This is a genomic window from Salinimicrobium aquimaris (assembly GCF_035607535.1).
GTDB lineage: Bacteria > Bacteroidota > Bacteroidia > Flavobacteriales > Flavobacteriaceae > Salinimicrobium.
In genome coordinates this window covers 287906-508482 of sequence record NZ_JAYDZX010000002.1, presented here as the reverse complement: position 1 = coordinate 508482, position 220577 = coordinate 287906, and the positions used below count along the sequence as shown (strand labels likewise).

General features: G+C 42.6%; 181 protein-coding genes, 1 tRNA gene and 1 pseudogene (1 of these 183 cut by a window edge). 70 read left to right on the top strand and 113 right to left on the bottom strand.

All coding sequences use genetic code 11. The features are described 5' to 3' along the window. Positions 1-775 precede the first annotated feature (775 nt). The gene (alaS, locus tag VR862_RS06170) at positions 776-3388 is read right to left on the bottom strand and encodes an alanine--tRNA ligase (RefSeq protein ID WP_324720091.1); all 2613 of its coding nucleotides are present in this window, start codon (positions 3386-3388) and stop codon (positions 776-778) included. 123 nt (positions 3389-3511) lie between these two features. Here alaS and VR862_RS06165 point away from each other — a divergent pair, with 123 nt between their 5' ends. From VR862_RS06165 to VR862_RS06145, 5 genes are read left to right on the top strand one after another with little or no spacing between them, the layout of a single operon-like run. After that, the gene (locus VR862_RS06165; protein WP_324720090.1) at positions 3512-4489 is read left to right on the top strand and encodes a M23 family metallopeptidase; all 978 of its coding nucleotides are present in this window, start codon (positions 3512-3514) and stop codon (positions 4487-4489) included. Then, positions 4489-4821, top strand: coding sequence for a MerR family transcriptional regulator (locus tag VR862_RS06160; protein ID WP_324720089.1), 333 nt, complete (start codon positions 4489-4491; stop codon positions 4819-4821). The genes VR862_RS06165 and VR862_RS06160 overlap by 1 nt, the downstream gene beginning before the upstream one ends. A gap of 1 nt (position 4822) precedes the next feature. Then, on the top strand, positions 4823-5419 hold the full coding sequence (locus VR862_RS06155) for a LemA family protein (protein WP_324720088.1): 597 nt from the start codon (positions 4823-4825) through the stop codon (positions 5417-5419). Positions 5420-5430: 11 nt separating this feature from the next. Then, positions 5431-5865 (top strand): TPM domain-containing protein, encoded by a 435-nt coding sequence (locus VR862_RS06150; RefSeq protein ID WP_324720087.1) that lies wholly within the window; start codon positions 5431-5433, stop codon positions 5863-5865. Further along, complete coding sequence (locus VR862_RS06145; RefSeq protein ID WP_324720086.1) at positions 5865-6659, top strand: TPM domain-containing protein; 795 nt, start codon at positions 5865-5867, stop codon at positions 6657-6659. The genes VR862_RS06150 and VR862_RS06145 overlap by 1 nt, the downstream gene beginning before the upstream one ends. 816 nt (positions 6660-7475) lie before the next feature. Here VR862_RS06145 and VR862_RS06140 read toward each other — a convergent pair. From VR862_RS06140 to era, 3 genes are all read right to left on the bottom strand, one after another. Beyond that, a complete protein-coding gene (locus VR862_RS06140; RefSeq protein WP_324720085.1) occupies positions 7476-10253 on the bottom strand; it encodes an outer membrane beta-barrel protein in 2778 nt (925 codons plus the stop codon). A gap of 91 nt (positions 10254-10344) precedes the next feature. Then, complete coding sequence (der, locus tag VR862_RS06135; protein ID WP_324720084.1) at positions 10345-11649, bottom strand: ribosome biogenesis GTPase Der; 1305 nt, start codon at positions 11647-11649, stop codon at positions 10345-10347. A 171-nt stretch (positions 11650-11820) separates the two neighbouring features. Next, the gene (gene era / locus VR862_RS06130; protein ID WP_324720083.1) at positions 11821-12711 is read right to left on the bottom strand and encodes a GTPase Era; all 891 of its coding nucleotides are present in this window, start codon (positions 12709-12711) and stop codon (positions 11821-11823) included. 225 nt (positions 12712-12936) lie between these two features. Between era and VR862_RS06125 the strand changes: the two genes are divergently transcribed. The 3 genes from VR862_RS06125 to VR862_RS06115 all read left to right on the top strand — a co-directional run bounded on the left by VR862_RS06125 (position 12937) and on the right by VR862_RS06115 (position 14111). Beyond that, positions 12937-13281 carry a hypothetical protein gene (locus tag VR862_RS06125; protein WP_324720082.1) on the top strand — a complete coding sequence of 115 codons (345 nt, stop codon included), beginning with the start codon at positions 12937-12939 and terminating at the stop codon, positions 13279-13281. Then, complete coding sequence (locus VR862_RS06120; protein ID WP_324720081.1) at positions 13278-13481, top strand: helix-turn-helix transcriptional regulator; 204 nt, start codon at positions 13278-13280, stop codon at positions 13479-13481. The genes VR862_RS06125 and VR862_RS06120 overlap by 4 nt, the downstream gene beginning before the upstream one ends. A gap of 123 nt (positions 13482-13604) precedes the next feature. Next, entirely contained in the window at positions 13605-14111 is a 507-nt protein-coding gene (locus tag VR862_RS06115; RefSeq protein WP_324720080.1) for a hypothetical protein, read from the top strand. A gap of 64 nt (positions 14112-14175) precedes the next feature. Here the strand turns inward: VR862_RS06115 and VR862_RS06110 are convergent, their stop codons facing one another. Continuing rightward, positions 14176-14802, bottom strand: coding sequence for a DUF4403 family protein (locus VR862_RS06110; protein ID WP_324720079.1), 627 nt, complete (start codon positions 14800-14802; stop codon positions 14176-14178). 142 nt (positions 14803-14944) lie between these two features. Here VR862_RS06110 and VR862_RS06105 point away from each other — a divergent pair, with 142 nt between their 5' ends. From VR862_RS06105 to VR862_RS06095, 3 genes are all read left to right on the top strand, one after another. Next, positions 14945-15454, top strand: coding sequence for a gamma carbonic anhydrase family protein (locus VR862_RS06105; protein ID WP_324720078.1), 510 nt, complete (start codon positions 14945-14947; stop codon positions 15452-15454). Positions 15455-15820: 366 nt separating this feature from the next. Continuing rightward, positions 15821-16087, top strand: coding sequence for a hypothetical protein (locus tag VR862_RS06100; protein WP_324720077.1), 267 nt, complete (start codon positions 15821-15823; stop codon positions 16085-16087). Positions 16088-16158: 71 nt separating this feature from the next. Then, the gene (locus VR862_RS06095; RefSeq protein ID WP_324720076.1) at positions 16159-16827 is read left to right on the top strand and encodes a hypothetical protein; all 669 of its coding nucleotides are present in this window, start codon (positions 16159-16161) and stop codon (positions 16825-16827) included. Here the strand turns inward: VR862_RS06095 and VR862_RS06090 are convergent. The 4 genes from VR862_RS06090 to VR862_RS06075 all read right to left on the bottom strand — a co-directional run bounded on the left by VR862_RS06090 (position 16824) and on the right by VR862_RS06075 (position 20119). Continuing rightward, positions 16824-18101, bottom strand: a complete 1278-nt coding sequence (locus VR862_RS06090) for a dicarboxylate/amino acid:cation symporter (RefSeq protein WP_324720075.1) — start codon at positions 18099-18101, stop codon at positions 16824-16826. The genes VR862_RS06095 and VR862_RS06090 overlap by 4 nt on opposite strands. 29 nt (positions 18102-18130) lie before the next feature. Continuing rightward, complete coding sequence (locus tag VR862_RS06085; RefSeq protein ID WP_324720074.1) at positions 18131-19087, bottom strand: calcium/sodium antiporter; 957 nt, start codon at positions 19085-19087, stop codon at positions 18131-18133. Between the two features lie 66 nt (positions 19088-19153). Further along, positions 19154-19657: a hypothetical protein gene (locus VR862_RS06080; protein WP_324720073.1), complete on the bottom strand. Its 504-nt coding sequence runs from the start codon at positions 19655-19657 to the stop codon at positions 19154-19156. A gap of 102 nt (positions 19658-19759) precedes the next feature. After that, the gene (locus VR862_RS06075; RefSeq protein WP_324720072.1) at positions 19760-20119 is read right to left on the bottom strand and encodes a hypothetical protein; all 360 of its coding nucleotides are present in this window, start codon (positions 20117-20119) and stop codon (positions 19760-19762) included. A gap of 196 nt (positions 20120-20315) precedes the next feature. On the opposite strand from VR862_RS06075, the gene VR862_RS06070 reads away from it, so the two are divergent. Both VR862_RS06070 and VR862_RS06065 read left to right on the top strand, forming a co-directional pair. Beyond that, positions 20316-21050 (top strand): hypothetical protein, encoded by a 735-nt coding sequence (locus VR862_RS06070; RefSeq protein ID WP_324720071.1) that lies wholly within the window; start codon positions 20316-20318, stop codon positions 21048-21050. 313 nt (positions 21051-21363) lie between these two features. After that, entirely contained in the window at positions 21364-22173 is an 810-nt protein-coding gene (locus tag VR862_RS06065; protein WP_324720070.1) for a DUF6616 family protein, read from the top strand. A 97-nt stretch (positions 22174-22270) separates the two neighbouring features. Here VR862_RS06065 and VR862_RS06060 read toward each other — a convergent pair. The 4 genes from VR862_RS06060 to VR862_RS06045 all read right to left on the bottom strand — a co-directional run bounded on the left by VR862_RS06060 (position 22271) and on the right by VR862_RS06045 (position 24922). Next, positions 22271-22343 (bottom strand) — tRNA-Met (locus VR862_RS06060). Positions 22344-22397: 54 nt separating this feature from the next. After that, positions 22398-22751, bottom strand: coding sequence for a SpoIIAA family protein (locus VR862_RS06055; protein ID WP_324720069.1), 354 nt, complete (start codon positions 22749-22751; stop codon positions 22398-22400). 76 nt (positions 22752-22827) lie between these two features. Continuing rightward, positions 22828-23010: a CPXCG motif-containing cysteine-rich protein gene (locus VR862_RS06050; RefSeq protein ID WP_324720068.1), complete on the bottom strand. Its 183-nt coding sequence runs from the start codon at positions 23008-23010 to the stop codon at positions 22828-22830. A 4-nt stretch (positions 23011-23014) separates the two neighbouring features. Further along, positions 23015-24922, bottom strand: coding sequence for an ABC-F family ATP-binding cassette domain-containing protein (locus tag VR862_RS06045; RefSeq protein ID WP_324720067.1), 1908 nt, complete (start codon positions 24920-24922; stop codon positions 23015-23017). 171 nt (positions 24923-25093) lie between these two features. Here VR862_RS06045 and VR862_RS06040 point away from each other — a divergent pair, with 171 nt between their 5' ends. Then, complete coding sequence (locus VR862_RS06040) at positions 25094-25480, top strand: DUF983 domain-containing protein (RefSeq protein WP_324720103.1); 387 nt, start codon at positions 25094-25096, stop codon at positions 25478-25480. Here the strand turns inward: VR862_RS06040 and VR862_RS06035 are convergent. The 7 genes from VR862_RS06035 to topA all read right to left on the bottom strand — a co-directional run bounded on the left by VR862_RS06035 (position 25477) and on the right by topA (position 34963). Continuing rightward, positions 25477-26535 carry an NAD(P)/FAD-dependent oxidoreductase gene (locus VR862_RS06035; RefSeq protein WP_324720066.1) on the bottom strand — a complete coding sequence of 353 codons (1059 nt, stop codon included), beginning with the start codon at positions 26533-26535 and terminating at the stop codon, positions 25477-25479. The genes VR862_RS06040 and VR862_RS06035 overlap by 4 nt on opposite strands. Positions 26536-26605: 70 nt before the next feature. Further along, positions 26606-27499 (bottom strand): type IX secretion system ring subunit PorN/GldN, encoded by an 894-nt coding sequence (porN, locus tag VR862_RS06030; RefSeq protein ID WP_324720065.1) that lies wholly within the window; start codon positions 27497-27499, stop codon positions 26606-26608. Positions 27500-27509: 10 nt separating this feature from the next. Next, the gene (gene porM / locus VR862_RS06025) at positions 27510-29054 is read right to left on the bottom strand and encodes a type IX secretion system motor protein PorM/GldM (RefSeq protein ID WP_324720064.1); all 1545 of its coding nucleotides are present in this window, start codon (positions 29052-29054) and stop codon (positions 27510-27512) included. A gap of 33 nt (positions 29055-29087) precedes the next feature. After that, positions 29088-29735, bottom strand: a complete 648-nt coding sequence (gene porL / locus VR862_RS06020) for a type IX secretion system motor protein PorL/GldL (protein ID WP_324720063.1) — start codon at positions 29733-29735, stop codon at positions 29088-29090. Between the two features lie 58 nt (positions 29736-29793). Then, positions 29794-31149 (bottom strand): T9SS ring complex lipoprotein PorK/GldK, encoded by a 1356-nt coding sequence (porK, locus tag VR862_RS06015; protein ID WP_324720062.1) that lies wholly within the window; start codon positions 31147-31149, stop codon positions 29794-29796. Positions 31150-31261: 112 nt separating this feature from the next. After that, positions 31262-32416, bottom strand: coding sequence for a formimidoylglutamase (locus VR862_RS06010; RefSeq protein WP_324720061.1), 1155 nt, complete (start codon positions 32414-32416; stop codon positions 31262-31264). Between the two features lie 3 nt (positions 32417-32419). Next, positions 32420-34963 (bottom strand): type I DNA topoisomerase, encoded by a 2544-nt coding sequence (gene topA, locus VR862_RS06005; protein WP_324720060.1) that lies wholly within the window; start codon positions 34961-34963, stop codon positions 32420-32422. A gap of 176 nt (positions 34964-35139) precedes the next feature. Here topA and miaB point away from each other — a divergent pair, with 176 nt between their 5' ends. The 7 genes from miaB (at position 35140) to groL (ending at position 41820) form a co-directional block, all read left to right on the top strand. After that, a complete protein-coding gene (miaB, locus tag VR862_RS06000; RefSeq protein ID WP_324720059.1) occupies positions 35140-36585 on the top strand; it encodes a tRNA (N6-isopentenyl adenosine(37)-C2)-methylthiotransferase MiaB in 1446 nt (481 codons plus the stop codon). A gap of 91 nt (positions 36586-36676) precedes the next feature. Further along, positions 36677-37930, top strand: a complete 1254-nt coding sequence (locus VR862_RS05995) for a sigma-54 interaction domain-containing protein (protein ID WP_324720058.1) — start codon at positions 36677-36679, stop codon at positions 37928-37930. Between the two features lie 28 nt (positions 37931-37958). After that, complete coding sequence (gene lptE, locus VR862_RS05990) at positions 37959-38465, top strand: LPS assembly lipoprotein LptE (protein ID WP_324720057.1); 507 nt, start codon at positions 37959-37961, stop codon at positions 38463-38465. After that, a complete protein-coding gene (locus tag VR862_RS05985; protein WP_324720056.1) occupies positions 38465-39310 on the top strand; it encodes a DUF8458 domain-containing protein in 846 nt (281 codons plus the stop codon). Before lptE ends, VR862_RS05985 begins: the two co-directional genes overlap by 1 nt. Before the next feature lie 5 nt (positions 39311-39315). Then, complete coding sequence (gene secG / locus VR862_RS05980; RefSeq protein ID WP_324720055.1) at positions 39316-39654, top strand: preprotein translocase subunit SecG; 339 nt, start codon at positions 39316-39318, stop codon at positions 39652-39654. Positions 39655-39798: 144 nt separating this feature from the next. Beyond that, positions 39799-40074 carry a co-chaperone GroES gene (locus VR862_RS05975; RefSeq protein WP_324720054.1) on the top strand — a complete coding sequence of 92 codons (276 nt, stop codon included), beginning with the start codon at positions 39799-39801 and terminating at the stop codon, positions 40072-40074. Positions 40075-40182: 108 nt separating this feature from the next. Further along, complete coding sequence (gene groL, locus VR862_RS05970) at positions 40183-41820, top strand: chaperonin GroEL (protein WP_324720053.1); 1638 nt, start codon at positions 40183-40185, stop codon at positions 41818-41820. 307 nt (positions 41821-42127) lie between these two features. Here groL and VR862_RS05965 read toward each other — a convergent pair whose 3' ends face one another. From VR862_RS05965 to VR862_RS05920, 10 genes are all read right to left on the bottom strand, one after another. Continuing rightward, on the bottom strand, positions 42128-42607 hold the full coding sequence (locus tag VR862_RS05965) for an SRPBCC domain-containing protein (protein WP_324720052.1): 480 nt from the start codon (positions 42605-42607) through the stop codon (positions 42128-42130). Continuing rightward, complete coding sequence (locus VR862_RS05960) at positions 42582-43022, bottom strand: VOC family protein (protein WP_324720051.1); 441 nt, start codon at positions 43020-43022, stop codon at positions 42582-42584. Before VR862_RS05960 ends, VR862_RS05965 begins: the two co-directional genes overlap by 26 nt. A 164-nt stretch (positions 43023-43186) precedes the next feature. Continuing rightward, complete coding sequence (gene clpX, locus VR862_RS05955; protein ID WP_324720050.1) at positions 43187-44419, bottom strand: ATP-dependent Clp protease ATP-binding subunit ClpX; 1233 nt, start codon at positions 44417-44419, stop codon at positions 43187-43189. 54 nt (positions 44420-44473) lie between these two features. Beyond that, positions 44474-45148, bottom strand: a complete 675-nt coding sequence (gene clpP, locus VR862_RS05950; RefSeq protein ID WP_324720049.1) for an ATP-dependent Clp endopeptidase proteolytic subunit ClpP — start codon at positions 45146-45148, stop codon at positions 44474-44476. Positions 45149-45274: 126 nt separating this feature from the next. Next, a complete protein-coding gene (gene tig, locus VR862_RS05945; protein ID WP_324720048.1) occupies positions 45275-46588 on the bottom strand; it encodes a trigger factor in 1314 nt (437 codons plus the stop codon). Between the two features lie 84 nt (positions 46589-46672). Next, entirely contained in the window at positions 46673-47014 is a 342-nt protein-coding gene (locus tag VR862_RS05940; RefSeq protein WP_324720047.1) for a phage holin family protein, read from the bottom strand. An 84-nt stretch (positions 47015-47098) separates the two neighbouring features. Further along, on the bottom strand, positions 47099-48706 hold the full coding sequence (locus VR862_RS05935; protein ID WP_324720046.1) for a G-D-S-L family lipolytic protein: 1608 nt from the start codon (positions 48704-48706) through the stop codon (positions 47099-47101). Positions 48707-48723: 17 nt separating this feature from the next. Next, positions 48724-49971: an OmpP1/FadL family transporter gene (locus VR862_RS05930; protein WP_324720045.1), complete on the bottom strand. Its 1248-nt coding sequence runs from the start codon at positions 49969-49971 to the stop codon at positions 48724-48726. 113 nt (positions 49972-50084) lie between these two features. Beyond that, a complete protein-coding gene (locus tag VR862_RS05925) occupies positions 50085-50846 on the bottom strand; it encodes an alpha/beta fold hydrolase (RefSeq protein WP_324720044.1) in 762 nt (253 codons plus the stop codon). Continuing rightward, complete coding sequence (locus tag VR862_RS05920) at positions 50846-51562, bottom strand: pyridoxine 5'-phosphate synthase (RefSeq protein WP_324720043.1); 717 nt, start codon at positions 51560-51562, stop codon at positions 50846-50848. The genes VR862_RS05925 and VR862_RS05920 overlap by 1 nt, the downstream gene beginning before the upstream one ends. 88 nt (positions 51563-51650) lie before the next feature. Here VR862_RS05920 and VR862_RS05915 point away from each other — a divergent pair, with 88 nt between their 5' ends. The 20 genes and pseudogenes from VR862_RS05915 to lepB all read left to right on the top strand — a co-directional run bounded on the left by VR862_RS05915 (position 51651) and on the right by lepB (position 73882). Then, positions 51651-52307 carry a CBS domain-containing protein gene (locus tag VR862_RS05915; RefSeq protein ID WP_324720042.1) on the top strand — a complete coding sequence of 219 codons (657 nt, stop codon included), beginning with the start codon at positions 51651-51653 and terminating at the stop codon, positions 52305-52307. Positions 52308-52309: 2 nt separating this feature from the next. Beyond that, positions 52310-53194: an NAD kinase gene (locus tag VR862_RS05910; RefSeq protein ID WP_324720041.1), complete on the top strand. Its 885-nt coding sequence runs from the start codon at positions 52310-52312 to the stop codon at positions 53192-53194. Positions 53195-53296: 102 nt separating this feature from the next. Then, positions 53297-54013: a type IX secretion system protein PorG gene (gene porG, locus VR862_RS05905; protein WP_324720040.1), complete on the top strand. Its 717-nt coding sequence runs from the start codon at positions 53297-53299 to the stop codon at positions 54011-54013. A gap of 1 nt (position 54014) precedes the next feature. Continuing rightward, positions 54015-54755, top strand: a complete 741-nt coding sequence (uppS, locus tag VR862_RS05900; protein ID WP_324720039.1) for an undecaprenyl pyrophosphate synthase — start codon at positions 54015-54017, stop codon at positions 54753-54755. Continuing rightward, complete coding sequence (gene bamA / locus VR862_RS05895) at positions 54739-57381, top strand: outer membrane protein assembly factor BamA (protein ID WP_324720038.1); 2643 nt, start codon at positions 54739-54741, stop codon at positions 57379-57381. Before uppS ends, bamA begins: the two co-directional genes overlap by 17 nt. A 33-nt stretch (positions 57382-57414) precedes the next feature. Then, positions 57415-58218 carry an OmpH/Skp family outer membrane protein gene (locus VR862_RS05890; RefSeq protein ID WP_324720037.1) on the top strand — a complete coding sequence of 268 codons (804 nt, stop codon included), beginning with the start codon at positions 57415-57417 and terminating at the stop codon, positions 58216-58218. A gap of 66 nt (positions 58219-58284) precedes the next feature. Next, positions 58285-58794 carry an OmpH/Skp family outer membrane protein gene (locus VR862_RS05885; RefSeq protein WP_324720036.1) on the top strand — a complete coding sequence of 170 codons (510 nt, stop codon included), beginning with the start codon at positions 58285-58287 and terminating at the stop codon, positions 58792-58794. A gap of 108 nt (positions 58795-58902) precedes the next feature. Beyond that, positions 58903-59124, top strand: a pseudogene (locus VR862_RS05880) (tyrosine-type recombinase/integrase); the annotation flags it as partial. Between the two features lie 2409 nt (positions 59125-61533). Beyond that, positions 61534-62079 (top strand): toxin-antitoxin system YwqK family antitoxin, encoded by a 546-nt coding sequence (locus tag VR862_RS05875; RefSeq protein ID WP_324720035.1) that lies wholly within the window; start codon positions 61534-61536, stop codon positions 62077-62079. 558 nt (positions 62080-62637) lie between these two features. Next, positions 62638-62877, top strand: coding sequence for a hypothetical protein (locus VR862_RS05870; protein WP_324720034.1), 240 nt, complete (start codon positions 62638-62640; stop codon positions 62875-62877). 484 nt (positions 62878-63361) lie between these two features. Further along, entirely contained in the window at positions 63362-63778 is a 417-nt protein-coding gene (locus tag VR862_RS05865) for a VanZ family protein (RefSeq protein WP_324720033.1), read from the top strand. 391 nt (positions 63779-64169) lie between these two features. Beyond that, positions 64170-64787 (top strand): hypothetical protein, encoded by a 618-nt coding sequence (locus VR862_RS05860; RefSeq protein ID WP_324720032.1) that lies wholly within the window; start codon positions 64170-64172, stop codon positions 64785-64787. Between the two features lie 136 nt (positions 64788-64923). After that, complete coding sequence (locus VR862_RS05855) at positions 64924-65322, top strand: hypothetical protein (protein WP_324720031.1); 399 nt, start codon at positions 64924-64926, stop codon at positions 65320-65322. A gap of 665 nt (positions 65323-65987) precedes the next feature. After that, a complete protein-coding gene (locus VR862_RS05850; protein ID WP_324720030.1) occupies positions 65988-66389 on the top strand; it encodes a hypothetical protein in 402 nt (133 codons plus the stop codon). A 654-nt stretch (positions 66390-67043) separates the two neighbouring features. Next, positions 67044-67610 carry a hypothetical protein gene (locus VR862_RS05845; RefSeq protein ID WP_324720029.1) on the top strand — a complete coding sequence of 189 codons (567 nt, stop codon included), beginning with the start codon at positions 67044-67046 and terminating at the stop codon, positions 67608-67610. 233 nt (positions 67611-67843) lie between these two features. Beyond that, the gene (locus tag VR862_RS05840; RefSeq protein ID WP_324720028.1) at positions 67844-68062 is read left to right on the top strand and encodes a hypothetical protein; all 219 of its coding nucleotides are present in this window, start codon (positions 67844-67846) and stop codon (positions 68060-68062) included. Between the two features lie 1237 nt (positions 68063-69299). Next, positions 69300-70874 carry a DNA methyltransferase gene (locus VR862_RS05835; protein WP_324720027.1) on the top strand — a complete coding sequence of 525 codons (1575 nt, stop codon included), beginning with the start codon at positions 69300-69302 and terminating at the stop codon, positions 70872-70874. 13 nt (positions 70875-70887) lie between these two features. Continuing rightward, positions 70888-72039: a hypothetical protein gene (locus tag VR862_RS05830; RefSeq protein WP_324720026.1), complete on the top strand. Its 1152-nt coding sequence runs from the start codon at positions 70888-70890 to the stop codon at positions 72037-72039. Between the two features lie 620 nt (positions 72040-72659). Beyond that, a complete protein-coding gene (locus VR862_RS05825) occupies positions 72660-73049 on the top strand; it encodes a lysozyme inhibitor LprI family protein (protein WP_324720025.1) in 390 nt (129 codons plus the stop codon). A 167-nt stretch (positions 73050-73216) separates the two neighbouring features. Further along, a complete protein-coding gene (gene lepB, locus VR862_RS05820) occupies positions 73217-73882 on the top strand; it encodes a signal peptidase I (RefSeq protein WP_324720024.1) in 666 nt (221 codons plus the stop codon). 44 nt (positions 73883-73926) lie between these two features. Here lepB and VR862_RS05815 read toward each other — a convergent pair whose 3' ends face one another. Beyond that, positions 73927-74892, bottom strand: a complete 966-nt coding sequence (locus tag VR862_RS05815) for an IS110 family RNA-guided transposase (RefSeq protein ID WP_324720023.1) — start codon at positions 74890-74892, stop codon at positions 73927-73929. A gap of 254 nt (positions 74893-75146) precedes the next feature. Between VR862_RS05815 and VR862_RS05810 the strand changes: the two genes are divergently transcribed. The 4 genes from VR862_RS05810 (at position 75147) to VR862_RS05795 (ending at position 78539) form a co-directional block, all read left to right on the top strand. Next, positions 75147-75782 (top strand): PB1 domain-containing protein, encoded by a 636-nt coding sequence (locus VR862_RS05810; protein WP_324720022.1) that lies wholly within the window; start codon positions 75147-75149, stop codon positions 75780-75782. A gap of 106 nt (positions 75783-75888) precedes the next feature. Continuing rightward, on the top strand, positions 75889-76452 hold the full coding sequence (locus VR862_RS05805; RefSeq protein ID WP_324720021.1) for a hypothetical protein: 564 nt from the start codon (positions 75889-75891) through the stop codon (positions 76450-76452). Between the two features lie 240 nt (positions 76453-76692). Continuing rightward, positions 76693-77481: a glutamate racemase gene (gene murI / locus VR862_RS05800; protein WP_324720020.1), complete on the top strand. Its 789-nt coding sequence runs from the start codon at positions 76693-76695 to the stop codon at positions 77479-77481. A 149-nt stretch (positions 77482-77630) separates the two neighbouring features. Next, positions 77631-78539 carry a NifU family protein gene (locus VR862_RS05795; protein ID WP_324720019.1) on the top strand — a complete coding sequence of 303 codons (909 nt, stop codon included), beginning with the start codon at positions 77631-77633 and terminating at the stop codon, positions 78537-78539. A gap of 316 nt (positions 78540-78855) precedes the next feature. Here VR862_RS05795 and VR862_RS05790 read toward each other — a convergent pair whose 3' ends face one another. After that, positions 78856-81144, bottom strand: a complete 2289-nt coding sequence (locus tag VR862_RS05790) for an inorganic phosphate transporter (RefSeq protein ID WP_324720018.1) — start codon at positions 81142-81144, stop codon at positions 78856-78858. A 211-nt stretch (positions 81145-81355) separates the two neighbouring features. Between VR862_RS05790 and VR862_RS05785 the strand changes: the two genes are divergently transcribed. Together VR862_RS05785 and VR862_RS05780 are read left to right on the top strand one after the other, a co-directional pair. Then, entirely contained in the window at positions 81356-81559 is a 204-nt protein-coding gene (locus VR862_RS05785) for a dodecin family protein (RefSeq protein WP_324720017.1), read from the top strand. A gap of 155 nt (positions 81560-81714) precedes the next feature. Next, a complete protein-coding gene (locus tag VR862_RS05780) occupies positions 81715-82551 on the top strand; it encodes a mechanosensitive ion channel family protein (protein ID WP_324720016.1) in 837 nt (278 codons plus the stop codon). A gap of 134 nt (positions 82552-82685) precedes the next feature. On the opposite strand, the gene tsaB is transcribed toward VR862_RS05780, so the two are convergent. The 27 genes from tsaB to VR862_RS05645 form a co-directional block, all read right to left on the bottom strand. After that, complete coding sequence (gene tsaB / locus VR862_RS05775; RefSeq protein WP_324720015.1) at positions 82686-83342, bottom strand: tRNA (adenosine(37)-N6)-threonylcarbamoyltransferase complex dimerization subunit type 1 TsaB; 657 nt, start codon at positions 83340-83342, stop codon at positions 82686-82688. 16 nt (positions 83343-83358) lie between these two features. Beyond that, positions 83359-84621 carry an efflux RND transporter periplasmic adaptor subunit gene (locus VR862_RS05770; RefSeq protein WP_324720014.1) on the bottom strand — a complete coding sequence of 421 codons (1263 nt, stop codon included), beginning with the start codon at positions 84619-84621 and terminating at the stop codon, positions 83359-83361. Positions 84622-84624: 3 nt separating this feature from the next. Next, positions 84625-86061 (bottom strand): TolC family protein, encoded by a 1437-nt coding sequence (locus VR862_RS05765; RefSeq protein ID WP_324720013.1) that lies wholly within the window; start codon positions 86059-86061, stop codon positions 84625-84627. Positions 86062-86120: 59 nt separating this feature from the next. Next, the gene (locus VR862_RS05760; protein ID WP_324720012.1) at positions 86121-87242 is read right to left on the bottom strand and encodes an efflux RND transporter periplasmic adaptor subunit; all 1122 of its coding nucleotides are present in this window, start codon (positions 87240-87242) and stop codon (positions 86121-86123) included. Positions 87243-87266: 24 nt separating this feature from the next. Further along, positions 87267-88529 (bottom strand): ABC transporter permease, encoded by a 1263-nt coding sequence (locus VR862_RS05755; protein ID WP_324720011.1) that lies wholly within the window; start codon positions 88527-88529, stop codon positions 87267-87269. Positions 88530-88531: 2 nt separating this feature from the next. Continuing rightward, positions 88532-89776, bottom strand: a complete 1245-nt coding sequence (locus tag VR862_RS05750) for an ABC transporter permease (protein WP_324720010.1) — start codon at positions 89774-89776, stop codon at positions 88532-88534. Continuing rightward, positions 89769-90470, bottom strand: a complete 702-nt coding sequence (locus tag VR862_RS05745) for an ABC transporter ATP-binding protein (protein WP_324720009.1) — start codon at positions 90468-90470, stop codon at positions 89769-89771. The genes VR862_RS05750 and VR862_RS05745 overlap by 8 nt, the downstream gene beginning before the upstream one ends. Before the next feature lie 132 nt (positions 90471-90602). Continuing rightward, on the bottom strand, positions 90603-90830 hold the full coding sequence (locus VR862_RS05740) for a CAMCR motif-containing small membrane protein (protein ID WP_324720008.1): 228 nt from the start codon (positions 90828-90830) through the stop codon (positions 90603-90605). A gap of 2 nt (positions 90831-90832) precedes the next feature. After that, on the bottom strand, positions 90833-91366 hold the full coding sequence (locus VR862_RS05735) for a DUF420 domain-containing protein (protein ID WP_324720007.1): 534 nt from the start codon (positions 91364-91366) through the stop codon (positions 90833-90835). Then, the gene (locus VR862_RS05730; RefSeq protein ID WP_324720006.1) at positions 91356-92093 is read right to left on the bottom strand and encodes an SCO family protein; all 738 of its coding nucleotides are present in this window, start codon (positions 92091-92093) and stop codon (positions 91356-91358) included. Before VR862_RS05730 ends, VR862_RS05735 begins: the two co-directional genes overlap by 11 nt. Continuing rightward, positions 92094-92747 carry a hypothetical protein gene (locus VR862_RS05725; protein ID WP_324720005.1) on the bottom strand — a complete coding sequence of 218 codons (654 nt, stop codon included), beginning with the start codon at positions 92745-92747 and terminating at the stop codon, positions 92094-92096. It abuts the gene before it with no gap. A 76-nt stretch (positions 92748-92823) separates the two neighbouring features. Beyond that, positions 92824-93186: a cytochrome C oxidase subunit IV family protein gene (locus tag VR862_RS05720; RefSeq protein WP_324720004.1), complete on the bottom strand. Its 363-nt coding sequence runs from the start codon at positions 93184-93186 to the stop codon at positions 92824-92826. Between the two features lie 18 nt (positions 93187-93204). Then, the gene (locus tag VR862_RS05715) at positions 93205-94185 is read right to left on the bottom strand and encodes a cytochrome c oxidase subunit 3 (RefSeq protein WP_324720003.1); all 981 of its coding nucleotides are present in this window, start codon (positions 94183-94185) and stop codon (positions 93205-93207) included. A gap of 46 nt (positions 94186-94231) precedes the next feature. Then, positions 94232-94813 carry a cytochrome c oxidase subunit 3 gene (locus VR862_RS05710; protein ID WP_324720002.1) on the bottom strand — a complete coding sequence of 194 codons (582 nt, stop codon included), beginning with the start codon at positions 94811-94813 and terminating at the stop codon, positions 94232-94234. Next, a complete protein-coding gene (cyoE, locus tag VR862_RS05705) occupies positions 94804-95706 on the bottom strand; it encodes a heme o synthase (protein ID WP_324720001.1) in 903 nt (300 codons plus the stop codon). Before cyoE ends, VR862_RS05710 begins: the two co-directional genes overlap by 10 nt. Before the next feature lie 114 nt (positions 95707-95820). Further along, positions 95821-97932, bottom strand: coding sequence for a gliding motility outer membrane protein RemB (gene remB, locus VR862_RS05700; RefSeq protein ID WP_324720000.1), 2112 nt, complete (start codon positions 97930-97932; stop codon positions 95821-95823). 125 nt (positions 97933-98057) lie between these two features. After that, positions 98058-98771 carry an energy transducer TonB gene (locus tag VR862_RS05695; protein ID WP_324719999.1) on the bottom strand — a complete coding sequence of 238 codons (714 nt, stop codon included), beginning with the start codon at positions 98769-98771 and terminating at the stop codon, positions 98058-98060. A gap of 216 nt (positions 98772-98987) precedes the next feature. Then, positions 98988-99713, bottom strand: coding sequence for an energy transducer TonB (locus VR862_RS05690; RefSeq protein ID WP_324719998.1), 726 nt, complete (start codon positions 99711-99713; stop codon positions 98988-98990). 33 nt (positions 99714-99746) lie between these two features. Beyond that, positions 99747-100163, bottom strand: coding sequence for a VanZ family protein (locus tag VR862_RS05685; protein WP_324719997.1), 417 nt, complete (start codon positions 100161-100163; stop codon positions 99747-99749). Next, complete coding sequence (gene gcvH / locus VR862_RS05680) at positions 100150-100530, bottom strand: glycine cleavage system protein GcvH (protein ID WP_324719996.1); 381 nt, start codon at positions 100528-100530, stop codon at positions 100150-100152. The genes VR862_RS05685 and gcvH overlap by 14 nt, the downstream gene beginning before the upstream one ends. A 60-nt stretch (positions 100531-100590) precedes the next feature. Further along, positions 100591-107703 (bottom strand): T9SS outer membrane translocon Sov/SprA, encoded by a 7113-nt coding sequence (sov, locus tag VR862_RS05675; protein WP_503473553.1) that lies wholly within the window; start codon positions 107701-107703, stop codon positions 100591-100593. Positions 107704-107738: 35 nt separating this feature from the next. Beyond that, complete coding sequence (ruvA, locus tag VR862_RS05670) at positions 107739-108320, bottom strand: Holliday junction branch migration protein RuvA (RefSeq protein WP_324719995.1); 582 nt, start codon at positions 108318-108320, stop codon at positions 107739-107741. Positions 108321-108484: 164 nt separating this feature from the next. Beyond that, entirely contained in the window at positions 108485-110776 is a 2292-nt protein-coding gene (locus tag VR862_RS05665; RefSeq protein WP_324719994.1) for an NADP-dependent malic enzyme, read from the bottom strand. A 121-nt stretch (positions 110777-110897) separates the two neighbouring features. Beyond that, positions 110898-112829: a trehalase family glycosidase gene (locus VR862_RS05660; protein WP_324719993.1), complete on the bottom strand. Its 1932-nt coding sequence runs from the start codon at positions 112827-112829 to the stop codon at positions 110898-110900. Between the two features lie 54 nt (positions 112830-112883). Further along, positions 112884-113810: a tRNA epoxyqueuosine(34) reductase QueG gene (gene queG / locus VR862_RS05655; protein WP_324719992.1), complete on the bottom strand. Its 927-nt coding sequence runs from the start codon at positions 113808-113810 to the stop codon at positions 112884-112886. Positions 113811-113852: 42 nt separating this feature from the next. Then, on the bottom strand, positions 113853-114392 hold the full coding sequence (locus tag VR862_RS05650; RefSeq protein WP_324719991.1) for a hypothetical protein: 540 nt from the start codon (positions 114390-114392) through the stop codon (positions 113853-113855). Positions 114393-114428: 36 nt separating this feature from the next. Further along, the gene (locus VR862_RS05645; RefSeq protein ID WP_324719990.1) at positions 114429-114860 is read right to left on the bottom strand and encodes a cupin domain-containing protein; all 432 of its coding nucleotides are present in this window, start codon (positions 114858-114860) and stop codon (positions 114429-114431) included. A gap of 72 nt (positions 114861-114932) precedes the next feature. On the opposite strand from VR862_RS05645, the gene VR862_RS05640 reads away from it, so the two are divergent. Beyond that, positions 114933-115529 carry a TetR/AcrR family transcriptional regulator gene (locus VR862_RS05640; RefSeq protein WP_324719989.1) on the top strand — a complete coding sequence of 199 codons (597 nt, stop codon included), beginning with the start codon at positions 114933-114935 and terminating at the stop codon, positions 115527-115529. Positions 115530-115667: 138 nt separating this feature from the next. Here the strand turns inward: VR862_RS05640 and VR862_RS05635 are convergent, their stop codons facing one another. The 10 genes from VR862_RS05635 to VR862_RS05590 all read right to left on the bottom strand — a co-directional run bounded on the left by VR862_RS05635 (position 115668) and on the right by VR862_RS05590 (position 130073). Further along, on the bottom strand, positions 115668-116993 hold the full coding sequence (locus tag VR862_RS05635) for a cytochrome P450 (RefSeq protein ID WP_324719988.1): 1326 nt from the start codon (positions 116991-116993) through the stop codon (positions 115668-115670). A gap of 63 nt (positions 116994-117056) precedes the next feature. Further along, positions 117057-118079 carry a Holliday junction branch migration DNA helicase RuvB gene (gene ruvB, locus VR862_RS05630; protein WP_324719987.1) on the bottom strand — a complete coding sequence of 341 codons (1023 nt, stop codon included), beginning with the start codon at positions 118077-118079 and terminating at the stop codon, positions 117057-117059. Positions 118080-118164: 85 nt separating this feature from the next. Further along, a complete protein-coding gene (locus tag VR862_RS05625) occupies positions 118165-119985 on the bottom strand; it encodes a cytochrome c oxidase subunit I (protein ID WP_324719986.1) in 1821 nt (606 codons plus the stop codon). A 21-nt stretch (positions 119986-120006) separates the two neighbouring features. Continuing rightward, complete coding sequence (locus tag VR862_RS05620; RefSeq protein ID WP_324719985.1) at positions 120007-121134, bottom strand: cytochrome c oxidase subunit II; 1128 nt, start codon at positions 121132-121134, stop codon at positions 120007-120009. A gap of 26 nt (positions 121135-121160) precedes the next feature. Then, positions 121161-122552 carry a quinol:cytochrome C oxidoreductase gene (locus tag VR862_RS05615; RefSeq protein ID WP_324719984.1) on the bottom strand — a complete coding sequence of 464 codons (1392 nt, stop codon included), beginning with the start codon at positions 122550-122552 and terminating at the stop codon, positions 121161-121163. A 23-nt stretch (positions 122553-122575) separates the two neighbouring features. Beyond that, the gene (locus tag VR862_RS05610) at positions 122576-123253 is read right to left on the bottom strand and encodes a c-type cytochrome (RefSeq protein ID WP_324719983.1); all 678 of its coding nucleotides are present in this window, start codon (positions 123251-123253) and stop codon (positions 122576-122578) included. A gap of 5 nt (positions 123254-123258) precedes the next feature. Next, positions 123259-123786 (bottom strand): DUF3341 domain-containing protein, encoded by a 528-nt coding sequence (locus tag VR862_RS05605; protein WP_324719982.1) that lies wholly within the window; start codon positions 123784-123786, stop codon positions 123259-123261. Between the two features lie 5 nt (positions 123787-123791). Further along, positions 123792-125576, bottom strand: coding sequence for an NrfD/PsrC family molybdoenzyme membrane anchor subunit (gene nrfD / locus VR862_RS05600; protein WP_324719981.1), 1785 nt, complete (start codon positions 125574-125576; stop codon positions 123792-123794). A 33-nt stretch (positions 125577-125609) separates the two neighbouring features. Next, positions 125610-128687, bottom strand: coding sequence for a TAT-variant-translocated molybdopterin oxidoreductase (locus VR862_RS05595; protein WP_324719980.1), 3078 nt, complete (start codon positions 128685-128687; stop codon positions 125610-125612). A 24-nt stretch (positions 128688-128711) separates the two neighbouring features. After that, complete coding sequence (locus VR862_RS05590) at positions 128712-130073, bottom strand: c-type cytochrome (RefSeq protein ID WP_324719979.1); 1362 nt, start codon at positions 130071-130073, stop codon at positions 128712-128714. 216 nt (positions 130074-130289) lie between these two features. On the opposite strand from VR862_RS05590, the gene VR862_RS05585 reads away from it, so the two are divergent. Beyond that, positions 130290-130676, top strand: coding sequence for an SPOR domain-containing protein (locus VR862_RS05585; RefSeq protein WP_324719978.1), 387 nt, complete (start codon positions 130290-130292; stop codon positions 130674-130676). Between the two features lie 67 nt (positions 130677-130743). Here VR862_RS05585 and infB read toward each other — a convergent pair whose 3' ends face one another. From infB to rimP, 3 genes are read right to left on the bottom strand one after another with little or no spacing between them, the layout of a single operon-like run. Then, a complete protein-coding gene (gene infB / locus VR862_RS05580) occupies positions 130744-133515 on the bottom strand; it encodes a translation initiation factor IF-2 (protein WP_324719977.1) in 2772 nt (923 codons plus the stop codon). Between the two features lie 31 nt (positions 133516-133546). Further along, complete coding sequence (gene nusA, locus VR862_RS05575; protein ID WP_324719976.1) at positions 133547-134791, bottom strand: transcription termination factor NusA; 1245 nt, start codon at positions 134789-134791, stop codon at positions 133547-133549. A gap of 12 nt (positions 134792-134803) precedes the next feature. Then, positions 134804-135268 carry a ribosome assembly cofactor RimP gene (gene rimP / locus VR862_RS05570; RefSeq protein WP_324719975.1) on the bottom strand — a complete coding sequence of 155 codons (465 nt, stop codon included), beginning with the start codon at positions 135266-135268 and terminating at the stop codon, positions 134804-134806. 167 nt (positions 135269-135435) lie between these two features. Here rimP and VR862_RS05565 point away from each other — a divergent pair, with 167 nt between their 5' ends. The 9 genes from VR862_RS05565 to VR862_RS05525 all read left to right on the top strand — a co-directional run bounded on the left by VR862_RS05565 (position 135436) and on the right by VR862_RS05525 (position 144915). Then, entirely contained in the window at positions 135436-136272 is an 837-nt protein-coding gene (locus VR862_RS05565) for a universal stress protein (RefSeq protein ID WP_324719974.1), read from the top strand. A gap of 139 nt (positions 136273-136411) precedes the next feature. Beyond that, complete coding sequence (locus VR862_RS05560; protein WP_324719973.1) at positions 136412-136624, top strand: hypothetical protein; 213 nt, start codon at positions 136412-136414, stop codon at positions 136622-136624. 234 nt (positions 136625-136858) lie between these two features. Next, complete coding sequence (locus VR862_RS05555) at positions 136859-138100, top strand: PAS domain-containing sensor histidine kinase (RefSeq protein WP_324720101.1); 1242 nt, start codon at positions 136859-136861, stop codon at positions 138098-138100. Beyond that, positions 138097-139149 (top strand): response regulator, encoded by a 1053-nt coding sequence (locus VR862_RS05550; RefSeq protein WP_324719972.1) that lies wholly within the window; start codon positions 138097-138099, stop codon positions 139147-139149. The genes VR862_RS05555 and VR862_RS05550 overlap by 4 nt, the downstream gene beginning before the upstream one ends. A 99-nt stretch (positions 139150-139248) precedes the next feature. After that, a complete protein-coding gene (locus tag VR862_RS05545; RefSeq protein WP_324719971.1) occupies positions 139249-140061 on the top strand; it encodes a universal stress protein in 813 nt (270 codons plus the stop codon). Between the two features lie 193 nt (positions 140062-140254). Further along, complete coding sequence (gene ric, locus VR862_RS05540) at positions 140255-140989, top strand: iron-sulfur cluster repair di-iron protein (protein ID WP_324719970.1); 735 nt, start codon at positions 140255-140257, stop codon at positions 140987-140989. Between the two features lie 79 nt (positions 140990-141068). Then, complete coding sequence (locus tag VR862_RS05535; protein WP_324719969.1) at positions 141069-143351, top strand: nitric-oxide reductase large subunit; 2283 nt, start codon at positions 141069-141071, stop codon at positions 143349-143351. A gap of 76 nt (positions 143352-143427) precedes the next feature. After that, the gene (locus VR862_RS05530) at positions 143428-144648 is read left to right on the top strand and encodes a hypothetical protein (protein WP_324719968.1); all 1221 of its coding nucleotides are present in this window, start codon (positions 143428-143430) and stop codon (positions 144646-144648) included. Between the two features lie 51 nt (positions 144649-144699). Further along, complete coding sequence (locus VR862_RS05525) at positions 144700-144915, top strand: hypothetical protein (protein WP_324719967.1); 216 nt, start codon at positions 144700-144702, stop codon at positions 144913-144915. Positions 144916-145440: 525 nt separating this feature from the next. Here the strand turns inward: VR862_RS05525 and VR862_RS05520 are convergent. The 10 genes from VR862_RS05520 to VR862_RS05475 all read right to left on the bottom strand — a co-directional run bounded on the left by VR862_RS05520 (position 145441) and on the right by VR862_RS05475 (position 161050). Then, on the bottom strand, positions 145441-148473 hold the full coding sequence (locus VR862_RS05520) for a DNA polymerase III subunit alpha (RefSeq protein ID WP_324719966.1): 3033 nt from the start codon (positions 148471-148473) through the stop codon (positions 145441-145443). Positions 148474-149339: 866 nt separating this feature from the next. Then, positions 149340-150560, bottom strand: a complete 1221-nt coding sequence (gene dinB, locus VR862_RS05515) for a DNA polymerase IV (protein ID WP_324719965.1) — start codon at positions 150558-150560, stop codon at positions 149340-149342. A 118-nt stretch (positions 150561-150678) separates the two neighbouring features. Beyond that, positions 150679-151914 carry a tagaturonate epimerase family protein gene (locus tag VR862_RS05510; RefSeq protein ID WP_324719964.1) on the bottom strand — a complete coding sequence of 412 codons (1236 nt, stop codon included), beginning with the start codon at positions 151912-151914 and terminating at the stop codon, positions 150679-150681. Between the two features lie 11 nt (positions 151915-151925). Then, positions 151926-152732 (bottom strand): SDR family oxidoreductase, encoded by an 807-nt coding sequence (locus VR862_RS05505; RefSeq protein ID WP_324719963.1) that lies wholly within the window; start codon positions 152730-152732, stop codon positions 151926-151928. 10 nt (positions 152733-152742) lie between these two features. Further along, positions 152743-153942 (bottom strand): mannonate dehydratase, encoded by a 1200-nt coding sequence (uxuA, locus tag VR862_RS05500; protein WP_324719962.1) that lies wholly within the window; start codon positions 153940-153942, stop codon positions 152743-152745. A 136-nt stretch (positions 153943-154078) separates the two neighbouring features. Next, the gene (locus tag VR862_RS05495) at positions 154079-155452 is read right to left on the bottom strand and encodes a glycoside hydrolase family 28 protein (RefSeq protein WP_324719961.1); all 1374 of its coding nucleotides are present in this window, start codon (positions 155450-155452) and stop codon (positions 154079-154081) included. Then, on the bottom strand, positions 155449-155823 hold the full coding sequence (locus tag VR862_RS05490) for a cupin domain-containing protein (protein WP_324719960.1): 375 nt from the start codon (positions 155821-155823) through the stop codon (positions 155449-155451). Before VR862_RS05490 ends, VR862_RS05495 begins: the two co-directional genes overlap by 4 nt. Then, the gene (gene pelA / locus VR862_RS05485; RefSeq protein WP_324719959.1) at positions 155793-157607 is read right to left on the bottom strand and encodes a pectate lyase; all 1815 of its coding nucleotides are present in this window, start codon (positions 157605-157607) and stop codon (positions 155793-155795) included. Before pelA ends, VR862_RS05490 begins: the two co-directional genes overlap by 31 nt. A gap of 32 nt (positions 157608-157639) precedes the next feature. Beyond that, on the bottom strand, positions 157640-159481 hold the full coding sequence (locus VR862_RS05480) for a pectinesterase family protein (protein WP_324719958.1): 1842 nt from the start codon (positions 159479-159481) through the stop codon (positions 157640-157642). 111 nt (positions 159482-159592) lie between these two features. Beyond that, positions 159593-161050, bottom strand: a complete 1458-nt coding sequence (locus tag VR862_RS05475) for a glycoside hydrolase family 28 protein (RefSeq protein ID WP_324719957.1) — start codon at positions 161048-161050, stop codon at positions 159593-159595. A gap of 289 nt (positions 161051-161339) precedes the next feature. Between VR862_RS05475 and VR862_RS05470 the strand changes: the two genes are divergently transcribed. Beyond that, on the top strand, positions 161340-162380 hold the full coding sequence (locus VR862_RS05470) for a LacI family DNA-binding transcriptional regulator (RefSeq protein ID WP_324720100.1): 1041 nt from the start codon (positions 161340-161342) through the stop codon (positions 162378-162380). Positions 162381-162418: 38 nt separating this feature from the next. Here VR862_RS05470 and VR862_RS05465 read toward each other — a convergent pair whose 3' ends face one another. The 22 genes from VR862_RS05465 to VR862_RS05360 all read right to left on the bottom strand — a co-directional run bounded on the left by VR862_RS05465 (position 162419) and on the right by VR862_RS05360 (position 196945). After that, entirely contained in the window at positions 162419-164035 is a 1617-nt protein-coding gene (locus tag VR862_RS05465) for a UxaA family hydrolase (protein ID WP_324719956.1), read from the bottom strand. 6 nt (positions 164036-164041) lie between these two features. Next, complete coding sequence (locus VR862_RS05460; protein WP_324719955.1) at positions 164042-165499, bottom strand: tagaturonate reductase; 1458 nt, start codon at positions 165497-165499, stop codon at positions 164042-164044. A 24-nt stretch (positions 165500-165523) separates the two neighbouring features. Then, complete coding sequence (locus VR862_RS05455; protein WP_416384490.1) at positions 165524-166813, bottom strand: TRAP transporter large permease; 1290 nt, start codon at positions 166811-166813, stop codon at positions 165524-165526. After that, positions 166810-167277, bottom strand: coding sequence for a TRAP transporter small permease (locus VR862_RS05450; protein ID WP_324719954.1), 468 nt, complete (start codon positions 167275-167277; stop codon positions 166810-166812). Before VR862_RS05450 ends, VR862_RS05455 begins: the two co-directional genes overlap by 4 nt. Before the next feature lie 3 nt (positions 167278-167280). Continuing rightward, the gene (locus tag VR862_RS05445; protein ID WP_324719953.1) at positions 167281-168258 is read right to left on the bottom strand and encodes a TRAP transporter substrate-binding protein; all 978 of its coding nucleotides are present in this window, start codon (positions 168256-168258) and stop codon (positions 167281-167283) included. 66 nt (positions 168259-168324) lie between these two features. Next, on the bottom strand, positions 168325-169350 hold the full coding sequence (locus VR862_RS05440; RefSeq protein WP_324719952.1) for a sugar kinase: 1026 nt from the start codon (positions 169348-169350) through the stop codon (positions 168325-168327). Between the two features lie 56 nt (positions 169351-169406). Next, the gene (locus tag VR862_RS05435; protein WP_324719951.1) at positions 169407-170075 is read right to left on the bottom strand and encodes a bifunctional 4-hydroxy-2-oxoglutarate aldolase/2-dehydro-3-deoxy-phosphogluconate aldolase; all 669 of its coding nucleotides are present in this window, start codon (positions 170073-170075) and stop codon (positions 169407-169409) included. 11 nt (positions 170076-170086) lie between these two features. Next, a complete protein-coding gene (locus VR862_RS05430; protein ID WP_324719950.1) occupies positions 170087-171127 on the bottom strand; it encodes a PfkB family carbohydrate kinase in 1041 nt (346 codons plus the stop codon). A 52-nt stretch (positions 171128-171179) separates the two neighbouring features. Further along, on the bottom strand, positions 171180-172583 hold the full coding sequence (gene uxaC, locus VR862_RS05425; protein WP_324720098.1) for a glucuronate isomerase: 1404 nt from the start codon (positions 172581-172583) through the stop codon (positions 171180-171182). Positions 172584-172606: 23 nt separating this feature from the next. Continuing rightward, positions 172607-173368 carry a 2-dehydro-3-deoxy-D-gluconate 5-dehydrogenase KduD gene (gene kduD / locus VR862_RS05420; RefSeq protein ID WP_416384489.1) on the bottom strand — a complete coding sequence of 254 codons (762 nt, stop codon included), beginning with the start codon at positions 173366-173368 and terminating at the stop codon, positions 172607-172609. A gap of 2 nt (positions 173369-173370) precedes the next feature. Continuing rightward, the gene (kduI, locus tag VR862_RS05415) at positions 173371-174207 is read right to left on the bottom strand and encodes a 5-dehydro-4-deoxy-D-glucuronate isomerase (protein WP_324719949.1); all 837 of its coding nucleotides are present in this window, start codon (positions 174205-174207) and stop codon (positions 173371-173373) included. A 190-nt stretch (positions 174208-174397) separates the two neighbouring features. After that, positions 174398-175201, bottom strand: a complete 804-nt coding sequence (locus tag VR862_RS05410) for a rhamnogalacturonan acetylesterase (protein ID WP_324719948.1) — start codon at positions 175199-175201, stop codon at positions 174398-174400. Positions 175202-175207: 6 nt separating this feature from the next. After that, positions 175208-176896: a glycoside hydrolase family 28 protein gene (locus VR862_RS05405; protein ID WP_324719947.1), complete on the bottom strand. Its 1689-nt coding sequence runs from the start codon at positions 176894-176896 to the stop codon at positions 175208-175210. A 12-nt stretch (positions 176897-176908) separates the two neighbouring features. Beyond that, on the bottom strand, positions 176909-178549 hold the full coding sequence (locus VR862_RS05400) for a glycoside hydrolase family 43 protein (protein ID WP_324719946.1): 1641 nt from the start codon (positions 178547-178549) through the stop codon (positions 176909-176911). Between the two features lies 1 nt (position 178550). Continuing rightward, the gene (locus VR862_RS05395; protein ID WP_324719945.1) at positions 178551-179555 is read right to left on the bottom strand and encodes a DUF4861 family protein; all 1005 of its coding nucleotides are present in this window, start codon (positions 179553-179555) and stop codon (positions 178551-178553) included. A gap of 19 nt (positions 179556-179574) precedes the next feature. Continuing rightward, positions 179575-180798: a glycoside hydrolase family 88/105 protein gene (locus VR862_RS05390; RefSeq protein ID WP_324719944.1), complete on the bottom strand. Its 1224-nt coding sequence runs from the start codon at positions 180796-180798 to the stop codon at positions 179575-179577. Positions 180799-180809: 11 nt separating this feature from the next. Beyond that, on the bottom strand, positions 180810-183071 hold the full coding sequence (locus tag VR862_RS05385; protein WP_324719943.1) for a pectinesterase family protein: 2262 nt from the start codon (positions 183069-183071) through the stop codon (positions 180810-180812). 220 nt (positions 183072-183291) lie between these two features. Further along, positions 183292-185151 (bottom strand): right-handed parallel beta-helix repeat-containing protein, encoded by a 1860-nt coding sequence (locus tag VR862_RS05380; RefSeq protein ID WP_324719942.1) that lies wholly within the window; start codon positions 185149-185151, stop codon positions 183292-183294. Beyond that, complete coding sequence (locus VR862_RS05375; RefSeq protein ID WP_324719941.1) at positions 185148-190130, bottom strand: T9SS type A sorting domain-containing protein; 4983 nt, start codon at positions 190128-190130, stop codon at positions 185148-185150. The genes VR862_RS05380 and VR862_RS05375 overlap by 4 nt, the downstream gene beginning before the upstream one ends. Positions 190131-190333: 203 nt before the next feature. Continuing rightward, complete coding sequence (locus tag VR862_RS05370) at positions 190334-191887, bottom strand: DUF5123 domain-containing protein (protein ID WP_324719940.1); 1554 nt, start codon at positions 191885-191887, stop codon at positions 190334-190336. A 30-nt stretch (positions 191888-191917) separates the two neighbouring features. Then, the gene (locus VR862_RS05365) at positions 191918-193711 is read right to left on the bottom strand and encodes a RagB/SusD family nutrient uptake outer membrane protein (protein WP_324719939.1); all 1794 of its coding nucleotides are present in this window, start codon (positions 193709-193711) and stop codon (positions 191918-191920) included. 12 nt (positions 193712-193723) lie between these two features. Next, positions 193724-196945, bottom strand: a complete 3222-nt coding sequence (locus VR862_RS05360) for a SusC/RagA family TonB-linked outer membrane protein (protein WP_324719938.1) — start codon at positions 196943-196945, stop codon at positions 193724-193726. 842 nt (positions 196946-197787) lie between these two features. Here VR862_RS05360 and VR862_RS05355 point away from each other — a divergent pair. Beyond that, positions 197788-198900 carry a redoxin domain-containing protein gene (locus VR862_RS05355; protein ID WP_324719937.1) on the top strand — a complete coding sequence of 371 codons (1113 nt, stop codon included), beginning with the start codon at positions 197788-197790 and terminating at the stop codon, positions 198898-198900. 212 nt (positions 198901-199112) lie between these two features. Here the strand turns inward: VR862_RS05355 and VR862_RS05350 are convergent, their stop codons facing one another. Next, the gene (locus VR862_RS05350; protein WP_324719936.1) at positions 199113-199646 is read right to left on the bottom strand and encodes a CIA30 family protein; all 534 of its coding nucleotides are present in this window, start codon (positions 199644-199646) and stop codon (positions 199113-199115) included. 32 nt (positions 199647-199678) lie between these two features. Here VR862_RS05350 and VR862_RS05345 point away from each other — a divergent pair, with 32 nt between their 5' ends. The 6 genes from VR862_RS05345 (at position 199679) to VR862_RS05320 (ending at position 208523) form a co-directional block, all read left to right on the top strand. Continuing rightward, positions 199679-200227, top strand: a complete 549-nt coding sequence (locus VR862_RS05345) for a (deoxy)nucleoside triphosphate pyrophosphohydrolase (protein WP_324719935.1) — start codon at positions 199679-199681, stop codon at positions 200225-200227. Further along, positions 200224-203370 (top strand): DEAD/DEAH box helicase, encoded by a 3147-nt coding sequence (locus VR862_RS05340; RefSeq protein ID WP_324719934.1) that lies wholly within the window; start codon positions 200224-200226, stop codon positions 203368-203370. Before VR862_RS05345 ends, VR862_RS05340 begins: the two co-directional genes overlap by 4 nt. 2 nt (positions 203371-203372) lie before the next feature. Next, the gene (locus VR862_RS05335) at positions 203373-204353 is read left to right on the top strand and encodes an HNH endonuclease (RefSeq protein ID WP_324719933.1); all 981 of its coding nucleotides are present in this window, start codon (positions 203373-203375) and stop codon (positions 204351-204353) included. A gap of 264 nt (positions 204354-204617) precedes the next feature. Then, entirely contained in the window at positions 204618-205238 is a 621-nt protein-coding gene (locus tag VR862_RS05330) for a dioxygenase family protein (RefSeq protein WP_324719932.1), read from the top strand. Positions 205239-205493: 255 nt separating this feature from the next. Continuing rightward, positions 205494-206813, top strand: a complete 1320-nt coding sequence (locus VR862_RS05325) for a S41 family peptidase (protein WP_324719931.1) — start codon at positions 205494-205496, stop codon at positions 206811-206813. 270 nt (positions 206814-207083) lie between these two features. Next, entirely contained in the window at positions 207084-208523 is a 1440-nt protein-coding gene (locus VR862_RS05320; RefSeq protein ID WP_324719930.1) for a serine hydrolase domain-containing protein, read from the top strand. A gap of 132 nt (positions 208524-208655) precedes the next feature. Here VR862_RS05320 and VR862_RS05315 read toward each other — a convergent pair whose 3' ends face one another. Next, positions 208656-209501: a DUF5602 domain-containing protein gene (locus tag VR862_RS05315; RefSeq protein WP_324719929.1), complete on the bottom strand. Its 846-nt coding sequence runs from the start codon at positions 209499-209501 to the stop codon at positions 208656-208658. A gap of 1231 nt (positions 209502-210732) precedes the next feature. Between VR862_RS05315 and VR862_RS05310 the strand changes: the two genes are divergently transcribed. After that, positions 210733-211029, top strand: a complete 297-nt coding sequence (locus VR862_RS05310; RefSeq protein ID WP_324719928.1) for a GIY-YIG nuclease family protein — start codon at positions 210733-210735, stop codon at positions 211027-211029. Positions 211030-211312: 283 nt separating this feature from the next. On the opposite strand, the gene VR862_RS05305 is transcribed toward VR862_RS05310, so the two are convergent. Further along, positions 211313-211807, bottom strand: a complete 495-nt coding sequence (locus VR862_RS05305) for a DUF4440 domain-containing protein (protein ID WP_324719927.1) — start codon at positions 211805-211807, stop codon at positions 211313-211315. A 362-nt stretch (positions 211808-212169) separates the two neighbouring features. Between VR862_RS05305 and VR862_RS05300 the strand changes: the two genes are divergently transcribed. From VR862_RS05300 to VR862_RS05290, 3 genes are all read left to right on the top strand, one after another. Continuing rightward, complete coding sequence (locus tag VR862_RS05300) at positions 212170-212901, top strand: SDR family oxidoreductase (protein WP_324719926.1); 732 nt, start codon at positions 212170-212172, stop codon at positions 212899-212901. A gap of 88 nt (positions 212902-212989) precedes the next feature. Next, positions 212990-213169, top strand: coding sequence for a hypothetical protein (locus VR862_RS05295; RefSeq protein WP_324719925.1), 180 nt, complete (start codon positions 212990-212992; stop codon positions 213167-213169). Between the two features lie 202 nt (positions 213170-213371). Continuing rightward, positions 213372-213812: a hypothetical protein gene (locus VR862_RS05290; protein ID WP_324719924.1), complete on the top strand. Its 441-nt coding sequence runs from the start codon at positions 213372-213374 to the stop codon at positions 213810-213812. Positions 213813-213845: 33 nt separating this feature from the next. On the opposite strand, the gene VR862_RS05285 is transcribed toward VR862_RS05290, so the two are convergent. The 6 genes from VR862_RS05285 to VR862_RS05260 form a co-directional block, all read right to left on the bottom strand. Further along, positions 213846-214199, bottom strand: coding sequence for a response regulator transcription factor (locus VR862_RS05285; protein WP_324719923.1), 354 nt, complete (start codon positions 214197-214199; stop codon positions 213846-213848). 36 nt (positions 214200-214235) lie between these two features. Further along, entirely contained in the window at positions 214236-216629 is a 2394-nt protein-coding gene (locus tag VR862_RS05280; RefSeq protein ID WP_324719922.1) for a PAS domain S-box protein, read from the bottom strand. A gap of 165 nt (positions 216630-216794) precedes the next feature. Beyond that, entirely contained in the window at positions 216795-218228 is a 1434-nt protein-coding gene (locus VR862_RS05275; protein ID WP_324719921.1) for a glycosyltransferase family 2 protein, read from the bottom strand. Between the two features lies 1 nt (position 218229). Then, on the bottom strand, positions 218230-219078 hold the full coding sequence (locus VR862_RS05270) for a hypothetical protein (protein ID WP_324719920.1): 849 nt from the start codon (positions 219076-219078) through the stop codon (positions 218230-218232). Then, the gene (locus VR862_RS05265; RefSeq protein WP_324719919.1) at positions 219065-219433 is read right to left on the bottom strand and encodes a response regulator transcription factor; all 369 of its coding nucleotides are present in this window, start codon (positions 219431-219433) and stop codon (positions 219065-219067) included. The genes VR862_RS05270 and VR862_RS05265 overlap by 14 nt, the downstream gene beginning before the upstream one ends. Beyond that, positions 219408-220577, bottom strand: the end of a protein-coding gene (locus VR862_RS05260) for an ATP-binding protein (RefSeq protein ID WP_324719918.1). The gene runs 1296 nt beyond the window's last position; 1170 of the gene's 2466 nt are visible here — the last part of the coding sequence; its start codon lies off the right edge, out of view; the stop codon is at positions 219408-219410. Before VR862_RS05260 ends, VR862_RS05265 begins: the two co-directional genes overlap by 26 nt.

Sequence of the window (220577 nt, the reverse complement as noted above, 5' to 3'; positions counted from 1 at the left end):
CTTTAGTACAAAGTTAAAAAATCAAGAGGAAAAAAGGAGAGTCACATTAGGATTTAATCATAGTATCTGAAAGGGTTGATAAGATTGCTATTACTGAACCTACTAGTACAAAAAAGATCTTGCAGATTAGAAACACGAAATTACACATTTAAATCTACTCCAACATTTTCTTGAGCCGGAAAGGCTCCAACGAATTAGCCCCGGGCAACGCCCGGGGAAAAATAATCCGACTCTAGACCAGCCTGTAAGGCTGGAAACATGGAAGAACCTGATTAATTTCAACCTTACAGGCTGATAGAACCCGATTGAAAAAGGGCCCGGAGCACAGCTCCGGGCTAAGAGTTATGAGGTTTACAGCCTCTGTTCTAAAGAAAACTCACAGGGGTCCTAGAAACCGATGGATTCTTTTAGAACCCTTTCAGGTTTGGAACCCTTAAAGGGTTAATGGAACTGGAAATACGAAATTCCCGATTTAATTTCCTTCAACATATGAATGAGCCTGAAAGGCTCCAAAGAATTAGCCCTGGGCAACGCCCGGGAAAAAATAATCCGACTCAAGACCAGCCTGTAAGGCTGGAAACCTGGAGAGCCTGGTTGTTTCAACCTTACAGGCTGATAGAACCCGATTGAAAAAGGGCCCGGAGCTGTGCTCCGGGCTAAGAGTTATGAGGCTTACAGCCTCTGTTCTAAAGAAAACTCAGAGGGTCCTAGAAACCGATGAATTCTTTTAGAACCCTTTCAGGGTTTGGACTCCTGAAAGGGTTGCCTCGATCCTTTATTTTACAAACTCCTCCGCTTTTTCCAAAGCCTCATTTAATCCTGCGGGATTTTTCCCTCCGGCAGTAGCGTAGAAAGGTTGTCCGCCGCCGCCGCCCTGGATGTAGCGGCCAAGTTCTTTTACTACTTTTCCTGCGTTTAGTCCTTTTTCCTCTACCAGATTCTTCGAAATGTAACAGGAAAGCATAGCCTTTTCGTCCTGTTTTGTTCCAAAAAGCAGGAACAGGTTGTCCAGCTCGTCACCTAATTGGAAGGAAAGATCCTTGATCCCGCCCATATCCAGGTCTAACTGCTGAGCTAAGAAATTCACTCCGTTGATCTCCTGGATCTGACTTTTCAGGTCTCCTTTTAGGATCTTAGCCTTATCGCGAAGCAGAGTCTCGACCTGTTTCTTTAGTTCTGCATTTTCTTCCTGCAAATTCACTACAGCTTTTACAGGATCCTGTGCGTTTTTAAGCACCGCCTTTAATTCGCTGAATGTTTTCGTCTGATCTGTAAAATATTCTTTTGCAGCTTCGTTTGTGATCGCTTCTATCCTTCGGATTCCCGATGCTACCGCACCTTCTGAAAGGATCTTAAAATGCCAGATATCTGAAGTGTTTCCAACATGAGTTCCCCCGCAAAGCTCCATAGATTTTCCAAAGCGAACGGCGCGAACTTTGTCTCCGTATTTCTCTCCAAAAAGGGCAATTGCACCGTCATTTATAGCTTCCTGATAGCTCATTTCTCTGTTATCGATCAAAGGCAATTTTTCTGCAATCCTTTTGTTGACGAAATCCTCGATCTGCTGCAATTCTTCAGGAGTTACTTTGCTGAAGTGTGAAAAATCAAATCGCAAATAATCGCTCTGCACCATTGACCCTTTCTGCTCCACATGATTCCCGAGAATTTCTCTCAAGGCCTGGTGCAACAAATGTGTTGCACTATGGTTTGCAGCAGTCCGTGCACGTTGTGCAGCATTGACCTTTGCCGTGAAGGTGCCGGAAAGATCTTCGGGAAGTTCTTTCGCAAGATGGATGATAAGGTTGTTCTCTTTACGGGTGTCTAAAATATAGATTACAGCTCCATTCTTTGACTCCAGAGTTCCCGTGTCCCCTACCTGGCCTCCGCCTTCAGGATAGAATGGAGTTCTGCTGAAAACCAGCTGGTATAATTCTCCTTCTTTTTTTGACTCTACTTTTCGGTACCGCAGGATCTCCACGTCAGCTTCAAGGCTGTCATAACCTACAAATCCTTCAGTATCTGCCTCCTTCAGCACCTGCCAGTCTCCCGAAGTCACTTTTGATGCGTTTCTGGAACGATCTTTCTGCTTTTGAAGCTCTGCCTCAAAACCTTTTTGATCCAACGAGTATCCTTTCTCGCTTAAAATAAGTGCTGTAAGGTCAATTGGAAATCCATAAGTATCGTATAGCTCAAAGGCTTTCTTACCCGATACATTCTTGTCTTTGCTCTCCTGCATGATCTGGTCCAGCAAAACTAGTCCCTGATCAAGGGTGCGTAAAAAGGAATTTTCCTCCTCTCTTATCACATTAGTTATGAGGTTCTGCTGAGATCGTAACTCTGGAAAAGCTTCTCCCATTTGATCTGCCAGGGTTTCCACCAGCTTACAAACAAAGGCTTCTTTTTGATTCAGGAAGGTAAATCCATATCGAATCGCCCTTCTCAAGATCCTGCGGATCACATATCCTGCTCCGCCGCTGCCGGGCAGCTGCCCATCGGCAATGGCAAAGGATACGGCGCGAACGTGATCGGCAATTACCCGGATCGCAATATCGGTCTCTTCGTTCTTGCCATATTCAGAATTAGTGATCTCACTGATCTTCCTGATGAGTGGCGTAAAAACATCTGTATCATAATTCGATTTCACTCCCTGCAGCGCCATACACAAGCGCTCAAAGCCCATTCCCGTATCCACGTGCTTTTCAGGAAGTTTTTCCAGGGCACCATCGGCTTTTCTATTAAACTGAATGAAAACCAGATTCCAGATCTCTACCACAAGCGGGTGATCGTTATTTACAAGATCTCTTCCCGGAGTTTTTGCTTTTTCTTCAGCCGATCTTAAATCAATATGAATTTCAGAAGAAGGTCCACAAGGCCCCTGATCTCCCATTTCCCAGAAATTGTCCTTCTTATTTCCGTAGATGATACGATCTTCAGCAACTATCTGCTTCCAAAGATCAAGAGCTTCATTATCTAAAGGAAGATCTTCCTCCTCGTTCCCTTCAAAAACGGAAACGAACAGATCTTCTTTGTTCAATTTGTAAACTTCTGTAAGTAATTCCCAGGCCCAGGTAATGGCTTCTTTCTTGAAATAATCACCAAAACTCCAGTTGCCAAGCATTTCGAACATGGTGTGGTGATAGGTATCCTTCCCTACCTCTTCCAGGTCATTATGCTTGCCACTTACCCGCAAACATTTCTGGGTATCGGCAATACGCCGGCTCTTGGGAGTTCCGTTGCCCAGGAAGTACTCCTTGAACTGGTTCATCCCGGCGTTGGTGAACATCAAGGTAGGATCATCTTTCACCACCATAGGCGCAGATGGCACTATGCTGTGGGATTTACTTTGGAAAAATTCGAGGAATTTAGAACGTATCTCCTGGGATTTCATGAAGGCTAAAATTTTATATTATGCTTTCGGGAAAACAATTTTTATATTTGTTCGTTTCTCAAGCTGATTGTTGCACTGTTTTTGCAACATTTTAAGTAACGCAAAAATAGAATAATTTAACTTATGTCTAAGGTTAAATATTATTACGACAGCGAGACGCTTTCATACAAAAAAATCGAGCGCAAGAAGGGCCGCCGCCTTGGAATTGCTGCTCTTAGTGTACTCGGAGCCTTTTTGGCAGGCTTCGTACTTCTGGTCATTTACCTCAACATTCCGCAACTCGAGACTCCTAAGGAAAAAGCTCTTTCGAGGGAGCTAGCGAACATGAAGTTGCAGTACAACCTTCTCAATAGAAAAATGGAGCAGGTAGAACAGGTTCTGGCAAATGTCGAAGACCGCGATAATAACATCTACCGTCTTTACTTTGAGGCCAATCCAATTCCCGAAGAGCAGCGGCTTGCAGGATTTGGAGGTATAAACCGCTATAAGGATCTGGAAGGTTTTGACAACTCCAAACTTATTATAGATAGCCATAAGAAGCTCGACATGCTTACCAAAAGACTGGTAGTGCAATCGCGTTCTCTTGATGAGATTGTAGAACTGGCTAATGACAAGGAAAATCTACTAGCTTCTATTCCCGCTATTATGCCTGTAAAAAATGAAAATCTTCGAAGAATGGCTTCGGGTTATGGATGGAGAACAGATCCCTTTACCAAAGTAAGAAAGTTCCACTATGGTATGGACTTCACTGCTCCTCGCGGCACCCCGGTATATGCAACCGGTGACGGGGTGGTAGAACGGGCAGATAACCGTTCCAGCGGCTATGGAAATCATATTCGCATCGATCATGGTTATGGTTACGTGAGCCTGTATGCACACTTATACAAGTACAATGTAAGAAGAGGACAAAAAGTACAACGTGGAGATCTCATAGGTTTTGTAGGAAGTACCGGTCGTTCCCAGGCACCACATTTGCATTACGAGATCTTTAAGGATGAAGAAAAGATCAACCCAATCAATTTCTATTACGGACATCTTTCTCCATCTGAATACGATGAGATCCTCGAACAGGCACAGCTTGAAAACCAATCCCTGGATTAATGCACGTAGACCTGCCCGATAAACTCTATTATTCAATTGGGGAAGTCGCTGAGGCTTTTAACGTCAATACCTCGCTTATTAGATTTTGGGAGAAGGAATTTGATGTCATTAAGCCGAAGAAGAACGCCAAAGGCAATAGAAAATTTACCCGGGATGATATAAAAAATCTCGAATTGATCTATCACCTGGTCAAGGAGAGAGGCTTTACGCTTGAAGGTGCAAAAATCCACTTAAAGGAGGAGAAAAGCCGGAAAACATTGTCTAACTTTGAGATCATCCGAAAGTTGGAGAATATAAAATCAACACTAATCAATCTAAAAAAAGAACTATAACATGAAAAAATGGCTCGTCCCCGTATTGATCATTGGGGCCATACTTTTAGGTATTTATTTACTTTTCGTCGGAAAATATAACAATGCTGTTGTGAAGCAGGAAAATGCTGAAACTGCCTGGTCACAGGTAGAAAGTGCTTACCAACGGCGAAGCGACCTTATCCCTAATCTCGTCAATACAGTGCGGGGAGCGGCCGATTTTGAACGTGGTACGTTGACTGATGTGATCGAAGCCCGTGCACAGGCAACTTCAGTGAATGTAGATGCAGACAACCTTACCCAGGAACAACTGCAACAATTCCAGCAGGCTCAGGGTCAGGTTTCATCGGCATTATCGCGCCTGTTGGTGACGGTAGAAAGATATCCCGAACTCAAGGCAACTCAGAATTTTCAGCAGTTGCAATCCCAGCTGGAAGGTACAGAGAACAGGATCAACGTGGAAAGGAACAGGTTCAATGAGCAGGTAAGAGAGTACAACACTTACATTAGAAAATTTCCGAACAATGTGATCGTGGGAATGTATGGCTTTGATGAAATGCCTCTCTTCGAGTCAGATCCGGGAGCAGAGACCGCGCCTGATGTAGAATTCGATTTTTAAAAGCCTCGAAAATGTCAAAAATAGAAGAATTTCTTACCGAAGAAGAGGAAGCCGAAGTGGTCGCAGCCATTAGAAAGGCCGAAAGTCATACCTCGGGAGAAATTCGGGTGCATATTGAGAAGACGAGCAAAGGCAATATCTGGGATCGTGCCATGGAGGTTTTTCACCTTCTAAAAATGGACAACACCAAAGAAGATAACGGGGTGCTTATCTACGTGGCTATTGATGACCGGCAGTTCGTGATCTATGGAGACAAAGGCATCAACAAGGTAGTACCAAAAGACTTCTGGGAAACCACAAAAGATGTCATTGCCTCGAGATTCAAAAAAGGCGAATTTAAGGCGGGGCTTGTTGAAGGCATACTTAAGGCCGGTAAGGAATTACAGGAACATTTTCCCTGGAGCGAAGGTGATGTCAATGAACTTTCGGATAAAATATCCAAATAATGAACAACTCACTTCGGAATTCTCTTTTTTCAATGCTTTTTCTATGCCTTGGCTTTACAGCCATCGCGCAAAGGGATATTCCGCCAAAACATTCTTTGGAGACCAGTGTCTATGATGAGGCCGATGTGCTCACCTCTCAGGAAGAGCAGGCGCTGGAAAGAAAGCTGATCAATTATGCCGATACCACTTCTACACAAATTGTAATTGCTACTATAGAGTCTTTGCAAGGAGAAGAAATCGCAACCTATGCTACTGAATGGGCACATGAATGGGGAGTGGGACAGGAAAAAGAAGACAACGGTATTTTTATCCTTCTTTCTGAAGGGGACCGCCTTATCCAGATCCAAACTGGATATGGAATAGAGCCTTACCTTACCGATGCACTCTCCCACCAAATAGTCCATAATATCATCCTTCCCGAGTTCCGAAATGGCAGTTATTACCAAGGTCTCGATGCAGGCACGACAGCCATTTTTCAGGTCCTCAACGGGACCTACCAGGGCTCCAGACCCACCTCGGGCGGAGGGGCTCCTCCCAGGTTTATAGTTCTGGCAATAATTTTTATTGTTTTTCTTTTTATCCTTAGCTCCCGAAACAAAAGAGGTGGCGGCCGTGGCGGATTCCGTCGTGGCGGTGGTCTTCTCGACGTTCTAATTCTAAGCAGCCTTGGTCGCGGCGGATTCGGTGGCGGCGGCAGCTTTGGAGGTGGAGGTGGCTTCGGCGGAGGCGGTGGCTTTGGCGGAGGCTTCGGTGGCGGCGGCTTTGGCGGCGGTGGCGCCGGCGGGGGATGGTAGGGTAGACGGTAGTCTTTAGTCGATTGTCTGTAGACCTTAGACGTTAAAATTTCGCTTTGCGATCATCGATCTTCGCAAGCTTCAGAGGAGGAGGATTATATCTCATTTTTTTATTATTGCCCCAGCGGTGCAACATGTTGGTAGCCCCGGAATTAGATATCGAAAATTATAGCCCCAGAGAGGCGACACCTCAATAGCCCGGGGTTTTAACCCCGGGTCAAATAATCACAATTTATTTTAGCCCTGTAGGGGCGAAATACAATCCACACAACCCAGAAATCCGCGCCGATGGATTATTCATGGGGAAAATGAATTCGGGAAGGGCCCAGCGGGGCAACACGTCGGTAGCCCCGGAATTTATTCAGGGTAAAATTAGATATTGAAAATTATAGCCCCAGAGGGGCGACACCTCAATAGCCCGGGGTTTCAACCCCGGGTCAAATAATCCCAATGTATCGGAGCCCTATAGGGGCGAAATACAATCCACAACCCAGATGGCAAATCCGCGCCGATGGATTATACCTGGGGAAAATAAATTCGGGAAAGGCCCAGTGGGACAACATTCCCGGTAGCCCCGGAATTTATTCCGGGGGTAAAATATATGATGAAAAAATAGCCCCAGAGGGGCGACACCTCAATAGCCCGGGGTTTCAACCCCGGGTCAATAATTCCTATGTATTAGAGCCCTGTAGGGGCGAAATATTTATTTGCACCGCACGAATGGAAAATCCGCGCCAATGGATTATTCCTTACACAACAAGACCTCTCAAAAATGCCATTTTTGGGAGGTCTTGTTGTTTGACGGTACTTTATTCTCTAAAACATGAAAATTCCACCTCTACCTCTTCCTTTGTTTGGATCTTTTCCTCCAAACCTGCTGAGTTTATAGGTGAAACTCACCATAAAGTACTGCTCCAGGATCAACTCCTGAGTATCCTGCACGTAATCTTCTCCTATGACTCTTCGGGTGCTGACGTTTTCGTCCAACAGATCATAAACCTTTACCTTAAGGGTAGCATCATCTCCCAAGAATTTATATCCTAGGCTCATGTTCCAAAGAAGGGACGTGGGATCAAAACCGGGAGCGACATTTCCAAAGGAAATAAAAGAAATATCATTCCCAAAAACCACATTTTTGGGCCAGTAGGTGGTAGCTTCCAAAGCAATTGTGTGATTGGTGTACTCCTCCTCTCTTCCAAAATTGATATCATATTTGGAAAGGTTGTAACTCACTTCATAACGTGGATTGATCTCCACCAAATCGTTGTAATTGTATCCTAATCTCAATGACGGGTTTATTCCGAAGCGATCGGCATTATATCTAAAACCATTGCTGAAACCTATCTGTCGGTTATAATTCCCGTACAACCCAAGCCTGTAGCTAAACTCCTGTTCTTCCTTTTTGTGTCTTTTACTGTAGGAAACACCGGCATAACCTGAAATTCCGCCGTCAAGATTCCTGAAGGTTGTAGTCGTAACAAGATCCTCATTGGTAATGCTGTATGGCACCACCTGATCTTCATACACTGTAGTTGATGCATAAATACTCATCCCGCTACGCGTAGCAAAATCGAAATTCTGGTACCCCAAATAAACCTGATGGGTAAATGTCGGATCCAGTTTTGGATTCCCAATCACAATGTTCAGCGGATTTGTGAGATTAGGGACCGGTTGCAGTTCTCTTATGGAAGGAATTTCGGTGTCATTGCGGTAATTGATGTAAAGTGACTTTCCACGGGCTAACTCGTAGCGAACGTTTGACCTTAGATAAAGGTTGTTATAATTGTTCTTAAAATCCACGTCTGCAAGGAAATTCCGGTTTTCAAGGGTAGTATTTAATAGCCCCATATCCAAACCTGCACGCAGCTTCTTTCCTTCAAAGCTGATACCTGCATTAGGAATATGCTTGAAACTTTTGACCTCAAAATCATTTGAAAGAAGATTATTGAACTGAGTATATTGTCCCGTCTGCTCATCAAATTCAAACACACTTCTGGTGCTGTTCATACTTTGGGTGCTAAAGTCATAAGACAGGTCCAAAAACAGCTTATCGGCAAGCACAGAACGCTGAGTTACTCCGGCTTCATATTCATCTGTATTATTTTCCTCGTCTATGAACTGGTCCTGAATCCTGGTTTCCACAAGCTCACCGCCTTCGGTGTCAAAAAGTTCGGAATAAAAGAAATTTTCACTTTCCCGAAGCTGATTTGAATTTTCAAAAGAAGCTTCCAGATAAGCCCCGCGGCTGCCAAATTTCCTGGTGACACTTATCCTGTTGTTGAAGTCTTTATTATAGATATCTTCCCTGTCTTCGGTATTCGTTACCAGTTCCCGGTTGTTGTCCATTCTTTCGGAAGCACTGCTTCTATGGGCGAATCCGTCGCTAATGCTTATTGAAGGGCGGATCTCGATCCTGGTCATCGTATCCAGCTCTATTTCAAAATTCAGGTTGGCGCGATGATTTTCGTTTACAATATTGGCATCAGAAATTATATCTGTATAAAAGGTGCGGTCTGGCAAAAAAGTCTCCCTTTCCACTACACTAGCTGTTTCTGTATCACTTTTGACAAAGAAATAGTCGCCGGTAAGTTCTAATTTCTTATCCCATTCGTTCGTGAAGTTTAGCCCTGCAGTTTCGCTCTTCGTTATTCCCTGGTCAGATCCAAAGTTCATTCCATTCACGGCAAAAGTTCCATTACTTCTAATCATGATACTTCTTGAACGACCGCGCATCATATCGAAGACCTCATCCATGCTAAAGCCGGAGCTATTGATATTGTTCGAGCTTGCCAGGGCACTTACCCTTAAATCATCCTTGAAATAATTGGCAATACCGCTTAGTTCATAACGTTCATCTGTACCGCCACCGGCCGTGAAGCGGGCGAAATAACCTTTATTCTTGTCTTCCTTAATGGTGACATTGATCGTCTTGTTATCGGGATCTCCTGCCTTTCCGGTAAATTCTTCGGATTTTGTTTTGGTATCTACCACCTGGATCTTGTCAATTATTTCCTTCGGAAGGTTTTTAGTGGCGATCTTGGGATCATTTCCGAAGAATTCCTTTCCGTTAACAAGGATCCTGGAGACAGGTTTCCCATTCACAGTTATATTACCCTGCGCATCCACTTCCACCCCGGGAAGTTTTTTCATCAATTCCTCAAGGTTTGCGTCCTGTCTGGTATTAAAGGAAGCCGCATTGAATTCCAGCGTATCCCTCTTCACGGTTACCGGGGCTCTTTCTGCAACCACAGTTACTTCTCCCAGTTCATTACTTGCAACTTCCATTAATAATTGACCAAGATCAATATTCTGCTTATCTAGTTGTATGAATCGTGAGAGTGGCATATACCCATTATAAGAACTCACCAGCCTTAGGCTATCCATTTTTCCGGAGCCCTCGATCATAAAGTCTCCCGCATTGTTTGAAATAGTATAAGCTACCAGGCTGCTGTCTTTCACTTTTTCTACAAAAAGCGTTGCCGATTCTAGCGGAAGCCGGGTTTCTGCATCTACAACTTTTCCTGAAATGCTGAATTGCTGGGCCCATGTTCCGGTCACAGAAAGGAACAGGCAGAGAAATAGAATTTTCTTCATTTATTGGGAGGTCTTTAAAAATAAAAATGCTGCTACTAAAGGTAACAGCACTCATTGGACTCCTAAAAAGGTCAAAAGTTACACCTCTCTTCTATTTTTTTCTAAAGTAGACCGAAACGGGTACTCCTGTAAAATTAAATTCTTCTCTTAATTTGTTCTCCAGGTAACGCTTGTAAGGGTCTTTTACATACTGAGGAAGATTACAAAAAAAAGCAAACTGGGGTTGTGGAGTTGGCAGCTGCATACAGAATTTTATCTTTACATACTTTCCTTTATAAGCAGGCGGCGGATAGGATTTAATAATAGGCAACATCACCTCATTCAGTTCGCTGGTCTTGATCTTTTTGCTTCGGTTATTATATACTTCTACAGCCGTTTCAATAGCTTTAAAGATCCTTTGTTTAGTGAGCACAGACATAAAGACTATGGGCACATCTGTGAATGGTTCCATCTCCCTGCGAATCTGCGCCTCATACTCCTTCATGGTATTGGTCTCCTTATCGACCAGATCCCATTTGTTCACAAGGATTACGATTCCCTTGCGGTTGCGCTGGGCAAGCCAGAAAATATTCTGAACCTGTCCGTCAAATCCACGGGTAGCATCCATAACGATGAGGCATACATCACAGTGTTCAATGGCGCGGACAGACCTCATAACCGAGTAGAATTCGAGATCTTCCTTTACCTTGGATTTACGCCTTATCCCTGCCGTGTCTACGAGGTTGAATTCAAATCCAAAGCGATTATATCTGGTGTCGATGGAATCGCGTGTTGTTCCTGCAATATCAGTTACTATGTATCTATCTTCTCCTATAAGGGCATTGATGAAGGAAGATTTCCCGGCGTTAGGACGACCTACCACTGCAAAACGTGGAAGTTCGGCTTCTTCTTCGCGGGTATCTTCGGGTAAAGCATCGACCAAAGCATCAAGTAGTTCACCTGTTCCACTTCCGTTGGTACTGGCAATAGGAAAATATTCTCCCAGACCGAGAGAGTAAAATTCCACTGCATTTTCCAAACGCTTGGCATTGTCAACCTTATTCACGGCAAGAAAAACAGGCTTGTTCACCTTCCGGAGTAATTGAGCCACGTCTTCATCCATGGGAGTAACGCCTGTTTCTACATCTACCATAAAGATGATGGCATCGGCCTCACCAATAGCAAGTTCTACCTGTTTATCGATCTCGGCTTCAAAAACATCATCACTTCCTATGACATAGCCTCCTGTGTCGATAACAGAAAAATTGCGGCCATTCCAGTCGGTCTTTCCGTAATGCCGGTCGCGGGTCACACCACTTACCGAATCAACGATGGCTTCACGGCGCTGGATCAATCTATTGAAAAAGGTGGATTTTCCAACGTTAGGTCTACCTACAATGGCTACTATACTGCTCATAATAATTTTATTCTTAAGGGCTGCAAAATTAGGTGATTTAAAACAATTGCAGCATACATATATCTGTCTAATTTTCAGTAATAACAGACGAAAAAGTTCTGAAAAACATTTGGAAAATGAAAACTGCAGCGGTAAATGCAGATTCTTTCTTAAATAAGGTTCCTGATTGGCCTAGCGTTTGTCCCCTGTATACCCGAAACGCTTTAGTTGTTTCACGTCGCTGCGCCAGTTCTTATTTACTTTTACATAAAGCTCCAGGTGAACCTGTTTTCCGAAGAATTTCTCAAGATCCTTACGGGCCTCTACCCCTACTCTTTTAAGTGCGGTACCTTTGTGGCCAATGATGATCCCCTTTTGAGTTTCCCTTTCCACCATGATAACACTTCTCATACGAATGATCTCCTCTTCCTCAAAGAATTCTTCGGTATCAATTTCAACGCTGTAAGGGATTTCTTTTTTATAATGCATCAGGATCTTTTCACGAATGATCTCGTTCACGAAAAAGCGTTCCGGCTTATCCGTGAGGGTATCTTTAGGATAAAAAGGCGGGGAATCTGGTAGCAGTTCTACGATTCTGCCAAATACCTGCGGAACATTGAACCCTTCAAGAGCCGAAACCGGAAAAATTTCGGCATTCGGCACTTTCTCCTGCCAAAGTTGCACCTGTTCCTCAAGTTGTTCCTGATTAGATTTATCGATCTTGTTCAGCAAGAGCAATACGGGGATTTCAGAATTGATGATCTTATTGAAAAAAGCCTCATCCTTTAACTCCTGTTCTCCTATTTCCACCATGTAGACCAGAACATCGGCATCTTCAAAAGCAGATTTCACAAAATCCATCATTGACTCCTGAAGCTGGTAGGCAGGTTTGATAATACCGGGTGTATCACTTAGTATGACCTGGAAATCATCACCATTGACAATTCCCAGTATCCGGTGACGCGTTGTTTGAGCCTTGGAGGTGATGATGCTCAATTTCTCACCCACAAACGCGTTCATGAGCGTAGATTTACCAACGTTGGGATTACCTATAATATTTACAAAACCAGCCTTATGCGCCATAACTTCTTTTTTGCAAAGATATTCTCAAATACAGGTCTTTCCTAATTCCGGGGGTCAAACTTGTCAAAAACAGAAAAACCTTTCACTGCCAAATGTAAAGTTTATTTTACAATTGTAAATATTTGTCTATATTTGTCAAATAAACTTTACATCATCATGGAAAAATCAAAACTAAGCAGATGCACTACACAGAAAAGGAACAACCTTCTTTTATTCTATTGGACAATGGCATGGGTTCTAACCATGGCTCTGATTGCCTTTGGACCTAAATTTCTCTGGGACAATAATGATACTCTCAACCTGGTTGGTATTCTGGTCAACTTCCTGGCAGGAATCGGGATGATACTGGCTAATAAAAAACATCTGAACGACCTGGATGAACTACAGCGAAAGATACAGCTCGAAGCCATGGCGATAACACTGGGAATAGCAGTGGTGGCGGGCCTTAGTTATTCCATGCTGGATGTATGGAACCTCATCTCTTTTGACGCTGAGATCTCACATTTGGTGATCATCATTGGTCTTACCTACCTCACCGGAACTATTGTTGGAAATCTAAGGTACAGATGAAAAACAATATCAAAGATCTCAGAACAAAATTTAATTTGACACAGGCACAGTTGGCAGATAAGCTGTATGTTTCCCGCCAAACCGTCAATGCTATTGAAAAAGGGAAATTCGATCCAAGTTTACCACTGGCCTTTAAGATTTCTCAATTGTTTCAAAAGCCTATTGAAGAAATATTTGAGTGGGAAGAAGAGAATATTTAATAGGTTTTAAGCAAGCTAATCAATCCTTCCCATTTCGACGAACCTCCTTTTAACAGAGAATTATAAGTAATAGGAACCTTCTTTTGTATTTTTGATGGTAATAACTTTCAAAACCAAAAAATAATGAAAAAATTTATGATCTTAGTTATCACCATTGGTCTTTTGACTTCATGTGGTGATAACGAAAAGGAAAATCTTTCTGCAGAGTTTGATCAATTAATGTCGCAGAATGACAGCCTTCAACAGGCTCATACAGAGTTTCGGTCTACACATGAGAGAATGAAACAAAACCACCAGGACCTAATGCAGCAATTGGACACCATGCAGGTTTCTGATTCGACCTATTTTGAGCACATGGCGCAGAATGAGGTGATCATCAAGAAACATGAAGGGATCCTTGCCGGTCATGAGGAGCTCATGCAAGGGCATCAGGATCTTAGAAACAATTTCGGCAACCTGAGCAGTGAAGAGATGAAAGCGCAAATCTCGAAAATGAAGGATGTCCACAGCACAATGATGGATGAACACAGCACCATGAAAAGCGAGCATGAGGATATCATGAACAAGCACGACGAGATAAGAAAGAATATTATTGATAACAACCGGCAAGAGGATCAGCCTCAGTCCTGATATTGAATATTCTTCTTACTTATATATTCCCATAGTATTCAGAAAATGACACTATGGGAATTTTTTATATATCGATTTTCTTAATGTTGAGTACGTTGTTCCCAAGAATGCTTACAGCAACAAGTAAGGTACGCTGGCCCGGGATAATTTCTTCAACACGAAACTCTTTTAATTTTCCTGTTATACTTATACCGTCGGCCACTTCCATTCCCCCGGTCAACCTATGATTGAGCTTATCAAGTTTTTCTATTACCACCGGGCGTATATCAAACTTCATCTTCTCCTTAAGTTTTGAATACATAAAGTTATTTACAATTGACTCTACCAACTTGTCTGTTATCCAACCATTATTTTCACTATCTAATTTATATCGCCTTATATGAACCTGTTGGTCTGCTTCATTAAAAGCCAAAGAAAGGTGTGCCACCAGTTTGATAACTTTATTCTTAAAGAAAGTGGTTAGAAGCTTTAACTGAACATGGACGGCAAGATCAAAATCGTCCAAGGTACTACGTTCAAGACTTATCCCCTGGATTCGTGCACGATCCAAAGTTTCTCCATTGGCTTTACCCTTGCTGATTATTTTTCCCAGCAATTTCTTTTGAAGATAAACTTGCAGTACCTGATAGTCTACCTTTACCGGCAAACGAAGTACCACATTATAGTTGTGTTCAGGATCTATTCCTTCCATATTAGGTCAATTGCATAAAAGGAAAAAGATAATGATTTTTGATTACCCAATCAACCACACCTCAAAAGCTAAGATTTTTTTAACGCTACGGTTAAAGATGCTCTCCTTCTTTCGTATTTTTACATGACAAGATCTACTAATTATGCCACTTATCCTACCTGTTGAAAACACCTCTCCTGAAATAGGTCCAAATTGTTTTATTGCTGAAAATGCCACTATAGTTGGCGACGTCAAAATGGGAAAAGACTGTTCGGTCTGGTTCACCGCTGTAGTTAGAGGGGATGTAAATTCCATTCGCATAGGGGATCGGACTAATATTCAGGACGGAGCAGTAATCCATTGCACCTACAAAAAAGCAGCAACTACTATTGGGAACGATGTTTCCATAGGCCACAGGGCCATTGTTCATGGATGTACGGTGGAAGATAATGTGCTAATAGGAATGGGTGCGATTGTGATGGATGATGCGATAGTAGAAAAAGGCTGCATCATAGCTGCAGGTGCGGTAGTCCTGGAAAAGACAATTTGTGAAGCCGGGCACATCTATGCAGGAGTTCCGGCAAAGAAGATGAAGAAAATTTCAGAAGAACAGATAAAGAACATAAGAAAGACTGCATCGAATTATGTCATGTACAGTGACTGGTTCAGTTAAAAAAATTCCTAAAAGACAAATAGCCTTTGAAGGGAAAGAATTAAAATAATCCCCGCCACAGCTGCAAGAATAAAAATTCCAATCAAGCGAACCTCGGAATTTTTAATGAGCTTCAAAATATCCTGCCTAGACATAGATCCTTTTTCACCAAAGTATGCAAAATGAATGCCACTTTTATAAGTGAAAGAAAAATTCAAAGATTGGCCTGCCAGCCATACTCGATTGACTTTCAGACAATTTATTCGGTTCCGGTTTTAAAATTTTAAGAAGAGTGAGTTTATTTTTATTATTATCTTATGAGTTCTTCCTGTCAAACTTTCCTCTCTTCCTATTACCTTTAATCTGTTGATTTTATTTGCATTAGGAATGAACCGGATCACAATTGAAGAATTCTCAGGACTGCCAGATCAAGAACAGCGCGAAATCCTCAAAAATATTGGTGTTTACCTGGATTCTTTTTATAGCGGTGGTGAAAAACGCGAGTTCTATTCTATAGACCACTTTTTTGTAGAGGTACAGATTGATCTTGTTGATCCAATCCCCGTTAAAATAAAAGCATTTGATACAGGAGAGGAGATCGACCAATACTCCACCATCTTTAATGAACTTATTACGGAGCTCTTCCATCCTTGAAGAATTTCTTTTACAGGTCATGGCCCGCAGACCTATATCACCTATATTGTATTAAAATTCGTACATCATCAATGAAATTGAAATCTGATCTCGTATGGGCTATAGTTTTGATAGGTTTAGCAGCAGCATCGTTCTTTTTGGGAATGAAAAAATCCAGTCTGGAAACAGAGGCAGCACTGGAAGATCAGCTGGAAAAGATAAAGCTGCTCGAAAGTAAAAACCAACAATTGTCTGAAGAGTTAAGGTCCCGGGGAGTATTTAGTTATCCCCAAGCCAACACCATATCCAAGCTACAGGATTCAGCAGCCACAGTACTCATCACGCTTAATGGTAAAGATCCCATTGAGGATCTGAGGCTCCAAAGAAAAGTCACCTATAGCTACTCTAAATCCCAGGCAACGGCTGAAAAGGATTCAAAAGGGAAAACCTTCGATCTTGGCACTCTAAAACCTCATAATCCTTCAGCTTTTGATATTGCGCTCACAGAAGAGGAAGTCGCCATTCATTTGGAATATAGTTCCAAACGAAAGAAATGGCACCAATATCTCCGGTTAAAGAAGACCAAGGATGGAAAGATCAAATCTTTCTGGGTGATCACCAATCAAAATTCTGTAGTAATAGATAAACATATTGATCCCGGGTTTCCAACAGATCCTGAAGGAAAGGTGGTCCTTTGGAAAGATCAAAGTCTAAAATACAGTGAGCTGGAAATGAATTCGATCTTTCCTCCTGAAAATTAAACTGGAATATTCCTTAAATGAGTGGCGGCCGGTTTCTCAACTACAACCTTTGCCACTATAGTGGAAACAGCTGCATCTCCCGAAACATTCACCACGGTTCTACACATATCGAGAGGGCGGTCAACTCCAAAGATCAAAGCTAATCCTGCTTCGGGAATGCCTGCCTGCGCAAGAACGATTACCAGCATTACCATACCGGCGCCCGGCACGGCTGCCGATCCTATGGAAGCTAAAGTTGCAGTGAGAATGATGCCCAGCTGGGTTCCCAGGGAAAGGTCCATCCCGAAGGCCTGGGCAATGAAGACAGCTGCCACTGCCTGATAGAGGCTGGTACCATCCATATTGATCGTCGCTCCCACAGGCAGCACAAAACTTGCAACTTCCTTAGAAACACCCAGATGACCTGTTACCCTTTCCATAGTAACCGGAAGGGTCGCAGCACTTGAACTGGTCGAAAAAGCCAACAATTGTGCAGGGGCTATACCTAAGATAAAAGACTTCGGAGATCTTTTTGTGAACAGGAAAACTATGAAGACATAGAAGCCAATCATTATAATAAGACCCACTATCACAGTAAGGCCGTACATTCCTAAAGCTGCAAAAAGATCAATTTTGGGGGAATCAATCACCAAAGTTGCCAGAAGAGCAAATACTCCTATTGGTGCTGTAATCATGATCACATCGATCATCTTAAGGATCACTTCATTAAAGCCATCAAAGAAATCTTTGACTGGTTTCGCTGCACCACCTGGAATAAGGATCAATCCTACTCCCACCATAATGGCAAAAAAGATTACCTGAAGCATATTTCTATTATCGGCAGCAGCTCCTAGAAAGTTTTCAGGAACAATTTCAACTAATCCCTGGAGCGGGCTTACTTCTTTTTGAGTCTCTGCCTTAGAAATATTTAAAGAAGCCTCGGTTTGATAGCTCGATAAAAGATCCATTCTCGTCTCTTCAGAAATAGAAGAACCAGGTTTAATTAGATTTACCAGGAGCAAACCAATGGAAACCGCCGTTACTGTGGTAAGAATAAATGTAAAGACGGTCCTGAAACCCATTTTTGAAAGATTAGTGAGATCCTTTAAATCAGACACCCCTTTAATTAGCGAAGCAAGAATAAGAGGAACAGCAATAAGTTTAAGGGCATTTATAAAAATGTTACCGAAAGGTTTGATCCAGTCCCGAACCAGGGAGGGTCCCCAGGAGAATTGAGACAGAGCCAGACCGGTGAGCACTCCAAGGGCCATCCCAAAAAGGATCTTCCAGTGCATTGGAATTTTTTTTGTTATCATAATTAAGGTCACACCTCTTTTAGTACCAGAAAAGTTGTGTAGGATATGTAGATAAGAAGTAGTATTCCTGCTTCCCATCGCTCAAGCCTTCTTTTACCGCCCAGGAACATAAATAAAAAGAGAAGGGCTGTACCTCCAAACAAGAGATAGAGATCGACGTTGAAGACAACATTATAAGCTATTGGCTTTACCATGGAACTTATCCCAAGAATAAAGAAGATGTTGAAAATATTGGATCCCACAATGTTACCTACTGCGATGTCGTTGCTCTTCTTAAAAGCTGCGATCACAGAAGTCGCAAGCTCCGGAAGGGAAGTACCGGCTGCAACTATTGTTAGACCAATAATTTTTTCGCTCACCCCAAGATTAGCAGCAATTTCCATTGCACTGTCAACTACCAATCTACCTCCAATGATCAAACCTGCCAAACCCAGGATTATAAAACCGAAGATCTTCAAGTTAGAAGATGATGTAACACCCCCCTCGGCAGTAGGAGTTCCCGACTTGAGCTGTTTGTAGACGTAAAACAAAAAAATTAGAAAGAATAGAATTAAGATAAGGGCATCCCATCTGCCCAGCGTGCTTTCCTGATCAACAAAAAAGTCATTGACCAAAAAGTAAAGAATCACGGCGGCTAAAATGGAAATAGGGATCTCCTTCCATACAGTAGTTTGCTGCACCAGCAGAGGAGAGATAAGTCCTGCCACCCCTAAAATAAAGAGCAGGTTAAAATTGTTACTACCTATAACATTTCCAAAGACTATATCTTCATGCCCCTGATATGCCGCCACCACGTTTACTACAAGTTCCGGAGCCGAAGTACCAAAGGCCACTATAGTAAGACCAATAGCAAGTTCAGAGATCTTTTTTTTTCGTGCAAAGGCTGAAGAATTCTCTACCAGCCAGTCTGCTCCTTTGATCAACAATAAAAGTCCGGCGACAAGCCATAAAATTTCAAGTATCATCTAGTTTTGAGAAGTTTAGGAGATAAAAAAAAGGGATTTTATGCAAATCTCTTTTCTTTATCTTATTTAAGCAGCAGAATTAAGGGTTGAACGAACATTAATAAGATCATTGATTGTCTTCTTCCATCTTTCGGCATGTTTTAACTCATAATCCTGTGCATAACTTTCTTCACAATTGTAAAGTTCTATGAACCTAAACTCTCCGTTGTTCAATTTCAACTGAAATCCCAATTTTTGAAGAATATCTTCTGAGTCCTGCTCTCTTGATATGGTTTGCATCTCTGTATAAATCTCGCAGGTGCGAACTTCCTTTAGGTCGATGAATTCAACAGCAAAGTCTACTTTTCTTTTCTGAACAAAAAGGATCATGGCTCTAACTTTATCGAGTCCCACAATACTGTTGTTCCAGCTGTCCTCTTCACTAAGGGATAGATCGTGTTTCTGCATTTCTTCTGAAAATCTCGTTTTCAATTTCCTTCCCTCCTTTTTCCCAAGCAGGATAAAAAGAATATAAGGTATAACCACTGCTGCCACCAGGGCAAGGTCTACTAATAGAATATCTAGTTTCATTTTTTTAAGTTTAAAATTATGGTGCTGATTCATCGTGTCTGCCCGCAGGGGCGACACAGGGAGAGCTCGGTTAAGGCTCTTTTCGGCGACTGAAAGAAAAACTTAAAGAAAAACGTGAAACGGAAATATCACCTCCTTCAGCCCAAGGCCGGGTGAAATATTTCGGGAGCGTTGAATATAACCAGTCGAGCTCTTAGTATGAAGACGAATGTAGAATTCAAAATCGTTTGATGTATTTCCGTGTTTAAGAAAAACGAGGTTCTTGTTAAAAGGAATGATCGGATCAAAGACTTCATCCACCTGCTCTCCTACTGAAGAAATAGCAAGTTCCTGCTGTTCTCCCTCATCACCGGTATAAAAGAAATGACCACCGACAGTAGCAGCCAACAGGCCGTTACTGTTCCAGAGCAGCAGGAGGAGCAGAAGAACTACAGGAGCCGGAATAAAAATCTTTTTCAGCATAATCATGATCAAATGTACATCATAGTTCTGTTAAAAAAACATGCACCTGGAGGTTGCCTTAAATTATTTTTTGAAGGAAACCTAACAGTAAAGATCTGCTCCAGAAGCCGTAAGAAAAGGCAAATCCTGCTCTTTTAAATTAATTTTAAAACAATAGTACTGAGGTTTTTATACCTTAGAAAAGAAAGACTTCTCTATGGTACTATATTCCTTCTTTGCGGTCGTGATCCTTTGCCTCACACATATTTTCACCAATAAACTAAGACTTAGTAATATTCCGCGAAGCAAGTGGTTATCTCTGGCTGGAGGAATTTCGGTAGCTTATATATTTTTGGCTGCTTTTCCGGAGTTGAACGAAATCCAACATGAAGTGAGTGAATCGGAAATCATTGGCTGGGAGAGCATTTCAGAAATGGAAGTTTTCCTTCTCTCTTTGATAGGACTTACCTTTTTCTACGGTCTCGAAAATCGCTCTAAAAAGTCCTGGGAATCCCAGAGAACACCAGACGAAGGGGCCAAGAAGAACCTGGGGATCTTCTGGATCCACGTTTCTTCCTTTGCGGTTTACAATGCCATCATTGGTTACCTTTTAATAAACCGGGAAGAAGAGTCCCTGCAGAGTTTCCTGCTTTATGCAATTGCCATGGCTTTTCACTTCATAGTTACAGATCATTCCCTGGAGGATCATTTTTCCAAGAGCTATCAAAAGAAAGGCAGGTGGATATTGGTTGCTGCAGTCTTTTTAGGTTGGTTGGCTTCTATTTATATAAGTATTCCTGAAGTTTACATCGGCATTATCTTCTCATTTCTTGCTGGCGGCGTTATTATGAATGTCCTTAAGGAAGAGTTGCCAAAAGAAAGGGAAAGCAATCTCTTCGCTTTCTGTGTGGGGGTAATCATCTACGGCAGTATTTTGATCCTGGTTCGATAGTCTAAAGATTTTTTAGAATTCTAAATTTATCCTGTACTTAACAAAAAGAGAAGGGTTTGACTTTTTTTTGAAGCCCTTTTCTTCTATTAGCGGGAATTTCGAAAATATTGAACCAACTTTTAGAGTGTATAACTTCAATTGCTCTTTAAATCAACCTTTTTAGAACGTTTTTCTTACCAGACGCTAACTGCTCTCCACCTTTAAAACAACCTCTAGATACTATTGCTTTCTGCTGATACTGTGCTATTTAAAAATTTTTTTTAACTTTTACCTGGCTCTACTTTTAGTTTAAACTAACCAAAAAATAATAAAGATGAAAAAACTGTTGATTTCTTTATCCACTGCTCTATTATTTGTCTCACTACTTAGTGCACAGAATAGTGCTAAGCCAGAAAACAATTATATCCTGACAGAAATATGGAAAGCCAAACCAGCATGGTATGAATTAGCCCCTCAGGAACGAACACAATTTTTTGAAGATAAAATTAAACCTGTTCTAATGGGGGCGATGGGAGCTGGAGCAGATATTCTTGGTACTGCTGTTAATAACAATACTGGCAGCGAACGAATGGATTACCAGTTCATGGCGGTCTGGACATTTCCCGACAAGAAAAGCTCTGACCAGCTGGAGAAGGCTGCTAAGCAGGCTGGGTTCCTGAAATATTTTGACCAGGTAAACTTTAGCGGAGAAATTATTCCTCCTCCTGCTTTGAATAAGCAAATGATAGAATTGACGAGTAACTCAGATACATCTGACGATCTAAAAAAAGCAATTCAACAAAATTTACAGGAGATGGGGCAGGCCATGTCCAGTGGAAATCCGAAATTGTTAGCCACTCATTTTACTGAAGATGCTATGATGAAATTTCCAGGTTTAGACCCAATTCAAGGTAGAGAGGCTATAGCAAAGCACCATGAGATGATGATTGAACAGGGAATTTCTGTGAGACCAAGAACAAATGAAGTAGAGAGATTGGGCAATACCGGTTACGAAATTGGCACATATGAGCTGCTAAATAAAGAAGACCAAATTATAGACTCCGGGACCTATTCTTCTATCTGGAAAAAAGTAGATGGTGAATGGAAAATATATAGGGATGTTGTGAGCAGTTCCAAACGCTAATCCCTGGTCCTTGCCAATTCAGACCATGATAAAACCCGAAGCACTTGAAAAATCTATAAATAAAAAACCACCTCTTTTGAAGGTGGTTTTTTCTTAGTAGCGGGAACTGGACTCGAACCAGTGACCTTCGGGTTATGAGCCCGACGAGCTACCTACTGCTCTATCCCGCGATATTGGACTGCAAATATACAGTCAATTTTTAAATCTCCAAAGCTTTTTTAATTTTATTGCATCACCCAATTCATGGCCTTCATACGTTCCTCTTTATCAAAAGATTCTACCTGGGCGTCCACCAAGATTTTCTTTACCTCAGTAAAAAGTTTGAAAAATTTGGCATCTGTAACTACCGCTATTTTGTGTAAGGAGTTCTTTTGTTGCATCTCGAACAACAGATCTTTAAAAACGGCTTTTAAGGTGATTCCATCGTCATGCCGATCTTCCAGGTATACATTTATTTTATCGTATTTTTCTATCTTCTCCTGAAGCATTTGCTGGATCTGTTTTAGTCTGTCATGATCCACTTTTTGCTCCAGAATGATTCCCACTACATTATCAGAAAATTCGAAAGTTGTCTTCATTTAATAAGATTTGAGGTTTAAAAGAAAATACGAAAAATACTATCCTAAAAATGTTACTTTAGGAAAGTTTTAATTTTCACTGTTCAAGATTCCTCGCTTCGAAGGAGCTTAATTCTCCGTGCTCAAAGACAGCTTCAACCTCAATAGGATTACAACACACCTCACAATCCTCAATGTATTTTTGCCGCCTTACCGTGTTGTCCAGCAACATGGAGATCTCCTCCCAGCAATAGGGACATTGAAAAAAATGCTCGTACATTTTCTTAGCTTACCTGTTCAAGTTCTAACTGCACCTGCTCCCACTCTTTCATAGCTTTTTCCAGCTCTTTCTTTTTAGCCTGATATTTCTCAAGATATTCAGGTTTTGCCATTGTCTGCTCATAGTCCCTGGCGATCTCAAGGTCCCTTTCCTTTATCTCCTTCTCAAGTTTAGTGATCTTTGCTTCAATATTGCTCAATTTGTTGTTAAGCGACTTCAGCTTTTTCTGGTTTTGATAAGAGTCCTTATTACTTTCCTTAGGAGCTTGATTAACGACATCGCGTTTTTCAACTTCCCTTAGATTTTCCACTTTTCGCTGCTCAAGATAATAGTCGATATCCCCGAGATACTCCTTTATCCTATGATCTTTAAATTCATAGACTTTATTGGTAAGCCCCTGGAGAAAATCACGATCATGGGAAACCAGGATTAATGTACCTTCAAAGCTCTTAAGAGCGTCCTTTAATACATTTTTGGATTTTATATCAAGGTGATTGGTAGGTTCATCCATCACCAGCACATTGAAAGGTTGCAACATCAACTTTGCCAGCGCCAGCCTGTTTCTCTCACCCCCGGAGAGTACCCGCACATATTTTTCCACTTCATCCCCGCGAAAAAGAAAAGAACCAAGTATATCCCTCACCTTTGCGCGGTTCTTTTCGTTTGCCGCATCGATCATGGTATCAAGAACTGTCTTGGACCCGTCGAGATATTCGGTCTGGTTCTGTGCGAAGTATCCAATCTGCACATTGTGCCCCAGTTTCAATTCCCCTCTATGATCCAGTTCCCCAACAATGATCTTTGCCAAAGTAGATTTTCCCTGCCCATTCTGACCCACAAAAGCAGTCTTCGAATCTCTCTCAATGAGAAGGTCGATATCTTTTAGTACATTTTTGTGTCCGTAGCTTTTCGAAATATGATGAGCTTCGATAACGACCTTACCCGGAACAACAGATACCGGGAACTTCAAATTCATTACCGAATTATCATCTTCATCCACTTCGATCCGGTCGATCTTATCCAGCTTCTTGATAAGCGATTGGGCCATACTTGCCTTTGAAGCCTTAGCCCTGAATTTCTCTATTAGTTTTTCTGTCTGCTGAATTTGTTTCTCCTGATTTTTTTGGGATGCCAACTGCTGCTCCCTTAGTTCCTTCCGAAGAACCAGATATTTTGAATAAGGTTTATTAAAATCATAGATCCTCCCAAGGGAGATTTCTATGGTCCTGTTGGTCACGTTATCAAGGAACATCTTATCGTGAGATACGATGACCACGGCACCGGGATAATTGTTCAGGAAGCCTTCCAACCAAATGATCGATTCTATATCCAGGTGGTTGGTGGGCTCATCGAGAAGTAGAATATCATTTTGCTGAAGTAAAAGTTTGGCGAGTTCGATCCTCATTCTCCATCCCCCCGAAAAAGTATCTGTGAGTTTGTTGAAATCCTCCCTCTTAAAACCAAGCCCCTGAAGGATCCGCTCGGTCTCTCCCTGATAGTTGTATCCTCCATGGATCTCATATTGATGCTGAACATCATTAAGATCAACCATTAATTGATGATATGCTTCACTCTCATAGTCGGTTCGCTCTGCTAATTGGTAATTGATTTCTTCAAGGCGTTTTTCAAGATCTTTGATCTCCTCGAAAGCCTGATAGGATTCCTCCAGTACGGTACGACCTTCAACGAAATCTATGTCCTGTTTAAGAAAGCCTATCTTAAGATCTTTATCTGAAGCGATCTGCCCGGTATCCGGCTCCATTTCCCCGGACAGGATTTTAAGCATAGTAGATTTCCCGGCTCCGTTCTTTCCAATCAATCCCACTCTATCACCGGCACCAAGCCTAAAGGTGATCTCTTCAAACAAATACTCTCCTCCAAAGGAGACCGACAAATTGTGAATATTCAACATGCTCTCTCAAAATTTTTGCAAAGATGCTCATTTTTCCGGGGTAAAAAAAAATGCTTTCCAATGCAGCAGATTAATTTAAAAGGATTTAAGCTCCAATCACCTTAATTAAATTGATGGCTTTTTACTTCAGCTTTTAAAAGATGTTTAAATTTGAAAGTATTATTGGATCTCATGGAATTCTTGAAAAACAGTAAATTGTATAGCATCTTCACGGGAACCTGTCCCGTGTGCCACGAAGAGAGCATGTATAAAGAGCACAATCCATACAAAATTTCCCGGCTATTCGATATGCATGAGCGCTGCTCTAACTGCGGAACCAAGTATAAGATGGAACCCTCCTTCTTCTTTGGAGCAATGTATGTAAGCTATGCTGTGGGGATTGCATTTGCAACAGCAGCCTTTGTGCTCTCCTATTGGGTGTTTGATCTCTCTCTGCTTGGTACTTTCATTGCAATAGTTACCGTCCTGGTAATTTTTTTACCGGTCATTGTACGTTGGAGCAGAAATATCTGGATCAACTTCTTTTTTTCCTATGATCCGAAAAAGACAAAAAGTTAAGCCTGTTTAAACCACTTTTTGGTGAATCTGGAAATATCGGTTTCCGGGTCCAAAGGTTTTCCTTCTTCGATGTTTTGCAAAAGCTCCTCGGATATTGTGGGGGCAATCAAGATGCCACGACTTCCAAATCCATTACAGGTGTAGAGATTCTCATATTCCGGATGCTGCCCCACCAAAGGTCTTCGGTCAATAGTTGAAGGTCGCAGCCCGGCTACCTGATCAATAACTTCAAAATCTATTTTAATAAGATCTCTAAGCTTCTCTACCAGTTCTTCACGTGCTGCCCTCGTGGGATGTGGCGTCTTATCTGTATTGCTGTAGGTAGCACCTACCGCATAGTGATCTCCTCCCGCCGGGAAAATGAAAATGGAGGACTTTACGCCAACTTCCAGATCAAGGCCCGGAGCTTTTATGATTATGTACTCTCCTTTGTTCCCTCTCAACGGAAGATAATTGAAAAACGGATTTTTCAGCAATCCAAAACCTTCACAAAATATGACCTTTTTGGCAGGTAAATCTTTGTATTTAACTCCTTCGGAAGTCAGTTCCAGTTTATCGTGCTCAAAGGTTTCCTTTCTTATCCATCCTCTCGCCTCCAGATGTTCAGAATAGGATTCCAACAGGTAACGGGGATCAATCCGGGAGGTACCCAGGACTTTTCCGAAGGAAAATTTTCCGGGGATATTCTTATTCACCACCGGAACAAGGGTGGTGTCCAAAAAAGGTGCAAGCCGCGGCTTATCGGCAGCAGCAAACCAGTTGTTTTGTTCCTCGATAGAAGAAAATCTCCTAAAGACCTGTAACGGGCTCAAAAAGGTCTTTTTAAGGTGGTGTTCCATGTCCCGGTAAAACTCATAAGCTTTATGGAGTTGCTCATCGGCTTTCCACGCCAGAGTGAATCGCTTAAGAATGACAGGATTCATAAACCCTCCTGCTACTTTGGAAGCTTCCTGGCTCTCATCATCAAAAACGACAAAGGATTTACCCGCTTTTTCAAGTCGGTAGGCAAGACAGGCCCCGCTAAGGCCTGCCCCAACGATTATAAAGTCTTTCATGCTGCAAAATTATGCATAAAAAAAACGCCTTCCGGTAAAGAAAGGCGTTTAAATAATAATGAGGATGTTACTAGTAATTCCACATATCCTGTTCAAAATTCCTGATCTGTTCCTTTATACGCTCAGATTCCAGTAACTGCATAAAAGCATTATTGCTAATATAGTCGTCCACCTGCCTGTCACCCTGCACGTTGTCTTCTGCATAGATCACAGCATTGAACCTTCTTGCGTTGAGCAAGTGATCAAAGGAAACAGGATTTGACGTATTTTCAGGATTAAAGGCATAAGCTTCATTAAGCACTTCCCGAGCCCCCGGGAACCATACCCAGAACAGTTCAACTAAAGCCGAAGCCCCACCTTCATCAATAAAGTTAACATCGGGTGCTACAGGAGCAATTCCTAAAAGTCTGTACTTTAACTCGGCCTGGCGCTTATCAAAGTACCAGTATCCGCGAATATGGTACTCAGCAATATCGGCAGAAGAGATGTCCCTGCGGCTAATGTACTGAGGATCGATCTCCTCCCCTGCGTTGTACTGCTCGATACCAAGATCTGTAGTATCAACTTTTGACAGGGCAGCCTGAATATCCTTTAACGTACGTTTGTCATTGAAGTAAGAATCGGCATAGATGTTCTTGATCTTTCCACTTTTTATACCGGCAACCAGAACGTCATATAGAGACCGTCTTGAACTACCAATTTGATTAGTATCTATTGGGTAGTACAAAGGGAAGTTCACCCTTTCATCGAGATCAATGATCTCCCAGGTGGTCTTTGCCCACAGTACATCCCTGTCATCCACATATCCATATTCCAAAGGATCATTCTTTCCATAGGCAAGCTCGGCTCTGGTTGGCGCACCTATCTCATCGGGACTCTTGGCATTTAATAAATTACTTTGACCAAAAGACGTCACCGAAACGAACAATCCACATAATCCTAACAAAAATTGGTTCCAGTTCATGTTCAATATTTTAATTTGTTAATTCAACCAGCACCGGAGATACCTGCTTTAACTTGTAACCAGAGTTACCTGCAAGTTGAGCCTCCACATCAAAGATCTGGATAGTCTCTCCTCTTCCTGCTCTTCTAAGAGCCCCAATAGCACTCTGGTCAAGCTTTTGACCTCTCACCTGAATTGTAGGTTGCCCGGGAACACGGAATTTAAATCCTGTCACCCTTAGATCAACATCAAATTCAAAGTCGGGCAAAGCAGCACCGATTGTTGAAATTTCAAGGTTTTGACGCTGCATTCTCACAGTTCCAGATTCACCTCTTACAGTTCCAACAGGTCTTGGAATATCACGTACTCTAAATGTTTTGCTGTCACTTACTCTCTCTCCTCCGGGAAGCTCACCACTAACGTTAATGGTCACTTCACGAGCCTGTAATGTAGTTACATCCATGATGTAATTACCGGCGCCACCCGCAGATCTAAGACCCGGTGCATTTGCCGAAACATTACCAACTCCAGGTATTGAGATGGTCATAGGGTTAGCAACCCCACGATATACCACGTTCATTTTGTCGGCTGAAATTACAGCAGAATTCGGCTTTGGAATTACACTATAGGAACTGGTAACAGGAATAGTTACAATAGAATCTCCTTCTTTAAACTGAAGTTGACCTGTGATTTTCTGCTCGCCAACATTTCCTGCAGGAAACTTAAGTTGTACCTGTCCCGCTTGTGTAGATTCAACTTCATTACCATTGATGACAACGTTCTCAAAACGAAGGGATGGATCAACCCTTCCTAATACCACTTTTCCGGAGAATTGCTCTCCACTGAAGAAAGCAGTCTTATCTGGAATTACAATAGCCTCATAATTAGTTAAGGAAACATCGCTTTGAAGTTGACCCGAAAGCATTGCTGAAAGCGCATCATTCTCTGCAGACTTAGCATCTCCCTGCATCTGGGTCAATTTTGTAATAGATGCAATTAGGGGGAAACCTTCAAAGTTATAAGACAACCATGGTCTCTTCACACCTTCACCGTCAACTATAGGTTCGGTGCTAAATTCTCTTCGAACTTCAGCAGCGATCTGGGAGAAACCTTCATCTAAAATTCCGGCAACTCCTTCCCTGTATTTTTCAATTTCAGCAAGAAATTCTTTCCCTGCCTCGCTTGGCTGCCCACTTGAAAAAAGATATTCATCAAGTTTCGCAGATTGATCCATAGCTTCATAATCCTGCCGCTCTTCTCCTTCTATATCCTCAAGAGCTTTTTCTTTAAGGTTATCTATATAGGTAGTAAAATTGGTAGTAAGGGTGTGAATTTGTTCAGCTTTTTCTTTTAGTGGCACATATTTAACCGGTTGTTCCTCAGCTTTTGTCGCCAACCCTGCCATAGCAGCGATATTTCTTTCAGTAACAGAGGCATTTGATTCGGCTAAACTTTCGTTGATCATCCCAAAAGCAGTAAGTACTTCTTTTGACATGTTTAGAGCCATCATTGCGATGAAAACCAGATACATCAGGTTGATCATCTTCTGTCTTGGTGATTGTTTTCCAGACGCCATTCTCTATTTTTAGTTTGTTCTTAAAATAATTAATTACGCCTTCACGTGCATCGCAGATAGCATTCCTCCATAGACATTGTTCAAAGAAGAAAGATTTGAAGCCAATGATTCCATTTGCTCGTTCAATCTGTGGGCATTTTCAGCAACTGCGTCATTCACTTCGGCCTGGCGTGAAGCAGATTCCACCTGTACTTTATAGATACTGTTCAAAGACTCAAGTTGGTTTGCAGCAAGGCTCATCTCTTCGCTATACTTCTTTTGAGAAGCCATAGCATCTACAGTAGGAGTAATATGTTTTGCGGCACCTTCAAAATTTCTAATACTTTCTCCAAGGCTGCTCATAAGACTGGCATCGATCTTAGCCTCACGAAGTATATCGTCAAGTTTTCGGGAAAGCATCCCCTCAGTCTCCTGATCGGTCACAAGTGCCTGGTTGTTGTTACGGGCAGTTGCCTCACCCCCGGCAAGTTCAGGATATACCAGAGACCAGTCGACTTCATCGTCTACAGGCTCGAATGCAGAAACAGCAAATACAATTGCTTCTACAATTAGACCTATGATTAGCATAAGGTTACCGTAAGGCCAGTGCATGATCTTAAATAGTGCTCCAAGGATAACTACAGATGCACCCAAACCATACACCATGTTCATTAACTTCTTACTTGACTTTGATTGTGCCATAATAAATAAAAATTTAGTTCTCTTTTTTAATAGGTTATTGTGTGAAAATAGGGAATTTTTATCTTGCCTGGTTCAGGGTAAGATCGGTACCCAAATAATCCTGCACAGTTCTAAAGCCAATATAGCTTCGGGCAGAATCTGCGTATTCGTAATCTCGGGAACTTACCTGAAGGAAGTATGCAACATCTTTCCATGAACCACCGCGAACAACTTTTTTCATGTTCTCCTCATCATTAACAGACGGGTTCATAGATGATGAATACTCATATGAAGCAGGATCGTAGGAAGAGAAAACCCATTCAGCAACATTTCCTGCCATATTGTACAGGCCGTAGTCGTTGGGTTCGTATGATTTTGCTTCAACGGTATATAAAGCCTGATCGGCCGCATAATCTCCTCTCAGAGGCTTAAAGTTTGCCATAAAGCAGCCTCTGTCATTCTTGGTGTAAGGTCCACCCCAGGGATAGCTGGCAGATTCCAGTCCTCCACGAGCTGCGTATTCCCATTCTGCCTCTGTAGGCAAACGATAGGAATTCACATTGTGTTTACCTCTTTCTTTTCTGTATGCATTGTGGTACAGGGTTCGCCACTGTGCAAATGCACGGGCCTGTTTCCAGGAAACTCCCACCACAGGATAATCGCCATATGCATCATGCCAAAAGTAGTCATTGTGCATTGGCTCGTTGTAACTGTAATTAAAATCCTTGATCCAAACAGTAGTATCGGGATAGATCTTTATTTCTTCGGTTCTGATATAGTCGGCACGCTTTCCGGGTTCATCTCTGGCAGCAGAACTCACATCCATCCAGGTGTAACGGAATTTCAAGTGATTTACGTCAAAGGAACGCTGCCCATTATAAGCTTCTTCAATAGGAATGTACAGGGTATCCATAACCTCTGCATAGTATTCATCCGGGTAATCACGGGTGTCCCAAATTACATCAACATTCTTGTTGATCTTTCTGCCTTCGTATCCACCAAGGCTGTAATAGTTGTCGTACATGTACTTCTCATACGGAGTCATATCAGCCTCTTCGGTATCGGCAAAAGCAAACTCGCCAATTCCTCCTGTCCCCGGAGTTTCACCAATTTCTTCGGCAAAGATCGCAAGCTTCATTCGTGTAACTGAATCTTTTACCCAGTTCACGAATTGACGGTACTCCGCATTGGTTATTTCGGTCTCGTCCATGTAAAAGGAGCGTACAGTAACCGTTTTTGGAGGCGCATTGTTTAGGCCGGCGATGTCATCATCACTCTTACCCATGATGAATGCCCCACCCGGGATCAATGTCATTCCCAAAGGCTTCTCGGGATGCCATTTTTTTCCCTGCGCACCTACCAATTGCCCTTGATCACCGCGGCCACAAGAGGCCAAAACAGAAATTACAGCAATAAGCGAAAAAAGTTTCCTCATAATATCTCTCAAAGTTAGGACATAATAGCTTCAAGGCAGTAAACCTATTTATTTATTTTCTAATAAACAATTTTATTAGGCAAAATGCACGGAGCTACAGATGTTTATATCGTTAAATTTCGTTTTTCCTTTTCGTTTTATACCACCTCTCCGGGATGATTTGATTACAGGCATCGAGATAATCTCCTTGCGTGCAAGGTAATAACGTGTGTCTTTTTAGTTTATTATTCGAAGGTGAAATAAAAGGAATTTCTATCCACCAGCGACCGCTAACGGGGCTTTTATAAAATACCAGCACTTCCTCTTCAATTGGGACCTGATATCTTATAAACTCTTTTTTTGCGGAAATAGTATTTTCATTCTTCCTAAAATTTACGCCCTCAACAAAATACCAAAGAATTTGAGCCACCAGCATATTAGATGCCGGAAAGTTAAATTCAGAAGAATATTCGTAGACCCCAAATGAGGAAACCTTATCACTTATACCCGCATAACGAGCCAAAGCACAGATCTCTCTTCCATCAAATCCATTCGGGGATCTCATTCTATAATTGCCTAAAGCACCTCCACTCACCGCCCCCAGGTCGAGCCCAACCAAATTAGCATCTCTCATCACCGGCTCTACTACAGTAATATCTCCTGTAACCTCTCCCAGCCTGTATGCATCAAAGAACAATCTGTCCATTAACTCAATTTCATCCTGAGAATTGAAATAAGTTTGATAGCCCAGGTTAGAATAATTAAAAAGATTATAAGGCTTTGTCACCACGATGCTACCAACATAAGACCGGTTACTTATGGGCTTATCGGCATCACCGAGGTCAAACCTGGAATCGATATTCACCAGGTTCACCATCTGCTCCACTCCATCATAGGCCCTGTATTGAGCATAGACTATATCTTCACTGCCACCCAAAAGAACCGGTATAATCCCTTTTTTAAGACATGAATTTACCGCCGACTGTACCGCGAAAAATGTATCTTCAACAGTCTCTCCTCTCTGAATATCTCCAAGATCGGCCATTTGGAGGTGCCAGTTCCCGGGATAAAGGTTGTATAATTCTCTGCGGATGCCATTAAAATCAAATGGCTCCCCATTTCTCTCCTCATTAAGCCGGTCTTCAAGGACTCCAAAAAAGGCGATTTTCACCCCTTCCAGATCTGGAAAAGCTTTATTCTCAAGATGAATTTTCAATGAAGATCCCAGCTTGCCGGAATCAGTCACCAGAAGGTCTTCCTTCACCGGCGTGAAAAAATCCAATTCCATAGGTTATTTCTTTTTCGGGGCAGTTTTTTTTCCGGTCGTCTTCCTGGCAGCAGTCTTTTTAGTGCCGGTTGTTTTTTTGGCAGCTTTTTTCTTTGGAGCTTTCTTATCTAAGATATCCTTTACCTCCTCCAGAGTAAGCTTGGCTGCGTCAACAGTTTTAGGCAATTCCACCTTGGTCTTTCCTTTAATAATATTGGAGCGACCCCATCTAGCCTTCTCTACTTTAATACCTTCATCTTTCCAATGATGGATCACCTTTTCCCGCTCTTTTTTGATCTTATCTTCGATGAGCTCTTCAATATCTTCTGCGGAAAGATTGTCGAAGTCATACTTTTTATTGACATTGATGAACATGTCATTCCACTTAAGGAAAGGTCCAAAACGACCTACTCCTTTTTGTACCGGAAGTCCTTTATATTCATAGATTGGAGCATCGGCTTTTTCCTTTTCCTTTATCAGCTCCAGCGCCCGCTCCATGGTTACTTCAATAGGATCCTCCCCTTTTTCCAGGGAAACGAATTTCTTTCCGAAGCGAACATAGGGACCAAAACGCCCGTTGTTCACTTCAACTTTTTCTCCTTTGTATTCTCCAAGTTCCTTCGGAAGCTTGAACAGCTCCATAGCCTCTTCAAAAGTGACTGAATCCAAACTCTGATCTGGCGACAGGCTGGCAAATTTTGGTTTTTCCTCATCTTCGACAGAACCCATTTGTACCATAGGTCCAAATTTACCTAAGCGCACACTCACCGGTTTTCCCGTATCAGGATCTGTTCCCAGTATGCGCTCCCCTACTTCTCTGTCGGCATTTTCGGCAACATCTTTAACGTGGGGATGAAAATCATTGTAAAAATCCTTCATCATCTTGGTCCACTCCTCGTTCCCTTCAGCAATATCATCGAAATCCTGCTCTACTTTGGCAGTGAAATTATAATCCAGGATACTTGAAAAGTGATTTACCAGGAAATCGTTCACCACCATTCCCACGTCGGTGGGAACAAGTTTTCCTTTATCACTGCCCACAGTTTCTGTAAGCTCTTTCTCTTTTATCTTCTGTCCGCTCAATGTAAGCTGCACATATTTTCTTTCGGTCCCCTCAACAGATCCTTTTTCGATATAATTTCTGTTCTGAATAGTGGAAATTGTTGGCGCGTATGTAGAAGGACGGCCAATTCCCAGCTCCTCTAGCTTCTTTACCAAAGAAGCTTCAGTATAGCGATAAGGTGGCCTGGTAAACCTTTCTGTTGCGGTTATGTAATTATTCTCAAGCTTCTCATTCACCCTCAGCGCAGGCAGCATTCCTTCCTGCTCCTGCACTTCCTCATCTTCATCATCCCTTCCTTCGAGATAGACTTTCAGGAATCCATCAAATTTCAGAACCTCACCATTGGCCGTAAAATGCTTGTCGTGCTTATCGGCCTCAATTTTCACATTGGTTCTTTCCAGTTGCGCTTCACTCATTTGAGAAGCGATAGCTCTTTTCCAGATCAATTCATACAACCGCTGTTCATCGCGATCGGCCCGCACACTGTGTGCGGCAAAATTCGTAGGCCTAATAGCTTCGTGAGCTTCCTGCGCCCCTTTGCTCTTACCTTTAAATTGGCGGGTCTTACTATACTTTTCACCATAGGCTTCCAAAATCTCTTTTTTGGCACCCTTTCTTGCGTCATCAGAAAGGTTCACACTATCGGTCCTCATATAAGTAATATGCCCGGCCTCATAGAGACGCTGGGCCATGGTCATGGTCTTACTTACTGAAAAATACAATTTTCGAGCTGCTTCCTGCTGAAGTGTTGATGTTGTAAATGGTGGCGCCGGAGATTTCTTTGCCGGTTTTGTTGAAAGGTCGGCTACTTTGTAATTCGCTCCCAGGTTGTTTGAAAGGAACTGTTCAGCTTCAGCTTTTGTATCAAAGTTCTTCGGAAGTTTTGCCTTAAAGACCTTTCCTTCTTCCGTAGTAAATTCAGCATCTATTCTATATGAAGCTTCAGGCTTGAAATTCTGGATTTCCCGCTCCCGCTCCACTATCAATCTCACAGAAACCGACTGCACCCGTCCGGCTGAAAGTCCGCCTTTTACTTTTCTCCATAGCACCGGAGAGAGTTCGTATCCTACCAACCTGTCCAAAACCCGGCGCGCCTGCTGTGCATTTACCAGATTGTAGTTGATTCCACGCGGATTCTCAATAGCTTTAAGGATAGCTGATTTCGTGATCTCGTGAAAAACGATCCTCTTCGTCTTGTCCTTATCGAGGTCCAGCTCTTCGGCCAGGTGCCATGCAATTGCTTCTCCCTCCCGGTCCTCATCACTGGCCAGCCAAACCATTTCGGCATTCTTGGCCAGGCCTTTAAGTTTTTTGACTACCTCCCGCTTATCTTTAGATACTATATATTTAGGAGTAAAATCCCCCTCGGTATCCACCCCAAGTTCTTTTGTAGGTAGATCGGCAATATGACCAAAACTCGAAGCAACGGTAAAATCTTTGCCCAGAAATTTTTCGATGGTCTTTGCCTTAGCAGGGGACTCCACGATCACTAAATTCTTTGCCATAGTATCTTTTTTTGTTTTGCAAAAGTATAGGAATTTTTAAATATCGCTTTTTTATTTTCAAAAATGCCTTTTTTAATACCTCTCCAAAATAGCATTATTTATTCCTGTCACTTTGTCACATCTCAACTAAAAACGTATCTTTGCACGTTCAAATACCAAAGGGTAGAATTCGAGTTATGGAGAAGATAATTGACGAAAAACAGCAGGGGAATGCACTGGTAATGGAGCCTAAAGCCGGAAATGGCAAGAAGCTGATGATAGAGAGCTACGGCTGCCAGATGAATTTTAGCGACAGTGAGATCGTAGCTTCCATTCTTGCTAAAGAAGGTTTTGACACCACCCAAAGCCTTGAGGAAGCAGACCTTGTCCTGATTAATACCTGCTCTATTAGAGATAAAGCAGAACAAACAGTTCGTAAAAGGCTGGAAAAGTACAATGCGGTAAAAAAGATAAATCCGGGAATGAAGGTGGGCGTACTTGGTTGTATGGCCGAACGTCTAAAAGCTAAATTCCTTGAGGAAGAGAAGATCGTGGACCTTGTGGTAGGACCCGATGCCTATAAAGATCTGCCAAACCTTATCCATGAAGTCGAAGAAGGACGAAACGCGGTAAACGTTATTCTTTCTAAAGAGGAAACTTACGGCGACATTTCTCCCGTGCGTTTGCAGAGCAATGGAGTCTCAGCCTTTGTTTCTATAACCCGTGGATGTGACAACATGTGTACTTTTTGCGTGGTGCCTTTTACCCGCGGAAGGGAGCGTAGCCGTGACCCACAAAGCATTATGGAAGAAGTAAATGATCTTGCAGCAAAAGGCTTTAAAGAGATCACACTTCTAGGGCAGAATGTTGACAGCTACCTGTGGTATGGCGGCGGACTTAAAAAGGATTTCAAAAATGCTTCTGAAATTCAAAAAGCAACCGCAACAAATTTCGCCGGACTCCTTCGTATGGTAGCCGAAGCACATCCAAAAATGAGAATCAGGTTCTCTACTTCGAATCCGCAGGATATGACTTTGGATGTGATCGAGGCAATGGCAAAATACCCGAACATCTGTAAGTATATTCACCTGCCTGTTCAAAGCGGAAGCAACAGGATCCTGAAGGAAATGAACCGCCTGCACACCCGGGAAGAATATTTTGAATTGATCGACAACATTCGAAGATTAATGCCCGACTGTGCTATTTCTCAGGACATGATCACCGGTTTCCCTACCGAGACCGAGGAAGATCACCAGGACACCCTTTCCCTGATGGAATATGTGAAATACGACTTTGGATTCATGTTCGCATATTCTGAAAGACCCGGCACAATGGCTGCCAGAAAAATGGAAGACGATGTACCTGAAGAGGTAAAGAAAAGAAGATTGACCGAAATTGTGAACCTGCAACAACAGCACAGCCACTACAGAACAAAGCAGTTCGTTGGAAAAACGGTTGAAGTACTTATAGAAAAAGAGTCCAAAAAATCTGATGCTCACTGGAGTGGAAGAACAACTCAGAATACTGTTGCAGTTTTTCCTAAAGAAAATTATAAAGTTGGAGATTTTGTAATGGTAAAGATCAACGACTGCACCAGCGCTACTTTAATAGGAGAAGCTGTTGGATACAGCGAAAATCAGTGATCAGTGTTCAGTGATCAGCGTTCAGTGTTCAGTGTTCAGTGGCAGTGAAAAAGGAATTCTGAATTTTAAATTTTGAACCTTGAATTAAAGGATGGAAAGCATTCAGGCGATAAAACAGCGATTTGGCATTCTGGGGAATGACCAAAAATTGAATAGGGCAGTTGAAAAGGCCATGCAGGTTGCTCCTACAGATATTTCTGTACTGGTGACCGGAGAAAGCGGCGTTGGTAAGGAAAGCATTCCTAAGATCATTCACGCCCTCTCCCATCGTAAACACGGAAAATACATTGCAGTAAATTGCGGCGCTATCCCCGAAGGCACTATTGACAGTGAATTGTTCGGGCACGAGAAAGGTGCTTTTACCGGCGCCACCCAAACCCGAAACGGATATTTCGAAGTGGCCGATGGCGGTACTATTTTCCTTGACGAAGTAGGAGAATTGCCTTTGACCACCCAGGTGAGACTGCTACGTGTCCTGGAGAACGGAGAGTTCATAAAAGTTGGTTCTTCAAAAGTGCAAAAAACCAATGTACGTATTGTCGCAGCTACGAACCTCAACATGGCAGACGCCATTAAAAAAGAGAAATTCAGGGAAGATCTTTACTACAGGCTAAGTACGGTTGAGATCTACTTGCCGCCACTCCGCGAGAGAAAGGATGATATCCACCTGCTCTTCCGGAAATTTGCGGCCGACTTCGCACAGAAGTACAAAATGCCCACCGTTCGTTTGGAAGATGACGCAGTAGACTTGCTTCAGAAATACCGCTGGAACGGAAACGTAAGGCAGTTGCGAAATATCGCTGAACAAATCTCTGTCCTGGAACAGGAAAGGAGCATTGATGCTCTAAAACTAAAAGAATATTTGCCCGGTTACTCCAGCAATCTACCGGCAGTGATCGAGGAAAAGAAAAAGGAAAGTGACTTTAGTAATGAGCGCGAGATCCTTTACAAGGTGCTTTTTGACATGAAAAGCGATCTGAATGATCTTAAGAAGCTCACCATGGAGCTCATGGAGAATGACAGCCATCAAAAAGTAAAAGAAGACAATGAAGGGCTCATTCAGAAAATATACGGTAACGACGAAGAGGAGGTCATTCCCGAGGAAATCACCGATGAGCAACTTGAAGTTCTACAAATTCCGCAGCAAAATGCTCCCGATAAGCAGGATAAATATTATTTTGCTGAAGAAATTGAGGAAGAAGAAACACTTTCTTTACAGGATAAGGAATTGGAGCTTATCAAAAAGTCATTGGAACGCCACAACGGAAAGAGAAAGGCCGCTGCCGATGAACTGGGTATCAGCGAGCGCACCCTGTATAGAAAGATCAAACAATACGACCTCTAAAATGTCATTTTTGACACCTATTAGTTTTATGAAAAAAATTCAACTGCTACTGGTTTCTTTGCTCCTCCTGAGTCTTACCTCCTGTGGCATCTATTCATTTTCTGGAGCCGATGTGGGGAATGCACAAACTTTTCAAGTGAATTATTTTCAAAATGCAGCCCCAATTGTAGAGCCCGGGATCGACCGTACCTTTACACTTCAGCTTCAGGATCTTATTCAAAGTCAGACAAACCTGAACCTTACCAATGAAAATGGCGACCTGGTCTACGAAGGCGAAATAGTGGATTATTATGTATCCCCTATGAGTGCAACTGCCCAGAGTACGGCTGCGCAAAACCGGTTAACTATTGTAGTAAACCTGCGCTTCTATAATACACTGGATCCCGAAAAGGACATTTTAGACAGGAGATTCAGTTTTTATTATGACTATCCTGCCAACGCCCAACTTCAGGGAGCAGTATTGGCTACTGCCCTGGAAGAAATATTCACCCGAATCACTCAGGATATCTTTAACGCAACCCTTGCGAACTGGTAATGAAACAGGAGGAAGTAATATCTGTGCTAAAACAACCCGCTGCAATTAGCTTTGAGCAGACAAAGGCGCTGCACGAGGTTTTAAAACAGTATCCATACTTCCAGGCTGCCCGTGCAGTAAGGCTCAAGGGACTCAAGAACATCAATAGCCTTCATTACAATAAAGAACTCAAGGTAACGGCTGCTCATACCGCAGACCGCGGAGTACTCTTCGACTTTATCACCTCCAGGGAATTCAACCAGAACCAGATCGCGGATTCCATAAAGAAACAGGAGCAGCAACAAAAAGATCTGGAGATCCGCAGGACTTCAACATCCGGGAAAGATCAAAACCTTTCCCTGGATGAGGCTTTAAAGATGAAGCGGCAGGAATCTGAACAGGTCTTTGACCCAGAGCTTTTCAAAAAGAGAGAAGGAGAAAGAAGATCTTCAGCCGAAGAAGAAATGCTGGAAATGGGAAAACCACTTTCCTTTGACCGCAATGAAAATCATTCATTTTCAGAATGGTTAAAACTGGCTTCGGCAAAACCTATTAACCGGGAAGGATTATCTTCAGAAGAACAGGAGGCTAAGAGCCGAAAGTTTGAACTCATTGAAGATTTTATAAGTAAAAATCCGCGGATCACCCCCTCAAAAAATGTAAAAAAAATTAACCTTGCCGAGGAGAGTCTAGCAGCCCCGGAAGCCCTTATGACAGAGACTTTAGCAAGGGTTTACCTGGAGCAGAAAAACTATAAAAAAGCCATCCAGGCATATAAAATTTTAATTTTGAAAAATCCCGAAAAAAGTGGTTTCTTTGCAGACCAAATTCGGGCGATCGAAAAATTACAGGAAAATAACAGTTAAGCATAATGAGCACGTTTACAATCTTTTTAGCACTTATAATTATAGTAGCGTTTTTGCTGGTAGTAGTAATTATGGTTCAAAACCCTAAAGGAGGTGGATTATCGTCTGCTTTTGGTGGTGGTGCGAACCAAATTGGTGGAGTTCAAAAAACGTCTGACTTTTTAGATAAAAGTACCTGGACCCTGGCTACGCTTCTACTGGTACTTATTCTACTTTCAAACGTGACCATTATGGATGGAAACGGAGTAGGAGAATCAAAAATCATGAATGGAGAAGCCGAGGTGGAAACTAATATTCCTGCCCCAATTGAAGCTCCGGTTGAGAGTCCTGCAGAGCAGAACTAGACAATATTTATACAGAGAGAAAATGCCAGCTTATGACAAGCTGGCATTTTTTTTTGGCTTTTGTCAGCATTTTTCAACTGGCACAATTTTCGTCATTAAGGCAATCAAGAATAAAAAATTAATTAACTAAAATACATTTGTAAAATGGCACTAAACATTAAACCTCTTTCAGACAGAGTACTTGTTGAGCCTGTAGCAGCCGAGACACAAACTGCATCAGGTATTTACATCCCCGAAACAGCAAAAGAAAAACCGCAAAAAGGGAAAGTAGTAGCCGTAGGTGGCGGTAAGAAAGACCACGACATGACTGTCAAGGTTGGAGACACCGTTCTTTATGGAAAATACTCAGGTACCGAACTCAAACTGGAAGGTAAGGATTACCTTATGATGAGAGAGGATGATATTCTTGCTATAGTATAATTACTGTGGTCGTGCCGCCAAACTTCTTTCCGGCGGTTTTTTTACCTCATTGTATTAAAGAAAACAACTAACTCATTCCCTTTTAAGGGAGTAAAAATTTAAATTAAAATGGCAAAAGAAATAAAATTTGACATTGAAGCCCGCGACGGTATTAAGCGTGGCGTTGATGCTTTAGCAAATGCAGTAAAAGTTACTTTAGGACCTAAAGGTCGTAACGTGATCATTAGCAAATCTTTTGGTGCTCCTGTGGTGACCAAAGATGGAGTTACCGTAGCAAAGGAGATCGAACTTGAAGATGCTCTTGAGAATATGGGAGCTCAAATGGTGAAGGAAGTTGCTTCCAAAACCAATGATCTCGCCGGTGACGGTACTACTACTGCTACCGTTCTTGCACAGGCAATCGTAAAAGAAGGCTTGAAGAACGTGGCTGCAGGTGCAAACCCAATGGATCTTAAAAGAGGAATTGACAAGGCTGTTGAGGCTTTGACTGCAAACCTTAAAGAACAAACCCAGCAGGTTGGAGATTCTTCAGAAAAAATAAAGCAGGTAGCTTCTATCTCTGCCAACAACGATGACCAGATTGGAGAACTTATCGCCCAGGCTTTTGGAAAAGTTGGAAAAGAAGGTGTGATCACTGTTGAAGAAGCTAAAGGAACTGAGACTCACGTTGATGTTGTAGAAGGAATGCAGTTTGACCGCGGATATCTTTCTCCCTATTTCGTAACTAATAGTGAGAAAATGACCGCAGATCTTGAGGATCCATATATCCTTATTTACGACAAGAAGATCTCTGCCATGAAAGATCTGCTTCCTGTTCTTGAGCCTGTTGCTCAAAGCGGAAAGCCTCTATTGATCATTGCTGAAGATGTCGACGGGGAAGCTCTTGCTACTCTTGTAGTGAACAAACTTAGAGGATCCCTGAAGATCGCTGCTGTTAAAGCACCAGGATTTGGAGACAGAAGAAAAGCAATGCTTGAGGATATCGCCATCCTTACAGGTGGTACTGTGATCTCTGAAGAAAGAGGTTTCACTCTTGAGAACGCAACTCTTGACATGCTTGGTACTGCTGAAAAAGTAGCTATCGATAAAGACAATACAACTGTAGTTAATGGTGCCGGCGACCAGCAGGCTATCAAAGACCGTGTGAACCAGATCAAGGCTCAGATGGAAACTACAACATCAGACTATGATAAAGAAAAGCTACAGGAGCGTTTGGCTAAACTGGCCGGTGGAGTTGCTGTACTTTATGTAGGTGCTGCATCTGAAGTTGAGATGAAAGAGAAGAAAGACCGTGTTGACGATGCACTTCACGCAACCCGTGCGGCTGTTGAGGAAGGAATTGTTGCCGGTGGTGGTGTTGCTCTTGTTCGTGCAAAAGCAGTTCTTGGCAGCCTGAAGCCTGAAAATGCTGACGAAGGTACAGGAATTCAAATCGTAAGCCGCGCTATTGAAGCTCCACTTAGAACTATTGTTGAGAACGCAGGTGGCGAAGGCTCTGTGGTAATCAATAAGGTTCTTGAAGGAAAAGACAACTACGGATACGACGCTAAAACCGACACTTTTGTTGACATGATGAAAGCCGGTATTATCGATCCTAAGAAAGTTACCCGTGTAGCTCTTGAAAACGCTGCTTCTGTTGCAGGAATGATCCTTACTACCGAGTGTTCTTTGGTTGATATCAAGGAAGAGAACGCCGGTGGCGGAATGCCTCAGGGAATGGGCGGAGGTATGCCGGGAATGATGTAAACCGGAAAGTTTGATTTTAGAAGTGAGAAGTTAGACTCACTCAATCCTATAGAACCCGCTTCAAATTTGAAGCGGGTTTTTTTGTATTCCTATTGCTGGCACAAAAAGTATTTCCGGAGTTTGCTTGTAGGATATGAGCGACTAAGAGGAACAGTACAATAAATTCAAAAGGGATTTTGAGGAGATTAAGAATCGGCTGCTTCAGCTGTCATTGGTCTACAAATCCTGGACCTCAGTTTTTACAAAAGTAATGAGGTCCCAAAAATGCCATTTTTGGGACCTCTGTTCTTTAGTAGTTCTTTTCTTTTCAGGGTTTCATGAAGTCAAAAGCGCCTTTGCGCAGGTTGATGTCGTATTCCAGGTAAGCTTTTAAGCTGGCAAGGAAGTTAGCCCAGCCTTCGGTGTTTCGTCCATACCACAGGATTCCGTTCTCATCTACTCCCAGTTTGCCTTCGGTGATCTTTACAACAGTTTTCGAATCATCAACTTTTTCAAGTCGAATCTCCACCGTTGTTGTAGATCCTTCAATTCCCTCCCATGCAAAAATGACATTTTCGGGGGAATTTACCTCCAGGACTTTTACCGGGAAGGATCCGGGAAATTCCGGAAAGGTCCACTCTACTGTCTTACCTTCTTCCATGTCTCCTGAAGCATGAGAGATGAAATAATTGGACATCCTGTCTTTTTGGATTATCCCTTCAAAAACGTCTTTTTGAGAGCGGGAGATTTGAATGGTGGTTTTGATTTCAAGTTCTTCCATATCATGTATTCCCTTCAGGTTTAGCATAATTGATGATCCAGGTCACACCATATTTATCGGTGCACATTCCGTAGTAGCTGCCCCAGAAGACATCACCTATTTGCATGGTGATCTTACCTTCATTACATAGACCTTCAAACAGCTTATCGGCCTGTTCCTTGCTCTCGGTATTGATCGACAGAGATACGTTGTTTCCCACCACCACCTCGGGGCACCAGCCGTCATCACAATCACTGCCCATAAGCAGACACTTTTCTCCCAGGGGCAGGGCAATATGCATGATCTTATTCATCCTTTCTTCGGGAATAGACAGGCCTTCTTCTGAAGGGATGTCGCGAAATCTTCCAATAAAGGAAAATTCACCTCCAAATATTGATTTGTAGAAGTTGAAGGCTTCTTCGCAATTGCCGGGAAAAGTTAAGTAGGGATTTAATTTTTCCATTTTACACTGATTTACAAAACTTTACATTAATTCTAATTTACATCAATATATGAATTGTTCTATTAAAATTTTCAAAAAAGAACTTTTACAGGAAAATCCTCAATAAAAAAAGCCATTCCGTCAAGAATGGCTTAGGTAATTATTTTTAAAACTGTTCCCTTTTCTTAAGAAACTGCCTTGAGTCGTTTTATACCGGATTTATCCAGTTTCTGCTCCGCATAATCTTTATCCACCACCAGTGAAGTTGAAGTACCTTCAGGCATTTCAAACATTGCATCTGTAAGTATAGCTTCACATAAAGATCTCAATCCACGGGCACCAAGTTTATACTCAATAGCCTTTTCTACAATGAAATCCAGTGCCTCGTCGGTAATGGTGAACTCGATATCATCCATTTCAAACAGCTTTTGATACTGTTTAATAATGGCATTTTTAGGTTCTGTCAAAATAGATCTTAAAGTCTTTCTATCCAGCGGATTCATATGCGTAAGCACAGGTAGACGTCCAATGATTTCAGGGATAAGTCCAAAATCCTTTAGATCTTTTGGAATGATATATTTCAACAGGTTTTCTCTTTCTATCGCATCATCACTTTTTGAAGCGCTAAAACCAACGGCCTGCATATTGAGACGTTTGCTAATGTTCCTTTCGATCCCGTCAAAAGCCCCTCCCGTTACGAAAAGGATGTTCTCGGTATCCACTTCTATAAATTTTTGATCGGGGTGTTTACGCCCTCCTTTTGGCGGAACGTTAACGGTAGTGCCTTCCAGTAGTTTAAGTAATGCCTGTTGCACTCCTTCTCCAGACACATCACGGGTAATAGAAGGATTATCACTCTTACGGGCGATCTTATCGATCTCATCGATAAATACGATCCCGTGCTGAGCTTTTTCAAGATTATAATCGGCTGCCTGTAAGAGCCGGGTAAGTATGCTTTCCACATCTTCCCCAACATAACCGGCTTCGGTCAAAACAGTCGCATCAACTATAGCCAGTGGCACGTTGAGCATTTTGGCAATTGTTTTAGCCATAAGCGTCTTACCTGTACCGGTCTCCCCTACCATTATGATATTACTCTTCTGGATCTCAATATCGTCATGACTGGTTGGCTGCAGCAACCTTTTATAATGGTTGTAAACAGCAACTGAAAGCACCTTCTTGGTATGCTCCTGGCCAATTACATACTGGTCCAGAAATGCCTTAATGGCCTGAGGTTTTCTCAGCTTAAGTTCAGATGAAAGTTCTCCGGTACTATCCTGTCGCGATTCTTCTATTACAATACCATGAGCCTGCTCAATACAGCGGTCGCAAATATGTGCGTCCAGTCCGGCTATAAGCAGGTTGGTCTCTGGTTTTTTCCTTCCACAGAAGGAACATTCTAGTTCTTCTTTTGCCATAAATCTTTTCTTGTCGCCGAAAACGGCTTCCCTACATTCTTCAAAAAAGGGAGATTATTCCCTAGTTAAAATTTCATCAATCATGCCATAATCCAAAGCCTTATCAGCTTTCATCCAGTAGTCACGGTCACTATCTTCGTGTATCTTCTCATAGGTTTGACCGGTGTGTTTGGCTATGATCTCATACAGTTCCTTTTTAAGGATTAGGATCTCACGGGCCGTGATCTCGATATCACTTGCCTGTCCCTGTGCACCACCTAACGGCTGGTGGATCATCACACGCGAGTGGGGTAAACCGCTTCTCTTACCCTTTTCACCTGCACAAAGAAGAACTGCCCCCATAGAAGCTGCCATTCCTGTACAAATCGTAGCCACATCGGGCTTTATGAACTGCATGGTATCATAAATACCTAAACCGGCATATACACTTCCCCCGGGAGAATTAATATATATCTGGATGTCTTTAGACGAATCTGTACTCTCCAAAAACAACAACTGTGCCTGGATAATGTTGGCCACCTGGTCGCTTATCCCGGTGCCCAAAAAGATAATACGATCCATCATTAAGCGGGAAAAAACATCAAAAATAGCGATGTTCATCTGCCGCTCTTCTATGATGTTCGGCGTCATACCCTGAGGGTACATACTGCTAATGATCTTGTCGTAATAGTTACTATTGATCCCGTGGTGACGGGTTGCATATTTTTCAAATTCTTTTGCGTAATCCATTGAAATAGTGTCGGTTTTGCATTAAAATGGGGAGATAGATCGCCCCAAAGATTATTTGCCAAAAAAGGCGTTATCCCGTATTTGGTCTAACGCCCTTAAAGATATAAGTATTAATTAACAAAAGTTCTATTGATAAACTTCTTTAACAAATTCTTCATATGTTACTTCTTTCTCCTCAAGGTTCACTTTTTCCTTGTAAAGTTCAAGAAGCTTTTGATTCATCAATTGTTCAGAAAGACGCTTCACTTCATCCTGGCGTGAAAGGATACGTGCAGCGATATCATCAAGCTCTTTTTCTTCAGGATTCATCTGTCCAAATTGAGCCATTTGTTCTTTGATCCTCTCCTTAGCAAAAGCTTTTAGATCTTCAAACTGCACCTGCAGGTTATGCTCTGCGATAAGCTTTCCTTCAATTAGCTGAAATCTTAAACCTTTTTCGCTCTTTTCGTATTCTTCCTGTGCTTCTTCAGGAGTAAGTTCTTTTTCTCCTGCAGTCTGTATCCACTTCTGAAGAAATTCCTTTGGAAGGTCAAAAGAGGTGTTCTCGATCAACATTTCAGTTACATCGTTCAGCAGTTGCTGGTCACTCTGTTGCTCAAATTGTTTGGCAGCATCTTCTTTGATCTTCTCTTTAAGTTCGGTCACAGAAGTAACTTCCCCTTTTCCGAAGAGCTTATCAAATAATTCCTGGTCAAGATCTGCCAGTTCCTGAGTATTTACTTCCTCTACATGAAATTCCACTTCCACCTCAAGACCGTGCGCCTTATCATGCTCCACCTTTAGAAAGTCCATCAATTGGTGATCATCCTCAAACAGGTCTTTCGTATTCACCTTAACCACATCTCCTGCCTTGGTACCAAGGAAAGGCTCCTTATTCTTCACCTTTTCAAGAGGTAATGTCGTCTTTGAATCTATGCCTTCAGCTTCATTCTTAAATGTACCCGAAAGTTGATCCCCTTCTTCGGCAGCTTCTTTGGAAATTAATTTTCCATATTGCTTCTGAACGGTCTTTATTTGGTTATCGATCATTTCCTCACCGGCAACGATCTTGTAGTGCGTGATAGGTTCTTTGTTTTCAAGGCTAACCTCAAACTGCGGAGAAAGTCCAAGTTCAAATTCGAAAGTGTAGTTCTCTGCATTCCAATCAAAATTCTCCTGCTCTTTTGGTAGCGGATTTCCAAGAACATCCAGTTTTTCCTCGGTAAGATATTTATTCAATGCATCCTGAAGCAGCTTGTTCACCTCATCGACCAAAACAGCTTTTCCGTATTGTTTCTTCACCATTCCCATTGGCACATGTCCTTTACGGAAGCCAGGGATATTTGCATTTTTACGGTAATCTTTAAGGACCTTTTCTACTTTACCGCTGTAGTCTTCTTTTGCTATATCTACCTTAAGTACGGCATTAAGATCGTCAATGTTCTCTCTCGTTATATTCATTATAAGCGCTTATAAAAATTGGTCTGCAAAAGTACAACTTTTTTGAGAGCGAGCAAAGTTTCAAAAACCTGAAATTCAGCAACCTTATTTTCTTTCGGCAAGAGAATATAGCAAAGATTGGAAAATGGATAAAAGTAAACTAAAGAGCACTGCAATCCAGAAGCCACTTACTTCAAAACCGCCTACAAAGGCATCTACCAGCAGAATGATTATAGCATTGATCACAATGAGAAAAAGACCTAAAGTGAGAATAGTCACGGGCAAGGTCAACAAGACCAAAATTGGTTTGATGATGAGATTGAGAAGAGCCAGCACTAAAGCTACCACGATGGCCGTCCAGTAACCTGTAACTGTTACTCCCGGAAGAAAATTAGCCAAAAAAACCACCACAACGGCGGTGAGGAGAATTCTTAACAGAAAAGTCATAGTGTGTATTTTAACACTAAGATAGTTTATAAAATGAAAAACGCCGGGACAGGCCCGGCGTTTTTGTAATTCTTATTAAAACTCTTAGTCGTTACTCGGAGTAATCGTACCGTAGTTTCCAATATTTACCTTTGGAACTGTAGCATTATAGGTTTCATTGATCTCGTCGATAATCTTATTGGCCACAAGTGCATATCCTCGTGGTGTTAAGTGTACTCCGTCTAATGAGAATGCACCACCGGTAGCAAAAGTTGAAGTCAAGACTCCACCATCAAAAGGAATCCCCGTTGTTGCAGTTTCCTGAAGTAGAGCAGCAGCGTCTACAAGACCAAGACCGTTAGCGTTGGCAACTTGAGCGATTACCTGATTGTAAGCTGTACGCGCTCCATTGATACTGGCGATCTCTGAAGGCACCAATACATATCTATCCTGCATAGGGTAAGTAACACCATTAACAGCCAATTGACCTGCCTGCTCCTGAGTTAGACCCATGGCCATCAACTCCTGTACACGCGTAGTGTTAACCTGTCCAATCACTCCGGAGCTTGTAAGCACAAGAAGATCTTCGGCAGTGGCTTGCCTTACTTGACCATACTGCATTCCATAAATAGTAGCCTGCCCGGGATCCATTCCGCTCTGTATCAACACTTCTGTTAGTTGTGCAGAAATATCGGGAAGAGATTCATCGTGAACAATTACGGGGCTTGCCGCACTTGCACTAAATTCAATTGAATACACCGATTCTCCGGGAGTCTCTTCAGAAACACCTCGTAGAGCAGTTAACGCCGGGTTAAGCTGCGCAAAAGTCGCATTCAGAGTCGGGATCATTGGCCCGAAACTTGGATTTGCAGGGCTAAGCGGTGCAAATGGCACAGTTGTAAAGTAAGGCACATTGGTAACATCGGGAATGTTTAGAAGCACCCCTTCTTCGGCACCGGCCTCAATCATTGAAGTTACGATGGTCGAATAAGCCTGAGCAAAAACCTGCGGATCTGTGATGTCATTTGATCCATATTGCGAAGGGTCGAAATTTCCTGTCTGGTCTACCCCTGCTCCACCTGAAGTCGCGAATCCAAGAACATCATTGTTCCCGATCCACAAAGTAAAAAAGGTAGGGTTCTGAGCAGCTGCATCGGCAAGTACAGTAGTACCAGGCTCGGAAGCAAAACGCGCAAAGTAAGGATTGGCAGCTCCCGCTGCTACTCCGGCCACATTCCCATATCCGGGAGCAACAAGATGATAAACCTTGGCTCCGGGAACACCCATATTACTGAATGGTCCACTTAAAAGCTCTGTCACTTCTGTAGAAGGTGCCTGACCGGTGTAATTTCTTGGAGAAGGATTTCCCTCTGCATCAATACCAAGAACCAGGCGGGTTCCCGCAATAGGAGTGCCGTTTAGCAACAATCCACCTGCATTGTCGGCCATAAGCGGCTGATCAAACTCCTGCGTCTCCTGAACTTTAGAAAACTGTTGTGCCAGAATGTTGGGATAAGAATTTTGCTGACCTGTAATATAGAGAGCATTATCTGCATAACCGGCTGTTAGCGAATTTCCAAGCGCCACATAGTTGGAGAAATCAGCTTCCCCGTTAGAGTAAGCATCATTTTCATCGACCGGGTTTTCGAATTCGGGCTCACAGGCGACCATCCCCAGGGCCAGAATTCCGATGTATTTTATATAGTTTTTCATATTCAATTTTTCTTTAATTATAGTTTATATGTCACACCCAAGCCAGGAATAAAAGCTACAGACTTATAGGTTCCTCCAAAAGGAACTGTCTGCATATTCTCGTCGACATAGTAGTCATAAGAAGCATCAACCTCATCAAACCTTATGTAGGCAAAAGAAGCATCAATGGCAAGTCTTGAGGTCACATCAAGAGAAAGACCCGCTGTGAAACCCATGGAATCATTACGGGGAGTTTCGGGTGCAAAATATCCGGGTTGTACCGGTGATTCGTCAAGATAGTATCCTGCACGAAGAGTAAGTTTATCTGTAGCATCATACTGCGCGCCAAATCTCCAGGTATTGGCATCTTCATAAGCGCGTGGATTATTCGCTACCCTACCATTAGCAAATTTTATATCCAGAGACTCATAAACATCCCAGAAAGTTCTGTTGAAGTCGAATGCAAGTAACCATTTGTCGTTCAACTGGTATGAAAGTCCAACAGTAAGCTCTGCAGGTAAAGGCAATTCCGCATCAAAAGTAGTATCACTAAAGGGAGCAAGAGGCGTATTTGGAATATTCTCAAAATCGGCTTCTCCACCTTCAGCGTTCATGATGATCTCGGAACGGTAGTTCACCCCGATCCTTAGGTCTTCGCTTGCAGTAAAGAGTGCACTGGCAGACCAACCCCATTCGTTTACCCCCGATGCATCAATAGTCACTTCAGACCTGTTCCCATCGATATCGGTAAGGGTACGACTTAAATTCCGGTTGAAATTAACAGATCCTGTCACGAAGATTGGACCTCCTCCAAAGCTCAGGTAATCTGTTACTTTTACAGAAACTAACGGTTGCACGTATATTGCCTGTAGTTTAATATTGTTCACAAGGTGAGATCCGGCCCAATCGTCTTCCCACTCTACGGTACTGCCATAGGGAGTGTAAACACTAAGCCCCAGAGACAACCAATCTTTTAATTTGTAGGAAGCATTAAAGTAGAATGGAGTTCCCGCAGGGTTATCTGTACGGGCAGAAGCTCCGGTTGATTCATTTTGCCAGGCGACTTCAGAAAAAACAGCACTAACTCCGGCAGATATTGTCAATTGATTTTCAAGATAAACAAGACCGGCGGGATTAAAAAAGCCCAATTCGGCACTGTTAACCACGGCAACTCCCGTGTGCCCCATTGCCAGAGCGCGTTGGCCCTGTACAGCCACACGATAACCGCCAGCATAGGTCAGGGTACCTGCAAGAGCAAATACCAATAGCAATAAAACTTTTCTCATAATAGAATTTGTAGGTTTAATTAAGGATCAATGGCTCAAAAATAGCACAAATTGAATATTAGGCAAGAAAAACCTTTATTTATTATGAGCGCATAACATTTCTACCTCAAAAATCAGATAAATCTCATTACCTCATCATAAAATCCCTTCTTGTTTTCAGCATGTACCCAATGACCGGCGCGCGGAATTGTTACAATTCTGGAATCTGGAAAATGTTTTTCTATGAGCCCATGATCTTCCGGTGAAATATAGTTGGACCTTTCACCTTTTATAAACAGGGTAGGTTTGCTGAAGGTATATTGCCCCGGCAGGGCCTGCCCCAGCTCCTCTATTTCTTTTGAAAGAACAGCTAGATTAAGCCTTAATCCCAATCTGTTCTTTTCCTTCCAAAAAAGGTTCTTTAGCAGGAACATTCTCACCGCCTTCTCGGGAACAAATTTCGCAAGCACCTCATCTGCATCTCCCCGGGAATCCAAAGTAGCATTATCAACTGCCGCCAATCCTTTTAAGATCTCCTGGTGATGTGGCGCATAGTATTTTGGCGCAATATCTACCACGATGAGCTTTTCAACAAGATGAGGAAAAAGGGAAGCCGCAGTCATGGCAGTCTTTCCACCCATGGAATGACCAATTAAAATGACATTTTTGAGACCTTGGGTTTCAACATACTCCTTAACATCCTTCGCCAGTTCGGTGTAGTTAAAAATCTCACTGTGAGGACTACGCCCGTGATTTCTTTGATCTATAAGATGCACCTGGAAACCGGCTTCGGAAAATTCATTCCCCAGAGTTTTCCAGTTGTCGCTCATTCCTAAAAAACCGTGAAGGATCAAAACAGGTTGCCCCTCTCCTAATATTGTTGAATGTAACTGCATTATTTTCTAAGTAAGCTTAGATATTGATTAATGACATACTCAAGTCCCTGATATAATGACTCGGCAATGAGAGCATGACCTATAGAAACCTCCAGAAGGCCGGGAATATTTTTGTTGAAGTACTCAATATTGTTCAGCGAAAGATCATGTCCGGCATTTATTCCAAGGCCATGCTCATTGGCTATTTCAGCGCATTTACGGTATGGTTCAATACCAGCCTTATTCCCCTTTTCATATTGCCTTGCATAGTCTTCGGTATACAATTCTATACGATCTGTACCCGTATTTGCAGCACCCTTTACCATTTCAGGGTCTGGATCTACAAAAATAGAGGTGCGAATACCTTTTCTCTTAAATTCAGAAATGACCTCCCTTAGATAATCTTTATGTTTTATGGTATTCCATCCTGCATTAGAAGTAATTGCATCTTCGGCATCGGGAACAAGGGTTACCTGTTCGGGCTTTACTTTGAGAACCAGATCTACAAATTTCTGAATTGGATTTCCTTCTATATTGAATTCGGTCGTAACTACCGATTTAAGATCAAGCACATCCTGATAGCGAATGTGGCGTTCATCGGGACGGGGATGAACAGTAATACCTTCTCCCCCGAATTTTTGCACATCTTTCGCTACCTGCACCACGTTGGGAACATCACCTCCACGACTGTTTCGCAGGGTAGCGATCTTATTTATATTAACACTAAGTTTTGTCATTTTTAGCTCCTGTTTCGAACAAAAATACAAAGTTGAATAAGCAAAAAAGTACTTTATTTTAATTAATTTGCAGAAAAACGAAGGGGCAATGAACATTCAACCATACATTCTCAACGAGATCAAAATTCCGCGATTTGACAGTACAGTTTCAGATGTGCTGGAGATCTTCAACGAGTTTCCATATTCACACCTGCCCATCATGCAGGAAGAGACGTATATGGGCTGTGTGCCTGTTGCCGATGCCAGGGTTTTTGAGCCCGAAAAGAAAATGGAAGAATATCAATATGCCCTTGAAGGCTTCTTTGTTAGGGATACAGATAACTGGATCGATGTACTTCACAATTTCTCCAAGAATGATTCGAACATTATGCCTGTGCTCAATTCCCAAAACAAGTTCCTGGGTTACCTGGAGCTGCAGGATATCATGAACCTGTTTACGGAATCGCCTTTTCTCAATAATCCAGGTGGTATTCTGGTGGTAGAGAAAGGGATAAAGGATTATTCTTTTAGCGAGATCTGCCAGATTGTGGAATCCAACGGCACTAATGTCTTAGGCGCTTTTGTTTCTGGCAGTGATAATGAAAGGGCACAGATCACCATAAAAACGGGAACCACTCCTTTTAATGCGCTTTTTCAAACCTTTAGAAGATATGGATATGAAGTAGTTTCCCAGAATGAGGAAGATTCATTTTCCTCCAACCTGCAGGACCGGTCTCGTTATCTGGATAAATACTTAAACATCTAGTAATGAAGGCTGCAATTTACGGGCAATTTTACCACGCCAATTCGGGCACCTATATTGAAGAGCTATTAAATGTTCTTGATCAGGAAAATATCGAAGTTGCCATAGAAGAGAATTTTCTAAGGCTAATTGATGAGAACAATGAGATAAAAAAGGATTTTCACCACTTTGAAACTTTTAAAGAGCTGGATGACAGCTTTGATATTTTTATTAGTGTGGGAGGTGACGGGACTATTTTACATTCGGTTAATTTCATTCAGGATCTGGACATTCCCATTCTGGGGATCAATACAGGCAGGCTGGGCTTTCTGGCTACTGTCCATAAAGAAGATATTCGGCCAACTATTTCCAAACTATTGAAAAATGAATACAAGATCTCGGAGCGCTCCCTGCTGTGCATAAAAACAGATCCAGATGTGGAAGACTGGTGCAGCAACAATTTTGCCTTAAATGAGATTGCCGTAAGTCGTAAGAACAGTACTTCCATGATCACTATAGATACCTGGCTGGATGAAGAATATCTCACCGCTTACTGGGCAGACGGGCTAATAATCTCCACTCCTACAGGATCTACCGGATATTCGCTTAGTTGTGGTGGGCCTGTCATAACTCCCGCCACCAAAGCTCTGGTAATTACTCCTATTGCGCCACACAATCTCAATGCGCGTCCCCTGGTGATCAAAGACAACACCAGGATCACCTTAAAAGTATCGGGGCGGGCAGAACATTATCTTGTCTCCATGGATTCGAGACTAGCTACCCTTCGAAACAATACAACCGTTACCATCCAAAAAGCACCTTTTAAGCTTAAAATGGTGGAATTCACAGAGGACACTTTCCTCAAAACCCTTCGTAAAAAACTTCTCTGGGGAGAAGATAAGCGCAACTAAAAACAATAAAATCGCCTGAAATCTGTTAATGCTAAGGTACAAACCGGTACAGGTTATTGCGGGGCAAACAATATTGTTATATTTGCAAACTTTTGAAGACCTATGAGGTATCTTGTTGTTATGGTTCTTATTGCGCTTTGCGGTAACCAGGCATATTCCCAAAATTTTGAAATTGGCCCTTTTATTGGAGGAGCAAACTACATTGGGGATGTGGGCAACACTACCTATATAAATCCCAACACCCCTGTCTTTGGAGGTTTGGTAAAGTGGAATCGCAGCGACCGACATTCTTTTAGATTCTCTTTACTTTATGCAAAACTGGAGGCCGATGATGCAAAATCTAATGAAGGCCGAAGACTGCAGCGCGGTTATTCCTTCTCAAACACTTTAGCTGAAGCTTCACTGGGATTAGAATTTACTTTCTGGGAATGGGATCTTCATTCCAATACTTACCAATCAACTCCTTATCTTTACAGCGGCATAAATTATTATTTTGCCAAACATTACATGTTAAAGAACAAGGCATATACCAATCCGCAGGCAAATGAGCTGCAGGAAGCCGGAAACAACTGGGAATTTTCCATACCCCTTGTCATGGGCTATAAACAAACCCTTAATAATTTTATGGCGGGCGGCATTGAAATAGGAGCTCGTTATACTTTTACAGATAATCTTGACGGAAGCCAGCCATCTGAGGTCGAGGGAGATTACAACCTCTACGACTTTGGAAACAGAAATACTACCGACTGGTATGTCTTCACCGGAATTTACCTGACCTTTAATTTTGGTAGAGGTTCGGACTGCTTCAATAAATATTAAAATGAGTTTTAAAGAAAAAATTGATCCTTCTAAATTGCCCCAACACATCGCCATCATTATGGATGGTAACGGAAGGTGGGCAAAGAAGCAGGGATTAATGCGGGTGCGCGGTCATGAAAAAGGCACTAAGGCGGTTCGTGATGTGGTAGAAGGTTGCGCCGAAATTGGAGTGCAAAACCTTACCCTCTACGCCTTCTCGACCGAAAACTGGAACAGACCCAAAGTAGAAGTAGATACCCTCATGAAGCTTCTGGTCTCTTCTCTCAAGAAAGAGATCAAGACCCTGCAGGAAAATGATATAAGGCTCAACGCTATAGGTTGCCTTGACAATTTACCCGCAAAAGCGAACCGGGAGTTGCAGGAAGTAATAAATAAAACAGCCGCGAACAGCAGGATGACCCTTACCCTGGCTTTGAGCTATGGCTCCAGGGAAGAACTTGGTCATATGGTGAAAGAGATCTCTGCAAAAGTAGCTGCAGGTGAGATTTCCACTAAAGATATTGATGAATCGGTTATAAATAAGCATCTTTACACCCGCAATTTGCCAGATGTAGATTTGGTAATAAGAACAAGCGGAGAACAGCGCATAAGCAACTTCCTTCTATGGCAGATCGCTTATGCCGAATTATATTTTTCAGAAATATTATGGCCCGACTACAGGAGGGAAGATCTCTTTGAGGCCATTTATAATTATCAAAACAGAGAACGAAGATTTGGAAAAACAAGTGAGCAACTTAGTTAGTGCCTTTAGAACAAGATATAGATTAGCACTTTTGGCCCTTGGCCTTTTATTCAGTTTTACTTCAGCAGCACAGGACCTGCCACTTGCAAACGGCCAGGAGTACACTATAGGAGAAATAAAAGTTACGGGAAATGTCTCCTTCAATGAACAAACAATAATAGCTTATACTGGTCTTAAAAAGGGTGAAAAGATCTTTATTCCCGGAGACAAGATTAGTAAAGTACTCAAAAAATTATGGGATGTTGGCTCCTTTAGCGATATCAATATCTACGTTACCAACATAGAAGGTAATGTTGCCGATCTTGAACTGGAGATTCAGGAAGTTCCCGCACTTGCCAATGTAAGAATTCAGGGAGTAAAGAAGAAAAAGAGCGAAAGCCTCATAAAAGAAAACAAGCTTACAGTAGGTACTAAAGTGACCGAAAACCTAGTCACAACTACCCGAAACTACATTCAAAACACCTTTAAAGAGGAAGGATTCCTCAACACTAAAGTTGCCATAAACACAGTCCCTGCGGAAGATACGCTTAACAGGAACACCGTCAACATGGTGATCAATGTCGACAAAGGCGAAAGGGTGAAAATTGAGGATATTGAGATCACCGGAAATGAAGCCTTATCTGATGCCCGCTTAAAGCGAGCGATGAAAAAGACAAAACAGGAGAACTTCTTTAGGTTCTGGAAACGATCCAAATTCATTCCGGAAGAATATGAGGCCGATAAGCAGAACCTGCTTGATGTTTATAAGAAAAGAGGTTATCGTGATGCAAGGATAATATCTGATAGCCTTGTACAAATAGATGAGGACGATGTCGCTCTGCAAATCAATATTGAAGAAGGAGATCAATATTACTTCGGGAATATTGAATTTATTGGAAATTCGGTGTATTCAGACCGCGAGCTGCAACGGGTGCTAGGGATAAGCAAAGGAGATGTCTACAATGGCGTCTTGCTTGAAAAGCAGATCGCAGACAATACCAAGCCCGATGCCAATGACCTCACAAACCTTTACCAGAACAACGGTTACCTTTTCTCAAATATAAACCCGGTGGAAGTAAGGGTTTACAATGACACAATTGATTTTGAAATAAGAATTAGGGAAGGAAAAATAGCATATTTTGATGAGATCACGGTAGTTGGGAATGACAAGACAAAAGATCATGTGATCTACAGGGAAATGAGGACAAAGCCGGGTCACAAGTACAGCAAGGAAGCTGTGGTTAGAACGGTGAGGGAGCTAGGGCAATTAGGATTTTTTGATGCTGAGAACCTGTCACCGGATTTTAAAAATGTGGATCAGAATGAAGGAACAGTAGACCTCGAGTATTCTGTTGTTGAAGCCGGTGCCAGCCAGATCGAACTGCAGGGAGGATATGGCGGTGGAGGTTTTGTTGGAACCCTTGGATTATCTTTCAATAATTTCTCGTTAAGCGGACTTTTTGATAAGGAAGCATACAAACCCTTGCCAATGGGAGACGGACAAACACTTTCTCTTCGCGCACAGGCAAGTACATATTACCAAACCTATAGTCTTTCATTCTCTGAACCGTGGTGGGGCGGAAAGAAGCCGGTAAGGCTATCGACTTCCCTCCAACACACAGAGCAATATTTCTATGACTTCAGGAATCGGGAGGCAGACAAAGACCGAAAATTTTCTATCTCGGGGATTACCTTTGGTTTAGCAAGAAGACTAACAGTACCTGATGATTTCTTCATCCTTTCAACTGCTGTTGCTTTTCAGCATTACAACCTAAGCAATTACAACACCGGGCTCTTCACCTTTGGAGACGGATATTCAAACAACTTCTCTCTTACCCTTGGACTTACGAGAGATAATACTTTTAGCAATCCTATCTTCCCAATGGGAGGTTCGAAGTTTGAAGTAGTTGCAAAGCTCACTCCGCCTTACTCCCTGTTTAACGACATTGACTACGCAAATCTGGGAGACCAGAGAGAATTTCAGCTCGAAAACGAAAGAGGTGTTTTGATCAACAGGCAGGGAAGACCTTTGAGAGAAGGAGAAGACCCGGTACCCGATCAAACCAAGATCGACCAGGAGAAATACAAATGGCTGGAATTCTACAAGATCAAATTCAACGGAACCTGGTATACGAATCTCTACGAGAAACTGGTACTAAAAACTCATGCCGAGTACGGTTTCCTTGGAGCATACAACAACGACAGGGGTGTGCCTCCTTTTGAAAGATTCTACCTTGGAGGAGACGGAATGGGAACCTTTAGTATGGATGGCCGGGAGGCTATTGCCTTAAGAGGATATCCTAACCAGTCACTAATTCCGCTGGATAGAGGCGTGATGACCTCGGCTACAGATAACGACGGTGCCACCATTTACAACAAATACTCACTAGAATTGAGATACCCTATTACCCTAAAACCTACAGCTTCTATATATGCCCTGACCTTTTTGGAAGCAGGTGCTTCCTTTGACGGATTCAGGGATTATAACCCGTTCCAGGTTAACAGGAGTGCCGGTGCAGGGATTAGGATCTTCATGCCCGCCTTTGGATTACTAGGAATCGACTTTGGCTATGGATTTGACCCACTACCCGGAGAGACCGGAGCTAACGGCTGGGAGACACACTTTATAATTGGACAGCAGTTTTAATTTGGCACGGTATTTTCTATAAACCTATTGATCATGAAAAAATCAATTCTTTTACCACTAGCTTTTTTAGTCCTTTCAGGATTTTCCGTACAGGCGCAGCAAACAGTAAGAATTGGTTATGTAGACATGGAATACATCCTGGAGAACGTTCCCGAATATCAGGAAGCCTCTGCCCAGCTTGACAAAAAAGTACAGCAGTGGAAAAGGGAGATCGAAACTGAAATGACCAGAATCGAAAAAATGAAACAGGATCTTGCCAATGAAAGGCCACTTTTGACAAGTGAACTAATTGCAGATCGTGAAGATGAGATAAAATTTGAAGAAAAAAAGATCCTTGATTATCAGCAAAAAAGATTTGGTCCCAATGGAGATCTTATCACCCAAAAACTTCAGCTGGTAAAACCAATCCAGGATCAGGTTTTTGTAGCAGTGCAGGAGATTGCTAAAGCCCGTAACTATGATCTTATCTTTGACAAATCGGCAGATGTGGTCACCCTCTATGCAGCCGACAGGCTTGATGTAAGCGACCAGGTCCTTAGAAGTATTACCAGGGCTTCGAATAGAGAAGAACTGGAGACCCGCCAGGAAAAGCGTGAACTTTTAAGAGAGGAAGCCAAGACCGTTGAAGAAGATGCAGTACTTTCAGAAAGAGAGCAACTTCAGCTAGAAAGGAAGCAGGAAAGAGAGGCTTTACTGGAGGAGCGCCGCAGAGTAAGAGACTCGATTAGAACTGCAAAACAAGAGGAAGCCGAAAGACGCAGGGAAGAGATCCTGAAGGAGCGCCAAAGGAAAAAAGATTCCGTAGCTAAGGCAAGGGAAGAAAGAGGAAATAACTAACACAACACTGAACACAAATACTTTTACAATCAATAATTCAACAATTAAATAATCAATTCTAAGACAATGAAACAATTTAAGACCCTTCTAATAGCTGTAGCTTTAATCCTGGGAGCAAGTTCTTTTGCAAATGCACAAACGAAAGTTGCTCATATAGCAACACAGGAACTTATTGAGCAAATGCCGTCGTACAAAGCTGCAATGAACCAGTTGGAAAAACTACAGAAAACCTACGATACCGAAATAAAAGACCTGGTTACTGAAGCTCAGAACACCATGAAAAGGTATGAATCTGAAGCACAGACCAAAACAGATGAAGAAAACCAGAAAAGAGCTCTTGAGCTACAACAAACTCAGAGATCTATAGGTGAATATCGTCAAAATGCCGTACAGGAACTTCAGAAAAAAGAAATGGAGCTACTTAAGCCGGTACTTGAAAAAGCCCGCACTACCATTCAAAAAGTAGCCCGTGCTAAGGGATTTGATTACGTACTTGATTCTACTACCGGAACAGGTGTTATCATGGCCGATGGTTATGACCTAATGCCAGATGTAAAGAAAGAATTGGGAATCTAATTTTTAGCTCAAAATAAATTCTGGAAAACTGCGCATCATTGATGCGCTTTTTTTTCTCCTAACTCAACAATAACCGGGATCAGGAAGAAACTTATTTCATAAAATTATAGGCATTCCTACGCCACACACATGCTGGAAAACGGGATAGACATAAGATATATTCAGGAGCTACTTGGCCATTCCCGACCAGAAACTACAATGATCTACACCCATGTTTCGAGAAAGGACATCATGAAGATTGAGAGTCCTTTGGATGTAACGGTAAAGGAGATGTTGCAAGCAGATAAAAACAACGAAAACCTGTTGTTATCCCGTAACTTTGAGGGATAAATAACTATATTAGTTTTCATATAACGAGTTACCAAAAATGCCGCTGACAAACGAAACGTGATAATGAAAAATCTAATTTACATTCTTGGATTAATTCTGTTGTTCATTACAATGCTATTTCAAGTAATTAGCACGAATGATAATTCACTAAAATTGATTTATTCAGCTTTTGGTTTAGTTTTTATGGTTTTAATATTTCTCTCTTATAAACATAAAAAGCCATTTTAAAATTGGATACTGATAGAAATTTAGCCGATCTCTAAAATGTCTTTTTTTGGTAGTAAGAAAAATTGAATTTTAAATGGTAAAATAGGAACGGACTTCTCACTCAGGCGGAGAAAAAAGAAGAGCTGAAAATATCATTTTTGAGAGGTAAGAAAATCTAAGTTTTAGAAAGAAAGAAATACAGCGGACTTTCTCACTCAAGCGGAGAAAAACCAGACGTGAAAAAGCCTTTTTTGAGAGGTAATAAAATTTAAACTTTAAAAGCATAACCCGCGGATTTAAAAGCGAAGCGGCTCACTCGGGCGGGCGGCACATTTGGTAACAACGTATAAAAACAATGCTTAAGTTAGTCTCAAATCGAAACTCCGTGCTCGCTTGCAGCGCCTGATTGTCCTGCGGACAATCAAGCTTGCCAGCAAGCACTGTTTTTATACGGGACGTTGTAAAAAATGCCGCTGACAAACAGGACGCGGAGAAAAATAAAAACTGCCCTAAAAAAAACGGACTCTCAAAACGCCATTTTTGGAAGGAAAGAAAAATTGAGTTTAAAAGATAAATTTCGTCGGACTGCTTACTCAAAACGGATAATTAAAAGCAGTTAAAAATATCATTTTTAACATTTAAGAAAACTGGTTCTTAAAAGAAAATGCAGCGGACTTTCTCACTCAAGCCGGATAAAAAAGTAGTTATTGAAAATGGCATTTTTGACAGATCAGATAAATTGAGTTTAAAAGAAAATTTTCAATGGATTTACTCACTCAAACGGAAAAATAAGACGGTCGCAAAAAGCCATTTTTGAGAGGTAAGAAAAATAGAACTTTAAAAACAGAAACGGAGCGGACTTAAAAGCAGAACGGCTTACTCGGGCGGGCGGCACATTTTTACAACAATGCATAAAAACAATGCTATCTTAGTGTCGAATCGAAAGTCCGTGCTCGCTTGCTGCGTCTGATTGTCCTGCGGACAATCACGCTCGCCAGCTCGCACAGTTTTTATACGAGACGTTGTCAAACAGTTGAAAAATGGATTACCAAGAAATAATTTTAATTGTAGGAATGTTAGCTGGAATTCTACTTTTTAGAAAAACTCAACCGACTTTTTTAAAAGTACTTTTAATCGGACTCATTATTATACTCTTACTCACTTTTACCACTCAGAAACTTCTAATAAATATCTCCTTCTTTGGTTTCGGAATTCTGACTTTAATTTTCACTATTCTGAGCGGACTCAAGAAAAAATGGCTGAATCTGATAATCGGATTTTTTGCTTTCGCTTCTTTTGTATTTTCTGTAATGCATTTTCCCTACTCGAACGGATTAAAACTATTAATGATTGTCCCGATAATAAGCTATTTTTTAAGCTTTAGACAAAGAGAAAATTATAAAAATGCTCTATCAATTTCAACAATATTGATCGCGTACATATTAACCGAATTTTTAAATGTGACAACTATTTGGTTCGTCTAAAAAACCGTTTGACAACAATATATAAAAACAATGCTCAAACCAGTCTTGAATCGAAACATTATGCTTGCTTGCTGCGCTGATTGTCCTGCGGACAATCAAGCTCGCCAGCTCGCACTGTTTTTATACGGGACGTTGTAAAAAATGCCGCTGACAAACAGGACGCGGAGAAAAATAAAAACTGCCCTAAAAAAAACGGACTCTCAAAACGCCATTTTTGGAAGGAAAGAAAAATTGAGTTTAAAAGATAAATTTCGTCGGACTGCTTACTCAAAACGGATAATTAAAAGCAGTTAAAAATATCATTTTTAACATTTAAGAAAACTGGTTCTTAAAAGAAAATGCAGCGGACTTTCTCACTCAAGCCGGATAAAAAAGTAGTTATTGAAAATGGCATTTTTGACAGATCAGATAAATTGAGTTTAAAAGAAAATTTTCAATGGATTTACTCACTCAAACGGAAAAATAAGACGGTCGCAAAAAGCCATTTTTGAGAGGTAAGAAAAATAGAACTTTAAAAACAGAAACGGAGCGGACTTAAAAGCAGAACGGCTTACTCGGGCGGGCGGCACATTTTTACAACAATGCATAAAAACAATGCTATCTTAGTGTCGAATCGAAAGTCCGTGCTCGCTTGCTGCGTCTGATTGTCCTGCGGACAATCACGCTCGCCAGCTCGCACAGTTTTTATACGAGACGTTGTGCACAATTTAACTGACTTATGAAAATCATCCTTTTAATGGTATTTTTTTCCACAATTTCTGGATTCAGCCAAGAAATTAAATACCGACTTATTTTTAAAGATTCTTGTTCTGGAAAAATTGTATTTAGCCATTTATACCATCTTGAAAAAAATGGAAAATCTTACTCGACATTTGAATCAGATAATGATACAATTATGTTACCTGAAAAAGGAGTTTATACTCTTTTTGCATCAGAAATAGGAGAAGTTCACCAAGTTGAATTAAATAAGGAAACAAATACAGACACGTTATTTATACCCAAAATCAGAGAATATCTCGTGACTCACAATAAACCGAATTACATCTTTAGAAAGTGCGACAAAAAAATTAATGGTTTTCAAACTGGATACTATTCGGATGGTTCAATTCGGTTGATGGGGGAATTTAGAAAAGGACTCGTTATAGGAGAATTAAAAAGATTTTATCAAGATGGAAAGATAAAAGAAGTTTCAATTTATGACAAACGGGGTTTCTTAACCAAGCAAACCGAATTTGATGAAAATGGTGAGATCCTAAAGAAATAAACAAAAACTGTGCACAACACTATATAAAAACAATGCTCAAACCTGTCTCGATTCGAAACTTCCTGCCCGCTTGCAACGCCTGATTGTCCTGCGGACAATCAAGCTTGCCAGCAAGCACTGTTTTTATACGGGACGTTGTGAGCCATTTATAGCGGATCGCAATAAGCAAATTTTAATTTATTTGCTGCTGTCGGTGTCGAAAGGATGAAAAAAAAGCTACGGATTAGAATCCTCACTCAACTGGAAGTGGCGCTTTTTTTTAGGTAAATTTGGAAGTTATAGTTTGTGAATAAGCGGATTTACGGTCAGAGTTGATCACGAAAAAACCTGTCAAAATTGGCATTTTTAAGACCCTTTGTGACGGATCATTTAAATGAAAAAACGGACTCACAACAACACATAAAAACAATGCTGAAATCAGTCTCGAATCGAAACTTACTGCTCGCTTGCAACGCCTGATTGTCCTGCGGACAATCAAGCTCGCCAGCTCGCACTGTTTTTATATGAGAACGTTATGTGTAAGTTTCACGAAAATTCTGAAAAGAAAATAGCTGACCAATGAGAGAAACTATTCCTGATGATTATCCACATCAATTGAACCTAGAAGAAGTAAGAAATTTAGCCTCGAAATATGCTAATAATGCTACTCGAGTAAGTAAGGCTGGAAATGTAAGTTTAGGTGCAACTTATTGGCACCAAATGTCAGAATTAGGACAAACAGAAATTAGTTTACGAAATCAATTAGAACTGAATGAAATTCTAAAGAAGCTAAAAAAGAAAACAAGAAAAGTGGATTAATAAATTTAGTTCTTTCTATTCTTACAATCTGTTTAGCAATAATTACAATCACGGTTAGTATAAAATCATTAGATTTTGCGGAATCTGATCAACAATCAGATGAAGTTTGGAAAGATCAACAAATAAGAGTTCTAAATGAAAATAAAGAAGCAATAGAGAAGTTAACAAAAGAAATAAAAGCAATTAATACAAAAACTAAAGAATTAAGTGCTGAGTAAAAACCTACACATAACAGCGGTTCATCTCAAATTACGGGTTTAATCGAAAATATGTAATTTTAGAAACCAACAAACAAACCGGTAAGCCGACAAGAACGCGTCCCTACTCCCGCAACTTGCGATAACCGCAGCCGTTAGCCAATAGCTGTTAAACACAAGATTTACAGTAAATCTGTAACATAACAGGAAAATCTGTTACTTATTGGTAGCGTGTATCTTAAAAGCAAGGCTGACAAGAAATTATTGAAAAAAGTCCCAATTGGAATATGGCAGCAAGCAAAATCTTAGGTAATTGGTCACCTAGACCTTTTAAATCAGTAAGAGTGTATTGGGTTGTCTTCTTTCTTTTAACCATACTGACAATTACATTTGAGAACTTAACTTGCAGAGCTTACATAGCTGAAAACAACATAAATGATTATGGATTTTCAGCAAATTCCCCCAACTTCTTTCCAATTCTTGCGATGCAAATATTCTATTTTATTGAAAATAAATTTGATCCTGGAAAATTCCTAAGATGGTGTTTTTCTGTGTTTGGATTTGTAACAGGCTACGAACTATTACAGATATTTATTCCAAATAGGACATTTGACTGGAAAGATATTATTGCTACAATATTAGCCTCGATTATTGGATATTTCGCTTTAAAAAAACTACACACAAAACCAATATCTAAAACATAAGTAAAATGAAAAAAAACAAAACACAAAAAACAGCTACAATACTGGGTTGGAGTGTTTCAACCATTCTTTTTCTTATAGCCATACTTGCTCTCCTAAAGAAAACCCAAGTGGGATTTTTTGAAGTCTAATTGAGTTAAAGAAAAGAAATATTTTATTTTTTTTTGGACCATTAGCCATTGGACAAAAAAGAAGTATTGAGTGGGTAAAAGAAAAGGTGTCAGACCAGTAGATGGGTAAAAAAGCCATTGGCTAACAATGAATAACACAAATTGCGGAATACCTCTCAAAAATGGCATTTTTGACTACTATTTAAAATGGCATTTAACTGAGAAATTTTAATATCCAATCCGCAACTTGCGTTATTCGGGACGTTGGCAATAATTTGAACCAAATGCCCAATACATCATTTAGGACGTATAAAAAAATAGATAAACCTAAAATTTCCTTAGGTGTCATATTAATAATTTCCTTTTTGTCGAGTATACTCATCCTACTCATCAACCAGAAATATAAGTCTCCATATTCGGAACAAATTGAAAATATTATTCTGATAATAGTTTATGGGTCAATAGGATTATTCATCTTTAAATTATTTAAAAGCCAATTTGAAAAACAAAAACTTTATGGGAAAATTGCGGGGAATCTTGAGCTATTTTCAGATAGAATCGAAATAGGCGATCGCACTATAATGATTTCAGAAATAAAAACCGTTCGGATTAAGCTTGAAGATTACGAAGGAAGGAGAGAAATCCTTTTGTCAAATACAACTGTTCCTAAAATTTCTCATGGTTTTAATAATCTGCTTACAATCGAATTGATTACATCAGACAAAATTAAAATCAATTTTGAACAGAAATTTGAAAACCAGTTTTCTCGCCGAAACAAAGATGTTTTAATTGAATATTATAAGGAAGAAAAATTACCTTTTAATAATCTGCTCGATATACTGCAGATTTCGGAATATGAACAAATACAAAATTTGAAAAAAACTATTGCCAACAATGAATAACACAAATTGCGGAATACCTCTCAAAAATGGCATTTTTGACTACCTTTTAAAAACTGTAATTAACTGACAAATTTTTGCTACCCAAGCCGCAACTTGCGTTATTCGAGACGTTGGCGTGCATTTAATTAAACCAGATATGAAAAGAGAAAATGAGGTTTATAGTCTGAACGGAGGTTATAGTCCCTTTATTTATAAAAGTAAAACTGGTCTTATATATTGCTTCCCTGTTTCATCAGGTCATGCGGATATGAGTTTTGAGTTCGATATTTCAGAACAAGATTTAGACATGTTAAAGTCAAGCAATTATAAATTTAAGGCACTTTATTACATACTTTTCAATGAAGCTCAGTCTACTTTTGGAACTGGTCATCCAAGTCCAAGGAAATATACAGTTGATGAATTTGAGGATGCCAAAAATAAAGTATTATATAAATCTGAAAATGATTTACAATTATATATAACGGAATTTTCGAAACGCTGGAATCTAGGAGAAAATTACTTCCAATGTTTCTCAAATAATACTTTTAAAAAATAAAAACGACACGCCAACATCGGTTAACGAGCAAATAGCGGCAGATCATCAAAAATGACATTTTTAACTACCTTTAAAAAGATAACTTACCCGACAAATAATCGTTTCCCAGTCCGCTACTTGCGTTAACCGGAGACGTTACCCAAAATGCCGCTGACAAACAAAACGCGGGAAAAATAAAACTGACTCGGATAAAAAAACAGAACTCTAAAATGCCTTTTTGGGAAAGAAAGAAAAATTGAGTTTTAAAAGAATAATTGCGACGGACTACTCACTCAAAACGGAGAAAAAAAGCGGTAAAAATATCATTTTTGAGAGGTAAGAAAATCAGAGTTTCAAGATTAATATATCGGACTTTTTCACTCAGGCGGATAAAAATAATCGGACGTAAAAATGCCATTTTTGGAAGGGAAGAAATTTAAAGTTTAAATTAAATCTCAGCGGATTCTCACTCAGACCTGGAAAATAAAAAAAAGAAGCCGCAGTCAACTCGGGCGGCTCACTCGGGCGGGCGGCACATTGGGTAACAACATATAAAAACAATGCTAAAGCCTGTCTCAATTCGAAGCTCCGTGCTCGCTTGCAGCGCCTGATTGTCCTGCGGACAATCAAGCTTGCCAGCAAGCACTGTTTTTATACGAGACGTTGCCCACAATACAAAGATGAATATGAAAAAAATTTTAGTTAGTGCACTTTTAGTCTGTGGATTTAGTTCCTGTGCGCAAGAATTAACGTGTGCGGACTTTAAAAATGGAGAATTTCTAATTCCTGCAGATTCTCTTGATGCACAATCTTACAAGGTCACACGAAAAAATGGCAGACAAATAGAATTTGATGAAAAAGGAGATAAAACTTTAGTTGACATAAAGTTCAAGGACGACTGTAATTATGTTCTCACTTACAATGAAGATTCAAAAAATTTGGATGAAATGGCCAGATATATAAATGCATCTGGAGGTATTAAAGTCGAGGTTTTAGAGATTAAAGGTGATACTCTAATTTATTCGGGAGTAATAGAAAATGATTCACTGCACTACGAAATGCCAGGCAAGTTGGTAAAGCTAAAATAGTACTGTGGGCAACACTGTATAAAAAAAATGCTCAAGCCTGTCTTGAATCGAAGGTCGTGCTCGCTTGCAACGCCTGATTGTCCTGCGGACAATCAAGCTCGCCAGCTCGCACTATTTTTTATACGGGACGTTAAAGTGCAATTGATCTTACCGGGCCTTGCTCGGCATGAATCCGAAGAGCGGAACCAAACGGCTGGATTGGATGGGTCAGATGCTTTAGTTCAAGGATCCCGATTTCGAAGCGTAAAAATTTATTTTTTAAAACGTGTAGAAATCGGGATCCTTGAACAAGTTAGTGGAAAAAAAGGATAAAAATTCTGGGGAAAATCCATCCTTTTTGGTCCTGCAGTTGTTGCTTCGGACCCCAAATGGGACTATCCCATAATCTATGATATAGGTAATCCCCTTTTGGTTTCAAGCAGCATAAATTAGGATCGGTAATCTAAACTGCATCTAACTGCAGCTATAGGCAATGCCTGGAGGAAGTAAAGGACAAGAGGATGGTTATAGTTTAAATCAATAGATTAACTTAATCAGGAAATAATACAAACCAGGCACTGCCCATAGCACGCTTAGTTGTAAACAAGGCAAAGAAATATATTTAAATATTAAATCTGAATTCCTATTTATATAAACCAATAAGACAATTATCTAGTGAGAACATTATTTTTATTGGTGATATTAGCCACTTCTTTAACCTTAAATGCCCAGATTACGGAAAGAAACTGGATAGTTGGTGGGAGCGGGTCTTTTACCTCTTCGACCGCCATATCAGAAGATACTTCGGGACGTGAAATTCAGAGTAAGGCAACAGGTATTGCATTGGATCCTAATATAGGATATTTTTTGATGGATAAATTTGCTGTTGGTTTAGATATGGGGATAGGGTTTTCTAATCCACCAGAAAGAAATAACAGCAACTGGTCACTGGGTATTGGACCCTTTGTGCGCTATTATTTTCTGAAGTCAGAAAACCTTATCAACCTTTTTAGTGAGGCCAATTTTTTATACAGCACGGGGTTGAGTAAAATAAATGGCGATAGAACCTCAACAAGATTTGGATTAAGTACTGGAGGTGTTCTATTTTTTAACAGTAGTGTAGGCTTAGAGCTATCATTGAATTATACTGATACAACTTCAAAAAGAGACGGGTTGTTTGATTCTGAGTTTAAGGATTTCTTTGTAGGCTTAGGTTTTCAGATCCACTTAGAAAACCGATGATAAAAACCTTGGCGAAAAGGTCATAGAATTGGAACTGGAAAAGCCCAGTTTACAACAATATATAAAAACAATGCTCCAGCATCTCTTGAATCGAAACTTCCTGCTCGCTTGCAACGCCTGATTGTCCTGCGGACAATCAAGCTCGCCAGCTCGCACTGTTTTTATACGGGACGTTGTGAGACATCTAAAAACCTGATCATTAATATTACTTAACAACGAGAAGCCCAATATAAATGGAAAATGTAAAAAAATACCCACGCGTTTTATTTGCTCTATTTTTAGTGCTGCTGACCAGTTGCTCAAAAAGTAAGGAGAAAAAAGAAATTTCTAAACTCGAAAATGAACTTGTCACAAAAGATGTCCTGATCAACAAACTGACGGACTCCTTATCGGATCTTCGGCGAGAGCGAGACAGCCTAAGTGCCGTTGTTTTCTTTAGTAATAAAAATTAGAAATTGAATGAAGAAAGTTTATCTGGCCTTGTAGAACAAAAAGACGTCTCACAACAACATATAAAAACAATGCTTAAGCCAGTCTCAATTCGAAAGTCCGTGCTCGCTTGCAGCGCCTGATTGTCCTGCGGACAATCAAGCTTGCCAGCTCGCACTGTTTTTATACGGGACGTTGCCAAAAACACCGCTGACAAACAAAACGAGAAAAAAATCTGACCTTTAAAATGCCATTTTGGAAGGAAAGAAAAAATGATTTTTAAAAGATAAATCGCAACGGACTACTCACTCAGCCGGAAAATAAAAAGAAGCTAAAAATATCATTTTCGACACATAAGATAGATAGAGTTTAAAATAAAATACAGCGGACTTTCTCACTCAGATGAAAAAAAATAGAAGCTTGAATATCATTTTTACAAGTAAGGTAAATTGATTTAAAAAGAAGAATACAACGGACTTTTTCACTCGCACGGAGAAAAATAAAAGAACGCAAAATTGCCCTTTTTGAGAGGTAAGAAAATAAAAGTTTTAAAAGCTAAAAGCAGCGGATTGAAGAGCGAAACGGCTCACTCGGACGTGCGGTGCATTTGGCAACAACGTATAAAAACAATGCTATCTTAGTCTCGAATCGAAAGTCTGTGTGTACTTGCTGCGTCTGATTTTCCTGCGGAAAATCATCGCCGGCAAACGCCGCACTGTTTTTATACGAGACGTTAAAGTGCAATTGATCTTACCGGGCCTTGCTCGGCATGAATCCGAAGAGCGGAACCAAACGGCTGGATTGGATGGGTCAGATGCTTTAGTTCAAGGATCCCGATTTCGAAGCGTAAAAATTTATTTTTTAAAACGTGTAGAAATCGGGATCCTTGAACAAGTTAGTGGAAAAAAAGGATAAAAATTCTGGGGAAAATCCATCCTTTTTGGTCCTGCAGTTGTTGCTTCGGACCCCAAATGGGACTATCCCATAATCTATGATATAGGTAATCCCCTTTTGGTTTCAAGCAGCATAAATTAGGATCGGTAATCTAAACTGCATCTAACTGCAGCTATAGGCAATGCCTGGAGGAAGTAAAGGACAAGAGGATGGTTATAGTTTAAATCAATAGATTAACTTAATCAGGAAATAATACAAACCAGGCACTGCCCATAGCACGCTTAGTTGTGCGCAAGCTCTAATTTTGTTATTTCCTAAAATAGGTTGATTAATCTAATTAGTATCTTTACAAAAAAGAAAAAGGAATTGAAGCAGAAGAGAAATAGATACGAAATGCATAAATACTGGGGAAAAAAGCCATCCAGTAATTTAAAGGGATTAATTGAAAAATTCTCAGAAGAAGGTGATACGGTTTTGGATCCTTTTTCTGGTTATGGAGTTTTTGCTTGTGAAGCATATCTACTTAATAGAAATGTAATTTCTAACGATTTAAATCCAATAGCAAATTTTATAAATCAACAATTATTAGAAAAAGATATTGACTTAGATAAACTCCAAGTTCAATGGGCAAAAATTAAGAAAGAGTTTATCCCTTTTGTAAATAAATGGTATTCGTGGAGATATCAGGGAGAAAATGTTCAGTTAATTACAGTTCTCAGAGACAAAAATGATGTTCCTATCAAAGGAAAAATAAAAAGAAACCAAGACAGAAGATCTATTGAAATTAACTTAGATAGTTCTGAAGTTAATAAGTATTTAGAATTTGAAGAATCTCAATCAATCGAAGATTGGTTTCCTCAAAATAAATTAATTGAGAATTCCAGAATATCTGCAAAAAAGGATATGACTGTTGCAGATTTATTCACAAAAAGAACTTTAGCCTGTCATTCGAAGCTTTTGCACTTAATAGAAAAGAAATCCACCGGTAGAGAGAAAGATTTACTTAAAGTTGCATTTACGGCTAATCTTGCCAATTGTTCTAGATTAGTGCCACCTATAAAATCACGAGGACCTATGGCCCCTGGTGCCTGGATGACTGGGTTTTATATTGGAGAAACGTATTTAGAGAACAATGTTTTGCAATATTTCGAGAACAGATTTAAAAAAATTGTAAATGGTAAGAAAGATTATCTTTCATATTTCTCAAATACAGATTCACTGGATTTATTCAAATACGAAAACTCATATACTGTGCTGCAGAATGATGCGAAAAATTTAAATCTAAAGAACGATTCAATTGATTATATATTTACCGATCCTCCCTATGGTGAAGCAGTTCCATATTTTGAGCAAAGTATTATTTGGAATTCGTGGCTTCAACTAAATCCAGATTATAAGGAAGAAATAGTAATTACTGACAGTAAGGAAAGACAAAAGGATGTTACCGCCTTCGAGCAAGATATAAACCTTGCGTTTCAAGAAATTCGAAGGGTTTTAAAACCTGAAGGATATTTTTCCCTTACATATCATTCTTTAAGTGGGCTAGAATGGAAAGCAATTACAAATGCGTGCATTAACAATGGCTTTGAATTAGTTGACTATGAATGGCTGGTTCAAAAATCTTTTACACCTCGGCAAATTAATCGATTAAAAAGTATAAAAGGAGATGTTTTAGTTACTTTACAAAAAGCTCCAAGTATTCAAGCGAAAATTAAAACTGATGAGGAATTAGAGGCTTTGTTTATTAATAAAATCAAAGAATGGTTATCTCAAAAATCATTGGATACTAACCAGATTTTTTTAAAAATAATGCGAATGATTTTTGAGGAAAAAATACTCATTGGAAATATCAATGTATTAAATATACTAACCAAACAATTTAAATTCACTGAAGATCGGAAATGGATTTCCGAATACGAAACAGCAGTGAATTATTCCTGAATCTACTTTATTTATGTTTAAAAACCTACACCGAGAATTTGAAAACAAGGCAACAGATTTATTCGAACTTCAAACCAAAGATAATTTCTCAAGATATCTTTTAATTAGATCTTTAGATAGGGATCATCTAAAAGAACTAATTGAGAAACATACGGGAGAAGAAGTTAATAAAGGAAAATTTGAAGATTTCTACGAAAAGTTATTTGACTCAAAGATCACTAATGAAGAAATCATCGAATATATAAAAACAGAATATCCAAAGGTAAAAGAAAGTAGAAAGGAACAAGAAGAATATCTACCTGATATTATTAAAGATTTCGGTGAAGTTAAATGTGGTATCAGAAATGACAATTTAAATGATACCGCGAAAGAACTAGTAAGGGATAAGACGATTAAAGACAAAAATGATCTAGAAGAAAAAATAGATGATTTATTAGAAAATCGAATCAAAGGTTATCTTCTTTGGCAATATTACAATCAAGTTACTAATGACCTGATCGAACACATCTTCAATGACCACCCTAATGTAATTCCTACTCTTAGAAAGATAAAATTTGTTGATTTTCTAGTTCAAAAAGGTGATAAGATAATTCCCTTTGATCTTAAAATCACTCATATATCCGATGACTATTTTGATCTACATAAAAAAGGTATTATTGATTCTCCAGAGGAATCTCACGATTCTTTTTCAATAGAAGACAATCCTTCAGAACAAGAAATTATAAAGGAAAAATATAAAGAATATAAAAGAGATTTAGACCTACCCAATTATGGAGGATTGAGCAAAATTGAAATGCTCGAAATATTGGCAGAACAAAATGATGAATTGAAAAATTTCGTTGAAGATATTACGAAGGAACGTAATAAAATGATTGAAGAAATTGAAGAAAATTTATTACCTGTGGAATGGTGGAACTATAAATTCCAGGGTGAAAGATTGTTCAAAAATAATAATCGATTTTTTGTTTTTCTTGCCTTTAAAAATTCATTTGAAGATGCACGTCCTTTAAAAGGAAGATTGGAATTAATTGAGGAAAAAGTCAAAGAAAAATTAGATTCAATAATTAAAGACGATATAAATACCATTAAATATTATTATTCTAAAGACAGAGGTCTAGAGGGAGCATATAAAATAAATTCGGTTTCAATTCTCGTCACAGAATAAATTCGTGAAAGAGCCAGCGCACAACATCGGTTATAGCAAATAGCGGGCTTTTGCGGAAAAAGTATAATTTAGAAAACCAAGAAACAAAAAGTTAAGCCGACAAATCCGAGTCCCTATTCCCGCTACTTGTCCATAACCGTAACCGTTAAAGTGCAATTGATCTTACCGGGCCTTGCTCGGCATGAATCCGAAGAGCGGAACCAAACGGCTGGATTGGATGGGTCAGATGCTTTAGTTCAAGGATCCCGATTTCGAAGCGTAAAAATTTATTTTTTAAAACGTGTAGAAATCGGGATCCTTGAACAAGTTAGTGGAAAAAAAGGATAAAAATTCTGGGGAAAATCCATCCTTTTTGGTCCTGCAGTTGTTGCTTCGGACCCCAAATGGGACTATCCCATAATCTATGATATAGGTAATCCCCTTTTGGTTTCAAGCAGCATAAATTAGGATCGGTAATCTAAACTGCATCTAACTGCAGCTATAGGCAATGCCTGGAGGAAGTAAAGGACAAGAGGATGGTTATAGTTTAAATCAATAGATTAACTTAATCAGGAAATAATACAAACCAGGCACTGCCCATAGCACGCTTAGTTGGCAACAAGCTGGAAATGCTGAAAACAATGAAAAAACTTATCCTGATTCTATTTTTACTTCTAACTTTTGACTGCTTTGCACAGACCCAGGCCGAGATGAGTCGGGATGCAAACGAATTGTTTAAAAACGCGGACAAAGAATTAAATGAGGTTTATAATCAAATTCTGACTGACTTTAAAAAAGATTCAATTTTTATAGAAAATCTTAAAAAAGCACAACGCTTATGGGTCCAATTCAGAGACGCCGAATTGAATATGAAATTCCCAGCCTATCCGGGAAATCATTATGGCTCAATGTTACCTATGTGTCGCGCATTTTACCTAAAAGAACTGACTGAAAACAGAACAGAAACTTTGAGAGCCTGGTTAGGTGTTGAAGAATTGGATGCCTGTAACGGATCAGTAAGAAGTGAGTAAACCCAGTTGCCAACAATGAATAACACAAATTGCGGAATACCTCTAAAAAATGGCATTTTTGACTACTTTTAAAAAGTAGTCTTTAAGAGATAAATTCGAGTTCCCAATCCGCAACTTGCGTTATTCGGGACGTTGTGCCCAATATTAAAAAAACTTAACCTAAATAAATGTATACAACTAAAAAAGCTGCGGTAGTTATTACCTTAATTGTTCTCTTTCTATTTATAATTAAAAGCACCGGATTGTTTAACTGGTATAATATGGTAACCCATACAATGGAACCTGCTATTCAACAAGGTAGCACTGTTTTCATATCCAATATTCCTGAAATTAAAAATGATGACATAATAATTTTCGAGATGGAGAATTTTCCAGGTCCTGTCGTCTTCAGAGCAGTCGGAAAAGAGGGTGATACAGTCGAAATAAAAAATGGAGTTGTATTTCTTAACGGACAAAAAGAGGATCAAGAGAAAACGTTAGGACAGTATAAGGTGCCAAAAAGTAAGTTTTTGCAAATAAAGGATTCGGATCAAGTTTTTCACTCGTATCAATCGGCTCATTTGACTTATATCGATACTTTTATGGTTGCAGTGAATAGAAATTTTGCAAATTCCCTGAACCTTGAAGAACTGATTTACGACAAATCTGTTGAAGAGCAAGAAATCGCAAATAAATACAGTGAGAATTGGAATAGAGACAACTTTGGACCACTAGTAATTCCAGAAGGAAAATACTTTGTTTTAGGTGATAACAGAGGAGATTCCTATGATTCTAGATATTTCGGACTTCTTGATAAAAATAATATTAAAGGAAAGGTCTTATTTAGAACCTAAAAAATACTGGGCACAACAAAGAACTGAGTTAAAAAACAAGTTCTCTACGCTAATTTCGAAACAAAATTTTCCTCATAAGGCAGACCTGATTTAGCGATAGCAAATGCCTGTTTCAGTAGCTTGTTACATACAGCGATAAGAGCCAACTTTTTACTTTTACCTTTTGCTATAATGCGTTCATAGATCTCCTTACAGGCTTTGTTGTGTTTGCAGGCCGAAAAACTGCACATAAATAAGAGATTCCTAAGCTTTGCATTTCCCATCTTGGTTATCCGGCTACGGCCTCTCACACTGGTCCCGGACTCTCGTAACGTTGGTGTAATCCCTGTATAGCTACAGAGTTGCCTGGCATTTTCAAAATTGGAAAATCCATCGGTCAGGACAATTAGCATAATGGCTGTTTTACTGCCCATTCCTGGAATACTTTTTAGAAGGGTCAATTGTTTTTGTTGTTCTTCTTTGACGATCTCCATCAGGCGGTCCTCCAGGATCTTGATTTCTTTTTGTACAGCTTTTAAAGAGCGATTCAAAGAATGATATACTGTTTTAGATGGTTTCCCCAAGGTTTTCTCTCCGTGCAGCTTATTTTTTAAGGCAGTGCTTTGCTTTAAATAGATATCGATAAGACGCATGAGCTGTAAACATTCCGCCTGGTTCTTGTCTCTTGCAGTATATAAGGGAACCTCATTTACAGTGGCATACTCACAGATAGCTTTAGCATCAGATTTATCTGTTTTCTCCTTAGATAATTTCATCTGTATAAACCTCTTAACTGACAATGGATTTACTACAGAGACCTTTACGCTTTGCTCATACAGGAACTGAGCCAACCGGTAATGATAATATCCTGTGGCTTCCATTACCACTAAAGCATCGGCAGGAAGAGCTTTTTGAAAGGCTTTAAATCCCTTAGCATCATTCTTAAACTGAAAGTGAGTTCCTTTAGAGTCTACAACATCGAAAACATTTTTACTAATGTCTACTCCATAAATTTGGTTACATTTATTCATAGATAATTGATTAGGAAAGGACACCTACTTTGCTTTCAACATAACCTTACTCCTCTCTTTTGTTCTTTCTGGTTAATGGATAAAAGTTAGGAAATCAAACTTAAGACATATAAAAACAATGCTTAAACCTGTCTCGATTCGAAAGTCCGTGCTCGCTTGCAGCGCCTGATTGTCCTGCGGACAATCAAGCTTGCCAGCTCGCACAGTTTTTATACGGGACGTTGTGGTTAATATGACATCGACAAACCCATAAAATGAAAAATATCCTATTCTTTATAATTTTCTTGAGTTCTATATCAGCGATCTCACAAGATAGTTATGAAGGTACTTTTTGGAGAGCAAATCTGGTTGATACCTATGAGTCTATAAAATTTAATAACGATGGTACGTTTGAATACAAAAAAGGTGGGGACTTAGGAGATCCTAAACCAAGTAAAGGAGAATACCAATTTTTAGATGACCTTCTAATCTTAAATTTCAATAATTCTCAATCCAAAAAATTAGGCTTTCACAAAACAGACATTTGGAGAAATCAGAATGATTCTGTTATGGTAAATTTTAAAGTGATGGATCATAAAGGAAACCCTCTTGAACACGCCTGGGTTTATAACGCAAATAGCAAATCACAAATTCGGACGGATAATAATGGGACTGCAAATATTCGTTTAGAAAAAGAAAACAATACTTCAGATTTCATAATTACCTGGATTGGATTTGAGCGTTATGATCTCAAAGTAGATTTGAATTATAACCAGAAAGTTGAAATCTATTTAACGGAGGATCTTCAAGATATTCCCATTAGAAATCAGATTGATACTCTAAAAGTAACTGAATTACATAAAACGTATTTTGTCACTGATGGAAGTATTAAATGGGAAAAATCGGACTAAAAATACTAACCACAACAGCATAAAAACGCCATTGAAAATAACGGCGTTTATACGCGAACGTTGTAGCACATTCTGATTTTACAAAAACAAAAGCATTTTTACTTTAATGAAATTAAGATTAACTGTAACGTCTATCCTGATATTTTGTATAGTCAGTTGTGGAACTCAACAGAAAGGGATTAACGAAGATCAAGATGATCGATATGCAATTATCGAAACAGTAAAGTATGGTGAAGATGGATTATATTACAAAACTTTGTCTTACGAAGAACTTCCCTTCAATTATAAGTTTTCTTACGAGCAGATCAATCAGAACAATGTGAGATACAACTCAATTACAGAAGAAGATAGATTTATAAATTTTGACACAATTTTCAATGAAAAGCAACGGAAGGAAATTAACAATAACCTTAAAAATTTAAAATCTGTAAAATTGAGACGGTCTGAAATGTCTAACCCTAAAGTTCTATCCAAAAAACGCAGCCCTTACGGCACTCCTATGGAGAAACAAATTGGTTATAGTTCTATTACGTTTCCTTTTGTAGTTGAGGGAGAAAATGGCGACAGATATGGATTTATGTATAGAGATAGCGGACTGTTGTATATTTATAAAAAGGAGAATGATCTTTGGAACGAATTTGCCAGACTTGAAATACACTTGGTGAATTAATCCCTCTAAAAGGCGGAGAACTTGTGAGGTGACAGGAGAAAGAACGTGCTACAACAACCTATAAAAACAATGCTTAAACCTGTCTTAAACGGAAAGTCCCTGGTCGCTTGCAACGCCTGATTATCCAAAAATCCGGATAATTAAAAGATCCCTTTTAGAGGGATTTGCGCCTTCTACTTATATTTAAAAAAAGTAACGAAAACTGCGCATCATTGATGCGCAGTTTTTATTTTTACAGGAATGAGTAAAGATAAGCCAATTGGCATTTTTGATTCGGGTGTTGGCGGCACTTCCATCTGGAAAGAAATCCACCACCTGCTCCCTCTCGAACATACCATTTATTTGGCTGACAGCGCCAATGCTCCTTATGGCGAAAAACCTTCAGAAGAGATCCTTAGGCTAAGTGTAAAGAACACGGAGAAACTAATTGCCATGGGTGCTAAAATTATTGTTGTGGCCTGCAATACAGCCACTACAAATGCCATCTCCCGGTTAAGAACCTCATACAACCTGCCTTTTATTGGAATAGAACCTGCAATCAAACCGGCAGCCTTGCAAAGCAAAGCTAAATGCATTGGAATACTAGCCACCAAAGGAACCCTTTCCAGTGCCCTTTTTGCTAAGACATCAGACCTTTACTCCAGGGACAACAAGATCATTGAAGTAGTGGGAAAAGGTCTTGTAGAGCAGATCGAAAAAGGGCAAAAAGATTCCCCTTTTATAAAAGCTATGCTCACCGAACTCCTGCAGCCAATGCTCAAAGCAGGAATAGATCATCTCGTACTGGGCTGCAGCCATTATCCTTACCTCATCCCGAGCCTGAAGGAGATCCTGCCACCGCATGTGCAGATCATAGACTCGGGTATGGCCGTGGCAAAACAAACCAAAGTGGTACTTCAAAGCCTCGACCTGCTGACGGACATGCAACAACATATCCCCGAATTCTATACTAATGGAGATCCCAAAGTACTACAAACCATCATCCCATCTCCCGCCGGGTCTTTTGTGGTGAAACAAATGGATTTTTAGGAAACAGGGTTAGGTATTAAGGGCAGAAAGAAATTCCCACCCTCAATCTTTCAATAGGAAGTATTCAATTTAAGATCAAAGAACTTCGTACTTCCAACATCTTAAGTCTAACTTCCCTTTAAAAGTTGTATTTTTGCAAAAATTTCAAAATGAAAAATATCACTATAAATATTCAGCCTACTACTAAACCTACTATAGTAAAGTTTGAGGCCAATATATTCCTTACGAAGCACGAAAGTTTTGAGTTTAAAAATATTGAGGAAGCAGATCGCTCTCCCCTGGCTCAACAGCTGTTCCACTTACCTTTTGTGAAGACGGTTTATATAGCTCAAAATTTTGTAGCCATAGAGAAATACAACATTGTTCACTGGAAAGATGTGCAGCATGAAATAGCAGAACAAATCCAGTCTTTCCTTAACAATGGCGGGGTTGTAGTGACACCTTCGGAAGAAGAAGCCAAAAAGATCCCGGTCACTGTCTACGCAGAAAGCACTCCGAATCCAACGGTGATGAAATTTGTTTCTAACAAGAAGCTTGTACTGCAGAGTGTGGAATTCAAGAACATAGACGAGGCTAAGAATGCTCCGCTGGCAAAAGCACTTTTCCATTTCCCCTTTGTGAAAGAAGTTTTTATAGATGAAAACTACCTCTCGATCATGAAGTTTGACATAGCCGAATGGGAAGAGATTACCCAGGAGCTACGGGAATTCATAAGAGAATTCCTGGAACAGGGAAAAGAAGTCTTGACGGAAGACCACGAGCACACTTCAGCTTCAAAAAACGAGAATATGGCACCCGCTCCCGAAGTGCAGCTGGAAGGCACTTCAAAAGAAATCGTGGCTATTCTGGATGAGTATATAAAGCCTGCAGTTGCAAGTGACGGCGGGAACATTATGTTTGAAAGTTATGATGAGGAGCAAAAACTGGTAAAGGTGATCCTGCAGGGTGCATGCAGCGGCTGTCCATCTTCTACTATTACTCTTAAGAATGGAATTGAAACCATGCTTAAAGATATGCTCCAGGGACGCGTGGAACGCGTGGAAGCCATCAATGGGTAGAGAACAGGAAGGAACGAGCAGTTTCCAAAATATATAGCCGGAACACAAAGTGGTTCCGGCTTTTTTATGCCTGGATGCCAGGAACGCACAAGTTCCTGTAAATACCCTTCAAAAATGGTATTTTAGACTACCTTTAAAAATCAGGCAACCAACAACAGAAATGAATATGGAAAATCTCATCCTCACCGGACTTATCTTAGTCATCATTTACCAGATCTACTCGCCCCACAGGAATGTAACTAGGCTTGTAAAGCAAGTGGAGGAGCTAAAAGATAAATTAGACAGCTCCCAAAAACTTCGCCCTTAACCTGCAGTTTTATTTTAGTGGCAATCCTGCATCAGGAAAATGCGTGGTCTGTACCGCGATATTGAACTCTCTGTAAAGTTCGAGAAGGTTCATTGTAGAAGTGATAAGGTCACGGGTCTCCAGAAGTAACCCAAAATAAAGTTCTGAATTCTTGGGGCTACTTTCAGTAGTCCTGATCCTTTTGATCTGTTTCTCGACCAGTTCCCCTACATCATTCAAAAGATCCTGTTTCCCGGCCAGGACCACATCGATCCTTGCAAAATCCTGTTCATCGAAAATGTTCTGGATCTCATCAAATAAGGCCTGCATCTTATCATCTACCCTTTTTAGATCCCTTATCTGATTAAATTTAAGATTCTTGTGATTGTTGTTGACGTGATTATAGCTGTTCCTGGTAATGTAGCCAATTGACTGCACTATATCCTGCAGGTAATCCAGGATAAGAATGTAAAAACGGTTGGAATCCAGGGAACCTTCTTCAATGGTCTTAATGAAATAAAAGACATTGCGCTTTAGCTCATCAATTTCAGATTCCAGTTTCTTGATGGATTTTTTATTCTTTTTGAGCTTACTCTTGTCATAGTACCCAAGGTTCTTCACCGTCTTGGAAAACATTTGATTTACCCCACATACAATGCTGGAAATATTCTTGGAGCTTTCCACCACAATGTCATTGATGGTACTAATATCATTTCTTCGGAAAGGTTTCTTCCGCTTTTTCTCCTTCTCTTTCCTGGAATGAAGTACAAAGCTACGGGCAATACTAAAGATGGCCAGTCCAATAAGAATAGTAATAGCTATAATTCCGCCGAAATAGATGATAGCGGCAAAGAGCGCAGCTGCCGAAAATGCCACCAGGGCTGTAACCAACCACCCGCCGATCACATTTACTACCCCGGCCACTCTGTAAACAGCACTTTCCCTATCCCAGGCCCTATCGGCTAAGGAGGTACCCATTGCAACCATAAAAGTAACATAGGTAGTTGATAGCGGAAGCTTTAGACTGGTACCGATAGAGATCAAAATACTGGCAACAACGAGATTGACAGAGGCACGCACGAGGTCAAAAGCAGGTGTATCTTCAGAATCTCTTGTAAATGCCCTCGGCTTTTGAAATTTTTCCTCGATCTTTTTGCTAATGATCTGCGGAGTTATGGCACCCATTACATTACCTAACATCACAGAATACCGAACTATTCCGCGCGAAAGGAAATTGGGATCAAATCTTTCTGTCACCTCTCCCTGCCTCGAAAGGTTTACACCTGTCTCAACAACGTTGCGGGCCTTTCTCGAAAACCATAGGGTAATGACCATCACTGCACCGGCTCCCAATAAAAGAAAAGCAGGTGTTGCGACCTCCCCCTGCAATCCACTCATCAGGAATTCTGAAGGCAGAGTTCCGGCTGAAGTGTATGCGGCCTGCCATAATTCAAAAGATTGCCAGGCGGCAATCGGTACTCCTATAAAGTTTACAAGGTCATTTCCGGCAAAGGCAAGGGCAAGTGAAAAAGTTCCAACCAGAATAATGAACTTGAGGATATGAGTTTTGAACAGGCTCATTAGTAATTGCGAAATTACCGTAAAGACTACTAAGCCTATTGCAATAATGATCAGGGTGTTGTTGTCCAGGTAATTGAGAAACTCTTTAGAAACAAAGGTGACCGATTTTAAACCTTTTAAAAGGATAAAATACAGGATGGCAGTAAGAGATACACCTCCAAAAACAGCACCTGCGTATTTTATTTTTTTCTCGAATTGAAATGAAAAGATGAGGCGTGAGAAATACTGTACTATGGCACCAATGAGAAAAGCAATAACGACAGCCAGGAGGATTCCAATTATAATTTCGGTCGCCTTGGAAGTATTGATATAATTAAAAATTTCCCCGTAATCTCCTGTGTCATAGTAGATCTTGATCACTGCCATACTTACGGCAGCCCCTAAGAGCTCAAAGACAATTGAAACTGTGGTCGAAGTAGGTAATCCCAGGGAATTAAAGAAGTCCAGGAGCAATACATCTGTGATCATTACAGCCATGAAGATGATCATGATCTCCTCGAAATAGAACTCTCCCGGCATGAAGATCCCCTTACGGGCTACTTCCATGATCCCGCTCGAAAAGATAGCGCCCACCCCTACTCCTATACTGGCGACTATAAGGATCGTCTTCATTGGAAAAGCGCGGGATCCAATAGCCGAACTAAGGAAGTTGATCGCATCGTTGCTCACCCCTACAACCAAGTCGGTCACGGCAAGGCCAAAAAGGGCAACCAGCATTACGATGTAAATGTCTTCCATAAGGAAAAGCAGGTTTTGCTATTCAAATTTAGGAATTATTTACTGAAAGGCCGGGAAATCTATAAATTCAACCTTTACGGCAACATTTCGAGGCCCAGGAGCTTTTTCTCAAATAAAGGTTTAACAGTTTATTGCCAAAAGGACGGCAAGGAAATTTGTATATTGATATTCAATCAATTAAAGAAATTGCTAACCTAAAAAAGAAATTATCATGGCAGTAATGAAAGTACTGGAAATTATGGCTAACTCAAACCAAAGCTGGGAAGAAGCCGTTAAAAATGCAGTAAGAACCGCAGCAAAATCTGTAAAAAATATTAGGTCTGTTTATGTAAAAGACCAAACCGCCAATGTAGAAGGTGATAGTATTACAGACTACCGGGTGATCGTCAAGATCACTTTTGAAGTAGATGCCTAGAACACAGGCACAATTTAATTAGTTAACTAAGCTTCCTTCGGGAAGCTTTTTTAGTTACTGAGTTACCGGATTCGCTGGTTTTTTGTTTATTTTAACATTCTAAAAACGTTTAAAAAAGCTGATATTTTCACCTTTGCAGCAAATCAATACTTTACATGGAGGAGATTACCAACTTTAAAGACATTTCTGAAGAATATTTTGAAAAATTCCTGGGTTACCTGCCCGATCTTTTAGGTGCACTTTTATGGCTCGTAATTGGCTGGTGGCTTATAAAGCTTATTATAGGATATTTGCGGAAATTCTTTGCAAAGAGTAATCACGATCCCGCGCTAACAAAATTCCTTTTAAACCTGGCCAACGGGATACTCCTGGTGCTACTGCTTATTAGTGTGGTAGGTATGCTGGGGATAGAGACCACCTCGTTTATTGCCATTTTAGGAGCCGCAGGTTTAGCGATTGGCCTTGCCCTGCAGGGGTCGCTTTCCAACTTTGCAGGAGGTGTTCTCATTCTCTTGCTCAAACCTTTTAAACTGGGAGACTGGATTGAAGTCAACGGCATCTCGGGAAGTGTAAAGGATATTTCCATGTTCTATACGAAGCTCAATACTTTCGGAAATCAATTAGCTATTATTCCAAATGGGGAGCTCTCCAACGAAAACATCATCAACTATTCGGCTGAAGATAAAAGAAGGGATGCCATCACCATAGGAATTTCCTACGACAGTAATATCAAACTGGCTAAGGATACCCTCATGGGCCTACTTAAGGAGCAGGAAGATATTCTTGAAGATCCGGCTCCTGCGGTTGTAGTGACCGAACTGGCCGATAGCTCTGTAAATCTTTCGGTGAGATTCTGGGCTAAAAATGAGGTTTTTTGGGATCGTCACTGGTATACTATTGAAGAGGCAAAAACCCGACTTGAAGCTGCCGGTATTTCCATCCCTTTCCCTCAACGCGATGTGCATTTCTTTAACCACAGTAAAGAAGAGTGACCAATGGTCAGTGGTCAGTGATCGGGAATAGGTGAAAGTTTCTTTTAAGCGGAGGTTCAGATTAAAGTCCAGATCTGAACCATAAAGTTAATTTTGAATCTTGAAGCCTAAATTTTAAATCTTGAATCCCAAATCTATCCCGCCTGAAAATCCTTTAGATAGTAGGGCTCGAAGTAAGCTACGTCTTCAAACTTTTTCTTCTGAAGTTTCTCTTCGGCCAGGATCAGCATTTCTGCAGCCGAAGGTAATCTATCTTCAATGAAAGTGGCATTGGGATGATCACAGATGTTCCTGAATTTCTCAACTCCGTTTCCAATAAAAGTTACCGCAGCATTTTCAAGGTATTTAGAAAACGAATCGGGTGTCAGGATCTCGGCGCGGGTATCAAAGACCTGCCGGTTTTCTGAAGTAAATCCGGCGGAATAGACTTCCATCCTGCGGGCATCCAAAAGTGGGATAATAAAGCCGTCTTTTTCCTGCTTTACCTGCAGGGCAAAAGACTTGAGCGTGGGTACTGAGATCAGGGGAAGATCAAGAGCAAAACAAAATCCTTTTGCCGCAGAAACACCAATTCTCAGACCTGTATAAGACCCCGGACCTTTACTAACGGCTATCGCCGAAAGATCCTTTGCCTGCACCTCATTTTCCTTTAGGATCTCCTCTATGAAGATGTGCAACCTTTCGGCATGCGAGTAACTCTTGCTGTAGTCTTCTTTTAAAGCCAGCAGTTTTCCATTCTTTCCCAGTGCTACCGAGCAGTTAGTGGTAGCTGTTTCAATACATAAAATCACAGCCGCAAGATAAGGATTATTCCGTTTCTTGTTTTACCTCAACTTTATCGCCCGGTTTTAGAACCTTGGTGACTGTATTGTAGGGTCCGGTAATGACTTCCTCTCCTTCTTCCAGGCCTTGAGTGATCTCTATTCGGGCGTCATCCTGAATTCCCGTTTGCACTACACGCATCTTTGCCTCATCACCTTCTTTGACATAAACAGTCTCAAAAAGTTGTTCGGGAGCAGCTGTTTCTTTTACATTTCTGCGATTACCGGCTGTAGTATCTGTCTTGACCACCACAGCGCTTATAGGCACAGCAATAACGTCATCTCTACGATTGGTAATAATGTCTACTGTGGCCGTCATTCCCGGCCTAAAAGGGGAATAATTCTCCGGCTTTCCTTCAAGAAGGTGATCGTAAGATTCTTTAAGAATTCTCACCTTTACCTTAAAGTTGGTCACCTGGTCTGCCGTGGCTGTCGCATTGGCCGAGTTGGAAATTTCTGTAACCACACCCTTGAATTCCTGCTTTAGGTATGCATCCACTTCAACAATGGTAGAATCACCTATAGAGACCTTTACAATATCATTTTCGTTTACATCTACCTCAACTTCCATATCGGTAAGATCGGCGACCCTAAGGATCTCCGTTCCGGCCATTTGCTGGGTTCCTACCACTCTTTCTCCAAGTTCGGCATCAAGAGAGGAAATGGTACCGCTCATGGGCGCATAGATATTTGTTCTGCCAAGGTTTTCTGCAGCTTCCTTAACACTGGCTTCGGCACTCCTTACGTTGTAAAAAGCTGCCTGTCTTGTTGCTTGTGCAACTTCATAGGCAGAGACGATCCTGTCCCATTCTGCTTTGGAAATAATACCTTTCTCAAAAAGGGATTTGTTCCGCTCGTAATTGGCTTCAGCTTCTTTTAGAGAGGCTTCGGCCTGTGAAAGTCCGGATCTAATGTTCTGTAGCCCGGCGCGGGAACGCTCCAGGTTGGACTGGTAGATCTCGGGATTTACTCTCACCAACAGATCCCCTTTTTGAACCTGCTGTCCTTCAACTACCGGAAGTTCGATAATTTCTCCCGAAACTTCCGAAGAAAGTTTTACCTCCACCTCGGGCTGAATCTTCCCGGTAGCCGAAACTTTCTCAATTACATCAAACCTCTGTACTTCTGTAACCTCAACTTGTTTGAAATTCCCCGATTTGCCAAACCAGCCGGCTTTTTTACCAACAACCAGCAGCACAACAATGACAAGGGCAATTCCTGCAATAATGTAAATAGTTTTTTTCTTCATTATTTAAAATTTGAGGTCTGTAATGGGCACTCCAAAATAGAGCTCCAAAACTTTTAATTTAAAGATGTAATCATACTTTGTCCTTACGACTTCACTCTCGGCATTTTCAAGATTGAATTTCGCCTGGCTGAAATCAAAGGCATTGGTCATTCCAACGTTATACCTTTCTGTAGCATATTCGTAAGCCAGTAATTGTGCTTCCCGAGCTACCAGGGCTGCTTCATAAGCTTTTAAGGCTCCACGGGCGTCTGTATAGGCCTGGTAGACGTTTGCTTCCAGGTCAAGTTTTGTCTGCTCAAGTTGATATTCAGAGCGCAGTACTCCAACCTCCCTCCTCTTTACCTGATTTCGGGTAGCGAATCCATTGAAGATTGGCACACTTAACTGTATTCCGTAAGAAATACCGTCATTGAGCTGAAGCTGCTCAAAAAATGGCAACGGATTTCCAATTTCAGTCGCCATGTTTGGCGCCACTACGATCTCTTCTGTAGCCTCAACAAAACCAATTTGGCGGTAAGGCTCATCTGGGTCGAGTCCTGCTGCACGGATCCTTCCGGCACCAGATTCCCTGGTATTGTAGTTGAAGAAGGCGCCAAGGGTTGGCCAGTAAGCGCCGCGGGCGATCTCCAGTTCCTTTTCGGCTAGTTTCCTGTTCATTTCGGCTACCTGTACTTCATATCGCTCTTCTTCGGCCACATCAATAACTTCAGAAACCGGTACTTCAAGAATTTCACTTCCGAAGATATCGTAGTCTCTTTCGGCAATATCGAAGTTCTCATAATCTTTGATGAGCAGCAGCTGCGCTAAGGAAATTAGAGAAATCTCGATCTGGTTCTCGGCTACGATCATACGTTGCACTTCGTTGGCCGCTGTAGCCTTGATCTCAAGAAGATCTCCCCTGGGTAAGGAACCTGCCTCTACAAGGGCTTCGGCTCTTTCCAGTTGCTCAAGGGTAATTTGGTGCTGTGCCTCAATTACTTTAAGGTTTTCCTTGTTAAATAAAACCTGCAGGTAAGCATTGGCAACAAAAAGGGTAATGTCATCCTTCATTTGCTCCAGCGAATATTCGCTGGCCAGTTTTGCCATTTTTGCATATTGGTATTGCTTGAAGTTCCTCAAGCCGTCAAACAGTGTGAGACCTGCTGTAACTCCTGCAGAGAAGTTTCGGGTGGTTTGCGTTTGAAGGATCCCTGTGGTGACATTTTGGGTAAGACCGGTATTCCAAGAATTGGAAGCCGAAGCATTTACACCGGGAAGAAAATTTCCGAAGGCATCAGAGATCTGTATATCGGCCAGTTCTACATCCAGCTGGGATTGCTTTACCGAAATGTTGTTCTCGAGTGCATAGGCTATACATTCCTGAAGTGTCCATTCCCTTTGTTGAGCAAAACCAAACAAGCCTGAGGAAAGGAAAACTGCAGTCAATAAAAATCTTTTCATAATGGTAGTTGTAAAATATAAGTCTGTAGTTAGCTGCTTTTGTTACACCTGTGCAATCACTATTGCGCCTGTGCCATAGGACCAACCGGTTTTAGCTGATTCCAAACCTTGATCTTGTCATTGGCAGAAAGTCCATTCTTCACCTCTACAAAGATCCCGTCACTCACCCCCAGCTCCACATCCCTGCGCTCAAACTGTTGATCGCCGGTAGCCACTTCTACAAAAGGTTGTTGTGTCTTTGGATCGAACTGGATAAGAGCTTCTCTTACTGCAAGCACGTTTTCTGCTCTTGCCAGGATAATAGAAGCATTCGCGCTCAATCCGGCTCTTATAAAGGTGCTGTCTGCTTTGTCAAGGGTCCCTTCAATATCGAATTGTATAGCTCCATTCTCTTCTACGCCCTTGGGAGCGATGTAATCAAGGACTGCATTAAAGGTCTTATTCTCAATAGCACCTACAGTCACTTCGAGAGGCAGATTTTCCTTGATCTTTCCAACTTCACTTTCATCTACCTTTCCTTCAAAGATCATTTCGTTGACGTCGGCAAGAACGGCAATAGTAGTTCCGTCATTGAAATTATTGCTCTCAATTACCTGGTTCCCCACTTTCACAGGAACATCGAGCACCATTCCTTCTACCGTAGAACGAATCATAGTGTTGGCTGCAGTTCCAAGTCCACTGGTGGTTCCGGTACGAACGATCTCGTAATTCTGTTGGGCCGATTTATAGTTTTGTTCTGCTCTTTTATAAGCTACCTGTGCGTTATCAAATTCATTGGCAGAGATCACTCCCTTCTCAAAAAGGCCTTTTTGACGCTCGTAGTTTTTTGTCTCGTTATCGAAATTGATCCTGGCAGTCTGTACAGCATCTTTAGCACTTTGTAAAGAAGAAACGTTTGGGATCACCCTTATCTTGGCAATCTGGTCACCTGCCTTCACCCTGTCGCCTGCCTCAATGTAGATCTCTTCAATAATTCCTGAAATGTTCGGCTTTATCAATACCTCCTCTTTTGGCACAATATTTCCTGTGGCTACCGTCTTTTTCACAACAGTTTGTTCTGAAGCCTGTTCGGTCTCATAAACTGTTGGATCCTCCTGATTCTTTGCGTACAGATAGTACAAAGCACCGGTAAAAGCTACGGCTATTACAACCAGGATCAGGATAGTTACAACTCTTTTCATTCTGTTATTTATTTGTATTTGATTTTATTCTGTTCTTAATGCATCTACTGGTTTAATTCTAATCGCATTCTGGGCGGGGATCAAACCTGCGAGTAATCCCGATATGATAAGGATGGCCAGTGCCACCATGACCACGCCGAGGTTTACACTTGGATTGAGGAACATCATTTCTGAAGTGTCCATTCCGCTCAAAATATTGTTTACAAGGGCGATCACTCCCGTGGCAAGAACAATTCCCGCCATTCCTGAAATAATGGTAAGAAAGATTGATTCCATCAGGATTTGACCTCTTATTGCCCAGGGAGTTGCTCCCAGTGCCCGTCTTACTCCAATCTCGTTGGTACGTTCCTTTACTACGATGAGCATAATATTGCTTATTCCAATAATCCCTGAAAGTAGAACCAGTATACCTACGAAATAAGCCACCCCTTTTAAGGCGATGAACAAGCCGTTGATCTTATTGTACTCCTCAAAAAGGTCAAAATTACCTACCGCTCTGTCATCTTCGGGATGTATGGAATGCCTGGATTTGATCACGTCGATCACCTGACTTTTAAGCTCTGTAATTGAAGAGCCATCCTGAGCGGTGATCGCCATCCATCCTACATCGTTGCCCCGATTGAAAGCCTGGGAAAAAGCAGTAAACGGCACAAAGATCTGTTTCTGCTGTTCTTCGGCATTCCCGTTATTGCCCTTCTTTTTATAGGTGCCTATAACCATGAAATTCACACCGTTTATCTTTATATAGCTTCCAAGAACCTCTTCTCCCTGATCATACAAAGTGGTGCGTACTCCTTCTCCTATTACGGCGACCTTTCTCTTGTCATTGATGTCTGAATAGTTGATGAACCTTCCGGAAGTGATATCCATTGGTTCCTGCTGAATGATCTCGGGATAATCACCATAGACATTAAAAGCACCGGTATTCAATCCACGAACCACATTGTTGGCACCTCCAAAGCCTCCCAACTGGTTGCGGGGAGACACGAACCTCATATTGGGCACTTCCCGCTTGATTGCAGCTACATCGTCTATTTTAAAACTATATCTTCTTCCTTTAGGCAAACCTTTATGAGGTTTTGAGGTGACCTGGGTCCACATGAACATTGAGTTTGTTGCCATTCCGCCAAAACCCTGTTTCACGCCATTCTCGAGTCCTTTTCCTGCAGCGAGCAGGATCACAAGGATAAATATTCCCCAAAGCACTCCAAAAGCGGTAAGCACTGTTCTAAACCAGTTCGCACTAAGCGCTTCAAGTATTTCGTCCCAATTATCTCTACTGAACATGCTTATTCATCTCTTAATGCTACAATAGGTTTGATCCTTGCCGCCCGGTAGGCCGGGAAAAATCCTGCGAGGGCTCCCGCAATGATTAGAATGATCACCGTGGTTAACGCAACCCCAAAATCTACTGAAGGATTTGCAATAAAGTTCGTTTCTATCATGGGTCCTACAAGCTCCAGCAATGCAAGACTGCCAATGAGTCCGACGAGACCAGCAATGGCTGTCACAAAAATCGATTCGTGCAACACCATGCCTACGATGGAAAGTGGTTCGGCTCCAAGAGCCTTTCTCACTCCGATCTCGCGGGTCCGTTCTTTAACTATAATCAGCATGATATTACTCACCCCTACTATTCCTGCGATGATGGTGCAGATCCCTACTCCCCAGAAGAAGAATTTGATCATATCCATTAGGTCATAGAATCGCTTTGCATTTTCCAGGGAATTATTGATGTTGATCGCCCTGGTATCTTCGGGGGCAATCGTGTGCTGTTCTTTCAGGAATTGTTGTAATTCTGCAGAAAATTTTGTGGAAGCTGCTAAAGCCGCCTCAAAATTATCCTCTTTCTCAAGGGTAAAGGCCATGTTGTTGATATAGTGCTGCCCGTTAAAAACTCTTTGACCAGTTGATAATGGCACATAAACCCTGTTCTCTTCCCGTTCCCCTCCGGGATCTGCAAAGACACCAATAACTTTAAAATTAATTCCCGAGATCTCGACATATTGCCCAACAGGATCTGCCTCCTTAAAAAGGTCATTTTTGACCCGGTTTCCAATGACGGCTACTTTTTCATAGTTCCTGTGATCCAGATAATTGAGATATCGGCCATTGGCCATTGTACTGTTTTCCAGGAATTGATAATCGGGTAGAACCCCTTCAACCCTGTAAGAGCCGGTCTCCTTTTTGTAGTTCACTACGCCATTCCAGATCCTGTATACTGCCGATTTGTACTCAAGCTCATCAACATATTTTTGAGCTGTGGTTTGATAATCTGAATTCCTTAATCTTATTTCCCGTCCCGGGTTTAGTCCCTTGTGCTCAACAGAGGTTCTTCCCGTCCATATGTAGAGAATATTGGCAGCATCCTGCTCAAATTCGGCAGAGATCCCGTTCCTCATTCCCTGCCCTATTCCCAGGAGAATGACAAGAATGAAAATTCCTGAAGCAACAGAAAGTCCGGTAAGAAATGTTCTTAATTTGTTCTTTCGGATGGTGTCGAAGATCTCTTCCCAACGTTCCAGACTAAACATACTGCAGTGCCTTTACCTGATCTACTTTTTTGTCGTCGATGATCACCCCGTCCTTTAGGTTGACGATGCGTTTTGTCATATTGGCTATATCATGCTCATGCGTAACTATGAGGATGGTACGGCCTTCTTCATTGATCTTTTGAATAAGGTCCATGACCTCATAGGAAGTTTTGGTATCTAGAGCACCTGTAGGCTCATCGGCCAGTAAAACCTTTGGGTCACTGGCTAGCGCCCTTGCTATAGCAACTCTTTGCTTTTGCCCTCCCGAAAGTTCGTTGGGCAGGTGTTGTGCCCAGGGAGTAAGACCAACCTTATCGAGATAGGCCATAGCCCTTTCCATTCTCTCTTTGCGCTTCATGCCCTGGTAATACAGCGGCAGCGCAACATTATCGAGAGCAGATTTGTAGTTAATCAGGTTAAAAGACTGAAAAATGAAGCCCAGGAATTTATTCCGGTAACGGGCGGCAATCTTTTCATTCAGGTTTTTGATGGGAACACCATCCAGGGTATATGTACCGGCATCGGCTTCATCCAGCATTCCCAGAATGTTGAGAAGAGTGGATTTTCCAGAACCTGAAGATCCCATGATAGATACGAGCTCCCCTTCAGCAACATTAAAGTTTATTCCCTTGAGGACATGAAGGGAATTACTTCCGGTCTTATAAGACTTGTGTAAATCTTTGATTTCAATCATACGGGGTATAATTCCAATTTATAATCGGGGGTCAACCATTAGACTGGTAAAATCAAGAAATGTTACATTTTTCAAAAAAAAAGATTTCTGAAAAAGCACATTTTCGGGAGGGAAGGAAAGGAAAGAAGTAAATTACTCCTGGGCGCGGGATTTCTTGCGAGACCTCCAGATGAAGTAGGCAACCCCGGCCATTAGCAGGTATGGAAAGATCATCAAATACATGATCCCGTCATTGATACCTTCAGCGGCCGATTGACCTTCTTCAGTTTCAAGAACGGCGCGACACATAGCACACTGTGCATCTACATCTAACGTGATGAACAAAACCAGAGCTAATGTGAGCAGAATGCGGATCTTCATAATTAGTAATATGGCATCATAAACAAATAAACCAGCACCCCGGTTACAGCCACATACAGCCAGATTGGATAGGTATAACGGGCAATTTTGCGATGCTTTAGAACCTCTCCGGTCAGCCCACGGTACATGGTGAACAGCACAAGCGGAACTATGATGGCCGAAAGCAGGATATGGGTTATAAGGACAAAGAAATAAATATACCTAAGGGCACCTTCTCCTCCATATGGAACAGGTTCATTGCTTATCTTGGAAATTACATAGCTCACAAGAAATACCGCCGAAAGAAAAAATGCGGAGATCATTAAGTTTCTATGCCATATAAGTTCTTTGCTCTTCATTGCATAAAACCCCGTGATGAGGAACAATGCGGTGAAGAAATTAAGTACTGCATGGAAAAGGGGAAAATTGGTGAATCTTCCACCCATGATCTCATATCGCTCCGGCAGGTACATCAATATGAGCACTGCCACAGGCACCAGTATTGAGACGACAACAATTGCCGGCACCATCACCTTATCTGTATTTCTATTTATCATTGACGAGTTTCTTAGCGTCTGCAATTAAAATGTCTATTTGTGGCTGCTCTTCTCCCGGCTCTACTACAGCCTTGCGCGGTATAGAACCACGGTAATAGATGATAGGGTTACCGTAAGCATCTTTGCGTGATCTTATAAAGCCTTCCCTGTCGACCAAAGCAAAATAACCCGAATGTGCAAATCCACCTTCGGCTGCCTCATCTTCCCCGGCGTATATATTAAATCCCGCATTGGCAAGATCGTAGATCTCTTCCCGCTCCCCTGTCAACAAATGCCAGTTGTCATGTGTAATTCCGGTTCTTTCGGCATAATCCTTTAATACCTGTGGGGTATCATGTTGCGGATCTATACTGAAAGATGCTATTCCAAAATCATCATTTTCGGCAAACACATCCTGTACCTGCACCAGGTTATCTTTCATGATAGGACAGATGGTAGGACAGGTAGAAAAAAAGAATTCAGCTATATAGACCTTTCCTTCATAATCCTTATTGCTAATAGTATCTCCATGTTGATCGACGAACTCAAAAGGAGGCACCTTTTTCTTTTCCCCGTTCACCATGATGTAATCGAGTTCAATCCCGGCAGAAGCACGTTCTTCCTGCCCGTCTGAACGGTTTGAAGACACCACTTCCCGCTCGTTCACCCTGTCAATGATCTCCGGGATAACTATGATCCCAAAAATGAGGATCACAAGGGAAATTCCTATGTAGGAGTAGTTTTTCATTTATTGCTGAGTATTCTCTTTGTTGTATTTTTTTAGCTCCAAACGGTATTCGGCAAGGATCACCTTTACGTCGTCGTTCATTTTGTTATTCAGCACGTATATTGAACTGGTATCGTAGCCGTACAGTTCATTGCCGTCATCGTCATTATCTCTGCCTCTCAGTTTTCCATCCTTATCAATGATGAACACATTAGGGGTGGAAAGATCGCCGGTGAGCTCGAGATCTGTGTTAAGGCTGTCAAATAAAGCATTGATCTCTTCGGGAGAACCCGTCACGAATTTCCACTTTTTAAGGTCTATAACGTCAGAAATTTTTTCCTTTAGTTCTTCTACTTCAGCTGCGCTGCCTGTTGGAACTATGGAAACGAACTGGAAGTCCTTGAACTCGTGGTAGCGATCGTAGATCTTTTCCGCCAAATGGTAAGCATTACTAGAGTAATCCAGCGGTTCACTGCCGGGAAAACCAAGAATGGTGATCTTGCCATCAAAACTCACTTCTTCCTCTGCTTCCCCAAGACTGCTGAAGGATTCCAGCTGATAAATCTCCTGTGTAAGCACCGGTAATTTTGCGAAATTATTCACTCCCGAAGCGAAGAAAAGGTAGGCTACCAGAGGGAGGGCAAAAAGGACAAAAATGACAAAGAATTTTTTCATGTTATCTTTCCGGAAAGATGTGCACAAAAATAAAAAAAGGCGGTTTTAAAACCGCCTCTCCTTAATTTTTTAACGTTTAGAAATCCCAGGCTACCTGCCCCCTCTGTATTACCTCATGAACGTAATCTCCTTCGGTGAGAAGAATGAAAACGAGATAAACAATAAGGAAACCTGCTGTCCAAACCACAGAGCGCCTTAACCCTTTGGTCTCTCCTTCCATGTGCATGAAAGCCCAGGTAATGTAATATGCCTTCCAGATCGTAAGGACAATGAATATCCAGTTGATCAATTTAAGGCTAATGAAATATGTATGCATTAAAAAGTCTGGCTTGATAATTCCCAGTATAACTTCCACAAGAGTTATAACAGAAAGAATAATGAATACTGTCCAGATCCTTTTTGAGTTCGATTCGTGTGCGTGTGTAGTATCGTGTGCCATTTTAGTCCTTATTCCAGATTATACCAAATAGAAGAAAGTAAATACAAATACCCATACAAGATCTACAAAGTGCCAGTACAGTCCAACTTTCTCCACCATTTCATAGTGACCTCTTCTCTCGTAAGTTCCAATAAGTACATTAAAGAAGATGATGATATTGATAATCACCCCCGTCAAAACGTGGAACCCGTGGAAACCTGTAATGAAGAAGAAGAAGTCTCCAAAAAGAGGATTCCCATATTCATTCTTTTGAAGGTTTGCACCCTCAATAATGCCTATTCCTTCATTCTCTAGTTTAGCTAAAGAGGCCTGTCTCGAAAGCACTACCTTTTCGCCGGTCTCTGTCAACTCCTGTGTTCTAATGTGCAGGTTTGGATTAGCCTCAAAACCTAGCAACACATCTTCTATTGTAAAGCGCGGCAAAGTTGGTTCATCTGTAAACCAAAGTCCGTTTGACCTCATATGCTGAACTCTCTCGGTTGGCAAGGCCACCACAAATTCATCCAGCGCCACGCGGTGCCCTTCATCATCTACAACCTGAAGCACATTACCACCTCTGGTCTCAATAGCTCCGTAAGTTCCCTGTATGAAATTCTTCCACTCCCAGGCCTGTGACCCAAGGAAGATGACACCTCCAACAATGGTAAGCAACATGTAGAAGGTTACTTTTGCTCTCTTCATCTGGTGCCCTGCATCTACTGCCAACACCATAGTCACAGAGGAAAAGATAAGAATAAAGGTCATTAATGCCACATAATACATAGGAGCATCTACTCCATGCAAGAATGGAAAGTGATTAAAAACCTCATCGGCTATAGGCCAGCTATTAGAGAATTTATATCTGGCAAAACCGTAAGACGCAAGAAAACCGGAAAAAGTAAGCGCATCTGACAATATGAAGAACCACATCATCATTTTTCCATAGCTCACCTTCAAAGGTTGATTCCCACCGCCCCATGTTTTTCCTTCGGTACCTGTTCTGGTAACAGTCGCTTCCATAGAAAGAGTTTGATTTTTAAAGTATGGGCAAAAATAGGTTTTTTATTTATCTAAAGAAATATAAAAATAAAAACAGGTAGATCCAAAGGACATCCACAAAGTGCCAGTAAGTAGCACCAAGTTCTAATCCAAGTGTTTGCCCAGCATGGTATCGCTGTTTAAAATGGTTATAAATTATCACCAAAAGTACGATTATTCCTCCCAAAAGGTGCACCAAATGGGAGCCCACGATCAAGTAGAGAAAAGAAGTGGTAACACTACTTGCACTTCCGGTGAAAAAATATCCTGTCTCCAAAAGCTCACTAAAGCTTTCAATCTGAAGCGCAATAAAGACAAAACTCAGCAACAGCGTTGCCACAAGGTTTTTCATTGCGACAGAATGCTTATTCTGTTTTACAGCCCTTTCCGCAAAATGAAAGGTAACACTACTAAGAAATATTACTGCTGTACTCCACAACAAAGTGGAAGGAAGTTGCAGATCTGCCAGCCAGTCTGGACGATTTTTACTTACCACGTAAGCACTGGTAAGCCCTGCAAACATCATGGCCATACTTATGATCCCGAACCAAAGCATCATCTTCTTAGCTCTGTCCTGCTTGTGTTCGCGGGTTCCTTGTGTTAAATCCATACTCGAATTAATTTGTCTAATACATATATTATTTGCAGCAGAGTGATGTAAGACACACTCGCCAACATTAATTTTTTAGCCGATCTTTCATCCCTGTTTCTGTAAAGCTGTACGGCGTAATAAAGCATTCCCAATCCCAGTAGTAGCACAAGTACTGCAGAGAAAGGAGTAATAGAAAGGGCGCCAGTCATCCCTGTTACCGGGATCAAGGACACTATAATTGTCCAGACGGTATAAAGCACGATCTGTACCGCGGTACCTTTATCCCTTTTTCCGGTTGGCAACATGAAGAAACCGCCTTTTGCATAGTCATCGTATAACCACCAACCCAAAGCCCAGAAGTGAGGAAATTGCCAGAAGAACTGTATCATAAATAAGGTTCCCGGTTCAATGCCAAAATTTCCTGTAGCGGCGACCCAGCCCAACATGAACGGGATGGCTCCGGGAAAAGCACCAACAAAAACAGATAGCGGGGTTTTTGTCTTAAGCGGGGTGTAAACACTCACATAAAGAAAAATAGATATCGCTCCAAACATTGCTGTTCTGGGATTGATAAGATAGAGAATGATCAAACCCAGAATTGTGAGGGAACTGGCAATTATAAAAGCAGTATTGACAGACATTCTCCCCGAAGGTACGGGGCGGTTGCGCGTCCTTTTCATTAAAAGATCGAGATCTTTTTCCAGGATCTGGTTGTAAGCATTGGAGGCTCCCACGAGGCAGTAACCGCCAATGGACAGCATGATCACAGTGAGAAAATCAATAGATTCTGCTCCTAAGAAATATCCGGCAACCGAAGAAAAGACAACACTTATGGCCAGCCTTACTTTTGTAACTTCCTTAAGATCACTTACAAGGGAAACTGCTGGACTATGTACTTGGGTGTTTTCCAAAAAGGGCAATTTTGGCGCAAAGATAGTTCTTAATTGTTTTTTACCAAGAACCTACATCCGTTAAATTTTAAAGTGACATAAAAATCAATTCTTGATAATCAGCAAATTAACCCTTTACATATCGAAGTACCAGTTAAAAATATCGGTACGTAGTCCAATGTTGATCCAGTAGGTTGTATTATCGAAATGCTGCATACTATTCACCTGGGGATCAAAATTGCGGTAGATAAAACTTCCGAAGAACTTGAGGTTTGTTATAGGATTTACAATATAACCGACTTCAGTTTGCGCAAAGAAAGAGTCTGTATTATTTCCCTGGCCAATTTCTACACCGGTTTCCAGAGGACGGTCTTCTTCACTGCGGTAAATATTTCCGCCATAGTAATCGCCATTCTCAAAAAAATCAAAACCACGTTCTCCATAGATGGCTTTCACATGACCGTAATACCTCCCTCTTTTATAGCGGGCAATTGCCACCAATTCCCTAAAGTTTGCACCCCAAAGATGCGCCATTGATTGGTTGGCATGGCCGTAATTAAGAGTAATTGTGTTATGAGAATAAGTATAGGGCCGCACCTGGTTGTATTCGAGCTGCAAATGGAGATCCTCCACATTGAATGCGTTGAAATATTTGGTCCCTACCTGGAAACCGTGTTTGTTCTTCCAGCTACCTTCCCCTCCAAACACATCACTGGAAGAGAACTCGTCGATAAGCCACTGCCCGTAAGTGAGGAAACTGTTGTTCCATTTGTACTTGCCGGTAAGCCCGATAATTGCATTTCCTGCCTGTGCTCCGGTGGAAAATTCTATGGCCCGGTAAAAGATCACAGGGTTGAGATAATTAAGGTCAAATCCACGATTATTATCATTCTCCCACATTACAGATTCAAAAAAGCCAATATTAAGCCTCTTTGTCACATTATAGCTCAGGTAGTGATTTGCCATGAACTTGGTTCGGTAGGAATCCTCCCCGGTTACTTCGGGCCGCACATCTCTTAAAGACATCCAGGTATTAGTGTACTTTATTTTCCAGAAGGTGGTATTGAGCTTAAAGAAAGGATAAGGCGCGGCATTGTCACTTAAGAGCAGGGACCGGTAACCATCTCCAATAAAGTTCTTCCCATGTCCGAACTGCAGGTTGACGTATTTACCCGGACTAAAGGAAAGATAACCTTCAGCCACAGGATAATCATAAGCCTGCCCCATAAATCCTTTGGCGATACCGCGACCGGGAATGATCGCAGCACCTTCACTACCCGGCCTGATAGATTCGGCATAGCGGTTGAAATAATCGGCAAATCGACCCTGGTTCTCATATACCACCGAATAAAAACTGAGATTCTTCCCAAGACCTCCCTGGAAAATCGCGGCACGGGTATTATTGTAAGTTACATCCAGATCACTGTCGAAATCTTTCCCTACCTGAAGGTCAAGTCCAAAATCTACTGTGAACCAGTAATCTTCCCCTCGAAATGTAAAGAGATGTTCATTCCACACCTTTCTTCCCACCCATGAATCGACAGGTTTCTGCAGCCCTAAAAGCTCTTCTTCAAAATTGTAATAAGGCTGAACTTCAGAAAAAAGAAAGGGCTTGGAGGAAGTATGAAAGTTGGTTCCTATCTGGTTGATTTCATCTTCAAACCTACTGTACAATTCATGAGAGAGAGGTATATTGATCTCACTTTGCAGACGTGGGTGATTAAAATCGAGGGATTTGATCTTATCATACTCATTGGTGACCTCCACCTGGACATCCTGCTCTTCCCGTTTTGCCTGCACTACTTCCACGTCGTCCTTTGGCTCCGAAGATCTTACCGGCTCCATCTCCATTGGTATTCTCACCGGCATTCGGAACTGCATATTTATCGGTCTACTGTTGTAGGTTGCAGGCGATACCTGGGGAAGCTGATCAAAAACGCGAGTTATTTCCTCCTTTAGTTCAGGATAGGCAGCATCAATATAATTGATCTTAAAACTACCCTCTCTTGTCACTTCAAAAAGAACGATAACCTGTCCTTTATAATCTTCTTCAGAAATGACTTCTGGTATGCTGAAATTTTCTCTTACTTTTTTCTTCAGGGTACTGCTGAAACATTCTTCTTCCTGTTCGTATTGTACGGCCTCACATTCAGAAAAACGTGGGAACCTTTCAGGATCGCCCTGGAATGTCTGTGAAAAGCTGAAGAAGGGAAATAATAAGATGAGGAGCGGGTAAAATTTTATCATATCCTGCACTAAACTGAAGGTATTATAGGGGAAAGATACAGTTTTTTGGATTTCTGAAGTATTTTCCTTCACACAAAAAATCCCGCAGCACCTGCGGGATCAAAAATGACGTTTTTGAAGACTGTTTAATTTTGTATCCTAAAGGTGATCGGTAATGAGTATATTACTCCTACCGGGCGGCCTCCCTGCTTTCCCGGAATGAGTTCAGGGAATTTATTAATAACTCTTATTGCCTCTTCCTCCAGTTTGGGATGAGGCCCTCTTACCCCTACTTTTACACTTCCATCTTTCTCTACCCTAAAGCTTACGTATATCCTGTGAAGTCCACTCAACCCAAGTTCGCTGCCAAGACTGGTATCAAACGTCCGCCCTACCAGCTTATTTACTTTTTCACTAAAGCATTCTTTACGGGCATCATTATCGTTAAGACCTTCACAACCGGGGAAAATTGGAGCTACTTCTACCGAATGAATATTGAAATCTTCAATTTCATCCTCCTTTTCCACAAACTCCACTTCGGCTACCTCCAGGATCTTATCCTCACTTTCCGTCGACGCAATTTCGGTTTCTTCCACGTCCAGATCATTCTCCTTTATATCTATCTCCTCTACAATATCCCGGGGAGGTTCGGGAGGTTTTATCTCCTCCACTTTAGTAACAGGCACTTCGTCCTCCTCAAACTGATCTGCAAATACAAACTCCTCCTTAGCTATAGGACCGGCATCGACCTTCCACTCTATGAGTTGCCATACCAGAAGGAGCGCCAGGATAAGGCCCAGCTGAAAAAATAAGATGCTTTTCTTAGAAAGATCTGCTTTGGTGTTCTTCTTGTTTTCCATAATGATATATTTAGATATTAATGATTTCTGAAGCCAAAGCAGATATTTTAAATATCTTTTTAGTTAATCTATTAGGATAACCTCAAGAACCAGACCGAAGAGCAGCAACCGCAATAATAATTCCTACAGAAATACAAATCTCCCCTAGGAGGAACTACCAAAACAAAAAAATCCCGCAACAAGTGCGGGATCTTTTTATATAGTAAGCAACTAAGTTTAGTCTTGTACTCTAAATGTAATTGGAAGAGAGTAAAGAACCCCAACCGGTTGACCACGTTGTTTTCCGGGCTGCATTTTAGGTAGCATATTCACTACTCTTTCAGCTTCCTGTTGTAGACGTGGGTGTGGTGCACGGGCACCAAGAACAGTAACGGAACCATTCTTCTCGATTCTAAACTGCACATAGATCCTGTTGATCCCCGAAAGTCCAAGATCACTACCTAAACCGGTATCAAATCTACGGTTTACGAAATCATTGATCTTTTCACTCATACAGTCCTTACGGGCCTGATTATTCCTTTCTTTTTCACAACCAGGAAAAACAGGTACATCTTCAATTACTGCAAACGGAACGTCCCCAATTTCTTCTTCTTCCTCAACAACCTCTACTTCTTCAACCTCCACGATCTCATCCTGGTTGGTCTCAGTAGACTCAATAACCGTTTCTTCAACCTCTTCTTCATCCTCTACAATCTCGATAACCTCGGGTGCTGGTGGCGGTGGTGGCGGTGGCGGTGGTGGTGGTGTATTTAATTCGGTGATTGGCACATCTTCCTCTTCAAAGGCATCCATATCTACCATTCCGGTATCAATAGCTTCCCTGTCATAGGTTTTCCACTCAATCGCCCTCCAGGTAATGAAAAGCATCACGATCATTCCAATCTGGAAGAACAAAACACTTCTCCTGGATAAATCAGCTTTTGGGTTCTTTTTGGGTTTCATAATTCCGTTTTAATTATAGGTTGGCTAAAATAATTAATTTTTCATTAAATCTAAATTTATCTTAGCTTTTAACCTGATTAGATATTTCCTTAGTGACCATACGAAAACTCCGGCGACAAACACTCCTATCGTGTTGGCAAGAATATCATAAAAGTCCAGCTGTCGGTAACTGGTCAATGTATCCTGAAGAACCTCAATAAAAATGCCAAAGGCTATTGAAATTACAGAAATAACAACAATTCTCTTAAAAAGTCCTTTATCTTCAAATGTAAAGGTCGCAAAGAGCATCCACAGCAGGCCCAGACCAAAATAGGCTCCTCCGTGCATCATTTTATCACTCATCCCGAGATCTTTTACAGGTGTATCTGCAAGATTGATGAGAGACAGGTATAGAATAAGGCCGGTATAGAGAATAGCCGGCAGAAGGAAAATGATCTTAACCTTCGACAACTTCCGTGTATTCCTCGGCGCTTAGAAGATCATCAATTTGAGAAGCATCACTAAACCGGATCTTCACCATCCAACCCTCACCATAAGGATCTGAATTCACCTTTTCGGGCTCATCTTCTAAACTTTGGTTGAATTCAATGATCTCTCCAGAAAGTGGCGCGAAAAGATCTGAAACTGTTTTAACGGCTTCCACTGTTCCAAAAACCTCTTCTCTTTCTAAGGTTTCGTCTACAGTTTCAACCTCAACATATACGATATCACCCAATTCTCCCTGTGCAAAATCTGTGATCCCTACGGTTGCAATATCGCCTTCAATTTTTACCCACTCGTGATCGTTGGTGTATTTTAAGTCTCTTGGAATTTTCATCGGTTGGTGTTTTATTATAGCAAAGTTAATTTTTTAATTCTTTAAGTCAAGCTTCCACAATTAATTTCCGAAGTTATATCTCAAGGTTACACCAGATCTTATGGTGGTTTGTGGATAGGCCGTGGAGATAGCGTATTCAGAGAAACTGTGATCGTAGTAGACCAGTGCCGTTAGGTTCTTGGAAAGGGCGTAATCTGCCGTAAAATTTATCGCCCAGATATCCTGCCCTGCCGTTACCTGGCTGTTATCAATATCGAGATATCTAATCACCGTCTCATTGTGACGATAGGAAATATCTGCCTTGAAATTGAGGTCACTGCTAAGGATCCTTTGTCGGCCGCCAATCTTGGTGTCGATCTTGAGATCCTTTATCCTGTACCCCAGTCCCAGGGTATATTGGTTTCCGCTTATTTCGGTAAGCAGATTGTTGTCAAAGCTCAAGGAAAGTGCCCTGTCTTTCTGAACATCGGCCAGGATCTTGATCGAATTTGCCATTTCCATGTCTATCCTAACCAGCGGACTAAACTGCTCGGTCAGGTTAATGTTCGAAAAGAGGATCTCGCTTTTGTAATTTCCGGCCTGGTCAAGATCATGGGGAGTTTCAGGATCATAATCCAGGTTGGTCTGGAACTGGTTAATGGTATAACCTGCTGTATATCCATGGTTGATAGAGAACCTTTTGAAGTTCTTTCTGAACCATGGCAGGCGCATAAAGCCGGTGTATTTTAAATTCCAGTTAGGTAGCGGGAAATCTTTAAATGCCCCTAAAGAAATCTTCCCGGGATCGGTGCCGGAATATGCCGCAAGGAATGCCGGAAGCAGCACATTTTGACTGTTCCTACCAAAACCTATGGGGTAACCAAATTGATCTGTATCATTTGGATCAAGACCGTTTTCTACAGCCAGTCTTCTCGCAATCTCAAGCCTGTTCTCCCTGAACTGCTGAAAGTTTGCTGAAGATTCAGCAGTACTTTGATTAAATGCTGTCCCAAGAAGTATGGTGGAAATATTGAAGTTTCCAAAGGTGTATGGAGTCAGCGGAATGTATTGATCTCCAATTACCCTGTAATTTTCCTGAAAGGTTTCAGAATACAACCTGCCGGCGGTAAGCTGAATGGTAAGGTCTGGCAGAAGCGAAACTTCTGCGTTGATTCCAAGTTGTTCGTTCTCAACCTGAGTATACTGTTGGTTGAAATCCTCATAAAGTGTAAGCCAACCCTTTCTTGCAGCCATATACCTCACCTCTTCCTGGCTTCCCAACGTGAATCCAAAGGTTGGATTCCAGGTGCCCATAAACCCAATGTCATTCGTATAACCGGGAAGGTAGATCCCGTTGTTCTCCTGATAGTTGACCTGTATTCTTTGAATTGCCGTAAGTAATCCTACGAATGTATTATAGGTACGGTCTCCGGCACTTAGCCGTGAGGCATCTGCCGGGGTAATGGTATCCCGGGCATTGCGATTAAGGGTTGGTACTGCTCTGCTTCTCTCCTCAATAGTCTTTGCTCCTCCCGGACGCGTCCTTTTCTTCAACCCGATATAATCGTATAGGGTTTGCATTTCGAGATTCGCATTTACCTGATGCACATTGGAATTCTGAACACTATTTCCGAGGTCGGGAACATCCTCAAGAGTTTCGAAGATTTGAGATCCCCGCTCCCACTGGAAATTTCCTGTGTAGGAATACGTGGTTTTCAAAAATTCCAGGGCAGGTATTTTCGAGAAAGGCAGATCGTAGTTCACCTGCAGGGACTGGAAATGTTGATTTGGAATTCCGGTATTAAAGAATCCATCCCAGACTCCCGTAGTGGTATCGGGATTATTGTCTTCATCTAAATAGTTGCGCACTACCCTGTTGGTTGAAGAATCAAAGTTCAACCTTAAGCTCTTGGTGAAATTGTAGTTGATGGTGTACTGCCAATCGAACAGGAAGTTTCTTTGGTACAGCGTGGGAATTCCATTTATAAAACCGGGTGGTAAATTGATCTCCCTGAATTTCTGTTCATTGTACTGCCTGAAGATCGTAGAACTTGCAGCAATGTTAGAAGGAAACAGGTTAAAATTAAAGTCCCGTAAAAGGGCAAAATAAGCGCTGCTGTCTAAAGCCTTTATGTTCTTAAGGGGTTCAATATTGACAGGAGCAAAGGTGTAATCGTAGGTTGCACCTACCCTCACGTTTTGATCAAAGGCGTCTTCAATTTCAAAATCCCGGTGATCCACCTGATTGTAACTACCGGAAACACTAAGGTTTTCGATATCGTATGGCATAGGTTTGCCATCACCAATTCTTTCCTTTCTCAGGCCTATTACATTGATGCTTTGACGACGGGTATAATCTTCTGCTCTCTCCCTTAGGTCATCTCTTATCTCATCGTTTGCCGCATTGTCCAGCACATTTTGAAGCTCAAGATCGAGAAATTCGGGATCGTATTTTGGAGTGATCAATTCCTCCCCGTAACTATAGCTCACCGGGATCCTTACGCCCCAGGTTGGTGGCAGCAATTGTCCCATATTGAGGTTGCTCACCACATCGTATTGCATAAGATCTTCCCTGCTCCTTTGGTTTGGCCCCTGTTCAAGAGATCCAAATCCTACGGTGCTTCTTCTTCCTGTAGCCGAAAGATTTGCGAAATCGGCTACGTTCGCATCCATATTTACGATCGCTGCCCATCCGCCTTCATTGTTCAATTCTGAAAGCCGGAGTTCATTGAACCAGACTTCTCCACACAGGTTTCGGGAAGAGGCTTCAGAAAGACCATTTTTAACACCCAACATCAGCATCCTTACGTTCCCAAAACTCGGATTTCCTTTGATCCCTATCCTTAACTGTCCTACTTCATAAGGAGCTTCGGCCGACACAGGTTCACCGCTTTCGGTGAAAAAATTTAATTCGGTATTTACAAAATTGGGGTTTCCAATAACTGTAGCTTTTATCTCCTGCAACAGCTCGAGGGACAGGTTCATCCTGTTCTCTTCGGGCCAGATCTCAGAGGCTGAAGCTGCACCGTATTCTGTAGGCTTCAGCGGAATCTCCACCTGGTAAAAGTTATCTGTAAAATCTGTACCTATCCGCATAAAAGCCACCAGTTCACCTTCCTGCCATTTAAGCCTGTTCACGAGTGGTTCTGCGTGAATGAACATTTCCAGATTCTTGTACTGCCTCATATCCAGCTGGAAGTTCTTGTAAACTCCTCTCGAGTCCTGTGGCTCAAGATCGCAAACCACTAAAGATAACGACTGTTCATTCTGGCGCACCCTGGTGTTGTTGTTCATCAACTCCTCCCTGTCAACTCCAGGAGGTAAAACGTATGGGATTGGCTGCCTGTTCTCATTCTCCTCAATACTCACTGAAGCTACAGTGAAGGTGGTATTCTCATTGGTAGGGTCAGATTTGTCCGGGTCAAGAGTTTGGGTGTAACGGCGATAATCCCCCCGTACAAGATCCATGGTCCCGAACCGCAGCACAGTTGGATCTTCAAATTCTGTGAGATACATCCTCATGAACCTGATGGACCTGAAATCCCCAATTCCTCCCCGGGCAGCGGTAGGTTCATAGATGGGCACCTTGAATTGTAACCACCTCACCGGCATTTGTTGCCCGTTAGGAAGATCTATGGAAAATTCCTTGACATCGGTAATATACTGACTATTATCTATACCCATCCCGGGATATACCGGCACATCATATTCGTAGTAGCTGTCTACCGTATTCATAGTATTGTCCCGGTTAAGGTCTTCAACGGTAGGCAAAGTGGTATTACCGCGGTTAGTATTCGTAACATCTGGAGGGGAGTTCCCCTGGATCCCGTTATAGTCGAAGTAGCGATCGAGAATTCCTCCGGAAGCATTTAAAAAGTAGTTATAGTTATCGGCTGAAGGATCGGGAAGATTAGCAAAAGCACCAAATCGTGCAGCCTCCTGCAAATCGTCCAGACCATCATAACCAATATCCTGGTTTAGCCGCTCCTGCCCTTCAGTGTTGAATGCATAGATAAGGGATTGATTGGATGGCACCTTTCCGAATTCTGTAGGTGTGGTATTTTCAAGGCCACCATTAGGCGGGAGGCCGTTTTCATATTGTTTTCTTCCGTCTTTTAATACATCTTCAGAAATATTTCCAAGGTTGAAGACAATTTTACCACCGTCATTACCTGCATTTTCCGAATAAAGGAAAGGATCCATCATCCAGAATTCAATGTATTCTACATTGCTCTGTTCAAAATTCGTAGCATTTAAAGCCCGGCTGATCCCTCCAAAGTTCTCTGAAGGATTTGGCAGCGTATTCCCGCCCATAGCCGAAGGATTGTAGTTATAAGGCCCTCTTACGCTTGGGTAGTACGCAAGGTCCATGGTGTAGAGTACCTGCGATTGGCCCTGTACCACATCCACATTTGGGAAGATCTCGTCCAGGAATACCCGGCGGGTGGCATAACTGGACAGGTCGGCATCTGTAATACCCGATGGTCTGCTGCTTCCGTAGAAAATAGGATCAATAGAATACCAGGCGAGTTTTGCTCTTTTGTAACCTGTAGCGAGGTCACCATTGCCCAGCTCGCCGCCAAATCCAAGGGGCACACTCGATAGCTCCCATCCCAGGGGATTATCAATGGCAATAGAGGTCTGTGCTGCTTCAAAATCATCCACATAGGTGGTAGCCCTTCCTTCAAACTCACTTCCTTTTGGCGCCCCGGGAACCAGGTAAGCTACTTCCCCTCTAAGGGAGAGATTGGAGATCACATCGGTATCTATGTTTGGCAGCCTGTTTACCCAGCGTGTCAAAAAGGGCAGATCTGTAGAGTAATTGAGGTTGAGACCAAGGATCGTATTATTGATAGGCTCGTAGCTGTAGTTAGATTTCTGGGTAAGCGGGCGCTCGTTCAGGTTGAGATAAGTAGCTCCCATAAGGAAATTCTCATTAAAGAGATGTTCCACATGAAGGCCGGTGAACCTTTTAGTTTGCTGCCCAAAAAGAGCATTATTTTCTGTTGATACCTGGATGGGAATGTTGGATGCGAGCAAGGCCTCATCCAGGATCTGCACCCTTCCAAACTGGTAATTGACCACGTAATCCACTCCTTCCTGCAGCACTCGCCCTCCGGCAGTTACTGTGACAGAACCCTGCGGCACATTAAAAGCCCCTATAGGAATTCCTTCAACATTTGAGGATTTGTAACGCCCGCGAAGCTGAAATTTGTTCTTCTCTGCCTGCTCCTGTTCTGCCTGCGTCTTAGTGGTGTTATAAAGCGCCCGAAAAACATATTTTTGCTGATTAGCATTCCAGGTCTCGGGAATCTCATAAACCTCCGATCCTGCATTGGGATTGGGATCCAACTGGTTAAATAAATAGCGACCAAATGGCTCCACAGAGGTGAAAATGATGCTCCCATTCTCGGGATTAATGGTTATGCCCGGCACGAAATCAAAAAATCCGTCACCACCTACAACAGGATCGCCGGCAAGATTCAGGTTGTCGAGATTGAAAACCTTGAGGAGGGTTGTTTGCTCCACATCTTCGGGTAGAGGCACGCCATCTACGCCTGTTATGTAGTTAAGGGGTTGAGGATCTGTATAAACGATGTTCATTCGAAAATCTTCCCTCTCAAGGTTAAAAGCTCCGAGGTTGTAGATGTTCTTCATCATAAGGTCCCAAACCGGTTCATCAACATTGGTCACGGCACTCTTAAGCATTTTTACTACCAGGTTTTGAGATACAGAAGACTCGTCTGTTCCCCCGGAAGCATCAATACCGTCACTGGCAAATTCCCCCACCTGGTAAACTTCCCCTCCTACGGTATACTGAAATGCGACCCCAAGGATCTCATCGCTGGCCAACCTTTGGTTGAGGGAGATATACCCAAGCCTGGAATTAAGTTTATATTCTGAAGGCTTTAGCTGTCTTGCATTTTCCAGCTTTACGTAATCCCTGCCTTCCGAAACCTGCAGGCCTCCAAACCCGGCTTCTACTCTTGCCACGTCCCGAATAGCAGGAGTAAGTACCGATTCCTGAGCCCCTGTAATTCCAAATGGGTTAAGGTCGTTATTGCGGTTATCGGCAAAGGCACCGGCAGGCCTGTTAAAAAACCCGGCAGGCGGATTCTCGAGGCCGATGTTGCCCGGCACAGGTGATTCCCCAAGGTCCTGGATGGCAACAATGTTGCGGGTGTCGGTAAGATTTTGAACGTTGTTCGTCCTGTTGGTCACCCAAACCTGAACTCTGGTGATCTGTACGTTGGAATTTATAAAGGGGTAGTCTTCAAGAGCTTCGTCGTAGTGGTCGCGAAAGTAATGAGCCAGGAAGAAGTGCCTGTTCTCGTCGTATTCAATGGCAAATTTCTCGAATTCCTGAACTGTCGCCCCACCTTCAACATTTACCGTACGCCGCTCACTCTTTTGTTCAGAAAAGACTCCCGTAATTGTGGTTTTACCGAATTGCAGCTGAGTCTTTAAACCAAAAAGACTTTGAGCCCCCTGGATCAAAGCTGAATTTAGCGGCATATTAATATTACCAACCTCGATCTTTTGAATGATATCATCTTCGGTAGGCGTGTATTCCAGCTTCAGCTGATTCTGAAAATCAAAAGTGGATTCGGTATCGTAGTTGGCAGTCACTTTAAGACGCTCCCCAATATTTCCAAGGAGACTCAGCTGTATCCTTTGATCAAAATCGAAGGTAAAGGTACTTCTGTTACGCGGGGAAAAAGCCGGATTGTCCCGCTTGGAATATAAAATCCCCAGATCCAAAGCGACCGATCCCTGTGGAATAAGCTCAATATCCCCACCTCCAAAAATATTCTGAAAAAAACCTGAATTGACGTAGAACTCCGGAAGCAGATCCCGCTGACTCTCCTCTGTTCCTTCTTTCCTGCCCGAAATAGCATCAGATTTTTCCTGAAAGTAACGCTGCATTTCCTCTTTTATCACCAATTCCTGATATTCTTCGGGCGTGAGGATCAAAGGAGCCGAAATATTTATTACTCCGAGCGTCTCGGTATAGATATAGCGGTCAAGAATAGGATCATAGGTGTAGGAAGCAACTATACTGTTAGGGTTTGGCATCCTAAGTTTACCTAGGGAATATCCTGTCTTTGTCGTATCCTGTTGTACAATGGTATCTTGAGCGAGGGCAGGCAAAGACACTACCAGCACACATAGAAGCGCAAAGGAATTTGACAGCCAAAACCTATAACTGTAGTTCTGCCCCAAAGGAATTATAATTTTTTAAGTGCCTGCTTTATAAGAGATTCCACCGAAGCATCGGGTTCTTCCTTCACAATTCTCTCCACCACTTTCTCAGATTGCTTTCGGGTATATCCCAGGGTCTCTAAAGCAGATAACGCTTCTTCGCGGTTTGTATTGCTCTGTAGTGGGGAAACTTCCTCCATTCCAAAGACTTTTACGATTTTGTCCTTAAGGTCAATGATGACCCTTTGTGCTGTTTTTGCTCCTATCCCTTTTATCCCCTGGATGGTAGCCACATCTCCTCCAGCTATGGCTTCCATGATCTGCCGGGGCTCAAGGGAAGACAACATACTACGCGCAGTGCTTGCCCCTACTCCCGAAACAGAGATCAATAACCTAAAGATCTCCCGCTCGGTCTTTTCCCAAAAACCATATAAAGTGTGAGAATCTTCCTTGACTTGCAGGTGCGTATATAACTGCAGCGATTCCTGCGAAGGGATTTGAGAAAATGTATGAAGGGAGATGTGTATGAAGTAACCCATTCCGTTGCAATCGATCACCACATTCGTGGGATTCTTCTCAACCAGACGGCCTTTAATACTGTAGATCATGGAAAGTAGAAGCTTAGTATGCCAAATGTACTAAAATTCATACGACGGGAAAACAACTATCTTCTCTACTTGATACCCTTCAAAAATGACATTTTTGAAGGGTACTTCTGTAAAAATCAGGAGCGGGAAAATTTTACTTTTTCCCGCACCTCGATATTTTTTTATTACTGCTCCCGCTTCGCTTTCTTTTCCTTTTCCTGGGCGTCAACCACTGCTACTGCAGTCATGTTGACGATCTCCTCCACGCTTGCCCCCAACTGTAAAACGTGTACGGGTTTATTCATTCCCATAAGGATTGGCCCTACAGATTCGGTCTTGTTGAGCTCCTTAAGCAACTTGTAAGTACTGTTCCCTGAATCCAGGTTTGGAAAGATCAAGGTATTCACTTTACGACCTGCCAGCTTCGAAAAAGGGAATTTCTTCTGCAGCATTTCACTGTTGAGCGCAAAATCGGTTTGCATTTCGCCATCAACAATAAGATCGGGATAGAAGCGATGCAAATAATCTACAGCTTCTTTTACTTTTTCGGCTTTTTCATTTTTGGAGGAGCCAAAGTTGGCATAGGAGATCATAGCAATGACGGGTTCCATTCCAAAAAGCCTTACGGTTCTTGCTGTCATTTGCGCGATTTTTGCCAGCTCCTTTGCTGTAGGCTCTACATTTACTGAGGTGTCACTTATGAACAAGGGTCCGCGGGAAGTATTCATAAGGTTGGTCGCCGCAACCTTTGATACTCCTGCAGCTTTTCCAATGAGTTCCAGCATTGGCTTGAGCACTGTGGGATAAGCTCTGGAATATCCCGAGATCAATGCATCTGCATCCCCGGCATTCACCATCATAGCGGCAAAATAGTTGCGCTGCCGCATCAACAGCTGGGCGTCATAGCGGGTAACGCCTTTTCGCTTACGGCTTTGCCAGTACACTTCGGCATAGCGGTTACGCCGCTCGTTCTCATCGTCACTTTTGGAATCTATAATGTCAACATCATCCGCGTGAAAATCGATCTCCCGCATAAGCTCTTCAATGACATCCCGGCGGCCCAAAAGAATTGGTTTTGCTATACCTTCGTCATGAGCGATCTGTGCTGCCTTGAGTACATCCAGATGGTCTGCTTCTGCAAAAACCACTTTCTTCGGACTCATTTTTGCCCGGTTCATTAGCAGGCGGGTGATCTTATTATCATTACCCATTCTTTCAAGCAGCTCATCCTCATATCGCCCCCAATCCTGAATCGGGTTTTTGGCCACCCCACTCTCCATAGCCGCTTTGGCCACTGCCGGCGGTACCTGAGTGATAAGTCTGGGGTCAAAAGGTTTTGGGATGATATAGTCCTTTCCAAAAAGGAGCTTGGTTTCGCCGTAAGCAATATTCACCTGCTCGGGCACCGGTTCCTTGGCAAGAGCAGCAAGGGCTTTAACCGCCGCCATTTTCATCTCTTCGTTGATCTTTGTCGCCCGCACATCAAGGGCTCCCCTGAATATAAAAGGAAAACCAAGTACGTTGTTCACCTGGTTAGGATGATCACTTCGCCCGGTAGCCATTATAATATCCTTGCGGGTAGCAACTGCAAGGTCATAATCGATCTCGGGTTCGGGATTTGCCATGGCAAAGACAATAGGTCGCTTTGCCATTTTCTTCAGCATCTCGGGGGATACAATATTTCCGACAGAAAGTCCTAGGAATACATCGGCTCCATCCATTGCTGCCGATAAATTCTCGTACTTCTTTTTAACCGCAAATCTCTTCTGAAGATCAGAAAGATCATCCCGGTCCCTGTGCAATACTCCCTTGACATCAAACATGATGATGTTCTCCACTTTTACCCCCAGCAAAACATAGAGATTAGCACATGCGATCGCTGCCGATCCCGCACCGGAGATCACTACTTTCACCTTTCCTATCTTTTTACCTGCAAGATCCAGGGCATTGAGCAGAGCCGCCGAAGAAATTATAGCTGTACCATGTTGATCGTCGTGCATCACCGGAATATCCAGCTCTGCCTTTAATCTGCTTTCGATCTCAAAAGCTTCGGGAGCTGCAATGTCTTCCAAATTGATCCCTCCAAAGGTGGGAGCAATATTTTTTACAGTTTCCACAAAAGCATCCACATCTTTTGTGTCTACTTCAATGTCAAAAACATCAATATCGGCGAAGATTTTGAAAAGCAATCCTTTTCCTTCCATCACGGGCTTGGAAGCTTCGGGACCTATATCTCCAAGACCCAGAACGGCTGTTCCATTGGAGATCACCGCCACCAGGTTACCCTTGGTAGTATATTTATAAACGTTCTCAATATTTTTATGAATCTCAAGGCAAGGCTCTGCAACTCCGGGAGAATAGGCCAGCGAAAGATCCCGCTGGGTAGAATATTTTTTGGTAGGCACCACCTGTATTTTTCCCGGGTGGGGCTTGGCATGATAGACAAGTGCTTCGCGCCTTTTGCGTTCGTTCTTCATATTTCCCTGTTTTTTTCAGGTGGTACAAAGGTAACAGTTTAGCAATTATAGCTCAGTGATGCAGGTCATTTTTTAGCCTGCCTCGAACTTACGGGTCATTGAGATCCTGTTGATAAGATCTTTACCTGAATCTCACCTCATCTGGCGGCACCAGCTCATCCAGCTGCACATGATATTTCTTCGGAAGCAGCTCCAGCCCCAGTTGATAGGAGGCATTCATCCAGCCAAAGCCTGAAGTAGTAATGTAATCAAATTCAGTTCCTACGTTACCATATTCGGCATAGACTTTATGAGTGGCATCGACCACATCATACTTTTCGGGGATCGTGCCGTTATAATCCACGGCATTTTTCGTGATCATCCAAAGCCATCTGTAGATCAATTCATGAGCCTCCTCTTCATATCCATAATTCAGCAGGCCCTTCCAGAGCAACATTTGATGGGGTGCCCAGCCATAGGGATAATCCCACTGCCGCTGTACCTGGTTCGCAGCAGTCGCTGCTACCGATTCCTTTGCGCTGGAAAGTATCCCGCCCTGTGCCTTTAGATCTTCCATTAACTGCGGAACCATGGCCTCTGCCTGTTCTTCGGAAGCAAGTCCGCTCCACAGGGGATAGAAATTTGTAGCTGAAATATACCCGGTTTGTTCCCCTTTTTTGAAGTTGTAATCATAAAAGTTTTCCACTTTCTCATTCCAGAGGTAATTATTCACCAATTTTTTTCGCTCTTCAGCTTTTTCCTTCCAGTAGTCATCAGAGTAGGTTTTTCCTTCTGAAGTCATGAAGCTTCCGCCGAAGTATTTATTTATTAGATGTTCAAAATCCTTCTCGTATTTGTAAAGCAGGGAATTGAGATCTACTGTGTTTAAATGTGCCGCGCGATTTTCCAACCTCCAGGAAGTGTCGTGACCACTTTCCCTCAATGTCCTGTCATGAAGGAAATATTCGTCTACTTCCCGGTCCTGAATTTCCCCCGACCGGTATTTTTCCACAAACTCCGGAACCTTCAGACCATGCTTGCCTGCAAATTGCTGAAGCACCTCGTCAAAATGCCCTTTTTCGGTCTCCGGCGGGATACCTATTCCCTGGGCGAAATACCTGTTGAGGCCATTCCTTGTCAGCCTCTCGCCCTCCACCATCCAAACCTGTTCATATTCCTTAATTGCAGCTTCAAGAGCTTTCCGTAGCCAAACCTTGTCCTTTTCTTCCATGGCTTTATATACTTCCCGCACAAAAGAAGACATGAACGGCGGCTGGGTACGCGTCAAGTAGTACGACCGATTGGCGTTAAGGATCTTGCCGTAGTGGTTGATCTGGTAAATAAAATTATCCACCATTGCCCTGGCCAGGTCAATTCGGCCATCAACAAGCAGTCCTATGCCTTCGAAATAGCTGTCCCAGCCGTACATTTCGTTGAACCTGCCGCCGGGAACCACGAAGGGAACTCCGCGGCCGTTCTCAATTTTTAAGGCGAGGAGACCCGGCTTATATTTTATAGATTTTACGTACTGCGGAGTTATTTTCTGCGGAAGAACTACTACTTCAAATCCGCTCAATTCATCCTGCAGATCTTTGTAATAGTTAATTCCTGAAGTGTCTGTTGCCGGAACATACAGCCGTTGCACGCCATCTGAAGCTTTGGTGTCTCTCAGAATTTTTCTCAGGCCTTTGCGATCAATAGTTCGGGTGAGGTCGTCCCAGAATTGTTCTTCAATCCGGCGTGAAATGCGCTGGGTAGGTGGCTCCTTTATTCTTTCAAGTGAAATCCTGAGACTGTCCTTTTCTCCGGCCCTTGCTATTGCCAGTTCCTGAAGCAGGTTTGACAAATAATAGATCCGGTTGATCTCTACGGAATCACCTTCTGAAAGAGGGACCAAAAATGGCATTTTTGGATCATCTTCTACGGTGATTTTTTTATCCAGATCTGTATCGGCCTGCTGAAGAAGTCTCGGCATGGTCTCATCCACCTTCAGCCGCAGTTCCTGCGCCCCGGCAGAAATGTTCAGAAGAAACCAAAAAGAAATAAAGGCTGAAAAAAGCTTTTTTGACACCATGACTTTTCCGTTGAAACTGAAAGTTACAAAATTCTGCCTGAGGAAAAGATATGCTTAATCTTTTAGGAAATCAATATTTCGGGTTAGTCCGCTATACTTGGTACGTTTCACCGCCGACTTCTTAAAGACCTTCCGGAAAGTATCTTCGGTGATCTCCTCCCAGTCCTTTTTGCTCATGCTGAGCAGCTCGGGCTGTGGATCGAAAAGTGGTTCACGATGAGGTTTTGAAAAGCGATTCCAGGGGCAAACATCCTGGCACACATCACAACCAAACATCCAATCATCGAATTTGCCCTTCATCTCCTGCGGCAGCTGATCCTTCAATTCAATGGTAAAGTAGGAGATACATTTGCTGCCATCTACCTTATAGGGCTCTACGATGGCTTCTGTTGGGCAGGCATCAATGCAGGCGGTGCAGCTTCCGCAGTGATCGGTCACAGGGGTATCATAATCCAGCTCCAGGTCTACGATCAATTCAGCAATAAAGAAAAAAGAACCGGTTTTTTTGGACAGGAGATTGGTATTTTTTCCTATCCAGCCCAGACCACTTTTTGCAGCCCAGGCCTTGTCCAGCACCGGCGCCGAATCCACAAAAGCCCTTCCTTCCACCTCGCCTATTTCCTCCTGAATAAATTGCAGAAGCTGTTTAAGCTTGTCCTTAATAACAAAATGATAATCGGTCCCGTATGCATACTTACTGATCTTATAGGAATCCTCCCGCTGACTTTCTTCAGGAAAATAATTAAGCAGCAAGGAAATGACACTTTTGGAACCTTCAACAAGTTTGGTAGGATCCAGTCGCTTGTCGAAGTGATTTTCCATGTAGTGCATCTCGCCGTGCATGTTGTTCTTCAGGTAATTTTCAAGGCGAGGGGCTTCCTCCTCAAGAAATCCTGCTTTGGAAATTCCGCATGACAAAAAGCCGAGGCGTTTGGCTTCGGCTTTAATTATATTTGAATAATTACGAGCTGTTGTTTTCAAAAAAAGAATTGAACAGCTAATTTAAAAATTAAAAACTGGAGATTATTGCAAAGCAGGATTTAATGGTTTAAAAACTCCGGCATCATTCTCTAATCCTACCCATGCATGTAGAGTCCACCCTCCTGCCTCACAATTTACTGACCATACATCCTCAGAACCTATAAATCCTTCAGGAGGATTGGTATATTCAATTTCAGGATCACATTCGGGAATCGGTATAAGATATTCAGCTGCCACGAACATCATTTCTCCATTTTCATCAGGATGATAGACCAAAATCTCTGGCTTCAATAATTCAAAGTTCATGTCAACATATTCTGGTTTCACATAATGTATACCCATCCCTGAAACCAAAGGACTGGCCTCAACGTAGCCCTGAGCCAGAGCAACTTTAAAATTTTGAAATCTGCTCATAGCTTTTGTAAGCATTTCAAGCTGATCCTCGGCAGTTTCAGCCTTCTCTAATTTAAAATCAAGGGTTTCAAAAATTTCTTCTTCTGCCGTGTCATGACTACAGGATACTCCTAACATCAAAATAAGTAACAGGGCTGGCTTAACGAGTAGCAAAATTCGGTTTTTCATCTTATTATATTTAGTGGTTAATAATCAATTAAAATTCTATTTCAAGATCATGTCATAATCTGAAGCAGTTTTTAAAACCTGCTGGATTATTTCCGGAGACACAGATTTTTCTGCAGCATTAGACTCACTCTCAGGAACTCCATACTTTTCAAAAAATTCCGAAAAACCTTTAGGGCTATGAATATTTACCCATTTACAAACTTTGTCTCCTGAATTCTTGAATGTATGCACCGTGTTTGGCGGAAGATCTACAGATTCTCCCTTCTTAATTGTTTTTCGGGAACCATTTATTATAAAATCCATTTCTCCCTCCAGAATATGAAAGGCTTCATGATATTTGGCATGACAATGTGGTGGTGGTCCTGGTACATTTGGCTGGGATTCTCCTATAGCTAAATCATAGTTTGCTGATAATTTTTGAGGAGATACTCTGTGTCCTAAAACCCAAACCTTATTTAAATTATCCATTTTATGAGATTTTTGTCTCGTAAATATATTTTTTAATTTTTAAATTTCAAAATTTTATAAGACATTTGTCTTATGAAAGAAAAATATTTAGGAACCGGACGGAGAAATCAAAAACTGTTAACTCGAGACAAAATTCTTGAAAGTGCTCAAGATTTAATGGGAAAGGGAGATGACTTTACTTTGGAAGACATTGCTAAAAAAGCTAAAATTTCCAGAGCTACAATTTACCGCTATTACTCAAGTGTGGAAATTTTGGCCGCAGAAGCCATTCTTGATCTCAACACTAAAAGTTCGGAGGAGATAATTCTAGAAGTTAAAGACCTGGAACTTAAAGAAGCAATCTTAGCTATTCAAGATTATTATAACAATCTCACTATAGATCATGAAGCCGGTTTTAGAAAATATATGAGCTTTGTATTAAATGCCGATAAAAGCAAGGAACTGCGTGGAGCTCGTAGAAAGAAAACTCTTTTGATGCTACTTCAGGAAAGAGTAAAAGATATGAATCCTGTTGAATTGGAAAATCTGGCCAATCTTGCTACTGTTCTAATGGGAATAGAACCTTTTATTGTAACAAAAGACGTTTGTCATCTCAACAATGAGCAATCTAAAGAAATTCTTAAATGGGGTATGGATAAGGTCTTGGAATCAGCTTTAAAAACAATATAAAAGTATTAAGAGGAGAAACTTTATCATGAATATTTATACATTAACATGGTTAATTCACCTCCCATTTACTATTAACACTGTAACTTCTTCATTTTAAACTGACAATCAACGGGGCCAAAAAATGCGATTTAGAAGATATCATTTTCGTAGCTCAAATTCTAGAACGGCATTCTTTGGTTTGAGGGTAATGAGTGGCTGAATTTCTATTTCTTCTTTTGCTCCCGAAATTTGGTAGCGGGAAACCAATTCGGCTATGCTCATGATCATTTCATACATAGCAAAATTGTTGCCAATACATTTGCGAGGGCCGGCGCCAAAAGGGAAATAATTTTCGTATTTGCCTTTTAGAAAACGTTCGGGCTTAAATTTTTCCGACTCTTCCCACAGGTCCGGATGGCGGTGAATCTCATAAATGGAAAATAGCAGGCTGGAACCTGCGGGATATGCCTTTCCTTCAAATTCATCATCTCTCAAATTTACCCTATCTATAAAATATGCCGGCGGATAAAGCCGCATAGCTTCTTCAACAACGCTTTGAGTATAGCGGCATTCCCTAAGAAATTCCATTAAATTCTCTGAATTCTCTTTTGCCGGTTTTACTTCTGAAAGGATCTTTTCCTGAACTTCGGGATTTCTTGCCAGAAGCTGGGTTGTAAAGGTAAGGGCATTGGAAGTAGTTTCATGGCCGGCCGTAAACAGGATGAGGATCTCATCTATAAGTTGTTCATGGCTCATTGTGTTACCGTCCTCATAACGGGCATCCAACAGCATATCGAGCAGGTCATCCTCTCTTTTTTTGCTTTGCTTCCGCTCTTCAATAATGCGGGTAAGGATCTCGCGGGCTTCGGTAGTTAGCGCCAGATGGTGTTTTATCTTACCCGTCCATGTGAAATACCAGCTCAAATAGGGTTGCCGTAATTCACGTACCAGCATTTTTTGAGCAGCCTCTGTGATATACTGCAACCTGTTGATCTCCCGCTGCCCCACCGCACTGCTAAAAAGCGATTTTACAACCGTCTGGAAAGCGAGGTCGTTAAAAACAGGGAAAATATCCATTGGGGCATTGGTCTTTAATTTGTTCAGCTCCTCAGAAATTGCCGCCTGAACTTTATCTAATAAACCTGCCAGTTGCTTCTTGTGAAAAGCCGGCTGAATGAGTTTACGCTGCTTTTTCCAGAGCTCCCCCTCGGCAGTAAGTAATCCGTGTCCCAGATATTTGGCCATATCTTTCGTTTGGATCTCGGACTTTTTATAGTTGCGCTGATTCTTCTGAAGCACATATTCGGCAAATGCCGAGTCACGCGAAAAGATGATCTCCCTTCCCATCCCCACATTCAGCAAAAAAGTATCCCCGTGCTTATCAAAATTCTGGTGGTGAAACGGCAAAGGATTTTTTAAAATGCCAAGGGCACTTTTGTAAAAATGCTTCCGGGAAACTTTGGGTATGCCGTGGGTCTTTTTCATGTGTTTATTTTACTCCCAAAGACCTCACAGGTTTCTGAAAGCTATTAAGTCTAAATGTCAGGTTTAAAACAATCCGCCCTGAATTCCACCTCTAATCCTTCCCAGGTGTTTGTAGGCAGCTTCGGTCACTTCCCGGCCGCGGGGGGTACGCTGTATGAATCCCTGCTGAATAAGAAAAGGCTCATAAACCTCTTCAATGGTCTCGGCGCTTTCGCTTACTGCAGTTGCCAGGGTAGTGATACCTACCGGTCCTCCCTTGAATTTATCAATAATGGTGGTGAGGATCTTATTGTCCATTTCATCCAGACCATGAGCATCTACATTAAGGGCTTTCAAACTATATTTTGCTATTTCAATATCGATTTTCCCATTGCCTTTAATCTGGGCAAAATCCCGCACCCTTCGTAAAAGGGCATTTGCAATACGGGGTGTTCCGCGGCTGCGACCGGCAATCTCAATAGCCGCTTCCATAGTAATGGGCACCTTGAGGATCTGCGCACTTCGCTGTACGATATCTGCAAGTAACTCGGTGGTGTAGTATTGGAGTCGGCTGGAGATTCCGAAGCGGGCACGCATAGGTGCGGTAAGTAATCCGCTACGGGTGGTTGCTCCAATAAGCGTAAAAGGGCTAAGGTTGATCTGCACCGATCTGGCATTGGGTCCGGTTTCGACCATGATGTCGATCTTATAGTCTTCCATTGCCGAATATAAATACTCCTCAACTATAGGACTAAGCCGATGGATCTCATCTATAAAGAGAACATCCCGCTCTTCCAGATTAGTGAGAAGTCCGGCAAGATCTCCCGGTTTATCTAACACGGGACCTGAAGTTACTTTGATATTTACCTGCAGCTCATTGGCAAGTATATGGGCTAAAGTAGTTTTTCCAAGCCCGGGAGGGCCATGAAAAAGGGTGTGATCGAGTGCGTCACCTCTTTGGTTGGCTGCTTTTACAAAGACCTTAAGGTTATCAAGTACCTGATCCTGGCCGGCAAAATCATCAAACTCGAGAGGACGCAGGGCTCTCTCAATATCCATTTCTTCAGGAGAAAAGCTCTCCCCGGTGGGATCCAGGTTCTCATTCATAACATTCAGGTTTGGAAACAAAGATAAAAGAAAAAAGCCTTCTCATTAGATGAAAAGGCTTTGTACTATGGCGGTCAAAAAAAGCTTAATGATTGAGCTCTTCTTCCCCTTTTTGAAGCGGAACATTCTGTGGCGCAAAATCCTGTCCTGCGATCACATATTCTCCTTTTTCATTTGTTTTACTGTAGTCATACGCCCAACGGTACACGTGTGGGATCTCTCCAGGCCAGTTTCCGTGGATAGGCTCTACAGGAGTAGTCCATTCCAGGGAATTGGAATTCCATGGGTTTGCAGTAGCTTTCTTTCCTGCAAAGATGGAATGGATAAAGTTGTAAAGGAATACCAGCTGTACCAGTGCAGTGATGATCGCAAAAACAGTGATCAAAACGTTGATCTCCAAAAGGTCATCAAAGTAAGGGAATGCGGTGTTATCATAATATCGTCGCGGTAACCCTGCCATTCCCACAAAGTGCATTGGGAAGAAAACCCCGTAGGCACCTATGATGGTGATCCAGAAGTGGATGTACCCCAGGTTCTTGTTCATCATACGACCGAACATCTTGGGGAACCAGTGATAGATCCCTGCAAACATTCCGTAGAGAGCAGAAATACCCATTACAAGGTGGAAGTGAGCTACTACGAAATAGGTATCGTGTACGTTAATGTCCAAAGTACTATCCCCAAGAACGATCCCTGTTAAACCTCCGGTAATGAAAGTAGAAACGAATCCTATGGAGAACAGCATGGACGGGTTCATTTGCAGGTTTCCTTTCCAGATCGTCGTGATCCAGTTAAAGGCTTTTACTGCAGATGGAATAGCGATAAGAAGAGTTGTAAAGGTAAATACAGATCCAAGGAACGGGTTCATTCCTGATACGAACATGTGGTGCCCCCAAACGATGGTTGAAAGGAAGGCGATCCCCAGGATAGAAGCGATCATCGCACGGTATCCGAAAATGGGTTTTCTTGAGTTCGTTGCCAGGATCTCTGAAGCGATACCCATGGCCGGAAGAATTACAATGTAAACTTCAGGGTGACCAAGGAACCAGAAAAGGTGCTCGAACAGAATAGGCGAACCTCCCTGGTAGTGTAGCACTTCTCCTCCAATATAGATATCACTCAGGAAGAAAGATGTTCCAAAGCTTCGGTCCATGATCAACATCAAAGCTGCAGATAAAAGAACCGGAAAGGAAACCACCCCGATAATAGCAGTAACAAAAAGTGCCCAGATAGTCAATGGTAAACGGGTCATCGACATACCCTTGGTTCTTAGGTTGATCACTGTAACAATATAGTTAAGGGAACCTAACAAAGAAGAGGCGATAAAGATAGCCATAGACACAAGCCACAGCGTCATCCCTAGTCCTGAACCTCCAATGGCCTGTGGTAATGCACTAAGCGGCGGATAAATTGTCCACCCGGCAGATGCAGGTCCTGCCTCCACAAATAATGAACCTAACATGATCACACACGAGATGAAGAACAACCAGTATGAAAGCATGTTCATAAAGCCAGATGCCATATCCCTTGCTCCGATTTGAAGTGGGATCAAAAGGTTACTGAAAGTACCACTAAGCCCTTGCGTTAGTACAAAGAAAACCATGATGGTACCGTGAATAGTTACAAGAGCCAGATAGATCTCCTGACTCATCACTCCTCCCGGAGCCCATTTTCCAAGGAAGATCTCAAAGATCTTAAATGATTCGGCAGGCCAGGCAAGCTGCATACGGAAGAAAATGGACATTGCAATTCCAATGATCCCCATAAAGATCGCCGTAAAAAGGTATTGCTTTGCAATAACCTTGTGATCCATGCTGAATATATACTTCGTAAAGAAATTACCCTCATCATGGTGGTGATCATCATGAGCGTGTTCATTAACTGGTACGTGTCCTACTGCTGACATATTTCTTTATTCTTAACTTAATTAATTTTCTACCTGAACAATTTCTTCTCCACTTCTTTCCTTCACCATTTTTGCTGCCGTGGCAGATTCCATGGTTTCAGAATACTCCTTCTGCTCTGCGATCCAGGCATTGTATTCGGCTTCAGTCTCAACTACAACCTTCATTTGCATGTTGTAGTGAGCCACTCCGCAAATCTTGTTACACAAGAGGTAATACTCGAAGTTATCATAATCTGTAAGCGGTTCTTCACCCATTGCGATCAACTCCTCGCTTTTCGATCTTCTAATCTCATTTATACGGGCAACCTTATCTCTCATATATTCGGTCTCGTTGATAGCATCTGTTGTAACAGTTGGCGTAAAAGAGAACTGAGTGATCATCCCCGGAACCACATTCATTTGTGCTCTAAAATGCGGGAAATAAGCAGAATGCAGTACATCCTGAGATCTCATTTTAAAAAGGACCGGGCGGTTAACAGGAAGGTGAATTTCTGCAGTGATCACATCATCCATCGCATAAGGATCACTTTCATCAACTCCCATTGTGTTTGCACCTTCTATAAAGCGAACATTTGCTTTCCCAAGGACATTGTCCTTACCGGCATAACGTGCCTGCCAGCTAAACTGCTTGGCATACAGTTCGATCACAAGAGGGTCTTCCTCTTCCTCGATATCCATAATGTCACTCCAGGTGAACAACCCATAAATGATCAATCCTGCAAGTACGATTACGGGAATAATGGTCCAAACGAATTCAAGCTTATCGTTATCGGCAAAGAAAAGTGCTTTATTTCCCTTTTTACCTTTGTATTTGAAAGCAAAATAGTGAAGTAAGCCCTGCGTGATCACCTGCACGAACATGATCACAGCCATAGTGATCAACAGCAGGTTATCATATTCCACACCATGTTCTGAAGAGGCAGCAGGCAAAGCCCTGTCACCAAAAGTCCAGAAATTATATATCATGAAAATATAGAACGCGACCCCAAAGGCAAGCATCAGGTTCCCCTGCGTCCTGTTATCCTTGTCATTCGCGATCTCTGAAGTATCCGTAGTATCGGAAGTCCGGGACAATTGGAAGATCCTGGTAAGCTGCCAGATAGTTATCGCAAATAATGCTACTACTATTATGATTAAAAATACCGTCATTTTATAATTTCTCTTTAAACAATCTTTTAATAATGATAATGCTCACTTTCTTTCATGAAAGGATTGCGCTTCGCAAGTAGCGGGGCTTTGGTCAGGGAATTGAATACCACAAAAATAAATAATCCTCCAAAAAATGCCAGTGCACTGATCTCAGAAATCCCAATGAACCAGGATTCCCCTACTGTTGCAGGCATCACCATAACATAAACATCCAGATAATGACCCAATAGGATAATAATTCCTGTCATTACTACGAACCAGTTGACCCTTTTAAAGTCACTGTTCATTAGTAATAAGAGCGGGAAGATAAAGTTTAGAGCCACCATTCCAAAGAATACAAGCCCGTAATCTTCAATTCTCGCAACATAATAAGTCACCTCTTCGGGGATATTTGAGTACCAGATGAGCATGAACTGTGAGAACCACAGGTAAGTCCAGAAAATACTGATCCCGAACATGAACTTTGCCAGGTCATGAATATGGCTGTCATTTACAAATGGCAGATAATTTCTTGATTTTAGGTAGATGGTCACAAGTGCGATCACTGTGATCCCCGATACGAACATACTTGAGAATACATACCATCCAAAAAGGGTACTAAACCAGTGTGGATCAAGGCTCATGATCCAGTCCCAGGACATCATTGATTCAGTCACAATAAAGAAAACAAGGAATCCTGCTGAAAGTTTGAAATTCTTTTTATACCAGGTAATATCTGTCGCATCATCCTGTCTAAGGGAGTTCCTTCTAAGGAAGTAACGGAAGATGTTCCATCCGGCAATATAAATAAGCGCACGAATAAGGAAGAAAGGAACATTGAGATATCCGCTCTTGTTCTGAATAATCTCGTCGTGAGCAACAACTTCAGGATCCATCCATACAAACAAGTGGTTAAGGTGGAATCCTGAGAGCGCTAAAATGATAAATACTATTATACTTCCGGGAAGCAGGTAGGCAGTAATTCCCTCCATTACTCTAAAGAGAACAGGTGACCACCCGGCCTGTGCAGCAAATTGTACTGCGTAGAAGGCAAGTACTCCAAGTGCGATCATGAAAAAGAAGAACGCAGCAACATATAGAGCTGCCCATGGTTTATTCTGTAGTTGATGAAAAACATGTTCCAGGTGAACCATTTCGGCATCTTCGGCCATTTTATGCACTTCTTCATCTGTACGTTCTGTCTCTACCTGATGTTCTGATGGCACATAATCAAACCCGCGGGCATCATCCTCAAGTTCATCTTCAGTTTGACCGGTAAGCGGCATTTCAACAACTTCCCCGTGATCATCATGAGCGATCATTTCCCTTACCTCTTCGATAGACCCAGGCACGGCTATGAATCCATAGATCAAGCCCAAAAGCCCTGCCACCATAAGGATGATAGAAAACGTTTTTAATTTACTGGATAGCGTGTACATATTGTTTAATATCTAATGTGCTGTTATTCTTGGATTTCTTCAATTGGTTCTCCTTCAGGCTCATTCTGCTTCACTTCCATAGGTTGTTCAGCGTTCACAGGGGGCATCAGGTTTTCATCGGCGCTTTCAAATTCCATTTCAGGACCTCCTTCTAGATCATTCTTAAGCTTCATAACGTAATGGGTGATCGCCCAACGCTCTTCAATTGAAGTTTGTGATGCATAAGAACCCATGGCGTTAAGACCGTAGTATTGTACGTGATATACGCCACCTTCGGTAATAGCCCTTCCTACGTCATCATAACTCGGAATACCAAGGATCTTTTCTCTCTGTACCAAAATTCCTTTACCATCTCCCTTGTCTCCGTGACAAACAGCACAGTAAATAGTATAGAGTGCTTTACCCTGAGCCAGAACTTCTTCGGTATATGGAAGAGGATTCTCAAGCTCTGCTTTCGCTGTCGCAAAACCATCGGGCGAGTTCTCATACTCATAAGGTCTCCATCCCCTCGAAACCGTTCCTTCTACCGGAAGTTTTGCTTCCTGCTCATTAACAAATACTTCATATGCTCCATATGGTTCATAGCTTACCGTCTCGTACATATTCGGCATGTACTGGTAATTGGGTTTGGAGTTTTCCACACAGGAAACTGCACTCAATGCCAAAATGAAGAATATGGATGTCTTAAATAAACTTTTCATCGGGTTTATTTGTTATCTATTAATTTAATTTCAGAAGCACCGGTGTTGAATAAAAAGTCGGTTAGCTCCTCTGCATCATGATTCCCTACTCTAACTTCCATTAGAAAATGATCATCTGTAGTGCGGATATCAGGATTTTCAGCTTTTTTGAACGGCCACAATTTACTTCTCATAAAGAAGGTGAACACCATGAGGTGGGCAGCAAAAAATACCGTTAGCTCAAACATGATCGGAACAAAGGATGGCATGTTCTGAATAAAGCTGAAACTAGGCTTACCTCCAATGTCCATTGGCCAGTCTTCGATCATTATAAAGTTCATCATAGCCACTGCGACGGTCAATCCTACGAGCCCATACAGGAAAGAGGTGATCGCCAATCTTGTTGGGGCCAGTCCCATCGCTTTATCAAGGCCGTGTACGGGAAAAGGAGTATAGATTTCTCCAATACTGTAGCGGGCCTCCCTCACTTGTCTTACAGCCTGTAAAAGCAAGTCGTCATCTGTGTAAAGAGCGTGTATAACTTTAGATGCCATTCTTTTTACTTTTTTAGTTGGTTTGCCTGATCATTCCAATTTCCGCGATTATCGGCAGTAGGGAAATTGTCGATTACCCTGTCAAGCAATTTATAGTCTTCAACGGTAAGATTACTTACCTGATCATAAGTGTAGATGCCAACCTGGTGCAGCTTTTGCTCCATCACGGGACCAACACCATTAAGCTTTTGCAGGTCATCTGCAGACTGAGTTGCAGGATCAAAGACTCCAATTCTATGCAACATTTCATCGATCCTGTCCCTGTCAATTTCTGAAGTCGTCAAGCTCTCTGTATGAGTAGTAGGCTCATGTTCTTTCTTTTGATCGTATTCATCTCTCTTGATCCATCCGCCTTCAACATTTGAAACAGGCTCTCTCACGATGGTATTGGTATGATCTGCATGATCTCCATGCTCCTCTCTTAGTTTCTTGTAACGATCACCCGAAGATTTAAGGATCGTCTTAACTTCTGCCTGTGCAATCACCGGGAAGGTACGGGCGTAAAGAAGGAACAGAACAAAGAAGAATCCAATAGTTCCTATAAAGATCCCGATATCTACGAAAGTAGGTGAGAACATTGTCCAGGAAGATGGAAGGTAATCTCTGTGAAGAGAAGTTACAATGATCACAAAGCGCTCAAACCACATCCCGATATTAACCACAATTGAGATAAAGAAAGAGAACATGATACTTGTACGAAGTCTCTTGAACCACATGAACTGCGGAGAGAACACGTTACAGGTCATCATCGCCCAGTATGCCCATGCGTAAGGACCGGTAGCCCTGTTAAGGAAGGCATACTGTTCGTATTCTACTCCAGAGTACCAGGCCATGAACAGCTCGGTGATATACGCAACACCCACAATAGAACCTGTGATCATGATCACGATGTTCATAAGCTCGATGTGCTGAATTGTAATATAATCTTCAAGATGAGATACTTTCCTCATGATGATAAGCAAGGTGTTCACCATCGCAAACCCGGAGAAGATCGCCCCCGCAACAAAGTAAGGAGGGAAGATCGTGGTGTGCCATCCCGGAATTACCGAGGTAGCAAAGTCAAAGGATACAATAGTGTGTACAGAAAGTACAAGAGGAGTTGCTAAACCTGCCAGGACAAGTGACACCTCTTCAAAACGCTGCCAGTCTTTTGCACGTCCACTCCAGCCAAAACTCAGGATTCCATAAATGTGTTTCTGAAATGGCTTTATGGCTCGGTCCCGAATCATAGCAAAATCGGGTAAAAGACCTGTCCACCAGAATACAAGAGATACCGAAAGATAGGTGGAGATCGCAAATACGTCCCAAAGTAGCGGGGAGTTAAAGTTTACCCATAAAGAACCAAACTGGTTTGGAATAGGTAGTACCCAATATGCCAGCCATGGACGTCCCATGTGAATGATTGGGAACAGTCCTGCCTGAACTACCGAGAAGATCGTCATGGCCTCTGCAGAACGGTTAATTGCCATTCTCCATTTTTGACGGAAGAGCAATAGTACCGCGGAAATAAGGGTACCGGCGTGACCAATACCTACCCACCAAACAAAGTTAGTAATATCCCAGGCCCAACCAACGGTCCTGTTCAATCCCCAGGTACCAATTCCTGTAGAAACTGTATAGATGATACATCCTAATCCCCAAAGGAAAGCGACAAGAGCAATAGAGAACACAATCCACCATGATTTATTGGCCCGCCCTTCTACCGGTGCAGCAACATCGACCGTGACATCATGATAGGTCTTATCGCCAAGTACTAAAGGCTTTCGAATAGGTGCTTCGTAATGAGACATATGCTTTTTATAATTAATTCTTTAAATCTTTTATTATGCTTCAGATGTATTACGGACTTTGGTCTGGTACATCACATTTGGCTTGGTTCCAATGTATTCAAGTGCGTGATACATCCTTTCATCCTCACTTAAAGCCGCAATCCTGCTGTTTTCATCATTCACATCTCCAAATACAATTGCTCCCTTGTCACAAGCCGCAGAACATGCAGTCTGGAATTCTCCGTCTTCAATAGCCCTACCCTCACGTTTCGCATCGAGAATAGTCTTTTGAGTACGCTGTATACAGAAAGAACATTTTTCCATCACCCCTCTTGACCGCACTGTAACGTCCGGGTTAAGAACCATACGCCCAAGATCGTTGTTCATGTTGTAATCAAATTCATCGTTCTTGTTATAAAGGAACCAGTTGAACCTTCTTACTTTATAAGGACAGTTGTTTGCACAATATCTTGTACCCACACATCTGTTATAGATCATTTGGTTTTGTCCCTGGCGCCCGTGCATAGTTGCAGCAACAGGACATACCGTTTCACAAGGCGCGTGGTTACAATGCTGACAAAGCATTGGCTGGAACACCACCTGTGGATTATCTGAAGCCATTTCCATTTCTCCAAATTGAGAAAGTGCATCTCCAAGGCCACTCATGTTCTCCTTCTTCTCCACATCCTGCTCGAAAGTATCTTCAGAAGAATAGTAACGGTCGATACGTAACCAGTGCATATCGCGATACTTTCTCACTTCTTCCTTACCTACTACAGGCACGTTGTTCTCTGCGTGACAAGCGATCACACAAGCTCCACACCCGGTACAGGCATTTAGATCAATAGACATCTTGAAATGATGACCCACAGAACGGTCGAATCCATCCCAAAGATCAACATCGGGCGAGGTCACAGGAGTTTCCACGTGATTAAGAGAAACTTCGGGCATCTTGTTCCACACATGAGAATCACGGGTATTGAAGATCTCCAGCGTAGTTTCCTTAATAATATCATTTCTACCCATAAGAGTAGTATGCAGCTGGAGACATGCGAATTCATGAACTCCTGCAGCTTTTTCTATAGTCACGTTCTGGAAGGACTTAAAATCCTTGTAAAGCGGGTAAGCATTTACTCCCACCTGCATTTCGCGTTGAATTCCTTCTATTTTACCGTATCCCAATGCAAGAGAAACAACTCCTCTGGCTTGTCCCGGCTGGATGAAAACAGGAACTTTCTCAAGCACCGTATCTCCAACTTTCAGGTTTACGTAATTTCCATTGAGGGCTCCGTTAGAAACGTGCTCATTCTCCAGACCAAGAGCTTCAGCATCAGCTCTGGAGATCTTAAGGTAATTATCCCATGATGCACGGGTAATAGGGTCTGGCAATTCCTGAAGCCACGGGTTGTTAGCTTGATTACCGGCTCCCATAGCAACCGAAGTATAAAGCTCCAGCTCCAATCCTTCTCCCGGTGCCGCAGAAAGATTTCTTACAGCAGTTCCCTCATCAAAGCTAACAGAGGTAGCAGTTTGTTCTGCTCCAACTTCAGCATTAAACGGAGAAGTACCTTCAAAGACACCATCATGAAGCGCATCAACCCATGAACTCGATCCCATGGATCCTTCCCAGGTTTGCTTCAGGTAATCTGCGTAGGTAGTATTATTGTCTGTCCATCTTAAAAGTACATCCTGGAACTGACTTGTATCGAAAAGAGGCCTGATGGTTGGTTGCATCAAACCGAACTTCTGTGTAGTAAATTCAATATCTCCCCAGCTCTCAAGATAATGAGGAGTTGCAGCAACATAATTTGAAAGCAGGGCCGTTTCATCATTTTTCATGCTGAAGGTGACCTTAAGATCAACTTTGTTCATTCCCTCAACAAATTCCCCGGCAAATGGCAGACTGTATGCAGGGTTAACACCAGCAATCAAAATAGCACCTACCTGCCCGGCGTTCATGTCGGCTACAAGCTGCTTCACTGCAGCAGTATTCCCCTGACGGAGCATTCTAGGAGAAGAGGTGTTCATAACACCACTTCCAAGACTTTCGTTAATTGCAAGAGCAAGCCCCTGTGCATCTACATCGGGAATTCCCGTAACAACCACAGCTCCACTTCCGGCTTTGCGCAGTTGCCTTGCCGCCTTAATAAGCGCATCGTCGATGTGCCCGGGCAGGTTACTTGTCGAAGAACCTCCGGTAACGTATCCGTGAAGTGCAGCCAGCGCAGCCTTCTGCTGAGAAAGCGTAAGAGTTATTCTTCTATCGGCATTAGCACCTGTTAGGGAAAAATTTGATTCAAATTGTATGTGGCGGGACATTTTGCCATTTTCCGGAATACGCCCTTTTGCATATCCGGCATCGTGACCACCACCTGCCCAGTCTCCAAGGAAATCTGCACCTATAGAAACAATTACTTCAGCTTTAGAAAAGTCATAGCTTGGAAGGGCTCTTCTGCCATAACGCGCACGGAAAGCTTCCAAAGCATCATCTTCAGAAACAGTATCATAGATCACATGACGAACATTTCCATACTTCTGAGAAAACTCGTTGATTAGTTTAGAAGTAGATGGACTGGCAAAAGTTTGTGTCAACAGTACTATTTCGCCATTTACGTTGTTCAGCTTCTCTTTTACCTCCCGGTCGAATTGCTCCCAGGAAACAACTTCTCCATTGGCCATTGGCCTTTGAAGTCTTTTATTATCGTACAGGGAAAGAACAGATGCATGCACCCTGGCATTGGCACCGGTAGTTCCCATTGTGTTTTGTTCAATCTTTATTGGACGACCTTCACGCGTTTTAACAAGTACGCTTGAGAAGTCAAATCCATCAGCCATTGTAGTGGCGTAATAATTAGCCACCCCGGGTACGATCCTTTCGGGCTGCACCACGTAGGGAATAGACTTCATTACCGGCCCCTCACAGGCAGCCAGTGAAGCTGCTGCAGTACTAAAACCAACGTACTTTAAAAAGTCCCTTCTTGAAGTGGTCGAACTCTCAAGAGTCTCCTTGTTACCCAAAAACTCATCTGTAGGGATCTCTTCAACAAATTCCTTCTGGCTGTGCGTCTCAACAATTGAGCTGGATTCTTTCAGCTCTTCAACACTTTTCCAGTATTTCTTGTTTGATGACATATGATTACTTTCTACTTTTTAAAATTAATAATGGCACTTGGCACATTCAATTCCACCCATCTGGGCAACAGTTAATTCTTCTACTTCATACTTTTTAGAAAGCTCTTCATGCACTTTCTCATAATACTCATTACCTGCGGTGCGCACATTGGTTTCCCTGTGACAGTTCACACACCAGCCCATAGTTAGAGGCGCATTCTGGTACATGATCTCCATTTCTTCAACAGGACCATGACAGGTTTGACATGCAATTCCCCCAACCTCTACGTGTTGTGAGTGGTTGAAGTAAGCAAAGTCAGGCAAGTTGTGGATCCTTATCCACTTTACCGGTTCAGTTTCACCGGTGTATGCCTGCTGACTTACATCCCAGCCCACGGCATCATATAATTTGGCGATCTCGCCATCGTAGAACTCTTTTGAATACTCTTCAGTAGCAGTAGCCTCGGCAACTTCACTTATCGATTTATGACAGTTCATACAAACATTAAGTGAAGGAATACCCGAAGTTTTAGACACCCTGGCAGAGCTGTGACAGAATTTACATTCGATCTGGTTTTCACCGGCGTGAATTCTGTGTGAGAAGTGTATAGGCTGAATTGGCTGATACCCCTGATCAACTCCAACCTGCATCATCCAGCCATACGCAAAGTACGACCCGACCAACACAAGTATAACTGCAGTAACAATGACCAGAAATTGGTTTTCAACAAAAGCTTTCCAGATTGGCTTTCCTCTTTTCTCTTTTACCGGTAACTCCACCCCGCTGGCAACCGCAAACCTTCTTAAGGTTTTGTTCACCAGATAAAGGATCACCAGCAACATTAAAAGAACAAAGGCTAAAATTCCGAGGAGAATGTCTGTAGACACTCCTCCACCTCCTTGTGCAGTATCACCACCAGTCGCCGTAACCACCTGCTCCTGAGGTACCGCTTTTGGCTGATTTACATAAGCAAGAATGTTATCAATATCACTATCACTTAACTGCGGAAAAGGAGGCATAGCCACCTGGTTATATTCGTTAAAGATCTCTACCGCCTGTTCGTCACCCGCCGCAATTAACGCCTGAGAATTCTTTATCCACTCGTGCAACCATTCGGTATCTCTTCTTTCACCAACACCTCTAAGGGCGGGACCAATGGAATTTCCATCAAGCTTATGACAGGCCGCACAAAGGGTATTAAAGATCTCTTTTCCTGCAGCCGCATCTCCACTTGAGGCTTCAGCCTCTACACTCGACTCCTCCGGACCCTGAACAGTTTCCTGCCTGTCCTGTTCTTCCGCAAGGGGAGAATCCTGAGCATTAACAAGAGTATTAAATGAAAAGAATAAGGATACACTTAATAGAACAATTCGGGCAGCTGAATGGCGGTATTTCACCTTTTTCATATTATAAGTTGAATTAACGTCTAATTTGGTACGATTTTTAGACAAAATAAAACGTGACAAAAGTCATATTTTAGTCCCTAAAAATTTACCGACAAAAGTAATACTTAAGTTCGATTTAAGAGGATAGCCAAATAATTTATAACTGTTCTAAATAACTGTTAAAGGCCGAATTGACCCGTAAAGTTATACTTTTGTATTTCAGAAAATTATGAAGACATGTTGAGAAAAAAGAAATTTATTTTAACCATAGCATTGGCTGTAGCAGGCATAACTACCTCTCAGGCACAGGATGGACAGGTTACCATCCATCAGGACGAGAAAATTCCAGCACTTTTGGAAAAGAAAACAGAGATGGTTCAGGACGGGGTGATAGGAGACCGGTACAGGATCCAGTTATTTTCCGGAGACAACAATGAGGCCAGCAAGGTGATCAAGGAATACAGGTCCTTATTTCCCGAGTGGTCTTCTACTATAGTTTTTGAGACCCCAAACTATAAGGTATGGGTTGGGAACTTCAGAAATAGCCTGGAGGCCGACAGAGCTTTGCTCCGTATCAAAAAGTCATTCCCTGCAGCTTTCAGGTTTAAACCTGAAAAGAGATAAAACCAGGATTTTTTAAACACAAAAAGGGGCGCAAATGCGCCCCTTATTAATTATAAGAATCTATCTATTATTTAAGCTTCTTCTTTACGGCTACTTCCTGGAATGCTTCAACTACATCGCCCTCATGAATATCATTGTAGTTCTTGATCTGCAATCCACAGTCATATCCTTTGGAAACTTCCTTCACATCGTCTTTGAAACGCTTCAGGGAAGCCAATTCGCCTGTGTAGACGACAACTCCGTCACGGATAAGTCTTATCTGTGAATTTCTGTAGATCTTACCGTCTGTAACCATACAACCGGCAATACTACCAATCTTAGAAACTTTAAAGATCTCCCTGATCTCTGCGTTACCGGTGATCTCTTCCTTCATTACAGGAGAAAGCATACCTTCCATCGCATCCTTAAGATCGTTTATAGCGTCGTAGATAATAGAGTAAGTACGGATATCAATTTCTTCCTTGTCGGCCACCATACGGGCATTTCCGGCAGGTCTAACATTAAATCCTATAATGATCGCATCTGAAGCCGAAGCCAGGAGCACATCACTCTCGGTAATCGCACCAACTCCTTTATGTATAATATTTACCTGAATTTCTTCAGTAGACAGCTTCTGGAAGGAATCTGTAAGTGCTTCCACAGAACCATCCACATCCCCTTTAAGAATAATGTTAAGTTCTTTAAAGTCACCCAATGCAATTCGACGTCCAATCTCATCAAGGGTGATATGACGCTGAGTTCTTACAGACTGCTCTCTTTGCAACTGTGTACGTTTGGCTGCAATATCCTTTGCCTCCCGCTCGTCGGTCATAACCTTGAACTTATCACCCGCCTGTGGGGCGCCGTCAAGACCCAGAATAGATACCGGGGTTGAAGGACCTGCTTCTTTAACATCATTTCCACGCTCATCCTGCATGGCTTTTACTTTACCACTGTGTCTACCAGCAAGCACATAATCTCCAATTCTAAGAGTACCCGATTGCACCAGAATAGTTGACACATATCCTCTACCCTTATCCAGGTAAGCTTCCACAACAGTACCGTTAGCCAGTTTATCTGGATTTGCTGTAAGTTCAAGGATCTCGGCTTCAAGCAATACCTTTTCAAGTAACTCTTTCACTCCAAGACCTGTCTTAGCCGAGATGTCGTGCGACTGCACTTTACCACCCCAGTCTTCTACCAACAGGTTCATGCCTGCCAGTTTTTCTTTTATCTTCTCGGGGTTTGCCGTTGGCAAATCCACCTTGTTGATTGCAAATACAATTGGAACTCCTGCTGCCTGTGCGTGAGAAATCGCCTCTTTTGTTTGAGGCATCACATCATCATCGGCCGCTACAACAATGATTGCAAGGTCGGTAACCTGGGCACCCCTGGCACGCATCGCCGTAAAGGCCTCGTGACCCGGAGTATCCAAAAATGTGATTTTTTGACCATTTTCAAGTTTCACCCCGTAGGCACCAATGTGCTGTGTAATTCCACCACTTTCCCCGGCAATAACATTCTCCTTACGTATGTAATCCAGTAAGGATGTTTTACCGTGGTCAACGTGTCCCATTACAGTAACAATAGGGGCACGCGGTTGAAGATCCTCGGGATTTTCAGGCGCAACTTCTTTTGGTTCATCAAGATCGGCAGTAACAAATTCAACCTCATAGTCGAATTCTTCAGCTACGATAGAAAGCGTTTCAGCATCAAGACGCTGGTTCATGGTCACCATCATACCAAGAGACATACAGGCAGAGATGATCTGGGTTACCGGCACATCCATCATGGTAGCGACTTCACTAACCGTAACGAATTCGGTAACCTTCAATACCTTGTTCTCTTCTTCCATCTGGGCATCCTCGGTCCTTTGACGGTGAGTATCCCTCTTATTTCTACGGTACTTGGCACCACGACCTTTTCCTGATTTCCCCTGAAGTTTTTCAAGAGTTTCCCGTACCTGCTTTTGTACTTCTTCCTCGCTTGGCTCTTCTTTAGTAACCGGGCGGGTACGTTTCCCTTTATTGTTTTTTGATGCACCTCCGGCTTGACCGGGAGCACCTTTAACATCTTTACTTATACGACGACGGCGTTTTTTACGCTTGTCCTTATCGTCTTCTGCTTTTTTGTCGTCTTTCTTCTTAACCGGCTTCTTGAACTGAGAAAGGTCAATTTTCTCTCCGGTAAAATTAGGACCACTAAGCTTTTGATACTTGGTTGTAACAGTAGAGGATTCTTCTTTAGAAGCTTCGGGCGTTGCTTCTTCTTTTGGCTGCTCCTCCTTTGTTTCCTGCTTTTCCGCCTTTGGACTTTCTTCCCTCGCTTTTGGAGCTTCGGGTGCCTTTTCGGCAGGTTTAGGAGCTTCCGCTTTAGGAGTTTCAGTTTTCGGAGTTTCAGCTTTAGGAGCTTCGGGAGCTTTTGGAGCCTGGGCCTGTGGCTGTTCAGGCGCTTTGGTCTCTTCTACCGGAGCTTCTTTCTTTTGTTCTGATGAAGCTGCTTTTGGCTTATCTAGATCGATCTTTCCAACCTGTTTTGGGCCTTCCAGGTTAGACTTTGCTCTAATCACCTCCTGCTTCTCTTCCTGCTTGCGCTTCTCTTCAAGTTCCTTCTCTCTTTCAAGACGAAGACTCTCTTTCTCCTTGCGTTTTTCTTCTCCTACTTCCTTTGCCTCAACCTTTTTACTCTTATCGGTCTGAAATTCATCAGAAAGCACCTGATAAATCTCGCCCGAAATTTTTGTGGTGGGTCGCGCCTCGATCTCGTGGCCCTGGGAATTGAGAAATTCCACAGCACGATCCAACGAAATATTGAATTCGCGTAGCACCTTATTTAATCTCATTGTTTTTGCTTCAGCCATAAATTGCCCTCTAAATTATCCTCTTTTATTCTTAACTATTGTTCTCTTCTTCAAATTCTTCTCTAAGAACCTTCATTACATCTTTTATAGTCTCTTCTTCAAGATCGGTTCTCTTTACGAGATCATCAACATCCTGCTCCAGTATACTTTTTGCCGTATCAAGTCCAATTTTGGCAAACTCTTCGATAACCCATGCATCGATCTCATCTGCAAATTCCCTCAATTCAACATCTTCTTCAACACCTTCTCTAAAGACATCTATTTCATAACCTGTCAATTGTCCTGCCAATCTTATGTTATGGCCTCCACGACCAATGGCTTTAGACACTTCTTCAGGCTTGAGCATTACTTCTGCCCTCTTGTTCTCCTCATCTATTTTAAGAGAGGTGATCTTGGCAGGACTAAGTGCTCTGGTGATCAACAACTGGTTATTACTGGTATAGTTGATCACATCAATATTTTCGTTCCCCAGCTCGCGAACGATACTGTGGATCCTGGATCCTTTCATACCCACACAGGCACCAACAGGATCTATACGGTCATCATAAGAATCTACAGCTACTTTTGCTTTTTCACCAGGTATCCTTACGACTTTCTTTACATTAATCAGGCCATCAAATACTTCGGGGATCTCCTGCTCAAAAAGTTTCTCCAAAAATAAAGGAGAAGTTCTTGACATGATAATAGCAGGTTTATTTCCTTTTAATTCAACGCTTTCAATGATTCCTCTCACGTTTTCCCCTTTTCGGAAGAAATCTGAAGGTATCTGTCTGTCTTTAGGAAGAATAATCTCATTTCCTTCATCATCCAGCAAAATAATCGCACGATGACGGATGTGGTGAACTTCAGCCGTGTAAATTTCACCTTCAAGCTCCTTAAAGTGTTTGTAAATATTTGTATTATCGTGCTCGTGAACCTTCGAAATAAGGTTTTGACGCAAGGATAGAATAGAACGTCGACCAAGGTCGATCAATTTCACTTCTTCAGAAACATCTTCCCCCACTTCAAAATCGGGTTCGATCTTACGCGCCTCGGTCAAAGAGATCTCCTGGTTAGGATCTTCCACTTCCCCATCGGCCACAACTACACGGTTTCTCCAAATCTCAAGGTCACCTTTATCGGGGTTTACGATAATATCAAAGTTATCATCTTCCCCATACTTCTTTTTAAGAGCACTTCGCAGAACGTCTTCCAGGATAGCCATTAAGGTTGGCTTGTCAATCGACTTGTCATCCTTAAATTCCGAAAACGATTCTATCAACGCGATATTTTCCATATCCTTTGTCTGTTAAAATGTTATTTTCACTTTTGCCTCTTTTACATCCTCTAAAGGCAAGACAGCTTCTTTATTTACGGTCACTTTACCTTTCCCTACCGGCTTAGGCTCTCTGGCTTTCCACTTAAGAGTGAGCTTTCCCTCCTCAAAGGCGGCCAGTTCTCCTTCAAATTTCTCTCCATTCACAGTGGTCACTGCAAGAGTCCTTCCAATATTTTTTTGGTACTGCCGCGGCATTTCCAGCGGACTTGACACTCCTGCCGAAGATACGTCCAGAGAAAAATCCTCCTCTTCGCGGTCCAGGTTATGTTCGATCTTGCGGCTTACCGCAATACAGTCGTTTACAGACACTCCCTTATCACCATCTATGATCACGGTAATATGGTTCGCGTCGTTGACGTTGAGCTCAATTAAAAATAATGAATTATTTTCTTCGAAAGCTTCCTGCAGTAATTTTTCTACTTTCTCTCGTAACATTCCCGGGTGCGGCTATAAAAAGAGGGGACTTTCTGTCCCCTCGTTGTTCTTTTTTCGCTTCAACGGTGCAAATATAGTAAACTTTTTGTAGAACGAAAACAAGAATTAGAATGAAAAAATATTTGTAGTTTTATAACTAAATCAACCTTACCTATTTACAATTACCTATGAAAAAAATCCTTGTGCCGACCGACTTCTCGGAGCAGGCAGAAAATGCCCTCAAAGTAGCCGCTCAACTTGCTGAAAAATTCAATGCCGAAATTTACCTCTTACACCTCATAGAATTACCGGCAGATATGGTGAACCCGGTAGGAGAAACCCGCTCCAATGATTTGCCCGAAGCCCTCTTCTTCATGAAACTGGCCAAAAAGAAGTTTGACGACCTGCTTTCCCGTCCCTATTTAAAAGGATTAAAAGTGCATGACACTGTAGAGATCAATAAGGCCTTTGAGGGAATAATAGATACCAGTAAGAAACACGGCTGTGACTTTATTGTAATGGGCTCACAAGGAGCGACCGGCCTAAGGGAAATGTTCATAGGCTCCAATACCGAAAAGGTTGTAAGAACATCAGACATCCCCGTGCTTGTAGTGAAGAACGAGCATCCTTCTTTTGAGGTCAATAATTTCATTTTTGCAACCAACCTGGAAACCACAGGAAGAAAGACCCTTCAAAAAGTAATTTCCCTGGCAAAAACTTTTGAGGCCCGCCTGCACCTGGTCTATATCAATACAGCTAACGAATTTGTTACTACAGACGATTGTGACAAAAAGCTGAAAAACTATATGGAAGGTGTAGCCTTTGACAATTACGAGTTCCATGTTTTCAACGATGATTCAGTTGAACAGGGCATCCTTAATTTTTCAAGAAAAATTAACGCCGATGTCATGGGAATAGCCACTCACGGCCGCAAAGGTTTGTCGCACTTTTTCAATGGAAGCATAAGTGAAGACCTGGTGAATCATGCCAACAGTCCTGTTATAACCTTCAAACTTGAAAAATAATACTTTCAATCCACGCTACCGGAAGCCTCTCCTAATAAAATTAACCTATTGAAAACCATACGTTAAATTTGCGTCAAAGGTGTAAAATCACCCGAAAATAATTTGCCGCAAATGTATCTTTACCCCATATTTTAATTATATGGTGTTAAAGGCAAGTTTTCAATTAGCCTTCCTGGCTATAGAGATCATTCTCACTTTTTACAGCAATGTGCTGGAGGATAATCTTATGGTCAAATTTCTCCTTTTTGTAATCACCGCTGTTCTTATAGCAATGGGAGTGACCAAGCTGGCCAGTCGCCTTTTACCGGCAGATAAAGATTACGTCTCGATCGAAGATGAACAAGAAGTTTAGTTGCAGTTTTGCAGCCGCAAGAGTGAACAGATGAAGGATTGGAACTGTTGAACTGTAACGAAGGATCCGGAAGGGGAATAATTTTCTTTCGGGTCCTTTTCAATTTAATACTTCTCAAAAAGGCCTTTTTTAAAGTCTCTCTTACGGAACCGCCGGGTTAACTGAAAATGTTTAAATTTGGAGCTTCACTCCAAAAAAAGAATATTGGATACACCCGCAGATAAGCACCTGGAAATGTTTGAAAAAGACGAGAATGTATTCAATGTACTTTTTGAAGCAGCTTCAGAAGGTATCATTGTTGTTGATAGGAAACAGACTATTGTAAGCAGTAATCTGGCCGCAGATGTGATGTTTGGTTATCAAAAAGGGGAACTTAAAGGTAAGCCCCTCAATTTACTTATCCCACCAAAATATCGTTCGGCTCATCCATCTCACTTTAAGAACTTTTTGAACGACAGTGAAAAAAGGCAAATGGGACATGGCAGGGACCTTTATGGGGTAAAAAAGAATGGTGATGAATTCCCGGTTGAGGCAGGGCTCAATCCATTCAAGATTGGAGACGAGCACTATGTAATGTCGTTGATCATAGATATCTCTGTAAGGAAGGAAGCGCAACGTCAAATTACCGAACTTAATAATGAGCTGGAAGGTAAAATAAAGATCAGGACCAAAGAGCTTGAAGAGAGTATTCAAAAACTTCAGAATGCGAATAAGAGCCTTGAACTGGAGGTCAAGCGCAGGAAAGAAGCCGAGAACCGCATAAAAACTGCCTTGCAAAAGGAAAAGGAACTAAACGAACTAAAGACAAAATTCCTTTCCCTGGTTTCTCACGAATTTAAGACTCCCCTAAGTGGAATTCTCACCTCTGTTGTACTTGCAGGAAAATACAAACTTGAGGAACAGCAGGAAAAACGTGAAAAACATCTTGCTACCATAAAGAGCAAGGTGCATTACCTGGATAGTATCCTAAACGATTTTCTATCTATTGAAAGACTTGAAAGCGGAAAGGTGAATTATAAATTCTCAACCTTTAGTCTTAGTAAGCTAGTGAATGAAGTGGTCTACAACGCCAATGTGACCCTCAAGAGTGGACAGAATATTGAATACACGCGCGATGTTGAGAATGTAGTACTGCACCAGGATGAAAAGATCCTTGAGCTGGTCCTTTCCAACCTTCTTAGCAATGCGATCAAATATTCGCCGGAGAATACCCTCATCAACTTCGAAATAGAAGTAGAGGACAAGATGATTCGCTTTAAGGTGACAGACCAGGGAATGGGAATTCCTCAAAAAGATCAAAAGCATATATTTGAAAGATATTTCAGGGCCGAAAATGCCCTTTTAAACCAGGGAACCGGGATTGGTCTTAATATTGCCAAAGTGCACCTGGAAAACCTTGGTGGGACCATCAGCTTTAGCAGTAAAGAAAATGTTGGCACCCAGTTTATTGTAGAACTTCCTATTGTGAAAGAATGAAAAAAGTACTTTTTATAGAAGACGATACTGTAGTACGTGAGAATACGGCCGAACTACTTGAACTTGCAGATTACAATGTGATCACGGCAGCTAACGGTAAATCGGGTCTGGCCATTGCAAGACAGGAATTGCCAGACATAATTGTGTGCGATATCATGATGCCCGAAATGGATGGATACGGCGTGCTTCAGGCTTTATCTGAAGATCCAAAGACCCGTCACATTCCGTTTATTTTTCTTTCAGCAAAAACCGAACATAAAGACATTCGAAGGGGAATGGACCTGGGGGCAGATGATTATCTCACCAAGCCTTTCGAGGAAGATGAACTCATTAGCGCCATAGAAAGTCGTCTTGCAAAAATGGCAATTTTAAGCAAGCTTCAGGAAAACGGCAACAAGCCTGCCGAAATAGAACCTCAGCAAAAGATCAATTCGCTGCAGGAGTTAAGGGAAGAGGTGAAGAAATATGATGAGCTCACTTTCAAAGCCGGCGAAACTATTTACGAGGAAGGCAAACTGGGCAATCATTTCTTCTTTGTGGACAAAGGAGTGGTAAAAAGTCACCGTATGGACGAGTACGGCAAAGAACTCATCACTTCTATATACAAGGAAGGAGATTTCTTCGGAAATACCTCCTTTAAAAAGACCGACGCTTATTCAGAATATGCTACCGCCATGGAAGAAACCCGTGTTTATGCCGTTTCTAAGGATGAGCTGAAGCATATTCTAATGAACAACAGCAATATCACCCTGGAACTGATAGATGTAATGGGTGAAAATATTGCAGGTATAAAAGAGCAGCTTCTGGAAATGGCCTATGGCTCTGTTAGAAAAAAAGCTGCCCGTACCATTCTGCTATTTTCCCAAAAAATTAGAAGACATCCAACCCAGAGCATAAGGATCTCCAGAAGCGACCTTGCCAGTGTGGCCGGGATGGCTTCAGAAACGCTTATCAGGACTTTATCTGATTTTAAAAAGGAGGGGCTGCTGGAAATAGAAGGCCGCAATATCAAACTACTTAACGTGGAAGCATTAAAGAGGATCAGTTGATCCTCTTTCCTGTTTTTTGGAATAAATCAATAACTGACTTTCATCATTTTTTCCGCTAGGCTTCCTGCATATTTTTGCGAGGTAAATTAGATGTGACTGATGATGAATATCTTATTGCCTACCGATTTTTCTGAAAATAGCAGGAATGCTGCGGCATACGCATTGCAGTTCTTCAAGGACACCCCCTGCCATTTTCACTTGCTACATGTGCTTCCGGTGCCGGCAGATAAAATGGCGACAGGATACATGTCAATGTCACCTGGAGTTAAGGAAAGTTTTGAAAAGTTACTGAAGTGGCTGGAGAGTATTCGCACTAACCCCAAACATATATATCACACTTGTTTTAAAGCAGATTACCTTATCAATGCCGTGAGAGCCAAGTGCCAGGAAAAGCAGATCGACCTCATCCTTATGGGTACTAAAGGCAAGACCAATAACGAAGGCGTGGTCATTGGCAAAAACACATCAGATGTTATGATGAAGGTAAAATGTCCCGTGCTGGCCATCTCTGAACATGCATCCTATAAAGAACATAAAAAAATTCTTTTCCCTACAGATTATAAGATCCACTATGGCAGCAAGGTCTTGCGCACTTTGTTGAACCTAGCGTCTTTATCAAAGGCTAATGTAAAGATCCTGGAGATCTTTAATAATGACATGGAACCTTCTGCCGAGCAGATAGAGAACAGGGAGTTTCTGCAGGATTCCTTTTCACCAAGGATCCCTGTGCTACAAACCTATTATACTTCCAAAGACCAGAATCCAAAAAAAATTCTGGTTGCCAACCGCGATGTAGATATGATTGTTTTAGCAGCTAAGAATCTCAATTTGTGTCAAAAATTTCTGCGTAACGAAGAGAATGAGAATATTCCATTTATCAACCAGCTGCCATTACTGGTTTTACATGGATAGTAGTTTGTTTTAGATTAGTATTATTAGTTTGTTTTTTAAGAAGGCACCCTCCTAGCGGCGGGTGCTTTTTTATTTAACAAAAATATCAAGGACAAATTTGTCCTTTATGACTCCACTCATAAACCAGCCTTTCTCTATCCTCCATCTTTGTATCTGAAAATGAAACTCCTGTTAAACTTAAAAACCTTTGGTTATGGAAAATTTACAAGATAGAACAGTCGCAGAGATGGTTACTGAAAATATCAAAACTGCTCACATCTTTAAAAAGTATGGGATAGATTTTTGCTGCGGTGGCGGCATCAGTCTTCAAAAAGCATGTGAAAAATACGGTGTCGATTACAACCTTCTTAGCGAGGACCTGCTGAGTGTAGAGCAAACGCCTTCAAGGGCTACCGACTACAACAGCTGGGAACTGGACTTTCTAACAGATCATATTATCAATGTACATCACACATATGTGGAAGAGAACATTCCGCTTTTATTACAGTACTCTGAAAGGGTCGCGCAGGTTCACGGAGCTCATTACACAGAACTGCTCGAAATAGGGGAACTGGTAAAACAGGTAGTGGGAGAACTCAGTTCCCATATGAAAAAGGAAGAATTGATCCTGTTCCCGTTCATCAAAAAAATGGTGAAAGCTAAAAAAGAGAATCTGGATCTACCTGAAGCTCATTTTGGTACCGTAGATAATCCAATCAAAATGATGGAGACGGAACATGAAGATGCCGGGGAGCTGCTAAGAAAGATTGGGGAACTGAGCAATAGTTACACTCCGCCGCAGGGCGCCTGCAATACCTACAGAGCATTTTATGCAAAGCTGGATGAATTTGAGCAGGATCTGCACCAGCACGTTCATCTTGAGAACAATATACTCTTCCCAAAGTCTCTTAAACTGGAAAAGGAACTAAGAGACAGTCAAGTAAAATAAGAAATGCCAACCTACAGCCGAATAGGAGGAAACGGGTCTCCCATTGCTCTTCCTCCCTTTCGGTATAATATCTTACAACATGAGTAAAGAAAGAAAATTATGGATAGCCTTCCTGCTTGTTATCACCGTATCCTTTGCCATTCTTGGATACTATGGATTTGAGATATACCAGAAAGCACCTCCAATGCCCGAAAGAATTGTCACTACCCAGGGGGAAGTGATTTTTGAGGGGCAGGATATTAAGGACGGCCAAAATGTATGGCAGAGTCTGGGCGGGCAGGAAGTCGGGTCCATTTGGGGCCACGGGGCATATCAGGCTCCCGACTGGACTGCAGACTGGCTTCACCGGGAAGCTTTGTTCATTCTCAATGAGTGGTCTCAGGAGGAATACAATAAGAAATATGAAGAACTCGAAAGTGAGCACCAGGCTCTCCTGGAAAGAAGGCTCAAACTGGAACTGAGAAAAAATACCTATAATGAAGCTGATGGTACCATTACTATTTCGCCAATGCGGGCCAGGGCGGTTGTATTTCTAAGTGACTATTACCGTGGGCTCTTCATGGAGAACCCTGAACTCGATGAGTTAAGGAACTACTATGCAATCCCAAAGAACTCCATTAAAGATGAGCACCGTATGCATCAAATGGCCGGCTTCTTCTTTTGGGCCACCTGGGCCACAGTCACAGAAAGACCCGGAAGTGATGTTTCTTACACCCATAACTGGCCACCAGATGACCTTGTGGGGAACAAGGCCACCGGAGATCTTTTGATCTGGACCGGGTTCAGTATAATTCTACTTCTTATTGGGATAGGACTAATGGTCTTCTATCACGCAAGAATGAAAGAGGAAGAAGATCCCGAAAGGCCCGTTGAAGATCCATTGATGAAGCAAACCATCACGCCGTCGATGCTGGCGGTAAAAAAATATATGTGGGTTGTAAGCCTGCTTATCTTGATACAGGTGACCTTTGGAGTAGTTACTGCTCACTACGGCGTCGAAGGTGACGGTTTCTACGGTCTTGACCTTGCCGAAATCCTGCCTTATTCAATCTCACGCACCTGGCATGTGCAACTCGGTATTCTATGGATCGCCACCGCCTGGTTGGGCACAGGTCTTTATATAGCACCTGCCGTTTCGGGTAGGGATCCAAAATTCCAAAAGTTTGGTGTGAATTTCCTCTTTGCCTGCCTGCTTGTTATCGTTGCCGGATCTATGGCAGGACAATGGATGGGAATTATGCAAAAACTTGGATTGGCAGAGAACTTTTGGTTTGGTCACCAGGGATATGAGTATGTAGATCTGGGCAGGTTCTGGCAAATATTCCTGTTCGTAGGATTATTCGTGTGGCTTGCTCTAATGGTGAGACCGCTCATTCCCGTGATCAAACAAAGAACTTCGGAAAGAAACCTGCTTATCATGTTTCTGGTATCCTCTGCTGCCATTGCACTTTTCTATGGTGCCGGACTCATGTGGGGCCGCCAAACAAACCTTGCCATTGCCGAATACTGGCGTTGGTGGGTGGTGCACCTATGGGTGGAAGGATTCTTTGAAGTCTTTGCCACTGTGGTGTCGGCCTTCCTATTTGTTAGACTCGGCCTGCTCCGCACCAAAACAGCCACACTAAGTGTACTGCTGGCAACCGTTATCTTTCTCTCAGGTGGTATCCTGGGGACATTCCACCACCTTTATTTTAGCGGCACCCCAACCGCGGTGATGGCCCTGGGAGCGACCTTTAGTGCCCTGGAAGTAGTTCCGCTGGTATTGATAGGCTATGAAGTCTATGAGAACTACAAGCTTTCAAAAGCCACCAAATGGCTCAAAGATTACAAATGGCCTATCTACTGTCTTATTGCAGTTGCCTTCTGGAACTTCCTGGGAGCGGGGATCTTTGGATTCATCATTAATCCCCCTATCGCTCTGTATTACATGCAAGGCCTTAACACTACTGCGGTGCATGCCCATACAGCATTATTCGGGGTGTATGGTTTCCTCGGAATTGGCTTAATGCTTTTTGTACTGCGAAGTCTTTACAGAACACAGGTGTGGAATGACAAACTGCTGAGTTTTTCTTTCTGGTCCATCAACATAGGATTGATCCTTATGGTACTTCTAAGCGTTCTCCCCATTGGTCTGCTACAAACAGTGGCCAGTGTAAATGAAGGAATGTGGTACGCCCGATCTGCCGAGTTCATGCAGCAACCCGGCATGGATACCCTTCGATGGCTGCGAGCTATTGGAGACACCATCTTCGCCGCAGGTTTGTTCGCTTTTGTATGGTTTGTTTTCTCTCTTGACAGCCGCAAAAAACAGTCTGTAGACAAAAAGAAAGAAGTCCGTAAAGAAGAGGAAGTATTAGTTTAAACTGAAAAATTGATAGTTGAAAAGGGGAGGTCAAAAAAGCATTTTTTGCCTCCCCTCTTTTTTATACTTTTAAACGATGATCAAACTTAAAGCGCACACCAATATTGCCCTTGGATATTTCTTTCTCGTAGCACTATTGGGAGTCTTCCTAAGGTTCTTTTTTGTCATTCCCATTCCGGCAAATTTCAGGTATGTGGTACATGCGCATTCGCACGTGGCATTGCTGGGCTGGGTTTACATCGGCCTCAGCACGCTTTTTTATAAGATGTATATTTCTGAAGTCAGTTCTGGAAAGACCTACAGGCGAATTTTCCGGTTTACCCAAGTTACTATCCTTGGGATGCTGGTCACCTTCCCCTTCACGGGATATGCTCTTTTTTCAATAAGCTTTTCCACTTTATTCCTTTTTGCCTCCTATTTCCTTGCCTGGTTTTTCCTGAAGAAGACACCGTCAAAATATAAAACCACCTGTTCTTTTAAGTTAATTAAGGCCTCATTATGGTACATGGTCTTTTCAAGTATAGGTCCCTGGGCTCTCGGCGGGATAATGGCAACTTTAGGAAGCGGAAGTATCTGGTACAAAATGGCCATCTATTTTTACCTGCATTTTCAGTACAACGCCTGGTTCATACTTGCCCTTCTCGGGATCTTTTTCTACTTCCTGGAACAGCAAAATCTGAGGTATCAAAAAAAGGATTTTAAAAGCTTCTTCTGGCAACTTAATGCGGCAGTAATTCTGAGCTTTTTTCTCTCTGTGCTCTGGGTGGAACCACATTGGATCTATTATGTTTTGGGCGGAATTGGAGCAATTCTTCAGATCACAGCTTTTGTGAAGTTTTGGAAGATCATTTCCCCTTTCCGCAAAGAGCTTCCTTTTTCGCCATTTTTGACACTATTGCTAAAGATCACCGCCGTACTTCTAATGATCAAACTCATCCTGCAGCTGCTTTCCGCTTTACCCCGGTTCGCCCGACTCGCCTTTACTTTTCCTGATTTTGTTATAGGCTACTTGCACTGGGTGTTCCTGGGCGTAGTGAGCATACTGCTTTTCGTATTTCTTGCCCACGGGCGGCTACTCTGGCTTTCAAGGTGGGTTTTCTGGCTTTACTTTACTGCTTTTGTATTGACCGAAACACTCATTTTCTATAAAGGCCTTGCCAGCTGGTTGGAATTCAACCTTTTTGAGGATTACTTTCGCCTGCTGGCCTACAGTAGCCTAATATTCCCCGTCGCCATAGGAATTATGCTCTTAAGGAATCTCTTAAGAAAAAGTCAAACTTCTTTTAATTCCCTGTGATTTAGTAGTCTATTAACTGATTGTGCCTTAGTCCTTTCCTATCTTAAGGATATGAAAATTTCAGCTCATTTCTACGTGATCGTGTCCTCTCTGCTTCTGGCTACAGTTGCAGTTATGGTATTTTATAATGTTTCCTATCCGGTTGTTTTCTATACCGTCCTGTTCGGCCAGGTCTTTTGGCTCTTCACCGTTTACAAAGTCCTCACCGACGACTACTCCACCGATAAAACCTTTGATGACTGGTATGAGGATAACCCTATGAAGTAGTGGGCAGTGGGCAGTTTTTTCGGAGTATTTAGTTGAGAGTTCGGAGTTCGTAGAAGATAAGTTATTCAGGCTTTGGCTTTTGGCCATTGGCTGTTGGATTTCTGTTTTCACCCTTTATTTTCCTCTTCTACCATTCTACACTTTCTCATTGTTTGTGGTCAATTCTTAAAAAAGCCACGGATACACCAATATTTTTTTTTCTGTCCCTTTATAAACCCCTAAATCCCTAGAGGGGACTTTTAGATTCCGTTTCTGATTAGTGTTTATTGCATTTTCATTTGAAACCTCTCTGCGAGCGTACCTGCGGGTAGACAGGCGAAAGCGAAGCAATCTCACAATCGGGAGCAGTCGAATTGTTATATCTAAAAGTAATGAGCAGAACTGTAGAAGAAAGAGATTGCCGCAGTCGGCCCAATGCCGCAAAGACGGTAACAGAATAATTTTTACTGCCTACTGAATACTGACCACTGACCACTAGAAAAAGTTGCTTTTCCATTTTACTGCCTACTGAACACCGACCACTACTTACTTCAAGATCATCCCATTCCCATCTTCCTTAAAGGAGATCTTCATCCTGGTACTGCTTATGTATCTTGGGTCTCCCACTGTTTCCTGTCGTTCGAGCCATTCGATATTGATGCAGATATAATCCAGCTCTTCTACCACCTTACCCTTACACAAATAGATCCCTTTGCTGTGCAGCGGGAATCGCTCTGCCGCACGGGGAAATTGTACTACATCAAAGATATCCCCGGCGCGATCGTAAAAAGTCCCAAAACACATGTACTGCCGGTTTACTGTGGGTGTACGTTTGGCGGTGATGAGATGCCCGTAGATCTCTATAGTCTTGCCTATATGCTGTTTTAAATCTCTTGCCATCACCACTCCCGGGCGCTGTAGCTTTTGATAGGCTTCAGGTTTAAGCAGTTTGAAGTGATCGTGCAATGAAAAACCCAGTAGCTCCATCTGGTCATAAGCATCAATCAGCATAGAATGAGATAGTTCGGGCAGGTCAAAATCCCGGTGCGGCGGACGGAATAGCAAAGTTTGGCCACTTCGGGTGCGGGTGCGGTTGAGCTTGAAGTAAGCTTTCCACAGCAGGTGGTGTTTATCTACCCCGGTGAACCGGAAAGCATCGATCTTCAGCAGAATGCTCAGCTGCTCAATGGAGATGGGCACCCGGTCGATAAAGTCATCAAAGGATTTAAAGCTTCCGAAGAAATTGCGATCCTCCAGAATACGCTGTACCACCTTTATCTCCAGCTCCTTAATATACCCCAGCCCCAGATAAATGTCTTTTCCATAGATCACCGTATGGTGGTCACTTTTGTTGATACAGGGCGGATGCACCCGGCCGCCGCATTTTCGTATCTCCTGAATATAGGTCTCCACATCATAGAAACCGCCACCGTTATTGAGGCAGGCGACCATAAATTCCAGCGGAAAATAATATTTAAGGTAAAGACTCTGGTAACTTTCCACCGCATAGGAAGCTGAATGTCCCTTCGGAAAAGCATAACCGGCAAAAGACAGGATCTGATTCCACACCTCTTCGGTAAGTGCTTCAGAATAGCCTTTGTCCCTGCAGTTATTCCGGAATTTATCCTCCAGCTTCCGAAAATCCACCTCATTCCGTTTTTTGCCACTCATGCCACGGCGCAGAATATCGGCTTCGTCAAGGGAGAGTCCGGCAAAGTAGTGGGCGATCTTGAGCACATCTTCCTGGTAGACCATAACGCCATAAGTTTCATTGAGAATTTCGGCCAAAACCGGATGTGCCTGCTTGCGGCGCTCGGGATCGCGGTGGCGTTTGATGTACTCCTCCTTCATGCCGCCGTTGGAGACCCCCGGCCTAATTATAGAACTCGCCGCGACTAACCCCAGGTAATCATCTGTTTGTAACTTCTGAAACAATCCGCGCATCGCAGGCGATTCCACATAGAACACACCCATACAATCGCCGGTGCGCAACAGGTTATTGATATTGGGATCGTTCTTGAAAACCGACACATTTTCCATGTCTTCAATTTCAGCTTCCGGCTGATTTTCCTTAATAAGCTCAATGGCATCAGTGATCTTGGAGAGGCCGCGCTGGGCGAGAATGTCGAATTTAAAAATACCCACATCTTCAGCAATATTCATATCAAATTGAATGGTCGCAAAGCCTTTGGGAGGTAAAAAAGTAGAAGCATAGCAGTGCACCGGCTCCTGTAAAATGGCGATTCCGCCGGCATGAACACTCAGGTAATTGGGAAAGCCGGCGATCAAGCCACTGTAGCGAAACACCAGCCGCTCCATCTCATCCAGACCTTTTGGATCGAAAAATCCCGAAGACAATTTATCGATTTCGGCCTTGGGCAAACCAAACACCTTTCCCAGTTCTCTTATCACAGCCCGGCGCTTAAAGGTGACATAAGTGGCTAAAAGAGCAGTATTCTTGTACCTTCTGAAAATATAATCGGTCACATCCTGCCGGTCCTTCCAGGAAAAATCAATATCAAAATCGGGCGGCGAGTGGCGGTGGGCGTTGATAAAGCGTTCGAAATACAGGTCGAGCTCAATGGGATCAACATTAGTGATCCCAATGATATAGGCCACCACCGAGTTTGCACCACTCCCCCGACCTATGAACGGATAGTTCTTCGATTTTGCGTATTCCACAATATCGTGGTTGATCAAAAAATATGAGACAAAGCCCAGGTTAATGATCGCCTGCAGCTCCTTCTCTACCCGCGCATAAGTTTCGGGAGTGGCATTGGGATAGCGGCGGAGGAGATTTTTATAGCAGAGTTTCTTCAGTATCTCTGCATCTTCCTCTTTACTGCTGCTAAAGATCTGCAGGTTCCGGTTTTGGCGGGCGCTGTCAAATCCGAAATTAACTTCGCAGCCGTCGATGACCCGTTGTGTGTTCTTCAGAATAAAGGGATAATCTGCAAAGGCTTCAAAAACGGCATTTTCGGGTAACATTTTATGAGAGAGCGAACCCTGCTCAGCTTCGGGCAGCTGACTCAGCAGCATATTTTTGTCAATCGCACGCAGCAGTCGGTGGGCGTTGTAATCTTTTTTATTCCGGAAGGTCACTGTTTGCAGCAGCACCAGTTTGTCCTGAAGTTCCAGATATTTTGAAAACTTCAATTTCCGCAGACTTTCCACCGAAACGCCGATAAATTCATCCTCTCTAAAATGCCATTTTTGGCACCTCATCACCTGCTCCAGCGGATAAATAAACCAGCAATCCTCCAGCGGCAGGGCATCGGCCGCAAATTCCTTCTCTACATGCAAATGTGCCGCCAGGTGGTCGTTAAGTTGCCTGAATCCTTCATTGCTCCGCGCCAGACCTACGTACTGCTGCTCCACCCCATTTCTAAAGTCGATCCCGATGAGGGCTTTAAAATCATATTTTTGAGCAGTCTTTAAAAAGCTAAGACAGGCCGAAGTGTTATTGATATCGGTCACCGCCACAGCCGAAGCTTTATTCTCTTGCGCCAGCACACACAGCTCCTCTTCGGGAAAAGTGCCGTAGCGAAGGGAGTAATATGTATGGTTGTTTAGAAACATTGGTTTAGTCGGTAGTCTTTAGACGGTAGACAGTAGTTTAGTTGGTAGTTGATAGTTCGGAGAGGTTCTTTGGGCATTTAGCTGTTGGTTTCTTGTTTGTTGTTTGTTGTTTGTTGTTCATTGTTCATTGTGAAAAAAGCCAACTCCGCCTCCCTTTAGGGCAGGGGAAAAGCGGAGAGTCTCTGATAATTGATTATTGATCATTGTTTATTGAAAAAAGCCACGGATGCACCGATTTTCTTTTATGGTTCAGCTTTCTGACCACTGATCACAGAACACTGACCACTCTTTTAAGATCCCCACAGACTTTCCATCTGAGGCCATAACTCCGCCTCCCTTTAGGGCAGGGGAAAAGCGGAGAGTCTCTGATAATTGATTATTAATCATTGTTTATTGAAAAAGCCACGCATTCATGATTTGTCTTTTTAACTCATAAATGTCTAATCAGCCGTCAGTTCGAGTGTTTTTTGTTGAACAGAGTGAAACAAAAAATGTATCGAGAACAGAGGCTGCAACCACTCTCTTGTTCTCGATACTAATTTGCCCCTGCTATCGCAGGTTCAAATTCACTCGAACTGACGGGATGAGTTCCTTGTTTTCTATCCTTGCAAGCGATAGCGAAGCAATCTCACAATGAGAGAGCAATCTTTCTTATTTTCTACCAGTAAAGAGCAGAACTCCTGCACAAGGAGATTTCCGAAACCCGGGACTCCTTCGCAAAGAGGAGAATAATTAGTCTTCCTTTCGATATTTGTTCATTGCTTACTGTTTATTGATCATTGTAATTTTAATTGTAAAACCCTTGAACTTTGAACCTTGAGCCTTGAACCTTGAATAGCAAAGCTAATTCGCCAAAAAGGCAAAACTTAGCTCTGCCTATGCGCATGCAACATGGGTGGGGCGCCGTTGAACGGGTTCTCCATTCGACCTACGCTTATGCCTCCCATGGTCGATGCTCTCATCACACTCTCCTCTCCAAACCGGTTGCGAATGCGGTCGATGGAATTATATAAATTCAGCATCTCCTCGCTGTCGTCAAACAGGTTGATCTGGTAATGCCCGCCTACGAGTCCGGTGAATTTCACTCCCACCAGCCGAATGAGCAGCCTCCTGTTGTACAGCTGGCGGAACAGCTCCCATATCTTTGGGATCAACACATGATCGGCACTGGTGTAGGGAATGCTCGCCTGCTTGGTATAGGTATTAAAATCTGAATACCGGATCTTCACACTAATATTTGACGTAAGCCTGTCCCCGCGTCGTAACTGGTACGCCAGGCTTTCGGTCATGGCCGTGAGCGTCGCACTTAGCTGTACCATATCAATAGTATCTTTGTGGAAAGTACGTTCGGCGGAAATGGATTTCCGCTCGTGGAACGGGATGATAGGCACCTCATCTATTCCATGCGCCCGTTTCCAGATAGTACGCCCGTTCTTGCCCAGCACACTCTCCATCATCTCCACCGGCATCTCCTGTATGGTCTTTATTTCTCTTACCCCCAGCCCCAGCAGCGTCTGAAAAGTCTTGCTCCCGATCATAGGAATTTTCCGCACAGACAGGGGTGCCAAAAATGTTCTTTCAGCACCGCTTTCTATGAGCATCTGGTTATTGGGTTTGGCCTCACCCGTGGCGATCTTGGACACTACTTTATTCCGGGAGAGCCCGAAGGAAATTGGGAGTCCGCTTTCACGAATGATCTCCTGCCGCAGCTCACTCGCAAAGCGGTAGGTACCAAAGAATTTGTCCATGCCGGTAAGGTCGGCGTAGAATTCATCGATGCTCGCTTTTTCAAAGGCAGGTACTTTATTCTGAATGATCTCTGTCACCTGGTGAGAATACTTGCTGTAAGTGCCGGTCTCCCCTTTGATCACTGTAGCCGCCGGGCACAGCTGCCGGGCCACCTTCATCGCCATACCCGAATGCACTCCATACCGGCGCGTCTCATAACTACACGCCGCCACCACCCCGCGATCTCCCAGGCCACCTACCAGCACCGGCCGGTTATTAAGTTCGGGATGCAGCAAACGCTCTACAGACACAAAAAATGTATCCAGATCGAGGTGTAAAATAGCTTTATTCTTCTCCATTTATGGATAATTTCCTTCTTATTGGAATTATTCCAAAATTAGAAAAAATAAAAATTCCCTCCTGTAGAAAGAGCGTTAAAAATTATAAAGAAGTTATTAATGTCTGGAAGCAAGAGAACTACAGAAAAATCTCTTTCAAATGCCTCTCATAAAGATTTAAAGTAACATTCTCTTCAATTCTACTTCGGAATTTTTCCAACAACTGTGAAAAATCTTCTTTTTCAGCAGCTATTTTATAGGCACAGTGAAGCAGTTGCCTGAAGTGGGGATTATATGCTGCTGAAGTTGCTTCATGTCTCAGGGCATCTGCAAAATCTTTTCCGGTGGAAAAATCCCCGACTACAGGTAACTTTTGTTTATCTATAGAAAGGACTGAAGCATAATCTTTCGTTAGTTCCTCATAGCGCTCCAGGGATTCGGCATAGAGTTCTTTGGCAAACCTAAAACCATCGCCTTCACTTTCTGCAATTCCTATCAATTCTTCCAGCCAGGTAGTGCCTGCGGTTTTTAGATGTAATCCAGCATCGTGTTTCCTGATGAGCTTTTGAATGACAGGATAGATCGAGAACTTATCACTCCCGCTGTGCACACTCAATTTTAGATTTTGTGGAAATTCAAATTCCTTTACAGCAAATTTCAGCACCAAAAGATCCTCCTCAAATTCCTGCTCAAATTTCTCCAGATCTCCCTCATAATCCACTCCTTTATTGAATTCCCCGGAAAATTTTGGAGCGATAGTGTTGACCGGAACCTTATAAAAAGCCAAAGCTGCCAGAATGAAGAAAAGCTCAAGCGGGGATTGAGGATTTTCCACCTCATCAATGGAAACTTCCACATGGAATTCTTCAGCTTTTTTGGAGCGGATATGTTTATAGATCTCTCCTGCTTTTTGAGAAGCCAATAAAAAACTATCCAGCATTTCCCTTAGATGTGATTTAGATATCTGCATCTTACGCTCAATCCCGGGGATTGCAATATCTCCCATATAGCTTTTGAAAAATTGAAGAAAATCTTCCTCTTCTTTTTCTGAAGCTTTTTGCCCAATAAATCCGGCCACATCAATAGTGAAAAAATCACTGAAAGGAATGAACTCTTCTACCGTTTGCAGGTTTATATGATCGGCATCTACAAAGTAAGCTCCTGTAAAACCTAAAGCTTTTATGGCTTCATCTGCTTCCTTCCGCAGGCTCTCAGGGTGAGAACCTACTGTTTCATGCTCCCGGTTTGATTTATTCCAGACCGGCGTCACCTCAACTCCTTCATCCCAAACCTTAAGAATCGCCTGCAGCTGAGCCTTTCCCTCTTTTCCAAACCTGTCACCTACTCCAAAAGAATATTTTCCTAATGCTGCCATATCAAATCATTTTATACCCCGCTAAAAGCTCCAAACCCACCGTCTACTGCAATGACAGTTCCGGTGACGAAAGATGAATTATCTCCTGCCAGCCAATTTGCTGCGCCCTGCAATTCTTCTGGCCTTCCAAAGCGATTCATTGGTGTCTGCTTTACAATGGTCTCTCCGCGGGAAGTGAGACTTCCGTCTTCATTCAGTAAAAGGTCGCGGTTCTGCTCCCCGATAAAAAAACCGGGGGCAATAGCATTCACTCGGATTCCGTCTCCATATTTCTGCGCCATTTCTACCGCCAGCCATTTCGTGAAATTATCCACAGCTGCTTTGGCTGCCGAATATCCCATAACTCTTGTAAGCGCTCTTGACGCGGCCAGGGATGAAATATTGATTATACTGCCTTTCTTCTGCCCAACCATTCCTTTTGCAAAGACCAGGGTTGGCAGAACAGTTCCTTTGAAATTCAGCTCATTCACCTTATCAAAGTCCCCAACGTTGAGATCAAAAATACTTTGGTCTGGGGTGATGGTAGCGCCTTTTATATTCCCACCGGCAGCATTGACCAGAATATCTACCTTACCAAAGGCTTTTTTTATACTTTCTCTGGCTGTCTCCAGTTTATGCTCATCGAGTACATCTGCGACCAGCGCCATGGCTTTTCCACCGGCATTCTCTATTTCTTTTACTCTTGCCTGTACAGTTTCTTCACTGCGACCCAGTATGCCGACTTTCACCCCTTCGGCTGCCAATCCCATTGCAATGGCACCTCCCAGTACCCCGTTGCCTCCGGTTACTACTGCTACTTTATCTTTTAAATTGCTCATTTTAGCTTCTTTAATTTTCCAGGGAATTGATTATTCCCAGCTCTAAACCTCTTAACTCCGCCAAACCGCGCAACCTGCCAATTGCCGAATAACCGGGATAGGTTGTCTTTTCAAGATCATCAAGCATTTGGTGACCATGATCGGGTCGCATAGGGATCGGCCCCCTGTTTTGCCCTTTTTGACACTCATAAAAAGTGCGGACCAGCTTATGCATCTTTGCACTTCCTTCGAGATGATTGGCTTCATAGAACCTCGAATTCCCCTCTCTTTGAACAGATCGCAGGTGCACAAAATGTATCCGATGGTAATATCTTCTAATAATTTCCGGAAGATCATTCTTTTCTGAAGCTCCAAAACTACCGCTGCAAAAAGTGAGACCATTGGTTTTTGAAGGAACCTGATCAAAAATATGGTCCAGATCTTTGGCTGTACTCACCACCCGCGGTAGACCAAGCACCGGCCATGGTGGATCATCGGGATGGATAGCCATTTTTACTCCTGCTTCTTCAGCCACAGGAATTACTTCTTTCAGAAATTCCACCAGGTTCTCCCGAAGTTGCTCTGCAGAAATGCCTTTATAGTCTTCCAGTCCCTTCCGAAGTTTTTCAAGAGTAAAACCATTTTGGTCCCCCGGTAATGCCATGAGTAAACTTTCCTGAAGCCGATCCAGCTCAGCCTTAGTCATTCCGGAATATTTTCTTTTGGCCCTTTCCACCATTTCCGGTTCATAATCTTCTTCGGCCTTCTCCCTTTTCAGAATGAACAGGTCAAAAACAATTAGGTCCTCCAGATCATGAAGCAGGGCTGTACTGCCATCCTCCAGCTCGTAGCGAACATTCGTTCGTAGCCAGTCAAGAACAGGCATAAAATTGTAACAGATCCTGGTAATTCCACTTCTGCCGAGATTCCGCAGACTCTGTTTATAATTTTCTATGTATCCTGCTTTATCTGCTTTACCTTGTTTGATATGCTCATGAACCGGCAGGCTTTCTACCACATTCCAGTGAAGTGGAAATGGATTTTCCTTGTTGCTCTTGTCTAAAAGAGCTTTTCTCCGGTCGATTTCTTCAAGGCTCCACACTTCGCCCACCGGGATGTGGTGCAAGGCTGTGACAATCCCGTTAGCCCCGGCCTGTTTAACAGTTTGTAGATTCACCGGGTCATGCGGCCCATACCATCTCCAGCTTTGTTCGAATATTGGATTTTTCAAAGAATCGTTTTTCTCAGGGTTCAGCAAGCTCTAATTTAAGATAATAATCTGCCAAAATGAAGCTTTTAAAATTTAAGTAAGCCAAGGCTTCGCAAGGCTGCAATAGTCAACAAGCCGATAGACAATGTTCGGAAGCTTAATCTAATTCCGGCTTTTCTTTTGACACCGAAGTAGGCACCCCGGCTTCTTCCCCGATAATAACCTCATCAAAAATGACATTTTTGGTGTTGGTTATTGAAGTAGCATTTTTGGTCTTGTTCACTTTAATGTTGGTCAGTTTCACATTCTCCACCTTGCTTTCTTTAAAGCCCTGAATGACCACTGCGGTTCCCGTGGCCTCTTCACAGGTGACGTTGGTGATAAAAACATCTGAGATCTTGGAATTAAATCCTTCTCCTTCCCCGTGATAATTGGCAGTAATATAGAAGCAATCTTCTACTTTTTGAAGCTCTATATCATTGATGTAGATATTCCTGATATACCCTCCCCTATCGGGATTGGTCTTAAAGTAAATTCCCCTTTTAAGGTAACCCCAGGCATGGTTGTTTTCTACATACACGTTCTGAACTCCGGCCGACATTTCGCTGCCAATGACCACTCCGTGCAGCCCTTTTAGAAGGTTATTCCTAATCACAATATTTTCTGAAGGAGTAGCCGAATTTGCCCGTCCTTCATGATCCCTTCCGGCTTTAATGGCAATGTTATCATCCCCGTTATCGAACTTCACTTCTTCAATTAAAATATCCCTTGCATACTCAGCATCTATACCATCATTATTGAAGTTATGAGCATCGAACTTTAATCTGCGCAAAGTGGCACTTTGCGATTTGAGAAGATGTACACACCAAAAAGGGGAATCTTCTATGGTAATATCCTCCAGTAGAATATTCCTGGAGTTCACAAACTGTATTAACTGCGGCCGAAGGTAGTGATCTTCTCCAAAGATCCTTTCCTCCACAGGAACTCCTTTATGGTTCATGTCCCTGCTCAATTGCTTATCCTTATCTTCCAGCTGTTTCCAGGCGGCCCAGGCGCCACCGCCTTCCCCGTCAATGGTGCCTTTTCCGGTGATGGCAATATTTTCCAGTTCATTCCCATAAATGAGCGGACTATGGTTATATAGCATGGTTCCTTCCCAACTGGTAAGCACCAGAGGGTAATCCCTGGGGTTTTCCCCAAACCTTATCTTTGCACCTTCCTGTAGGTGTAGATCGACATTGCTCACGAAATGAATAGGACCGTTTACTGTGTAAATGCCCTTTGGAACGATGAGTCTTCCACCTTTCCTTTTCTTCAGGTGAGCCATGGCCTTATCAAAAGCCTTTTTATTATCTGAAACTGAATCGCCTTTAGCTCCGAACCTTTTTACAGAAACCGCATAATCCGGAATCTCCGGAAGCTGAATCCTTTCCACGATCTCCTGAATTGCCGCCTTTCTTTCGGGTTCAGATAACTGGGCATGGGCACTCAGTCCCAAAAATACTACCCATAATAACAATAGCTTTTTCATAATCTTGATTTTAGAAAATCCTCCCTTACAGGGCTAAACACATCTATTAACATTCCCGCTTCAATACATTTGGCACCGTGCCTGGCATTGGGCGGAACGAAAAATCCGTCGCCCGCTTCCAGAATTTCAGCTTTGCCGTTAATCGTGATCTTGAACTTTCCCGAAGCCACTACAGTTCCCTGGGAATGGAAATGTTCGTGCGCATAACCCACCGCACCTTTTTCGAATTTCACCTTTACCAGCATCAACTGCGTATTATAACCGGTAATTTGCCGGGAGATCCCTTCTCCCGCAGGTTCCCATTCTGCTTCAGTTTCTTTAAAAAAGTTGTTGGAATTTATCATTTTTGGGAGGTATGTTTTCGTTGCCATGCAGGATATTTTTCCTTCAGGAGATCTTCAGCATAATTGTCGATATAGCTGTAGTTGGTGCGCCGCTCGTGCTCTATTTCCTCAAGTTTGTATTTCACCACTCCGTCACGACCTATGAACATAGGCCTGTTGGTACCAATCTCTGTAAAGCGGCCCCAAAGCGGTCCTCCGTCAGGATCTTCGATTAGCACACGATCCCGGCCCTCGGGCAGGTGCTCTCCTTTTATCCATTCCACTCTTTTCCCCATCACCTTGGCCTCATCGAACCATTGCATGGCACTTTGAACGGCCTTTTTAACCTCTTCGGAAGGATTCTCGATCTCCATTAGATAGCGTACGATCTCCGCACTTTCCTTTCCGCTGAGGGAAGCCAGCTCATAAGCTCTTGCCTTGGCCGGCTGAAGGGTTTCTTTATCATGTTGTGCACCCCAGGCAGTGAGTTTGCCGTCAACTTTCACCTGGGTAGCAAGAATGATCTCCAGGCCTTTTTCGATAGCTTGTGCTGCTTTTCGTTTCCTTTTTGCATCCACAAAAGAATATGGCTCTTTATTTTGAGCAATATCCCGCAATAACCTCATCACTCCTATCATTGCCCCGTCGTTATAGGTGATGTGCTCGTAATATCCTTTCCTTATCGGGTAAAATTGGGACCAGCCCCCATTGGGATATTGAGCTTCAAACAAAAAATCAACACCTTTCAAAAATGCCTTTTTATAAGCCTCTTTTCCCGTCGCCTTATAAACCCTTGCCAGGTAGCGCAGCTGGGTATGAGTTGCTCCGTTATCTATGGTAGTACCTGCGTCTACGGCACTTAACCTTTTTAGTTCTTCCTTTTCCTGCGGACTTAGCTCTACAGACATATCCTTGTTCTTGTACCACCCGCCGTTGTGATGTTGATAAAGCAATACATTATCTGCAATCCGCCGGGCCTCTTTCCCTGCATACCAATTCTCATCCTGCGCCAGAGCCTTTCTCCATGGTACTTTTTCTGAATACTCTACCTCCCCTACAGGTACCTCTCTCAAGATCTTTTCTGAAAGGACCTGCGGAAGAATATAATTTTTTAATTGAAGATCCTGTCTCGCAATCTCCTGAAGTGCCAGGCTCGCCACCAGCTTTGCACCCTTTTTTGAAAGATGAGTATCATCGGTCACTCCTCTTGGCTCATAAGGATCCTCTCCCGGTTCCAGGTGCAAATGCAGTTGCTTGGAATCCTGAGGTCCGTAAGAGATCTCGAGTTGTTCGGTCAACAACTGCAGATCAACAAAAGGCACATCAAGATCTTTTGCCAACATTCTTACCACAAGAGGATATTGCCCATGAGTATCTACCAGCACTCCGGCTTCATTAAAATTGCGGCGCACTATGGAGCTAAACAAAACAGGCGTAGCCCCTTTCTCACGGGTTTCGTTTACAAATTTTTCAAGATTACTTCGGTACTGAGTAAAAGGATTAGTGTACCTCGCAGGATCGTTCACTTTTTGGTCATTATGTCCAAACTGGATGAACACAAAATCCCCCGGCTTCAATTGTTCTTTCACCTTTTCCCACCGGCCTTCAGCAATAAAACTTCTGGTGCTTCGGCCGTTTACTGCGTGATTCTGAATATTTATTTCTGAAGACATCAACTCCGGAAGCACCTGTCCCCATCCATGCTCCGGATTCTTATCGGGATCCTTTTTTTTTGACATTGTAGAGTCGCCGATGAGGTATAGCGTTGGTCGTTCCTGCGCCATTACTGTTACTGAACAAATAAGGATGAGAAACAGAAGTAGATTTTTCATTTTTAAGAAGGTATTTCGATGATTCAGAGGCATCAATTGTTTTGATTCATGGCTTTTGAAGCCCAGTACCAATCTGCTTCTTTGCTGAAGATATTTTTAATATTATATCTGTCAGCTTCCTCTGCAGTTAACTGATGCGACCATTGAATCCGGGTTTCCGGAGAAGCTCCGGGGCCGGTGCTGTTGTATTCCGCATAAAATGCAGTTCTTTCTTTATTTGGGAACATCCTGTCCCCGTGCCAGGGATCCCAGCCTGCAGGGAGAATATGTTTTCCCAGGTGAGAATTAATAAAGACTGTCTTGGCATAAGGTCTCCAGGGCCTGCCCAGATAGACCTCATTCACACCTGCAGCAGCTATAAATTTACAGTTAAGGAATACATACCCGAATTCCTGATTTTGCGGCGTGGCCGCGGCTGTCACAAACGAGTCCTTAAGGCTCTTAATGGTACAGTCTTTAAAAACAGCCGTGGCTTCTCCAAAAATAAAATCCGTGGTTCCTTCAATATAGCAGTTTAAGTACAACTGCCTGCTGCCTTCTGTTGCTGTGTAGAGCGTGTCCTGGCATCCCAGAATATTGGAATCTTTGATGACAAACCTATCCCCTTCTACGTGCAAAGCCACAGCCTGGCCCTCGCCGCAGGAGGTGTTCCGGATAGAGAGATTTTCAATTTTTATATCATTCCCCCGCACTAAAACAGTATAGGAAGTGAAAGTCGACATCTCCTTTCCTGTCAGCGAATCTATCTTTCCGGAAAAATCATTATTGGTGATGATCGTATTTTTTCTGTCTTCCCCAATGAGAGTGAGCTGCCGTTTCCAGGAAGGGATTTCCAGCTTTTCATTGTAGGTGCCAGATTGTATGCTGATCACCACTTCCCCCGGACCAAGATCGCGGGTAGAATTTACAGCCTCCTGGATACTGCTGAAATCTGCTTTTCCGTCTTTTCCAACCGTAATCTCCCGGTATCGCTCCCTGGCTGAAGAGGAATTCTTAAAGATCCTGTCAAGAAAATTTGTCGTCAGTCTCACCGTTTCATCAAACCAGGGATGAACCAGCCAGAAGGCATGAGGAGTTTTGTCTATGGTATGTACTTCGTTATATATCTCATACCTGTCAAGCAGCTCTACCATCTCATCCCGCCCGGCATGAAACCTTGGGTAAGAACTATTGATGAAGAGCGTTGGAGGTGTATCACCATCAACATACTCCAGAGGTGAAGCTTCTTTCCAGGTTTTAAACTTGTCTGCTTTTGAACCACCCAGCCAGGTTGCAGCCATCCAGCCTTCTTCGGCATCGGGATGAATAAAGGAGACAATGCCGTCGATATTTACTATCGCCTGCACCTCATCTGAAAGATCCTGATGCTCACCTTTAAAGAGTTGAGACTGTGGGGTGACTCCAACTAAGGTTGCCAGCTGCGCTCCTGCCGAAGCTCCTAAAACAGCAATTTTTGCAGGATCTATGTGGTATTTATCTGCATTCTCTTTTATCCATTTCACAGCATCTTTAAGATCAATTACCGCTGCAGGATAAACAGCCTCGGTCCCCAGGCGATATGCCGCGGTTACAGCCACACAACCTTCAGCAGCGAGTTTTTGAGCCAGGGGATGCAGGTTTTCCTTGCTTCCGGTGAGCCATCCGCCGCCATGGACTAACAAAACGACAGGGAACTTTTCCCCTTTTTCAGCCTTAGGAAGAAAGACATCTGCTGTAAGCTCTTTTTCAGCAGTGCTTTTATAAACAATATTCTCCCGTGCCACAATTCTTTCCGACAGTTGAGATTCAACAGGCCGGATAAAAGGATAATCCTTTTTCAGCTTCTCATACGTGGTGCTAATACTATACGGCCTCACCTCATTCTTCTGCGCCACCGAAAGAGGGCAGAGCCAGAAAAATAAGAGAATCGAAAAAAGGCATTTTAGGGAGTTCATATTTTTCAACTGATGTAAGAAACCAAAGCTGAACCTGCTGCAGATTCATTTCTAATACTGTTTACCATTTATTGTGGTATTGACGAAAATAATGGGTTCGCAGTTTTCGATCTCCATAGGAATTTCGGTCTTCTTGATAACTACATCCTTCAGTTTCACATTGCTCACCGGCGCTTCTTCCCTTCCTTTTATCAAGAGACCGTACTCACCGCCGTTTTCGACCTGCACATTTTCAAGCAGGATATTTCTTATAATTGGAATATGCTCGCCTTCCTGGTTGGCATAAATTCCGTAGTGGGTGTTGATCTTAAGTACGGCTTCCTTTACCTGTCCCACTTTAAGGTCCTTAACAAAAATGTTCTCGATAACGCCTCCCCGCCTGGTATTGGTCTTGATCCTAATGGCGCGATCAAGATTAGGGCTGCTCATGGTGTTGTTACGGACAAAGACGTTTCTCACTCCGCCGGAAATCTCACTTCCCATAACTACTCCGCCATGCCCGTCTTTCATAACGCAGTTCTCCACTACAATATTCTCACTGCTAATGCCAACACGTCTTCCGTCGTTGTCTCTCCCCGATTTAATAGCTATACAGTCATCACCGGTATCAAACGTACATCCTGTAATATGAACGTTTTTGCTGTATTCAGGATTACAACCATCATTGTTAGGGCCATGACTTATTACGCTCACATCCTTAACCGTTACACTATTGGATTTCACCGGATGTATCACCCAGAACGGAGCATCGATAAAGGTAACCCCTTCGATAAGTACATTCTCACATTCAAAAGGCTGAAAGAATGTTGGACGGAACTGGTGTCCTTCCCCGAAAATCCTTTCAGCAACCGGAGTTCCTTTTTCAACCATTTCATTAAGGCGGGGGAGATTGTGCTCGTCCAGCTGGCTAACCTCACCTTCCCTGTAACCATAATCCTCATTTCCTTTCCACGGCCACCAGTTGTCATTCCCCGCCTGCCCGTTAAAGGTACCTTTTCCTGTTACCGCTATATTCTTCTGCTTGTAGGCGTAAATTAGAGGAGAATAATTCATAAGCTCCATTCCTTCAAAAGAAGTGTGTACTACCGGCAAATAATCCTGTTGATTGGTGGAGAATTTCACTTCGGCTCCCTCTTCAAGATGGAGATTTACATTGCTCTTTAAGTGAATTGGCCCGGTGAGATATACTCCTGCCGGCACGAGAACCTTCCCTCCACCTGCCTGAGCACAGGCTTCAATGGCTTTTGCAAAAGCAGCTGAACTACTGACCTCTCCATTTGCTGAAGCGCCGTAATCCATGATATTAAATACCTTATCCTGAAATTCTGGAACAGTTATATTCTCAACGATCTCATCGGCCCGTTTCCAGGGGTCACTGAAATCCAGCGCCAGATTTTCTTCTGAAGCTATTTCCCCCAAAGTAGAAGTTTCCTCCTTCTCCACGTTCTTGCAGGATGTTACAAGAACAATAAACATTAGAATATGAAGAGGTTTTAAGAATTTGGTCATTATGAAATTATTTTTGATTTATATCAATCCTTTAGAATTCTAAATAGAAAGAGCAGCAGATCACTGCCTAAGTTGTAATCGATTGCACTAAAATACCATTTTTTCTATGTAATAGGCAAAAAATCTGCGGTCAATATTTCCAAAAATTCTGCAATAAAACCGGGGTTTTCAAGAGCATCATTTAAATATCAGCAGGTATAGGTGGCATTTTAAAAATAAACCAGTGCAAAAAATACCAAATTTTGATACATTTGTAGTGCAACAAGTTGCATACCTTCACAAAAACCTGATGACCAAAAAAGGAAACACCACCATTTACGATATTTCAAAGAAATTGAATATCAGTGCGGCTACAGTGTCGAGAGCCCTTAACAACAACCCTAAGATAAGTTCGAAAACACGGGAGTTGGTCTTTGCCGCGGCAAAGGAAATGAATTACAAGCAAAACCGCCTTGCACAAGCCTTAAAGAGTGGCAAAAGCAAGAATGTGGGTATTATAGTCCCTTACATCAACCGCAACTTCTTCTCTTCCATCATCAGGGGAATTGAAGAGGAACTCGGTCCCCATGGTTATCACGTGATCATTTGCCAGACTCACGAGCAAATGAGTACCGAAGTTGAGCAGATAACTACCCTTTTAGACACTCAGGTGGATGGGATCTTTATGTCCATCTCAAAAACAACAAACAAAACAGAGCATTTTAGAAAGGTCTTAAAAGAGGGAAAATCCCTCGTCTTTTTTGACAGGAAACTCGATATTCCCGGAGTAAGTTCTGTAGTCATTGATGACTTTAAAGCAGGCTATCTTGCTACTGAACATCTCATTTCTCAGGGATGTAAAAGGATCGCACACTTTTCGGGAGATCTTAACCTGGAGATCTATAAGAACCGGCACGACGGCTATATTAGCGCCCTTGAAGATAATGGTTTAAAGGTTAACCCCAACTACATCCTTACCACTCTCAGCAGTATTGAGGCGGGGGCTGCAGCTGCAAGGGAATTGTGGGAACTGGAACCAAAGCCCGATGCCGTTTTTTCTGCCAGTGACTACACAGCCCTGGGCGCCATACAGGAACTAAAGAAAATAGGAGTGAAAATTCCGGAGGATTTCTGTATTTCGGGTTTTAGTAATGAGCCATTCACCAAATACATGGAGCTGCCTATTACTTCTGTAGATCAGACTCCGCTAAGAATGGGGAAAATAGCTGCGCAAGTCTTCCTGGAGCAGGTAGACAGTACCGAGAAACTTACAATAGAAAAGAAGGTCGTGCTGGATCCCGAACTCATCATTAGAAACTCCTCCAACAAAGGCCTCAAAATTAACGCCTGAAAATAACCTTTTTTGAAGGTATTAAAAACGAAAGGTATCTATAAAGATACCCCTCGTTTCCATGGAATAAAATCGTCCTGATTAAGTTCTTCGGCTTTACTACTCACCTCACCGCTTGCTACCTGTACGAGAAATTCAAGGATCTCTTCGCCCATTTCCTCAATAGTCTTTTCAGCTTTGATGACTCCTCCGGCATCAAGATCAATAATATCGGGCATTCTACGGGCCAGCGTGGTGTTGGAAGACACCTTTAACACCGGTGCTACAGGATTGCCGGTAGGCGTACCCAGTCCTGTGGTGAAGACCACCACATTCGCCCCCGCACCAACCATTGCCGTAGTACTTTCCACGTCGTTTCCGGGAGTACACAAAAGGTTCAAACCGGGCTTAGTAACATAATCCCCATAATCCAGAACATCCTGTATTGGGGAGGTTCCACCTTTTTTGGCCGCTCCTGCCGATTTCATGGCATCGGTAATCAAACCATCTTTAATGTTACCGGGGGAAGGGTTCATATCAAATCCTGATCCTGCGTCGATAGCCGACTTTTCAAAGGCGCGGGTAAGTTCTAAAAATCTATCGGCTAGTTCATCGCTTACGCAACGGTTGATCAACTCCTGCTCGATTCCGCAGAGCTCTGGAAATTCCGAAAGAATGGGAGATCCGCCCAGGGCCGACAATAAATCGGAAGCATATCCCAGTGCCGGATTGGCCGAGATTCCGGAAAAGCCGTCGGAGCCTCCACATTCCAGTCCTAATTTCAGCTTAGACAGGGGTGCAGGTTTCCGCTCAATTTTGTTGGCTTCCTTTAAGGCTTCAAATGACTCCTTAATGATCTTACTCATCATTTCATCTACAGTACCTTCCTGCTGCTGTTCATAAATGAGCACGGGCTTTTGAATATCAGGATTGATCCTTTCCAATGCCTTTTTGAAAATGTCTATTTGCAGGTTCTGGCAACCCAGGCTAAGCACCGTCGCCCCGGCAACATTTGGATTATTGACATAACCGGCCAGCAATCGTGCAAGTGAGGCCGAATCCTGGCGTATGCCGCCACAACCTCCCTGGTGGGTAATAAACTTTACATCAATATTTCCAAAAATGCTGTTTTCCTCCTCCTCTTCTTCAGGCAGTTCATTTCCATCACCGCCCTGGATCAACTGGCGCAGTAACAGGCGTTCCCGGGAAGGTTTTTTAAAGGAAAGCTCCTTCTCAAAAACCTCTTTTAGCAGCTCAATGTTGCGGTTTTCACAAAAGACCAACGGAAAGAATAACCACACGTTCCTGGTTCCCACCTGCCCATCGGGCCGGTGATATCCGTTAAAGGTACGGTTCTTCCATTTTGTAACATCTGGTGCATTCCAGCCTGTATTCTCGGTCTTTTTGAAAGCCTGTGCACTTTGGTGCTTCACATTATCTACCGTGAGCACTTCTCCTTTTTTAATTGGCTGAGTAGCTTTTCCCACAAGGACGCCATACATATATATCTTATCGCCTTCTCCAAGATCTACCAGACTTATCTTGTGCTTCGCAGCTACATCGGTCAACACTTTCACTTCCAGATTATCCAGTTGAAGCTCTTCATCTTTCCACAGGTCGGCCAGGGCAACGGCCACATTATCATCTGGATGAACCTTAATTATTTTCGTTTGCATAATATTCTAACTTTTGACTCCTATCTTCTGTTTGTAAGACCTGAAGCCTTCTTCTACCCCTTTTTCCCCAATCTCTTCAAGTGCCGTTTGCACCTGCTCATTCAGGTTTTCAATATCGTTGAGATTGCGGCCCCAAAAATCCTCTTTTTGGAGCACCTTTGTCACCAAAGCCTCCAGATCATTTTCACTCCAAACCTGCCGGAAGAAATCCACGATTTGTTGATCATCCTGCACCGGTAGATCTCTACCCTGCCATTCTCCCTTATAGAACCTGATCAAACAGGCAAAAGCAAAGGTTAGCCTCACCGGAAGACTTCCCTTCCGTTCTTCGTACTGCAGCAGACTTGGCAGTACCCTTACTTTAAATTTCGAAATAGAATTTAAGGCAATGCTTGCAAGCTGATGTTTTATGAATGGATTCCTAAACCTGTCAAGCACTTCTTCAGCAAAGCTTTTCAGCTCCTCTTCCGAAAGATCAAGAGTAGGATTGATCTCCTCAAAAATGGCATTCTTGACAAACTTTCCGGTGAAATCATCATCTACAGTTTCCTTAACAGTCTCTTTTCCGCTAAGAAGTGCAAAGGGTACCATGGTAGTGTGGGCACCATTGAGGATCCTCACCTTTCGGGTGCGGTACGGCTGAATATCTTCAACAATGAGCACGTTCTCGTCGATCTTATCAAATGGAATCTTCCTCTTTAGATCTTCACCTCCCTCGATTACCCATAACAGGAAAACTTCGGCAGTCACGATCAACTTATCTTCGAATTCCAACTGACTCTGGTACTGGTCTATTTCAGCACGAGGATAGCCCGGAACGATTCGATCTACGAGGGTATTGTGAAAGCTGTTATGCTCTTCCACCCAGTTCCGGAATTCGGGATCAAGATCCCAAAGTTCGATATAGCGCAAGATGATCTCTTTAAGAGTATCGGCGTTATAGTTGATCAATTCACAGGGAATGATGCTAAGGCCTTTGGCCGGGTCTCCGTTAAAATGCTGATATCTTTTCCACAAAAGAGCAGTCACTTTAGCCGGGAAGCTATTGTGTGGCTCCTTGTCCAGCCTGTCGTTCTCATCAAAAGCAATGCCCGCTTCGGTAGTATTTGAGATGAGGAACTGTAGATCTTCTTCAGTTGCAAGATCCAAATAGGCCGAGTAATCCCGGTAAGGATTTAGTGCCTTCTGGATACAGCTGATTGTTCTTTTCTCCTGTATTTCCTTTCCGCTTTTGACGCCTCTCATAAAGAGATTATAAAGTCCGTCCTGCTCGTTCAGCATATCTACAAGCCCGGCATCTATGGGTTGTACGACTGCGACACCGGCATCAAAACCTGCTTCTTTATTCAGCTTGTCGATGATGTAATTCACAAACGCGCGGAGGAAATTACCCTCTCCAAACTGGATGACCTTAATGGAGTGCTTTGAAGGGATTCCGGCGTTCTTTCTATTTAATCTTTCCATACTTTTTTCCTGATCTTAAATTTTCTAATCAAATAACTGCGGCAACCATAGGGAGATTTCCGGAATGAAAGTCACCAACAATAAAACAATAAACATCGCGACGTACAGTGGCATCAGTGGTTTGATCACTTTTTGAATGCTTGTCTTTGCCACACTCACTCCAATGAACAGCACAGAGCCCACCGGCGGACTACACAGTCCGACACAGAGGTTCATCACCATGATAATTCCGAAGTGTACAGGGTCAACCCCCAATGCTGTTACAACCGGTAAAAATATAGGGGTAAAAATGAGCACTGCAGGCGTCATATCCATGAAGGTTCCCACGAACAGCAGTAACAAGTTGATGATAAGCAGAATGACAAAAATATTATCGCTAAGGCTTAGCAAGGCATCACTTACTGCCTGCGGAATGTTTTCATAAGACATTACCCAGGACATGCTCATGGAAGTGGCAATAAGCAACATCACAATTGCAGTGGTCCCTGCTGAACTTAAGAAAACCCCGTGAAGGTCACTCAGCTTCAATTCCCGGTTGATGAAAGACAGGATGAGACAATACAACACGGCAATTCCTGAAGCCTCGGTAGCGGTAAAGATGCCCGAAACAATTCCTCCAATTACAACTACCAGCAACAGTAAACTGGGAAGAGCATGTAAAAAGGTAACAGCAATATTCCTAAGATTGGCAGGTTCCCCGGCTGGATATTTCTTCTTTTTGATCCATACCGCTGCCACGAGCATAAGGGCAAGCCCCATGAGTATCCCCGGAAGATAGCCTGCCAGGAACAAAGATGCAATAGATACCCCACCACTGGCCAGGGAATAAACGATTAGCACATTTGACGGCGGAATCACCAGACCTGTTGTAGAAGCTGTGATGTTTACTGCTGCCCCAAACTGTTTGGAGTATCCTTCTTTTTCCATTGCCGGCCCAAGTATCCCGCCCATAGCAGAGGTAGCTGCGACTGCAGATCCTGCTATAGCACCAAACAACATGGCTGCAACCACGTTTACATAGATCAATCCCCCCGGCAGCGCTCCCATGAGCGCTTTCGCAAAGGCAATGAGCCGGTTGGCAATCCCCCCCTGATTCATGATTTGTCCTGCCAGGATGAACAGGGGAATAGCAAGCAGCGAAAAACTATCGAGACCGGTGGCCATACGCTGCGATACCGTAGTAAAGGCAGCGAGCGTATCTATTGATGCCAGGATGGTGAGGACGCAAGAAATCCCAATTGACCAGGCGACAGGAACTCCTATCGCCAGCAGGATCACAAAGGATAACACCAATATTAGAACCTCTGACATCATACTAAATAAGTTTTTGAATGAATAATTTCGTGTACTTTATAATAGATCACCAGCAGTCCGCTCACCGGCACAACGCTGTAAACCCACGACAGTGGTACTTTTAATGCTGCGGAAGATTGCCCCAGCAAATCATTTACATATACCAGGTTGCCGCCTCCAATGACCAGCACTGTCAAACTGAACAGGATAATAAGCACATTGATAAAGATGCGCAGCCTGATCCTGTTTGGAGGGCTCAATTTAGGAGGTAAAATATCTATTGATAAATGCTTTTGTTGTCCCGCTGCATAGGCGGCTCCGAGAATTCCAATCCAGATAAACAGATATCTCGCCAGTTCTTCGGTGAAGGAACTTGGAGAATTCAGGAGGTATCGCGAAAAGATCTGCCATAGTACAGACAGCACCATAAGGGCGAGAAGCACCACCAAAAAATTCCCAAGCACTTTATCTACAGTTTTTCTCATAACTTATTTAACAGCCTGGATTTCTTCAATTAATTTTTTCATTTCGGGATCTTGAGAGAACTGCTCATACATAGGCTGAACTTTCTCTCTAAATAATTCTTTATCGGGATAAATCACCTTGACTCCTGCTTTCTGAATCTCCTCCATTGCTTCCAACTCTGCTTCCCTCCAGATTCCTTTTTGATATTCTGAAGATTCCATAGCGGCTTCTTTTAACCATTTTTGTTGTTGAGGGGTAAGGTCATTCCACACAAGAGTGCTAATCAACAATTCGTCGGGCAGGGCAGTGTGTTCATCTACTACAAAATTCTTGGTCACCTCATAATGGCGGGAGAGGTAAAAGCTGGGCAGATTATTTTCGGCGCCATCTACTATTCCCTGCTGCAAGGCAGTGTAGAGTTCACCCCATGCAATAGGCGTGGGTGAACCTCCAAGATGTTTCACCATGTTGATGGCGGTATTACTTTCCATTACCCGCAATTTTAGACCTTTTAAATCTTCGGGTGTTTCTACTGGAGTTTTAGTATAAAAACTTCTACTACCAGCATCATAAAAAGTGAGGCCTTTAAGACGCTTATCAATGCTTTTGTTAAGGAATTCTTCCCCTATCTCGCCTTCCAGAACCTCGAACCTGTGTTCCCTGTCGCGAAACAGAAAAGGCAATCCAAAAAGCTGCAGACTGGGTACAAAGTTTTCAAGAACCCCGGTGGAGACTTTTGTCATTCCCAAACTACCAATCTGCAATAGTTCAAGAGTTTCCCTTTCTGAACCCAGCTGCTGGTTTGGGTAAATATCAATGGTCATGGTCCCTCCCGATTTTTCATATAATCGTTCGGACATATAGACCATGGCCTTGTGGACAGGATGAGAAATATCCAGCCCATGGCCAAGTTTTATTTCTTTTACCTTGTTTTGCTCTTTACATCCCGCAATAAGAAACAGCGAAAAGAGAACAAGGCAAAAGCGCATAATATTTTTCATTCTTAAGATCTTAATCAATTAATGCAAGTCTGTTAGTTTCATACCAGCCTTCTCCCTAGTCTATAATTACCTTTTGATCCGCCCGTCTGTCTTTCCCTTTGCCACCTCCAGCACTTCCTCAACGCTTACCAGGTTTACATCTCCCACGTGAGTATGTTTTAAAGCACAGGCTGCATTTGCAAAATCAAGGGCCTCATTATCTGCAAAATTCTGAAGGCCATATAGTAAACCTGCAGCAAATGCATCTCCGGTTCCTATCCGGTCAACAACATTAGTGATCTCTAATTCACTGGTGCTAATGTACTCCTCGCCGGTCCAGGCTCTTCCATAGATCTTTTGCCAGGAAGCATTGATGCTGCTACGCACTTTGTCAAAGACTTTCTTTACTGAAGGGAATTCGGCTATCAATGCTTTACTCGCAGCAATAAAACCATCCTTGTCTGAAGTATATTCAGTCTTCAGGATCTCATTGATCTCTGTAACCCCTCCTATGAAAATATTGGAAAGAGAAATAAGTTCTTTCAACACTTCTCCACTGTTCCTCCCGTAGTTCCAGAGGTTACTGCGATAAGCAGGATCGGCTGTTACGACGATTCCTTTTTGCTGTGCCAGTTCCAGGCCCAGCTTTAGGGTTTGATAAGCTCCTTCGGAAACCGCGGGGGAAATGCCACTCCAGTGGAAGATCCCACAGCCTGAAAGTATCTCCTCCCAGTCTACCTGTTCCGGAGAGATCTTTGCAAAAGAACTGTTGAGCCGGTTATAGGCGATCTGGCTTGATCGCATGGCAGAACCTACTTCCAAAAAGTATAGCCCCAGCGGGTGGGGCACCTTTTTTACAGCCGAAATGTCTATGCCGTATTTGCGAAGGGTGGCAATCGCAGCCTCACCTACGATGTCATTCGACACATTGGTGACATGCTGTACTTCCACGTCAAAATTTGCAAGCGATGCTGCCACATTCATCTCGGTACCTCCAAAGAAAAAGTCCAGCTGCATGGCCTGCAGTAGCTTCCGGTTGTCTGATGGGGATAACCTCATCAAGACCTCACCAAAAGTCACGATTTTTCTCTTTTTTAAAGGTTCTTTCTGCATGAGCTTCATCTAAAGAAAAACCTGCGGATAATTCATAGCCGCAGGTCTTCTCCTTTTTACTTCCTTAGGTTCTTTATTGTTTCCAGGGTCTCTCTCACGGTCTTTTCCAAACCTGCGTAATCCTTATTCTGGATCACCTCTTTTGAGATAAGCTTTGAGCCCATTCCCACACAAGTTACTCCGGCGTCAAACCAGCCTTTAAGATTCTCTTCGGTGGGAGAAACTCCTCCTGTAGGCATAATGCTGGTCCAGGGTTGCGGACCTTTAATGCCTTTTACAAAACCGGGTCCGTAGGTTCCCCCGGGGAAAAGCTTTACGATCTCACAGCCCAGTTCCTCGGCACGGGCAATCTCTGTAAGAGATCCACATCCCGGAGACCAAAGCACCTTGCGGCGGTTACACACTGTCGCAATGTCTTCTCTAAGAACCGGAGTCACAATAAAGTTCGCTCCCAATTGCATGTAGAGAGATGCCGCGGCAGCATCGGTCACCGAACCTACTCCCATGATCATTCCCGGCAGTTCCTTAATTGCATATTTATTAAGTTCTCCAAAGACCTCAAAAGCAAAATCTCCCCTGCTGGTGAATTCCATTAGGCGACCACCACCATCGTAGCAGGCTTTGAGGATCTTTTTTCCCAATTCCACATCAGAGTGAAAGAACAAGGGAACCATTCCCTGTTCTTTCATTACCGATGCTACTTCTATTCTTGAATATTGAGCCATAGCTATAAGTATTATCTGGCTACACGTCCAGAGGCATCTCCGCCCATTAATTTTTTAACCTCATCAACTGTTACCAGGTTGGCATCTCCCTTAATTGTGTGTTTCAGGGCCGAAGCAGCAACAGCAAAGTTCAAGGCGTTCTGGTCATCTTCAGGATATTGTAACAGTCCGTAGATCAAACCGCCCATAAAGGAATCCCCGCCTCCAACTCTATCCACGATGTGGGTGATGTTGTATTCCGGAGATTTGAACATGGTCTTCCCATCATACAGTACTCCTGCCCAGGTATTGTGCGAAGCCGATAGCGAACCTCTTAGGGTAGTGATCACCTTTTTGGCATTAGGGAATTTTTCCATCATTTGCTGACACACCGAAAGAAATGCTTCAGCTTTTACGTGCTCCCCCTGTGTAGTGATATCAAGACCTTCAGGCTTGATTCCAAAATGTTTTTCAGCATCTTCTTCGTTCCCCAGGATGATATCGCAGTAGGAAGTAAGCTCGGTCATAATAGCTTCGGGCTCCACTCCGTATTTCCAAAGCTTGGCGCGATAGTTAAGATCTGTTGAAATAGTAATGCCCTTTGCACGTGCAGCTTTAACAGCTTCAAGACATGCATCTGCAGCTCCCTGAGAAATAGCCGGAGTGATCCCGGTCCAGTGGAACCATCCTGCCCCTTCAAAAACCTCATCCCAGTCTACCATTCCTTTTTCGATCTGCGACATGGCCGAATGGGCACGATCATAGACCACTTTACTTCCACGACTAACCGCACCGGTTTCAAGGAAATAGATCCCAAGACGATCCCCGCCAAAAATGATCTTATCTGTTCCTACGTTTCTCTTGCGCATTTCCATAAGAGCGCATTCTCCAATATCGTTCTTAGGCAGACGGGTGACAAAATCTACCGGCACGCCATAATTGGCAAGCGACACGGCAACGTTAGACTCTCCTCCACCGTAAACCACATCAAAGCTTGAAGCCTGGGAAAACCTCAGGTGTTCCTGTGGTGCCAGGCGTAGCATTATTTCTCCAAAAGTGACTACTTTTTTCATATTTCTGGTTGTTATAAAAATTATACTGAACCTTTTTGAGCGAGTTCAGGGTTTAAAAATCAAAATATTCTTTAGCGTTGTGATAACTAATGTTGGCCACGGTATTCCCTACCAGCTCCATATCGTTTGGCAGTTCGCCGCTTTCCATCTCTTCTCCAAACAGGTTGCAAAGCACCCTTCGGAAGTACTCGTGACGTGGGAAAGACAAAAAGCTCCTTGAATCGGTAAGCATTCCAATAAAGACACTTACCAGTCCCATATTGGAGAGGGCGTTAAGCTGCTCAATAATTCCGTGCTTTTGATCCAGGAACCACCAGCCCGAGCCAAACTGAACCTTACCTTTCACGCTTCCATCATTAAAGTTCCCGATCATGCTGGCAAAAACAGCATTGTCTGCAGGATTAAGGTTATAAAGTATGGTCTTGGTGAGTTTATCTTTACCGTCGAGGTTGTCCAGGAATTGCGAGATCTTTTCAGCCTGCGGGTAATCTCCTATAGAATCCCAACCTGTATCGGGCCCCAGCTCATCCAGCATTCTTTTATTATTATTTCTTAGAGCGCCCAGGTGAAATTGCTGTACCCATCCAAATTCATGATAAGTCTCTCCCAGGAAAAGTAAGATAGAAGTCATGAACTTTTTTGCCTCTTCTTCTGAAATTTCTTCTCCTTTTCGCTTTTTTGAAAAAATAGCATTTACCTCTTCTTCCGAAGCTTCTTCGAAGCAAATGTAATTAAGGCCGTGGTCGCACAACCTACATCCATTGGCATGGAAAAATTCGATCCTGCTTCTCAAGGCAGCTTTGAGGTCATCATAAGAACCTATAAAAAGGTTTGCAGCTTTACCGAGTTCATCCAGGTAAGAATTGTACTTTTCAGACTCTATGAGAATAGCCTTATCTGGTCTAAAAGCCGTACTGACTTTGATCTCAAAGTCGCTCTTTGCCAGTTGCCGGTGATACTCCAGGCTGTCTACAGGATCTTCGGTCGTACAAAGTGTTTCCACTCCCATTTTCTTCAGGAGTCCGCGGCAGGAATATTCCGGCTGTTGCAGTTTTTCGTTGACAGCATTGTAGATCCTTTCAGCAGACTCTTCATTGAGCAATTCATCAATTCCGAAGTATCTCTTTAGCTCCAGGTGAGTCCAGTGATAGAGAGGATTCCGCAAAGTGTGAGGCACCGTTTTGGCCCAGGCCATGAATTTCTCCTTATCGGATGCATCTCCTGTAATATACTTTTCATCCACACCCATGGTACGCATAGCACGCCACTTGTAGTGATCCCCGGCGATCCATACCTGGGTAATATTGTCAAATTTTCTATCCTCTGCAATCTCTTTGGGAGAAAGGTGATTGTGATAATCTATTATGGGCTGTTCTTTAGCGTAATTGTTATACAGATCTTTTGCCTGCTGACTTAACAACAGGAAATCTTCTGTAATGAATTTATTGGATTCCATTCTTGTTTGTTTATTCATAATTTTTAGCGAGCCATCCAGCCACCGTCTACCAGCAGGATAGAGCCGTTCATGTAATCACTGGCATTTGACGCGAGGAAGACCACAGGTCCTTTGAAATCTTCGGGCTCTCCCCATCTTCCTGCAGGAATTCTTGCAAGGATGGAAGTACTTCTATCCTCATCTTCCCGTAGTGCCGCAGTATTGTCGGTAGCAATGTATCCCGGTGCAATAGCATTGATCTGCACTCCTTTGGAAGCCCATTCATTAGCAAATGCTTTTGTAAGCTGGCCTATGGCGCCTTTGGAAGCTGCATAGCCGGGCACTGTGATCCCGCCCTGGAAAGTGAGAAGGGAGGCTGTAAAAATAATTTTCCCACTTCCTCTTTTGATCATTTCTTTCCCGATCTCCCGGGTCAAAATGAACTGAGAATTTTGATTAACCTCGATCACCTTATCCCAATATTCATCGGGATGTTCGGCGGCAGGTTTCCTCATGATCGTACCTGCGTTGTTCACCAGGATATCTATGGTAGAATTCTCTGCTTTTACTTTTTCGATAAAACCGTAGAGACTTTTTCTGTCTGAAAAATCACACTGATAGGCCGAAAATTTTCTGCCGGCTGCCTTCACAGCTGCTTCTATCTCAGATCCTTCAGCCTTTAAACTGGCTGAGACTCCGATGATATCTGCTCCGGCTTCTGCCAAGCCCTGGGCCATTGCAAAACCTATTCCGCGGTTACACCCTGTAACCAATGCTGTTTTTCCTGTAAGATCGAATAACTTCATAATTACTTCAGGTTATCGGGATCAACCTTGTCCATATCTCCATAATCCAGGTTCTCCCCGGCCATTCCCCAGATAAAGGTGTAATTGGAAGTTCCGGCGCCCGCGTGGATAGACCATTCCGGAGATAAAACAGCCTGATGGTTCTTCATAAAGATGTGCCGCGTTTCATCGGGCTGTCCCATAAAGTGACTGATTGTTTGCCCCTCTTCAAGATCGAAATAGAAATACGCTTCCATCCTACGGGCGTGGGTATGCGGTGGCATGGTATTCCATACATTGCCTTCAACCAGTTCGGTCATCCCCATTTGCAACTGACAAGTCTCTACTATGCTGTTTACAATAAGCTTGTTCAAAATTCGCTTATTGGCGTATTTTTCATCTCCAAGCTCAATGACTTCGGCATCCTCTTTTCCAACCTTTTTGGTCGGGAATTCTTTATGCGCAGGAGCTGAATTCAAATAGAAGATTGGCTGCTCATCACCTGACTTCTTAAAAATGACATTTTTAGCACCTTTTCCAACATAGAGGGCTTCCTTTCTCGCGAGCTGATATTCTTTCCCGTCAACCTCAACAATTCCGTTACCGCCAACATTGATCACTCCAAGCTCCCTTCGATCCAGAAAGTTTTCGGCCTTTAGATCATCTATAGTTTCCAGCTTAAGATCCTTGTTGACAGGAAAAGCTCCTCCAACGATGAACCTGTCGTACATGGAATAAGTAAGGTTGATCTCGTCATTTTGAAAAAGGTCTGGAATTAAAAAATGATCTCTTAACTCCTCTGTTGTATATCTTTTTACATCATTTGGATGATGTGCGTAACGCAATTCTGATTTAGTCATTCGATCTTAGTTTTGCTATTCTACTTGGTTTTCATTTCTTAGGTGCTACAGAGCTTTTCCCGGGCACCATTTTCTGTGGCATTCACATTTGTGCAATCGATTACACAAATATAGGATTTTTTCAGCGAAAAGGTTTTTTCAAGCGTTAAAATCCGCCAGAAAGGCCGAAAAATATGCAGGTTCAAAAATGTCATTTTTGAGACTTCTTGTTTTTTAGATCCTTTAATCCTTTGAACACCAAAGCAGCTACCGCTTTTGCCCCCTCGGGCTGAAAATGGGTGTTATCGCTGCTACCCCCGGGATAGGCCTCATAGATGCCGGGGCCGAAGTTCATAAAGTAATTTTTCGTGACGTAATCCCGGCCCTTTTCAGTAAAATGCTCCATTGATCTTTGAGTGAGGTCAACAAGTTGCACATTTAACTCCCTGGCCACCTCTACTGCAGCAGTGTAATATTCTCCATGAACGTTATGCAGCTTTCCATCCTTCCAGGGGTAATTGCGGTTCACAGGTGTTAGAATAACCGGAATTGCGCCTTTTTGCCGGGTTTGATCTACGAACAGCCGCAGGTATTCCTTATAACCTTCAACATTGACGTAGCGCTCGGGTTTGTTTTCGGCTGCATCATTATGACCAAACTGCATTAGGACCAGGTCATTCTTCTCAAGGGATCTATAGACCTTAGACCATCTTCCTTCTTCAAAAAAGGTCCGGGTACTTCTTCCTCCCCGGGCACGGTCATCCACTACAACAGAATCTGCTTTTATAATATGAGACAGGGCCTGCAGGTCCTGCTTACCCATAAATTCCTGGAAGACCTGCCCCCAACCGGTAATGGGATATCGCGTCTTCATATAATCCTTGCCGGGATCATAATTATCACTGTAATCGGCCATTGTAGAATCCCCGATTAGATAAACCTTTACCACTTCCTCCTCCTGAAGGAGCAGAAAGGGAATCATTAGGACTAATAGCAGGTAGGGTTTTAAGCTCATCTTGCTCTATTTTAGACTTACTGCTTTTTTGGAGACCGCACTGTCCTGCTCGATCTGTTGTGCTGCAGCTGAAAAATCCTTCTTTTTAAACTGCACATTTTCTGTGAGCTTTCCAAGAACGCGCACCGGAGTCTTTCCATTTTCCACAAAAGAGAAATCCTCTACTTTCACGTTTTTAGTGTTGTAAAGGGTGAGCGCGGCATCATTACCAGAAATTACTTTTACGTTTACAAATTCAAGCCCGTCAGCATCAATAGCGGTGATCCCACTTTTTGCCTCAAGTACCGAATTTGCAAGTCTTATGTTCTTCACATTCATTTCGGGTAGTCCCATAAAAAAGGCTGCCTTATGCGAGTCTACCACGCGAATATTGTCCATATAGATGTTCCGGAAGGAAGGCGTCTCTTCGGTAACAGGTCCAGGAGTTTCGTCACGAACTTCTTCCATGCCCGCCTCGCCCTCGTCAAGAACAGGAGCTTTTCCGCCGTAGAAAAGATTGAAACGTATTGCTTCAGTAGGAATATTGATCATATCAATATCTGAGATATAGATGTTCTCCACTACTCCGCCCCTGCCGCGGGTAGATTTAAACCTGAGACCAACATCGGTTCCCATGAAAGTACAGTTGGAGATATGCACATTTTTAACTCCGCCGCTCATTTCACTACCTACTACCACTCCGCCATGCCCGTGGTAAACGATGTTATTCTTTACCACCACATTTTCTGTTGGTATGCCTCTGTCCCTGCCGTCCTTATTCTTACCCGACTTGAAACAGATGGCATCATCTCCCACATCAAAAGTGTTGTTATAAACAAGAACGTTCTTACAGGATTCCAGGTCAAGCCCGTCACCATTTTGGGAATACCAGGGGTTACGAACATTGATATTCCTGATAATAATGTCCTCACTCATTAGAGGATGAATGTTCCAGGCAGGAGAATTTTGAAAGGTAGGTCCGTCGAGCAGGATCCTATTACTGTTCACGATACTCACCATTACCGGCCTCAGGTAATCCTTTACCTTTTGATGCTCCTCTATCCCTTTAAGATCGGGAACATTTTGATCTGTGGAAAGATCATAGCCCAGTTTGGAAACTTCTGAAGGAAACCACATTTTCCCATCATCTGAAACCACGCCGCCCGATTTTAAAAGAGTCTTCCATTGATTGGCCGTCATTTTACTCTTTTTGACAGGTCTCCAGGCATCGCCATTTCCGTCTATGGTACCCGTTCCGGTGATGGCGATATTCTCTACACCATTGGCATTAATTGGTGAAACATTTCTAAAAGTATTGAGACCTTCAAAACTTGTCTGCACAAGAGAATAATCGTCAAAATCCCTGCTGAACAGTAGAAGCGCCCCATCCTCAAGATGGAGATTGATGTTACTTTTTAGTTCGATAGGCCCTGTAAGCCAGATCCCGCGGGGAATCACTACTCTTCCGCCTCCTTTAGAATTTACTTCTGAAATTGCCTTTTTAAAGGCCTCAGTATTTTTAAAGATTCCGCCGGCCTGCGCGCCAAATTCGGTTATAGATCGTGAGTAGTCCGGGAAAGACGTCTCAATCACCCGGGGCATATCGAATTCCAGCCCTTCATACATCTCCTCCAGGCTCACCTGCGCCTCCATAGTGCCTGTTCCAAAAACCAGGAACAGCACTGCAACTGTGACTTTAAAATTCAATTTTTTCATTCTTTCTTTCCATTATTTTTTTGAAAACCTGAACCAGTCAAAATCGGCATAACCCGAGTCGTTCGTCTTTTGCTCTTTGGTAGCAAAAATTCCCACTTTGGCTCCAACCCATTTTCCTTCTCTTGCAGTGAATTTCTCATTCACTATTGTGAATTTCTTTCCGTCTTCGCTATAACTGAAGGTACACTCCGCATTTTCATCCACTTCTACTCTGAAGTAAACATCCTTGCCAGACAGCTTTTTCAACTCTTTCTTTTGTTCGGGATTTCCTTTATCGGCATCTTCGGCTTCAGCAAAAACCACATAGATCCCGTCTTTTTTACTTTCCAGGGCCACGTAGGCATAAGACCTTCCCATAACTACCAGTCCGGCCTTTTCGTTCTCCAGATCTTCATTGGGATTGAAAGTCAACTTTGTCGTGGTTATGAATTCTTCCGCAGGAAATTTCTGTAACAAGAGGCTCGGAGAATCCCAGAGGTTCTTCGCACCTTCAGGAAGTAACTGCGTATAAAGACGCAACTCACCTTTTGCCGGATTTGCAAAAGCCCAGGTCGCATTGGGATTTGCCTGCCACTGCCATTGAAGCCCAATCTCATTTCCGCTGAATTCATCTGAATCTCTTGGCGTAACTATGGGATAAGTTTTGCCAACATTAGGTTTGCGGAAAGACATTACCGGCTGCCCGGTACCGTCCCCATCCTTATCTTCTCCCATTGTAGGCCAGCCATCTTTCCAGGTCATAGGCTGCATGTGAACTATACGCCCGTAAGCTTCCTTATCCTGAAAATGTATGAACCAATCTTCGCCGTTCTCAAGCTCGATCCATGCTCCCTGGTGAGGGCCGTTGATATCCGTATTCCCCTGTGCCAGCGAAACATGCTCCTCGTATGGCCCGTAAGGGTTTTTAGATCTTAGAATTAATTGCCAGCCGGTAGAGACTCCGCCTGCAGGGGCAAAAATGTAGTAATAACCATCTTTTTTATAAAACTTGGTTCCCTCTACTGTCGGGTGATCTTCATGACCGTCAAAAACGATCTTTCCGGCTCCGGTAGTTTTTGTTCCTTCCCAGTTCATGGGTTTCACTACCAGGATACTTTTGATTCCAGCCCTACTTCCGGCGAAAGCATGAGATAGATAAGCCTTACCATCTTCATCCCAGAGCGGCGCAGGATCGATGAGACCTTTTCCTGCCTCAACAAGAACAGGTTCTTCCCACCCGCCTGCAGGATCATCAGTCTTTACCATATAGATCCCAAAATCGGGATCTCCCCAGTAGATATAATACTCTCCTTCATGGTATCGGAAAGCAGGCGCCCAAACTCCATTTCCATGCCGGGGGGAGCTGAAATGTTCGTAGGGCACCTGGCGATCCAATGCATGACCAATAAGTTTCCAGTTGACAAGGTCCTTTGAGTGCAGGATTGGCAGTGCTGGTGCAGCGTTAAAAGAGGAAGAAGTCATATAAAAATCCTCCCCTACTCTTACCACGTCGGGATCGGAATAATCTGCATGCAGAATGGGATTTCTGTAGGTGCCATCTCCCTGATCTGCAACCCAGACCTCCGACCTATATTCTTCGTTCTCCTGGGCAAAGCTTTTCCCTCCCACAAGAGAAAGCAAAGCCAAAGCCAATATGATCCTGCCGTGCTGCATACTATTCTAATTTCCCACTCTGCTGCAATTGTTCAAGTTGTGCATCGAGATGAGCAACAAAATCCTCTCGCGAAGTTATACCTCCCGGTTCCTGTTCCCAGGCTGCAAGGAAGTAATAGGTAAAAGGCCCCGCCGTTTCCTTAAAGATGACCAGGTGGTCATGAGGACCTTCTTTTACTTCGGCTACTTCATTCTTGTTGTAAAATAAGGCCAATCCCAGTTTATCCTGTTCATTGACCAGGGTTTGAGCTCCATAAGTAGCTATGTATGCCCAATCTCCATTTTCTGAAGTCTTTTGAAATGGCTCAATATTTTCGAATTTTACAATACCAGTGGTGAGGCCATTAATTGCTTCGGAAGGATCCAAAGCAGCCTTTGTAAACCTCCCTTCAGGAAAAATTGTAAGGCTGGAGGTAAGATCTATAGTATCATTCCCCGTAGCCCAGTCTGTGTACTCAATTTTTACTTCGGAAGAGCCTTCTGAATTGGTTACCTGTGCATAGGTATTACCAACATTTCTGAAGTGTGCTACGGTGTCGTTCATAATCCTGCCGTAGCTTCCAATTCCCAATGATTTTCCGGCTTTTAGTATATCCATTCCCCAGGCAGCTTCTTCGTGGTAGGAGTCAAATCCATCCTGCCCAACCTGCGGCAGCACCATGGTGTCGGTCTTTTTTCCGAAGACATCTATGGCATTTCTCCAGTCGAGATACAACCTGTAACCTACCTGCTGATTCTCCCAACCGGGACCTTCGTATCTAATATAATAGGAATGATCTGTATGCTCCCGGGGCACGGTGAGCTCCTGCACATTCTGGAAAGTACCGCCTTTGTATTCCCTACCTTCCCATTGCCCGCCTTCTTTTACAGATATCTCTGCGTAAGTTTGAGGTTTGGCAGTGTTAGAGTTTTCAGGAATAAGTCGTGCATCTTTATTACCATTTTCTTTACAGCCTGTTAGGGAAAGAGCTGCGAAAAGAATTACATATTTGGATAATGATTTCATAAATGTTATTGTCTTATAATTACTGCTGGAGATCTTCATAATAAAGGGAAGCCAGAATAAAAGGTCCTACTCCCTTTGGATCGTTATCTCTTATAATTTCATTGATGTAGTACTCGTAAGAGCCATCGCGGTAAGGATCTCCTCCCAAACCTGCAACTCCGTTCACATCGGTCAGACTTATTCCCCCGTCTTCATCCTCCCGAATGAACCGCTCTAAAATACCGGTGTAGGCTTCAATTCCTGCCTCACGGTATTTTGGATCAAGATAGCCTTCATCCACTCCTTTGAGCAGGAAATAAGCAAACATGCTGGACGCTGAGGCCTCGAGATAATTGCCTTCCCGGTCTCCCTGGTCAACCACCTGGTACCATACGCCTGTCTCCTCATCCTGGTATTTTACAATTCCTGCGGCCAGCTTTTGAGCTGTCTCAACAAACATTTCCCTTTTAGGATGATTCTGCGGAAGATAATCCAGCACATCTACCAGGGCCATGGCAAACCAGCCAATACTTCTGCCCCAATAGTTTGTAGAAAGTCCCGTCTCAGGGTCTGCCCATTTCTGCTCCCGGCTTTCATCCCATCCATGATGAAAAAGTCCGCTGTCTTCACTGTAGTGGTATTTGTTCACAAGCTCAAATTGTTTTGCCACATCGTTAAACAGCTCCGGCTCATCAAAAGTTGCTGCGTAGCGTGCGAGAAAAGGAGAGCCCATATAAAGTCCATCCAACCATATTTGGTGCGGATATACTTTTTTGTGCCAAAATCCTCCTTCTGAAGTTCTTGGGTGTTCCCGCATTTGATCCCTTAGCGTCTCTATCGCAAGACGATATTTTTCCTCGCCGGTCTCCTCATACAGGCCAATGAGGAATCTTCCCCCCTGCACGCGGTCAATATTGTAGATCGATTTTTTATAGGTCTTTATTTCTCCTTCCTCATTGACCATGAAATCAGCAAAATTCTTAATGTAATCCAGGTATTTTTCTTCCCCGGTGGCTTCATAGAGTTCCTCCATAGAAGTCATGATCAACCCATGAGTGTATTCCCATTTTGGTTTCTCATTAAAATCGAGGGTCCAGCCTTCGGGATTTCTTTTGATCTCAGAATCGGCCATCCAGGTAGAGTATCTTGGCTGCTCTTCTACGGCGGGGGTAGTTGCCAGTTGATTTTCTTCAGCTCCCTTGCACCCTGTTAAAAGGGTGAAAGCTGAAAAAAGGTAAAATCCGGGTTTAAGGAATTTCTTCATTGTAGGTCTAATTATTTTATTTCGATTTGAGTAGGATCCCAGTTGTCAGATCCTGCCAATACTTTTTTTACTGTGTATCTTTTTATTTTTTCGGGAGAAAGAATCTTCGCCCATTTTACCCTTTTTGAAGGGGTATAGCCGGGACCCATATTATTGCCTTCAGCGTAAAAGACTGTTTTTTCGGCCCGGGGTTTGTTCCAGTTGTGCCAGCCTTCCTTTTTGATATGTTCTCCCATGCCGGTATTAATAAATACTGTTTGCGCATACGGCCGCCAGGGACGACCGAGATATACGCTTTCTTCCGGCGCATTACCGGTCAATTTGCAGTTTAGGAATACGAAACCGTACGCTGCACCTTCTTCGGTGGAAGCTGCGGTGATATAGTGGCCTCCTTCTTTTGAATAGATCTCGCAGTTATCAAAGACCGCTGTAGACCATCCAAAAATGAAATCTGTAGTGCCTTCTATATAACAATTGCGATAGTACTGCCTGCTGTTTCTGCCGTGAGGATAAAGTGTATCCTGAAAGCCTAAAAACCTACAGGTGTCAAAAATGACTTTATCGCCGTCAATTCTTACCGCCACTGCCTGCCCCACCGGACCTGCACTATTCTCAAAAGTGATATTTTTTGCCTGAAAACCATCTCCAAAGATATAGAAGGAAGTAGAGCCCGTTGTCCCGATCTCTTCCCCAAAACTATTCAGCTTTTGAGCAAAATCGTCATAGGTGATTATCGTCTTTTCCAGGTCCTCTCCTATAAAAGTCACATTGGTCTTAGAAGCCGGTAATACAAGTTTTTCCTTATAGGTGCCCGACTTGATAAAGATCCTTGTCCGGTTCTTCCGGAAATCGGGAACGGCGTCTATGGCCGCCTGTACCGTCTCAAAATCTCCCGTGCCATCTTTGGCGACCACAAAGTCGTATGAATCTTCATAAAGCATGGCCGTAGAAGAATCCTCCTCTACAAGACTGTTTAGGTAAATTTCGAGATTGGTGTAGCCCGTGTCAAGAAGGTGCCCGGAAGCGTCATTTTTGGAGGGGTTAAGCCCTTTTTGTTTCTCCCACACATCGGGCATACCGTCTTCATCGGTGTCTTTAGGTACAGTACCGCCTCTTAATTTTGGCCAGCCTCCCACCTGCTCCTGGGAATCTATGATCCCGTTGCCATGGGTGGTCTTTCCACTCCTGGTCTCATTAATGATCCTGATGTCTACGGCATCTCGCCTAAGGCTTGCTCCGGATTTTCTCATTACAAGATCAAAAGCTTCGGTTGCCTCCTGTGTCTCCACATTGTTGTTGATATCAAAGGCTTCATGAACCCGCGCTGCTTCAGGATTATCACCCTGCACGCCTCCATTCCAGTTGTTCCCTGTCACCTCTTGTGAGCCTTCCACAAAATTTCCGTGCACATAGAACTTTCCGTAGGGCTCATAAGGTTCTACGATCCTTTCTTTATCCTCGGTGGCGGGACCGGGTTTAAAGTAATTGTTCACAAGGTTGTAGCGGCCGTTCTCGCCACCATAGATGCTGTTATCGGCCCAGTTGAAGATCACGTTATTCCTGAAATCGACAAACTCCCCCTTGAGATTCTCGGTGGTTTTGGACCCGCTAAACCGGGGATTCCTGCTGTAGTTGCTGGCGATCAAATTGTGGTGAAAACTCACCTTTTCACCACCCCAGATCCCGCCATAGCCGTGATCTCCCTTGGAGTGAACCGAGCTATTAAGAGCTTCAGAAATGATGCACCACTGCATGGTGAAATCCTTGTTTTGATAGAAAGATGCATTCTCATCTGTAGCCCAGCTGATGGAACAGTGGTCTAAAATGACATTTATGACGTCCCTGCCTTTAAAGGAATCATCGGCGACTTCCTGCACATCTCCTAACCTGAAACGCAGGTATCTAATGATCACATTATCGTCCTTTACGGCCATAGGATAACCCTTCAAGGTGATGCCTTCACCCGGCGCGGTTTGTCCGGCAATGGTAAGATCTCCTTTATTAATGTCCAGTGGCCTTTCCAGCTCGATAGTCCCTGAAACCGCAAAGACAATGGTGCGGGGACCATCCTTTAAAACACCCTTTCTGAGACTGCCTTCCCCATCATCATTAAGGTTCGTGACCGTATAGACAATTCCGCCCCGTCCCCCCGTGGCATAACGGCCAAAACCTTCGGCTGTAGGGAACGCCAAATGTTGTGCCCGCCCTGTCAAACAGGTACCTGCAAGAATGATTAGAATAAAGTTTATTTTTTTAAGAAAAGTGCCGGACATATATTTTATTTCTGCGAAGCTGTTCAGTCTTACTACGCTTCGCTTTTAATTATTTTCTACAAGGAATTGATTCCTCATGTTGTTCATCATATCCCGGGTCTTCCGGGACAAATAGCCTGATATTAAAACTAATAGGCACAATTCCCAGGTGTTGGTCAACAGTGCCTATTAGGTACGGCTATCAAATAGTCAGTACAAATCCTCTAAGAGGAGCTACAGATTAGAACTCAAAGGCTCCAAGATCTGGTGCAGCCCCGTTGTAAGGTAAACCTACATCAACTCCCGCATCGATCATATCACTATCGGCCTCCAGATGGAAAAAGCTAACATCGGGCAGACTTCCATCCGGTTTTCTGGGTGCTGTGAGTTGAGAATAATCTATGCCGACAAAATCATCTACAGAAGAATCAACACCTTCCAGGGTCCAACTGTTGTGGGATACATCTAAAGTAGTTGCATTGATACCTCCAACTTCGCCCAGAACATTGCTGTTCTTAATGGTCAATTTATCCAGCGGATTTGTACTGCCAAAACCATAATTGGTTCCGTTATCATAAGCAGAGCAGTTATAAAGGGTCACTTCTCCCCTGTTGCTGTTATGATCGAAACCGTCAAACCTGTTACCAACGGCAATGGATCTAATGTAGATGGCATTGTGCTTCAAATCCTTATCGTCACTTCCACCTGTCTTAAATCCGTTTCCATCTCCGCCACTCACAGAACCATCTTTTAAATAGCCATTTTGGATAGACCAGCAATTTTCATGAATGGTAGTTACGTTATCGCCATTTCTCAGGTAACCATCCCAACCATCGTCGAGATTTTGCCAAGCCCTACATCCTACAAACTTGTTACCGGTACCAACATCCAGCTTGGCTGCAAAGCCATCTGCATTTTCGAGGGTAGAATCGGCATTATAGAAAGAGTCTGAGTTGAGGATGGTGTTGTTGGATGCTCCACTTCCCAATTGAAGTCCAGTGTCTGAACATTCAGAAAAAGTACAGAACTCAACCAGGTTATTATGGCCGGTGATCAACATTCCGTTGTCACCAGCCTTAAATACGTCCACGCCTTTGATGTGCCAGTAGCTACCTCCCAGCTCAATTCCTCTGTTCGAAGAATCCTCAGACATTGAGGAAAAGTTAAACTTTGGTCGGGTATCATCTTTGGGATGCGCCAACAGAGAGATCATGTTATCCACTGAACCACTGTTGTTGATCTTGATAGTAGCGTCAAAAAAGTATTCTCCACCACGTATATAGATGTTTTCTCCCGGAGTAGCAGCTGCAATGGCGTTAAGAATTTCCTCAGAGGTGCTCACTATTACCCCCTGAACCGAAGATGTATTTTCACCGGTCCTAAAGGTATAGATGTTGCTCATCGCAGTGTTCTTTCCGTCGCTGGTTGCCACACGCCAGTAGTAAATACTGTTTGGCGCCACCTCTACATCCATAGAAGTCTGCGTAAGGCCTTTAAATTCTTCAGCTGGTTCCTGTTTACCGTCTACGGTGTCGAGAAATAAGGTATAGGTCAAAGGATCGCCATCTGTATCGGTCGCGGCAGCTTCCCACTCCAAAGTTATTTCTCCATCGACCGGAGTCACCTCAGCTCCTGAACCCGGGGACAACAGGGTTGCGGGAAACGGCACGTTATTAGAACCCGGCTCCCCGGCCACATAGAACTTGTAGGGATCGGAGGCGCTGGTTTCTTCTCCGGCATTTTTGGAGATCACCTGCCACACATAGGGATATCCTCTTTCCAGCCTCACTATGATGGAGGTGGTGGTGAGATTCAACCTCTGTGTCACCTCCTGGGTAGCCAGGTTGGTGATGATAAGGTCATACCTTTCTGTATCGGCAGACTCTTCCCACTCAAAAGCAACCTCGGCCATGTTTGCTATAACATCCCCTATTTCACACTGGGTGTTATCTTGAGGAAGTACTAAACTGGCTACTCCAGGAACTACATCATAGATTACCTGAGAATCATCATCGCTGGAGCACCCTACGGCCATGATCCCGAGAAAAAGGATCATGAGCCGTTTGATTTGAATGTCTATAAGATTTATTGGGTTTTTCATGATTTGATCACTTTTAAAGTTTTGTTCACCGTGGCCGATTTTAGAAGCAGGAAGTAAACTCCATCTCTGAAGCCATTAAGATTAAGCTCAATTATTCTGTTTGACGGAACTTCCATCTTTTGAGACATATATTGTTGACCACGAAGATCGATTATGGAAACATCTATGGTTCCATCGGTTCCATTGATGTATGCTCTAAGATCTCCCATTGTTGGGTTTGGATAAAGTACTACCTCTTCTGAAAGGAAAACTTCATCGGCGAAAATTCCCTGGCAATCGGAATCTGTCGAAACAGAGAATTTGTTCATACCTGTTTTCAGATCCAGAAGAACCTGGGATTTTGAGGTAGTGATCACCTTTCCATTGAGTTCTATCCTGTATTCGCTGGCACCATCAAGGGTGAGGCTCATGGTGTGGTTCGCGTAATTGACAGAAGAATATGCTGCCAAAGGCGTTGGACCTTCTACATATACGCTGAAGCACTGCTCATATCCATCCTGACCATCTATTGTTATACATACGTCATAAGTACCTGCAGCCAGGTTATTTACACTGGCTGAAAAGCCATTGGAGTCGGAAAGAACGGCAGAACCTGTACCGGGGCCAGTCACAGTGACGTTATAAGTATAGCTTTGATCGGCGGCAGTCACGGTGATCATTCCGTCACTATTGCCATTACAGCTCACTTCCTGTACAGAGATCGCGAAGTTATTTGGTGGTAAGTTGAAAACCTCACAACCAAACACATCAACTACAGTACCTTCGGGTGTATCGGGACAGTTATCATCATAGTTGATGATCCCGTCTCCATCGTCGTCATCACACACATCGCCCACTCCGTTCTCATTAAGATCTGCCTGATCTGGGTTAGGAGTTGCGACACAATTGTCAACAGCATTTAAAATTCCGTCGCCGTCGATATCGCCATAAGGTCCATCCGGTTCAGCCTCGAAGACTATATCGCTGGTGGTTTCAGCGGTTATCTCCAGAGTATTTTCCGGTATAAAATAACCATCCACACCATTAGCACTGATAGTGTACTGGATGTTTGGTTCAAGTTTTACGGAATAGGTCGCAGCTTCTGTGTCGATCACCGGTTTTGGAACATAAAGTGCATCTGTTCCGGGAGCCGGTGTGAAAGTAAGGGCTAAATTTCCAATCTTGTCACCAAGCCCCACAATGGAACCAGTCACAGGATAGATTTCCACTTTTTCAATGGTAATATCATGTGTGGCTGTACCTTCGACAACAGTGAGGGATGATCCACCGGAAATAACATATCCGTCAGCTCCCTCCACAGAAACAGTATATTCAAATCCAACAGGTAGATCCAATTGATAAGTTCCGTCTGTTGGCTGCAGCGTCCAGGTCTTTCCTTCTTCAATTTCGAATACCAGAGAGTAATCTTCAGGAATACCCGGAGCATCTGTTACATCCACATTACCTGTTATGGTTACATAAGTAGCAGGGGTTCTAACAATTCTAAAGTAACTCGGCTTATCTACTGCATCATAAATGTGATAGGTTCCATCCGCTTTTGCTACGAAAGAGATCTCCATGAGTTCCCCACTAGTCTTCACCATGTCATTCTGCAGGGCGGGATCTGCGGCATTTTCAAAATGAACTTCTCCATTTCCATCCTGGCCAAGAACCCAAAGCGTTACTTTATCGTCTTCTTCTAAATCCAGGCTCAGGTACCTGTTTCTGGCACCTCTGGAATTGATGTAGATGCGACCTTTGAACTCCTCATAATCATCAATATTATCATCGTAGCGGGTGAGGTTTGTATTTGTTGTTCTAAGCCTGTCGCTTCCTCCTCCGGTAAAGCTAAGATCCCCTGCAGTAAAGTCGGGCAGGGTGTGACCTTCGCTTCCGGGAGGGATGGATTCGTCATACCAGGAATTTATTCTGGCTTCATTCAACATGTTGTTGAACTGAGATTCGTCCAGCAGAGTCGCTCCAAAATCCCAAACATCGGGTAGCCCTTCTACATAGACCAGATCCTTTCCAATATTGATATCGAATGAAGTAGTACTTTCTGTTACTTCAAGGCTTGAGTTTCCTTCTATAGAATAACCTTCGGCTCCATCCAGAGAAACTTCATATTGATATCCAACAGGAAGCACAACACTAAAGGATCCTCCTGTAGTAAAAGGAAGTTCCCAGGTCTTTCCATGATCATTCGTAAATACTACATTAAAATCTGATGGAATACCTTCGGCTGCTGTCACATCCACATTACCTGTTACAGTAGTGTAGGTTGCGGCATCACGCGTAATCCTGAAGTAACTTGGTTTATCTGTATCATCATAAATACGGTAAGTACCTGCGGCCTTAGCCATAAAGCTTATTTCGGTAAGCTCTTCTCCCACAGCAACTACATCATTTTGCAGGTCTGGATCGGCTACATATTCAAAATGAATATTCCCGTTCCCGTTTTGCGTAAGGGTCCAGAGAGTTACCTCATCATCTTCATTAAGTTCAAGACTAAAATATCTTCCGGTAGCTCCCGAAGAATTGATATACACCCTTCCTTTAAAATCCTCGTATTCATCGATATTATCATCATAGCGGGTAAGGGCGGTATTGGTAGTTCTCAAGCGATCACTCCCGCCACCTGTAAAGCTAAGATCCCCTACTGTAAAGTCCGGTAATGTCTGGTCTTCACTTCCGGCAGGAATTGAAGGATCATACCAGGAGTTGATAACCTCAACGTTCAACAGATTGTTGTAATGGGTTTCATCCAGTTGAGTGGCTCCAAAATCCCAGACATCGGTAAGTCCGTTGCCACCTGCAGCTCCATCCTCCTGAATAACAATATTTACTGAAGTGTCCTCTGTTATCTCAATGCTGGAATTTACCACCGAATAACCCTCGGCTCCTTCCAGAGTGATATCATAGGTGTAACCTGCAAGCAGGTCAACAGTATAAGCATCTTCAGAAGCAGATGTAGTCCAGGAGTCCCCGTTTTCGTTGGTGAAGACTATGCTGTATCCTGCCGGAAGACCGGCTGCTGCGACAACATCAACGGTTCCGGTTACTGTAGCCATAGCTGCGCTCCTGCGCACTATCCTGAAATAGCTGGGCTTATCTGTATCGTCGTAGATCTTATAAGTACCTGCGGTTTTGGCAGTGAAGTTGAGTTCGGTTAATTCCTCCCCAACAGCGACTACATCATTTTGAAGCGTGGGATCTGCTACGTTCTCAAAATGGATATTTCCGGTTCCATTCTGGGTTAATGCAAAGATCGTTACCTCGTCATAGGCGTCAAGAACCAGGCTAAAATATCTTCCTGTAGCTCCCGAAGAATTGATATAAACCCTACCTTTAAAATCCTCGTACTCGTCGATGTTATCATCATAACGGGTGAGGGCAGTATTGGTAGTTCTCAAGCGATCACTCCCGCCACCTGTAAAGCTTAAATCTCCTACAGTGAAGTCAGGTAATGTCTGGTCTGCACTTCCTGCAGGGATTGAAGGATCGTACCAGGAGTTGATGACCTCAACGTTCAACAGATTGTTGTACTGGGTTTCATCCAGTTGAGTGGCTCCAAAATCCCAGACATCGGCAACCTGGTCACCCCCTGCGGCACCATCTTCCTGAATAACAATATTTACTGAAGTGTCCTCTGTTACCTCTACGCCCGAACCTGTTACCGAATAACCATCGGCTCCTTCCAGAGCAATGTCATAGGTGTATCCTGCAGGCAGGTCAACTGTATAAGCACCTTCAGAGGCAGAAGTAGTCCAGGAGTCTCCATTTTCATTGGTGAACACAATGCTGTATCCCCCAGGAATACCGGCTGCTGCACTCACATCCACGGTACCGCTAACTGTTGCCATAGTTGCACTGCTGCGCACAATCCTGAAATAGCTGGGTTTATCTGTATCGTCGTAGATCTTGTAAGTACCTGCGGTTTTGGCAGTGAAGTTGAGTTCGGATAATTCCTCCCCAACAGCAACTACATCATTTTGAAGTTCGGGATCTGCTATGTTCTCAAAATGTATATTTCCGGTGCCATTCTGAGTAAGTGCCCAGATTGTTACCTCATCATAGGCGTCAAGAACCAGGCTGAAATATCTTCCTGTAGCTCCCGAAGAATTGATATAGACTCTACCCTTAAAGTCCTCGTATTCATCGATGTTATCATCATAACGGGTGAGGGCAGTATTGGTAGTTCTCAAGCGATCACTCCCGCCACCTGTAAAACTTAGATCTCCTACAGTAAAGTCAGGTAAAGTTTGGTCTGCACTTCCAGCAGGGATCGAAGGATCATACCAGGAGTTGATGACCTCAACGTTCAACAGATTGTTGTACTGGGTTTCATCCAGTTGCGTGGCCCCAAAGTCCCAAACATCCTGTCCATCATTCGTTCCTGCAGAACCGCTATTGCTTTCCCGCATTATTCTGAAATAGCTTGGCTTATCGGTATCATCATAGATCCGATAGGTCCCTGCGGCCTGAGCAACAAAAGTCAGTTGAGTAAGTTCTTCACCTACAGCAGTCACGTCGTTCTGCAGAGAAGGATCTGCTACAAATTCAAAATGTATGTTTCCAGTACCATTCTGAGTAAGTGCCCAAATGGTAACCTTATCATTTTCTTCTAATTCAAGGCTGAAATATCTTCCTGTAGCTCCGGAGGAGTTGATATAGACCCTACCTTTAAAATCTTCGTATTCATCAATGTTATCGTCATAACGAGTAAGCGCAGTATTGGTAGTTCTTAAGCGATCACTCCCGCCTCCTGTAAAGCTTAGATCCCCTACTGTAAAGTCGGGTAATGTTTGGTCTGCACTTCCGGCAGGGATCGAGGGATCATACCAGGAGTTGATTACCTCTACCGATAACTGATTGTTATATTGGGTTTCATCCAGCTGTGTGGCCCCAAAATCCCAGACATCGGGAAGATTTGTTTGTGAGTAGCCCGTAAATATCCCCAGTAAGAGGAAGAGGCTTAAAAAGTGTAGTCGTTTCATCATTCCATAAAGATTTAAGTTTGATTAGGTACTATATCCCTCTTTCAGGATTAAATTAGCGTTGAATCTATTGCATTTCCATAGCTGTTGCTGTATAAAACCAAAGAGGAACCTACATCCTCAAACCGGTTTTCAAAAAATAAAAAAGGGTGTGCATCATTTCGATGCATACCCTTTTTTACTATTTAATCAGATTCCTGTCATTTCTATCTCCAGCGAGGATCTCCAATTTGGTTATCGATCAATGTTTGATTTGTCACCGTGAAATCTCCGGTTGACGGATCAACAAATCCGGGATCCAGCGTGAGATAGCTACTATCATCGTAGATATACTGGGCTGTGTCATAGAATCCAGGTGCATTGAAGTAGTTATTGTTGTTGAAGGTTGGAGATTCATCTATTCCCTCCCTGTCTGCATATCCTTCAGATTCTGTATTGACAATAAGCGTGTTTCTCACAATCACATCATTTGAAACAAATCTTACGTACAACAATCGTCTACTATCACTGTTTGCGGCTGCATAGATGGTATTGCTGTCGATAAGGATGTTTGCAGTCACCCCGGTATTGTTGGAAGTACCGCTGGCATCCATTCTTATAAAGTCTCTTCCGGGAGCCACATTGTAAAAAGTGTTGTCAATTAAATTGAGATTGAGCACATCGGAATTTCTGAAGTCAATGAAATCCCCTCCAGAAGTAAAGATGTTGTAAACAATGCTGTTCTCTACCGTTAAGGTTTGTAAAATGGCATCTGTTTCATTTCCTGCAATAAATGAACGGGAGTAATCGTGGATCTCACTGCCGCTTATCAAGAGCGTGTTGAAGTTTCCGGGGCCGGTAAATCTTACCACATCCTGAAGTTCAGAAGAACCGTCGCCCATTCCCATAAGCTCAAGGTCAATAAGAGCTACGTCTTCGGCTCCACCTACCAGTTCAAAGTTCATTTGCAGCAACGGCTTATCGTAACTTCTTAATCCTCGTATAGTCAATGACTTGTCTAAAGTTGCCGTACCGGTGTAGGCGGTATAATCTCCAGGCTCAAGAACGAGGATGGCACCTGCCTCTGCATCTGCTATTACTTGTAGTAGATCATCTTCGGGGGTAACGAGTATGCCATCACCAATATCTATTCCTGTAGTAAAGGTTTTAACTCCTCTAATATTACTTCCATTAAGAAGAATAGCGGTGTATTCAGTTTCCGACGTAAGACCGGTAACCGTAGCCACTCCTGCCGCCTTTTCCTCGGCGGTAATGGTGTGGACTATATCGCCGGGGCTAAGAGAGATCTCGGTAACTGCACTGCCCGGAACCCACCTTAGGGTAGCTTCTTTGGCTTTGACATCGCCATCTATTCCCTCTATAAAGATCTGTTCAGTAAGGGTCTGAGCTGTGGTTGTTGCCCAGGAGGAATCATCGAGTCCCCTGTTACTAATGGCTTTTACTCTAATAGAATAGAAGGTCTCGCTGTCCAATGGCACCAGTACAGGCAGCTCATCCTCACGCACCTCCAGGGTCTTGACTACATTATCGAAGTCGGGCCCTTCAGAAAACTCAACGATATAACTGTCTGCATGTTCGTTGAGGGTCCAGTTCAACTCCACGTTTACCTGATTTCTTACAAAGGATCTCAGATTAACCGGGGCAAATTCCCTCTCCACCGGCAGCTCCTCAATAAGCTCCTTGTCATAATCGCAGGCTGTAACAGTTACTGCAATTAGAACAGTTACCAGTAAAGCTTTAAAAATATTTTTTACTCTCATAACTTATAAATTATTCAATTTTATTAGGTTCTAATAACCGTAATCATTGACCAGCTGGCCATTACTCGCATCGATAAACACCTGCCAGATGGGCCAGAACTGTCTCGTATCTGGATCCACACCCGGTTTGAACAGGGTATTTTGAATCTCATCTAAGGGTTGATCCCATGGGAAAGCAGAATATTCGGGGCCGGGGTTACCAGTTTCTCCTCTATTCAAGCCGTAGATGTCCAGGGTATAACCATCATCCTCGTACTTGTAGTAAAGCGTAGTTGGCACATCGGCATAATCGCCTGTTCTACTCTCAAGATTCTCAAGTTCCTGTCTTTCTTCCTCAAGTTTTTCTCCCAGCAGGTTCCAACGGATCAGGTCCATTTTTCTATCCATTTCTCCGGTAAACTCGAACTTGTACTCTTCCACGATGGCTTTGAACATTTCTTCCTTTGTAGTAAGCGCATCAACATAAGCATCTACTTTTTCAGCATGAAGTTCAGACGGGAATGCCCGGCGACGGATCTCCTTCAAGTAAGGCGCTGCCGCTCCCGGTCCTTCCAGCTCATTAGCCGCCTCGGCAGCTGTCAATAGCACTTCAGCATATCTCATATAAATTAGGTTGACCCCATCGTCATTTGTAGAAGTCACATAACGATCCATCCATTCATACCGGTACTTTCCAAAGTACCACATATCTATTCCTGTTAGTTCCTGCTGTGCAATTCCGTCTACAGCAGCTCCCCACTGGTAAGGTACAGCGGTAACGTCTCTACGGGTGTCATCCTCATCAAAATCGTAATACACGGTTGGCGTAGGTCCTGCAGTACCACCTCTTGGTTGCCCTGTGAACTGATCAACGCTACGGTGGCGCACTGCAAAAGAGAACAGTACCCGGCCACGGCCGTCGGCAAAAGGTATTTCCCATAAAGATTCCCCTCCTGCATTGGTGTTTTCGCTATTGTACTTTCTCCAGAAGCCTTCAAACGAAGGTTCAAGATGGGCTCTTCCACTGTTGATTACCGCACGCGACTCTTCAAGGGCCAGGCGGTACATTTTATCTACAGAAAGGTCGGGATCATTACTTCTTCTCACCCCATCAGGATACTGTTGGTAACCGGCAGCTACTAACGCCAGTCGTGCTCTAAATCCTTTTACAAAAGCTTTATTAATGCGCTCTACAGAAGTAGTTGCAGCCGTTTCGTTTGGCCAGGCCACAAGAGTAGCTGCCTCTCCAAGATCGGCAATAAGCTTTTTATAGATAGTATCGCGGCTGGTTTTAGGTAGATAAAGTGTCTCTGACGTAATAGGCTCAAAACGTGCAGGAACATCTCCCCAGGCTTTCATTAGATCTGCATAATAGATCGCTCTATAAGTAAGGGCCGCACCGAGCAGTTGTCCAAATTCGGTACCCGGCTCGGGATTTCCGTAATTTCTAAGACCTCTAATAACTATGTTAGCCCTTTCAATGCCCTGGTACATCATGGCCCAGGCATTGTTATCTGTGTTCATTCTGGAGTTGTTTGGTTTTGCATCATAGTAAACCAGATCTGCATCAGAATCTGCATCTCCCGAACTATAGTTGTACTCCACATCTGTGTTGAATCCATAATATGGTATAAACCTTCCCCTATAAGAGTTCGTTTGCCCCATAGGTTCCAAAATTCCATCAACAGCTCCCTTAGCCAGGTCAACAGTAGAGAAAATTGTTGACTCATCAAGGGTAGACTTAGCCGGAGCATCTAAAAAATCTCCATCTACAAACTCCTCTTCACAAGAGACCGCAAGGCAGGTCAGGAGAAATACCGAACAGACTTTTAATATATTTTTCATTTTCATTTAATTTTAAAAATTAAGGTTTAGACCGAACACCAGCTGTCTACTTCTGGGGAACGGAGAATAATCGACCCCGGGAGTAAGCGGAGTCTTCCTTCGTGTCGAAACTTCAGGATCAAGACCAGAATAATCTGTAAGGATAAACACGTTGTTTGCCGTTGCATAGAATCTTAGCTTGGTGATGTTTGCTCTTGAGACTATGTCGGTAGGCAGCGTATATCCCAGTGTTAAAGTATTCAGCCTTAAAAAAGAACCGTCTTCTACCGCCCAGTCACTAAATACATATCTTGACATGTAAGGAGACCACATGGTAGTAGTTGCATTGGCAGCTGCCAGGGCATCGGGATCGGTGATAAGCTGTCCTGTTTCAGGGTTTAGATTAGTCCATCTATTGCCATCTGCCATTATAGCGCTGAGATTTCGGTATTGACCGTTTTCATTGGCAGTTGTAAATTGAACTTTGTTGGCGTTATAAACATCATTTCCAACACTAAAGTTAAATGCAGCCGAGAAATCAAATCCGTAGGCATAGGCATCGATCACAAAACCTCCTGTAAAGTCGGGATTCGCATCCCCTATAATTGAATTGTCACTAATGTCTACAATTCCATCGCCGTTGATATCCTGCAACTTCATAGAACCGGGCATTACCTCTCCTATGATACTGCTGTTGTCTACCACGCCCGATTTAAGGGTATAGGTATTTATCAATGGATCATAGTCGAAGTCTGATACCTCGTAACGACCTGCACTTCTGTAACCATACATGGCTCCTACCGGCTGACCCACCCATACGGCATAGTCACTTCCAATCTCTGAGGATGCCCAGCCCGAGTAGTCCTGGTAATTCTCAAGAGCCCCGAGGGAATTGATGCGGTTCCGGTTTGCAGAAAGGTTAAAGGCCATACTAAGACCATAATTGTCCTCCATAATAGGAGTATAGTTGATCGCACCTTCAAAACCTGTGTTCTGGATCTCTCCCAGGTTTCGGTATTGATACTCATATCCGGAACCGGGAGTTCTAAAAGCCAAAAGTAGATCTGTAGTGACATTCTTATAGGCTTCAAGACTACCTCTCAACATTCCGTTCATTATTTCCCAGTCAAGCCCGGCGTTTTGAGTAACCGTGGTCTCCCACTTTAGATCTGGATTGGCAAGTACTCTTGATGCCGACCAGTAGGTTGGAATTCCATTAAGATAGGTAGTAGTGTTGGACTGGAAGCTCTGTACGGTTTGTCCTGCAGGAATGTTGTTGTTTCCTGCCTCCCCGTAACTTAATCTCACCTTAAGTACATCCAGCCACTCGGCACTGTCAAGAAAATCTTCTTCACTCAATTTCCAGGCAACGGCTGCCGAAGGAAAATATCCCCAACGGTTGTCTCCCAAAAATTTACTGGAACCATCTGCTCTAAAGGTACCTGTAAGCAAGTACCTGTTCTTATAGTCATAGTTTACACGACCAAAGAAAGACAACAACTTATCGTCTGGCCTGTAGAAATTATCTACTGTTTGAGGTGTACCCTGGGTGGTAAGTTTTCTGGTGGTCTCAAAGTCAAAATCCTTTGGGAATCCCTGGATCTCAGAGGTTTCTTCATTGTCTTTAGTGATGATCATCTCCTGACCTAAAAGAAGTCTTAGGTTGTGATCCTCTCCAAGGAATCTTTCGAAATCATAATTAAGGGTATTGGCATTTCTAAAGCTTTCACGCTTGCGATCGCTGTATACCAGTGAAGGCAGCCCCTGATTATCGGCAGAAGGCTTGTTTCTTGAATAATATGTAGACCGGCCATAGTAGCGGTAATCCTGCTCAATGCGATAATCCAGACCAAAATCTGATTGAAATCTCAGGTTGTCCATAATATCCCAGCCAAAACTTCCCAGCATATTATAGTTTCTTCTAAGCTGCTCCCTTTGATTATCGGAAGTAGCTACAAAAGGATTAACGAGATATCCCGTTAGCGCCTCATCTGTATTGGTAGTGGTAAGACCCGCGATAGGGATCGGGGAATATTGCACACTATACTTCAACCTGGAATCTGCCGAGGAAACCTCGTTCTGCTCATTTGTTCCCCCTCCGTCGATATCAGTGTTGGAATATCTTACGGTAAAGGAAAGATCCACCTTCTCACCTGCTTCACTTTTCAAAGCTAAGGACAGGTTGTCCCTTTTATAAGCCGAACCAAGCATTATGGTATTCACATCATAATGAGCATAGTTGAAGTTATAACTTGCTTTTTCAGATCCACCTCGAATAGAGATGTCGTGACTTTGCACCTCTCCCATATTTCCGTAGACCTGTTTTTGCCAGTTGTTTCCTTCCTGTCCTACATAAAGATCATAATCCTGCCAAAGCCCGAACAGACGCTCATATGAGTCAAGGTTTTCAGGATCTCTTAATAAGGCATATTCGTATTGCCACTTCACAAAATCTTCAGGATTCAGCACATCAATGGTTTCGGCTATCTTTTGGAAACCGTGAAAAGCATTTACACTAACACTGATTTTTCCGCTAATTCCGTCTTTAGTGGTGATGATAATAACCCCGTTAGCTCCTCGCGACCCGTAGATCGCAGTAGAAGAAGCATCTTTTAGTACAGAAATACTTGCAATATCTGTGGGGCTAATGTCGGCCATACTGGCCACAGGAAAGCCATCTACAATAATAAGAGGCGAACTGTCCTGTGTCAAAGATCCGTTTCCACGTATCCTGATGTTTACCTCTGCATCTGGCGAACCTTCGGTAGATAACACCTGTACCCCGGGAAGCCTACCTGTCAAGGTCTCGGCCACACTTGCACGGGCCTGCTCGTCCAGCTGCTCACCCGAAATGGAAGCGACAGAACCGGTAAGGTCAGATCTTCTGGCCGTACCATAACCAACCACTACAACTTCTTCCAGCGCATTGGCATCAACTTCAAGTTCAACATTTAGATTGGTTCTTCCATTAAGACGGATCTCCCGCGTTTGAAAACCCACGTAACTAAGCACAAGGGTAGCATTGGGATTGGACACTTCCAGCGAGAAGTTTCCGTCAAAGTCTGTCATCGTACCATTTGAAGTTCCTTTTTCAACAATGTTTACTCCAGGAAGAGGCTCCTGGGTTTCTGCAGCGACCACAGTTCCACTAATAGTGGTATCATCCTGGGCCTTTACCTCTGCTCCCAGCATAAAGATAAAGCCAAGCAAGATAAGAGATACCCGCGAAGACAGCTCATTTAATTTAAAATTCATAGTACAAGATAATTTGGTTTAGTTTTAATCATTTTTGAGGATTTTGCTCCTACATATTAACTCAAACGATTTCGCTTTAACACCTGAATAAAGTTGATCCTGAGAGCAACTTCATAACAAAAGGTTAAACTGAAATAACAAAATGAACAAACAAAATTGACAGTATAGGCTCCTTAAAACTCTATTCTTGCTAAGGTGAAAATTTTAGAGGAGTAACATTAACAATTTCACAATGTAATCGATTACACAAACCTAGATAATTATATCATGAAAACAAATTTTCTTATAGAGAAATTTAATAGTATTTGATAATATACTTAAAAAAGATGTAAAAAATTTCTGACTCCAAGTCTGTAATGGAGATTAAAATTCGATCATCGAGCTGATTATCAGAAAAAGAAAAGATGTTCCCTCTAAGTTGTAATCGATTGCTTTTTCTAAAGAGTTCATAGTCTAGAGTTCGGAGTTAGGAGAGGATCTTAGGTTCTTTAGTTATAGGTTTATAGTTAATAAAAAAACAGCCACGAATCCACGAATTTTCTTTTTTCCTGTCCTCCAATCTCTGCCTCTGATAATTGATCATTGTTAATTGCTAATTGCAAAAAGCCACGGATGCACGTACTAATTTTCTTTTTTATTTCCAATCTAAACTAGCTGTCTAGAAGTCCCGAAATAACCACATTTTCAAATCGACTCTACAGCCTGAAATTTTTTAGTTTTTTTATTAATTATTGTTTAATGCATGATTGGCCTGGTTTATGATGCAGAAAATTAAATTTTCATCCAGTTTTTTCCCAAAAAATTGAGATTAGCTTAATTAAACCCTTCTAAAACCACCAGTTATGAAGAAAATTCTACTTTTTTTATGTTCAGCAGCTGCCTTAACCTCCTGTAACTCAGAGCAGGAGCAGCAGAAAGGCTTTACCTTAACCGCTTCAGTAAAAAATGTACCCGACAGCAGTATGGTATATATGTCTACCAACAATATCAGGATCGATTCTGCTATGGTCATGAATGAGCAATTCAGCTTTACCGGAAAGGTAGACGAACCCACTAATGTGTTTCTGGTAATTCCGGACACCCAGGACTACACTTCAATGTGGCTGGAAAATACCGACATCATTTTCTCTGCCGAGAAGGGAAAATTTAAAGAGGCTACCATTACAGGTTCTGAAGTTCAAAAGGATTACGACCGCCTCAACAAAGATATCCTTGCCATTCGTAAGGAGAGCGACAGCGTAACATCGGCCCTGGTTGCAAAAGGTGAGCTTTCAAAAGCAGAACAAAAATGGGCAAAATCCTATTTCAAAAACATCAGGAGAAAGGAAGTACAAGCTAATTATGATTTCATAAGACAGAACCCAAATTCGCTGGTAAGTTCCTATATCCTGAATTTCTATAAGACCACCTGGGGTAAGAATGATACCGAGGTTTTGTTCGCAGGCTTAACTCCCGAAAATCAAAATACATCCCATGGAAAAATGATCACGCGGTTTTTAAAGCTCAATGAAAACCCCGGCGTAGGGGATCAATTTGCCGATTTTGAGATGACCAATGCCGAAGGGGATACTGTAAAACTTTCGGAGATCAAAGACGAATATACGCTGGTCTATTTCTGGGCCACCAATTGTTATCCCAGCAGGATGGAAAATCCTGTGCTGTTGGAAAGTTATGAAACCTATAATGACCGCGGCTATGAGATAGTGGGTGTTTCCATAGACAGCGATCCAAACCTCTTTTCTGAAACTATAGATGAATTTGGCCTGGGCTGGAATAATGTGATGTCTGCGGAAGGAAAGAACAATGATGCCGCCCTTATTTATGGGATAAGCGGTACTCCGGATAATTTCCTCATCGATAAAGAAGGAACCATTATTGCCCGGAATTTGAGAGGAGATAAGCTCCTTAAAAAGCTGGAGGAGCTAATGCCTTCTCTGGACCGCGCTCAAATGTAGAATTATTAAACCTGGATTAATTAAAAACCGGTTTCCAAATCAGGAACCGGTTTTTTTTAGTTTTAAACGAAATAGAACTCAAAAATGTCATTTTTGAAACCTATTGCTGAAGAGCAGCTTTTGTAATATGTCTCTGCCAGAAAAAGACACCTTGGGAAGTTTTATTTGGGAATGCTACTACTGCTAATTCATTATTGTTAATTGGTAATTGATCACTGTAAAATGATTTTATCGATCTCCAGCCTAAACTCCTGCCGCTTTTTATTACCAATAAGGAACCTGACTTCCTGGATGCTGTTTGCAGAAAAGTTGGGCATATCCACGTCCCGGCCACGGAAGACTGGTTTCATCTTGTTTAGCGGAATCTCCACTGTTTGCCAGTCACCTGTAGTTTCAAATTCATAGATGTAGGAAGCCCGGTCACGAAGATCTTCCTTAAGCCGGAACTGATATTTTTTACCATCCCCTTTCAAGTGAAGCACCGCAGTTTCATAACCTGTAATGTCTTTGGAAGGAAAGCGATATTGAACCGAGGCAAAGCCGCCATTGTTCTCCAGGGAAACTTCCCCTTTAAAAATGGCATTTCCTTCCTCACTCCGCAGCAGCTGACTACTAGATCTTCCTCCCATCACCACATCGTTCTCTATGTCCCAGGCAGACCAGTCGTCGTTCTCACTAAAATCGAAAAGGATCATGTTGTTCATTACTAAAGCTATTATCAAAAGGAAATACTGACTCTGAAACATTTTTGTTTTTAAGTTAATAAAATTACTAGCATTTGTCATGGAATAAGCTATTGTTTGCGTTAAGATTAGGATTTAAACAATTTTTTAGAGGTGTCCAAAAATGGCTTTTGTTGCAGGTATTGCTGCAGGAAATATTTATATCCCTTCTTCAGAAGGATTTTCTTACTTTTATTGAAGTAACTATTCAAGAGGTGATCCTAGTAACATGTGCCATAATTGAACACGATAAAAAGATTCTCTGTGCACAAAGAAGTGAAAAGATGAACCTTCCACTTAAGTGGGAATTTCCTGGAGGAAAGGTTGAAAAAGATGAAGATTTAGAAACCTGTCTAAAAAGAGAAATAAAAGAAGAATTAGGTGTAGAAATAGAAATTAATGAACGTTTACCTTTTAGTACCTACTCCTATCCAAATGATGAAGTAATCAAACTAATTCCATTTCGCTGTTCCCTACAAACATTTGAAATTGATTTAAAAGAACATTTAAAGGTTGAGTGGGCATCCCCTAATGCTTTGTTTCAATATGATTGGGCAGAGGCTGACATCCCTATTGTTCAAAATTATATTCAAAGTAGCCAATGAACCTCGAAACAGGACTTTACGAACAGCTAATAAACAAACTGGTCGCCAACAGATTAGAATCCATTGATTCGGAGAAATTCCATATTAGCGAAACGACTTTGGACAAAGAAGAAGCTTCGCAATATCTAAGCCTGTATCTAGCAGAAACAATAAAGTACGCTCTTAATGAAATTAAAGAAAAAGATCGGCCGCTAAAACAGATCGAACTCTCGAATAAGATAATCCAACTCTTGGTTTCGGAATTGGGAAATCTAGAACTTACCGATAATTTAATTGAAAGTGAAGGCAAGATATTACAAGCTGTATTTTCCAAACTCAATTTTCCCTTTTCAAGTTTAGAAGCAAGGCTGAAGGAGATAACTCCTTATACTCGAATGAGCCAGAGTGAACTTTTCACTGGCAACAATGTTGGAATCTCCTTAGAAAGTGAATTGAGGAAAGAAATTCTTTCTGCCGATGAAATCTACTGGTTAGTGTCTTTTATAAAGTACTCCGGAATCAGAATTTTCAAGAAGGAATTAGAGGAATTCACGAACAGTGGTAAAAGCTTAAAAATTATTACCACTTCCTATATGGGAGCTACAGATGTAAAAGCCATTGAATATTTATCTTCTTTACCTAATACAGAAATAAAGGTTTCTTACAATTCCGAACATGAACGACTGCACGCCAAGGCTTACCTCTTTCTAAGAAATTCTGGTTTTCATACTGGGTACATTGGCTCTTCAAATCTCTCCCGATCTGCTTTAACCAATGGTTTAGAATGGAATTTGAAAGTAACAACTCAGGAAATTGGACATATCATCGATAAGTTTCAAAAGACTTTTGAAACCTACTGGGAAGATCCTGAGTTTGAACCATACCAAAAAGGACGAGATAGGGAAAAGCTTAGTAAGGCTCTAAAAAGGCAGAGTTCCTACGGATCGAATCAAATTACCACCTATTTTGATTTAAAACCATATCCTTATCAAGAGGAAATTCTGTCAAAATTACAATCTGAAAGAGAAGTACATCATAGAAATAAAAATCTCCTAGTAGCAGCTACAGGAACCGGAAAAACTGTCATCTCAGCATTTGATTTCAAAAGGTTTTATTTAGAAAACCCAAATGCAAAATTTCTATTTGTTGCTCATCGAAAAGAAATTCTGCAACAAGCACAGATAACATTCCAACATGTCTTGCGCGATTCTAATTTTGGGGAACTGTGGGTTGATGGAAATGAACCGGAAAGATATACTCGACTTTTCGCATCTGTTCAGACTTTGAACAATCGCTTGAAGAGAATGACCTTGGGACCTAATTTTTATGATTACATAATAGTTGATGAGGTACATCATATAAAGGGCGATAGCTACCGCCCAATTCTCAAGAGTTTTGAGCCAAAAATTCTCTTGGGTTTAACAGCAACCCCAGAAAGAATGGATGGAGGAGACATAGCAGAAGATTTCCACAACAAGATTGCTGCAGAAATCCGATTACCAGAAGCCTTAAATCGTAAACTTTTAAGTCCCTTCCAATATTTCGCTCTTTCTGATGCTATTGACCTATCAACGGTAAATTGGAGAAACGGAAAATATGAGGTAAAAGAACTCACAAAGCTTTATACAGAAAATGACAGACGCGTTTCAGATATTATACAAAATTGTGAGGAATATTTGACAGATGTTAATGACGTACAGGCTATAGGATTTTGTGTAAGCCAAGAACATGCGCGATACATGGCTGAAAAATTCACTATTGCAGGTTTAAAAGCTAATTATCTGGTTAGCAGTAATAGCTCTGAGAGAGAATCCTTGAGAAATCAGCTCCTGAAAAAAGAAATAAATTATCTCTTTGTTGTTGACATTTTTAATGAAGGTGTAGATATTCCAAATATTGATACCGTTCTTTTTCTCAGACCTACAGAAAGTTTAACGGTATTCCTTCAACAATTAGGACGGGGCCTAAGACTCGCTGAAAACAAAGATTGCCTAACTGTTTTGGACTTTGTTGGTAATGCTCGTCCAGAATATGATTTTGAACATAAATTCAGAGCCTTAGTCGGCAAAACACACACCTCAATCATAAAAGAAATAGAAGATGAATTTCCTCATTTACCCTTAGGTTGTTCTATCGTACTGGAGAAAAAAGCTAAGGAAGTTATTCTAAAAAACATTCGGGAGGCAACTGAATTTAGGAGACCACAGCTATTAGCCAAAATTCAGCAGTTCAAGCACCATTCGACCCTGCCACTTACTTTAAATAATTTCTTAGAGTTTCATAATCTTGAGATTCACCAAATCTACAAGAAAGGAAGTTGGAAAAGACTGTGTGCAGATGCAAAAGTAATTTCAGATTTCGAGGAGCCTCAGGAAAAAGAACTGACGACCTGTATGCAGAAGAAACTCATTCAATGTAACTCTCTAAGCTATCTGCAATTCATTCAAAAGGTAATCACTGAAAACATCAATCTCGATTTGCTCACTCAGGAGGAACTAAAAATGCTACTAATGTTCCATTACGATGTTTGGCAAGAAGCAGGGAGCAAATTAAATTTTTCAGATGTAAAGGAAAGTGTGACTTTGTTGAGAAAAAACAGAATTATGATTCAAGAGTTGCAAGAATTCGTCGAGCATCAAATAGAAAAAATAGAATTTGTTGAAAAAGATATTGAATTAGGTTTTCCTTTTCCTTTAAAGCTCCACAGTAGATATAACAGAGAAGAAATTTTAGCTGCAATTGGAATGAGCACCTTCAGTAAAAAATCCTCTAACCGTGAAGGATCCGCTTATAATAAGAAGCTTAATGTGGAGGCCTTGTTCGTTACGCTAAAAAAGACCGAAAAGGAATATTCTCCCACAACCATGTACGAGGATTATGCTGTGAATAAAACCCTTTTTCACTGGCAATCACAGAATAGCATCTCTCCAAATTCTCCAAAGGGAGAATCATACATTCAACATAAAGCGATTGGCAAGAAAATACTACTTTTTGTAAGGGAACAAAACGTGGATGAATATGGTTTTACAATGTCCTACACATTTTTGGGTGAGACTGAATATATCAAGTCAAAAGGAGCAAAACCTATGAGTGTAGAGTGGAGACTTCTAGAACCCATGCCTTCTTATATTTTGAAAGAAAGTCAGAAATTAGCTGTTGGTTAAAAATGACAGAAGAAACAACTACTAAATATTCATCCCAATTTAAAAAATTGAGGTGTGCCTATGTCAAAGGGATGGGCAAAGCTCCTCATAAGCCAGTTCTATTAATATCTATTATTCAGCTAATTTCTCGTGGAGCAATCAATTCGAACAGAATATTTATTACTTCAGATCTCTTACTAGCTTTTAAGCAGAATTGGAATCGACTAGTATTTACTAATCACAAGCGAAACTTTTCACTTCCCTTTTTTCATTTGCGATCCGAACCTTTTTGGTATTTGGTTTCCAAACCGGGAAAGGAAATTGTCACTACTAGTTCCAAAAGCATCAAAAGCTTTAAAAACTTAAAAGAATCTATTGCCTATGCTGAAATTGATCGGGAATTATTTCTGCTTCTTCAGGAGATACCCAACCAATTGTGGTTTGAACAGCTAATCTTGGAGAACTACTTTCCTACAACCAAACACCTTTATTCGCGACTGGAGAAGAACTATGAAGAAGAAATTATTGAGAACCAAATCTTGAATGAGCCCAAAGAGGCTTACCAAAGTTATATCCAGAGCCTGCAAAATACTTTGGAAGAAGATGAGTATGAAGAGGAATTATTTGTTCGGGGTGGCCTTTTTAAGAAGACTATTCCTAAAATATATGATTTCACCTGCTGTATAACGGGAATGAAAATACAGTCATCTCATAATGTTCAGATGATCGATGCCTGTCATATTTATCCGTTTAGCCTTTCTGGAGATGACACTGTCACAAACGGTATAGCTTTGTCCCCAACCCTACATCGAGCTTTTGATCGGGGGTTAATTACCATAAATTCTGATTTCATTGTAAGAGTTTCCCCAACTATTGTTGAAGAAGAATCAGATTTTAAACTGTCTCAGTTTGCCGGAAGACAAATCACCCTCCCTGAAAAGGAAAAATATTATCCCTCACAGGAATCCTTAAGCTGGCACAACAAAGAGGTTTTTCTTCTCTAGTTCTTTCCTCCTGCAAAAAACACGGGATTTCTATTATAAAAATTTCACTTCACATAAAAAATCCGCAGATCTCGCCGCGAATTGGTTTAAATATCGTTTCAACTCCTTCTTTTTAAACCAGTATATTCATTTCTCCAACTGCTCTTTCCAGTTTTACCTTTCATCAACGGAGAGCTGCTAATTAATTCCGCTGTTCGTCCTGCTAATCTCGTTCAATAAATAAAAATCATTAACTTAACTGCTTCATTTCCAAACCTTTCAAAAATGACAAAAAGCTGCGGAATTTTATTACTGTTCTTGTTGCTGAGCTCCTGCGCCAACTCCCAGGAGGCAAGTCCGCGGTTGGTAGGCGGGCCTTGTGAAGGTTGTGAAGCCGTACTGGAATATGGTGACAGGGAACTTAATGCTGTAGATACGCTGCCGGAATATGAGTCGGCCGCCGACAAGCTAAAGCTCACCGGAACCATCTATGAACCTGATGGGAAAACTCCGGCCGAAGGGGTGATCATCTACATCAACCACACCAATGCCGAAGGCATCTACCCTACCCGGGGTGATGAGGAAGACTGGGCCAAAAGGCATGGCTATTTGAGAGGCTGGGCGAAGACAGGCAAAGACGGGAAGTTCACTTTTTACACTCAGGTGCCGGCTGAGTACCCCAGCAGGAATACTCCGGCGCATATTCATCCCTACATCCTGGAGCCCAACGGAAAATATTACTGGCTGGAAACCTACTTTTTCGAAGGTGATGAGTTGCTAAGCAATGACCATGTCTCCTCCAATCCCCGCGGCGGAACTTCGGGCGTAGTGGAACTCCGGGAACAGAAAGGAATGTACGTGATCAACAGGGATTTTATTTTAGGAAAGAACGTCCCGGGATACTGACACAAGGTTTAAGGCCTAAGGACTAATGATTAACGTTTAAGGTTTAAGGTCTAAGGATGAATAAATCCTACCCATTTTATTTCTTCCCCTTGAGGGGGCTTTCTTGACTTTTAAGAAGAAAAGCCTGTTATTTCATTGTTTAAATTTCATGATTCAACCTCCATATTTCCGCTTTCATTCCAAACTGCTTTCCCATATCATTTTCCTCTCCTAGCTTGCGCTGTACAAGATGAAGTTGCATCAAAATCAGTAACAATGAAAACTCTATTTAGCCAGTTTCAGAAGCAAGTAAAAGCTTTAGGAATTCTGTTGTTTTTTGTCATTTTAAGCACTCCTGCATTTGCACAGCATGGCATGAGCGCAAATGACAGAAAGGAAGTGGTAGAAGGAATTGCAGAACTTATTGATTCCATTTATGTCTTCCCCGATGTTGCAGGCAGAGCGACAGATTATCTAAAGGAACAGGAAAGGCAAGGGGAATATGATGAAATAATCGACCCAAACGAATTTGCACAGGTACTCACAGAAGATCTCAGAAGCATTTCACACGACCTTCATCTGAACGTAAGTTACGATCCTAAGGCCATTGCCCGTGAGAAAGAAAAACCTGCCCAGGTAGATAAGGGAATGGGAACTATAGAAATGCTTAAAAAGGAGAATTTTGGATTCAAGGAAGTTAGTATCCTGGAAGGAAATGTGGGGTATATAGATCTTAGGCTGTTTGTAACTCCCGAAGTAGGTGCAGAAACTGCTGTGGCCGCAATGAATTATTTGGCCAATACAGATGCTATAATTTTTGACCTTCGGAATAATCGCGGCGGAAGTCCGGCGATGATCCAGCTTATTCTTTCATACCTCTACGAATCTGAACCTGTACACATCAACAATTTTTATTTCAGGCCTACCGATGAGCACACCCAAACCTGGACCTTACCTTATGTGCCGGGCAAAAGAAATCCCGGCGTCGATGTCTATGTTCTAACCAGCCAAAGAAGTTTCTCGGCAGCCGAAGAGTTCTCTTTTGACATCAAAAATCTGGAACGTGGTACTCTAATTGGTGAAACCACCGGAGGTGCAGCCAACCCTGGAAGGACCCACACCATTGATGACCGCTTTACAATCTTTATTCCCAGTGGAAGGGCCTATAGTCCTGTCACCGGTGAAAACTGGGAAGGCACGGGAGTAGAACCACATATAGAAGTACCTGAAGAAGATGCGCTGCAGGTGGCTCACTCCCACGCATTACAGCAACTAAAGAACAAGACTGAAAATGTGGAACTCCAGGAGTACTATGACTGGCACATCAATTATTTTGATGCGGCGCAAGCTCCTGTGGAACTAAGTGAGGAGGAACTCACTTCCCTCTGCGGTTCTTATGGCCCGGTCAAAATCGAAAAAAAGGATGACCAATTGATCTACCACAAACGGGGAGCTAAGCTGAAACTAATCCCAATAAGTAAAACTGAATTTTATATTAATGACCAGCCCAGAGTGCGCCTCAAATTTTCAGAAGACCGGAGTGAGCTGAAGGAGGAATATATACCAGCCAACTACAGAATTTACCGCAGAAGTTGAATAACGGCCTCTTCAGAAAACAATTCCATGTCATAGTTTCCATGTCATAATATAAGAACATTGATTTTTTTGGAAAATGTCATGATATCCTTACTCAAAACCGATAATACGTAGCTCAACATCAATCAATCAAGCAGAAAAGCTCTTTTCCGGGGCTTTTCATTTTTTCATCTGCAGCTATGAATAGACCGCAGGAATTTGATGATTCACTGCAAAGAATTGAAGGCGTTAAATTTTTAGTATTTTCCATTCATAAAATCATCCATTTTCATGAAAAAACTGATATTCTTTATCACCTTTATTAGCCTGTTGTTTCACTCCTGTGGAACAAGGAAAGCTTCTGAAACCGAAATTTCAGCCATTGAAAACTCTCTTAGCTATTCAATTCAGGTAAAGAATGATCCTCAGTTCTTTAACCTGCAGGAGAGAATGGCACATTACAAGGTTCCGGGGGTAAGCATAGCCGTTGTAAGGGATGGGCGCCTACATTGGACCAAAGGCTACGGGCTCGCCAACACCCGAACCGGAAAAGAGGTCACTACCAACACTCTTTTTCAGGCCGCCTCCATTAGCAAGCCTCTTGCTGCTTTGGCTGTGCTCAAGCTTGCTGAAGAAGGAAAAATTGACCTGGACAAGGATGTCAACCAATACCTGAAGGATTACAGAATTCCGCAGAGTAAGTTCACCGAAATCGAAAAGGTAACACCACGCCGTTTACTAACCCACACTGCGGGATTGAATGTTTCGGGCTTTCCCGGCTATCCCAGTAAACAAACCATTCCTTCCACAACCGGAATTCTGAGAGGGGAAGGAAATACAGATCCCGTGGTGAACGACACCATCCCCGGTAGCAGGTGGCGTTATTCCGGCGGGGGTTATACTGTTCTGCAAAAACTGGTAGAAGATGTCAGCGGGATGAGCTTTGAGGTTTATATGCAAGAACATATCCTGGATCCTATGGGAATGAAGGAGAGCAGCTTTGAACAGCCCCTGCCGGAGAATAAACACGCAATGGCCAGCGCAGCCTATGATCGTGAGGGAAACCTGATCGACGGCGACTGGAACAATTATCCCGAAAAAGCAGCGGCAGGATTATGGACTACTCCACAGGATCTTGCCCGGTATGAGCTGGAGATACAGCGTATTCTAAAAGGGGAAAATGGGATCCTCTCTAAAGCCACGGTCGAAAAGATGCTCACCAAACATGAATCCGACTGGGGCCTGGGACCTCAGCTTCGAAAAGAAGGAGATTCTCTTTTGTTTCAGCACGGCGGGAAGAATGCCGGGTTTACCAATATGTTCATCGCTTCGGCAAAAAATGATTTCGGCCTCGTTGTAATGACCAATGGTGATAATGCAAGACCTCTAATGAGTGAGATCATTACCGGAATTTCTGAATATTACGACTGGAACGTTGTAGAGCTACAGGAAATTGAAGCTGCCAGCCTTTCTTCGGAAGAATTGCAACCCCTCACAGGTACCTACGGGAGAAAAGAACTGCAAAAACCTGAAGCCGAAATAAGCATTAAGAATGGAAGGTTGTACCTCAAAAAACTTGAAGACAATACCGGATACAGTTTAATTCCTACAGACTCTCTGGAGTTTGTAGAACCAGGAACAGAGCGCCGCTTCCTTTTCAAAAAAGAAGATTATGATGAGGCTTCCTCCTTCCTACTCAACGGACAGATAGAATTTGTAAGAATGGAATAATACCTGCCTAGTTCTGGAGTTTAGAGTCAAAAGCTAAAGGCCAAGAGCTAAAAGTTAAAAGCTAAAAGCTAAAGGCCAAAAGCTAAAGGCTCTGAACTGCCGTCTACCGTCTAAGGCCAAACGCCTTTCCATTTACTCCTCACTTCCATTATACCACTCCATGTCTCCCATGGTTATCACGTATTCCTTGCTTTTGGCGTTATAATACATTTTATAAGTAGTGGGATAATAACCGCTTCTCTCGAATTTCTGGGGTTGGGGGATGTCAAACTCTGTCCCGTCGGCGCCTAGCAGGTAATCGAGGGTGATCATTGGCTCCATGAAGATCACTCTATTATCATAAGTGCCATAAATCATCGTGTGAGTGAATTCGCCTTCATTGAAAGGAAGCTCCGGAGCGTTAAAATCCAGCCAATGCACACCCATATTTGGCACCATTTCAACAGGATCTGCCGTAAAGTAACTTTCAGGCAGATATTCCGGATCCGGGAACAAAGCAGCCTTTTCTATTTCTGTAATTTTCCACTTTTCTTCTTCCGGGATCATGTAAAAGTGAACATCAGAATGAGGGAGTTCATAAAAAAATGGTTCATGCCCATGTGGATTCCAGTCGAGATCTACATGATCAAAAGCAAGACCTTTCATCTTGTTTGGCAGATCAAGAGTAACAATTTCGTGATGTTCGGGAAGATCTTCCAAAACCTTTTCTGAAATACGCACTCCAATATCTACGGGAACTCCATCCCGGGTCATCGTAACCACGGCACGCACTACTCCGCCGTTAAAAGGTTCAGCCGGACCGTAGAAAGTGTTCATTTTAGATCCCGCCGGATTGTCGGCTCTTAATTGAAGATCCACAGAGGAATCAAAAGTCTCCGGCACAGCTTCTTTTTCACAGCCGGTAAGAAGCACAAAAAATAAAAGGGGGAGTAGGTAGGAAATTGATCGGGGCGACACAAGAAAGATTTTCTTCTCCATGACGCTGATTTTAAGTTAATTACGCAAAAATACTTCAAAAATGTATATCACTGGTTATTAGAATGTTAAACTCATAAAACCTTTTTAAATGCTCCTTTATTTCCGGAAGACCTGCTACTTTATTGGAACCCTTTTCTCCTTTAGCGAAAAGGCCGAATAATATTTTCTAAAAGTAAAAATTCTCCCAGGGATAAATCCTTAACTTGCTTATCACCAAACCGTCAATCTCACCTTAAGTCGCACCGTCTTTGCGAGGGAGGGGACAACCCGACCGCGGCAATCTCACCATAGGGAGTAGAGTCTAGGTTTCAACTAATAACCAATAGCAGAATTCCAGAAGAGGGAGATTGCTTCAGTCGCCTACCGGCTCCTTCGCAAAGACGGAAAGAACTGTGAATTATTTAAAAAGGGAGGGAAATTCCTCAGCAGGTCATTCTTTGAATCGTCTTTGCGAGGGAGCCCATTTTCTGAGCGACCGCGGCAATCTCACCATTCGGAGCAGGGTCTAAGTTCCAGCTAATAACCAATGGCAGAAGTTCAGAAGAGAGAGATTGCTTCAGTCGCAAAAAAGCTCCTTCGCAAAGACGGAAAGAACTGTAAATTATTTTAAAAGGGAGGGAAATTCCTCGGCAGGTCAATCTTTGAATCGTCTTTGCGAGGGTGCCGCTTTTCTGAGGCGACCGCGGCAATCTCACCGTTGGGAGCAGGGTCTAAGTTCCAGCTAATAACCAATGGCAGAAGTTCAGAAGAGAGAGATTGCTTCAGTCGCAAAAAAGCTCCTTCGCAAAGACGGAAAGAACTGTAAATTATTTAAAAAGGGAGGGAAATTCCTCGGCAGGTCATTCTTTGAATCGTCTTTGCGAGGGAGCCCATTTTCTGGGCGACCGCGGCAATCTCACCAATGGGAGCAGAGTCTAAGTTTCAACTAATAACCCATAGCAGATTTCCAGAACAGGGAGATTGCTTCAGTCGCAAAAAAGCTCCTTCGCAAAGACGGAAAGAACTGTGAATTATTTAAAAAGGGAGGGAAATTCCTCGGCAGGTCATTCTTTGAATCGTCTTTGCGAGGGTGCCCATTTTCTGGGCGACCGCGGCGATCTCACCATTGGGAGTAGAGTCCAAGTTTCAGCTAATAACCATTAGCAGAATTCCAGAACAGGAGATTGCTTCAGTCGCAAAAAAGCTCCTTCGCAAAGACGGAAAGAAAAGAACAAATTGTTTATCTTAAAGAATGCATTTCTCCTACACTTATATGATGACCAACAGTAATCACACAGTAATTTACACTGGAGTCACATCAAATCTGCTCAAAAGAGTTTATCAACACAAGACAAAAGCTTACAAAGGATTTACTTCAAAATATAGTTGCGATGTACTGGTATATTTCCAGGAGTTCACAAACATTTCAGAAGCTATAGATTTTGAGAAGAAGATAAAAGCAGGAAGTCGTGCAAAGAAGGAAAAGTTGATCACAGAACAAAATCCGGAATGGAAGGATCTTTCTGATGGCTGGTTATTTGTCTTTTGAAATCCTCCTTCAGACTAGCGCCTTTAGGAATTGCGGCAATCTCACCTTAAGTCGCACCGTCTTTGGTAGGGAGCCTCTTTTCTGAGGCAACCGCGGCAATCTCACCATTGGGAGCAGAGTCTAAGTTCCAGCTAATAACCCATAGCAGATTTCCAGAACAGGGAGATTGCTTCAGTCGCAAAAAAGCTCCTTCGCAAAGACGGAAAGAACTTATATAATTGTAAAAAGAAAAGCCCCACCTGAATGAAAAAGTGAGGCTTTTCAATTTTGGCGGTTGGCTATATTATTCCTGCTCTTGCATGGCCATAGGAGGTAGATCCACTTCAGGAGAGATATCCATTAATTTGATCTTCCAGTCTTCCCCCATTCGTTCCCATATCACCGTATAGGTTCCCTGCATTTGCAGTGTATCATTCTCTCTGGTGGAGTGGGTGTAAGTTCCTGCTTCGTAAGCAAAGTTCTCCCCTTTGTTCTTAACAACGGGTGTAGTCTCAAGTCTGTTCATCCACGAGGCGCTGTTGTTGATCCAGGCCGATACACTGTCATTGCGGTGAGCTTTTCCTTCGATGAACAGCACCGCGTCATTAGCAGTTGCTGCTCTAAGGCTGGTAGAATCGTTGGCATTCCAATCGTCACGCCAGGTGTTCATAGCCTCATCTGCATCCCAGCTGTCTTCTACAACTACTTCTTCAACTTCTGCGGCCTCTCTTTCCCGGTCATTACAGGCGCCAAGTACGAACAGCAAGGCCAAAACAGGTGTTAATTTTAAAATTTTCATTTGGTTGTTTTTTGTTGGTTACACCCTCTAATTTACTAATAAACAGCCTATTGTGGGAAAAACTTACATTTTTTAGACGAAATGCTAAATCTATTGGTTGAAATCAAATATGAAGTGGAATTTTAATTACTTCATCTGCTTCAGCATTGGAAAGACCGGCGATAAAATAGGCGGTTCCAAAAAAGGCAAAGAGGAGAAGGATTAGATGGAAAGGCTTTAGCCTGCTAAGCATGGGCACACAACCGAAAAACATAATTTTTTGAACGTAAGCATCCAATTAATAAGCTCCTGGACGTTAAATAAGTGTTATCCAGCACCTCATCCTCAGCGACAAGTCCTATCTTAAAGAGAAACTAGATAATATGGAATTACAGGATAAGGTGGCTGTTGTGACCGGAGCCAGCAGCGGAATTGGTAAGGCAATTGCACGTGCACTCTCCGCAGCGGGTTGTAAGGTGGTACTGGCCAGCCGCAGTGTAGATAAGTTGCGTGACCTGCAGGAAGAATTGAGCAACAAAAGCCTGGTGGTGCGCATGGATGTAAAGGATTCTGAAAGTGTGCAGGGAGCCTTCAAAGACATCTGGGATGAATATGGAAAGGTGCACATTTTGGTGAATTGCGCCGGAGTAATGCCACTCACCTACCTCAAAAATCAACATCTCGAGGAGTGGCTGGAAACCATTGAGGTCAATGTTAAAGGCACCCTGCGGTGTATCAACTCTGTACTACCCGCCATGAAAAACCAGAAAGACGGGCACATTGTCAATATAGCTTCTGTTGACGGGATAGAAGTTTTTAAGGGAGGTGCTGTTTACGGGGCATCAAAAGCAGCGGTCATTGCTCTTTCCCGTGCTATGCGTATGGAGCTCTCCCCCGAATTCAACATTAGGGTCACTTCCATTGAACCGGGTACTGTAGCCACAAACCTGAGAGATGACATTACAGATAAGGAACTGCTGGAGGAAAAGGACTATTCTCAAGATGAACCCAAGCTGGAACCAAAGGACATTGCCAATGCAGTTCTTTATGCCGTAACCCAGCCCGACTCGGTCAATGTTAACGAACTCCTTATCAAGCCTACCGGGAAAGCTTAAAGGGTTAAAAAAGTGTTATTTGGAAAGGCTTTAACGCAAGAAAAGGCCTTCCTTCCCGATATTAGAACTAAATCTAAAAACCAACAAAATGGACTTGAAGAAAAATGCAAAAGATGCAGGTGAAAAAGTAGTAAAATTATGGGCTGCTAAAAAAGGACTCCAATGGACAGGTAGCCTTCTAAAATGGGGAGCTATAGCCGGAGCCGGATACTACGCCTACACTCTAGTGAGAGACAACAAGGACACTATTAAAGCTAAGCTGTCTTAATAAATATTGACGACTGTTGATAGTTGAAGCTGCGGGAAAATTTTATTTGTGATATTCATTATCAGAATCTAAATTTTTCCCTGCAGCTTTTTTTGATCCATGCCATCCTGTTCATTACCTGATTCAAAAGATAAAAACCTGTAAATGAGCAGATATCGCGAAGGCCCGGAAAAAATTTGTAAATCCCTCATCCCTCTTAACCATGACAGAAATATTGGATTACCTGGACCGGGAAAGGTTAAAAATTAGTTTCTCCACCCTCATCATTAGGGTAAGCAGCATAAATAAGTATTTTGGCCCGCTTGCAGATTTCGTAAAACAAGCTGATCTCTACGGGGTGACCAACGGAAAGATTTATCTCATGGCCGAAATGATGGAGCCGCCCTATGGCCTCTATAGTCTGGTAGACCACCACTTCATACCCCTTGGCCTGGAAGAAGGGCGGGATTATGTCTTCGTGACAGAACAGCTTCCCATGGGGCTTGACGGTAAAGAGAATCCGCTCCTCGATCAACCTATTCCCGAGCTTGAGAAGATAAAATGGCTTGACAGCATCATCACCCGGGAAGGGAATTACGTGTGGTACAGGGAAGCAGCTCCGGCAGGAGCCACCAACAAGACCTCCTTAAAAAAGGCTTTTTAAGACCTGTTATTTTTTATTCCTCTTATATTGTTTTCACTTTTCATTGAATTGCTGCTCGATCCTTTTAAGCAGCTCATCCACATCAAATGGTTTGGCAATGAAGTCATCTGCTCCCCCGGTTCCGCTTATATCGGCATGAGCAGACATAAGCACCACCGGTATATCACTGGTTTCTTCCCCTTCCTTTAGCTCCTTACACAGATCAAGGCCATTGCCATCGGGCAGCATGATATCCAGCAGGAAAAGATCTGGTATTTCCTGTGGCACCACTTTATGAAACGCCCGGGCATTAGGAAAAGCCTTTACAGAATATTGGTGTGTCGTCAATAAGAATTCAACCAATTCTCTAATCCCATCATCATCTTCAACAACAAATATCTCTTTCATTTACATATTTTTAAAAGGAGAGCACTGCCTGCTTCCTTACATCATTTTTGTTTTTTTCAATTTCTTCTTTTCCAGCGGCAGGGATAAAGCAAATTCAGATCCTTTCCCAAATTCACTGTGCACTTCTATTCTCCCGTTATGCCGGTCAATGATCTGCTTCGTGAGATATAATCCCAGTCCCAGACCACTTATGCCTTTGGTGCTCTCTGCCCTGTAGAACCTGGTAAAAAGCTGTTGCCGCTGCTGTGCTGTCAAGCCAATACCATAGTCCCTTACTCTGAGCACCGTATTCTCCTCTGCAACCTCAAGGCTTAGGTAGATCTCATCGGCATTTGGGGAGTACTTGATCGCATTGGTCATAAGATTGAGAATGGCCTGTTCAATCCGCTGCCTGTCTGCTTTTACAACTGCTTTTTGCCGGCCGAGTTTTGCAACTACCTTGTGAGACCCGGCTAAATAGGAAAATGTTTCCACGATCTCCCCCAGCATTTCCCTGAGATCAAAAACTTCAAGACTAAAGTCAAGCTGGCCAGATTCTATGCGGGACATATTCAGAAGGTCTTCTACCAGGGTATTCAACTTTTCAACCTGATAAAGAGATTTTCCCAGGAACAGCTGAGACATCTTATCGCTTTCCTTCTTGGTCAAGACCTGCAGATAACCTTTTATGGTGGTGAGTGGCGTTTTTAATTCGTGGCTGGCAAGTGCAATGAACTCATCCTTTTTATCACTTAAAGATTTTACCTGCTCAAAAAGTCTTGAATTATCGAGAGATACAGCTGCCTGTGCCGCGATATTCACAACCAGTAATTCATGTTCTTCGGTAAAAACCCCTGCCTCGGGATGTCCATATAGTAATCCCCCAATAACACCACCCGATTTTGAAACCACCGGAACAGCCAGATAACTGACCACCGAAAAATGCCCTTTTGGCATGCCCATAAAGGGAGAATTTTTCCCAAAATCGACATGTTTAGTCACATCATCGATGCGCACCACTTTTTTGTCAATGAATGTAGGGTGAAAAAGATCTGTATGCCTTGGCATAGGCATTCCTTCAAATGCTTTCCTTGGTGCACCCGAAAGTGTGAACAGTCGAAAAGTATCCCCAACCAGCCCTGTATTATTGTAAAAGAAAGCACCAAAAGCTGCACCGGTAAGATTGGTGGTTGCATCTGTCACCCGCTGTAAGATCTCCTGCACATCGAGATTTTCTGAAATACTTTTACCTACAGAATTCAGGGTTTCCAGATTCTGAATATACTTTTGCATCGCCGCCTGTGACTCCTTTTGTTGTGTGATGTCCCGGGCCACTTTTGAGGCGCCAATAATTTTTCCGCGGCTGTCCTTCACAGGAGAAATCGTAATGGAGACGGGAATTTCCCTGCCCGTTTTGTGTTTTCGGATGGTCTCAAAATGCTGAATTTTTATCCCGTTACTGATCTTTTCCAGGATCACTTCCTCTTCATGAAGACGTTCTTCAGGAATTAAAAGGGTTATGGATTTTCCCAGCACTTCGGCTTCAGAATAGCCAAAGATCTCCTCGGCTCCCCTGTTCCAGCTCATTATGATGCCCTTTAGATTTTTGCTTACAATGGCATCATCTGATGATTCCACGATTGCCGAAAGTATCGCCTGCTTCTCCTCTCCTAAGAGTTTTTCTGAAATATCCTGCGCTACCTTTGAGGCACCAACTATCCTTCCGAAGATATCTTTAACAGGAGAAACTGCCAGGGAAACCGGTATTTCTTTTCCCTCCCTCGTTAGCCGACGCGTCTCAATGATATCCATCCGCACGCCATTCTTGATATTGGCAATGATCTCCTTTTCCTGCTCCAGGAGATATGTTGGTATGAGCATGGTGATAGGCTGCCCAAGAGCTTCGGCTTCGGAATATCCAAAAATTCGTTCTGCTCCGGGATTCCAGCTGGTGATCCTACCGGAAAGATCTTTACTGATTATAGCATTATCTGAAGATTCAACAATGGCCGACAAAGTCTCCTTCTTGACATGATCTGCCTTAAGATCTGTAATATCTATCAGGGTGTTAAATGCTCCGGAAAGTTTCCCTTCCTTATCAAATATAGGTTTGGGAAATACCAGGAGGAACTTATAAAGCCCGTCTGGCCGCTGAATTCTTATTTCGGATTTCCCTTCTTCTTTTCCTGTCTTGAGAACCCGGGCTACGGGGTAATCTTCCTGCACCATAAGAGAACCATCGGGGTAGAAGATCTTCCATGAACCGCACCAAAACTCCTTATAGAGAACAGGTTTCCTGCCCCACAATTGTACCGCGGCTTCATTGAACCAGGTTAGTTTTCCTTCTGCATCACAAGTATAACTGGCCACCGGGGAGTTTTCCAGCAATTGCTTTGGTCCCAGGTCAAATCCTTCAAAAGAATCTGCTCCGAATTTATCTTTGCTTTGCATTTAATTCTGATTGTAGGGTACCGGTAAAGGTAATGCCACGGGATACTTAAAACCGGTAGCAAAAGCTAAAGATAAGTTTTCAAGGCAGAAATAATCTTTCAAAAACAAATCTTATAATAGCTTTAACAACAATACAAAAGAATTTTAAAAAGTCAAAAAGGATGCCTAGCCTGTTGGTTTTTCAAAGCCTTTCCGCGTCATCTCTCCCCATCCCTTATTGCCTGTCAATTTCTCCCAGTTTCCTCTTATTGCTGCAAGCACTGTAAAAGGATGAAAAATGATGGGTTCAAGCAGGGCAACAAAGGCTAGTTTCCTGAGGTCGGCCAGGCTCTGGTATTTCTTGAAAGTGGCTTCTTCGGTATAAAGGGCAATCATAGAGAACATTACTGCAAAGAAATACACAAAGAACAGGAACAGGAAAAAATATCCCCAGCTAATCACTCCAAGCAACGCCATGATCAAAGTGATCACTATTCCGGTCAATTCTATTATAGGTGCATAATATTCAAAGAAAAGCCAGTAGGGATAGCTCAACATGCCCAGGATGTTATATTTGGGATTGAAAAGCATCTTGCGGTGGGTGTATAATGTTTCAATTGTACCTCTCATCCACCTGCTGCGTTGTTTCCGAAGAATTGAATAAGATTCCGGTGCCTCGGTCCAGCAAAGGGGGTCGGGAATGTACTGCACTGTATATGGTTCTTTGTGTTCGATCATGAACCGCCGCATTCTCACGATCAATTCCATATCTTCTCCCACAGTTTTTGTATCATAGCCGCCACAGCGCAGGGCGATCTCCTTGTCGAACATCCCAAAGGCCCCGCTAATAATGAGCAGCCCGTCCAGCTTACTCCAGGCCATTCTACCCAGGATAAAAGCTCTTAAATATTCTATTACCTGTATGCGTGCCAGAAGGTTCCCCGGTGCTCTTACCTCCACCAGCTTACCCGATTTTATGATACAGCTGTTGGCTATTCTCACGACTCCACCGGTAGCAATGATCCTTTTACCTGAAGCTTCCATATAGGGTTTCGCAAGTTTTAACAGCACATCCTTATCCATGATACAATCCACGTCTATACAAACCAGGTAAGGATTGGAAGAGACATTCATCCCTGTATTAAGGGCATCTGCCTTGCCCCCATTAAGTTTATCCACTACGATAAGCCGGGAAAAAGCTTTATTTGAAGAGCGATAGATGGCTTTAACTTCCTTAGTGGGTATCTGGGGATTGTACACTTTATCTGAAGGAACAAGACTAAAAGCTTCAGTGAGCACATCTATGGAATTATCCTTACTCCCGTCATTTACAACGATTACGTCGTAATTATTGTAATTAATGGCCAGCAGGGACTTTACATTTTCAACTATGGTCTTTGCTTCGTTATAGGCAGGGGCAATAAGTGATACTTTTGGGGCGCTGTCCAGGGCGAGCAAAGCCTTGTAATTCACAAAACGGTTTTGCCGCAAATAAGTCTTTAGAGAGAAGCCGGATATGGCGGCCAGAATGACATAAGAAAGCATGACCGTTGCTGCGAACAACAAAATGAGATAATTAAATACAATGATTCCCGTGTCTAAGATCCCTATTCCTGTCATTTTAATTGACCAATGTGTTTTTTGCGAGAACTTCGCTGATCTCCCTTTTCAGCTTAGCGTCCGCGGTCTCAGAAATTAACCCGGACAAAGTTTCATCGTGCTCTGCCACCTGATAGTATCTTATAAGCCGCACCCCAAGGAGCACAACGGTTTTGTTAGGACTACTCAACATGATTCCGAGATTGGCAGGTGCCGCAATTTTATGCTTTTTTACTGTGTAAAGTATGTTACTCTGAACCCAGTCATTGAGCAACAATCCTGTCTTCTGAAATTTAGTGATCTCCCCAATTCCGCGCATCTTGATCAGGGCGAGCAGAACCTCCATTTTTACAAGCTCGTGCGGATGGGTGATACGGGAAGCAATGCGGCTATAGGAGGCGTCGTGGTTAAGAGTGGAAAGATCCCTCACTCCTTCTACTATAAAAGGCCATTTTGAAGATTCCAGCCGGGCTATGGAATAATTAACCAGACCACTGACTTCAAAGAACTGCTCCAGTTTTTTACTGTAAATCCCGCTGTAATTGTCGTGCAGCGAAATGATCGCCTTGATAGCGACTCTTTGGAAAAGCACGTCCCTTTTCATCGCCCTGAAAATTGGGTCGCCTAAAACCTCTTCAAGACTTTTCTCTTCAAAAAGGTAATGAAAGAGTACATTCTCTAAAGCAGCCTGAAATTTTGCCTTTTTGCGATCCTCCCGAAGGTGTTTAATCCCTTTGTACAGGGTCAATGCAAAAAATAACAGTGCAGTCAGGAAGGTAGCTATTACAATGAATAGCACCAGTCTCTCCATCACCGGAGAAAGCGGATCTCCCATTGCTGCAGCATACCTCAACACTTTACTGCTTAACAATTAACTTATTAATCCTTTTAAGCAGTACCGGCGGACTAAATGGTTTGGTCACAAATTCATCTGCACCCAAATCAAATACCTCAAGTTCTGTCGCCTCCACTCCCGAAGAGGTTAGAACGATCACAGGAATTTCCATACCCTTAACTTCTTTTACTGCCTGCAACACCTGTTTACCGCCGGCAAAAGGGAGGTTAAGATCGGTGATCACAAGGTCTATTGAATTTGTCGCTGTTTTGATGAAATCTATAGCGTCACTTCCATTATCAAAAGCTTCAACTGTAAATTGATTGGATTTAAGATAAAATACGAGAGATCTTCGAAGCATCTCATCATCTTCCACAAGTAGGATATTCATTCTGGGGGTATTTATTTTTTAAGATAATAAAAATCTCGTTTAATTGCTTTTTTAAAGCCATTAGCTGTTGTTCAGTCTTTTCAAAGCTCAATCCTTCCTCCAGTTGTTGCAGCACTTCGATATTTGCTCCAATCACTCCAAAAGAACCTTTTAGCTGATGAGCCACAGCCCTTATTTCTGCCAATTCCTGCTTTTCCAGGTGTACCTGCATTTCCTGAAGGGATTTTCCTGAATTCCTGATGAACAGTTCAACCATCTCCAGCTGAAACTCCAGGTTACCACCAGACATTTCTTCCAGATTCTCTAAAGATACTACTGTGGGTGATCCATCTGTTTCTCCCTCTGAAGCTTTCCGGGGTCCTGGAGCGATCCAACGGTTGATCATTTCAAAAAGCTCCTCCTTTTTAAAAGGTTTGGAAAGATAGTCGTTCATACCATCCCTGAGACATTTCTCCCGTTCGATATTCATGAAGTTTGCGGTAAGGGCAACTATTGGAACCTGCGAATGAAGTTCCTGCCTAATAATTCTTGTAGTTTCTCTCCCATCCAGTTCCGGCATTTGGAGATCCATAAGTACAAGATCATAGTCGTTTTCCGAAAACAGCTCTATTCCTTTTTTGCCGTTGCCAGCCACATCTACAGTATACTTGTTCTCCTTCAGAATTGCTTCAATTAATCTTTGATTGAGTTCATTGTCCTCGCATAGGAGAATCCTTCCCGTAGTTAAAGCTAGTGGGACCTTTTCCGCTGCATCTGACACCTGTTCCCGGGGTGCTTCCCCGGCGGGATAGGGTATGGAAAAGCTGAACCTGGAACCTTCTCCCTCTTTGCTCTCCACGCTTATGCTGCCATTTTGCCTTTCCACCAGCTGCCTGGATATGTTCAGGCCCAGGCCTGTACCCCCAAATTTCCTGGAGATACTGTCATCTGCCTGGGAGAATCTTTCAAAGATCTTCTCCAGTTTGTTCCCGGGAATTCCCATTCCGCTATCTGTAACTGTGAACCTTACCATGACAGCATCATCTCGTTCCCCGCTATTTTCCACCCTGAGTTCAACACCTCCCTCATAGGTGAATTTTAATGCATTCCCCAGGAGATTCAACAACACCTGGGAAAGCCTGTTGCTGTCTCCCACCAAATACTC

What these genes read in the sequence shown, in the direction of transcription:
- VR862_RS06140 (WP_324720085.1), bottom strand. Translation starts at nt 10,253, where the DNA reads ATGAAGAAAATTCTATTTCTCTGCCTGTTCCTTTCTGTGACCGGAACA.
- VR862_RS05610 (WP_324719983.1), bottom strand. Translation starts at nt 123,253, where the DNA reads ATGAAAAGTTTATTTAAGACATCCATATTCTTCATTTTGGCATTGAGT.
- clpP (WP_324720049.1), bottom strand. Translation starts at nt 45,148, where the DNA reads ATGGATTACGCAAAAGAATTTGAAAAATATGCAACCCGTCACCACGGG.
- VR862_RS05375 (WP_324719941.1), bottom strand. Translation starts at nt 190,130, where the DNA reads ATGATGAAACGACTACACTTTTTAAGCCTCTTCCTCTTACTGGGGATA.
- VR862_RS05590 (WP_324719979.1), bottom strand. Translation starts at nt 130,073, where the DNA reads ATGAAAAAGGTGAAATACCGCCATTCAGCTGCCCGAATTGTTCTATTA.
- VR862_RS05325 (WP_324719931.1), top strand. Translation starts at nt 205,494, where the DNA reads ATGAAAACTCTATTTAGCCAGTTTCAGAAGCAAGTAAAAGCTTTAGGA.
- VR862_RS05400 (WP_324719946.1), bottom strand. Translation starts at nt 178,549, where the DNA reads ATGCAGCACGGCAGGATCATATTGGCTTTGGCTTTGCTTTCTCTTGTG.
- VR862_RS05790 (WP_324720018.1), bottom strand. Translation starts at nt 81,144, where the DNA reads ATGGAAGACATTTACATCGTAATGCTGGTTGCCCTTTTTGGCCTTGCC.
- VR862_RS05840 (WP_324720028.1), top strand. Translation starts at nt 67,844, where the DNA reads ATGGAAAATGTAAAAAAATACCCACGCGTTTTATTTGCTCTATTTTTA.
- VR862_RS05645 (WP_324719990.1), bottom strand. Translation starts at nt 114,860, where the DNA reads ATGGATAATTTAAATAAGGTTTGGGTTTTAGGACACAGAGTATCTCCT.
- VR862_RS05380 (WP_324719942.1), bottom strand. Translation starts at nt 185,151, where the DNA reads ATGAAAAACCCAATAAATCTTATAGACATTCAAATCAAACGGCTCATG.
- VR862_RS05725 (WP_324720005.1), bottom strand. Translation starts at nt 92,747, where the DNA reads ATGAAAAAATTCTTTGTCATTTTTGTCCTTTTTGCCCTCCCTCTGGTA.
- VR862_RS05370 (WP_324719940.1), bottom strand. Translation starts at nt 191,887, where the DNA reads ATGAGAGTAAAAAATATTTTTAAAGCTTTACTGGTAACTGTTCTAATT.
- nusA (WP_324719976.1), bottom strand. Translation starts at nt 134,791, where the DNA reads ATGGAAAATATCGCGTTGATAGAATCGTTTTCGGAATTTAAGGATGAC.
- VR862_RS05985 (WP_324720056.1), top strand. Translation starts at nt 38,465, where the DNA reads ATGAAACAGGAGGAAGTAATATCTGTGCTAAAACAACCCGCTGCAATT.
- VR862_RS05390 (WP_324719944.1), bottom strand. Translation starts at nt 180,798, where the DNA reads ATGAAGAAATTCCTTAAACCCGGATTTTACCTTTTTTCAGCTTTCACC.
- alaS (WP_324720091.1), bottom strand. Translation starts at nt 3,388, where the DNA reads ATGAAATCCCAGGAGATACGTTCTAAATTCCTCGAATTTTTCCAAAGT.
- VR862_RS05920 (WP_324720043.1), bottom strand. Translation starts at nt 51,562, where the DNA reads ATGACAAAACTTAGTGTTAATATAAATAAGATCGCTACCCTGCGAAAC.
- VR862_RS06080 (WP_324720073.1), bottom strand. Translation starts at nt 19,657, where the DNA reads ATGAAACTAGATATTCTATTAGTAGACCTTGCCCTGGTGGCAGCAGTG.
- VR862_RS06065 (WP_324720070.1), top strand. Translation starts at nt 21,364, where the DNA reads ATGAAAAAACTGTTGATTTCTTTATCCACTGCTCTATTATTTGTCTCA.
- VR862_RS05660 (WP_324719993.1), bottom strand. Translation starts at nt 112,829, where the DNA reads ATGGTGTCAAAAAAGCTTTTTTCAGCCTTTATTTCTTTTTGGTTTCTT.
- VR862_RS05565 (WP_324719974.1), top strand. Translation starts at nt 135,436, where the DNA reads ATGAAAAAAATCCTTGTGCCGACCGACTTCTCGGAGCAGGCAGAAAAT.
- VR862_RS06085 (WP_324720074.1), bottom strand. Translation starts at nt 19,087, where the DNA reads ATGATACTTGAAATTTTATGGCTTGTCGCCGGACTTTTATTGTTGATC.
- VR862_RS05780 (WP_324720016.1), top strand. Translation starts at nt 81,715, where the DNA reads ATGGAGGAGATTACCAACTTTAAAGACATTTCTGAAGAATATTTTGAA.
- VR862_RS05760 (WP_324720012.1), bottom strand. Translation starts at nt 87,242, where the DNA reads ATGAAAAGAGTTGTAACTATCCTGATCCTGGTTGTAATAGCCGTAGCT.
- VR862_RS05620 (WP_324719985.1), bottom strand. Translation starts at nt 121,134, where the DNA reads ATGACGGTATTTTTAATCATAATAGTAGTAGCATTATTTGCGATAACT.
- VR862_RS05735 (WP_324720007.1), bottom strand. Translation starts at nt 91,366, where the DNA reads ATGATAAATAGAAATACAGATAAGGTGATGGTGCCGGCAATTGTTGTC.
- VR862_RS05315 (WP_324719929.1), bottom strand. Translation starts at nt 209,501, where the DNA reads ATGGAGAAGAAAATCTTTCTTGTGTCGCCCCGATCAATTTCCTACCTA.
- VR862_RS05340 (WP_324719934.1), top strand. Translation starts at nt 200,224, where the DNA reads ATGAACCTCGAAACAGGACTTTACGAACAGCTAATAAACAAACTGGTC.
- VR862_RS05960 (WP_324720051.1), bottom strand. Translation starts at nt 43,022, where the DNA reads ATGGAAAAATTAAATCCCTACTTAACTTTTCCCGGCAATTGCGAAGAA.
- VR862_RS05665 (WP_324719994.1), bottom strand. Translation starts at nt 110,776, where the DNA reads ATGAAGAACGAACGCAAAAGGCGCGAAGCACTTGTCTATCATGCCAAG.
- VR862_RS06155 (WP_324720088.1), top strand. Translation starts at nt 4,823, where the DNA reads ATGAAAAAATGGCTCGTCCCCGTATTGATCATTGGGGCCATACTTTTA.
- VR862_RS06040 (WP_324720103.1), top strand. Translation starts at nt 25,094, where the DNA reads ATGGAATTCTTGAAAAACAGTAAATTGTATAGCATCTTCACGGGAACC.
- VR862_RS05605 (WP_324719982.1), bottom strand. Translation starts at nt 123,786, where the DNA reads ATGGCATCTAAAGTTATACACGCTCTTTACACAGATGACGACTTGCTT.
- VR862_RS06150 (WP_324720087.1), top strand. Translation starts at nt 5,431, where the DNA reads ATGTCAAAAATAGAAGAATTTCTTACCGAAGAAGAGGAAGCCGAAGTG.
- VR862_RS05490 (WP_324719960.1), bottom strand. Translation starts at nt 155,823, where the DNA reads ATGGCAACGAAAACATACCTCCCAAAAATGATAAATTCCAACAACTTT.
- VR862_RS06100 (WP_324720077.1), top strand. Translation starts at nt 15,821, where the DNA reads ATGAACCGGATCACAATTGAAGAATTCTCAGGACTGCCAGATCAAGAA.
- ric (WP_324719970.1), top strand. Translation starts at nt 140,255, where the DNA reads ATGGAAAATTTACAAGATAGAACAGTCGCAGAGATGGTTACTGAAAAT.
- VR862_RS05530 (WP_324719968.1), top strand. Translation starts at nt 143,428, where the DNA reads ATGATCAAACTTAAAGCGCACACCAATATTGCCCTTGGATATTTCTTT.
- VR862_RS05885 (WP_324720036.1), top strand. Translation starts at nt 58,285, where the DNA reads ATGAAACAATTTAAGACCCTTCTAATAGCTGTAGCTTTAATCCTGGGA.
- VR862_RS05365 (WP_324719939.1), bottom strand. Translation starts at nt 193,711, where the DNA reads ATGAAAAATATATTAAAAGTCTGTTCGGTATTTCTCCTGACCTGCCTT.
- VR862_RS05940 (WP_324720047.1), bottom strand. Translation starts at nt 47,014, where the DNA reads ATGACTTTTCTGTTAAGAATTCTCCTCACCGCCGTTGTGGTGGTTTTT.
- VR862_RS05965 (WP_324720052.1), bottom strand. Translation starts at nt 42,607, where the DNA reads ATGCTAAACCTGAAGGGAATACATGATATGGAAGAACTTGAAATCAAA.
- VR862_RS05690 (WP_324719998.1), bottom strand. Translation starts at nt 99,713, where the DNA reads ATGAAACCCAAAAAGAACCCAAAAGCTGATTTATCCAGGAGAAGTGTT.
- VR862_RS05405 (WP_324719947.1), bottom strand. Translation starts at nt 176,896, where the DNA reads ATGAAAAAATTGAATTTTAAAGTCACAGTTGCAGTGCTGTTCCTGGTT.
- VR862_RS05720 (WP_324720004.1), bottom strand. Translation starts at nt 93,186, where the DNA reads ATGGCACACGATACTACACACGCACACGAATCGAACTCAAAAAGGATC.
- clpX (WP_324720050.1), bottom strand. Translation starts at nt 44,419, where the DNA reads ATGGCAAAAGAAGAACTAGAATGTTCCTTCTGTGGAAGGAAAAAACCA.
- VR862_RS05560 (WP_324719973.1), top strand. Translation starts at nt 136,412, where the DNA reads ATGGTGTTAAAGGCAAGTTTTCAATTAGCCTTCCTGGCTATAGAGATC.
- nrfD (WP_324719981.1), bottom strand. Translation starts at nt 125,576, where the DNA reads ATGTCTCATTACGAAGCACCTATTCGAAAGCCTTTAGTACTTGGCGAT.
- VR862_RS05290 (WP_324719924.1), top strand. Translation starts at nt 213,372, where the DNA reads ATGACAGAAATATTGGATTACCTGGACCGGGAAAGGTTAAAAATTAGT.
- VR862_RS05805 (WP_324720021.1), top strand. Translation starts at nt 75,889, where the DNA reads ATGAAATTAAGATTAACTGTAACGTCTATCCTGATATTTTGTATAGTC.
- VR862_RS05520 (WP_324719966.1), bottom strand. Translation starts at nt 148,473, where the DNA reads ATGTTTCTAAACAACCATACATATTACTCCCTTCGCTACGGCACTTTT.
- VR862_RS05730 (WP_324720006.1), bottom strand. Translation starts at nt 92,093, where the DNA reads ATGAAAAACTACTCCTACATAGGAATTTCCCTTGTGATCCTCATTTTT.
- pelA (WP_324719959.1), bottom strand. Translation starts at nt 157,607, where the DNA reads ATGAAAAATCTACTTCTGTTTCTCATCCTTATTTGTTCAGTAACAGTA.
- VR862_RS05750 (WP_324720010.1), bottom strand. Translation starts at nt 89,776, where the DNA reads ATGTTTAGTCTGGAACGTTGGGAAGAGATCTTCGACACCATCCGAAAG.
- VR862_RS05740 (WP_324720008.1), bottom strand. Translation starts at nt 90,830, where the DNA reads ATGAAGATCCGCATTCTGCTCACATTAGCTCTGGTTTTGTTCATCACG.
- VR862_RS05350 (WP_324719936.1), bottom strand. Translation starts at nt 199,646, where the DNA reads ATGTTTCAGAGTCAGTATTTCCTTTTGATAATAGCTTTAGTAATGAAC.
- uppS (WP_324720039.1), top strand. Translation starts at nt 54,015, where the DNA reads ATGAGTTTTAAAGAAAAAATTGATCCTTCTAAATTGCCCCAACACATC.
- VR862_RS05915 (WP_324720042.1), top strand. Translation starts at nt 51,651, where the DNA reads ATGAACATTCAACCATACATTCTCAACGAGATCAAAATTCCGCGATTT.
- VR862_RS05755 (WP_324720011.1), bottom strand. Translation starts at nt 88,529, where the DNA reads ATGTTCAGTAGAGATAATTGGGACGAAATACTTGAAGCGCTTAGTGCG.
- VR862_RS05435 (WP_324719951.1), bottom strand. Translation starts at nt 170,075, where the DNA reads ATGGCTCAATATTCAAGAATAGAAGTAGCATCGGTAATGAAAGAACAG.
- VR862_RS05640 (WP_324719989.1), top strand. Translation starts at nt 114,933, where the DNA reads ATGAAAGAAAAATATTTAGGAACCGGACGGAGAAATCAAAAACTGTTA.
- VR862_RS05875 (WP_324720035.1), top strand. Translation starts at nt 61,534, where the DNA reads ATGAAAATCATCCTTTTAATGGTATTTTTTTCCACAATTTCTGGATTC.
- VR862_RS05785 (WP_324720017.1), top strand. Translation starts at nt 81,356, where the DNA reads ATGGCAGTAATGAAAGTACTGGAAATTATGGCTAACTCAAACCAAAGC.
- VR862_RS05310 (WP_324719928.1), top strand. Translation starts at nt 210,733, where the DNA reads ATGCATTTCTCCTACACTTATATGATGACCAACAGTAATCACACAGTA.
- VR862_RS06165 (WP_324720090.1), top strand. Translation starts at nt 3,512, where the DNA reads ATGTCTAAGGTTAAATATTATTACGACAGCGAGACGCTTTCATACAAA.
- VR862_RS05995 (WP_324720058.1), top strand. Translation starts at nt 36,677, where the DNA reads ATGGAAAGCATTCAGGCGATAAAACAGCGATTTGGCATTCTGGGGAAT.
- VR862_RS05765 (WP_324720013.1), bottom strand. Translation starts at nt 86,061, where the DNA reads ATGAAAAGATTTTTATTGACTGCAGTTTTCCTTTCCTCAGGCTTGTTT.
- VR862_RS05910 (WP_324720041.1), top strand. Translation starts at nt 52,310, where the DNA reads ATGAAGGCTGCAATTTACGGGCAATTTTACCACGCCAATTCGGGCACC.
- rimP (WP_324719975.1), bottom strand. Translation starts at nt 135,268, where the DNA reads ATGTTACGAGAGAAAGTAGAAAAATTACTGCAGGAAGCTTTCGAAGAA.
- VR862_RS05510 (WP_324719964.1), bottom strand. Translation starts at nt 151,914, where the DNA reads ATGGCAGCATTAGGAAAATATTCTTTTGGAGTAGGTGACAGGTTTGGA.
- VR862_RS06115 (WP_324720080.1), top strand. Translation starts at nt 13,605, where the DNA reads ATGAAAAAATTTATGATCTTAGTTATCACCATTGGTCTTTTGACTTCA.
- miaB (WP_324720059.1), top strand. Translation starts at nt 35,140, where the DNA reads ATGGAGAAGATAATTGACGAAAAACAGCAGGGGAATGCACTGGTAATG.
- dinB (WP_324719965.1), bottom strand. Translation starts at nt 150,560, where the DNA reads ATGGAGAAGAATAAAGCTATTTTACACCTCGATCTGGATACATTTTTT.
- VR862_RS05430 (WP_324719950.1), bottom strand. Translation starts at nt 171,127, where the DNA reads ATGAAAAAAGTAGTCACTTTTGGAGAAATAATGCTACGCCTGGCACCA.
- VR862_RS06045 (WP_324720067.1), bottom strand. Translation starts at nt 24,922, where the DNA reads ATGTTGAATATTCACAATTTGTCGGTCTCCTTTGGAGGAGAGTATTTG.
- porN (WP_324720065.1), bottom strand. Translation starts at nt 27,499, where the DNA reads ATGAACTGGAACCAATTTTTGTTAGGATTATGTGGATTGTTCGTTTCG.
- VR862_RS06125 (WP_324720082.1), top strand. Translation starts at nt 12,937, where the DNA reads ATGGCATGGGTTCTAACCATGGCTCTGATTGCCTTTGGACCTAAATTT.
- VR862_RS05505 (WP_324719963.1), bottom strand. Translation starts at nt 152,732, where the DNA reads ATGAGCAATTTAAAAGATAAAGTAGCAGTAGTAACCGGAGGCAACGGG.
- groL (WP_324720053.1), top strand. Translation starts at nt 40,183, where the DNA reads ATGGCAAAAGAAATAAAATTTGACATTGAAGCCCGCGACGGTATTAAG.
- VR862_RS05825 (WP_324720025.1), top strand. Translation starts at nt 72,660, where the DNA reads ATGAAAAAACTTATCCTGATTCTATTTTTACTTCTAACTTTTGACTGC.
- VR862_RS05545 (WP_324719971.1), top strand. Translation starts at nt 139,249, where the DNA reads ATGATGAATATCTTATTGCCTACCGATTTTTCTGAAAATAGCAGGAAT.
- VR862_RS05860 (WP_324720032.1), top strand. Translation starts at nt 64,170, where the DNA reads ATGCCCAATACATCATTTAGGACGTATAAAAAAATAGATAAACCTAAA.
- era (WP_324720083.1), bottom strand. Translation starts at nt 12,711, where the DNA reads ATGGCGCATAAGGCTGGTTTTGTAAATATTATAGGTAATCCCAACGTT.
- VR862_RS06145 (WP_324720086.1), top strand. Translation starts at nt 5,865, where the DNA reads ATGAACAACTCACTTCGGAATTCTCTTTTTTCAATGCTTTTTCTATGC.
- VR862_RS05855 (WP_324720031.1), top strand. Translation starts at nt 64,924, where the DNA reads ATGAAAAGAGAAAATGAGGTTTATAGTCTGAACGGAGGTTATAGTCCC.
- VR862_RS05650 (WP_324719991.1), bottom strand. Translation starts at nt 114,392, where the DNA reads ATGAAAAACCGAATTTTGCTACTCGTTAAGCCAGCCCTGTTACTTATT.
- VR862_RS06095 (WP_324720076.1), top strand. Translation starts at nt 16,159, where the DNA reads ATGAAATTGAAATCTGATCTCGTATGGGCTATAGTTTTGATAGGTTTA.
- VR862_RS05470 (WP_324720100.1), top strand. Translation starts at nt 161,340, where the DNA reads ATGACCAAAAAAGGAAACACCACCATTTACGATATTTCAAAGAAATTG.
- VR862_RS05455 (WP_416384490.1), bottom strand. Translation starts at nt 166,813, where the DNA reads ATGATGTCAGAGGTTCTAATATTGGTGTTATCCTTTGTGATCCTGCTG.
- murI (WP_324720020.1), top strand. Translation starts at nt 76,693, where the DNA reads ATGAGTAAAGATAAGCCAATTGGCATTTTTGATTCGGGTGTTGGCGGC.
- VR862_RS05265 (WP_324719919.1), bottom strand. Translation starts at nt 219,433, where the DNA reads ATGAATATCCTACTTGTGGAAGATGATGAGATGCTTCGAAGATCTCTC.
- VR862_RS05495 (WP_324719961.1), bottom strand. Translation starts at nt 155,452, where the DNA reads ATGAAAAAGCTATTGTTATTATGGGTAGTATTTTTGGGACTGAGTGCC.
- VR862_RS05830 (WP_324720026.1), top strand. Translation starts at nt 70,888, where the DNA reads ATGTTTAAAAACCTACACCGAGAATTTGAAAACAAGGCAACAGATTTA.
- VR862_RS05975 (WP_324720054.1), top strand. Translation starts at nt 39,799, where the DNA reads ATGGCACTAAACATTAAACCTCTTTCAGACAGAGTACTTGTTGAGCCT.
- VR862_RS05925 (WP_324720044.1), bottom strand. Translation starts at nt 50,846, where the DNA reads ATGCAGTTACATTCAACAATATTAGGAGAGGGGCAACCTGTTTTGATC.
- VR862_RS05595 (WP_324719980.1), bottom strand. Translation starts at nt 128,687, where the DNA reads ATGTCATCAAACAAGAAATACTGGAAAAGTGTTGAAGAGCTGAAAGAA.
- VR862_RS05355 (WP_324719937.1), top strand. Translation starts at nt 197,788, where the DNA reads ATGAAGAAAATTCTACTTTTTTTATGTTCAGCAGCTGCCTTAACCTCC.
- VR862_RS05625 (WP_324719986.1), bottom strand. Translation starts at nt 119,985, where the DNA reads ATGTCAGCAGTAGGACACGTACCAGTTAATGAACACGCTCATGATGAT.
- VR862_RS05280 (WP_324719922.1), bottom strand. Translation starts at nt 216,629, where the DNA reads ATGCAAAGCAAAGATAAATTCGGAGCAGATTCTTTTGAAGGATTTGAC.
- VR862_RS05535 (WP_324719969.1), top strand. Translation starts at nt 141,069, where the DNA reads ATGAGTAAAGAAAGAAAATTATGGATAGCCTTCCTGCTTGTTATCACC.
- VR862_RS06035 (WP_324720066.1), bottom strand. Translation starts at nt 26,535, where the DNA reads ATGAAAGACTTTATAATCGTTGGGGCAGGCCTTAGCGGGGCCTGTCTT.
- VR862_RS05285 (WP_324719923.1), bottom strand. Translation starts at nt 214,199, where the DNA reads ATGAAAGAGATATTTGTTGTTGAAGATGATGATGGGATTAGAGAATTG.
- VR862_RS05715 (WP_324720003.1), bottom strand. Translation starts at nt 94,185, where the DNA reads ATGGAAGCGACTGTTACCAGAACAGGTACCGAAGGAAAAACATGGGGC.
- VR862_RS05795 (WP_324720019.1), top strand. Translation starts at nt 77,631, where the DNA reads ATGAAAAATATCACTATAAATATTCAGCCTACTACTAAACCTACTATA.
- VR862_RS05335 (WP_324719933.1), top strand. Translation starts at nt 203,373, where the DNA reads ATGACAGAAGAAACAACTACTAAATATTCATCCCAATTTAAAAAATTG.
- VR862_RS06090 (WP_324720075.1), bottom strand. Translation starts at nt 18,101, where the DNA reads ATGCACTGGAAGATCCTTTTTGGGATGGCCCTTGGAGTGCTCACCGGT.
- VR862_RS05395 (WP_324719945.1), bottom strand. Translation starts at nt 179,555, where the DNA reads ATGAAATCATTATCCAAATATGTAATTCTTTTCGCAGCTCTTTCCCTA.
- VR862_RS06110 (WP_324720079.1), bottom strand. Translation starts at nt 14,802, where the DNA reads ATGGAAGGAATAGATCCTGAACACAACTATAATGTGGTACTTCGTTTG.
- VR862_RS05635 (WP_324719988.1), bottom strand. Translation starts at nt 116,993, where the DNA reads ATGAAAAAGACCCACGGCATACCCAAAGTTTCCCGGAAGCATTTTTAC.
- VR862_RS06050 (WP_324720068.1), bottom strand. Translation starts at nt 23,010, where the DNA reads ATGTACGAGCATTTTTTTCAATGTCCCTATTGCTGGGAGGAGATCTCC.
- remB (WP_324720000.1), bottom strand. Translation starts at nt 97,932, where the DNA reads ATGATAAAATTTTACCCGCTCCTCATCTTATTATTTCCCTTCTTCAGC.
- infB (WP_324719977.1), bottom strand. Translation starts at nt 133,515, where the DNA reads ATGGCTGAAGCAAAAACAATGAGATTAAATAAGGTGCTACGCGAATTC.
- VR862_RS05385 (WP_324719943.1), bottom strand. Translation starts at nt 183,071, where the DNA reads ATGTCCGGCACTTTTCTTAAAAAAATAAACTTTATTCTAATCATTCTT.
- topA (WP_324720060.1), bottom strand. Translation starts at nt 34,963, where the DNA reads ATGGCAAAGAATTTAGTGATCGTGGAGTCCCCTGCTAAGGCAAAGACC.
- VR862_RS06010 (WP_324720061.1), bottom strand. Translation starts at nt 32,416, where the DNA reads ATGGAATTGGATTTTTTCACGCCGGTGAAGGAAGACCTTCTGGTGACT.
- VR862_RS06105 (WP_324720078.1), top strand. Translation starts at nt 14,945, where the DNA reads ATGCCACTTATCCTACCTGTTGAAAACACCTCTCCTGAAATAGGTCCA.
- porK (WP_324720062.1), bottom strand. Translation starts at nt 31,149, where the DNA reads ATGAGGAAACTTTTTTCGCTTATTGCTGTAATTTCTGTTTTGGCCTCT.
- VR862_RS05865 (WP_324720033.1), top strand. Translation starts at nt 63,362, where the DNA reads ATGGCAGCAAGCAAAATCTTAGGTAATTGGTCACCTAGACCTTTTAAA.
- VR862_RS05890 (WP_324720037.1), top strand. Translation starts at nt 57,415, where the DNA reads ATGAAAAAATCAATTCTTTTACCACTAGCTTTTTTAGTCCTTTCAGGA.
- VR862_RS05550 (WP_324719972.1), top strand. Translation starts at nt 138,097, where the DNA reads ATGAAAAAAGTACTTTTTATAGAAGACGATACTGTAGTACGTGAGAAT.
- VR862_RS05810 (WP_324720022.1), top strand. Translation starts at nt 75,147, where the DNA reads ATGAAAAATATCCTATTCTTTATAATTTTCTTGAGTTCTATATCAGCG.
- secG (WP_324720055.1), top strand. Translation starts at nt 39,316, where the DNA reads ATGAGCACGTTTACAATCTTTTTAGCACTTATAATTATAGTAGCGTTT.
- der (WP_324720084.1), bottom strand. Translation starts at nt 11,649, where the DNA reads ATGAGCAGTATAGTAGCCATTGTAGGTAGACCTAACGTTGGAAAATCC.
- VR862_RS05460 (WP_324719955.1), bottom strand. Translation starts at nt 165,499, where the DNA reads ATGGAAAGATTAAATAGAAAGAACGCCGGAATCCCTTCAAAGCACTCC.
- VR862_RS06055 (WP_324720069.1), bottom strand. Translation starts at nt 22,751, where the DNA reads ATGAAGACAACTTTCGAATTTTCTGATAATGTAGTGGGAATCATTCTG.
- VR862_RS05360 (WP_324719938.1), bottom strand. Translation starts at nt 196,945, where the DNA reads ATGAATTTTAAATTAAATGAGCTGTCTTCGCGGGTATCTCTTATCTTG.
- VR862_RS05450 (WP_324719954.1), bottom strand. Translation starts at nt 167,277, where the DNA reads ATGAGAAAAACTGTAGATAAAGTGCTTGGGAATTTTTTGGTGGTGCTT.
- VR862_RS05815 (WP_324720023.1), bottom strand. Translation starts at nt 74,892, where the DNA reads ATGAATAAATGTAACCAAATTTATGGAGTAGACATTAGTAAAAATGTT.
- ruvB (WP_324719987.1), bottom strand. Translation starts at nt 118,079, where the DNA reads ATGAATGAGAACCTGGATCCCACCGGGGAGAGCTTTTCTCCTGAAGAA.
- VR862_RS05585 (WP_324719978.1), top strand. Translation starts at nt 130,290, where the DNA reads ATGTTGAGAAAAAAGAAATTTATTTTAACCATAGCATTGGCTGTAGCA.
- kduD (WP_416384489.1), bottom strand. Translation starts at nt 173,368, where the DNA reads ATGAAGTTATTCGATCTTACAGGAAAAACAGCATTGGTTACAGGGTGT.
- VR862_RS05935 (WP_324720046.1), bottom strand. Translation starts at nt 48,706, where the DNA reads ATGAAAAACTATATAAAATACATCGGAATTCTGGCCCTGGGGATGGTC.
- VR862_RS05440 (WP_324719952.1), bottom strand. Translation starts at nt 169,350, where the DNA reads ATGCAGAAAGAACCTTTAAAAAAGAGAAAAATCGTGACTTTTGGTGAG.
- gcvH (WP_324719996.1), bottom strand. Translation starts at nt 100,530, where the DNA reads ATGAAAATTCCAAGAGACTTAAAATACACCAACGATCACGAGTGGGTA.
- uxaC (WP_324720098.1), bottom strand. Translation starts at nt 172,583, where the DNA reads ATGGAATCCAATAAATTCATTACAGAAGATTTCCTGTTGTTAAGTCAG.
- kduI (WP_324719949.1), bottom strand. Translation starts at nt 174,207, where the DNA reads ATGACTAAATCAGAATTGCGTTACGCACATCATCCAAATGATGTAAAA.
- VR862_RS05930 (WP_324720045.1), bottom strand. Translation starts at nt 49,971, where the DNA reads ATGAGAAAAGTTTTATTGCTATTGGTATTTGCTCTTGCAGGTACCCTG.
- ruvA (WP_324719995.1), bottom strand. Translation starts at nt 108,320, where the DNA reads ATGATCTACAGTATTAAAGGCCGTCTGGTTGAGAAGAATCCCACGAAT.
- VR862_RS05710 (WP_324720002.1), bottom strand. Translation starts at nt 94,813, where the DNA reads ATGGATTTAACACAAGGAACCCGCGAACACAAGCAGGACAGAGCTAAG.
- porM (WP_324720064.1), bottom strand. Translation starts at nt 29,054, where the DNA reads ATGGCGTCTGGAAAACAATCACCAAGACAGAAGATGATCAACCTGATG.
- VR862_RS05305 (WP_324719927.1), bottom strand. Translation starts at nt 211,807, where the DNA reads ATGAAAATTTTAAAATTAACACCTGTTTTGGCCTTGCTGTTCGTACTT.
- VR862_RS05330 (WP_324719932.1), top strand. Translation starts at nt 204,618, where the DNA reads ATGACAAAAAGCTGCGGAATTTTATTACTGTTCTTGTTGCTGAGCTCC.
- VR862_RS05295 (WP_324719925.1), top strand. Translation starts at nt 212,990, where the DNA reads ATGGACTTGAAGAAAAATGCAAAAGATGCAGGTGAAAAAGTAGTAAAA.
- VR862_RS05475 (WP_324719957.1), bottom strand. Translation starts at nt 161,050, where the DNA reads ATGACCAAATTCTTAAAACCTCTTCATATTCTAATGTTTATTGTTCTT.
- VR862_RS05850 (WP_324720030.1), top strand. Translation starts at nt 65,988, where the DNA reads ATGAAAAAAATTTTAGTTAGTGCACTTTTAGTCTGTGGATTTAGTTCC.
- lepB (WP_324720024.1), top strand. Translation starts at nt 73,217, where the DNA reads ATGTATACAACTAAAAAAGCTGCGGTAGTTATTACCTTAATTGTTCTC.
- VR862_RS05695 (WP_324719999.1), bottom strand. Translation starts at nt 98,771, where the DNA reads ATGGAAAACAAGAAGAACACCAAAGCAGATCTTTCTAAGAAAAGCATC.
- VR862_RS05525 (WP_324719967.1), top strand. Translation starts at nt 144,700, where the DNA reads ATGAAAATTTCAGCTCATTTCTACGTGATCGTGTCCTCTCTGCTTCTG.
- VR862_RS05615 (WP_324719984.1), bottom strand. Translation starts at nt 122,552, where the DNA reads ATGTACACGCTATCCAGTAAATTAAAAACGTTTTCTATCATCCTTATG.
- VR862_RS05300 (WP_324719926.1), top strand. Translation starts at nt 212,170, where the DNA reads ATGGAATTACAGGATAAGGTGGCTGTTGTGACCGGAGCCAGCAGCGGA.
- porG (WP_324720040.1), top strand. Translation starts at nt 53,297, where the DNA reads ATGAGGTATCTTGTTGTTATGGTTCTTATTGCGCTTTGCGGTAACCAG.
- VR862_RS05745 (WP_324720009.1), bottom strand. Translation starts at nt 90,470, where the DNA reads ATGATTGAAATCAAAGATTTACACAAGTCTTATAAGACCGGAAGTAAT.
- tig (WP_324720048.1), bottom strand. Translation starts at nt 46,588, where the DNA reads ATGAATATAACGAGAGAGAACATTGACGATCTTAATGCCGTACTTAAG.
- VR862_RS05445 (WP_324719953.1), bottom strand. Translation starts at nt 168,258, where the DNA reads ATGAAAAATATTATGCGCTTTTGCCTTGTTCTCTTTTCGCTGTTTCTT.
- VR862_RS05320 (WP_324719930.1), top strand. Translation starts at nt 207,084, where the DNA reads ATGAAAAAACTGATATTCTTTATCACCTTTATTAGCCTGTTGTTTCAC.
- VR862_RS05770 (WP_324720014.1), bottom strand. Translation starts at nt 84,621, where the DNA reads ATGAAGAAAAAAACTATTTACATTATTGCAGGAATTGCCCTTGTCATT.
- VR862_RS06160 (WP_324720089.1), top strand. Translation starts at nt 4,489, where the DNA reads ATGCACGTAGACCTGCCCGATAAACTCTATTATTCAATTGGGGAAGTC.
- lptE (WP_324720057.1), top strand. Translation starts at nt 37,959, where the DNA reads ATGAAAAAAATTCAACTGCTACTGGTTTCTTTGCTCCTCCTGAGTCTT.
- VR862_RS05275 (WP_324719921.1), bottom strand. Translation starts at nt 218,228, where the DNA reads ATGACAGGAATAGGGATCTTAGACACGGGAATCATTGTATTTAATTAT.
- VR862_RS05410 (WP_324719948.1), bottom strand. Translation starts at nt 175,201, where the DNA reads ATGAGCTTAAAACCCTACCTGCTATTAGTCCTAATGATTCCCTTTCTG.
- porL (WP_324720063.1), bottom strand. Translation starts at nt 29,735, where the DNA reads ATGGCACAATCAAAGTCAAGTAAGAAGTTAATGAACATGGTGTATGGT.
- VR862_RS05465 (WP_324719956.1), bottom strand. Translation starts at nt 164,035, where the DNA reads ATGCAAACGAAAATAATTAAGGTTCATCCAGATGATAATGTGGCCGTT.
- VR862_RS05555 (WP_324720101.1), top strand. Translation starts at nt 136,859, where the DNA reads ATGTTTGAAAAAGACGAGAATGTATTCAATGTACTTTTTGAAGCAGCT.
- VR862_RS06070 (WP_324720071.1), top strand. Translation starts at nt 20,316, where the DNA reads ATGGTACTATATTCCTTCTTTGCGGTCGTGATCCTTTGCCTCACACAT.
- VR862_RS06075 (WP_324720072.1), bottom strand. Translation starts at nt 20,119, where the DNA reads ATGCTGAAAAAGATTTTTATTCCGGCTCCTGTAGTTCTTCTGCTCCTC.
- VR862_RS05870 (WP_324720034.1), top strand. Translation starts at nt 62,638, where the DNA reads ATGAGAGAAACTATTCCTGATGATTATCCACATCAATTGAACCTAGAA.
- VR862_RS06120 (WP_324720081.1), top strand. Translation starts at nt 13,278, where the DNA reads ATGAAAAACAATATCAAAGATCTCAGAACAAAATTTAATTTGACACAG.